Here is a 230,686-nt window from a genome sequence, read left to right as displayed (position 1 = left end):
AGTAGGAGATTAATTAATGAGTATGCATGATCCTATTTCTGATATGTTGACTCGTATTCGTAATGGGCAAGTGGCAGGTAAGGAGTTTGTCATAATGCCATCTTCAAAACTTAAATGTTCTATTGCTAAGGTTTTGAAGGAAGAGGGTTATATTGAAGATTATAAGTTAAATAATGAGAGTAAACCGACTTTGGAGATTGAGTTAAAATACTATGCAGGTAAACCAGTTATTGAATTGATTAAACGGGTTTCTCGTCCGGGTTTGCGTGTGTATAAAGGTGCTAATGATATTCCGAGTGTGATGAATGGCTTGGGAGTAGCTATTGTCAGTACATCAAAAGGTGTGATGACAGATCGTAAAGCTCGTGCTAATCAAATAGGTGGCGAGTTATTGTGTATCGTTGCTTAGAGGAGGGAATTAATCATGTCTAGAATTGCAAAAAATCCGATTAGTATTCCTGAAGGAACTGATGTAAAAATTAACAATAATGAAATTATTGTAAAAGGTAAGCAAGGTGAGCTCAGGCAGAAGTTTAAACCTGACTTAGTTGCTGTTGTGGTGGACAATAGTGAGATTAAATTTGAAGCTAAATCTTTATCTAAAGAATCAAGTGCGATGTCTGGTACTTTGAGGGCAATCGTTGCCAATATGGTGCATGGTGTCTCTGAAGGGTTTCAAAAAAAGTTACAGTTAATTGGTGTGGGTTATCGTGCTCAGGCTCAGGGTAAGGTTTTGAATCTTTCTTTGGGTTTCTCACACCCGGTAGCATATCAATTGCCAGATGGTATTATTGCAGAGACGCCATCTCAAACTGAAATTATTATTTCAGGGTTTGATAAACAAAAAGTAGGTCAAGTGGCAGCAGAAGTGAGAGGGTACAGACCTCCTGAGCCTTATAAAGGTAAAGGAATTAGGTATGCTGATGAACATGTTGTCATTAAAGAAACTACTAAGAAATAATTGAGGCAATAAAATGAATAAAAATCAATCGAGAATACGCAGAGCAAGCAAAACTCGTGCTAAGATAGCGAATTCGCGTTCCATCCGTTTGACAGTCTATAGAAGTAATAACAATATTTATGCTCAAATTTTGTCTGCGGATAACGAGAAAGTTTTGGCTTATGCTTCAAGTTTGGAATCTGCAGTGCGTTCTAAGTATAAGATTGGAAATACTACTGATGTGGCAGCAGAGGTCGGAAAATTAATTGCTGAGCGTGCAAAATCTGTAGGAATTGTTGATGTAGCCTTTGATAGGTCTGGATATAAATATCATGGTCGCGTAAAAGCTTTAGCCGATGCAGCTAAAGCCAATGGCTTGAACTGTTAATTAAGATAAACGGAGTAATAATGGCAAAACAAGTAGAAGATCGCGGTGATGGTTTATTGGAAAAAATGGTTTCCGTTAACCGTGTCACTAAAGTTGTAAAAGGTGGGCGCATCATGTCTTTTTCGGCTCTTGCTGTGGTAGGTGATGGTGATGGGCGAGTAGGTATGGGTAAAGGAAAAGCAAAGGAAGTGCCTTTGGCAATTCAAAAAGCAATGGATCAAGCTAGAAAAAACATGGTTCATATTCCTTTAAATGACAGAACCATTCATCATCAAGTAATTGGTAAGCATGGGGCAACCAAGGTTTTTATACAACCTTCTAAAGAGGGTAGTGGTGTGAAGGCAGGGGGGGCAATGCGTTTAGTATTTGATGTTATGGGGGTTCATAATGTATCTGCTAAAATTCATGGATCTACCAACCCTTATAATATCGTCCGTGCCACTTTAGATGGATTAATGAAAATTAAAACACCTGATGAAATTGCTCGAAAGAGAGGGTTGTCGGTGGAAAAAATTTTGGGAATAAGTTATGAGTGATAAAGAATTAGAGGTAGTAACACAAGATTCGAGTGAAGTAGTGGCTGGATCTGTAAAAAACACATCGGACAATAAAGTTGCTCAAACAAAAATAAGTAGTACTAAATCGTCGAGCTCGGATCAGGAGGAAACTTCTTTTAATAAGGAAAATGTTTCTGAAGTAGTTGAGCCAAAAATGGTATCAAGTAAGACTTCGTCTGCTAATAGGGTGACAGGTGATAAAAATAAAGGGGTAAACAAAACTAAACAATCTCCAGGAACAATAAAGGTTACTTTAGAGAAGAGTCTGATTGGTTGTCGTCAATCACACAGAGCTTGTGCAAGGGGATTGGGGTTGCGTCGTCGTGAACATACAGTAGAAGTTTTAGATACGCCTGAAAATAGAGGTATGATTAATAAGATTAGTTATCTACTTAAAGTGGAGTGATAAAATGTATTTAAATACTATCCAACCTAAAGAAGGTTCTAAAAAAGTGGCTAAGAGAGTTGGTCGAGGTATTGGTTGTGGCTTAGGTAAGACTTGTGGACGTGGACACAAAGGTCAAAAGAGTCGTGCGGGTGGCTATCATAAAGTTGGATTTGAAGGTGGGCAAATGCCTATTCAGCGTCGTTTACCTAAAAGAGGCTTTAGATCTCTTACTAATAGATATAATGCACAGGTAACTTTAACACAGTTGCAACAATTACCTGTTACAGACATTGATATTTTGACCTTGAAGCAAGCCAAACTTATTCCAAGCATTAGTCAGAATGTTAAGGTTATAGGTACAGGTTCGATTTCTAAAGCACTCGTGGTTAGAGGATTAAGAGTGACTGCAGGTGCTAAGAAAATGTTGGAAGAAGCTGGTGGAAAAATAGAATAATTTAAAGGGAAAATAAGTGGCAAGTTCTCAAAAATTAAGTAAAACAAATGTTTCATCCGATTTAATGAATCGGATTATGTTTGTTTTGGGTGCTTTATTTGTGTATCGTTTGGGTGCGCATATACCTGTCCCTGGTGTTGATCCTGTAGCGATGAGTAATATGGTGCAACAGTCTAGTAATGGTTTATTAGGTATGTTGAATTTGTTTTCAGGTGGTGCATTACAACGATTTTCCATTTTTGCAATTGGTATTATGCCTTATATTTCTTCATCTATTGTGATGCAGTTAGCCGGAGAAATTATCCCCTCTTTGAAAGCATTAAAGAAAGAGGGGGAAGCTGGAAGAAGAGTTATTACCAAATATACGCGTATTGGGACAATTGTATTAGCTGTTTTCCAGTCATTAGGAATGGCAAAGTTATTGTTATCTCAACCTGGTGTTGTTATCATCGGATCTTATGAATTTTATTTGTCTACAGTTGTTTGTTTGGTAACAGGTACTATGTTTTTAATGTGGCTTGGTGAACAGATAACAGAAAGAGGTATTGGCAACGGTATTTCAATTATAATTTGCGCTGGTATAGCAGCTTCGATTCCAACAGGTATTTATCAAATTCTGGATATGATTAGAAATGGTTCTATGAATATGTTTGTTGGGGTAATGATTTTTTCAGGAGCCTTGGCCTTAATATATTTTGTTGTTCTGGTAGAGAGTGGACAAAGGAAGATCCCCATTCACTATGCTAAGCGACAAGTCACTACACGTTTTATGGCTGGTGGGCAAAGTTCGCATGTGCCATTTAAACTGAATATGGCAGGTGTTATTCCGCCTATTTTTGCCTCCAGTATTTTAGCATTTTTAGGAATGGCTATGAACTGGATTACATCTTTTAATGAGATGAGTTTTTTACAAACTTTTTCCGTGATGATTACCAGGGGACAGCCAGTTTATTTAATTATTTTTGCGACAGCTATATTTTTCTTTAGTTATTTTTACACGGCTATTATGTATAGTCCAAGGGAAATTGCAGAGAATTTGAAAAAGGGAGGGGCTATTATTCCTGGTATTAGACCAGGAGAGCAGACTTCTAAGTACTTAGAGAGAGTTATTTTGAGGCTGACTTTTTACGGTGCTTTATATATTACTTTTGTGTGTATAATTCCAGAATTGTTGATTCAGTTCTTTAATATTCCTGTGTACTTAGGGGGTACTTCTTTATTAATTTTAGTGGTGGTGACCATGGATTTTACTGCTCAGTTGAGTTCATACCAAGTAAGTCAACAGTATGAAGATCTGATGAACCGTTCTGCTTTGCGAAGAAAGTAAGGTATGGCAAAAGAAGATACATTAGAAATGAAAGGCGAGGTTCTTGAGATGTTACCGAATGCAACATTTAAAGTTAGACTCGAAAATGGGCATGAGGTATTGGGTATCATTTCTGGGAAAATGAGGATGAATTACATTCGCATTTCTCCTGGGGATAAAGTTACAGTTGAAATGACACCCTATGATTTAACCAAAGGTCGAATTACTTTTCGATCAAAATAAATTAATTAAAATAGACTTTATAATAAAAGGAAATATTTATGGCTCGTATAGCTGGAGTGAATATCCCCAATAAAGCTCATGTTGTCATTGGGTTACAATCAATTTATGGTATTGGAGATACTCGTGCAAATTTAATTTGTTCAGCTGCTGGTGTTGAACCTTCTAAAAAAGTTCAAGATTTATCTGATGCAGAACTGGAAAGATTACGTGATGAAGTTGCCAAATATGAAGTAGAAGGTGACTTACGTCGTGAAGTATCTATGTCTGTTAAACGTTTAATGGATATGGGATGTTATCGCGGTTTTCGCCACCGTCGTGGTTTGCCGTGTCGTGGTCAGCGTACTCGTACTAACGCAAGAACTCGCAAGGGTCCTCGTAAGGCGATTGCTGGTAAGAAATAATTTTAATTTTTAAGGATATGTAATGGCTAAAGCAAACACAGCTCGTGTGCGCAAAAAAGTACGTAAATCTGTTAGTGATGGAGTTGCGCATATTCATGCGTCTTTTAATAACACCATTATCACAATTACTGATCGTCAAGGCAATGCGTTATCTTGGGCTACCTCTGGCGGTGCGGGATTTAAAGGTTCTCGTAAAAGCACACCTTTTGCTGCTCAGATTGCAGCGGAATCAGCTGGTAAAGTTGCCCAAGAGTATGGCGTAAAGAATTTAGAGGTTTTAATCAGGGGGCCTGGACCTGGTCGTGAATCTTCCGTTCGCTCGCTAAATGCTCTTGGATTTAAAATTACCAGTATTTCAGATGTGACTCCAATACCTCATAATGGATGTCGCCCTCCGAAACGTCGTCGTATTTAATTAGGAGAAGAATTCAATGGCACGTTATTTAGGACCTAAATGTAAATTATCCCGTAGAGAAGGGACGGATTTAGAATTAAAGAGTAAGCGTCGTTCTTTAGATTCTAAATGTAAAAATTTTAGTGTGGCACCTGGACAGCATGGTGCTAAACCAAAGCAAGTATCTGATTATGGTTTACAACTAAGAGAAAAACAAAAAATTCGTAGAATGTATGGAGTATTGGAAAGACAATTCCGTAGATATTTTGCTCAAGCAGATAGACGAAGAGGATCTACTGGTGAGATTTTGTTGCAACTATTGGAGTCAAGATTAGATAATGTTGTGTATAGAGCTGGATTTGGTTCAACACGTTCTGAGGCTAGACAACTAGTTTCTCATGGTGCAGTTTTAGTGAATGAGAAATCAGTTAATATCCCTTCTTATTTGATTAAACCAGGTGATATTGTTTCCATTAAAGAAAAAGCCAAAAAACAATCAAGAATACAAGAAGCATTGATTCTTGCTGAACAAGTTGGTTTTCCTTCTTGGATAACAGTAGATGCCAACAAGATGACAGCTGAGTATAAGAATCATCCAGATCGCTCAGAGTTAAGTCAAGAAATTAATGAACAATTAGTAGTTGAGTTTTACTCTAAATAATATAACTTGATACTATTTGAGGAAAGATAAATGCAAAATAGTACTTCCGAATTTTTAAAACCACGCAGTGTTGAGGTAGCAGTTGTTTCACCTAATCGTACTTTGGTTACTATGGAACCTTTTGAGAGAGGATTTGGTCATACACTGGGTAATGCTCTAAGGAGAATTTTACTATCTTCCATGACTGGTTTTGCACCGACTGAAGTTAATATAACTGGTGTATTGCACGAATATTCTACTATTGATCATGTCCAAGAGGATGTGGTAGACGTACTTTTGAATTTAAAAGGTATTGTATTTAAACTTCATGGCACAGATGAAGCGACTTTATTATTAAAGAAAGATCAAGCAGGTGTGGTTTTTGCTTCTGACATTCAATTGCCTCATAATGTTGAAATTATTAATCCTGAACATGTTATTTGTCATCTAGCAGAAGGTGGTGAATTGGAAATGTTCATCAAAGTCGAAAGTGGAAGAGGATATCAACCAGTTACTTCGAGAGAGAGAAATGAAGATTCTCGGCAAATTGGGGTTATCCAATTGGATGCTAGTTTTTCACCAATTAGTCGTGTGAGCTTTGAAGTAAGACCTGCTCGTGTGAAACAAAGAACTGATTTAGATTGTTTAGTATTAGATATTGAAACTAATGGATTGATCAATGCAGAAGATGCTGTAAGAACGGCTGCTCGTATTTTGATTGATCAAATGTCTATTTTTGCTGACCTTAAAGATAAATGTGAAGAGGTTGAAGAAGAGCAAGAGCCAGAAATTGACCCTGTATTATTACAGCCAGTAGATGATTTAGATTTAACAGTACGTTCTGCTAATTGTTTGAAAGCAGAAAATATTTATTATATTGGGGATTTAATTCAACGTACTGAAACAGAGTTGCTAAAAACACCTAATTTAGGGCGTAAATCTCTTAACGAAATTAAAGAAGTTTTAGCATCTAAAGGTTTAGTATTGGGGACAAAACTGGATTATTGGCCACCTGTTGGGCTGGATAAGTGATAATTATTGAATAAAGGAATAGTAACATGCGTCATCGTAATTCTAATCGTAAATTAAATAGAACTAGCAGTCATAGGATAGCTATGTTGCGTAACATGACTAATTCGTTACTGACTGAAGAAACTATTGTAACTACTTTGCCAAAGGCGAAAGAGTTACGTAGAGTGGCAGAGCCCTTAATTACATTGGGTAAAAAACCAAGTTTAGCTAACCGTCGTTTAGCTTTTAGTCGTACACGTGATCGTGATGTGGTGGTAAAGTTATTTGATGAGTTAGGTCCTCGTTTTAGTAACCGAAGTGGTGGTTATGTTAGGATATTAAAATATGGTTATCGAGATGGGGATAATGCACCTTTAGCATTGGTTCAGTTAGTGGAATTGGCTGTAGATAAGGTAGAAGAATCTAAATTAGAGCCAAAGAAAAAAGCCTTAAGTCAAATACAAGAGGCTCTTTCAGAAAAAGTCGAGTCTGCTGAATAATAGAATTTAATGAACTAGTTTTTAAAACAAGCCAACTGATATAAGTTGGCTTTTGTATTTTAAAATGAAAGTGCCTAGGAAATAAAATGAAAAAAGTATATATACGAACTTTTGGTTGCCAGATGAATGAATATGATTCCGATAAGATGGTTTCTGTTCTAGCGGATAATGAAGAGTGTCAAAAGACAGATAAGCCAGAAGAAGCAGATATCATTCTTTTTAATACATGTAGTGTTCGAGAGAAAGCTCAAGAGAAAGTTTTTTCTGATTTAGGCAGGGTCAAACATTTAAAAGATAATAATCAAAATTTGATCATAGGGGTAGGTGGTTGTGTTGCCTCTCAAGAGGGTGAAAAAATTGTTAAACGAGCACCTTATGTTGATATTGTTTTTGGACCTCAAACATTACATCGTTTACCGCAATTAATAGATCAAAAACGTAAAACTGGAATGTCACAAGTTGATATTACTTTCCCAGAGATTGAAAAATTTGATCATTTACCTCCAGCTGAAGTGAAAGGTGGAAGCGCTTTTATTTCTATTATGGAAGGATGTTCTAAATATTGTAGTTTCTGTGTAGTTCCCTATACTAGGGGGGAGGAATTTTCTAGGCCTCTAGATGATGTTTTAACTGAGATTATGGAATTAGTAGATCAGGGAGTCAAGGAAATTAATTTATTAGGACAAAATGTCAATGCCTATCGAGGTAAAGTGAGCGATGGCACCCTTTGTGATTTTGCATCTTTATTAAGAATAGTGCATGCAATTCCTGAGATTCAAAGAATAAGATTTACAACTAGTCATCCAAGAGAATTTTCTGATGCTATTATTGAATGCTATCGTGATTTACCCAAATTGGTTTCACATTTACATTTACCTATTCAAAGTGGTTCAGACAGAGTTTTGACTGCCATGAAAAGAGGTTATACAGCATTAGAATATAAGTCTATCATTAGGAAGTTAAGGAAAATTCGACCTGATTTATGTCTAAGTTCTGATTTTATTGTGGGGTTCCCTACTGAAACGGATGAAGAATTTGAGAAAACTTTAAAATTAGTAAAAGATATTGCTTTTGATCTAAGTTTTGTATTTATTTATAGCCCTCGACCAGGAACACCCGCAGCGGACTTACCAGATATTACACCGTATGAAGTCAAGGTTAGGCGATTAGAGCAATTAAATAGGCTTATTGAATCTGAAACATTAAGGATTAATCAACGTATGTTGGGTACTGTACAGTGCTGTCTAGTTGAAGGGATTTCTAAAAAAGATCCTAATCAACTGCAGGCGAGAACAGCGAATAACAGGGTTGTTAACTTTAATGGTAATATCGACTTGTTAAATCAGATGGTTAATATTAAAATAAGCGAGGTGTATACTTTCTCCTTAAAGGGAGAGTTAGTTGATGGTTGATTATAATCAGAATAAAATAATACTACGAAGTGAGGAAGATACTCATCATTTGGCTCAAGAGTTTTCTTTGGTAATAAGGCTACCTTTAATTGTTTATTTGATTGGAGGCTTGGGTGCAGGCAAGACTTTTTTCGTTCGTTCTTTACTTCAAGCTTTAGATTTTTCAGGTAATGTGAAAAGTCCTACTTATAGTTTTTTAGAAACATACCATACTGATATTGGTCTGATCAACCACTTTGATTTATATCGTTTTGGTTATGCACTGGAGTGGTATGATCTGGGATTTGATGATGTAGTTGATACTCATTCAGTTAATTTAATTGAGTGGCCAGAAAAAATCTCAGGGATAGATTTAAATCCAGATATCATATTAAACATAGACTGTAAAGGATTAACTCGTTATGTTGATATTGAAGGTTATTCAACAAGGGGAAGAGAACTGGTAGATCAATGGATAGTAAGATAAGTCGTAGAGATATATTAAAAGCAATTGGTGGAACCTTATTGTTTAGTATCATGTCCACTTCTGTCTCTATGGCTACGAGATCTGCTAATTTTGTTGCAGTTAGGGTTTGGCCCGCTTCTGCTTATACTAGGGTAACGATTGAATCACAGCAGCCTTTGGATTATAAATACTTCCATCTAGAAAGTCCGGATCGTTTGGTATTGGATATCTTAAATTCTCATTTAGATGAGGTAATTAAAAGTATTTCAGTTAAAGTGTTAGAAAGAGATCCCTACATTGCTAAGGCTAGGGTTGGACAATACGATAATAATACAGTTCGAATCGTATTTGATCTAAAAGAAAAAATTAATCCCCAATTATTTACTTTAAAACCTGTTTCAGAATTTAAAAATCGTTTGGTTATCGATTTATACCCTGCTTCTGTAGCAGGTGATGATGATCCATTATTAGTTTTATTACAAGAGTATAATAAAGGTCAAGTATCAAGTTATGGGACTACTACTCATACATCTACCTCTGTAGTTGTACAAAATAATGGTAGAGATATTCTAGGGGAGAAAATAAGTCAGATTACAAATAATAAGAGCTCTATTACGACTGTTTATCCTCCTATTGTATCGAATAAGGAAGCAGATAGTGATTCATCTAGTAAGAAAACAGCCAAGAACGCTGTGGCTTCTACATCTAAATCCATGGTCAATATATCTAAATCAAGAAGTATTAGAGATACAATCATTGTTTTAGATCCAGGACATGGTGGTGAAGATCCGGGGGCTATTGGCACTAAAGGAACGCGTGAAAAAGATGTAGTATTGAATATTGCCAGAAAGGTACGCACAGAGTTGCGTAATAAAGGTTTTAAAGTTTATATGACTCGAAATGAGGATGTATTTATTCCATTGAGAGTAAGAGTGGCAAAGGCAAGGCAACTAAAGGCACATATTTTTGTATCTATTCACGCAGATGCTTTTACTAAACCTTCAGCTCGAGGCACTGGGGTATATGCCCTGAGCCAAAAAGGTGCGACTAGTGAGGCTGCTAAATATCTAGCTAAAACTCAAAATCAGTCGGATGAGATTGGTGGTGTCAAAAAAGTTGGTGATAAAAATGTAGATAATACTTTGTTTGATTTGACACAGACAGCCACTATCAACAGGAGTTTAAAATTAGGTGCTTTAATCTTAAAAGAATTAGGAAAAGTAAATAAATTACATAAAGAATATGTAGATCAAGCGAATTTTGCTGTTTTAAAGGCTCCGGATATTACTTCTGTACTAGTAGAAACTGCTTTTATCTCCAATAAAACCGAAGAAGATTTGTTGAAGACTGAAAGTTTTCGTTTAAAAATAGCAAAATCTATTTCTAATGGTATAACTAGTTTTGCAAAATCAATTACTGCATAATTAATATGTGTTTGTTTGGTTGATTAGAACATTTTGATTAGTTCGTGAAGATAAAGTTAGTTGAGCTAGAGAATATGTCTAAAAGTATCTGGTGATACTAGAGAGTACTAGAGCGTTGGAAGGTACATATTTAGTTTTAAATATTGAGCAAGCAGATATTCCTAGAAATTTATAACAATTTCTCTCCTGATTTCTTTCCAAATAGAGCCAAAAAAGCAAGTTCTATTTGTGTAGCAAGTCATGTAGCTTTTATATGTTATTTTTTCTATAGAATAATTTAATACAATTGACTCGGCTTTTAGTGTATCATTTTTAGTTAATTTGGAAATAAGATTTTTACCATATTTTAAACCCATCAATGGCTTATTAAACTTTTTAACCCCTATTTGTGTGAATTATCTTTTATACTGTAGATGAAAGATTTGGTTCACATTTGCATTTAAGGACTAATTAGGAAGTACTTTTATATGGGTGAATATTAGGTATTTAAGTGTGTAGTATAAATTGAGAGTGATAAGTATGTTACAAGCGGTTTTGTTTGATTTAGATGGAACATTGGCTGATACGGCACTTGATTTAGGATGTGCTTTAAATCAATTACTCATACATAGAGGTTTATCACCTTTACCGATGGATTTAGTCAGACCAATTGCAAGTCATGGGACAAGGGGACTTTTAAAATTAGGCATGAATATTGATGAGTCTGATTCTGAATTTTTACAGTTGAGAGAGGCATTTTTAGCTCAATATGAAACAACTTTCACAAATAAAACGATCTTGTTTCCGGAAATTAATCCTTTGATTAAAGAGATTATTGCTATGGAGTTAAAGTGGGGTATTGTCACTAATAAACCAAAAGTGTTTACTAATCGATTAATTGATCAATTGGGGTTTGTATATCCTCCACAAGTGATTGTAAGTGGGGATACCACTTCAGAAGCAAAACCAAGTACTAAACCTATGCTCTTTGCGTGTGAACAATTGGGGGTTGATACTAAAAATTGTATTTATGTTGGTGATGCTAAGCGAGATATTGAGGCAGGAAAAAATGCTGGTATGATAACAGTATTAGCGAGTTGGGGTTATTTAAGTGAGAAAGATAAAGAAGAAGATTGGGGCGAAGATTTTAAAATCAACACCCCATTAGCACTGTTGCCTATTATCCTGCAATATCAATATTGAATGGGATGTTTTTTAGTATAAACATAGAGTAAAACACCAGCTAAAATCATAGGTACACACAACCATTGACCCATAGATAAACCAAGGCTTAATAAGCCTAATTGAACATCTGGTTCACGGCTAAATTCGATAGCAAATCTAAAAATACCATAACTAATTAAAAATATAGCAGAAATTTGACCTAATGCCCGTTTTTGACGAGCGAATAAATATAAAATTAAAAACAAGACTACGCCTTCTAGTAAAAATTCATATAGTTGTGATGGATGTCTGGGTAAACAACCATATTCAATGAATGCCTTATAATAATCTTTTGACAAGGTGGGTAGTAGCCGTATATCGCTGTTATGTGCTTGTGGGAATCCCATGGCCCAAAAGTGGTTGATACCAGTAATACGACCCCATAATTCACCATTAATAAAGTTTCCAATCCGACCTAAACCTAAACCAATAGGTGCTAAAGGGGCAACAAAATCTGAAATTTCTAAGAATTTATAGTGTTTTTGGTAAGAAAAAATAATCATGGCAATAATGACACCAATGAGCCCACCATGAAAAGACATACCTCCTTCCCAAATTTTTAAAATATTTACTGGATTGTCTAGGTAGTAGGATGAATTATAAAAAAGTACATAACCTAGCCTTCCTCCCAAGATAACGCCAAAAACACCATAAACAAAAAGAGAGTCTAAATGGTCTATCGAGTCAAGACAATATGCTTCTTGTTTATTAATTTTTCTTTTACCCAAATATAAAAATGCAATAAAACCTAAAACGTACGTTAGTGCATACCACCTAATAGTAAATAATGGGTGAATGGTAAATATAACAGGATCAAATTGAGGGTGAACCACCATAAAGATTTCCTTGAGTAAACTAAACTAACATTATAACAAACAGATGTTAAAGTGAAAATTTTGTTTTGATATTGATTCTATGAAAAATTGGTAAAATAAGGTAATCTTATACTTTGATTAGAAAATAATTAAATTAATAAAGGGAACTGAGTATGCCAGAATATCGTTCAAAAAAATCTACTCATGGCCGTAATGCGGCTGGAGCACGTGCTTTATGGAGAGCAACAGGTGTTAAAAATAATGATTTTGGTAAGCCGATTATTGCAGTTGCTAATTCATTTACACAATTTGTTCCTGGGCATGTGCATTTATACGATATCGGTCAGTTGGTTGTACAACAAATCGAAAAATTTGGTGGTATTGCAAAGGAGTTTAATACCATTGCAATTGATGACGGTATTGCCATGGGCAATGAAGGTATGTTGTACAGCTTACCTAGTAGAGATTTAATTGCAGACTCGGTTGAATATATGGTTAATGCTCATTATGCGGATGCTTTGGTTTGTATTTCTAATTGTGACAAAATTACCCCAGGTATGTTGTTAGCCACTATGAGACTTAATATTCCTACCATTTTTGTATCTGGTGGTCCTATGGAATCAGGAAAACTTCGAAACTCTTCAGGTGTTGTGATTAAAAAATTGGATTTAATCAATGCTATGGTAGATGCAGCTGATGACAATATTTCTGATAATGAAATTGCTATAGTAGAAGATTTAGCATGTCCCACTTGTGGTTCTTGTTCAGGGATGTTTACCGCTAATTCAATGAACTGCTTAACAGAAGCTTTAGGGTTATCCTTACCGGGTAATGGTTCTTTATTAGCCACTCATAGGAGACGTAAAGAGTTATTTTTGCGGGCGGGTGAGAGGATTGTTGAATTAACCAAGCAATATTATGAGCAAGGTGATGAATCTGTTTTACCTAGAAGTATTGCTACTAAACAGGCATTTGAAAATGCTATGAGTCTGGATATTGCTATGGGTGGTTCTACTAATACGATTTTGCATATATTAGCCACTGCAGCTGAAGCACAGGTTGATTTTAAAATGTCGGATATTGATCGTTTAAGTCGCCAAGTACCATGTTTATGCAAAGTAGCACCCAATTCATCTGAATATTATATGGAAGACGTACACCGAGCCGGTGGAGTGATGCGTATTTTAGGGGAATTAAATCGTCAAAATTTAATTCATACAGAATGCCTTACTGTACATAGCAAAAATTTAGGGGTTGCTTTAATGTGTTGGGATATTAAAGATGATCAAGCCAGTATTGAAGCCAAAGAGTTTTATAAAGCAGCACCAGGAGGAATCAGAAGTGTGAAAGCCTTCAGCCAAGATAATGAGTTTGATAGCTTGGATATGGATAGCGAAAAAGGGTGTATTCGGGATGTTGAGCATGCATACTCTAGGGATGGAGGATTAGCCGTCTTATTCGGTAATATTGCCCAAAGAGGATGCGTAGTAAAAACAGCAGGTGTAGATGAAAGTATCTTAAGATTTAAGGGTTCGGCAGTAGTGTTAGAAAGTCAGGAAGAGGCAGTAGATGCCATATTAGGGGGAAAGATTAAAGCAGGTGATGTAGTGGTGATTCGTTATGAAGGTCCGAAAGGAGGGCCAGGTATGCAAGAAATGTTGTATCCTACTTCTTATCTGAAATCTAAAGGATTGGATAAAAGCTGTGCTTTACTAACTGATGGTCGATTTTCAGGAGGTACGTCTGGATTATCCATTGGTCATGTCTCACCAGAGGCTGCAGAAAAAGGTAATATTGCCTTGGTAGAGAATGGCGATATAATCGAGATTGATATTCCCAACCGTCGTATTGAACTACTTATTTCGGATGAACAGTTACAACAACGACAAGAAAAAATGCAAGCTAAAAGAAAAAATGCTTGGAAACCTTGTTCTAGGCAACGTAAAGTTTCTAATGCTCTAAAGGCCTATGCGGCAATGGCGACCAGTGCTGATAGAGGTGCTATTCGTGATGTCTTGCAATTAGAGGAATAGATGTTGTGTATCAAAATGGGATGAAAATACTAAAAAGTTAAATTTTATTATCTTTTGATTTATAAACCGTATTCTTCCATTAAATCTTTTTTCATGAAAACACAGTCTATACCTGTTTTATTATTGAGCATTAGTTGGCAGCTTTGTAATTTTTTGTAGCCTGATAGCTCGTAAAAATATACAGAGTTGAGGGATGCATACAGTTTGATAAAGGTAAGGTTAGAGTCGTAAGCAATTTTTTCTGCTTTTTGAATTAAGGCAGTACCTAAACCATTATTATGCACAAAAGGGTGTACATATAGTGCATCTAATTCTGCATTTTTTAAATCTAATTGGAAAAAACCTTGGATTTGGTTTTTATATTCAATCAACCATAATTCTTTATTTTTAAGACTAGCTAAATAACTTTCAGGATAAAGCAACTGAGACCATGCCTCCAATATTTTATCATCATAACAGTTTTTACAGGCATATTGGACTGCGAACAAATGTACATTATATATCTCTTCGCAATCATAAGAAGTGGCTTTTCTAATAAATGTAATCAAACTCATAAGTTTATATTCTAGAGAGTTCCTTAGAAATAACATCTATATTTTGTTGGTGCTCATTTGCTTGTTGTTCAAGCTGATGGATAATAGACAGGTTATTTTCTGAATGAGCGTCTTTCATTTTACCACGTATATCCACCAGTGCTTGTATTTCATTTTTTAATTCATTATTAAGAATTTGTTTACGTGTAGCATCTCTTTTAGATTGTGTTTGTTTTGAAATGATAATATCAGAATCAGTAGGGTTGTTCTCGTGATTATTTACTTTCCTAAGCTGACCATTTGCTTTGGTTATTTTGGTATTTTTAGCTTTAATAGAAAGGTCTGCAGAGTACGTATTTAATACGCCTAATTCGGATACGGAACAAGTATTTAAGTTTGCTTTATCGGTGTAAGTTTTATTACCACTTTTATCGATACAAACAAACGTTTTAGTAAAGCTAACTGAGTTTACTAAAATTATCAGGGTGAAAGTTAAGTTTCTAAATAAATATAACACAGCAAACAGTATATATTGTTTTGTAATGTGGGTTATTATAAACAAACTATTTATAAAATCTAGTCTTGGTTTTTAAACTGTTGTATTATTTGAAGTTTTTTATTTTCTGTTTTTTGAATAGTTAAGCCAAGAGGTTGATTAACCACTACCATAATTTAATAGATCGATATAGAAGATAAGAGAAAGGGTCATAGGTGTTTAATTCTATTTTATTGCTTATTATGATATGGTTTAATTTTAACACGTTCTATTTTCTGTCCATTTTTTTCCAGAACTTTAAAGGTATAACCATAATATTCTATTGAATCTCCAATATTAGGAATTTGTTGTAATTCTTCCATAATTAAACCAGCAACTGAATGGAACTCACTATCTTCTGGCAGTGGTGGTATGTGTATTATTTGGGTTAGCTGATCGTAGTCTAATGATCCTTCTACTGTGATACTTTGGTCTGGGTTAGTTTGAATACTTGGGAGTTCTGTTTGTTCATATTCTTCTGGAAATTCCCCAGCAATAGATTCCATAATGTTCTTCATACTAACTAGCCCTAAAACAGTACCAAACTCATCGACAACTAGACCAATATCTGAAAGTGAATTTCTAAATAGTTCTAGTGCAGTTAACACCGTTGCTGTTTCGGGAATAAAGAGAGGTTGTTTGATTAATTTATTAATATCATACTTTTCAGACTCAAGTAATTCAGTAAGAATGTCTTTCTTACTAATATAACCTAAAGGCTCTTCAATACCTGCTTTGCCTACTACAATCAAGCGAGAATAGGGGCTGTCTTTTAAATCATTCCTTTGTTCTTCAACAGATTTAGAAATATTTAATTTTTCAATTTCCATTCGTGGTGTCATAATTGCTTCGATAGGTTTTTCTGCCAAGGTAAGAACCCTACGAATCATATGTTTTTCATTATCTTCAAAAATACTTTGATCTTCTATGACTTCCCCATTTTTAGTAGCACTGGCTAAAATACTTTCACGAACACCCATCATACCTAAAACAGAATCAATGGTTCTTCTTCTCCAACTCACACTGGTATAGGTATTTTCTTTTCGGTTTTTAGAAGATATTTGATTGAGTATTTCAATCATAATAGAGAAGAGAATAGCCGCATAGATATAGCCCTTAGGCACACTAATATGGAAACCTTCCAGGATCAGGGAAAGTCCAATTAATAACAAAAAACCTAAACATAGTATCACCACTGTGGGGTGTTTGTTGATAAATTCTGTTAAATGTTTACTGCCCATGATCATAAATATCATAGCAATTGTAACTGACAACATTGCCACAGTAATATGGTTAATCATTCCAACCGCCGTAATCACTGAGTCAATAGAAAAAACAGCATCTAATAATATAATCTGTAGTATAACAATGCCTGTAGGAGTATAATCTGCTCTGGTTTGGTAAGTATCTTTATATTGGACTTGCTCATCAATCTTTTCATGTAATTCAGTTGTAGTTTTATAAATTAAAAACAGTCCACCTGCAATCATGAGCATATCTTTAGCAGAAAATATCATATTGGCAAAGGTAAATAGAGGTTTTGTCATGGAAATTAAATATGATGCCAGTGCAAGCATGATGATACGAATAACAATGGCTAAACTCAAACCTGAAATACGGGCAAGATCTCTATGTTCAAGTTTTGCTTTATTGGAAATAATAGCAACAAATACCAGATTGTCTATACCAAGCACAAGTTCTAAGACTAATAATGTGATAAAACCAATGAGAATATTGAGATCTAAAACCCAACTAAAATCCATATATGATAATTAGTAATTAAAGATAGTTAATTCTATCAGTAATTTTAGATTTAGAATATATTTTAAATTATGGTTGATAATAGAATTCATCGTTTTTGTATCTAGTTAACTTGTGATATTAATAATCTTATTAAAGAGCAAAATATATGCAATATTCCAATTTTTTTCGTGAGACTAAGTTTTTTACTACAGTGAATTATTTAAAAGATTTACCGATAGTTGATAGAGAAATTGCTTTTGTAGGAAGAAGTAATGCAGGTAAATCAAGTGTTATCAATATATTAACAGGACGTAATCGTCTAGCATATGTCTCTAAAACACCAGGAAGAACACAACATATTAATTATTTTCAATTAAAGAATGGTGATTTCATGGTGGATCTACCAGGGTATGGGTATGCAGCAGTACCAGAGTCTGTGAGAAAACATTGGGTTGATTTATTGGGAAATTATTTAGTCAGTCGTGAAGCTATTTTAGGTTTAGTGATGATTATGGATAGTCGTCATCCACTAAAAGAGTTAGATAAAGTTATGTTAGATTTCTTCTTCCCAAGGCGATTACCTGTACATATTTTGCTCTCTAAAGCAGATAAATTATCTCGTCAAGAACAGATGAGGACTTTATTTATGGTTAAAAAAGCATTACAGTCTTGGTTGTCAGATGGAATGCAACTATCGGTACAGTTATTTTCAAGCCTCAAAAAAACAGGCATAGAAGAAGTAGAAGAAATAGTTGGTTCCTGGTTTGAAGCTGATTAGTCTTGTTTAGAGAACAGTTAATAAAATCGAATAATATATGCTCCATAGTGAATTATTTGTGTTGAGAGTATTCATTTAAACGTTAAATAGGAAATGAATTATATCACCATCTTGTACAATATAATCTTTTCCTTCTGTTCTCATTTTGCCGGCTTCTTTGGATTTAGTTTCCCCTCCTAAAGTAATAAAATCTTCATATGCAATTACCTGTGCACGAATAAATCCTCGTTCGAAATCAGTGTGAATAACACCAGCAGCTTGAGGTGCACTATCACCTTTGTGAATAGTCCAAGCCCTGACTTCTTTTACGCCTGCAGTAAAATAAGTTCGTAAACCTAATAAATCGTATGCTGCTCGGATAAGACGATTCAATCCCGGTTCCTCAAGACCCATTTCATTGAGAAAGTCTCTTTTTTCATCATCTTCTAAATCAGCTATTTCTGATTCCATTGCTGCACTAATAGCAATAACAGGAACATTTTCTTTCACTCCCAGTTCCTGTAACTGAGTGAGAAGAGGATTATTCTCAAAGCCATCTTCCAGTACGTTGGCAACATAAAGTACCGGTTTAATAGTTAACAAACAAAGTGGTTTTAATAGTTTTTGTTCATCATCAGAAAGGTTAAGTAAACGTAAATGTTTCCCTTCATTTAAAGGTTGTATTAATCTTTGCAGCAAGTTGATTAAAGCAGCTGTTTCTTTATTTCCTGATTTTGCTTTTTTACCTTCTCTTGCAATTATTTTTTCTACTGTGCTCAAGTCGGCTAAAGCCAGTTCCGTAGCAATAATTTCTACATCATCAATTGCATTAACACGCCCAGCAACATGAATAATATTGGGGTCATCAAAACAACGAACAACATTGATGATAGCATTGGTTTCTCTTATATTCCCCAGAAATTGGTTTCCTAGACCCTCTCCTTTGCTAGCACCAGCGACTAAACCCGCGATATCGATAAATTCAACGATAGCAGGTTGTATTTTTTGTGGATTAACAATATTAGATAGTGTGGTTAAACGAGGGTCAGGTACCTCTACAATACCAGTGTTCGGCTCTATAGTACAGAAAGGATAGTTTGCAGCTTCAATTCCTGCTTTAGTTAAAGCATTAAAAAGAGTTGATTTACCTACATTAGGCAGACCAACGATTCCGCATTTTAAACTCATATCGATTCCTAATTATTTCCATTTTAAAATTTTTGCATTGTAACATGATATGAATAAATTTGATATGATGTAAACTTGTTCATACATGAACAAAAATTATTCAAAACAAATAAGGGTTTGTACTATGGACAAAGTAAAAACAAATGAAGTATCAGAAGGGATATCAATAGATAAAATATTAGAAACTTCTATTTGTAGAATTACGGGAGGTTCTAAATCAACGAAAAATAATAAAATAACCTATTTAAAAGATGCAGTAGAAAATTTTCCAGTATGGTTAGAGGGTATCAATTCAGCAGAAAAATTCATTTGTATTGAGATGTACATATGGGAGCCCAAAAATTATGGTCAAAAAGTCCGAGATTTACTTATCAAAAAATTAAAACAGGGGGTTAATGTTTATTTAATTTATGACTGGTTTGGAAGCTTGAGTGCACATATCAAAGGTTTTTTTAATCCATTAAGAGAGAATGGAGCACGGGTTTTTACATTTAATAAATTAAATGTTTTTTCAGGAATGGGAGTCTTATCTCGTAATCATCGTAAATCTATTATTATAGATGGTAGAAAAGCATATGTATCTGGACTATGTATGTCTTCAGATTGGGAAGGAGATCCCAAAAAAGGAATTCCTGCTTGGCGAGATAGTGGACTTGAATTAGAGGGGCCAATTGTATTAGAAGTTTTAGAAGCTTTTAAAGGAACATTATCTGATCTTTCAGAAGTAGCTTTTGATGAAAAACCATTACCTATGAGAGATTTATCTCAAGAAGCATCCTTATCAAATGCTTGGGTGATAGCAACTAGCCGATTGACTGCAAATATGATACGCTTGGATTTGATGGCCATTACTTTTGCGCAATCAAGTGTTTGGATTACTGACGCTTATTTCATGCCAACCAAAATGTACCTACAATTGTTGATTAATGCAGCCAAAGATGGCGTCGATGTTAGAATATTAGTTCCACGTTCATCTGATATCCCTTGGATTGCTTCTGTTTCTAGAACCCAATATCGTGATTTACTAGAGGCTGGTGTAAGAATCTTTGAATGGAATGGTTCGATGATTCATTCAAAAACATTAGTTTTGGATGGAAAATGGGCAAGAGTTGGTTCAACTAATTTAAATATATCTAGTTGGTTTGCCAATAGTGAGTTAGATATTATGTTGGAGGGAGAAGAAGCAGTTTTACCATTGGCAATGGCATATTTAGATGATATTAAACATTCTACTGAGATAGTATTAAGTGAAGATAGGAAAGCACAATTAGCCAATGAGCGGGAAAAATTAACCCCTGTAGAGAGAAGTCGATTTACAAATATGCAATCAAAAGCTTTAGTAAGACAAATGGCTTATTTAGGTAAAAGTATAGATGAAATTTTTCGCGGTAGTACAGAAGATCAAGATGTTTTAGACAAAGCAGAGTTTTACTCATATTTAGGGATTAGTATTGTTCTTTTAGTATTGACTATTTTATTCTTTAAATTCACTGATTTAATTGCATATCCTATTATTTTTACATCATTTGTAACCACATTTTTAACTGGGTATCGTTCGTTTCAAGCTTTTAGATTAATTAAAAATGAAAAAAGTGATAGGCGTAAAGGCAAAATGGGATGAAGACCAACTTAGGAAAATAGTGAAGAAATACGAATCAATAAAACATATGTTTCAGAACAAGAAGTAGTGTCAAATTAGGTTGGTCATAATACAGAGTACGATGATTTTGTTTAGAATAATTAATGATATTTGAGTTGCATGAGATCTGACTGATGTTAATATCAGTTTAGCATTGGTATTACTTATGATATACCTTGGTTTCTGTCCGTATGGAATTTATGCATAAAATTTTCAAATTGCTGTTTTTCTATACTATTTCTTATTTCTTGCATTAATTCTGAATAATAGCTGAGATTATGAATGGTATTTAATTGAGCACCTAAAATTTCTTTACATTTATGTAAATGATGCAAGTAAGCACGAGAGAAATTTTGGCAAGTATAGCATGTACAAGTTTCATCAAGTGGCCGATGATCTTGTTTATATCTAGCATTTTTTATTTTAATATCACCGAAACGGGTAAACAACCATCCGTTTCTCGCATTCCTAGTTGGCATAACACAATCGAACATATCAACGCCACAAGCAACGCCTTTAACAATATCTTCAGGTGTCCCAACACCCATTAAGTAATGAGGTTTATCTTTAGGTAGAATAGGTGCAGTATGTTTTAGTATTCTATACATATCTTCTTTACTTTCCCCTACTGACAAGCCACCTATGGCTAAGCCATCAAAATCAAGATCTAGTAAGTATGCTAAAGATTGCTCTCGTAAATCTTCATACATCCCCCCTTGTACAATTCCAAATAGAGCATTGGGGTTATTTAATTGTCGAAATGCCTGTAGTGATTGTTCAGCCCAACGAGCACTAAGTTCCAAAGAAATAATAGTTGATTTTCTATCGGCTGTTCCATGTAGGCATTCATCTAGTTGCATAGCAATGTCAGAATTTAAAATACTCTGGATTTGCATTGAAATTCTAGGAGATAAAAATAATTTTTCTCCATTAATAGGGCTTCGAAAAGTACAACCTTCTTCTTTTAGATTCCTCATATTTGCTAATGAAAAAACTTGGAATCCACCAGAGTCAGTTAGAATAGGTTTTTTCCAGCCAATAAAATTGTGCAGGCCACCGAATGATTGGATGGTATCGAGACCTGGCCTTAACCACAAATGGAATGTGTTACCTAGAATAATTTCAGCATTAATATTTTCTAAATCTAAAGGGGTCATGCCCTTAACAGACCCATAAGTACCAACAGGCATAAAAATAGGTGTCTGTATTGTACCGTGGTTTAATTCTATTTGTGTTCTTCTCGCTAGTCCATCCTGTGCTAGTAGGGTAAATTTAAGCATAGTTATCTTTCTTATTAGATATAATTCTTGTTAACAAAGCATTATCTTTCCCTTGCATATTAGGAATTAATACTTTGATTCCATTGCCCTTAGCACAGTCGATAAAAGAATTTTTATACTTTATTTGTCGAATAGTAATGATTTCGTTACCTGTTGGGTGGATGATTTCAACCTGATCACCAACGGAAAATTTATTTTTGACATCTATGGTCGCCCAACCCTCTGAATCAATATCTTTAACCTGCCCTACATAGATAGAACTTTTCGAAGTAGAGTGGCCAGTTAAATAATTCTGATAATCTTGAGTATGATGTCTTTCCAGAAAGCCTGTGGTATAACCTCTATTGGCTAAACCTTCTAATTCTGCTAATAAAGAGTAATCAAATGGCTTGCCTGCAACTGCATCATCAATCGCTTGACGGTACACCTGAGCAGTACGTGCAACATAGTAGACAGATTTGGTTCGACCCTCGATTTTTAATGAATCTACACCTATTTGAGTTAGTTTAGCTACATTTTCTACAGCACGTAAATCTTTTGAGTTCATAATGTAGGTACCATGTTCGTCTTCCATGATAGGTAGTAAGGATCCAGGTCGATTGGCTTCTTCAATCAGATAAACCTTATCCGCCAGTGGGTGTCTTTCTTGGGAACCGCAATCTGTCATTGCTTGGTTTTGTTCTTGTAGTGATTGTTCAAAGTTGAAATCAAGAATAGGGGAGACATCTCCAGAGACAGTTTCTTGGGTTGATTGTATTGAATAATTCCAGCGGCAAGCATTTGTACATGTGCCTTGGTTAGGATCACGATGGTTAAAATAGCCTGATAATAAACACCGCCCAGAGTAAGCAATACAAAGTGCGCCATGTACGAAAACTTCCAGTTCTATATTAGGACACTCTTGTCTAATCTGAGTGATTTCATCCAAGGACAATTCTCTGGATAAAATAATACGAGAAATACCTACCTTTTTCCAAAATTCTACACTCCAATAATTAGTAGTATTGGCTTGCACCGATAAATGGATAGGTATATCTGGCCAGTGTTCTCTTACCTTCATAATTAAGCCAGGATCTGCCATAATTAAAGCATCAGGCCTTAAGTCAATAATAGGCTTGATATCTTTTAAAAAAGTTTTTAGCTTTGCATTGTGTGGTAGAATATTGCTAGCTACAAAAAATTTTTTTCCTCTTTGATGTGCTTCATTAATACCAATTTCTAATTCAGATAAATGCAGAAATTCATTGTTTCTAGCTCGTAAGGAGTAGCGTGGTAACCCAGCATAGACTGCGTCAGCTCCATAATCAAAAGCAGTGCGCATCCGTTCTAGCCCACCTGCAGGTAATAGTAGTTCGGGTACTTTCATAATTATTAATATTTCATAAGAATATTGGATTGTATATCATAAACTAAAAAATTTTAGTTAGCCCTTTTAATCCTAATTTAGACCGATTGGCTAACTAAAATAAAATCAGATAGCTACTTTAAATCAAACTAAATATTTTTAAAGTAGTTTAGATGCCTTACAGAAAAATTGATCCCCTTTTTCACATGACTTTCGGAAGCTGGATTTTAATTTTTTTACTTCGGTACATGCTTGAGGCAGGTTCAATTGACAAGCACGTTTGGTACTTCCTACCGCCAGGTCTAGCCACTGAATAGAGTCTTCTGTCATCCCTTGTCTGGCCGCCACTTCGCTATTAATAGCAGCAATTTCACCTAGTCTAAAGCAAGCGAATGAATTTTTCTTGCACATATCCGCTAATTTAGTAAGTAAGGTCTTGCAAGCATCCTTGTCAAACTGAGCACATTTTTGATCGTATTGGGTTAATTGCTGCACTGCTCTGACCTCGTCTTGCTTTTTATCAGCGTATGAAAAAGTGGGTATTAAAATGGCAGTTATTAATATTAGATAGTTTTTCATAATTTTTTAATCCTTTATTTTACATCTGTATTCATAACATACTTTTATAGCTTTCGTAAAGCCTTTATTATTTTGTAAGAAAATTTTTCATTCTTGCTCTCCCTTTTACAAATATTGGCTTCACTTTTTCTTAAAGCCAGTATCTGGTATAGGATTTTTAATCACCTCTAAAGTGATATTCAGCTACTGAAAAGCAGATTTTCAGTACTCCGATAATGGCTATTATGCTCCTAATACCATAATTTTGCTAGTTTTACACCAGTAACTGACTCTTTCATAATCCATTAAGATTTAGGAACTAAAAAGGGTCTGTATGTTTTGCTAACATTTCAAATGATATACTTTAATAAATTAAGTTTAATCTCTGTTTATTAGCGGCACATGATATACAATTCATAGCCAGACACATTTAGCTAAAGATGCATTGACTATAAATCTACTCATTAGGTTTACAATTTTTATCAATAGCTATATGAAGATTATCGGTAATATACAATCAATAGATTTCAACTTATGTATCAGTTAGATATAGTTTTCCCCCCATTTGTTATAAGTTAAATTTAAAAAATATTTACATTCGATGATAAAAATATAGATTTATTTCTATTTTTATTATTCACTAGGAGTGGTTCATGAATATATAGTTCATCTAGACTTGATTATTAATGGTATAAGAAAGTTGGATACAAATAAAATATGAATTTATAGATTTTTATCTTAATATGAGGGCTGAATCTGTGTAGAATGAGTGATTGTTTTTTTTTTTTATTTAATTGAATAAAGCAAGGAATCTAGGATGTATAACAAGCCAATTATTAATTCTCTTCTAGATACTGATTTATATAAATTCACCATGCTACAAGTGATTCTACATCAGTTTCCAGAAACACACAGTGTTTACCATTTTAAATGTAGAAACTGGCGAGAAATCGCTTTCCCATTAAGTGCTATTATCGATGAGTTGGAAGAGCAGTTGGACTATTTGTGTGCGTTAAAATTTAGGCAAGATGAGCTAGATTATTTACGTAAATTAAGATTCATTAAAAGTGATTTTGTTGATTATCTAGAATTATTTCAGCTAAAAAGAAGGTTTATTCATTTGTCTGTAGACGAGAAAAATAGACTAAATATAAAAATAGAAGGGCCAATGATTCAAGCAATGTTTTTTGAAATATTTATATTATCGTTAGTAAGTGAACTTTATTTCAGAAAATTAGGTGTTATCAATGATACTCAAGAAGGGCAGAGAAGATTAGATAAAAAAATTGCTTATTTGCGCCAACTAGAAAAAATACAAGATAGTAACTCTCCTTTTATATTCTCAGATTTTGGTACTAGAAGACGATTTAGTTTTAATTGGCAGTGGCATGTAATCAATAGTTTACATCAAGCGGTTCCTAATCTGTTTAAAGGAACCAGTAATGTTTTAATGGCAAAAACGTTTAATATCCATCCTATTGGCACAATGGCTCATGAATTTTTGCAAGCATTTCAATCATTAAATGTCCGGCTTAGAGATTTCCAAAAAGCAGGCCTTGAAAGTTGGATACAAGAATATAGAGGAGACTTAGGTATTGCGTTGACAGATGTGGTTGGCATGAATGCTTTTTTAAGGGATTTTGATTTATATTTTGCCAAGTTGTTTGATGGATTGCGTCATGATAGTGGTGATCCGTATGAGTGGGGAGAAAAAGCGTACAAACATTATCAAAAATTCCGTATTCTTACTCAAACTAAAATGCTGACTTTTAGTGATGGTTTAACGATTGAAAAAGCATGGGATTTATATCAATGGTTTAAGGATCGATTTAGAACTAGTTTTGGTATCGGTACTAATCTGACTAACGATTTAGGATATGATCCCTTAAATATTGTTTTAAAGTTGGTGAATTGCAATGGACAGCCTGTGGCTAAAATCTCGGATAGTCCAGGTAAAACAATGGCCGTAGATGATACCTTTTTAAGCTACTTACGTAGTGTTTTTGAAATTCCAAAAGAAGCATAAAAAAGGCAAAGCTCTCACTTCGCCTTTTGACTAAATATCATTTAAGTCAAAGTTATAAAGCTTCCAAATACTCGCAGTCTTTTTGTTTACCTGCATCACAAGAATTACGTAATATTTGTTTAGCTTCGTTGATTATTTTGCAAGCATCAGCAGTCTTATCATTTTCACATTGGTTTTTAACTGTTTTTAAGTTTTTAAAGATATTATCACTTAATTCCTTCAGACTATTGCATGCCCCCTCATTTTTCAAATCACATGCTTTAATTAGTGAGCTTACTGCAAGTTTATAGGACTGAAGTGCTAAGTCACTATTTTGGGCTTTAACAGCTGCATCATTTAGTTGAATAAAAATAACTGCAGAATCAACACATGATTGTGCATTGTTAGCTTCACACTCTTTAACTAGGTTTTCAGTTAATTTCTTACATGCCCCTTCATTTTTTTTGGCACAGTTTTCAGCTAGTTTTTTATTTTCTGGTGATAGAGCAGGGGACTTACTACTATCAGCAGCGGTGGTAGTAGCATTTTTTTGATTGTTTTTTGTATCAGATTTATTAGTGTCACACGCAACTAATGTAAGGCCTACCACTCCAACAAAAAACCACTTAACAAATTGCGATTTCATTATATTTCCTTTATATTAACAACAAGTTGATTCGATAAAGTTACTTTATTTTTGTTTCTTTGTAAACAACATGTTTACGAGCAATTGGGTCAAATTTTTTAATTTCAAACTTACCAGTCATCGTCTTTTTATTTTTGGTGGTTGTATAAAAATGCCCCGTACCAGCTGATGATTCCAATTTTATTTTATCACGCATATTGATTCCTTTTTCTTATAATTTGCCACGATTGCGTAAATCTTTTAGAACAGCATCAATGCCAACTTTGTCAATCATTCTTAAGCCAACATTAGAAACTCTTAGATGAACCCATCGATTTTCGCTATCAGACCAGAACCTACGATTCTGTAAGTTTGGTAAAAAACGTCGTTTAGTTTTGTTATGAGCATGAGAAACATGATTCCCAGTCATCGGACGTTTACCAGTTATTACACATACCTTAGCCATTTTGTTACTCCCAAAACTTGTCTCTATAAAAATACAAATAATACAATCAAATTTAATATATCAATTTTTAATTACCTAAAGTCAATCCGTCATTCTAACACGATTTGTAATAAAAATTCAATATTCATATCAATAATCAAGATATAAAATTATATGCTTTATTTTGATTGTTTTATTTTGATTCAGTACCTCCCTCATTGACTTCTTTAGCTTTAGTTTTATTGTGTTTAGGTTGGGAATTATAGTGGTTAATACCACCTCCTAAAGTAGTATATAAATCAACCTGATTAAATAATTTAGTTTGTTGTGTATTTAAAAAATTATTTTGACTATCAATGAATCGATTTTCAGCATCTAACATTTCATTTCTATCAGTAATACCTTGATTAAATCTTAAGCGAGTTAGATCTCTGGCTTTTTGATTGTTGAGCATAATTTTCTTACTTAACTCATATTGAGATTGTAGTTTTTCAGAAATATTGATTGCTGTGGTTACTTCAAAAAATGCTTGTTGAATAGCCTGATTATAGTTAAGTATCATTTCTTCCTTAGCTATTTTTGATAATTTAAGATTAGTAACATTGGGGAATATATTAAAGAGAGGGATAGTTATATTAGGCCCTGCAGTCCATTGCATTGCACTTATATTAAATAATTTATCGAGGTGAGTAGAGCTAGTACCAATACTGCCTGTTAAAGTAATTCTTGGAAAGAATGCTGCTCTTGCCATACCTATTTGTGCATTAGCTTGCTTTAAGCGTTCTTCAGCACTTCTAATATCCGGACGGTAAAGCATCACCTCAGAAGGGATGTCTTTAGGAAAACTAGTATAAGAAAATTGCTTATCTAAAGGACTTCTTGTCGGTAAATTACTAGGGATAGCTTGCCCAATTAAAATTGCTAATTCATTCACACTCATTGTATATTGTTCTTTTACATTTAAATAGTTCGATTGAGCAGAGTCAAGTGCATTTTGATGACGGAGTAATTCTAGTGTAGAAATAATACCCGCTTTATGTCTTAGTTCTTGTATTCTATATAACTCTTTTTGATATTCAAGCGATTGTTGTACATTACTCAAAACTGTTTCATTAATACGCATTGTGAAATATTTCTTAGCAATAGAAGAAATAATTGCAATATCAGAATTTAATTTATCATAGTATGTTGCTTTAAGTTGATGTTGAGAAGCTTGACCTTGGTCAAATTTACGGTATACATCCAATTCAAAGTTAGTCACCCCCAGCCCTGAATTGTATTGTTGTGCAATGATTTTCTTGGAACTATTATCAATAAAACCTGTTCTTCTTTTATCAATGCCTTGGAATTGCAAATTAGGAATCAGATTATAAATATCTAATCCATACTGGGCATTGGCTCTTTTTAAATTAAGTATGGCCTTTTGAACTTCATAATTATTTTTTAGACCAATTTCAATTAGAGCTTTTAATTGAGGATCAGCAAAGTAATTTGCCCAACCAATCTGGTAGGCTCTGAGTTGAATGTCAGAACCTAACATTGGTGGGGGGAGGGGGATATTACTCTGTATTTGTGGTTTTTGGTACTTTGGTGCCAGACTACATGCATTTAGAAGTAAACTTAGAGTAATTATGTGTAGAGAAACTTTTACAGGATTTTTGAAATAAGGCATATTTTTGATAGTCATAAAACTCTTTCTAATTTATAACATTTGTAATTTGTTTATTATTATTAAATTTATCATCTTGATTTTTTCGTACAAGAACATAAAATACTGGTACAAAATAAGTAGATAAAAAAGTCCCAATTAGCATACCAAAGAAAACCAATGATCCGATTTCCCTTTGTGCACCAGAACTGGCTCCATAAGACAGCATAAGAGGAATAACCCCAGCAATAAAAGCAAATGAAGTCATGATGATTGGACGAAATCTTAATTTTGTAGCCTCAATAGCAGCATCAATAGTTGTTCTTCCTTCTTTGTATAAATTCTTAGCAAATTCGATAATTAGAATTGCATTTTTAGCGGATAAACCCATAATGGTGATTATACCAATTTTAAAGTAAATATCATTAGGTAGTCCTTTTAGATAAGCCGCTGCAATTATGCCGAACACACCTAGAGGAATAACTAGGATAACAGCTAAAGGTAAGGACCAACTTTCGTATAAGGCAGCTAGACACAAAAACACAGCAATAATAGAAAGTAAATAAAGGAGAGTAGACTCATGACCTGCTTTCTTTTCATCTGAAGCGATACCTGTCCATTCATAACCAAATCCCTTCGGTAATGATAGTGATGCAATTTGTTCCATAGCTTTAATAGCTGTTCCACTGCCATTAACTGGACTAAATTTTAAAGATAATGACTTGAAACCATTATAACGATTTATATCAGCTGCCTCAGATACCCATTCATAAGTTGCAAAAGTAGATAGAGGAATTTGCTTACCATACTGATTCGGGATAGTTAGATTCATGGTATCTTCTGCATTTTTGCGTGCATTAGCATCAGCTTGTACGATAACACGTTGCATTTTACCTTTATGTGGAAAGTCATTAATATATAAAGAACCTAAATAGGTAGCTAATGCATGTTGTACTGATTGCAGTTGTACCTTATTGGCCATCATTAAATCTTTATCAATATTAATTCTCATCACTGTATGTTTCCCTTTGCCACCAGGTTGTGGTGATACAATTTTATTAGCAAAGTAAGGTGACATCATTACACCCATAATGGTTAGTCTGGCTTTCTCAAGTGCATCATAACCTAGATTAGCTCTATCCTGAATAATGATTTCCAATTGGTTACTCATACCCAATTCAGGAATAGGGGGTGGATTAACGATAAAGCTTAATGCTGACTTATCTTGAGCCAGTATCATTTGGTACTTTTGAGCTAAGCTAAAAGAACTTTGAGATTTTTTTGGTCTTTCACTCCAGTTTTTTAATGTCACAAAACCTAAACCATAATTCTCGCCCTGCCCCATAAAGCTAAAGCCTGATATTGCAGTAAATCGTTCTACCTCTTCTTGATTTAGCATGTAATCTGTATATTTTTTCATAACAGTTTCTGTGTCTTTAATACTAGATTTATTATCTAGTTGAGTCATCAAAATCAATACATTTTGATCTTCATTAGGTAGGAATCCAGAAGGTAGGAAGTAAAAGCCAATACCAACTATGACTATAATCAAGACATATAGCAGAGTTATGATGCCTCTCATTTTAGTTGTAATGGTAGTAACAGAACTCATATAACGATCAGATAACCAAGAAAACCCTTTTGCAAAAATGTTCAAACCTTTTTCAAAAATCAGAATTATGTGGTTAAGTATATTTTCTTTTTGATTAGGGGGTAGTAAGTTAGGATCTTTATTATCTTTAAGGGGTTTTAGAATTGTTGCACATAAGGCAGGTGTTAAAGTCAAAGCCATAAAGCCAGATACGGCGATAGAAACAGTCATTACAACCGAAAATTGTTTATAAATATTACCAGTCGCACCTTGGAATAAAGACATAGGTAAAAACACAGAAATAAGAATTAAAGTAATACCAACAATAGCACCTGAAATCTGTTGCATTGCTTTGATAGTAGCTTCTTTAGGAGGTAATCCTTCTTTTTTCATAATCCGTTCTACATTTTCAACTACTATGATAGCATCATCAACAACAATTCCAATAACGAGAACTATTGCAAACATAGTTAATATGTTGATTGACATTCCTAAAGCAAGCAGAGCTGTATTAGCAGCAAGAACTGAAATAGGTATAACAATCATAGGGATAATAGTATATCTAATACCATGTAAGAATAATATCATTACAACTGCTACTAGGATGAAGGCTTCAATTAATGTTTTTTGAACTTTGCTAATGGAAGCTTTCACAAAAGTAGAAGTATCGTAAGGAGTATTGTACTCAACTCCGTTAGGAAAAGAGGGTTTTAATTCTTGTAACTTTGCATCAATAGCATCTGAAGTTGTAATAGCATTGCCATCAGATGTCTTTTCAATCATTATTCCAACATTATGCTTGCCATTTGAGGTGGAACTAAATACATAGCTACTGATCCCTAATTCAACTCGAGCGATGTCTTTTAAACGAGTTGTCTCATTGTTTTGTCCTTGTTTGATTACTATATTTTCAAAATCTTCTTTTGATTCTAAAATGGTAGGGACGCTGACACTAGCTACCGTTTTTTGTTCTACTAACATAGGTGAAGCCCCTAGAGAACCTGCAGTGACATAAATATTTTGACTTTGAATTGCTTGCTGTACTTGTACAGTAGAGACATCAAGTGCTTGCATTTTAACTGGATCTAACCAGATTCTCATTGCTCTTGGTGCTGCAAATAATTGTATATTTCCTACTCCGTCAATTCTAGATAGTTGGGGTACGATGATCCTAGATAACCAGTCACCTAAATCCTCATTGGTGAAGTTTGGGTTATTGTTAACCGAAAAAGAGAGCATTTTTAAGAAATTATTAGTACTTTTGCGTATCATAATGCCATTGTCACGAACACTACTTGGGATCTTTCTTTCAATAGATGCAATTCTGTTTTGTATTTGTACTTGGGCTATGTCAATATCCGTACCTGGTTTAAATACAGCTTTGACAGTTCCTGATCCCGTATCATCAGAAGTTGTTGTGGTATAATCCAGTCCCTCAATACTAATTAGCTCATTTTCAATTACATTAATGACATTTTCATCAATAGACTTTGCTGTAGCGCCAGGATAAATAATATTGATGGAAACAGCTGGGGAAGCAATGCTAGGATACTGCTCTCTAGGGATGGAGTAGTAAGAAACTATCCCCACAATGATAACGAATATTGCAACTACCCATGCGAAAATAGGTCGATTGATAAAAAACTTAGACATATTAAACCCTCTTTAAATAAATCATTATAAAATGGCTAATTTCATAATAGTCATCTTTAGGATTATTAATTTCGGTAATTTTTATTTTTGTTATGTTTTATTTTCTAATTCATTATCATCATCTGTGGGGGTATTTTCATCAGTTGGAGGATTAGCCTGTGTTTGTACTGCACTTGCTAGTTTGTATGTGACTTTTTTAGGTTGTAACATTAGTTTCATTTTGCCATCAATTAAAACTAACTCTCCATCTTTTAAACCATCAGTTGAATAAATGTAGTCTTTATTTTGGTTAATAATGTTAATCTGCCTTAGAGCATAAGTACCATCTTGATTAACAACGATGACAGCCCCACCAGAATCATTCAGATCCACTGCATTAACTGGGATGGCAAATACATTAGGGATAGAACCAACTTTAATTTGTACTTTTACAAATAAACCGGGTAGCAGTAGATTTTCTTGATTCTGAATCTCACCCTTGATGGTTATTTGTCCTGTATCCTCATTGATAGAAGTATCAGTGAATAAAATTCTTCCCTGTTTTGGGTAGAATGTGCCATCACTTAATATGATACTGAAAGGTAATCCTTCAATATCACTTTTTGCCTCTTGGGCATAATGTTTTAACTTCATATAGTCGTTTACTGACAGGTTTAAATCTATTTTTAGTGGATTTTCTTGTTGTATCACAGCCAATAGAGTAGGTTGTCCTTGTCCAACTAGAGCGCCCTCTGTTTCATAGGTTTTACCAATTCTTCCTGAAATAGGTGCTTTGATATGGGCATAATCTAAATTAATCCTTGCTGATTGCAAAGTTGCTTTAGCTGCTTGCATGTTCGTTCGTGCATTATCATACTCCGTTCTACTGACCGCACCGGATTGTAGCAATGGACTTATTTTGTTTAATTGACTGGTTGCTTGGGTATATTGAGCCTGTGCTTGAGCAACTTGAGCTCTAGCAGGCTTGTCATCTATAAGAAACAGAGGATCACCTTGTTTAACATATGACCCCTCTTGGAAATATATCTTCTTAAGAACACCAGGGATTCTTGCTCTAACTTCTGCTTTTCTGACAGGCTCAAGGCGTCCCGTTAAGGTATTGTTAATATCCATCGAACTTCGATTGACTTTGATGACGGTCACTTCGGGTGGAGGCATTTGTGCACCTGACTGAGATCCTTGACAGGCAACCATTGATGTAGCTACTGATAATAAGGCTAAGACATTGAACAAATATTTATTTTTATGTAGATGAGATATCATTCTTTCTTCCATAGTGACGACTCATAATGGCCAATTTAGATCCTAGTTAATCCATTTATTATTTGATTTTGGAATAACATGAATTATCCTAGCGTATGTGTATGTTAAAAATAGGTTAAATTTATTATAATTCTAGATATAACCTCAATTAAAGTAATGAGATAAATTGTTTTAAGAATTACTTATAAAGTATACTTTAAAGATACAAACAACAATTTTAGCGTTAAAGAGGATTGTGATTGATTGTCTTTTGTTTCTAATTCATTATTTTTTTTATATCCAGGTGGTTACTACATAATTGTTACTAATATTTTTAATTGTATCTTTTTTTAAACACCATATACAGGAAATTTATTTATTCTTTTAAATTCATATTCAATTAAAAAGCTGTTTGATGGAGTGTTAATACCAACTCTTTAGTAATAGTTTCTATTAATTTATGATTATTTTACAAGCACCAAGACACAGGTTAAATTAGGTAATTTGTCATATCAGAAGAAGTTTTTTAAGAAAAGGTACAGGTTTTTGAAAAATATGACTATTTTTATATGATTAGTTATATTAATTTTATCTTTGTGTATTGGTAGCACAATAAAATATCACCTTCAGCTCTAGCGTATTATAAAGTTGAATAGGAAAAAACTTATGTTAAAAAAACGAGTTTTAAAAAACATCAATATGGAAATTCCTCTTTTTTTTATCAAATAATTTCTTATTAAAGATTATGGCTATAGATATAACGTACGTATTTTAAGTCCTAGTCAACCAAAAGGTACGAATAAGCATAGATAGGAAACTGAGTTATTTTGGTTGAACTAAAAGCAGATTAACACACATGCCTTAGTAAAATACTGAGCAAAGTGAAATCCCTGGCTCATTTAAATTATCTATTGATCATTTGTATGTTATTTAATGTTAGGAAGAAAAATAACCTATCTTATTGATTGATATTTATAAAAGAAAAATCATACCATAAATAGTTTCAATTAGTTGATTACTGAATTTAAATTAGTATAATGAGTAGCCAAAAATTATTCTTACTCATTTTGTTTTTAGGGCTAAAAATATGCATATGATTAAAACACCTTATTATTTAATTGATAGAGCTAAACTAAAAAATAATATGGAAAGGATTTATCAGTTTAAGAAGTTGTCAGGTACTAAGATATTACTAGCTCTGAAATGTTTTGCAACTTGGAGTGTTTTTGATTTGATGACTCAATACCAAGATGGTACAACATCTTCATCTTTATATGAGGTCAAGCTTGGTAAACAAATGTTTGGTGGAGAAACCCATGCTTATAGCGTAGCTTTTAGTGATGATGAGATTGAAGAGGTACTCATTTATGCAGATAAAATTATTTTTAATAGTATTTCTCAACTTAACAGATTTAAGCACATGGCACAGAAAATACCTGTAGGTTTGAGAGTCAACCCAGGCGTTAGCAGTTCTGAATTTATTATTGCGGATCCATCCAGACCGAATAGTAGGTTGGGTGTTGTCGATAAAAATCAGTTATTGTCCGTCGTTTCTGAAATATCAGGATTAATGTTTCATTTTAATTGTGAAAATAATGATTTTTCTTTATTTGATAGTATGTTATCTCACATTGAGCAAAATTTTTTTGAGATTATTCATCAAATGGAATGGATTAGTTTTGGAGGGGGGATTGATTTTATGGCCAATCATTATCCTGTTGAAAAATTGGCCAAACGGTTATCAGATTTCTCTTCACATTATGATGTTGAAGTATTTTTAGAGCCTGGAGAAGCATCTGTCACAAATTGTGCTAGTCTAGAAACCACAGTTTTAGATATTGTGCACAATGGTATTGATATAGCAATTGTAGATGCCTCGATAGAGGCACATATGCTAGATTTGTTAATTTATCGACAATCAGCCAAAATTCTACCTAATAAGGGTGTTTATGATTATCAAGTATGTGGGAAATCTTGTTTAGCAGGTGACATTTTTGGAAATTTTAAATTTGAAAATCCCTTAAAAGTAGGGGATAGGATCTCTATCCTTGATGCAGGAGGGTACACCATGGTGAAGAAAAATTGGTTTAATGGAGTTAATATGCCGTCGATTGTACTGAAAGAACTAGATGGCAGTCTACGTGTAGTAAAAACATTTGATTACCAAGATTATAGAAATAGTTTGTCATAATACTAATTAGTAAGTAGGTTTGGATGATGAAGAAAAAAGATAGAAAGAGATTAAAATTAGAAAAAAAGAAAAATGTATTAATTGTTGGTGCAGGTGGTGTTGGGCACGTTGTTGCCCATAAATGTGCACAAAATAATGATATCTTAGGGCAAATTAGTATTGCTTCACGTCATATTGAAAAATGTTATGCTATTGCAGATAGCGTATCTAAAAAAAATAATTTTAAAATCCCGTCCAGTATTCATTGTTATGAAGTAGATGCTATGGATATTGATGAGTTGGCTAATTTGATCGAAGAGACTAAATCTAAAATAGTTATTAATGTTGGATCAGCTTTTATTAATTTATATGTTTTACAAGCATGTATTAAGACAGGTGCCTCTTATATTGATACTGCCATTCATGAAAATCCTAATCATGTATGTGAAACCCCTCCATGGTATGATAACTATGAATGGCAATGGAAAGAAGTTTGTCAAGAACAAAATGTGACTGCTATTTTAGGTTGTGGATTTGATCCCGGTGTTGTTAATGCCTATTCTGCATTAGCTGTGAATGAATACTTAGATGAAACAAACAGTTTGGACATTATAGATATCAATGCTGGTAAACATGGGCACTATTTTGCCACAAATTTTGACCCAGAAATCAATTTTAGAGAGTTCACAGGAACAGTCTGGACTTGGCAAAATAGTGAGTGGGTGAATAACAAAATGTTTGAGATTAAAAGAACAGATGATTTACCTATTGTGGGGAATCAAGATTCTTATTTAACAGGTCATGATGAGATTCATTCCATGTCTCAAACATTAGGTGTACCAAATATTCGATTTTGGATGGGCTTTAGTGCTCATTATATGAATGTATTTATGGTCTTGAAAAGTTTAGGTTTATTATCAGAACGGAAAATAAAAACTGCTGAAGGATTAGAAGTTGTTCCTTTGAAAGTAGTAAAGGCAGTTTTACCAGATCCAGCTTCTTTGGCAGTAAGCTATACAGGAAATACCCTGATTGGTGTTTTAGCCAAAGGACAAAAATATAGGCAGGATAAAGAGGTTTTCATCTACAATGTATGTAATCATGAACAAACGTATCAAGAGGTGGGGAGTCAAGCTATTTCCTATACTGCAGGGGTACCAGCGGTAGCAGCTGCCATTTTAATTGCAACTAAGGTTTGGAAAGTAGGCAAAATGGTAAATGTAGAGGAGCTAAATCCAAAACCCTTCATTAATTTGTTGAATAAAATGGGGTTGCCAAGTCGTATTCGTGATGAAGATAAAGATGTTGTACTGGAATTTCAGTGAGTTGTTAAATAGAACAAAGATATATTGTATAGAATGACAGCAATTAATAATAACAGACCTTCGATGCGGTTAATCATTCCGGGTGTTTTACTTCTTATGAGTGGAAAACTGAATATTAAGAGAATCAAGCTCAGTATTAACATCACAGGCATGTCTCTGGATAGAACTTCGGCATCAGCTTTAAACGGTTGATGAATAACACCAGCTACCCCAACGACAGTTAGTGTGTTGAATATATTTGAACCGATAATGTTGCCAAGTGCTAAGCTATTTTCCCCTTTTCTTGCAGCGACAATGGATGAAGCTAATTCTGGTAGTGAGGTACCAATAGCAACAATGGTTAGACCAATAATTAACTCGCTAATGTTAAAGTATTGAGCTATTTCTACGGCATTTTGTAATAATAAATTCGAGCTAGAGATTAAGATAATGAGTCCTATGATAGAGAAGCTAATACTCTTTACTAGGCTCATTGAAGTTTTTTCAATTTCAGACTCTTCCTCATTTAAGATAGGTGCTTTTTTACTGTACAAATCTTGCCACATCATCCCAATTATTGCGAGTAAGAAGATAACAAGCAGGATGATAGAGTCAGTTCTGGATATACTTAAATCCCATAATAGATAGATACTTAGCAAGGTAATTAAGATAAGAATAGGAAATTCACGTTTCAGGGTGTTTGTTTGTACAATAATGGGGTTAATAATGGCAGTAATCCCTAAAATTAGTCCGATATTAAAAATATTTGAACCATAAGCATTTCCTAAAGCAATTTTAGGATTTGCTTTTAGTGCAGAAGTGGCAGAGACAATTAATTCTGGCAAAGAAGTGCCAAAACCAATGATAACAATACCAATTAACAGTCTTGGAGCTCCTAATTTATTCGCAATACTTATTGCTCCCTTAATAAATAAATCAGCACTCCATAGTAAGAGAAAAATGCCAACTATGATAAAAACACCAGGTAATATTAAAGTGCTCATAAAAATGATTCCCCTAAATTCAAAGTTGGGATTGAATAAATTCTTTGACCTTGCTACTGTCATTTGGAAGTATTTTAATTTTTTGAGATTTTTCCTCTAATGCGTTCCATACAGTAGGTCTGGAAACAATAAATTCATTACCAAGAGCTTCTTTAATGGTAGATTCAAACTTAATTGGTAGAGCTGTTTCTAAACAAATTAACTTATTAATATTTGAGAATTTTTTAGCAACATAAATGCCGTCAGCAGTATGAGGATCAATTAAATCTTGTTCAGATTCATAAATATCACGTATAGTTTCTAAGCGGTTTTTGTGAGTGCTTGAGCCAGTAAAAAAGCCAAATTTATTTCTAACATCATCAAGCAAAGTACTTAAATCAATTTGACCCGATGTTTCTAATTGTTGCCATAAAGAATTTAATTTGTCTGCATCTCTATTAACCAAATCAAAAATAAAACGTTCTAGATTAGAAGCTTTGGCAATATCCATAGAAGGGCTAGAGGTTATGTAAACCTGATTGGCTTTTCTTGGTTGATAAACGCCAGTTGAAAAGAATTCTTCCAATACATTATTTTCATTGGTAGCTACAATTAGTTTTTCAATAGGCAAGCCCATTGATTTTGCAATATGTCCCGCACAAACATCACCAAAATTTCCAGAAGGAACACAAAAAGAAACATACTCTTGATTGTTATTAGTCACTTCAAAATAAGCTTTAAAATAATACACAATTTGAGCAAGAATCCTTCCCCAGTTGATAGAATTGACTGTTCCAATGTGATATGTTTGCTTAAACTCCAAATCATTTTGTATTTCTTTAACGATGTCTTGGCAGTCATCGAATAGGCCTTCGATAGCTATGTTGTAGATATTTTTATCCATTAAAGAATACATTTGAGCTCTTTGAAAATCACTCATTTTCCCATGTGGAGAAAGCATAAACACATTCACATTAGATTTACCTTTCATAGCGTATTCGGCAGCACTACCTGTATCTCCGCTGGTTGCCCCTAAAATGTTTAGTATAGTATTTTGCTTATTGAGTATATATTCAAAAATATTCCCTAAAAATTGCATAGCAATATCTTTGAAGGCAAGAGTCGGGCCATTGGATAAACCTAGGATATATAAACCATTACTCAATTTTCTAACTGGAGTGATTTTTTCAGTTTGGAAATTTTGTTTATTATAAGTGTGATTGAGAATAGATTTTAAATCATCATCGGGTATGTCTGATACGTATTGTTGCATAATAGCAAACGCAAGGTCGGAATAAGATAAAGACCGAAAATGATTAAGTGTTTTTGAATCAATATATGGATATGACTCGGGTACCATTAAACCACCATCAGAAGCAAGTCCCATTAATAAAACTTCACTAAAACTTTTTTTTGCTTCTTTGCCTCTGGTGCTTATGTATTCCATTACTTAACCTTTAAATCAAAATTAAAAAATAAAAGTTCAGAGATTTTACAATAGATTGAATTTTTATTATAGAGATGATTATCTATCATTATGATGTATTTTTACTACAATATCACTTAATTTTAGTTTTATCCAATAATAAATATTTCAATTTCATTTTCCTCTAGCTTTTATTTTAATAGTTTCTATTTGTCAGGCAGTAAACTTATTTCATAGTCTGTTCTCATTGCCGCTAATAACTGTTGCATATCATTGGGTAGCTTTGTTTTAAAGGTGATATTTTTTTGAGTGCGAGGATGAATAAAACTTAATTGGTATGCATGTAATGCTTGGCGGTGTAGGTTTATAATTTGTTCTTTAATAGTTGGACTGGCAGGTAATAGAATATTACCGTAAGTAGGGTCACCAACTAATGGGTGTTTTGCTTCTTTCATATGTACTCTAATTTGATGAGTGCGGCCTGTTTCTAAAGAACATTCAATGTAAGAGTGATGTTCAAATCTCTCCAGAACTTTTACATGTGTAATTGCTTCTTTCCCACCAAATGGAACTACTGCCATCTTTGTTCGTTGGTGAGGATGTCGTCCTATGAGTGTTTCTATTTTCCCATCATAAGGTACAATGCCATTGACAATAGCACGATAGATTCGTTTCACTTGTCTGGTTTGTAATTGCTTAACTAAGTTTGTTTGGGTAATAATGTTTTTAGCCACTACCATAAGACCTGTGGTATCTTTGTCTAGTCGATGAACAATACCAGCTCTTGGGATGTGAGATAGTTTAGGGTCATGAAATAGAAGACCATTTAATAAAGTGCCAGACCAGTTGCCTGCGGCGGGATGAACAACCAAATTGGTAGGTTTATCAATCACAATAAGATCTTCATCTTCAAAAACTATATCAAAATCAACCTTTTCTGCTCTAAAGTAAGATGTTTCTTGATCTTCTTGACAAAAAATTTTAACTTTTTCTCCCCCTATTAGTTTATGTTTTGATATACTTGGGGAATTGTTGACTGTGATTATGCCCTTTTTTATCCAAGAAGATAGTTTGGATCTGGAGTATTGGGGTAGTAATTGGGCAAGAGCGATATCTATTCGTTCTCCGGCAAATTGGTTAGGGATGGTTAGGTTAAGAATATTTGTATAATGCAATGAATCAGCATCGATTTCGTTGTCATCCGATATATTTTGGGAAGGTAATTTATTCATGAAAAAAGTACTTTTAGGGGTTGTTTTAATGGCCTTATTGGCTTCTTGTGCCAGCACAGAAAAAGTAGATAAAGATGCTCAACTTACTAACGGCTGGTCTGTAGAACAATTATACACGGAAGCCAACGATGAGTTAACTAGTAAAAATTATGTTAGGGCAATTAAGTTATATGATATTTTAATTGGGCGTTACCCTTACGGACGTTTTGCAGAGCAGGCAATGTTGGATAAAGCCTATGCTTATTATAGATATGAAGAAAAAGAACTGGCTTTGGCAACTATTGCTGAGTTTCAGAAATTATACCCAAAGCATCCTCGTATGGATTATGTATTGTATCTCAAAGGGTTAGCTGAATTTGATCAGAAAAATGAGTCTTTTTTAGATCGTTTATCAGACCAGAATTGGGCAGAAAGAGATCCAAAATCTGCTAAAAAGTCTTACCAAGTGTTCCAGGAATTGGTTACTCAGTTTCCTGATAGTCAGTATGTATTTGATGCTAAACAAAGAATGCACGATTTAGTGGAGGCAATGGGTGGTCATGAGATAGCTGTTGCAAGGTACTATTATAAAATGGGGGCTTTTGTCGCAGCTGCCAATCGTGCTCAGACTGTTCTAAATGATTATAAAAACACGTCACATATTGAAGAGGCATTGGCCATTATGATGTCTTGTTATCAGAGATTAGATCAAGAAAACTTAGCTTCTGATTCACGTCGCTTGTTAGAACTAAATTATCCTGAAAGTGCCTTTTTGGTAAAAGGTCAATGGTTTGATAGAAATTTAAAAAACCCATGGCAAATAACCAAAGATGCTTTTAGTAGAGCAACTGAGATGTTTAAAATAGACAATCATGAGCAACAGGTTCAAGATCAAATATAAAAGATCTCGTGGATTTTTGTGGTTAAAGAGCGCAGATAATGTTTTGCGCTCTTTGGTTATTCTATTTTTATATATTGAACATTTTTGATAGTAATATATTCTTCTTTTTCTGGTGTAGTCAGCTTAACTTTATCTCCTGAAAAATTTCCAATTAAGGCCTTTGCTAGCGGAGAAATCCAAGATATTTTTCCTTTCTGTAAATCTATCTCATCTGTTCCTACGATAGATATCGTCTGAATGGAATCATCTTCTCTTCTGATGGTAACAGTGGCACTGAAAAATACTTGTTCAGTCTTTTCTCTCAATTCTGGATCGATCACTTCAGCTATTTCCAACCTTTTGGTTAGATATCTAATACGCTTATCAATTTCGCGTAGACGTCTTTTGCTGTATATATAGTCACCATTTTCACTCCTATCCCCATTACTTGCTGCCCAATTGATAATTTCTACTATTTTAGGACGTTCATGGTGAACAATATGATATAACTCATTTTTTAAATATTTCCAACCTGTTGGTGTCATGTAGTTCTTATTAGCTTTTAAAGTAGTCATATTTTATTCAACCATAAAAAATAAATTTTCTCTGATGGCATTCATTTGATCCCTGATTAAAGCAGCTTCTTCAAATTGTAGATTTTTTGCTTTGGCCAACATTTCTTTTTCAAGTCTTTCAATTTCCTTAATCATATCTACTGATTGAGAAATTGGTTTGGTTTTGTTTTTTTTCTCATCATGATAATAAACACCATCGATAATATCCTTAATTTCCTTTTTAATTTGTTGAGGAACAATACCATTGATTTCATTGTATTTAATTTGCTTTTCACGACGTCTATTGGTTTCATTGATAGTTAATTTTATTGATTCAGTTATCTTATCGGCATATAAAATTGCTACCCCATGTTCATTTCTTGCAGCTCGGCCAATAGTTTGGATTAAACTTTTGTGACTTCTCAAAAAACCTTCTTTGTCAGCATCCAATACTGCTACTAAGGACACCTCTGGTATATCTAGTCCTTCTCTTAGGAGGTTGATTCCAACCAGCACATCAATTTCTCCAAGTCTAAGACTACGAATGATTTCCACACGTTCTATTGTATCAATGTCACTGTGCAAATATCGGACTTTTATGCCTAGTTCATTGTAATAATCGGTAATTTGTTCGGCCATGCGTTTGGTTAAAGTAGTTACTAAAACTCTTTCATTTTTTTGTACCCGTTGATTGATTTCACTTAGTAGGTCATCAACTTGTGAGTTAACAGGGCGAACAATGATTTGAGGATCGATTAAACCTGTCGGTCTTACTACTTGTTCTACTATTTGACTAGCATGTTCTTCTTCATATTTGGCAGGAGTCGCCGAAACAAATATTGTTTGAGGCATTAATTGTTCAAATTCATCAAATTTTAAGGGTCGATTATCACAAGCGGAGGGTAATCTGAAGCCATAGTCAACTAAATTTTGTTTACGAGCCGCATCACCTTTGTACATACTACTAATTTGTGGAATAGTGACATGGCTTTCGTCAATAAACATTATAGTGTCTGGATGTAAATAATTCAGCAGTGTAGGAGGAGGTTCACCTGCTTGTTTTCCAGTTAGATGTCTAGAGTAATTTTCAATACCTTTGCAAAAGCCCATTTCATAAAGCATTTCCAAATCAAATTTAGTTCTTTGTTCTATTCTTTGTGCTTCAACAATTTTATGTTTTTTATGAAAGAATTCGACCCTTTCTTTCAATTCAGATTTTATACGGTTACATGCTCTTAAAATGGTATTTCTGGGAGTGACATAATGACTAGATGGGAAAATCGAGTAACGACCAATTCTTTGTTTGATTGCACCTGTCAAAGGATCAAAAGTTACTATTTTTTCTATTTCATCATCAAACATAAACACACGTACTGCAGTTTCAGAATTTTCAGCAGGGTATATATCGATAATATCACCTCTGACTCTAAAGTTACCCCGTTTAAAATCAATATCACCACGTTGATATTGCATCATAATTAGTTGTGAAATAATTTCTTTTTGAGATATTTTTAGGTTATCTTTCAGAAACAACATCATTTGTGAATATTCTTTTGGGTCACCAATCCCATAAATAGCAGAAACTGTAGCAACAATAATAACATCATTTCTTTGAATCAGATTTTTAGTAGCAGATAAACGCATCTGTTCGATGTGTTCATTAATACTTGAATCTTTTTCAATAAATAAATCTCGAGAAGGAACATAGGCTTCTGGTTGATAGTAGTCATAGTAAGAAACGAAATATTCCACTGCATTTTCTGGGAAGAACTCTCTCATTTCAGAGTATAGTTGTGCTGCTAGCGTTTTATTATGTGCAAGAATGATCGCGGGTCTTCCCGTTTTTGCAATGACATTGGCCATGGTGTAGGTTTTTCCTGAGCCTGTGACACCAAGTAACGTTTGAGATGTTAACCCATTTTTTAAGCCAGATATTAAATTTTGAATAGCACTTGGTTGATCACCAGAGGGTGAAAATTTTTGATGTAGTTTAAAAGGGCTATGGGGCACTTGAATAATTTCCATAAATGATTTGTCAAAAAAATGACTCCTATCTTTAAAATTGAAAGATCATTCTAAACAAATAATCTATGTAATTCTATAGATTTTGATCAATTTCATAATAGTCAATATAGAGGTGACTGAGTATTTTTTATTTAAAGTAATTTATTGTGATTAGTATTAATAACAATTATAATACCGCTAATATTAATGATGGAGAGTTGTAATGTCTGAATACGGCAATATGTCTGAAACTAGTGCGTTGGCAGAAATATTAAGAGAGCAAACTAGAATAGAACATGAAAAAGTAGATAATCTGGTTAATAGTTTAGAGCCTTTTTTGAATAAGGAAAACTATGGGAAATTTCTACAATTACAAGAGATTTTTCATAGAATTGTTGATGATATTTATTTTGATCCAGAGTTGAATGAAAAAATACCTAATTTGAAAGAGTTGGCTCGATATAAAAAAGTTCAGGAAGATATGCAAGATTTAGGTATTGATAAATTTGATATTGATTCTTTACCTGAACCTAAATCAGTTGAAGCCATTGGTTGGTTGTATTGTGCAGAGGGTTCTAATTTAGGTGCTGCTTTTTTACTAAAAGGTGCTAAAAATATAGGAATGAGCGAAACGTATGGTGCAAGGCATTTGTCACCACACCCAGAGGGTAGGGGAAAACATTGGAGGGAGTTTGTTCGATTATTTAATACAGTTACTGATGATAATGAGGTTTATCAGCAGGTAGTAAAAGGTGCCAAAAATGCTTTTGAGTACTATGCACAGTTAGCAAAAGAAGTGTTTTCAAAAAAATAGCTTTAGTGATAACTAGTCACAGTGAGTATTTTCTTTATTGAAATGATCCCAACTGAATTTTAATCTTAAGATGTAGGGATATTGAAGTAGAAAATGAAAAATTTTGTATTGATAATGGTGACATTTTTATTTGCCTGTTCTGAAAAAGTGTCTGTTGATGAATGGACTGAGTTACAGAATGTTCTAAATGAGGCAGACATAATGACAGTTGGAATACTTCCTCAAAAAAATAGAGATGAAGCAATTAAAATTATTTCTGATATCCTTGTTAAACTACATGCATTGACTATTGAAGATGAGGATTTTAAGTATTTACAAAATATGAAAATACAATATTATCAAACTGTTTTTCAATTATTAACGAGCCAACAAGGTACCGAGCAATATTGGCAATTAGAGCAAAAGTTATTACAGTTATCACAAGAGAATTATCAATTAGAACAGAGAATTAAACAAGGATATAAGCCTAAGTCATATTCAACATTGTGATAATTGTAATTGTTGCATAATGTTTTAGCAGCTTTCTTGGTTGTCAGTGCCTTGTTTCTTAGGGTCAGAGCTTATTTCAATGATAACCCATTTCCAATGAGGTTTGGAAGGTGGGTTAAGTTTAAATGAAGCTACAGAGTAGTGTGAGAAGTTCACAACATTACGAAATAGCTCATATAATTTCGGTTTTTTTTCTGAAAAATATTTGTTGATTAAAAAATTTAGATTAAAGTTCAGACATTGGTGCGAATAAATAGCTAGACAAAATAATGTAGGAGTGTTGTATACTCTGGCTTCCTTGTATCCATATTTCGAGAGAGACTGCGCTATATCTCGGTTAAGAAAGTACGTGATTGAGCTTGTCAGGTAGCATGTTTAAAATTAAATTCAATATATGGTATCCATTTTGAGAGTATCCAATTTAAAGTTTATCGTCTATAATCATTAAGTTATTATGACTAGGAGATATACATGTCGGATGAGCATAGTTCAAGTCAAGTAGTTTTAAGATCATTAGAACGAGTTGACTTACCATACGTGCATAAATTAGATAATAACCAAAGTGTTATGAGATATTGGTTTGAAGAGCCTTATGCGGCTTATGTTGAATTAGAAGAATTATACGATAAACATATTCATGATCAATCTGAAAGACGGTTTATACTGGAACACAATGATCAGAAAATTGGCTTAGTAGAATTAATGGAGATTGACTATATTCATCGTTCTGCGGAATTTGCGTTGATTATTGCTCCTGAACATCAAGGCAAAGGTTATGCCAAAGAGGCTGTCTATTTAATTTCAGACTTCGCCTTTTCAGTTTTAAACTTACACAAATTATACTTAGTGGTGGATGAAGAGAATAAAAAAGCTATGTATATTTATGAAAATGCAGGCTTTATTAAAGAAGGCCGACTGGTTGATGAGTATTTTAGTAATGGCAGTTACCATACTGTTATTCGTATGGCTATGTTCCAAGAAGATTTTTTTAGAAGGCAGAAAATGAAAACCACTCAGAAAAATATTTCTTAAGTGATTTTCAAGAAACAACCAAAGTATAGGAGAGATTGTGTCTTAGCTGTTTCTCTATATATTGGTTGTTTATTTTAAAAATCAATTATTTATCACTATTTTATTGATTTTTCCTGTCTTTACTGTGGTTAGAATCATTAAAAATCATGTCCAGATATTTAGGTTGGATGATATCTTTTAGTTTTTCTTTTGGAATGGCAATATCAATTACGCCATAAGAATAAGGTGCAGCTTCATAGGGAGAGTAGGTGAAGAGTAAATTATTGTTATCAAAACCCCAATTCTTATTTAATTTAATATCCCAACTGGACATTAATTCTTTAACGTCTTGTTCTGACGCATCTCCTATTGATAATAGCGTTTGCAATATAGCGTCTTGCTGCAATTGCCACAGCTTATCTTGCCCATTGGGTAAGAACATATTGTCTAAAAGAATATCATTATAAGACTTAGGATCAATAACTAGATTGTGCACAGAAGTATTAGGGTGGATACCTCCTGTGTATGCAGTATATTCGTGTTTAAAAAAAGCAAAGTTGGCATTATTGTTAACTAATTGAAAATCATCACTACTTTGTTCAGTATAAAGACCAGTTCCAGTATCTTTTTGCTGAAAAGTTAATTCCTTTAGTTGATTTTTGATATAGTCAGTTAGTGCAGTTTTTAAATCTTTATCTAGTTTGTTTTCGCTTCCTGTAATAGTTTGGTAAACATAATTATTTAACCCCACATTTTTAAAACTATCAGTTCGAATAATGATTTCATCACAATATTTTTCTTTATCAATAGATTGGCATCTTTGGCCATTTAATTTTAATGTTATTGGCTGAGCTTTTTGAATTTTATTTGGATAAGTAGTTTGCTCATTTATGGGTAGATTATCAGTATTATTCACATCTGAATCTTTAGGTTGACAAGCTAATAACATCAAATACATCAAACTAATAGTAAGCAAATGTTGTTTTTGCATAAGTTCAATTTCCTTTTTAAGCTAAATTAACTAAAATACATCCATTCTATATCTTTAAGGATTATTTAGCTAGTAGAAAAAAAATTTTATAAATTAATGAGATAGTTTTTTAGAAAACGGGTTGATTCAATTAGAGTTAACTTCATTTATCACTGATTAAAATCAATAATAGATTTGTAAAATTTTTTATAAGAAGGGTTATACAGTAATAAGAAACAGATAAATAAATTGATTTCATTACATAAGGAATTGTGAGGAAGTATATTACAATGTAGTTATGTAATTATTTAAGGAGAGAAAAAATTGTCGAACGATGTGTTGTTAAATTTAAATGAAGTTCCAAAATTTGATGAGCTACAGTCAAGTGAAATAGAAAGTAATTTAAAAAAGCTAATGATGGAAGCTCGCCAGGAAATAACCAGAATTAAAAGTATTAATTCGGTTGATTGGGGAGATGTTATGGATCCTCTAACAGAAGCTTTGGAAAAAGTTGGTAGGGCATGGGGGGTAGTTACTCATATGAATTCTGTAAAGGATACGCAGAGTTGGCGAAATGAATACAATAAGATGATTCCGTTCGTTTCAAAATTTTATACCGAGGTATCACAGGATTTAGAATTATTTGAAATTTTTAAGAAAATTAAAAAAAATAATTTTGATAATCTTACCAATGAACAGCAAGCAAAGTTAAAACATGATTTAAGAGATTTTGAGTTATCAGGGGCTTGCCTACAGGTAGAAGAGAGAAATATGTTTGCGGAACTGAATTCGCAGTTATCCATGTTGGCTAGTCAGTTTAGTCAAAACGTTTTAGACTCAACAGAGTCTTTTAGCCTATATTTTGAAGAGGAAGCAGACTTAAAGGGAATTCCTAAAAGTGATCTAGATTTGTTTCAACGTACAGCTCAAGAGCATGGAAATAAGGGCTATCACATAAAACTTCAATTACCCTATTACTTGTCAGTAATGAAATTTGCTGAAAATAGAGAACTACGAAAGAAAATACATTATGCTTATTCAACAAGAGCAAGTGAATTATTTGATAAAGGTCAATGGGATAATACTGGAAATATTAATCAAATATTAGTTAAAAGTGAGCAACAAGCAAAATTATTAGATTATCCTGATTATGCCAGTATGTCTTTAGCGACTAAGATGGCTGATGATTCAGATCAGGTTATTGAATTTATTAGAGATATTGTCACTAAGGCCAAACCTGTGGCGATGTTGGAGATACAGGAATTAGAACAGTTTGCTAAGGATGATTTAGGTTTGGATGAATTATTACCTTGGGATATTGCTTTTGTAAGTGAAAAATTGAGAGAAAGGAAGTATGCTTTTTCAGAAGAAGAAGTTAAAAAGTATTTTGAATCCAATCAAGTTATTGAAGGGTTATTCAAATTAATTAATGAGTTATATGGTGTTTATTTTGAAGAAGAGAAACGACCAGTCTGGAATCCAGATGTAAAGTATTTTCGATTGTTAAAAAATGAGCAAGAAATAGGTAGTGTGTATATGGATCTGTATGCTCGTAGTGGTAAAAAAAGCGGTGCTTGGATGAATGATTATTGTGGAAGATGGAAAAAATCTAATCGAATTCAGTTACCGATTGCCTATTTAGTTTGTAATTTTACGCCTGCTCCAAAACAAGAAAAAAATTATCTGAATCATGAAGAAATTATTACTTTATTTCATGAGATGGGACATTGTTTGCACCATTTGCTAACACAAGTTGATGAATTGGGGGTGTCAGGTATTTCTGGAGTGGAGTGGGATGCTGTTGAATTGCCAAGTCAATTTATGGAAAACTTTGCTTGGGAGTTTGATGTATTGGAAGCTATGTCTCAACATCAAGAAACAGGAGAAACTTTACCTAGAAATTTGTTTGATAAAATGCGACAAGCGAAGAATTTTCAGGTAGGAATGTTTTTGTTAAGGCAGATGGAATTTGCTTTATTTGATATGCAAATTTATTCACAGAATAAACAACCGTGTAATTGGGATAACATCATGCAAGAGGTACGCAAAGAAATTTCTGTTGTACCACAGGCCGACTATAATCGTTTTGCTCAATCTTTTGAGCATGTTTTTGCAGGAGGGTACAGTGCAGGTTATTACAGCTATATTTGGGCACAAGTATTATCTGCAGATGTTTATTCAGCATTCCTAGAATCGGGTAATAGAGCAGAAACGGGCAGAAAATTTTGGCAAGAAATATTATCTAAAGGGGGAGCTAGGCCTGCAATGCAGTCATTCATCGCTTTTAGAGGTAGGAGACCAAAAGTGGATCCGCTCTTAGAACAGCTAGGTTTATTAGATGGAGGTTATTGTGACCATTGTTACCATTGATATAGATGTACAAAAAGGCTTTTCTTCCTTGTGTCCTAATGAATTACCTGTGGAAGATGCCTTATCAATTGTCACAGAATTAAATTATCAGGCAACCCTTTCTGATTTTCGAGTATTAACGAAAGATGCACATAGTTCTAATGCTGTATGGATTGTTAGCTCACCTGAAGAGATGTTACGACCTTTATCCTATAAAAATGCTAATTTGACTTGGGTATCGCATTGTTTGGTCGGGAGTGAAGGATTTGAAACCTTACCAGGGCTACCAATGTCTGATGAGTATGATTTTATCGTTTATAAGGGCTTAGAAAATGATATGCATCCTTATGGTGCTTGTTATCACGATTTGGATAAAAAAATTAGTACAGGTTTACTAGAGTGGTTAAGTGTTAAGGATGCAAATATTTTGTTGATAGGTGGGTTAGCTACAGATTATTGTGTGAAAAGTACAGTACTCCAATTATTAGAATACTCTAAGCAATGGAAGGTAATAGTTAATTTGGCTGCATGTAGGGGTATTACTAACAAGACGATTGAACTAGCAGTTGAACAAATGAGGCAATCTGGAGCAATTTTAGTAGAAAAAACTGAATCAATACGAGAGTTTCTAAAATAACAATTTTACACTATAAAAGGATAACGGGGTGATGGTTGGTGGGTATTTTGTTATATGAGAATGATATGGAAATTTAACATACTCACAACCTAAGTCTTGTCTGAATTTCTCATTGGTCATGGATAATAAAAAGATTTAGCCATTTATCTGGATAATGATCCAATCAATAAGTAATTTAAAATAAAGATATTACAAAACTCTCTGTTTAATGGTAGCATCTGGAGTTAAATCACTTTAACAGTAAGTTTTCTATTTTACGATTCTGGGTTACTTCTGTATAAATGAATCATTGTATTAATCTTGGTGGGCCGGCAGGGGCTCGAACCCTGGACCAATGGATTAAGAGTCCACTGCTCTACCAACTGAGCTACCAGCCCATGATTTCTTGGTGGGAATTATACCCGACTTTTATTTGCATAGATAGTTTTTTATCGTAAAAATTGATATCAATTGAGTTGTGACCTTTTTAAAATTGATGAATAGTCTGTAAGATTATATGTTGATAAATAGCATTTAAATGTTTTGTGATAGTTTTTAAATAGTTTTAATGTTACATTAGGCGAATGTTAGCTAAAGTCATGTCAGTTGATAATTGTTTCAATACTTGAAACAGTGTAGGTCATTTCCCAGCCATTACAAAGAATTTAACAAGCATATTACATTGTCATTGTAAATCTCCATTTTTTAGAGTTAGGGGGAATGATAAGTGTATACATAAAAATATCACTAGAAGTCGTCAAGCAGTATGATTGTCAAAAGTATCTTTTTGCCAGATATTGAGTATCTTCGAAGTAAGAGTACCGACAGTCATAATACCACTAACATTAAGAGCTGTTCTTCCCATATCAATTAATGGTTCTATTGATATTAGGAGTGCAACTATAGTAATGGGTAAATTGATGGTAGTTAAGACAATTAAAGCAGCAAATGTAGCACCACCACCAACACCCGCAACACCAATTGAGCTTAACATTGTAATAATAACTAGAGTTAGTAGCCACCAACCATCTAATGGATTGATGCCAACAGTAGGTGCTATCATAATCGCCAACATTGCAGGATAAATACCAGCACAACCATTTTGTCCAATGGTAGCGCCAAATGTGGATACAAAACTTGCAATTGATTGTGGCACACCTAGTTTTCGAGTTTGGGTTTCTATTTCTAAGGGAATGCAAGCGGCACTAGAACGGCTACTAAAGGCAAAAGCTAACACTGGATTTACTTTTTGAAAAAATCGGATAGGGGATATTTTTACTACAGCCAATAATAAGCCATGTATTAAAAACATACTTATAATGGCTAGGTAAGAGGCAACAATAAAACTACCTAGTTGATAAATATCATTTTTATTGGCTGTGACAACCATGGACGTCATTAAGGCCATTACACCGTAAGGTGTTAATTGTAGAATAAGCCGAACTAATTTCATGACCCATATTTGAACCAGATCAATGCAGTCAAATAAGAACTTTCCTTGTGTGGTATTGGTTTCCATAACTTTTAGGGCAGAAATTCCTAATAGAACAGCAAAAATAACAATACTAATAATGGAAGTAGGTCTTGCAGCCTCCATATCTAAGAAAGGATTTTGGGGTAATAAAGATAAAATCCATTCAGGAATAGATAGATCAATAATTTGATTGATATGGTTATTTTGCAGTGTAGCTAAACGACTACTTTCACGAACACCCTGTACCAAATTTTCAGCATTTAGATTAAATACCAGAGCGTAAAAAATGCCTACTACCGCAGCGATAGCAGTGGTCAATAAAAGTAAGCCAATGGAAATGAAAGCCATTTTCCCTAATGAGCCAACATCATATAGTTTCGTAATAGCAGAGAGAACAGAAATAAACACCAATGGTGTAACTACCATTCGTAATAGAGTAACATAACCTTTACCAACAATATCGAACCATTCTTGTGTTTTTTTTAAGTTAATACTTTCAAATACCAATGGACTAATTGCCTGTAGAACCAAACCAAAAACCAGTCCTATCACTAGACCTAGAAGTATTTTTCTAGATAGACTCCATTTTTCAGGTAAGAACCAATACATTAAAAAGAGCACAAGGTAAAAGACAATAATTAAAATATAATTCATAATCAGCCCAGTATAAATTTAATACTGTATTATTCTATCAGGAATTGATCAAAATATTTAATGCTTAAAAGTTTTAAACTACTGCCTTTATTGAATAACAGTTATAAAATTCAATGAATATTTGTCCAGTTATTTAAAATCGATGTAGTAATGACAAGTAGGAGAATAAGTAATTAGAGAGAGCTATCTATTGGCTGAGTCTGCACAATTCATCTCCTTTTGTTGTTTAAATGCTCTCTCTAATTAAAGCTAGGGGAGAACTATGTTAGCTCTAGTTTTGGGTACATCAACCGAAAATAAAGAATCCTTATTTGGGAATAAAGGATTCTATTTTTATGCATATGACGAGGGATACCGGGCACCTTCCCCTGAAGATTTTTGGACCGCCGCCGAATGAAAATTCACCAAATGGAAATAGCCTAGGATCCTCGTCAAATTTTTTGACTATATCTGCATAGACCTCTTTTGAAAGAGGTTGTGGTGATGACGCATGCATTTGCGTACCTAGGAGCATTGCTATACAGCTTAATGGACTTAAAAATTTAGTTGATTTTTTCATATTTAAAATCCTTTCATTTCAAAATATTCCAATTTAAGTTAGGCTTATCTACAATCCAAACACGGTAGACAAACTGATAAGGAGCACCTAATGAGGAAATTTTTATTGTCATTGTATTGTCGATGATAGTAGTATGTTCTAAACAAAATCAATTTGATTGAAAGCCTTCCGGAGAAATTATATTAGTCAACTGATTAGGAAATGGTTAAAAGTACCGGTACCGTACAACAGCTTATTTAAAATAGAAAGCAATGGTAAGCTAATTATGATAGCTCAAATTAATTTAGATCCTAAAACTTAATAATGGACAGTTGAACAATGTAGGAGAAAATTATACTATTGAGCGTTCTTGTAAAATTCAGGTAGAGTATCCAAGGATTTTTAGATAAAGTTGTACAGGTAGCACACATATATCTTGGATGATCATTTTGAATTAAGACCTGATGTTAATATAGCCAAAGCTTATACACTCCAACAAATTAGGAGTGATAAGTGGGAGTAAAAATCTATTCTGTAATTATGCTGAGGAAGCTAATGAATTGAGGTATAGACCCCTATTCATTCATAGAATAAAACTAATTTGAGTGAGGGGGGGAATTAGCGTTACTAGAGTTAAATATGAAGTTAAAAACGTTTAACCCCTGGTCCTTTTAGTATGCTTTTACCACCAGAATTTGGCTTAACTTCGATTTGAGTCATGATTCTGTCTTTAAGTACGGGTACATGAGAGATAATACCTATCAATTTATTTTCCTGTTTTAGTTTGGCAAGAGTCTCTAGAGCAGCGTCTAATGTGTCTTCATCAAGAGTACCAAATCCTTCATCTAGGAATAAAGAATCTACTTTGAATTTTTGACTTGTCATGTTAGATAAGCCTAAGGCGAGTGCTAAACTGACCAGGAAACTTTCTCCACCAGACAAGTTTTTACTTGAACGCATTTCTCCAGCTTGATAGTTATCAATGACATCTAGTGTTAATGGAGTTTGTTTGCTCTGAATAAGTAAATAGCGGTCATTCATCTTTTGTAATTGTATATTGGCATTGGCAACCATTAATTCAAAAGTTAGGCTTTGGGCAAAATTACGATATTTTTTGCCGTCAGCCGAACCAATTAAATTACACAGTAAATCCCATTTTTCAAATTCTTGTTGTTGTAGTTGTAAACAGCCTTGTTCTTTTTGGTGGTACTGTTTAGCATCTTCATTAGTTTTTAATTGAGTTTTTATACTGCCAATAATTTGATTAGTATTGTTTATTTCTGTATTAATAATTTTAATGCGAGAATTTAAGGTATCAATAGAGTCATTGGTCATATTTTTTTCTAACTCCTGAGCAAGACGTTCGCTTCTGTCTTTGTATTGAGTGGTTAAGTTATTTTTTTGATCATAAATATTTTTTTCATTTTCAAGTAATCTATTTATTTCCTCATCAGTGAGTACACTATTTAAAAAATGTTTAAGATTTCTAAACCCCTGTTCTTGCAATGCCCAAGAAAAGGAGTTTTTTTCTTGGACAAACTCATCCTCATTACTGCCAATTTCTTTTTTGAGAGATTCAATATTGCCTTGTAATATATGTGCTTTTTCCTTTGATGATTGGATTTTATTAGTCATTGATCGATGATCTTCTTCCAATGTATGTAGATCTTGTTCAAGTTGTTGTTCTAATATGTTTGGGTCATCTTGTCCTAATAAGCCCTTGCGCTCCATATAGTTTTGTGTATAGATAGGGTATAGTTCATCGTACTGTTCTTTTAGATTCTGAATTCTTTGCTTTTTATGTTTTAGATCAATTTGAATGGTTTGTTGAGTTAAAAACTGTTCCTGCATAATTCTTTCTACATCATTTCTTTCTTTTTTTTTGCTCTCCCACAGAGTTACTCTGCTTTTCAATGAGGTTAATATAACTGAACTTTGTGTGGCGTCAAAAGGTGTGTTGTATATCTGTAAACCATTGGCTATTTTTTCTGTTAATTGTTTGATCTCAGATTCAGTTAAGTTGATGCTGTGTTGAATATTGGCTTGTTTATTCAGTAGATCGCGATATTCCTGATTTAATTCCTGGTTTTTCAACTCTATTTTTGTTTTGCTTTCAAAGATTTTTTGTAGAATTTGCGTATTGTCATCAATATTATCTTTTAGGCTTTCAGCTTGTTGGATCAATTGATTTAACGTTTCTATTGTATTGTTAATTTCTGGGCGTATACTACTCCCATTTATTTTATATGGATGATGAGTAGCACCACATAAAGGACAAGGCTCCCCATCTATTAGTTGATTGCGTTCTATATCTAGATCTTGAATTTTATTGGCTTGTAGCAATAAAGATTCTTTCTGTTTGCGGTAGAAAGCTAAAGATTGCCCAGCCAATAAATATTGTAATTCTTGATTTAGCTTTTTTATCTGGGTTTTAATAGATTCTTGTGATCTGACTTTGTCGTCATATTGAGCAATTACTGGATCAATTTCTTTGGCTTTGTCGGTTATTTGCTGCCAATATATTTTTTCTTGATCTCTATATTTTTTGTGATTTTCTTGTTTTTGGTGTAAAAGAGTGATGTTTTGTTCTATTGCATTTAATTCTTTAGTTAATGATTCATCTGATTGGTGGCGATCTAAAAAGTCATTTAGTGTGTTCAAAGACTGTTCGCTCTGCCATAATTTTTGGGATATGTCAGTCAATTTTTGATTTAAATTTTCTAAATCTTTTTGATTTGTATTTAAATCATTTTGAATTTGATGGATAATTCCTTGATCTTTTTGTAACTTATTGTCTATATGACGTACTTCTGTAAACAATTTAATTTTTTTGTGATAGTCAGATTGTGCTTGTTTTAGTTTTAATGTCTGCTTAGATAAGATTTGATTGTCATTTTCTAATAATGATTTAGTTTTATCTAATTCAGTACTTTTTTCTTGTAATTCTTTTTTATTACTTTTAATTTTTCGTTGTAAACCTCGCAAGTATTGATAACTTATACTTAATTTTTTTGCTTTTTGAGCCCAATCTAAGTGTTCTTTTTGTGGTGCAAAGTTCTGAATAGCTAAATCTAGCTTCTTTATTTGAGTGTTAATCTCTTGTATCTCTAGCCGGAGATTGGTGACACCCTTTAACCATCCTAGGGTAACTTCTACAGATTTTATTTTTTCTTGTAGTGATTCTATGTTATTGGTGTGTTGTTGTAGATCTTTTCGTAATGTTTCTTCTTTATGACTATCTAATACCTTGATCAGATTAATTTTATCTTTAATTTGTTGTAATTTTTCTTTTTCTTCTTTGTATCGTTTAAATACCTGTATGGATATTTCTGAATAAATATCTGTACCTGTTATTTGTTCTAGAATTTCTGATTTTTGCTCAGTATTGGCCTTTAAAAATTGGTCAAATTGTCCTTGAGCTAATAAAACAGCACGGGTAAAGCGATTGAAATCCATACCTGTTTTTTGTTCCACTATATTGGGAACTTGACTAATTTTAGAGTCAATAATTCGATTGGTACCGAAGTGTGCTATTTCATGTCTAGGAGTTTGTAAAGTACCATCAATTCGGTTATGTGAACGATGTTGTGCCCAATGTACACGATAGACACCCTCTTGTGTCTGAAGAACTACTTCAGAATAACATTCAGTGGTTTTTTTGGAAATAATTTCATTATTATTCTTAGTGATTTTACCTAGACGAGGTGTTTCAGCATAAAGGGCTAAACAAATAGCATCTAAAATAGTGCTTTTCCCTGCACCAGTGGGTCCGGTTAAGGCAAAAATACCATCAGAATCATAATTTGAATGAGTAAAATCAATTTGCCACTCTCCGTATAGAGAATTAAGATTTTTGAATCGAAGTTGTAGGATTTTCATAAGAGAGCTCTTTACTTGGCGTTGATGTCCTGATCATGTAAATTTTGCAGTATTTCTTGATAGGCAGATATTAGTAAGGGATGTTGATTTTCTGGTGTTTTATTCGCAGTAAGACTGCGCTTGAAAACATCAAGAGGTGTTAAATCCTGTAAATTTTCTTGTTGTTCTAAAGTATTCATCACCTGATTATAAGTTAAATTATTTTTTATTCTGAGAACTTTTAACTCAGATCCAAGGATGGCTTCTTCAATTTTTTCTCGTAATCTTGGTTCTCTTTCTTGACCAGTATATACAATTTCCAGCCATGCCTGACTGTGATTAATTTTTAATGATTCAATATTCTGCAGTATATCGTAGACATTCCCCTGGATGTAAACTAGTTCTTGAAAAACTGGGACTTTGATACTGCTAATATTAAAAGGACTTAGTGAAAAATCTAATAGAATAACTTGTTTGTTTTGAGTGCATTCACCAAAACCTATGGCAATGGGAGAACCGCTATAACGAATATGAGATTGTCTTGCTACAGTTTGAGGAATATGTAAATGGCCTAAGGCCACATAATCCAAATATTCTGGGAAAATATCTGACTTGATATGACTTAAAGAGCCCACATATAAGTCGCGTACACCATCTCCGTCAATCGTTTTAGCCCCATCTGTGAATAAATGACCCATGGCAATAATAGGAACTTTGATAGATAGATCTTGTTGGATAGTTTGTTGTAAGTTAAATGCGTATTCGCTAACTTCTTGATAATGTTTTTTTATACCATTTAATAAGTGTTGGTTTTTATCCTGAATACTTTCGCCAGATTCTAGAATGCGAATGTCTTTGTCACGTAAATAGGGGACGGCACATATAATTGCCTGTGGATTTTTTTTCTCATCTTGTAGCAAAAGTACTTCATCTTGACTGTTATCTGTTATTTGTCCTATGACAAAAATATTCAAATATTTTAGTAATTCTTTAGGAGCGTTCAAAAAAGTAGGAGAGTCATGATTGCCTGCAATAATAACAGTTTGACAATAGCGGGGGAGGTGATGTAGAAATTGGTAATATAATTTTTGTGCTTGATTACTAGGTGTATTAGTATCAAAAATATCTCCGCTAATCAATAATATTTCAATATGTTCTTTCCTAATTAGATTAACCAACCAATTTAGAAAAGATTCATATTCTGCATAGCGTTTTTGACCATATAGGGAGCGACCCAAGTGCCAATCAGAAGTATGTATTATTTTCATATTTTAGTAATACTGATATTGATAATATATTGTATGTTTTATTTTAATTTAATTCAAAAAGTACCGAAATAGATTCAACCAATATATTGTTTTAAAGGTATTAACTGATTCCCCTTTGATTGGTGGGTGAATTAGGTCAATAATAGTCAATTAGGATAAAACGGAACAATAATTGCCTGTATTCAATTTGATTGATACAAAAATTAGCAGATGAGTGTTGTCTGAAAACACTATTTTAGTTATTGAAATTTTTACATTTCATTAATATGAACTTGTTGTTTAAGAGACAGGTCAAGGTGCCACCGGGTTGTTTTTATATTTAAGATAGTCAACACGGAAGAGAATATATGTTGATTATTCAAATAAGACAGGTTTTAATTGGCTAATTAATTATAGTACTTTAATTTGGTGGAAGCGGGGGGAATCGAACCCCCGTCCGAAAATCCTCTACAAAGTGTTCTACATACTTAGTCTGGTCTATTTTATTTCGTTTTTGATTTAGCCGACAGACAGGCTGATCAAAACTAGTTACCTTAGATCTTATTTGTAGTTAAGTAACCCAACGACAAACCAGTCAATGTCTATGACATTGCGGTGGATTTTACCCCACACGGCCCATTGACCAACCGTTGCAACGGCTCAGCTTTACGCAGCTAGAGCAAAGTTTTCGTCGTTTGCGACTATTAGTTTTCAATGTTTTACGAGAGTTTGAGATCTCGGTATGCCCATCTTTGCTTTGCAATCCTCGTCGAAACCGTGTCGCCCCCTTATTAGTTTTAAGCAATAGGCTTATTCTAGCATAGAATATGGTTTATTGTCTTGGTGTATTGATTAGAGTTGTATTAATCTAATTTTAGTTCGATTGAAGTTTAAGATTGAACCCCCATTACCTACTTTGGGGCAAGACTGATGAGAGGTTGATAACATACCCAGTCATAAAAACATTACTAATGAGAGTGTCAATACTACTAAGTATTAGATATGTTTTAAAAGTATTCTAGTAATTTTAAACTAGTTGATCTGCTCTAAGGGGGAGGTTCCTTGCATAGAACTATTAGTATAGAACTATTAGTAGAGAATAGTAGAGAAACAGTCATAACTAGTAAAAATTAATTAAGTATTTCAATAGGATAGTCACAAATTACCACTTTATATCGAGTTATTAATCAAAACTTACCTAATAATACTCAAGAAATGGTATAGTATCTGTAATTGATTATGATTGAAATTATTGTTCAATGAGTCTTGCAATATTAGTCACATGGTAAGAATTTTTTAATATTATTTATATATTCTATAAACACCTTGTGTTAGTTAATAGTGATAGTAATGATATACATAATTAATAGCAGGAGTTTTTGGTACGATTGAAACAAATATTTAGAGTGGGAATTACTTTCAAGTGGTGATAAAAATATAGATATATTCTTTACATTAAAATCCACCTTTTGGTAAAGGATGGTTTGGCTGTGTTACTGTAGGTTATAAACATTTTCCTTGTAACATGGATCAAGATCATTTGATATGGTAGTAAACCATCAAGATGCAGAGTCGTACGTAATTGTTTTCCTAAATTTGATTTTGGTAGTTAATCTAGTTAGATGAAGCTTGATTTAGAAAGGCTAGTTATATGAAAAAAAATACTTATTGATAATAATATCTGTATTTTTGTTACAAACGAATACACATTCGGATACTGTTATAATATTTGGAAATGGCGGGGATGGTGGAACAGGAATAGGTAATAATGGTGCGCCTGGAGGGGGAATTGGTAACAATGGGGAATCTGGTGGTATAGGCATCGGTAATAGTGGAAAAAATGGAAACAATGATGGTGTGGTAATCACTTCTACTAAAGAGGATAAATGGGATAAAAAGGATAAAGACGGGAATAATAAACAAACCAGTAAAAAAGATAAAAAATGTAAGAAGTATGGTGATGGAGGAAATGGTGGTATAGGCATCGGTAATCATGGTGGGAAAGGAGGATTATGTGAAGATGGAGAAGATGGTGGTATTGGTATAGGAAAAATAGGAAAAGATGGTGAGTGAGATTTTCAACTAAGTTCCTGTAAAGAGATTATTATTGGTGCTGAATTAGAGTGGTGGTAGGCCGGCATATTGGGGTATATCCCAATATGCTATGGGATGGCTTTGAAAATCTACTCACCCTAGGTCGTAGAGTTTAGCTACAAAGCTTTTTTGTCCTTGGGATAGTACATCTTACTTTGTGGTTAGGTGAGTAGTCCACAAAAAGGGGGGTATTAGGTCATCTTGATTTAGTGTAATGATAATTAGGTTATTTTTTCTGGGTAAATTGATTAATCGAAGTGTAAGTTATTTCATTATCAAAACCTTTTGATTGTAGAAATCTAAAATATTTTTGTTTTGCTTCTGCTGTATTTTGAGCTGTTTTATATTTTTTATATAATAAATTAATGGCAACTTGTAATTGTGTAGAATTATCAGGTAATAAATATTCAAAATTTGAATCTTTGATTCCCTTATGATTTAAATCGTACTTTAGCTTCAGTGGTCCGTATTTATATTTTTTACTGTCGATTAGAGTCTTGATAAAACGTTCGTCAGATTGCCAACCATTGATTTGAAATTCATGTATTATTTCATCTACTAGATCTTGATCTGAGGTCATATGAGAAAGCTTATTTCTTAGTTCCCATTCACTGTATTCACGTCTAGTTAATAAGGTGAATAAATATTGCCTTAGTTGTTTTTTCTTCATACATGGCTATTTTTTTAAGGTTGTACTTTCTTAAACTCGTCGTATAATTTGCTAAATTCAGGGGTTAAAAACACGTAAGGTAGTTGTTGTGCTTGGGCAATCTTTTGTAGGTTGGGTTCATAACCGTAGGTAACACCTATAAATAGTGATTTCGCATTGTAAGCTGCTTTAATATCGTTAGTAGAGTCGCCGACCATAACTAGTTCACTAGGATGGATATTGAATATTTCAGTAACGTGATTTAATGGTAATGAGGAAGGTTTCTTCTCTGGGAGAGTATCACCACCTATGACGATACTAATATATTCTAGCAAACCTAAATTTTTTAAAATCTGGGTAGCAAACAATTCATTTTTATTAGTAATCACAGCTAAAGGGTAGCCCATTATTTTAAGCAATATGAGAACATCTTTGACGTCTTTATATGGGCGTGTATTATCAGTTAAGTGTTGTGCATAATGATTTAGATAATACTCAAAGCCTTTTTCCCATAAAGCTTCATTCACAGTTCCCTCTTTATTGCCAGCTAAGGCTCTATGTACTAGTTTTGCTAAACCGTCACCAACATAGGTTTCTAGAGTTTTAGTATCCATTGGAGGCATATCTAGATAGGTTCTCATTGCATTAGCAGAAAGAGTGAGATCGGTAATGGAGTCTACCAAAGTACCATCCAAATCAAAGGCAATGACTTTGGCCTGTTTTAATTCCGTTTTCATGTATTTTGTAATTCCTTTCTTAAGGACAAAATTGCTTGATGTCTATCTTTTTGATTAAAAATAGCAGAGCCAACCACAAAAATATTAGCACCAGCTTGAGCTATTTTCCTAATATTACTAGATTTAATACCACCATCTACTTGTATTTCTATGAGCCTAGAAGTGACGGCGTAGTATTGTTCACAGATTTTCTTAACGTGTTGAATTTTCTCAATTGTCTTAGGAATAAAAGATTGCCCCCCAAAACCTGGATTAACTGACATGATCAAAATATAGTCTAATTGGTCTAAGACAATATCGGATAATATATCCAGTGAGTTGGCCGGATTAAGTGCTAAACCAGCTTTTACGCCTTTATCCTTTATTAATTTTAAACTTCTGTGAACATGTTTACTTGCTTCAGGATGAAAGCTAATATAGTCGGCTCCTGCTTGTATGAAAGACTCTATTAGAGAATCAACTGGTTCAACCATTAGATGAACATCGATTGGCGTTGATTGGGTATAGGGTTTTATTGACTCACAAACCAACGGCCCAATGCTTAAATTAGGGACGTAATGATTGTCCATAACATCGAAGTGTATCCAATCAGCACCTGCCAATATTACTTCTTCAATCTCTTGTCCTAGTTTCGCAAAGTCAGCAGATAAAATACTTGGTGCTATTTTATACATGAAAAAGCATACCTTTTTAAAGATTTAAACTAACATTATAACTCATGTTTTCTAATTTCTGTTTTAAGTCTATAAAATTTACTAAAATACTAGTTTTTTATTGGTTTTTTAGAAAAAAATATTAACAATTTTCAATTAGTAGTGTATTTTATATTATGTATCTGTTGGATAATAAAGTGAGGTATTTCATATGGACAATATTTATACATTATTAGGCTTTTTAGAAAGCCAATTATGGGGTTCAGTCATGATAGTTCTATTACTAGGAACTGGATTTTTTTTAACTATTCGTTTAGGTTTTTTGCAATTTCGTAAGTTAGGTTATGCACTTAAACTAGTTTTTACACCCGCTAAAATTAATCAGAAAGATAAAGGAGATATTTCACATTTTGCCGCATTGATGACTGCATTATCAGCAACAATAGGTACTGGTAATATTGCAGGTGTGGCTACGGCAGTAGTATTTGGTGGTCCAGGGGCGGTTTTTTGGATGTGGGTAACAGCGTTAGTAGGTATGGTTACCAAGTATTCAGAAGCTTTGCTTGCAGTTAAGTACAGAGTTACTGATGATCAGGGTATGATTAGTGGAGGCCCTATGTATTACATTCAGAATGGACTCAATAAGAAATGGTTGGGTGTTTGTTTTGCAATATTTGCTACAATTGCTTCATTGGGAGCTGGTAGTTCGGTACAAGCTAACTCCATTGCTCAGTCTGTAAAGGAGTCATTTCATATTGATGTAGTAGTGACCGGTATTGTCATAACTACCCTTGCTGCGATTGTTATTTTGGGTGGTGTAAAGTTAATTGCTAGAGTGGCATCGTTTATTGTACCTTTTATGTCTGTTATTTATATATTAGGGGGACTGGCTGTTATTTTGGCTCACCTAGATATGATTATACCTGCCGTTAAATTGATTATTAATGATGCATTTACGGGCTCAGCTGTTGCAGGTGGCTTGGTTGGTAAAGTAGTACAAAGTGGTGTTTCTAGAGGTCTATTTTCTAATGAGGCTGGTTTGGGTTCAGCACCTATTGCAGCAGCTACTGCAAAAACCGATCATCCGGTAAGACAGGCTCTAGTTTCTATGACAGGTACTTTTTTTGATACTATCGTAATATGTAGTGTTACGGGTTTCGTTCTAGTCATTGGTTATTTACTTGCCGAAAGCTCTTTTCCTGTAGATCTTAGTGGAAATACATTAAATGGAGCAGCCTTGACAACAGTTATGTTCCAAACACTGTTACCAGGCCCAGGAGGCTGGATTGTGACTTTTGGATTAGTGTTTTTTGCTTTTTCAACCATATTAGGTTGGTCTTTTTATGGTGAAAAGTGTGTTCAATATTTATGGGGTAGAAAGGCTATTTTACCTTATCGTATTATGTATACTTTTTCTGTCATGTCAGGTTCTGTATTAACCTTAGATATGGTGTGGAGTTTTGCTAACATATCCAATGCACTGATGGCTATTCCTAATTTGCTTGCTTTACTATTCCTATCAGGAGTTGTAGTAGCAGAAACTAGGGATTTTTATAAGAAGAAGGATTTAAAGCAAATTCCTTAACCTTAAGTAGAGAAAAGCTATTTCCATAAGTAGTGTTGTATGCTCTTGATTGTGGTTCTTTTGGAGCTCTGTGGTTGGTGTTTTAAGGTTGTTGAGTATTGGGCTTTTGCTGTGTGTATGACCACTATCTATAGTTAATTGGCTAAATCACTGTGATTTGGTTATTCAAATCAATGATATGATGAGCTTTTGGAGTTGGATGAGTATTCAGAAAAACATTATTCTACTAAACCAGGATGTGGCTCAGAGTATCATTGGTCTATGACAACGCTAAAGGAGAAAGGCTTTAGACTGTGTAGCTTAAGATGATGGGAATAAATTCATTAGTGATTTAGAATATAAATGTAAAAAATTAGAAAAAAATATGATCTGATTAATAATCAGAGAAACCATATACTTACCTGTTTTTGGACATATTCATCATAAAGTTTTTGTGTATATAATGGAAACTATCCTTTCGGCTTGACTTCATCATAGTCTGACATCATTACTCAAAGCTTGTGCTATAGATTTTGGCCTATATTAAATAGGTAGCGTTGTAGCCCCATCGATTTTATAGTCACATTGTACAACATGTTCAATACCAAGGTTTGGTTATTGATATATTTACTAGCCTCTGTGAATTACCACTAGTATCAACACCACGACCATAAATAATCGTCACAACACAATTATTGGTATTTGTTTCAATAGAGGACTCATATCCTTACTTTCGTCATCTGAAATGACTAACTGAGCATAATGTTCAGTAGTAATCGTATTATTGACCTGTGTATAGGAATCCATACACTATCCATTTTATCAATTATCTGTAATCATTATCTTAACATTGGAAGCAGAAGAAAGAAAAGCTACTGCTAAGAGCCCAAAATAATTGTCATGAACATCCCTACTGTTTTCTTTAATAACCCCGCACCCAGAGGATTATTGGGGCAAATATTTACTGTAATATAAAGTATTTACTCAATATTTACTCAATAAATGACACAATCACCCAGGCACATCAGCCTGTCTTAACAATTTAGTTTTTTTTAAGGTTATTCCTGCTCCCATTTGGGAGCAGTTTATTAGCAGTTTATTAGTAGTTTTTAATTAATTTCTTTAATTTTTGAATAAGGATTGACGTATGAAAAAATTACAACAAGGCTTTACCTTAATTGAGACAATGGTCGTATTAGTCATTATCGGGATAGTAGCAGCGTTCACACTTCCTAGATTTTATGAATATATTGCTAAAACACAGGTAGCAGAAGGCATTCAAATGGCTACCAATGCCAAGATAACGATTACAGATAATTTGCAAAATGGACGTTGTACGGATCCCTATGCACAGGTCAATAATACGATTACTGGACGTTATGCACAGTTAGTCATTTCAGATGACCCAAGTAAGGATAAAGGCTCCTCTATTGAAACCAATACTAACGGTTGTGTGGTGACAATTACTTATGGTCGTGGTGTTGATGCTAGTGGTAACTCATCAGGGGTGAGTAAATATATCAATAACCAAACCTTGGTATTGAATATGTTGTACAACGGTAGCTATGAAATTGATGGGGCGACAACGCTACCTATTCAATATAGGCCAAAATCTATAGCACAAGCTTTAGGTAATAGTAATCAAGTATCATTAGAGTCCGATGAAGTTAAGGGAGAATCACTACTACCAGTTGTAAGTGATACTACGTCAGTAGCGGTATCAGAATCTGCTGAAGTGAAACCTGTAGAAGAGTCATCAACACCGGCTGTCAGTGGAATTACGCCAGTAGTGGCATCAGAATCTGATGAGGTGAACCCTGCAGAAGAGTCATCAACACCAGCTGTCAGTGAAACTACGCCAGTAGTAGTATCAGAATCTGCTGAAGTGAAACCTGTAGAAGAGGTATCAACAACATCTGTAGTTGATAGTACTCCGGTAGCGGTATCAGAGTCAGCTGAAGCGAAACCTGCAGAAGAGACATCAGCACCAGCTGTAGTTGATATTACTCCGGTAACGGTATCAGAGTCTGCTGAAGTGAAACCTGTAGAAGAGGTATCAACAACATCTGTAGTTGATAGTACTCCGGTAGCGGTATCAGAGTCAGCTGAAGCGAAACCTGCAGAAGAGACATCAGCACCAGCTGTAGTTGATATTACTCCGGTAACGGTATCAGAGTCTGCTGAAGTGAAACCTGTAGAAGAGGTATCAACAACATCTGTAGTTGATAGTACTCCGGTAGCGGTATCAGAGTCAGCTGAAGCGAAACCTGCAGAAGAGACATCAGCACCAGCTGTAGTTGATATTACTCCGGTAGCGGTATCAGAGTCAGCTGAAGCGAAACCTGCAGAAGAGACATCAGCACCAGCTGTCAGTGAAACTACGCCAGTAGTGGCATCAGAGTCAGCTGAAGCGAAACCTACAGAAGAGTCATCAACACCGGCGGTAAGTGAGACTACGCCAGTAGCCGTATCAGAATCATCTGAAGTAAAACCTAAAGAAAAGAGTGATGGTAAACGTAAATATGTGGAGTCAAGGCTTGATGATATAAGAAAATATGCAGAAAAAAAATTGGAGAACCAACCCCCTGAAATAGTCAATTATGGGATGGATGTCGTCAACAACTTACCAAAAAATCCTTACATAGCGCAACATCTTAATCCTAAACAATCAACTGTAAGTGATAATAATCAACCGGTGACATTGGAGCCTAAGGAGGTGAAACCTAAAGAAGGATCATTAAGTGACGATAATAAACAAGCGGCGTCAGAACCAGCTGTAGGTGGTAATACTTAAGCGGTGATGCGAGTTCGCTACATTCAAGCTTCCTGTGAAAAAACATAAATCTACTAATGGCCATCGGTCATTTTGTAGTGAAGCAGAATAACTTGACTTCTTCAAAGATCTAGCTGAATTAGCGTTTAATTTGGGTAATGAATCCAAAGTAATGCTGAGGAAACAATGTCAGAGTTCGATGCAGTCAAGAGTGAACACGAGCCCCCACAACCAACTCCCAAGGAATAAATAAGTGGGAAACATCGAGTCGTAACCTATTGTCTAACCCAATTCTCTTCTAGAGACACGAATGAAAACAAGGGGGAAAGAAAAGTTTCTCCACCAAAACGAACTCTAAGTATGATAAAAAAACAAATAATGTCGATGTAGTAGATGTGCCTACAGTCTCGCTACCCCAAAAGATGGGGTTAGTGAGGCTGATAATTACATTATTGGTCAATGAAATTTTCTTCTAATAAACTAGAATATATTTCCAAGTTCTATTTGTCACTATTTTCACCCAAGAAAAACTATTATTTTTTTTGGGAGATAATTTCGAAGGTTGAATCATACAATATTCTGTAGATGTGAAAAAATAATTTATACTTATTAAAATCACTATCGTCTATCCAAAAAGATCGTGATTGATACTGTAATATTTTTATTTAATCATAATAATGAATTAGATACTTATTTTTGACTTAAAAACGGAGAAATGTTGATTTTTTTTATTTTTAATATCCGGCTTACAGTTGTCAAAATTATTACACGAATTTGAGGCAACACAATATATTTAGCTATACTTTAATTAGATTCGATTATTAGAATGTCAAGAATAATCTTTATCTACATAATCAAAACAGTCATAACTTTTCTTTTTACCAGCATTGCTTGGTTTAATTCTATCTAAATTACCTTTTGTTTTTTTACATGCACTTTTTCAAGTTTTTTCTGAACCCCCCCCTCTAAAAATAGTGTTTGGAAAGAGGGGGGAATGGGTTAGTCAGTATTTTTTCATTATGACGACTTATGATAGTTTTGAGCTCATATTTTTTATTTAACCAGTTTAAGTGAAACATTCACTCAACAGTTTTATCCTAGAAGGAATAGTTCACTATTAATACCCAGAACCGAATACAATGTTGAATCGATGGTTTGTCAAATTAGTGGTGTCGCAAAATTATACTTCTTACTTAGAGTTTGATACTTCATCGATGATTTTATATTTAGGGTCATCTACCACATAGGTTCATATACTGTTAGTCATGGCTTAACTTGGATTTTTTACAGATTTTGGCCTGTATTGAATAGGTAGCGTTGTAGCCCCATCGATTTCATAGTCACATTGTAAAACATATTCAATACCAAGGTTTGGTTATTGATATATTTACTAACCCCTGATGAGTTACCACTAGCATCAACACTACGACCATAAATAATTATCACAACACAATTATTGGTATTTGTTTCAATAGAGGACTTTATCCTTACTTTCGTCATCTGAAATGACTAACTGAGCATAGCATCCAGTAATCGTATTATTGACCTGTATACAGGAATCCATACACCATCCATTTTATCAATTATCTGTAATCATTATCTTAACATTGGAAGCAGAAGAAAGAAAAGCTACTGCTAAGAGCCCAAAATAATTGTCATGAACATCCCTACTGTTTTCTTTAATAACCCCGCACCCAGAGGATTATTGGGGCAAATATTTACTGTAGAAATAAAATTTTAGGATTATCAGGAATTAGAAATAAATTGATGATTAATCAAAATTAAATTGACACTAAGAGTAGCGAGTACCTGATCATAAATTTAATATTGAGTATTTACTCAATATTTACTCAATAAATGACACAATCACACTAATACATCAGTTTGTTTTGACAATTTAGTTTTTTTAAGGTTACTGCCACTCCCATTTGGGCGTAGTTTATTAGCAGTTTTTAATTAATTTCTTTGTTTTTTGAATAAGGATTGACGTATGAAAGAATCACAGAAAGGCTTTACCTTAATTGAGACAATGGTCGTATTGGTCATTATCGGGATAGTGGCAGCGTTCACACTTCCTAAATTCTATGAATATATTGCTAAAACACAGGTAGCAGAGGGCATTCAAATGGCTACCAATGCTAAGATAACGATTACAGATAATTTGCAAAATGGACGTTGTACGGATCCCTATGCACAGGTTAATAATACGATTACCGGACGTTATGCTCAGTTAGTCATTTCAGATGACGAAAGTAAGGATAAAGGCTCCTCTATTGAAACCAATACCAATGGTTGTGTGGTGACAATTACTTATGGTCGTGGTGTTGATGCTGGTGGTAACTCATCAGGTGCTAGTAAGTATATCAATAACCAAGCCTTGGTATTGAATATGTTGTACAACGGTAGCTATGAAATTGATGGAGCGACAACGCTACCTATTCAATATAGGCCAAAATCTATAGCACAAATTTTGGGTAATAATAAGCAAGTATTATTAGAGTCCGATGAAGTGACACCTGCAGAAGAGTTATCAATACCAGCTGTCAGTGAAACTGCTCCAGTAGCGGTATCAGAATCAGCTGAAGCGAAACTTGCAGAAGAGGCATCAGCACCGGCTGTCAGTGAAACTACACCAGTAGCGGTATCAGAATCAGCTGAAGCGAAACTTGCAGAAGAGGCATCAGTACCGGCTGTCAGTGAAACTACACCAGTAGCGGTATCAGAATCAGATGAAGTGAACCCTATAGCGTTACCAACATCAGTTGTAAGTGATGCTACTCCAGTGGTGTCGTCAGAATCCGAGGAGGTTCAGCCTACGGAAGCGTTATCAACGCCAGTTGTAAGTGAAAATACGCCAGTAGCGGTATCAGAATCAGCTGAAGCGAAACTTGCAGAAGAGGCATCAGTACCGGCTGTCAGTGAAACTACACCAGTAGCGGTATCAGAATCAGATGAAGTGAACCCTATAGCGTTACCAACATCAGTTGTAAGTGATGCTACTCCAGTGGTGTCGTCAGAATCCGAGGAGGTTCAGCCTACGGAAGCGTTATCAACGCCAGTTGTAAGTGAAAATACGCCAGTAGCGGTATCAGAATCAGCTGAAGTGACACCTGCAGAAGAGGTATCAACACCAGCTGTCAGTGAGACTGCCCCAGTAGCGGTATTAGCATCTTCTGAAATGAAAAAACCTCCAGAAGAGGTAGCAATACCGGCTGTCATTGAGACTAATGAAGTGGCAGAACCAGAGTTCGAGGAAGTGAAACCTGCAGAAGAATCACTAGCATCAGCTGTCATTGATACTAATGAAGTGGCACAACCAGAGTTCAAGGAAGTGAAACCTGCAGAAGAATCACTAGCATCAGCTGTCATTGATACTAATGAAGTGGCAGAACCAGAGTTCGAGGAAGTGAAACCTGCAGAAGAATCACTAACATCAGCTGTCATTGATACTAATGAAGTGGCAGAACCAGAGTTCAAGGAAGTGAAACCTGTAGAAGAAGTATCAACATCAGCTGTAAGTGAGACTATTCAAGCAGCAGGGTCAGAGTCTGAGCAAATCAAGCCTTCTAAAAAAGATAAGCCTCCTAAAAAATATAAATATAATGGTACTTTTATTAACCCTATGTCATATAGTCAAATAGAACTGCTTGACTTCCCAGGTTTAGAGGAGTGGAAGAATAAACAATTCACCTTGGATCCTAGAGTTAAAGAGTCTGATAAAGCTAAGAGTAAGCAAACGAAAACTTCGAGTAATGATAGTAAAAGTGGATAACGTCATGTCTTAAACCTACCATCATGATACCGATGTAGTAGATGAGCCTATATGTATAAAGTTATCGATGAGAAATCTTATTTTGATATGGAAAACATGAATCTAGGGGGGGTTACTGTCGATCCAATTTTGGGATAAGTTTATTAGCAGCTTTTAATCAATTTCTTTGTTTTTTGAATAAGGATTGACGTATGAAAGAATCACAGAAAGGCTTTACCTTAATTGAGGTAATGGTCGTATTGGTCATTATCGGGATAGTGGCAGCGTTCACACTTCCTAGATTTTATGAATATATTGCTAAAACGCAGGTAGCAGAAGGCATTCAAATGGCTACCAATACTAAGATAACGATTACAGATAATTTGCAAAATGGACGTTGTACGGATCCCTATGCACAGGTCAATAATACGATTACTGGACGTTATGCTCAGTTAGTCATTTCAGATGACCCAAGTAAGGATAAAGGCTCCTCTATTGAAACCAATACCAATGGTTGTGTGGTGACAATTACTTATGGTCGTGGTGTTGATGCTAGTGGTAACTCATCAGGGGTGAGTAAATATATCAATAACCAAACCTTGGTATTGAATATGTTGTACAACGGTAGCTATGAAATTGATGGGGCGACAACGCTACCTATTCAATATAGGCCAAAATCTATAGCACAAATATTGGGTAATAATAAGCAAGTATTATTAGAGTCCGATGAAGTGACACCTACAGAAGCGGTATCAACACCAACTGTCAGTGAAACTACACCAGTAGCGGTATCAGAGTCTGCTGAAGTGACACCTACAGAAGCGGTATCAACACCGGCTGTCAGTGAAACTGCTCCAGCAGTGAGATCAGAATCAGCTGAAGTGAAACCTGTAGAAGAGTCATTAGCACCAGACGTAAGTGAAACTTCGCTAGCAGTGACACCAAGATCTGATGAAGTGAAACTTGCAGAAGAGTTATCGATACCAGTTATAAGTGATAGTACGCCAGTAGTGGTATCAGAGTCTGCTGAAGCGAACCCTACAGAAGAGGTATCAAAACCAGCTGTCAGTGAAACTACACCAGTAGTGGTATCAGAGTCTGCTGAAGCGAACCCTACAGAAGAGGTATCAACACCAGCTGTCAGTGAGACTATACCAGCAGTGGCATCAGAATCTGCTGAAGTGACGCCTACAGAAGAAGCATCAAAACCGGCGGTAAGTGAAAATACGCCAGTAGAGGTATCAGAATCAGCTGAAGTGACACCTGCAGAAGAGGCATCAACACCAGCTGTCAGTGAGACTACGCCAGTAGTGTCATCAGAATCTGTTGAAGTGAGGCCTGAAGAAGAATCATTAGCACCAGATGTAAGTGATAATAGTCAAGGAATGACATTAGATTTCGAAGAAGAGTCCGAAGAAGATTCGTTATCCAGAATGACTGAAGAAGATATTGAACTAATCGATTCATATGGATTTCTTACAGAAGAATATTTGAAAATTAAGCAACGATGCAAAAATTCACAGAATCTTCCAGACTGCGTTCAAAAAATTTTTTCTGAAGAACAGTCATCAATACTAACTCTACATGACATACAACTAATGAATTCACATAGACTATTTGAAGAAGAATATTTAAACTTGAAGAAACAATGTAAAAATTCACAGAATAATTCACAGAATCTTGAAGACTGCATAAAAAAACTTTTATCTAAAAAAGAGGGGATTGATTTTTTCAGGAGTAGCAAAGAAGAATTAGATTCATATTTTAGGCACCATGCTACTGAAGATAGCTATGATGAAGGACCTCCTGATATCATAGCACCACCATCAAATAATGATAATAAACAAGATGATGATGATCCTGTACCATTTTACATTAGAAGAAGCTGGCACTAATGTTGAGTATTATCACTCAATAGTTGGTGTTGATAACTATTCTTCCCAGATATTTATAGTACTTTGACAGTCTCGCTACCCTAAGGATGGGGTCATCGAGGCTGGTAATTACATCATTGGTCTGGTCAATAAAATTTTCTAAAAAATATAAATAAACTAGAGAAACCAAGTAACGCTGGTAAAAAGAAAAGTTATGACTGTTTTGATTATGTAGATAAAGATTATTCTTGACATTTTAATAATCTAATCTAATGCAGTATAGCTAACTATATTGTGTTTCCTCAAATTTGTGTAATAATTTTGACAACTGTAGCCGGATATATTAAAAATAAAAAAATCAACATTTCTCTGTTTTAAGTAAAAAATAAGTATCTAACTCATTATTATGATTAAATAAAAATATTACAGTATCAATCACGATTTTTTTGGATAGACGATAGTGATTTTAATACGTGCAAATTATTTTTTTACATCTACAGAATATTATATTATTCAAACTTCTAAATTATTTCAAAAAAAATAATAGATTCTCTCGGGTGGAAATAGTGCCAAATTGAACTTGGAAATATATTATCCAAATTACCTTTTGTTTTTTACATGCATTTTCTCAAGTTTTTTCTGAATATTCTCTAAAAATAGTGTTTGGAAAGAGGGGGGGATAATGGGTTAGTCAGTATTTTTTCACTATGGCAACTTATGATAGTTTTGAGCTGATATTTTTTTATATTAACCAGTTAAGTGAAACACTCAATCAACAGTTTTATCCTAGAAGGAATAGTTCACTATAAATACTTAATACCCAGAGCTAAATACAATGTTGAATCGATAGTTTGTCAAATTATTGGTGTCGCAAAATTATATTTCTTATGTTTCATCGATGATTTTATATCTAGAGCTATCTACCACATAGGTTCATATACTGTTAGTTATGTATTTTTTACAGATTTTGGCCTATTGAATAGGTGGCGTTGTAGTCCCATCATAGCTACCGTTGTACAACATATTCAATACCAAGGTTTGGTTATTGATATATTTACTAACCCCCTAATGAGTTACCACTAGCATCAACACTGTGACTATAAATAATTGTTACCACACAATCATTGGTATTCGTTTTAATAAGCAGCCTTTATCTTTACTTGAGTTCTCTGAAATGAATAATTGGGTGAACGGCTATTAATTGTATTATTCTGTCTATTTTGTAAATTATATGCTCTAAAAGATATTTTCTTTTCACAGAAATATTCCAATCATCTGTTCAGAACAAATCATAAGAAAGTGATACAGTGAACTTCACATAAGACTTACGAATGATTGACTGTTGTGTGATGTTGTCTCTTGATTTTTTGAATAGCTTATCGTGAGGTATCACAAATAAAATGAAAGGTAGGATTTTTTTTATGATAATTTTTTAATAATAGAAATGACAATACCTATAATTTTCATCTTATCATCTTGCTTAAGTTGGATGATAGGGTACTTTTCTAAAGTATTTTCACTCATTAATACAATATGACCATTATCAAAATGGAGTCTTTTAACAGTAAAGCTATCATTTAATTGGATAACAATAATATCTTTTTCTTTAGGATACACTTTGGTTTTGAGAATAAGTAAATCTCCTGCATTAATTCCGGCATCTACCATGGAATTATCTTCTGCATGAACTCCAATAATATCTCTATCATTACCAGATAAATATTCATTAAGGTCAATGACTCCAATATTAGGCTCAGTAGATCTGGATCTTACTGGGCTTGAGACAATAGGTATTTTATGAGAGAAGTTATTTAATAAGAATGAATTTTTAGGAAGACGTTCAGAGGGAACAAGATTTTTTAACTGATCAAGGAAATCATCAATAACTGGAATCGCTGAAAGAGGAACTCTCTTCACCACTGTTGGTTCTTTAAATATGCCAGTTCCTTTTTTCCGACCGGCACCAGTTCTTTTGCCACCACGACCTGTTTGAGACATAGAATTACTATATTTTGATTGTTGTAACAAAATTTATTATACTGTTTCTGGTATGAACGTCAACCTGTACAATATTAGATTATGAAAAATACTGTATTGATTCTATCCATTCGCCGTAATGACCTTGTACTATGTTGTAAACTACATAAAATTATTTACGAGTTGTTTAATAAATTTATTTATATTTTTTTATGTATAATGAAAAGAGTTTTTAACTATTTTGTATGAGTTTAGAAATTATTTTAAATAATGAAAGTTTCTATTCATTCAATAAAGGCGAATTATGTCTGTATCCAAAAAACAATCGATAAGATTAAGTGATCCTAATTTATCAAGAGAAAGAAAGAAGTATAGAAATCCTATCCCAAGTAGAGAATGGATTTTACAAGTATTAAATAATCAGCAAGCACCTGTCTGTTATGATGATTTAGTAGCATTACTAGATATTATGCCTACAGAAGATACTGCATTTCGCCATCGAATGAAAGCGATGGTTAGAGACGGGCAATTGTATATTAATCATCATAATATAATTTGTGTGACAGATAAGACTCAACTAGTTAAATGTCGTGTACAGGGACATAAAGATGGTTATGGATTTGCAATACCAATGGATGATATCGGTAAACCTGATTTTTTCCTAAGTGAGAAGCAAATGCGTTCCTTAATGCATGGTGATGTTGTTACTGTGCGAGCAACTTTCTATGATAAACGAGGCAGAATAGAAGCTACAGTAGTAGAAATTTTAGAAAGAAAAACTAAAGAACTAGTTGTTAGACTTTATGTTGAGGGAGGTATGTTTATTGCAGTGCCAGAAGACAAGCGTATTACACACAAAATTTTATTACCCAATGAAAATGTATCAGCAATTATGTCTGGTGAGGTAGCGGTTATTGAGATTGACAGCTATCCCAATGGTGTCATTTTAGCGACAGGTCATGTTAAAGAAATTTTGGGTGGTTATGATGAACCTGGAATGGAAATTGAAATTGCAGTGAGAAAGTATGATTTACCCCATACTTTTTCCGATAAGACATTAACCGAGGTGGCTAGTATACCTTCTTTTGTTATAAAAGAACAAGTTGAGAATAGAAGAGATATCCGCTCTTTTCCATTAGTTACCATTGATGGTGAATCAGCACGAGATTTTGATGATGCTGTTTATGCAGAAAAAAACCATCAAGGTTATCGTCTAGTAGTAGCAATTGCAGATGTGAGTCATTACGTAAGACCGAATACAGCAATGGATCAAGATGCTTACAAAAGAGGTACGAGTGTTTATTTCCCACGTAGAGTAATTCCAATGCTTCCCGAAGCACTTTCTAATGGCATATGTTCATTAGTGCCCAATCAAGATAGGCTATGTATGGTCTGTGATATGAAAATTAGTTCTTCTGGTGTGATTTGTGGTTATGAATTTTATCCAGCAATCATGAGGTCTCATGCGAGACTAACCTATACCGAAGTTTGGTATCATTTATCTTCAGGTGGTAATTATCCTTTTAAAGTAGAGTTGGAGACTTTGTATGAAGTCTATCATGTGTTAGAGAAGCAGAGAATTCAACGCGGAGCTATTGATTTTGATAGCTCACAGACTCAGATGATTTTTGATGAAAATAATAAAATTAAGCAAATTATACCTGAAGTCAGGAATGATGCTCATAAAATTATTGAAGAATGTATGTTAGCTGCTAATGTATCAGCAGCTGACTTTATTTTAAAAAATAAGAGTCAAAGTTTATTCCGAGTACATGAAGGTTCTACAAAGGAAAAATTACAAATATTGAAAGCACAATTAAGTTTGTTGGGATTGAGTTTGAATAATTACGATGATCCTAAACCCATTGATTATGCAATGTTGATGAGTCAACTAGATAATAGAGAAGATAAAGATTTGATTCAGACGATGTTATTAAGATCTATGCAACAGGCGGTTTACCAGCCAGATAATATAGGTCATTTTGGCTTAGCGTATGATGCTTATACACACTTTACTTCTCCTATTAGGCGTTACCCTGATTTATGTGTGCATCGTAGTATTAAAGGTATCTTAAAACAAGAGGTCTATCAACCTAAATCATGGGTTGAAATAGGGGTGCATTGTTCCTACACAGAGAGAAGAGCTGAAGATGCGTCTAGGGATGTAGAAAAATGGCTTAAAACGTATTACATGCGAGATAAGATAGGTGAAATTTATGAAGGAACAATTAATGGGCTGACTAATTTTGCTGTATTTGTTACATTAAAGGCGTTTCATGTTGAGGGTATGATACATATTTCAGATCTAGGTCAAGATTATTTTAACTATATTCCAGAACAATTATCTATTGTGGGGGAACGTACAAAAATTCGTTTTACCATGGGAGATAATGTCATCGTTAAAGTAGCACAGGCAGATTTAGATACTTGTAGGATTGACTTAGTATTAGTCTCCGGGGGTAGAAAAAAAGATGTAAACGAAGAACTATTGTCAATGAATAAGCAAAATCATAAAAATAAAAAAAAATCATCTCGTCATAAACACAAACGCAAAAAAAACAAATCTAAATAATAATATGATTACTATCTTGATGAAATATGCTAGACATTATAGAAATACTACTGTTATACGTAACATAAAGGGATTTGATTACGAAGTTTAAAAAGTTTATTATTTGATTGGTGTCAAACAAAGTATTAAAAGAGTAAAGTGAAATAATAAAAAAAACAGCACATTTGTGCTGTTTTTTTTATTATTTAATTTGAGCATTACTGTTATCAGAATTATCATTTTTATCAGGAACTGGTGCTATAGACTTTGGCCTATATTGCATAGGAAGTGTTGTAGTATCATCGATTTGATAGCTACCGTTGTGCAGCATATTTAAAACCAAGGTTTGGTTGTTGATATACCTACTAACACCTGATGGTTTACCACTAGAATCAACACCACGACCATAAGTAATTGTTACAACACAACCATTGGTATTAGTAGCAACATCCGGACTTTTATCTTTACTTTCGTCTTCTGAAATGACTAATTGGGCGTAACGGCCAGTAACTGTATTGTTGGCTTCTACATATGGATCTATACACCGTCTATTTTGTAAATTATCAGTAATGCTTATCTTAGCATTGGTAGCCATTTGAATTCCTTCTGCTACCTGTGCCTTAGCAATGTATTCCTGGAATTTAGGAAGTGCAAATGCTGCCATTATGCCGATAATGACTAATACGATCATCATTTCAATTAAGGTAAAGCCTTTTTGTAATTTTTTCATATGTAAGTTCTCCTAGATAGTTTTAGAAATAGAAATTGATTAAAATGTTATCAATTTTGACCGATAATGCTAATCTTTTTAAAAATAAATGGCAAGATCAAAATAAAAATTTTTTTATAAAAAGATCTACCATTACATTTAAAACATCACTGCTGTCGTACTTGTGGACTGTGATCATTCATTATCAAAAAAAAGTTCGATTAGATTATTTAAAAAATTAATCCCCAAGGAAGTGGGTTTAAGAGAGTTATTTTTTATGGTGATTAAATTTTTAGATTGAGCCGATAATAGGGGTTGCTGTATACTCGTCAGGTTCAGTCCAGTTCTTTGTGTGTAGAGTTTGAGTTCAAAGCCGTCAATTAATCTTAAGGCATTCATCATAAATTCAGAGGCTAAATCTTCTTGGGGTATAGTTATCTGAAAGTTAGAAATAAAATTTTGCTCTTTAATTGATCGTATATAACTTTTAGGATTCTTTTTATGTTGAGTACGAATAATTTTATCGTGAAAGGTCAGTTTGCCATGAGCCCCAGCTCCAATGCCCAAATAATCACCAAAATACCAGTAGTTTAAATTATGTTGACATTGAAAATTTGGTTGAGAAAAAGCTGAGATTTCATAACGCTTATATTGATATTTATCCAGTGTGGTATGAATGATTTGTTCAATATCAGTAAGCTTTTCTTCACTAGGTATTTTAGGAGGTTGATGATAGAACCAGGTATTGGGTTCAATCGTTAATTGGTAGGCAGAAATATGTGGGATACCCGATTGTATAATTTTTTCAATGTCATATTGTGCTTCTTTGATAGTTTGTTGTGGTAAACCATACATTAAATCAGCATTAATATTATTAAAAATAGTTCTGGCTACATCTAGAGTATGTAATGCTTCACTTTGATTATGAATTCTTCCTAGGGTATGTAAATGATGATTGTTTAAACTTTGTATCCCTATAGATACTCGGTTAATCCCAGCATCGTAGTAAGCCTCAAAACGATCCTTAGATAATATACCCGGATTGGCTTCCATTGTGATTTCAGCATGAGGTTGTAGTCGAAGCAAGGCTCTTAACTGATTCATTAAATAATGCATACCTTGAGGAGAAATTAAGTTAGGGGTACCACCTCCTATGAAAATCGTATTAACGGCTCTTCCCCAGATTAAGGGGAGTTGTTGTTGTAAATCTAAGATAATTGATTCTAAATATATTTTCTCATCATGTTCAATCGATTGAGTAATAGTATGTGAGTTAAAATCACAATAAGGACATTTTTTAATACACCAAGGGTAATGGATGTATAAACTTAATGGCGGAGGAGTAGGGATATTAAGTTTATTTGAGGATTTGACTCTTTCAACCTCAATTGGGAAATATTTCATAAATTGAACTAAGCTTTTTAATTAGGTCATGAAATGCTTTGGCACGATGACTGTGTTTATTTTTCTCTTCAATCTCTAATTGAGCCACAGTCATGTTTTTTTCAGGCAAATAAAAATGAGGATCATAGCCAAAGCCATTATTCCCCATGGGTTTAGGAGACCACTCTCCCAGCCATTTTCCCTCAGCTACAATAGGAGCAGGATCTCGTTCATGAGTGATGAATATCAAACAGCAATAATAGTATACTGTTTTATCGTGTTCTGAACTTAAAAGGTGGGATAGTTTCTGATTATTCTTTTGATCAGATTTGTGTTGTGCATCAGCAAAACGAGCAGAATAAATTCCTGGAAAATTATTCAATGCAACAGAACAGATGCCGGAGTCATCAGCAATAGTGGGTAATCCACTTAACCGACTAGCGTGCCTAGCTTTTTGTAACGCATTTTCTATAAAAGTATAATAATCTTCTGTTGCTTCTTTAATTTCCAAACAATTTTGGGGAATAATTTTAGTTGGATAAGGTGAAAAAAGCTTTTCAAATTCTTGAATTTTTCCTTGATTATGGGTGGCTAATACAATGGTTGAAGGTAAGAGAGGCATATTCTATCCTCTCTTATATAGATAAGTAAGCGAAATTAGCTGACCAAGAATTGACAAAAGAGTCATGAAAGAGCAGACACCGACTAACCACTTAATGGATTGTATCCAAGACAAAATAGCTAATAAAACAAACATTATTACCAAAAAAGTAAAAATCACCAGACAAATCAAATAGTTCTTTTTTTTAGTCATCTCATTTAGTTGATTGGGTTGAGTATGGTACTAAGTATATATTCATCGTTCTTATCGTAATTCTAAATATAAACGATTAAGAATTACATCCTGTTTTGCATGAGGCCTTTTTTGATTATCATACACCCTTACCAAATCTTGATTTCCTTGAGGAGTAATGGTAACGTAAATTTTTTCACTAGTTTTACCTACTTTGGCTTTCTGTTTATTTCTACCAAAAATTTTATTTAAAAACCCATTTTCCTGTTTATCCATACTTTGATCTGGAGCAGGGGATACGACAATTGTATTGGTATTATTGCTATAGTCTAAAATATTTAAACCAATACGATCCAACGCTAATTTTAATCTGTATTTATTTCTATTGTGATCCCCTTTTAGAGTTAGTGAGTCTTGGTTAAGAGAGGCAAGTAAATTTTCTTTTACTTTATCTAACTCTTTAGCAACTGTATTTTTATCATAGCCCAATGAAAGCATATATCTGGCAAGAAACTGAGCTTCCAAATTGGTATCACTTGGTTTTGACACCCATTTAGTAGTCGTTCTATCATGCCCAGTGAAAACCTCTTCACGTTTTTGGTTGGTAAAAGTAACAATACTGCCACCGATCCCATCAGTTTCTACTCTGATAATAAATTTATCTCTGACAGAGGAAGAATAAACTGAACCTAAGCCGATGTTGGTTAAAAAATCACGAATGGGATCGCTTGGAATATCAGCTCTATTCTCTGCCCATTGTGTCTCCATAAAACCAGTAGATTTTTCTTCTTTACTGATAACAAATCCCATGTTTTGCCAGAAAGAATACAACGTTGACCATAGCTCAGTTGGTGTTTTATTTTCAATGACTAGCCATCTTTGATTCCCCGATCGTTCAATATGTACCCCTTCTACTCTTGGTAGTACTTGTCCACTTTTTGATAATTGATTTTTTTTATTGTACTCGGATGCTCTGATGGCACCATTAGGTAGTTGGTATTTATCTTCAACACTAATACCTGTAATGTCGGGGGGGATCACCAATCTGTCTGAAGCACTTTTAACACCAGGTGTTTCAAAATCTAACTGATTCCGGTTTGTGCTTCCACAAGCTGATAATAAAGTCATACTGGTCAAAAAAACAATTGGTTTCACAGAGCAATTTTTCAAAGACATGAACAAAATCCTACATTTAATGATATTAATTTTTAAAAAGATCAAAATGTTTTAATGCTTCAGACACAATCTTCTGCCCATTTGCAGAGAGTGCAATAATGGGTAGACGTGCTTGGTAATGACATTTCCCCATTTGATACAAAGCCCATTTAATAGCAGAAGGCGAAGGTTCGCAAAACAGGCACGGATAGATGACCTGTAATTGTTCATTTAGTTCTCGAGCAAGGGCAAAATCTTTGTCAATCGCAACACGGCACATCTGTGCAAATAATTTAGGAACTAAATTGGCACAGACAGTAATGACACCATGTCCGCCACTAAGTAAAAAACACATAGCAGTCGGATCATCACCTGAGTAAAGCAGGAAGTCACTCGGAGCTTTCTTAATTAGATCACAAGCCCGTTCGATATTACCTGTAGCATCTTTAACACCCACAATATTATCTAATTCTGCTAACCTTAGTACAGTGGTATTATGTAAGTCAGCTACAGTTCTACCTGGGACGTTGTATAAGATTATCGGAATATCAACAGCGTTAGCAATGGTTTTAAAATGTTGATACATGCCTTCTTGAGAGGGTTTATTGTAATATGGGACGACAGAAAGTGCGTAATCAGCACCAGCCAACTTAGCTTTCTCAGTTAAATGAATGGCTTCTTTAGTATTATTGGCTCCAGTACCAGCTACAATAGGTATACGCTTTTGTGCAGTATCAACAGCAAACTTGATAACTTGTGCATGTTCTTCGAAACTAAGTGTTGGAGATTCTCCAGTGGTACCGGCTATTACCAATGCATCTGTACCTTCCTTAATATGCCATTCAATTAAATTTGCAAAAGATTCATAATCAATTTCTGTATTTTCAAGCATGGGGGTCACCAGTGCTACCAAACTACCAGTTAACATAATTTTTTTCCTAGAATTTGTACAATTTGGTCAAGTTCAACCTCGATCAATTTTAGTTTGACTGAGTGATTTTGTAAAGAAATCTCTTGATTAAAATATAGATGTATTATATTTTTAGACCTATTCTTAAAAAAATATTTTTGGTGCTGTTATATTGAAAAATCTGTACGAACAGGCATTATTATTTATTTAGCTTAAAGTCTGTAAGTATAGAAACTGTTTGCTACTTTAGATTAATTTAACTTGTTGGTATTATTTCTTGAATATATATCCAAATCATGACCAGATTATGTGCAAAATGTGAGCTATAATGAAGCTGTCATGGATAGGGTATTTTGTGGTGATGGGGATTGTTATGCTAGTAAGTACAAGACGTATAATTTTGTCATTAGTTGTTGCTATATTACTTGTTTGCACAGGTGAGTACATTTTTTACAACCCAGTGTTTGTGCCTGTGCTTGTGAGAGTAATTGGTGTTTTGATGTTAGTTGCTGGTCTGTTATTAGTTGTAGCAGCAACACGTTTACCGTTATTGATAGTGTCGCGTAATAGCTGGATTGTGGATGGTGTTTTAATGATTATTATTGGAACTGTATTTGCTTTTACATCTGGTTCTATTTCTTTAGCTGTTTTAGTCTACACTTTGACTTTTTGGTTTATTTATACTTCTATTTTACAAATTTGGGTAGCCATTAAAGTACCAAAAGATTCAGAAACTAATTTAACTTGGGTGAACTGGTTAGTGATTGTTTTATCTGTAACAGTTATGGTATTAAGTATTTATGGATTGTTTGGCCATCCATTAACTCAGGAACTGCTATATGCAGTAATGGCTTTTCAATTTATTTTCTTAGGATTTATTAGATTCTTACATGCTTTTGTTCCAGAATAAAATTAATATTTATGGTTAGGTTGTGTATGTTGGGAGAGTGGTTTGCCACTCTCTATATTTTTTATATACGTTTATAATTTTATATGTTCAGTGGAGTCTATTTTGATAAGTACAAATAAGGTAACAATACAGTTCGGGGAAAAACCATTATTTGAAAATGTGTCTGTCAAATTTGGTGATGGTAATCGTTATGGTTTAATAGGTGCAAATGGTTCAGGTAAGTCTACTTTTATGAAAATTCTTGGAGGTGATTTAGAGCCAACGTCTGGTGAAGTCATCATTGAAAATGATTTAAGATTAGGGAAGTTAAGGCAAGATCAATTTTCTTATGAAGATGAGATAGTGTTAGATGTTGTATTAAAAGGTCATGAGGAAATGTGGAATGTGATGTCAGAGCGGGATGCCATATATATGGATTCAGAGGCAACTGAAGATGACTATATGAAAGCAGCTGACTTGGAAGTTAAGTTTGCAGAGTATGATGGTTATACAGCAGAGCCGCGTGCACAAGAATTATTAATAGGTGTTGGTATCCCTAAAGAACTACATCGAGTGAAAATGTCACAAGTGCCACCTGGTTTGAAATTGAGGGTACTTTTGGCTCAAGCTTTATTCTCTAAACCTGATATTCTACTTTTAGATGAGCCAACAAATAATTTGGATATTAATACAATTCGTTGGTTAGAAAATATATTAAGTGAATACGATTCGACTATGATTATCATTTCTCATGATAGACACTTTTTAAATGAGGTATGTACCCATATTGCAGATGTGGATTATGGGGAAATAAGGGTTTATACAGGGAATTATGATGATTATATGCTGGCGTCTACCCAGGCTCGAGAACGAGTGTTGAGAGATAATACGAAAGCAAAAGAGAGATTGCAGGAATTACAAGAGTTTGTAGCTAGATTTTCTGCTAATAAATCAAAAGCTAGACAAGCTACCTCACGTCTAAAGCAAGCAGATAAAATTAAACAGAATATGGTAGAAGTTAAACCTTCCAGTCGTCAAAACCCTTATATTAAATTCACTTATGATGAAAAATTGAAATTACATCGTTTGGCCTTGGAAGTTGAAAATTTGACTAAAGCTTATGATAAAGTTTTATTTAAAGATTTATCTTTAAAACTAGAAGCCGGAGAACGCTTGGCTATTATTGGTCCTAATGGTGCGGGTAAATCAACATTATTAAAGATTTTGGTTAATGTTTATGATGAAGCTTTAGAAAAAGTTCAAGCAGACTCAGGGGTAGTTAAGTGGGCAGAAAAAGTTCTTTTGGGTTATTATCCGCAAGATCATGAGAGTGAATTTGATGTAGATATGAATTTGACAGAATGGATGCGTCAATGGGGGCAGGAGGGAGATGATGAGCAAGTTATTCGCGGTACTTTGGGTCGTCTTTTATTTAGTGGCAATGAGGTTAATAAAAAAGTACAGGTACTTTCTGGTGGAGAAAAGGGGCGTATGCTCTATGGAAAATTACTTCTACAGAGGCCTAATGTTTTGGTGATGGATGAAGCGACCAATCATATGGATATGGAAAGTATTGAAAGTTTGAATATGGCGTTAGAGAGGTACCCAGGGACATTAATTTTTGTATCACATGACAGGCAATTTGTCAGTTCATTGGCGACTCAAATAATAGAGTTAGATGGTCAAGGTGGGTTTGAATACTATATGGGAGATTATGAAAGTTACCTCGATAAAAAGGGGAGTTAAAAAAGAACCAACTTAACTGGTTGGTTCTTTTAAGGAGTGTTATAAAAATGAATGCTCATCGTCTGGATAAGTCAAATTTTTAACTGCATTTATGTATGCTTTGATAGCCTCTTTTATGCTATTTTGCCCTTGCATGAAATCCTTAACAAATTTTGCTTTTTTGCCTAAATAAATGCCTAACATATCTTGCAAAACTAAGACTTGTCCATCACAGTGCACGCCAGCGCCAATCCCAATAGTTGGGCAGGAGACTTTCTCGGTAATTTTTCTAGCTAAATCTTTAGGGACACACTCCATTACCATTAGTGACACACCCGCTTGATCAAGTGTTGTAGCATCCTTAAGTAACTGTTTTGCAGAATCTCCTTTTCCTTGAACTTTATAGCCACCTATAGTATTGACTGACTGTGGTGTTAATCCGATATGAGCACAGACTGGAATACCTCTTTGTTGTAAAAAATGAATAGTTTCAGCTTGATATTCCCCGCCTTCTAACTTAACCATATTAGCGCCATTCTTCATTAATTCAGAAGCGGAAACAAATGCTTTTTCTTTGCTATATTCATAACTACCGAATGATAAGTCCGACAAAATTAGGGCATTATTCCTCCCTCTAGCAACACAACGCGTATGGTAGCACATATCTTCTAAGGTAACCGACAAGGTTGATGATCCGCCTTGCATGACCATGCCTAGAGAATCACCAACCAATAAAATCTCTACACCACAAGCATCTAATAGGCTAGAAAAACTAGCGTCATAGCAAGTTAGCATGGTTATTTTATTTTGATCTAATTTAGCTTGTTTTAATATATTTATTGTAATCATAGCTATTCATTTAAGTTAATATAATTTTTTTTACCTTGCAGATTATTCATGGTTTTAATTAATAAGTTAAAGTGATCTTGGTTATTAATAAAATCTAATTCATCTGTATTGGCAATGAGAACTGGAACTTCATCATATACGTAGAAAAATCTTTGATATTCATCAAATATTTTTTTGATAAAATTAGTAGGGTATACTCTACTTGAGCTGACTTTTCTTGCATCTAGGTTGGCGTAAATTTTCTCTAAAGAAGGCTCTAACAGAATAATCAAATCAGGTTTTATAATATTAGGCATGAGTTGATTTCTAATCTTCCAGTATAGATCTAGTTCATTATTTTCTAGTGTAACAGGTGCAAAGATTTTATCTTTTTCAATTAAGAAATCAGAAATAATAAGAGCATCGTTTTTCAATTCTTCATTTTTTATCTGTTCTAAAATACGTGATCTGTCTAATAAAGACTGTAACTGAGCAGCAAGAGCATGGTGTTTAATATTTAAGAAAAAAGGCATGAGAAAAGGATTTTTTTCTGGATTTTCCCGTATAAGACGACAATTAAAAAAGAAGGATAGTTTATCAGCTAGTTCTGTTTTTTTAGAACCAATACATCCCTCTATTACAATATAACGATAATTCATAATGATCTCAATAAGTCAATTATCTGTGTATTTAATTTTGATGACATAATACTTAAATACTTATTAGTTGTACACCGTCTTGATTGAGTTGACACTTTAATTCAAAGGCGGTTAAATTTTTTTTTAAAATATAGTTTGGTAGAATCTCAGCCAAAGGAATAATGACGAAGGCTCTTTCATGAGCTCTTTGGTGTGGCAGAGTTAAATCTTTAGTATTAATAGTTTGATGTTCAAAATCAATGATATCCAAATCAAGTGTTCTTGGGCCATTTTTAATATTTCTAATCCTTTTATGTTTAAGTTCAATTAATTGTAATTCTTTGAGTAACATATGAGGGTTGAGAGTGGTTTTAATTTCACATACGGCATTAACAAAGTTAGGTTGTTGCGTATAACCAACGGGAGTTGTTTCATAAAAAGATGAAACCTGAATTATTTGTGTTCCAGTTATCTGGGATATATTTTGCAGTGCTTCATTCAATATTTTAATACTATGCCCTATATTACTACCTAGCGCAATGATAGCTCGACTCATAATTTCTTACATATCAAATTTGGTTTATGATTATTTAGATTTCTGGTTTAAGTTTTAAATTTATCCTACCAAAACTAAAGAACCAAAAAATTTTATGCTAGCATAATTATTGTTGATAGGATAGAGCTGTGTTATAAGACTTTATCTTTAAATTAGCAAGAAAATATCTTATACATTTGAAAATTTGACGATATTTATGATTAATATCTGTGTATTTTTTTAAATTTATGCCTAAGGTATAAATGATTTTTTATTTTATTTAAATAAAAATATGTTTTTGTTAATAGATAAAATAGTAAGGACACAATATGTTATCGGATGAAGTGGTGTTAATATTACACGAATATGGTTTAGTCATTACTGAAGATATTTTTAATTATCTATGGGATCATGCAGAAATAGCGAATAGTTTTAATAATTATGTTTTATCTCATCAAGAAGAATCTTTAGTTCGTATACGCTTTTATTCTCTCAAAAGATCTTCTGATGATTATTTCATAGAAAGAAGTAAAAGAAAAATACAAGAACAAGCCTATCAACAATCTTTATCAATGTTGGATTGTAAGCAAGGAGTTTCTCTTGAATGTAATGCGAATATTCCTAAATTAATACATCATCGTTCGTCTGATTCTGAAGTATCTATGTTAAATCTAAACTTTAAATCAGATGCTATAGTGTCAAAATTTACTACACCTTCTGTGAAAATAGACCGAGCAACTGTGTATAGTAGAGATGTTTGGTCGAAACGGAGTAGCTTTTTGTCCGTACTGTCTGGGGTCAAAAATAGTAATAAATTAAAAGAGAAAATTAAACTGGTGATTTGCAATAACCCAACGATACCATTTGAAGATTTATTTAATCCTTTTCTAATTGATAAGTATACAAAAAAGTATGGTGAGGAGAGATATCTTAATGCATTAGATATCTTAAAAGAGGTGGATTGTAGAAAGCTATTTAATCCCATAGGATATTTTATAACGATTTTAGAAGAATAGTGTTTTGTCTATTAGTAGTCAACGACAATATTGTTTATATTATTTTGTAGTTCAATTGGATAACTTAAGCTCTCTTTATTGGTCATAGTCAATTTGTTTAGCATTACCAAGTAGCCTGGTTAATTATTTTTTATTTCAGGAGTTAATATTCATTAAGAAGGGCAAAAATGTGTTGCACATATTTTTAGGGTGTAATATTAAGTATCTGATTTTTTTTTTTATTATGTTAAAAGGTTGTAGTTTGATAATAGTAGAGATTAGGTATAGATATTGGTTATCTATTTAAATTTTATTTGTTAAAGCAACCAGCCTTTCTATTGTTTGATTGGTTTTTATGGCATGAAGATCTGACGAATTACTTTATATTTAATAAGTTGAAATAATGTGTTAGATGTATTTAGTCTGTAAAGGATAAGATCGGCTCTTTAAGTGAGAGAACATATTGTTACTGAGAAAATACTTGTATCAGTAAAATTTTATTCAGATAATTGGTTGATCAATAATCCAATTTATAAGCTTGCAAATGATAAACGGGTATTTTAGAAAGTTAATAAAATTGATTTGTAAACGTAAAGATTGAAAATGGTGGCGAATCAGGGATTCGAACCCCGGACACAAGGATTATGATTCCTCTGCTCTAACCGACTGAGCTAATTCGCCAACGAAAAAATTAGCTTTTTATTATAATAGTGTTCAGATATTTTATCAATAATTTTTTTAAAATTTGAGTTAGTATCATTTTAATTATTTAAAAATGTATGTTTATATATTTGAAGTTAGGTATGGTAAATTTTGTTTATATTTTATTCTAGGTTTGCTACTTATGTTTTTGGTTTCTTTTAGTAGTGAGTTACTGTTTATTTTGGACAAAAATATGAGTAGAGTAGAGGGTATTTATCTGTCTCTTTAATCCATTATTAGCTTTTATCTATAATGATGGTGTGGTTTAAAAATTAGCTGTTCAATTGTCAGTTATCTTTTGATATAAGTAGTAGTCGTGACAATTGTTTATTTCCATTTGCTTTTTTTCTCATTAATCTAAATTTTTTTAATTTATTAAAAAAATAAAAGTTAGTAGAGAAAGGTTTAAAGTAAATATTTACTTCAGTGATAGACTCCTAATACATATGGTAGGTTTAGTAGGGAAGGATGACTGTACTAGATATTTGGTTGGAGTGGTGGTGTAGTAGTATTGAGCATGGGTGCTAATTGTTTAAGATCTAATGTGTTGTTGGTGGAATTTGTAGCAGTAGGCTAACTCAATCTTTGGAAACTGAACTGATACATTTTCGTAACTATTGGATAATGGGAGAATACTCATTTTTGATTCCGATGTATATTATTGTTCATCATCAGGGGGGATGCTAATGTTTAAGCATAAAGTTTATAGTTTATGAGTCCAATCGCCAGAAATGAACCCTTGCCATTCGATATCTACGTTTTTGGCAAAAGCCATGACCTTAAAAAACTCTCCCATTTCTTGAGGGTTAATTAACAGTTGGCAAGCTTGACTAGCCTTTAAGTAGTTAGGATTAGTTGTATCAGCACTTAACTCACTAAGATGATCAATAATACCTAAATTCATCAAAAAAATACTTTGAGAAGTGTAGCCGATCAAATCAGTCTTGGTATTGACAATACTATCTGCAATAGTTGAAAAATTAATATGACAGGTGAGATCAATTAGCCCAGGATAAAAGAATGGATCAGAAATAGAGTGATGTTGATAATGCCCCATCATAGTCCCCATACTTCTTTGTGGATGGTAATATTGAGTAGCTTCAAAACCATAATCAATGAAAATAGCTGCTGCAGTCCCAATTTTTTGACATATAGTTTTAATAAAAGCCTTTTGTTGTAGGTGTAACTCAGTTTGATAAGGTTCGGGGCAATGGATTAAATACTCTTGTGCTTCATTGAGTAGGAGTTTTTGAGTTAAAGGGCGAGAACTTAAAGTCAATTCATTATTTGCGTCCAGGGAAACGCCCATTTCAAAAAAATTATTATCTTTTTTTTCAATTAGATTAAAAGGGATAGCATCCAACACTTCATTACCGATAATGACACCATTAAATTGCTCTGGTAAAGTAGATAAATGTTTTACTTTACCGAAATGCTGTGGTGCTCTACTTTGAATATTATTTGATTGTTGAGTGGATAAATTTTTTGAAATATCAATAATATAATAGTTCTCTACTAAGTGTGTGGGGATAAAATTTAATAAGTCAGTCGCTAGATTGCCAGTACCTGCACCAAATTCATAAATATTTTTTTGGGTATTTTTTAAAACATCAGCAATTTGTTGGGCTAAAGTTTTAGCAAAAATAGGGTGTAAGTTAGGCGCGGTTATAAAATCACCATGAATACCGATTTTTTCTTTATTATTTGAATAGTACCCCAGTGTAGGGAAATACAACACTGAATTAATATACTCGTGAAATGGTAAAAAACCATTTTTCTGTTTAATGTCAGAAATAATAACTTTGATTAATGCATCACTAATTTTCTTTTCTTCTAGTGAGGGAAGAGGTAGTTGGTGCATGCTTGTTATTCCTATATTTTTAAAGAGGTCTATTCTAAATATTTTTCTTGACAAAAGCGACTTTTATTTTTGATTCTCAAGAGAAAAACTAAGACAATCAATATAAATTTTATATCATTTGATTCTTGTAACTTTATTCTAATTTAATATTTTTAGAAATCATTTTTTTATATTTTTTTATTTTAAGGTTGCTCATTAATGAATTTTTTATTATATTGTGGGTGAAAGTGGGGTTAAGTAGGAGATTATGGAGTTTTTTCTACGAAGTGGGGAAATATGTTTAATGGTGTACAAGAACTCTCGATAGATCACAAAGGTCGTTTGGCTATTCCAGCCAAGTTCAGAGAGAGTTTATTAAAATTTATGCCAGCTGCTGTATTGTGTACCACTTTGAAAGATAGAACTCATTTATTGCTGTACCCTGAGCCTAATTGGGTTGGTGTTCGTGACCAATTAATGAATTTGCCTACAACAGGTAACCGAATTTTACAGCAATTCCAACAACTGGTTTTGGGCAATATGGAAAAATTAGAACCAGATGCAGCAGGTAGGATTCTGATTCCCTCAAGGTTAAGATCTTTGGTTGAGTTCAGCCAAGAAAAAGAGGTGGTTATGGTCGGGCGTGCCGATCGTTTAGAAGTTTGGGGTAAGGCACGTTGGGATCAAGAAACCAAAGCTATTTTGGATATGGATCCAGAAACCTTGGAAGCAGAATTAAGTCGGACAGATCTACGGATTTAATTTATGGAGCATACCACTGTTTTACTTAATGAAGCAGTTAGTGCTTTGGACATAAAAACCGATGGTGTTTATGTGGATGCAACTTTTGGTAGGGGTGGTCATTCAAGAAAAATACTGGAGCATTTAGGTCAAGAAGGTATTCTGGTTGTTTTTGATAAAGATCCGGAAGCAATAAAAATAGCAGAACAATTAGCTTTGGATGATAAGAGAGTGTTAGTGGTTCATAGTGGATTTAAAAATCTTGTCTATGAGTTACAACGTTTGAATATAAAAAAAATTAATGGAATTTTGTTTGATTTTGGGCTATCGACACCACAACTTGATCAGGCTGAGAGAGGATTTAGTTTTAGATTTGAAGCGCCTCTTGATATGAGAATGGATAATTCTCAAGGCATTACGGCAAAAGAGTGGTTAAACCAAGTCAGTGAGCAAGAGTTAGCACAGGTGATCAAAGTTTATGGGGAGGAAAGATTTTATAGAAAAGTAGCTCGAGAGATTGTCTCTTATAGAGAGAATAAAGAGATAGAGACAACAAAAGAGCTGGCTGATTTGATTAGTAGGACGATCAAAGTCAGACACAAGGGACAACATCCTGCAACCAGAACATTTCAGGCAATACGCATAAAAATTAATCAAGAATTAGAAGAAATAAAAATAGTATTACCTGATCTTTTAAATGTATTAGATAGCGGAGGAAGACTGGTGTCGATTGCCTTCCATTCATTAGAGGACAGAATTATTAAACAATTTATAAAAAAAAATTCAAGTCCTGAATATCATCCTAAGTGGGTCATGATTAAAGACAATGGAAGGCAAGAAATGCCATTGAGAATTGTAGGCAAGCCTATAAAACCGTCGAATGAGGAAGTTAGCCATAATTATCGTTCTCGTTCGGCCATTATGAGAGTGGCGGTACATGCAGGGGGTGTTTCCGATGACTAAAACAAGTGTCTTTTTAAATTTTTTTTTGTTAGTGGTAGTCTTCGTTTCAGCGATGATATTGGTGTCTATGAGAAGTCAAACGAAGGGTTATTTTGATCGAGCAGAGAATGAAAGGCATTTAGCACATAATTTAGAAGAAGAATACCGCATTATGCAGTTGGAAAGAGCACAATTAACCAATATTACAAGAATTAAACAAAAAGCATCTAAAATCGGTATGGTACTACCAAATTATGATACAAAACGAGTGTTAAAAGCTGGATATTAATTATGTTAATTCAAGACAACTATAAACAAGTTCGATCTAATCAAGACAAGAAAAAACGTAGAATATCAGAAAATAACAGGATTAATCTTGTCTTGAACATCTTGTTTTTATCTTTTTTGGCTATTTTTGTACGAGTGGCTTATTTTCAAATGGTAGAGGTACCTAAATGGGAAGCTCATGGTAATAACATTTATTATCGTAGTGTGCCTGTGGTAGCAGAAAGAGGTAGAATTGTTGACCGTAATGGTGTGATTCTTGCCATGAATGAGCCTATGCGCAATGTTCTGGTGGATCCATATCAGTTGCCAAAATTTCATATAGAAAAAATGAAATTACAAAATAAACCTAAATTATTGCTGAATATGCAAAATAGTGAGAAAGAGTTCTACAAGAATTTGGATCAACTAGCGATGATATTAGATCAACCGAAGGCTAAAATTTATCAAGTGTTTGATTATAGAACATATGAAGGGAAATCTAAAGGAGATCGTTATTTAAAACGTAAGGTAGATAAAGAAGTAGCCAATAAAATTAAGGAATTAAATATTCCTGGTATCAAAATAACACCAGTAGCGGAAAGGCGTTATCCGGATGGTAATTTATTTGGACAAGTGATTGGTGTGACCAAAATGGATGTAGATTCTAATAAAAATGAGCGTATTATAGGCTTAGAAGGGTTAGAGTATCAATTTGACAAGTATTTACAGGGCGAAAATGGTTTACGTGTTATGATTCAAGATAACAATGGACGCTATATAGATACGGTACAATCTACTAAAACTAAACCTGTCCTTGATGGGAAAGATTTGGTATTGTCGATTGATAAGAATATACAATCAGCAACTATGGATACTTTAAGAGAAACTGTCATTTATCATAAAGCAGTTTCAGGAAGTGCGGTTGTGCTAGATGCCAAGAATGGTGAGGTTTTAGCAATGGTCAATTACCCTGATTTTGATCCTGCCAGATTTACTGAATATGATCCTACCATCAGAAGAAATTATGCTGTCAATGACTTGGTAGAACCAGGATCTCTATTTAAGCCTTTTATTGTCGCTAAGGTTTTAGATGATGGTAAAGTTAATCCTAATACTGTTATCGATACTTATCCTTATGTATTAAGTAATCATAAAATTACAGATACAGTTCTGTATCCTCAGTTAACCGTTACAGGGATTATTACAAAGTCTTCTAATGTTGGTTCTAGTAAATTGATGAGTATGCTTGATTCTGAAGAAGTCTATAACTATTTAAGTTCAATTGGTATTGGAAAAAAACCTAATTCAGAATTTCCAGGTGAGGCGGCAGGTGTTTTTAGAAATTGGAGAAAGTGGTATCCCTTGGACAAGGCAACAATTTCCTATGGTTATGGTGTTCAGATGAGTATCTTACAATTAGCACGTGCCTATACCATTTTTACCAATGATGGAAAGCTATTAACGCCTACTTTTCTGAAATTACAGGGGAAACGGCCGATTGAAGAAAGAATTATTGATTCTAAAACATCAGCTCAAATGAGAGACATAATGACTACGGTTACAGAGCCCGGTGGAACAGGAGTTCGGGCAGCTATTCCTGATTTTAAAGTGGCGGGAAAATCGGGAACAGCAAGAAAATTAGTTAATGGGCGTTATTCTCCTAATAGTCACGTGGCAATGTTTGCAGGTTATGCACCAGCGGATAATCCTCGTTTAATTGTTGTTGTTAGTATCAATAATCCTAGAGAAAATGGCTATTATGGCGGGGTGGTGGCGGCACCTGCTTTCAAAAAAATTATGTCTAGTTCATTAAGCATTCTTGGAGTCGTTCCGACTAAGCAGTTAGTAGCAAATAAAGCCGCAAACAATTAACTATTTAGGATATAGTTGGTATTATGTATAGTACTATGGAATCAGTTGATTGGAATCAAATTAAACCTTTGGAAAGTATTTATTTTGAAGGTTCTGTTGTCGCTGACTCTAGGAAAATTAAAAATGGTGATATATTTATTGCTTATTGTGGCGAATATGTAGATGGTAGGAAATTTATCCCACAAGCAGTTGCCAGAGGGGCGGTGGCTGTTATTTATCAAGCAACATCTGACTTTATTGCAATTGATTATGGGGTTCCAATGTATGCAGTTGAAAATTTACCTAGACTGGCGGGTATTATTACTTCTCATCTGCTGCATAATATAAGTAGTAATATAAAGGTATTGGGTGTTACGGGTACTAATGGAAAAACTTCTATAACTCAATGGCTAGCTCAAGCATTAGATAAGTTAGGAGAAAAATCTGCAGTCATAGGTACTAATGGTAATGGGTTTTGGCATACATTAGAAAAATCAACCCATACGACACCTGATGCAGTATCTGTACAAAATTTAATTAAGAGCTATGTACAACAAAAGGCTAATTACTTATCTATAGAAGTGTCTAGTCATGGTATTGATCAGGCCAGAGTAAATGGTATTGAATTCGATACAGTTGTTTTCACCAATTTGACCAGAGATCATTTAGATTATCATCACTCATTTACAAATTATTTTGAAGTGAAAAAAAGATTATTCTATTGGAATAAGTTAAGACATGCAGTAATTAATATTGATGATTCGTACGGACAGAAATTAGTTGCTGAATTAAAACAAAACAATCCCGGTTTAATGATAAGCAGTTATGGATTTTCTGATGAGGCGACTATTTATATTGAGAAAGCTAATTACTCATTGGAGGGAATGATACTCACTTTAAGTTCACCTTGGGGTAGGGTGATTATTAATAATTCTTTATTAGGTGCGTTTAATGCTCAAAATTTAGCAGCAACGTTTGGTATTTTATGTGGTTTGGGTTATATGCCTGACAAGGTAGCAGGGGTTTTAAATCAGATCAAACCTGCTAAAGGTCGTATGCAATCGATTCGATACCCTGATCGTCCGGTTGTGATTGTTGATTATGCGCATACACCAGATGCATTACAAAATGTTTTACAATCTTTGGCTGTATTTAGAAATAAAAGGAGTAAAAGTGGAAAAATATGGTGCGTATTTGGTTGTGGTGGTGATAGAGATTCAGGTAAAAGGCCGTTGATGGGACATATAGCACAAGAGTATGCAGACTATTGTGTTGTGACAAGTGATAATCCTAGAAATGAACATCCTGAGAAAATTATCCAAGATATTCTTCCTGTAAAAAATTCAGTCTTAATTGAGGTGGATAGAGAAAAAGCCATTGCCTATGCTATTCAAAATGCCAAATCAGAAGATATTGTCTTAATTGCAGGCAAGGGGCACGAAAATTATCAAGAAATTTCAGGTATTAGACATTATTTTGATGATTTGGAAATTGCCCAAAAATATTTAGAAGTAGAAAAAAAATGAAGCTATCTTTTATTTATAATACATTTAATCAGTTTAATAGATTTCCAGATGTAGAGGTCAGAAATATAGTAACAGATAGTAGGATCGCACAACAAGGAGATGTTTTTTTTGCCATAAAAGGAGTAAATTTTGATGGACATCAGTTTATAGATGATGTGTTGAGTAAAGGAGTATTGGCTGTTATTGCTTCTGATTCAACTGTGAAAAACGATAAAATAATTTTAGTAGATGATACAGTTAAATCTTTAGGATTATTAGCAAGCAAATGGCGTCAAGAAATTAACCCTTATGTATTGGGTATCACTGGTTCTAGTGGCAAGACGACTGTTAAAGAATTGACAGCTACTATTTTGAAATCAATTTATGGTCAAGATAATGTTTTATGGACACAGGGGAATTTAAATAATCATCTAGGTGTTCCTTTAACTTTATTGAAACTATCAGCAGCTCATCGATTTGCAGTAATTGAGATGGGAATGAATCATTTTGGAGAATTATCTTATTTAACCCAAATAGTAAAACCGAATATTGTTTTAATTAATAATATCTTACGGGCACATATCGGTTGTGGCTTCAAAAATTTAGAAGGTATTGCTTTGGCAAAATCTGAGGTATTACAAGAATTAGATGATGCAGGTACTGCTGTTTTACCTAAAGACAGTCCACAATTTGAATTTTTATTACAACAAGCAGCAGGACATTTGGTTAGAACATTTGGTTTAGAATCGGGAGATATTTATACTACAAATATTAAAACTGAAGCTTTTTTTTCTGAATGTACGGTACATACACCCATTGGGATAGAAAAAATTCATATTCCATTACCAGGTGTACATAATATTAGTAATGTATTAGCTGCACTTGCTTTAGTAACTGGCATACCAGATATTCAACTAATTGATATTATTAATAGTTTAAGTCTCTATCAGAGTAAACCCGGTCGACTATTTATTTCTCGTTTAAATAATGGTTCTGATTTAATAGATGATTCTTATAATGCCAATCCTGACTCAATGAAAGTGGCGCTGTCAGTATTGGCCAATATGCCAAATCAAAAGATTTTTGTCATGGGAGATATGGGAGAGTTAGGTGCTAACGCTCAAGTTATACACCAAGAAATAGGGCAGTATGCTAAGCAAATAGGGGTAGACTATTTATTAGCAATAGGAAATATGAGTCTATTTGCTGTTGATGGATTTGGACATTGTGCTGAACACTATCAAAATAAACATGATTTATTGGTAAGATTGGAAAAATTATTATGTGAGAATTCTTCTATTTTGGTAAAAGGGTCTCGTTTTATGAGAATGGAAGAAATCAGTCAAAGCATTAGAAATATGTAGGTATAAAATATGATTGTATGGTTAGCAGATTTATTAAGTGATTGGGTTAGTTGGTTCAGACTGTTTCATTATATTACTTTCAGAGCTGTAATGGCAGCTTTAACCGCTTTATTTATTTGTTTATTCTTTGGTCCATGGACTATTCGAAGATTAACGGAACTTAAAATAGGACAAGCGATTAGGAAAGATGGGCCACAAACCCATCTTGTTAAAGCTGGCACCCCAACAATGGGGGGGTCTCTAATCATTGCATCCATTGTCTTGACAATACTTCTTTGGGCAAACTTGACTAATATTTATATTTGGTTACTATTATTTGTTTTATTATCCATTGGTGGGTTGGGATTCTATGATGATTGGAAAAAAGTAGTTTATCAAGATCCTAATGGTGTTTCTGCAAGATTCAAAATAATTTACCAATCTATGATAGCTATATTTGTAGGTATCTATTTATTAAATTTTGCTGATTATGGGCAATATGCTGAATTGATCATACCTTTTATTAAAAATTGTCAATATCCTTTGGGTGCACTGGGTTTTTGTGTTTTAACTTATTTTGTGATTGTAGGCACCTCGAATGCAGTCAATTTAACGGATGGTTTGGACGGTTTGGTTGCTCTTCCCGTTGTATTATTATCTGCAGGTTTATCTGTGTTTACTTATGTCACAGGACATATAGAATTTTCAAATTATTTGCAAATAATATATATTCCTGAAGTGGGGGAAGTGACTATTTTTTGTGCGGCCATATGTGGTGCATGTCTTGGATTCTTATGGTGGAATGCCCATCCTGCACAAGTTTTTATGGGTGATGTTGGTTCATTGGCTTTAGGTGGTGTATTGGGTACTATTGCTGTGATTGTGAGGCAAGAAATTATTTTATTTATTATGGGTGGATTGTTTGTGGTTGAGACATTATCGGTAATGCTTCAGGTTGGCTCTTATAAAATGAGACGAAAGAGGGTATTTTTAATGGCTCCTATTCACCATCATTATGAACAAAAAGGTTGGGAGGAAACCCAAGTGGTTATTCGTTCTTGGATTATTACGATTGTGTTAATTCTAATAGGGTTGACTTCTTTAAAAATTAGATAGTTGGATGTTGGATAAGAAAATTGTGGAATTTAAAAATAATCAACGTATTCTTGTACTAGGACTGCAAAAAACGGGTAAGTCCGTATTAAGATTTTTACAAGCAAAAGAACTGGTGATTTTGTCGGGTTATGCTAGGTCTATTTCAGATCAAGATAGGGCTGATTTAGCACAAGATTTCCCTAAAGTATTTTTCTATTCAGGAGAGCTCAAGGAGGTTTTATTTTCCAATTCGTTTGATTGTTTAGTGTTGAGTCCTGGCTTTTCTATTTATCTTCCAGAAATTCAGGAATTTATTCGATCAGGAGGTGAAGTCACGGGGGATATTCAACTATGGTTGGAGTACATTAAAAAACCACAGGAAAAGTTAATAGCCATTACAGGTTCAAATGGAAAAAGTACAGTAACAGAGCTAGTAGGTTATTTGTGTCGTGAAGCTGGCATGAATACAGTAGTAGCTGGGAATATAGGGCTACCTATTTTGGATGCGGCTTACTCACAAAATAAATTGGTTGATGTGTGGGTTCTAGAACTGTCTAGTTTTCAGTTAGAAACTATTTCTTATTTATCAGCAAATGCGACAACTTGTTTAAATATTTCTGAGGATCACTTAGATAGATATAAAGATTTATTAGACTATGCTTACCATAAAGATAAAATTTTTGATGGCGCTAAAACACAGGTTTTAAATCTAGACGATGCATTGTGTCGTTCTATGCAACGAACTGAAATGAATACCATTTATTTTTCATTAAAAGGACGTAGTGATTATTGGTTGAATCCAAATACTAAGCATCAAGCTTTAATGAAGGGTAGTGATTATTTAATTTCTATGCAAAGTTTATCCTTACAGGGATTGCATAATGCAGGTAATATATTGGTTGCATTAGCTTTGTGTGAGTCAATAGGATTGAGTTTAGATGAAATGTTGGTTAGTCTACCTAACTTTAAAGGGTTACCACATCGATTTGAAAAAATTGGGGAAATTAATTCAATTAGTTTCATTGATGATTCTAAAGGAACTAACGTAGGTGCAACAATAGCAGCTTTGGAAGGGGTGCCTACAGATGTGATTTTGATTGCTGGAGGGTTAGGTAAAGGACAGGACTTTAGACCTTTAAGAACAATTGTAGAAGATAAAGTTATAGGTTTATTTTTGATAGGACAGGATGCAAAGCAAATTGCGCGGGTTTTCGAACATTCCAGTATTGAACCAATACTATGTGCTAGTTTAGAAGAAGCGGTTCAAAAAGCTTATCGAGTGGCACCAAAAAATAGTTGGATTCTGTTAAGTCCTGCTTGTGCTAGTATGGATATGTTTAGAGATTATGCTCATCGTTCGGAAGTATTTGTTAAAGTGTTCGAGGAGTTAAAGAGTGAATCGGCATAATAAATTGTTAGATAGGAAGATTTTGAATGAGCGCTATGACAAAATATTGATGTGGGTACTAATTTTACTCATTGTTTTTGGATTAGTGATGATTTATTCTGCTTCGGTAGATGGAAGAATTCGTAAAATAGATAGTGAATATTATTACATAATTCGTCAAGGTATTTTTTTCTTTATTTCTATAATTTTCGGCTTGGTAAACTTTGCAACTATTTCAATGAGAAAATTACAGAGATTGATACCACTAATAGTTTTTGTTAGCTTATTTCTATTGATTTTTGTATTGTTTGTAGGAACTGAAGTTAATGGAGCCAAACGTTGGATCAGGATATTGGGTATTTTTAATATTCAACCAGCAGAGCTATTCAAATTTGTAGTTATTTTGTACTTGGCCAGTTATCTTCATAGAAAATTTGAAGTCTTAACTGAATTCAAAAAAATTTGGTTTGTAGGTATTGTGCCAGCATTTGGTGCTGCTCTAATACTAGTGAGTGGGGATTTAGGTTCTGCAGTTATTGTTTTTGTCATCACTCTGTCTATGTTATTTATGGCGGGGTTACGTTTAAGCTGGTTTTTAATTATCATAGTCATCGGTTTGATAGGTGCGGTTTTTGCAATTTTAATTGCTCCTTATCGTATTGAAAGAATTATGACATTTTTACACCCTGAAGCTGACCCGTTGGGTGCAGGCTTTCAGACAATACAATCTTTTGTGGCAAATGCCAATGGTGGTATTTGGGGAGTTGGTTTGGGTAATGGAATGGCGCGATATGGTTTGCCTGAGTTACACACTGATTTTATTGCTTCATTTATTGTTGAAGAATTAGGTGTGGTGGCTTTGATTATTTTATGTTTTACATATATTTGGATTACGATACGGGCATTTTCTATTGGTAAAAAGGCAAGTGACCTAGATTTGTTCTACTCTTCTTTTGTAGCGAAGGGTATCGGGGTTTGGATAGGTATACAAGCCTTGTTACATATTGGTATTAATACAGGTACTTTACCTACAAAGGGTTTAACATTACCCTTTGTATCCTATGGGGGTTCTTCATTATTGGTAGGTGTTTTAGCAATTAGTGTGTTAATGAGGATAGACTATGAAAATAGAAGAAAAACATTAGGTTTTGATATATGAGTAATTATTTGATTATGGCAGGAGGAACAGGAGGTCATATATTTCCTGCATTAGCAGTAGCTCAAAAATTACAAAAAATGGGACATGAAATCGTATGGTTGGGTAGTGATGGCTCAATGGAAACAAATATTATTCCTAAATATAATATTAAGTTAGAAACTATTCCCATCAAAGGTATTAGAGCAAATGGATTAAAAAGAAAATTGTTATTGCCTTTTACCTTAACCAAGTCAATTGCTAATGTTAGAAAGATTATTCAAAGAAATCAAATAAAGGGGGCAGTTGGTTTTGGTGGTTTTGTGTCTTTTCCTGGTGGTATAGCAGCGAAATTGTCAGGTATTCCTCTGATAATTCATGAACAAAATGCAATTGCTGGATTGTCTAATAAGGTCTTGGCCAACATAGCAGATCAGGTGTTTTATGCTTTTCCAAAAACTTTTTCCAATACTGATGGATTGATTGGAAATCCGATACGAGAAACTATTGTTAGTATATCTAGTCCTGAAGAGAGGTTCTTATCGTTCAAGAATCATTTACATATGTTGGTTGTTGGAGGGTCACTAGGTGCAAGAGTCTTTAACGAACAAATTCCTTTGATGTTATCCTTAATTCCTAAGGATAAAAGACCTTCAGTAAAGCATCAATGTGGTAAAAACAATTTAGGAATGGTTAAAGCTTTGTACGAAGAATTAGCGGTTGATGCTGAAGTCATAGAATTTATCGATGATATGGCGTATGAATATAGTCATTCAGACTTTGTAGTATGCCGTTCAGGAGCACTAACAGTCTCAGAGTTAGCAGCTGCTGGATTGGGTGGATATTTAATTCCTTTCCCTTTCGCAGTTGATGATCATCAAACTTATAATGCTAAATATTTAGTTGAAGGAAAGGCAGTGAAGTGTATTGAGCAAGCTAACCTATCAATAGAGCAAATGGCAGAAAGTATACAGAGATTAACACGAGAACAATGTTTAGCCTGGGCTAAAAATGCACGGAAATTAGCAATTTTTAATGCTGATCAGAAGATTGCTGATAGAATTGTTTCTTTAAGTTAATAATCATAAAGTATGAAAAATAGAGTAAAACGTATTCATTTTATTGGTATTGGAGGTACAGGCATGTGTGGTATTGCTGAAGTACTCCATAATTTAGGGTATCAAATTTCTGGTTCAGATATGGTTAGCAGTGCGAGTACTCAGCATCTTCAAGCGATTGGTGTTAAAGTATTTCAAGGACATAAACTAGAACATGTGCAAGATGTTGAAGTAGTGGTTACTTCAACGGCTATTCAGCCAGATAATCCTGAATTAATTAGCGCCTTATCTTCCAATATCCCTGTTATACCTAGGGCTTTAATGTTATCCGAGTTGATGAGATTTAGAAGAGGTATTGCAGTTGCAGGAACCCATGGAAAAACAACAACAACTAGTATGTTAGCATCAATTTTAGATGTAGGTAATTTTGATCCAACCTATGTGATTGGAGGTAGATTAAACTCAGTTGCGACTAATGCTAAATTAGGTAAGGGTGAATTTATTATTGTAGAGGCAGATGAGTCTGATGCTTCTTTTTTATATCTAACGCCTTTATTTTCTATTGTAACGAATATTGATGAAGACCATATGGAGACTTATGAATTTAGTATGGAAAAATTACATCAAGCTTTCATTGAGTTTGTACATCGCCTACCGTTTTATGGTAAAGCTTTTCTCTGTATAGAGAATGAAAATATTAACTGTATTTTACCCGAGATTAAAAAACCTTATAGCACTTATGGTTTGACAAAAGAAGCAGATATCTTTGCAACGGATATCACAGCGAATGGTATTCAAATGCAATTTATTGTTAATGTTAAGAGGGTAGGAGAATTATTGCAATTTCCAGTGACCCTGAATTTTCCTGGACAACACAGTGTTTTGAATGCATTAGGGGCTATTGGTGTGGCGTTGGAATGTGGGACAGAAATTTCTGCCATTCAAGAGGGTTTAATGAAGTTTCAAGGCGTTGGAAGAAGATTCCAATCTTATGGAGAAATTAATCTAGTAGGTAATAAAGGATCTGCATTGGTTATAGACGATTATGGACACCACCCTATTGAGATTAGATCAACCATATTGGCAGCTAAACAAGCATATCCTGGGAAAAGATTAGTATTAGTTTTTCAACCTCATCGGTACACGCGTACAAGGGATTTATTTGAAGATTTTATTGAAGTGTTGCAAATGGCAGATTTAGTTATACTGACAGATGTGTATGCGGCAGGGGAAAAACCTATTGTTGCTGCGGATAGTAAAACTTTAACTAGAAGTTTACGTGTTCAATCTAATGTGGAGCCTATTTATCAAGGAGATATTAGCAAGGTAGCCGAGACTCTATTTAATATAGCACAAGATAATGATTTAATTTTAACTATGGGAGCTGGGAGTATTAATAAAATTGCATCTCAGTTAGTGGCACTGAGTCAAAAAAATAGGGGTTGAAATGGAATTTAATTTTAATAAGGTAGCTATCCTATATGGGGGGAAATCTTTGGAAAGAGAGATTTCTCTAATGAGTGGACAGGCAGTGTATCAAGCACTGATCAATAAAAATATCAATGCAGAGCTATTTGATCCTTCTGAGCAAGATATTTTTGAACTAAAAAAGCAAGGCTTTGATGTTGCTTTCGTCGTATTACATGGTGGCTCTGGAGAAAATGGGGAAATACAGTCTTGTCTAGAGATGATGGCTATTCCTTATACTGGTTCAGACTCTAGAGCGTGTGTATTGAGTGATGATAAGTATTTAACCAAGTTGTTATGGGAAAAGGAAAATTTACCTATTGCCGATTATGTTTTGGTAAATAATGAATCAAAACTAGAAGCCTGTGAGCAGCTGGGCTTCCCTTTATTTATGAAACCTACACGTGAAGGTAGTAGTATTGGTGTGCACAAGATTAAAGATAGAACAGAATTATTGGAAGTGTACACAAAATTATCAACACAATATACAGAAGTTATTGCTGAAACTTTTTTAAGTGGAGGAGAGTTTTCATGTCCCATCATTGGATCAGAGGCCTTACCTGTGGTGAAGATAGAGCCGAGTAATGAGTTTTATGACTATGAAGCAAAATATCTAAGAAATGATACTGTGTATAGTTGTCCTGCTGGTTTGTCGGAGGAGGACGAGCGGTATGCGAAACAAATTTGTCTACAAGCTTTCAATAGTTTAGGTTGTAGTAACTGGGGAAGAGTAGATTTTATGAGAGGTGTAGATGGAAAATTTTATTTGTTAGAAGTTAATGCTGCTCCAGGAATGACAACTCATAGTTTAGTTCCAAAATCGGCTTTTGAATATGGTTTGAATTTTGAACAACTTTGCTTAAGAATTTTAAGTTATGCAACCTAAAAATATACGGAAATACCAAAAACCTAACTTGCTTAAGACCACTATTAGGATTGTGTTAGTTTTGGTTCTGTTAGGAGGTAGTACTGCATTTTTGTGTTGGATTTACAATTATTCTAATTGGTTCCCTATTCGTAATTTTAATGTGATAACACAAAGTGGTAGTTTGCAACATGTGACAGCAGAGGAAATTAATACATTGTTGACGCCTTATCGTAGTGGTTTCAATTTCTTGAGTATTAATTTAAATGGTGTAAAAGAGAAATTTGAACAAAAAAGCTGGATTGATAAAGTAGAAGTAGGTAGGTCTTGGCCAGATACTATTAAAATAGTAATTTCAGAAAGGCAACCATTAGCTAAATGGAAAACACATGATAAGACAAAAAAGTCATATTTAGTAGATAATAAAGGCAATTTGTTTGAAGCAGATATAGCAGAAGCAGATATAAAAAATTCTTTAGTATGGTTTGAGGGATCGATTAATACTGAGAAAATTATTTTTGATTTATATTACCAAATTTATCCGATGTTAAAGAAATACAATATAAATGTTGAAAAATTAGAATATACTACTCGTTCTACTTGGATTCTGCATATTGATGATGGTATAAAGATCTATTTAGGACGAGAGAACGTAGTGTCGAAATTATCTCAATTACTAGTTGTTTGGAATAAATTGTTAGAAAGTGATGACCGCCCTATACAGGAAATTCATATGGAATATAGCAATGGTTTTTCAGTTAAATACTAAATTGATTTAAAATCATGTACTACTGGGGTTTTATCAAGTAAAATATAAAATAGCGAGAATCATTATCATAATAAATAGTAGTGAGTATTTGGATCAAATTCAGATGGTAAGAAAATTATGAGAGATAGAAGATACTTGTGTTCATTAGATATAGGTACCTCTAAGATAGTTGCTTTATTGGGTGAAGTGCAAGAGGGTGATGTGATTGATGTGATCGGTATAGGTCAAGCTCCTTCAAGAGGTCTGCGAGCTGGTATGGTGACTAATATTGATGCGACTGCTCAATCCATAAGGCAAGCAGTTGAAGAAGCTCAATTAATGGCAGACAGAGATATTGATCGGGTAATTATAGGAATTGCAGGCAATCATGTTAGGAGTGTTAATTCTGCAGGGGTGGTTAAAATCAAGGATGGAGAAGTTCATCAAGCAGATATTGATCGAGCAATAGAAGCGGCTAAAGCAGTAAATATACCACCTGATCATCAAGTATTGCACACTGTTATGAGAGAGTTTATCATTGATAATCAAGCAGGTGTTAAAGAACCTTTGGGTATGAGTGGGATGCGTCTTGAAACCGGTGTACATATTATTACTGGGGCAGTGACTGCGATTCAAAATTTGGAAAAGTGTGTTAATCGTTGTAATTTAATTACCGAAGATATTATTTTACAACCGTTGGCTAGTTCAATGGCTGTATTGACAGAAGATGAGAAAGAATTAGGCGTATGTTGTATTGATATAGGAGGTGGTACTACTGATATTGCTGTATATATTAATGGTGCTATCCGTCATACAGCAGTTATTCCAGTGGCAGGAGATTTGATTACTAAAGATTTGGCTCAAGCGTTAAGAACACCCCATGCAGCCGCAGAGTATATTAAAATTCACCACGGAATTGCTGTATCTGACTTGAATATGGAAGATGAAATGATTGAGGTACCTAGCGTAGGTAATCGTCAATCAAGGCAAATTTCTAGGAAGAACCTAGCCAGTATTATTGGTCCAAGAGTTGAAGATATTCTAGAAGTTGTGATTAATGAGTTAGAAAGTGCGAGTTGTCCTGCTGACTTATTAACTTCAGGTATAGTGATTACAGGTGGAACTGCTTTATTAGAGGGAATGCTTGAATTGGCAGAGGATATGTTTAATTTACCAGTAAGAATAGGGGTGCCTCGAGAGATTGGAGGAATGTCTGAGCGTTTGAAAAATCCCCGTTATGCCACTGCAGTTGGTTTGTTGCAGCATGCCTATGAGGCGGATTTAAAGGCCTATTCACAAGTTTATAGTTATGACGGGGCATTCATAAAAAAAATAGTTAGTTTATTTAAAAATTATTTTTAAATAATTTTTAAATGGTTATCAGTATCAGTTCTATGGGTTATAATTAGGGTTGTTTTGTAAAATAAATTTGCACTAAGAAAGAGGATAGATAGATATGGAATTAGTATATAACATAGCGGAGGACAAAGTAGATTCTGCAGTTGTGAAAGTCATTGGTGTTGGTGGTGGTGGTTGTAATGCTATCAATAATATGATTAATTCTGGATTAAGAGGTGTTGAGTTTATTAGTGCAAATACAGATGCACAGTCCTTAAAAAATAATTTAGCAGGTACACAGGTTAGACTCGGTGCTAATCTTACTAAAGGGCTAGGTGCTGGTGCAGATCCGGAGGTTGGAAGGCAAGCAGCTTTAGAAAATAGAGAGTTAATTGCAGAAGTCATCAAAGGTGCACATATGCTGTTTATCACAACTGGGATGGGGGGCGGTACAGGCACGGGGGCATCACCGGTTATTGCTGGAATTGCTAAGGAAATGGGAATTTTAACGGTGGCAGTAGTGACCAGACCTTTTGAGTATGAAGGTAAGCGTAATCAGATTGCACAAGAGGGTATCGAAGCTTTAAAAGAATTTGTAGATTCTCTCATTGTGATTCCAAATGATAATCTTTTGAATGTGTTAGGTGAAGATGTTTCTATGAGAGAAGCATTTAAGGCTGCAGATAGTATTTTAACTTCTGCAGTATTGGGGATACATGAAGTAGTAAGTAGTGCTGGGCTCATTAATCTTGATTTTAGTGATGTGAAAAATATTATGAGCATCCGTGGTATTGCGATGATGGGATCTGCTGAGGAATCTGGAGACGATAGGGCAAGATTGGCTACTGAAAAAGCGATTTCAAATCCTCTATTGGATAATATATCATTGAAGGGTGCAAAAGGTGTTTTGCTTAATATTACTACAGCACCTGGCTCTTTGAGAATGTCAGAATATCGAGAAATAATGTCTATTATTGATGATTATGTTGATCCTTCAGCTGAAAGGAAATATGGCACTGTTGAAGATGAAAACATGGATGAAGATACTATTCGTGTTACTATTATCGCTACTGATTTGAAAGATAACTCAGAGGTTAGACAAAGTAGTCATCTGAATATCATTAACAACAGTGAGGCCACTGGGACTGAAGGTATAATGGGTTTGGGATCTATTATTCGTTCAGGAAGAAATTCGGGGAGATCGAATAGATTAACAGCTGAAGATTTTAAGAAACAGTCTGTTATGGATAATTTTGAAGTTCCTGCAATGTTAAGAAGGCAGGTAGATTAGGATTGTATCAATGAAGAAAACGAACACTTTTACAAGAGTAAGTTTGGTTGGTTTGTTGATACTATTAGGAACAATTGGGTGTACTGTTCCAATTGATAGGGATTTATCTCAAGCCAAGGATAAAATGAATAAATTTTTGGCAGGTTATGGCCTGACTATAAAATCTTCTAAGTATAAGGACACTTTGGGATTATATGAATTTGTAGTTAATGGAAATAAAATCATTTACTTAGATGAGAAAATGAATAACGTTTTGATTGGTGATGTAATTAATATTAATACCAAGGAAAACTACACAGATCAGAGACTTAATCAGCTAGAAGTGATTGATTTTAATAAGTTACCCTTGGATCAGGCAGTGAAGGTTGTACAAGGGAATGGGCAAGTCGCAATAGCTGTTTTTACTGATCCTGATTGTCCTTTTTGTAAAAAATTAGAGCAAGATCTAAAAAAAGTGGATAATATTACTATCTATAATTTTTTGTATCCCATTGATAGTTTACATCCTAATGCCAAGAAAAAATCTACTCAAATTTGGTGTCAAGGAAATAAAAGATCCCAGGTATGGGTAGATTATATGAGGGATAATAAAGCAATCCCGAAAGTCTCGGAGTGTTCCAATCCTATTCAAAAAAATTTAAAGCTTGGAGATGATGTAGGAATTTATGGCACACCTGTGATTTTTCTTCCCGATGGAAAGAGGATAGGTGGTTACATTCCTTATGGTGAATTTACAAAAATAATTAATCAATATAGAAAGAAATGACAGATTTGATGTTAGTCGGTATTGATCATTATGAGGAATAAATATTATTTTGATATTAAGTGAGTGTATTTTATTCTATGTGTAGATTATAGAGAGACACAGCCTAGTGGTTGTGTTTTTTCTTTATTGTTGACTTCAAGATTGCAATCAATATGGAATATCAAGAAAAATATAAGTCCAAGTCGATTTGGTGTAAACTTAATGGCTTAATCATTCATGTAAGACATTGGGAAAGAAAGAATAGACCTAAATTGTTACTTTTACATGGGTGGATGGATACTTCTGCTAGTTTTCAATTCATAGTTGATAATTTAAGTACTCAGTGGGATATTTATGCTATGGATTGGCGGGGGATGGGATTGTCAGAACATATGTCATCAGGATATTATGATAGAGCAGTGATGATTTCTGATTTATCTCAGTTGGTTGATTTGATTAGTCCTCAAGAGTCTATTCATATTTTAGGGCATAGTTTAGGCGGTATGTTGTCATCTTTATATACAGGTATCATGCCTGGTAGGGTGAGATCTTTGATTTTAGCTGAGGGATTTGGTGTGTCTGATGAACCTGAAGAACAATCAGTGCAACGGATGAGAAAGTTTTTAAGAGGGCTTTCTAAAAATTTACGTACATCTGATGTAAAAAATAGAGAGCATTATATTCAAAAATTGATCAAAGCTAATCCTATGTTGTCTTATGAAAAAGCATTTTACTTAAGTTATTCCTTATTAAAAAATCAGGCGGGTGAATTGGTATTGAGTGCGGATATCAAGCATCAAATTAGTCAACCTTTTCCCTATAATTTAAATTGTTATGAAAAATTTTGGAAGAAAATCACATGCCCTATTCTTTGGCTACAAGGTGATTTTGTAGCACATAACTTGGTTTTAAACAGTATTAAAGATAGTTTGGAGTATAGATACCAGTTATTAGGTGCTCCCCAAAAAGTTGTATTAGAAGGTGTTGGACATATGATTCATTGGGAAGCCTCTGAGCAGATGGCTTATGCGATAGAGAAATTTTTACGTGAGATAATATAATGGAGTTAATGTTGTCGGACAATAAACCAATTAATATTTTGGTATTTGATATAGAAACAATTCCTGATGTGTCTGGTATAAGAATTTTAAATAATTTGGGTCGTGATCTATCAGATAATGATGTTGTTCAATGGGCACAACAGAAGCAAAGAAGTGAAACTGGGAATGATTGTATACCACTTTATTTACACCAAGTCGTGGCTATATCATGTTGCTTTTGTCGGGATAATAAAATTGATGTAAAATCAATTGGGAACTTACAGGATTCGGAAAAAGTAATTATCCAAACATTTTTTGATATTTTAAAAAAATATCAAGTTCAGTTGGTTAGCTGGAATGGCGTTGGTTTTGATTTACCTGTTTTACAACATAGAGCATTGGTTCATGGAGTAATAGCTGGAGATTATTGGAATAGGTATGAATTTAATTCTGAGTTAAAATGGAATAATTGTATTACTCATCATTGTATGAAATACTGTGATTTAATGAATATCTTGGCAGGTTATCAGGATAGGGCTTGTGCACCGTTGCATGATATGGCGAGGTTATGTGGATTTCCGGGCAAATTAGGGATGGATGGTGCACAGGTTTTACAAGTATACCAACAAGGTGGTATTGAGAAAATTAGAAACACTTGTGAAACTGATGCGATGGATATTTATTTATTATTTTTGAGGTTTCAATTAATGAAAGGATCGATAGAGGAAGTTGAATATCTAAATAAGATCCAAAATTTAAAAGATTATTTAAAATCTGAATCATCAGAACATTTTTTGGCATACTTAAGTCATTTTTCTGATTGAAAGTAAAATATGCAATTTAAAACTATAACGATCATAGGAATAGGTCTAATTGGAGGTTCTATAGCCCATGATTTAAAAGAGAAGAAACTTGTTAATAAAATTATAGGCATTGATACACAAAGTGAAAATTTGAGAATTGCTAAGCAAAAGAAAATTATAGATATTGCGTTATCGAGTATTAATCAGGTATCTTTAGATGTAGATATTGTTATAATTGCCACACCAGTTAGTATGATTTTTGAGGTATTACAGTTGATTGGTCAGTTTCAATTGAAACCTAACACTATTATTACAGATGTGGCAAGTACCAAAAGAAGTGTATTAGAAGCGTATCAGTACTATTTACCTGATCACTATTCATATTGTGTTGCAGCACACCCAGTAGCTGGGTGTGAGAAAAGTGGTGTTAATAATATAATTCCTTATTTGTTTAACCAACAAAAAATTATTATATGTCCTCATGAGCTTCAAAATGCACAGAGTATACAGACAATAAAACGGCTATGGGAGTTACTAGAATCTCAAATATATATTATGCCAGCGGAAGTACATGATCAAATATTTGCAATGACAAGTCATTTTCCCCATATATTGGCTTATGCTTTTATGAATCAATTAAACAACGATGTCTTTAAAGAAAAGTACCTAAATTTTGCGGGGACAGGTTTTAGGGATTTTACCAGAATCGCGGGTAGTGACTCAGAAATGTGGTCAGGGATTTGTGTTGAGAATCAAGATTTTTTATTACTATTATTAGAACACTATTTTAGTGAGTTAGAAGTGATAAAGAATTTGTTAGAAAGTAAGGATAAAGATCAACTAAAATCTTATTTTTCGACTTCCCAGCAGCTTAGGCAGGTATGGGAAAATAACAAAATTTAGCTATAATGCTAGAAAATTTCATCAATAAATTAGGATTATACATAGTGAATTTAGTGGATTCCAAGTTTACAGAAGCTTATCTTGATATAAAAACTTCTTTTATAAATTATTATCTGTGGGTAACATTGGGCTGGTATGATGTGTTAGCTCGTTATAGGCGATCCACCTTAGGCCCAATTTGGATAACTTTAAGTATGCTTGTGACTATTGGTACCATGGGTCCTTTATATGGGTCTTTATTTCAATTAAACTTAGGAGAATTTATTCCTCATTTGACGTTAGGAATGATCTTTTGGATGCTGATTTCTATTTCATTGAATGAGTTTTGCTCAGCGTTTATAGAGTCTCAGAATTATTTAAAACAAGTTAAAATGCCTCTTTCTGTTTTTGTTTTGAGGGTACTTTATCGACAATTTATTATTTTTTGCCACAACATTGCGATTTATCCAATTGTGATTTTTGTCGCTGGTATGCAGTTGAACTGGAATATTTTATGGTTTTTCCCAGCCTTTTTCATTTTATTAGTGAACCTTTATGCAATGGGTATGGTTATTTCTATTTTTTGTACAAGATATAGAGATATGACCCCTGTCATAGCTAGTTTGATGCAACTAATGTTTTTTGTAACTCCAATTATTTGGAGTCTAGAGCAACTGCCAGAAAATAGAAGATTTTTAGCCGCTTGGAATCCATTTGGTATTTTATTAGACTTAGTCAGACAGCCTTTGTTGGGTATTATGCCGACTAGCTATAATTGGATCGTAGGAATTACTTTGGCAGTGGTTGGTTTATTAATTGCCTTTTTTGTGTTGGCTAAAACGCGTCGTAGAGTTACTTATTGGTTATAGGGGGGGATATGAATATTAGACTGGATAATGTAAGTGTTCGCTTTCCTATTTATGATGCTAAACAACGTTCGTTTAAACAAAAAGTTTTAAATATTACTACCGGAGGTAGAATTGTTACTAATAGTAGTAGGATTACTGAAGTGGAATCATTAAAAAATATTAATTTGAATCTACAAGAGGGGGATAGGGTCGCTTTGGTAGGACATAATGGATCGGGTAAGACTACTTTATTAAGAGTGATGTCTGGGGTTTATTATCCTGTGGAAGGTAAAGTTTTAGTAGAAGGTAAAGTTACCAGCTTACTGGATTCTATGTTGGGTATGGATGGAGAAGCCACAGGTTTAGAAAATATTAAATTGAGAGGTCTTTTCTTAGATTTCAAGCCATTTGAGATGAAGAGGTATGTGGAAGATATTATTGAATTTAGTGAATTAGGTGATTTTATTTATATGCCTGTGCGTACTTATTCGAGTGGAATGGTGTTACGTTTGGCTTTTTCAATTTTGACTTGCGTACAGCCAGAAATCTTGTTAATGGATGAGTGGATGAGTGTGGGGGATGATCATTTTAGAAATAAAGCTGAGAAAAGATTAACGCAATTTATTGACAAAGCTGGAATCTTAGTATTGGCAACACATGATAAATTATTGGCGGATAGGCTTTGTAACAAACATGTTTTTTTAGAGCATGGAAAAATTGTGGATTATAAGGAAATATCTTATGACTAATGTAGTTCAAACCTCAACATTTCCCAAATTAACACTCTGTACCGAAAAGGGGTTATATTTTCGTCATAATTGTTTAGTAGATATTTCTTTATTAGAACAGAATATTACACTTTTCCAAGGTGGTATTTTGTTAACTAATACCTATTTTAATAGTGTTAGTATTGGAAAACTTAAAAAGTATACTGGTATACATCAATTATCGTTCCGTATTATTTTTTTTGGGCATATCAAATTAACTTGGAAAGTCAAAGCGATACAGCGTAGTGATTTTGTCTTACAGGAAAATATTCTGAATAATGAGCAACTATCAGAGGTGATTATAAATCTTCCTTTTTGGAATGAGTTAACTGAGGGGATGTTATTTTTTGAAGTCCAAGCTTTAGATATTAGCCAAATTAGCTCTTTTGAATATGTTACGGAGCAACCAGCATTGCATGACGTTCGTCTAGGGATTGTTATTACACATTTTAATCAACAGCAGATTTTATTACCTGCTATTGAAAGATTAAAGAATGGATTATTCAATAACGATGTACTAAAGTCTAAGATTAGTATCTGTGTAATTGATAATAGTCAAAACTTACCTGAAATTGAAGGTATTGAGGTAATAAAGAATCCTAATTTAGGAGGTTCCGGTGGTTTTTCACGTGGGTTAGTTTATTATCAACACCAAAGTCAATTTACACATTGTTTGTTTATGGATGATGATGCTTCGTGTGAAATTGAATCTATTCGTAGGACTTTATTTTATTTGTCTTATACAGAGAATACAAATTTAGCAATTTTAGGTGCCATGCTACGAGAGTGTGAGCAGAATATGCAACATGAAAGTGGGGGTGTGTTTAATGGCCTATGTCGTTCAGTAAAATCTCATTTCAACTTACTTATGACTGAGGATATTCTATTAAATGAAATAGAGGAACGTATTGATTATGGTGCCTGGTGGTTTTTTGCTTTTCCCATAAGTAAAGTTAAATATCTTTCTTTTCCTTATTTTGTCAGAGGGGATGATATTAGTTTTTCATTGGCTAATGACTTTGATTTACTAACTGTCAACGGTATTTGTTCCTGGCAAGTAGATTTCGCATATAAAGCTGGTCCTATTCAATTGTACTTGGATCAACGTAATCATATAATGCATTTTTTGCATGGATTGGTCTTGAATACAAGTAAGAAAATGTTTTTAAAAACTTCACTTATTTTGTTTATACTTAATGCCCTTTCTTATCAGTATGAATCAGCGAAAGCTTGTACTATAGCATTACAGGATATTTTAAAAGGACCCGATTTTTGGCGTGATAATATTGATATGTTGGAGAAAAGAAAAGAAATAGCATCGATTACAAAAAGAGAAAAAATACGGGCAATACCATTAGATTTACAGAAAAGAGCGGTTAGGGGAAAACCACATGAAAATAATTTAACCAAAATAATTAGAATGCTATCTTTAAATGGTCATTTGATCCCAAGTGTTTTTTTTAGTTCTAAGCCAATATGGCAATACAAACATTATGGTGTCCGGTTGAGGGAGGTTTTTTTACATAAAGAGGTTATTTACTTTACTGATATAGGTTCAGAAGACGGAATAGTGTTGAAGCATAGTAAAAAAATGTTTTTTAGTTGCCTTTGGAGTCATTTTATTGCAGTAGTACGGTTATGTAAAAATGCTAGAAAATTACGTCGGGAGTATATTGCGACGTACCCAGAGTTAACTAGTGAGAAGTTTTGGCAAAAACAATTTGATAGAATCGATATTTGAGGGGAGGATACCGAAGTATGGCTAGAACGATTCAAAAAGGTATTTACCCAAATATACATTTGTGTTCTGAACCTAAAATGTTTTTTAGGTTAGATTCTAGGACTACTGTTGATTTTAATCAAAAAATGTTGGTATTTTTTGCTGGTGGAATGGTGAATACTTCTACTTATTTCAATAGTTTAAGTGTAAGTAAATGGAAACAAAATACTAATATTGAAACTTTATTTCTACGAATTGAATATAAAGGGGCATTAAGAATAACATTTAAGTTAAGTCATATAGGTAGTAGTACTAAAGTTTTACATGAGCAGTTACTGCAGAATAGTGGTTGGGATGAAATTGATATTGAATTACCATTTTGGAAAAATATTCAGAGTGGAATGTTGTATTTTGAAATTTATGCCTTAAATAATAGTTACCTGCGTTCTTTTTCATATATTACTTATTCTGAAGCATTAAAGCCAATTAAATTAGGTATTGTTATTACTCACTATAATAGACAGCAGTATGTTATTTCCGCCATAAAACAGTTAAAGGAATTATTGTTAGCAGATCAAGAGTTTGGGCATAAGGCTGAATTAATTATCGTTGATAACAGTCAGAATTTACCAGAAATTGAAGGTGTAACAGTTATTAAAAATACCAATTTAGGTGGTGCTGGGGGATTTACTCGGGGATTAATTTATTTAAAAGAAACACCAAGATTCACACATTGTTTATTTATGGATGATGATGCCTCATGTGATGTTGAATCCATTAAAAGAACTATAGTATTACTTGAGTCAGCAGATAATGTTAAATTTGCAATATCTGGCGCAATGTTAATGGAAAAGGAAATGTACCGACAATACGAATCGGGAGCCTATTTTGATGGTACTTGCCATTCGGTGGATAAGGGGTTTAATTTGTTACACGAGTATGATTTATTGTGTAATGAAAGATCTAAACGGATTGATTATGGCGCTTGGTGGTTTTTTGCTTTTGATCTAAATGGTGTAGAATACAATTCTTTTCCTTATTTTGTAAGAGGAGATGATATTAGTTTTTCTTATGCTAATAAATTTCAAGTTAAAACAATGAATGGGATTTGTTCTTGGCAACCTGATTTTGGAAACAAAAGTACACCTCAATCTGTGTATTTGGATATGCGTAATCATTTAATGCATCCTTTGCATGGTTTTGTTAAAGGTAGTGTGGTATGGAGTATGTTAAAAAGTGCCGTGTTGATTTATGCATACTATGCGGTATCATATTATTATGATTCCGCGCAGGCAGTTAATATTGCAATCGAGGATGTATTAAAAGGACCTGATTTCTGGCGGCAAAATGTAAATATGGTTGATAAAAGAAAGCAGATCAACCAAATGATAACCACAGAACATCCTGTACCGATTCCTGATAATGTATATTCTGAAGGTGTTATGACCAAAGTTAAAATACAGACAACAGTGGATATATCGGATAATGGTAAACAGATAACCCTACCATCATTGATACGGTATCTTACCTTGAATGGACATTTGTTACCTAGTATTTTTTTTCACAAAGGATTTACTTGGGTAAAAAAATCATCTGGTTCAAGAATGACAAATTCATTCAGATATAAAAAAGTGGTGTCGATCATGGATGAAGAGGATAAATGTCTAATATTAGAACATGATAAGAGGAAATTTTTTAGTTGCTCTTTCCGATTTGTATATTTATTGTCAAAGTTGATATTGAATCATAAAAAATTAAGTAATATTTATATTGAAACTTATCCGGAGTTGACTAGTGATGAATTTTGGAAAGAACAATATCAGAAAGGGATTATTCAGGAGAAATAATGATAGGGAAATTCTTAATGGTGGGGGCAGGATTTTCATGTGCAGTTATAGCAAGAGAATTAGCTTTATTAGGTCATCAGATAACTGTCATTGATAAAAATAACCATATTGCTGGCAATTGTTATTCAGAAAGAGACAGGGAAACTGGTGTTATGGTTCATGTTTATGGGCCACATATCTTTCATACTGATAACCAAAGAGTTTGGGATTATATTAATCAATTTACGATAATGATGCCATTTATTAATCGTGTTAAAACGATTTGTCGAGGTGAAGTGTACTCTTTACCAATTAATTTACATACTATTAATCAATTTTTTCATACAACTTGCTCTCCTAAGCAAGCTAGGGAATTAATAGACAGTAAGGCAGATTTATCAATTGAAGAGCCACATACATTTGAAGAGCAAGCCTTAAAATTTGTAGGAAGAGAACTTTATGAAACTTTTTTTAGAGGCTATACTAAAAAGCAATGGGGTGTAGAGCCTTCAGAATTGCCTGCCAGTATTTTAAAACGATTACCTCTACGGTTTAACTATGATGACAATTATTTTAATCATACATATCAAGGAATACCCAAGGAGGGCTATACTGAGACTGTCGCAGGTATCTTAGATCATCCTAATATTGAAGTAAAACTTAATCAGCCTTTCGGGAAAAATATGAAAAAAGAGTATGATCATATTTTTTGGTCAGGGCCATTGGATGCTTGGTTTAATTTCAATCTAGGTCGTTTAGGTTATAGGACATTAGATTTTGAAGCATTTATTGATGAAGGTGATTTTCAAGGTAATGCAGTGATAAATTATGGTGATGAAAGTGTTCCTTACACAAGGATATCAGAGCATAAGCATTTTGCACCATGGGAAGAGCATGAAAAAACTATATGTTATAAAGAATTTAGTCGTTTCTGTGAGCCTAAAGATACACCTTATTATCCAATTAGATTAGTTAAAGATAAGGCATTGTTAGTAAAATATGTAGAGCAAGCCAACCAAGAAAGTGGTGTAACATTTGTGGGAAGATTGGGGACTTATCGTTATTTGGATATGGACGTTACTATTAAAGAAGCTTTAGAAACAGCTGATCAAGTGAAGCTGGCTTTGGAAAAACAAGAAAAATTAAAATCTTTTTATGTAGATATGGGAGTTTAATGATTAAAACGTCTCCTGTTTGTGCGGTTGTTGTCACTTACAATCGTAGGGAATTGTTGGTAGAATGTTTGGAGGCTCTTTGCAGACAGACAACGCCACTGGATCTTGTGTATATAGTGGATAATGCAAGTACAGATGGAACTGAGGATTTTCTGAGAGAAAATGGTTATTTAGATAATTCATTGTTCCGATTAGTCACACTTCCCAGTAACCTGGGTGGAGCAGGTGGTTTTTATCATGGTATTAAGATTGCTTTTGAAAACGGATTCGAGCAAATTTTATTGATGGATGATGATGGTTTTCCAGCAGATGACTGCTTAGAGCAATTACTTGTCTATTGTAAACATAATTTATGTATTGGCTCCTTGGTTTTAGATAAAAATAATCCCAATCAACTTTGTTTTCCGATTCGTCTTGCAAATAGTTCTAGAATCATTAATACAACTGAAGATTTACAACAATTTGGTTTAGATGGTGGCATGATTGAAGATGTTATCATTCCTTTTAATGGAGTACTGCTGTGTCGGAAGCTTATTGAATTATACGGTTATCCTAAACCTTCATATTTTATTTGGGGTGATGATATGGAGTATATTTGGCGTTTGAAAAGGCAAGGAGTGAAGTTAACTACTGTAACTCGTTCAATTTTTTATCATCCAAGGAACAGAGAAATAGGGGTTCCTATGTTTTTTGGCAGGATTAGGTTTAATGACACACCTTCTAAAGTGAAACTATATTGCATGAGTCGCAACAATACGGCTAATTTATTGCAATACAAAGGGAAACTAGCGGCGGTGGTATTTATATTGAAGCTTATTTGGTTTTATACTTTTACACAACCTAGTAGAGAGAAATTAGAGATTGGTTTAAAAGGGGTAAAACATGGCATACAAAAAGATTTTTCACATCATCAAGAGTTTTTGAGTTGATATAAATAAAATGATATCTGTTGGTATTGTAGTGGTGACTTATAATCGTGCTGACCTATTAAGTAGCACACTAGATGCATTATTAGAACAGGATTTTACTGGGCAGATGACTATTTATGTTATTGATAATGCAAGTGATGATCATACTTATGATGTTGTACACAGTAAGTCACCTGGACTCATTCGATATATTCGTTCTGAAGTTAATTTAGGCGGCGCAGGAGGATTTCACCTGGGTGTTAAGCAAGCATATGATGATGGACATAGCTGGATCTGGGTGATGGATGATGATGTTGTTCCTGTGAAAAACTGTCTTAGTTGCTTACTCAAATATTCTGATAAAAAGGTTTTAGTAGCTACCAGAGAAAATAGACAAGGTCAATTAACAGAGTACTCTGCACTTGAGTATAATCTTTCTAATCCTTTTTATATCCAACCTAAACGTTCTCAAGTTACTGATAGGTATAAAAATAGAGAAGATTTACCTGAATTATTATTAATTGATAACTTTTCTTTTGAGGGAGTTGTGTTTCATCAAAGCATTGTCGACCAAGTTGGGTTTCCGTATTCTGAATATTTTATTTCAGGAGATGATGTTGATTATGCGGAAAGAATCCGTTTATGTGGGTATAGTATTTATTTGGTAAGGGATGCAAAGATCATAAGGCAATTAGAGTTTAACCAAGAGGAAGCCTTGTGTTCTTGGAAGGGGTATTACATGTATCGTAATATTTTTGTTATTCATTTTCTATATGGACAGAATATTTTGGTTAGAATGAAGCCTTATTTCTTAATATTGGGTGCATTTTTGATGGGAGAATTTAAGCGCAATACTAATTTGTCTTTTAGTTTGATTTCAGAGTCAAAGCAGGTAGTCAAGAAAATAAAAAAGCACTGTGATGGATGATATATTTTTTAGAATCATTAGTCCTATTATATAATGTTCCCTATAAGCTTATGATATCTACATAATAAAGGTATATTCTATGATAGAATAATTCTTTCCCTCATTGTCATAGGGTATTATTAGTAGGAAATTTTGTGGTTGTATTCTAAAATATACTTTGGAGCAATAGTTTTATGAATGATTCAAATCAAATGCAGGATAGAAGTTCTAAAAAAGAATTAAATTCCAAACCAAAGCACCTGAAAACAGGTAGGGGGATTGCTTTTTTAGCTTTATTTGTGTCGATTGTCAGCTTGTTGGGGGTCATAGGTTTGGCAACAAATGAGTATTATACTGACATACAAAGAAAACTAGTGTTAGGATCTGCACCAGTAGCACAAAAGAATAATTTAGCCAGCAGCCAAGAAAAAATACCAGAAGTAATTAATGTTCAAAATAATGTTCAAAATGAACAACTTACCGCGTTACATAACGATTATACTGAGCTAACAAGGGTAATACAAGGCCAGCAACAAGCCATTTTAAATTTGGATAATTCATATAGTGAATTGTTAAAAAGTCGTTATCAGTGGTTATTGAATGAAACTGAGTATGGTCTGGGTATTGTAATACTACAATTAATTAATACAGGAAATGTAGAAGCAGCAGTTGACTCTTTGAGCTATATAGAGGAGAGGCTTAAATCTTTTGATTATCCTGAACTTATTCCTTTGAAGAAAAGTATAGCAGCAGACATAGATCATTTAAAATCTGCCCAAGTGGTAGATATGTCAGGTGCACTTATCAAATTAGATGTGTTAACCTCAAAGGTAGATAGTTTGTCATTAATTGTGGATTCCATGTTAAAAAATACTACAAGTACGGAAAAAATTGAGCGTTCTGTGAATGGTTCATATTATGCGAGACTATGGGGTGACTTTATTTCTACCATTAAGAGTGGAATACAGGTTAAGCATCTTAATAGTTCTGATCCACTGTTAATTTCTCCAGAGCAAGCATTTTTTATTAGAGAAAATATTAAATTACAGCTCTTGAATGTTAGGTTGGCATTACTGCAACGACAACAAGATGCCTATACTCAATATTTAGATACTATTAAGGGTTCGATTAAGGAATATTTTGATCTTGATTCGGTAGAAGTACAAAATTTTATCACATCAATTGATGAGTTATCTGACCTAAATATTGTTGTTCCTAACACTGATTTAATGAATAGATCCATTTCTATTCTTAAATCTTTACAAAGTAATCAGATAGTAATGCCATCTGAAAGAACTACTGTATTGTATCCTGACACTTTTGGGGGGGCTGATTCTAATTTAAGTGGAAAACAGGATAAGAATGAAACGAAAGCATCTGTTCCAGACGCAGAGCATTCTCTTGAAAGTAAGACAAATAACATAGAGAAACACATAAAAAAAGATGAAACTACAGAGAAAACTTTTAGTGATTTAGTTGATTCTGATAAAAAAATAAATGGAAGTGGTACTTCCCCACAACCTGTGAAATTAACAGAGTGAATAAAGGGGGTAATGAGCAATGTTAAAATACTTGTTTTGGATTATCGTTGTCTTTGCTTTGGCAGTAGGAGCAGTTTATCTTTTTTCTTATTTAGATGGTAGTGTATTCATACTGTTAGATTCTGATAATGGTTCTGTTGTTTACCATGTCAGCTTGAAGTGGGTTCTTTATGTTTTAATTGCTACTTTGGTGGTTGGAGTGATCTCATATTACTTTATTTCTTTGATTTGGAAGATCCCTCGTCAAATGAGTCTTTCTCATCAAAAGCGTAAAAGAAGCAATGTACTGGATGATATGAATAATACTACAATATCTTTTTTTGAAGGTCGTTATCATCGCAGCCTAAAATTAGTGGATGGGTTGTTAAAAAACAAACAAACAGACGTAATGAGAGTGTCAGCGCTTATTTTTGGTGCTCAGAGTGCTAATAAAATTTATGATTTTGAGAAAAGAGATTTTTACTTAAATCAATTAGGAGAGAAAGATTTATCGAATACTGTATTACTTGATTTATTACGTGCTGAAGGGGCTCTGAAGGAACAGAACTATAGTAAGTTCAATGAATATTGTGATGATGTTAAGTGGCACAATCCTAAATTAACTGCATTGGCACAGTTGCAATTGGAATATGGTAGGCAAATCAATGATGCTGATATTATCTTAAAATCACTTGAGCAATTGAAGAGAAATAATGCCATTGTAGATAACGAATATCAGAAGTATGAATTAAAAGCTTATGAAATTAAATTGGATCAGATTCACTCCTCTGAATTATTAAAAAAGTATTGGAGAAATTTACCTGGTTCGTTAAAGAATAATAATGCTATTATTGTGCGTATCGGACAAAAATACTGTCATTTACAGGATTATCAAGGTGCTGTGGACTGGAGCTTGGATGAATATCCAAATACTAAAGTGTCTCAGTTATTTAAGATTATTTCTAGCAGTTTTAGCTATTTGAGTGAAAAAAGTCAAAATAAAGTTTTAAGAGTTTTAGAAGGCTGGTTAGAGAACGATAGAGAAAATTCTGATTTATTATTGTTACTCGGTGATTTAGCTTACCAAAATGAGTTATGGGGTAAGGCTCAAGGATATCTGGAGGTGGGGGTGACAAATCGTCCTACAACCGCTGGGTGGATGACTTTGTCGAAGTTGTATGTACAACAAGGAGAGTATGAAAAGGCAAATGATGCTAATGCCAAGGCTTTAGAGTTGCTTGATACAGATTGAGTAGAAGGTATTTTATATGAACTAACAGGAAAAATACCTATTATCTAAGAGGTAGATTGTTAGCAATACGTTTATTTTGATTAAATAATATGAAGTGAAATATTTTGTTTGTCCTAAATAGTTAAGAAATATTTTATTAAATTTGAATATATTTATTCAAAATATTGATGCATAATTTGATTCTCCCATCATCGTATTTCAAAGTCAATTAATAAGCTTAATAGTAGAATTATGATGGCTAGGCAACAAGTAAAAAAAATGATTTAATGTTGTTAACAAGATTAATTTTTTAGTCTATAACCATGAATAATAAAGGTGGAGAATATGTCTAAGATTGAAACAGGTAAACATTCTACAAGGGTTGCTGCTATTGAAGAGGAATGGAATAAGCCTCGTTGGAGAGGTATCAAAAGAGGGTATACAGCGGAGGATGTTGAACGTCTTCGTGGGTCTTTGCAAGTTGAGTATACTTTAGCTCGTAATGGTGCAGAAAAGTTGTGGGAATTAGTCAATAATGAGCCATTTATCAACTGTTTAGGAGCTTTAACTGGAGGGCAGGCAATTCAACAAGTAAAAGCAGGTATTAAGGCAATATATTTATCTGGTTGGCAAGTAGCTGCAGATAATAATAGCTATCTTAGTATGTTTCCTGATCAATCACTCTACCCAGTTAATTCTGTTCCTACTGTTGTTGAGAGAATTAATAACTCATTTATACGTGCAGATGAAATTCAACATTCTAAGGGGATTCAAAAGGGGGATAGAGCCTATATTGATTATTTTGTACCGATTGTAGCTGACGCTGAGGCTGGTTTTGGTGGAGTATTAAATGCATTTGAATTAATGAAAAGTATGATTAGAGCTGGTGCAGCGGGGGTTCATTTTGAAGATCAGTTAGCTTCTGTGAAAAAGTGTGGGCATATGGGGGGTAAGGTATTAGTGCCAACTCAAGAAGCAGTTCAAAAATTGATTGCTGCGCGTTTTGCTGCTGACATTTTAGGTGTGCCTACAGTTATTTTAGGGCGTACAGATGCCAATGCTGCTGATTTACTAACTCATGATTATGATGAAAATGATAAATCTTTCTTAACTGGGGAGAGAACATCGGAAGGTTTCTTCCGAGTGAAAGCTGGTATTGATCAAGCAATTTCTCGTGGTTTAGCGTATGCGCCATATGCAGATTTAATTTGGTGTGAAACTGCAAAACCTGATTTAGAAGAAGCGAAAAAATTTGCAGATGCAATTCATGATAAGTTCCCTAATAAATTATTAGCGTATAACTGTTCTCCTTCATTTAACTGGAAGAAAAACTTGGATGATGCTATCATCGCTAGGTTTCAAAGAGAATTGGGTGCTATGGGTTATAAATATCAATTTATTACATTGGCAGGGGTTCACAGCATGTGGTATAACATGTTTGATCTGTCTCTTGATTATGTACAACGTGGTATGTCTGCCTATGTTGAAAAAGTTCAAGAGCCTGAATTCGCGGCACGTGATCGTGGTTATACATTTGTATCTCATCAACAAGAAGTGGGTGCAGGTTACTTTGATGATGTTACCACTGTCATACAAGGTGGGGAGTCAAATGTTAAGGCACTGGCAGGCTCTACTGAGGAAGAACAGTTTCATTAATTGACTAAATTACATTTTTATTATAAAAAGCCATCTGAGTGATGGCTTTTTTTGTGTGTTTTTAAGGAAAGTAAAAATGGATATTAAAATTAGGGAAGCTAATATTGAGGAACTTTCAAAAATTTATCAACTGCAACAAATATGTTTTCAATCTCAGGCGAAATTATATAATAATTGTGGGATTCTTCCCCCTTTAACAGAAACACTAGAATATCTTAAGCAGATACAAAAAATAGTAAAATTTTTAATCGTGGAGAAAGGTGAAGAAATTATTGGATCTGTAAGATATGTCACTAAAGGAAATCATTGTCATATTTTAAGATTAATGGTTAAACCAGAATTCCAAGGTCAAGGTATTGCAACTAAATTGCTTTTATATGTTGAAGAACAAGTGCCAAATAATGTTTATAATGTATTTACAGGATATGATAATGAATGCAATTTGAATCTGTATCATAAGGTTGGTTATGAAAATAAATGGCTCGAGAATTTTGGTTCTAGCTTCTCTTTTGTGCATTTGCAAAAGAAAGTTGATTAAAGCGTAGAACCTTGTATATTCATTTTCTAGTGATGATATGGCTAGCTTAAAAATAAACTGATATACTTTGAAAATATGGTTGATGCTAGAGGGCTGGGCTATTAAAGAGGTCAATATATTAATTAAAGAGGAATTTTGGAATAGGGAAAAATTGGCTATACAACTATTAATCAGGTATTATTCGGACGTGGTTATTAGGTAAAGACTGGTGGGTTGCCAATGGCATCGGTCTTTATTAGTGTGCTATTGTGCTGTTGCATTGTGATAGGATAAAATTTTATTCAACGGAGATCTGCTGCTGTGAGTGGATAAGTGCATTTTTACGGTTCGTTGGATTTATTTTCTATCGTGGTATGAATTGGATTATTGATAAATAAGAGAAAATTATGGGAAAAGAAATTATTCAAACAGAAAAGGCACCATCAGCAATTGGTCCTTATTCACAGGCAGTTAAAGTGGGTAAGACAGTATATCTTTCAGGTCAAATACCAATTGACCCTGTATCTGGGAATATTGTTGCCAATGATTTTAAAGAGCAGGCTATTCAAGTTTTTAAGAACTTAAAAGCGATCGTTGAAGCATCGGGAGGAACACTTGATGATTTAGTTAAAGTAAATGTCTACCTTGATGATCTTGTGTTTTTTTCTGAGTTTAACGAAGTTATGCAGCAATTTTTGCAAGAACCTTATCCAGCAAGAGTGACACTAGAAGTATCGAGATTGCCTAAAGATGCATTAGTGGAAGTTGAAGCTATCGCTGTTATTGAGTAAATAATTGATATTTACTGTGTTGTTTTTTTAATAACTATAGAAAAAATGGAATGGAATTCTTTATTTTTTTATCACACTCTTTTGGAAAAAGGTAATAAGTGACATACAATAAAACTAATAAATTGGGTTTTATGTAGTTTTTCACATAAGATATTGGTTTCATTCTATTAAAAAAATTAACTGTTTCTCCCAATTAAATTAATAAGTTAATATTGTTAACTATATAATGAATTGATTTTAAATGTTATTAGGATAGTAATTGATGTACTAATAGGGGTACACCTTTACTAGCATGTGCTTTTATGATGGTGACCCCATCTAGGGCTATAGGGTTGGGATCAATGAGGTAGATAGATGTATCTTTAGGTGTGAAATGTAGAAGATTAGCAGCAGGATAGACTTGTAAAGATGTTCCAATAATTATTAGTATGTCAGCCTCGGAGGTTATTTGTATGGCCTTTTCGATATTGGGTACTGCCTCCCCGAACCAGACAATGTGTGGTCTTAATGGGTGGTTTTGACTATCTCTATCATCAAGTGTCAAATCACCATACCATTCTAGTACCTCATTTTCATTGATAGTACTTCTAACTTTATTTAATTCTCCATGTAGATGTAAAATATTACTGCTTCCTGCTCTTTCGTGTAGATTGTCAACATTTTGGGTGATAATGAAAACAGTATATTTTTTTTCCAGTGATTTCAATGCATAATGTGCAGCATTAGGTTCTACTGTTTGTAATTGTCGGCGTCTGGCGTTGTAAAAATCTAGTACTAGTTGGGGGTTTTTCCTATAGGCTTGAGGTGTTGCGACTTCCTCTATGGGGTGGCCTTCCCATAACCCACCTTCATCTCTAAACGTTTTAATACCGCTATCTTGACTAATACCAGCACCTGTTAGTATTACTAATTTTTTTTTATGAGCCATTTCTTGACTGTCTCTTAATGATGACGTTTAAAAGTAGGGAGGATGACATCCCAAGCTTGTAGTATTTGTTTCTCCGAAAGGTTAATTTTATTCTCTTTTTTTGTTAGCTCAATTTGAATTTCTTGATTGTCACTTTCCCAAAGGAAATAATAATTATTTTTTCCCAAGGATAATAGTACTTCAGAGCCGGGTAACCCATTAATGTTGCGTAAACCTTTTCGAATGATTTTATAATGATCAAAAGTAATTGTATTAATAAATTCAGAGGCAGAATCAAAAATATCTTTTTTTAAGAGTGGGGAATTTTTACGGCTATATGGATAGCCCATATATATCACTAAGTTCATATCACCAAAATCTTTAAAGGTTATGGTATCGTTACCTACTAATTTGTTTTTTCCATTATCTTTGATAAATCCACCAGTGAGACAAATACCAGATTGACTAGGGATAGTATTGATATGTCTTGGTTCAATTGGATTAAGATAAGTTGATTGGAAATATTTCTCAGCTTTTTGTATTTTTTTTTGTTCTATTTTCTCTAGATTTTTAGGTTCTTGTGCATTGTGTGTTGTTATTGTTAATGAAGAGTAAATAATATATAACCATTGGCTATCCACTTGATTAAATAAAGTAGTAAAGTAGGGATTACCAAAGTCTCTTACAGTATCCATATTCCAATCAAAGTCATATTTAGTCACATAGAAATGTGCTTTATGAGGGATCAAAGTTTTATCAAGAACATAAAGTTCATTATAATCCACCCCTTCATTCTTAATGTTCTGAATGGAAGCGAGCGTAGATTCAAGGGTTTCATCTTTAGATATGTGTATCCTATCTTCATTGAAAAATAGGTCACTCATTGTTTCTTGGGCATTTTGGGGTGCCTGTATTTGATATCTACCCAAACAATAAGCTTGAGCAGTCCAATAATCTGGGTTTAATTTTGAAACATCAAAAGTACTGGCACAAGAGGTCTGTGCTAGAGTGTAAGATATCCAAGTGAGAAATAATCTTAGCATCATTATTAACTACAAAGAATTCATTAATTTGAGATTAACTTTAGCATTTTCATAAAGTTAAAACAATAGAAGAGGGCATATTCAGTTAATATAATTATTTTTTGCATGCATATTTGCAATAAAAGAATAACTTTAATTTTCATTAAAGGTTAAAAACCGTTATTGAATTTATTTTCTCAGAAATCAAAAACAGTTATTTTATTACTCCATGGATTATGCAAGTATTTTTTTGTAAATATTCAAAGTTAATGGTATATCAAAATATTTTTGCCGAGTTTATAAAAAATAATTGATGACTGAAAAAATTTATAATATTTGATATTTGGGCTTTTATTTTCTTAACCATTAGAGTATATTCTGAAGCACGTGTGTATGGTTAATTATGAGACAATTACCGCATTAGACAGGAATATCAATGTAAGAGGGCATTTTGCCTCAATATAAAGATAACTTAAAAATCGAAAAATATCTTAATAATTGATACTTTAATATTTTTGGGATTGGTATGAATACCTCTATGAAGAAACATATTCTTTTAGGTGTAACCGGAGGCATTGCGACGTATAAAAGCTGCTATTTAATTCGATTACTCAAGAAGGCAGGTCACGAAGTTACTGTGGTCTTAAGTGGAGAGGCAAGTGAGTTTATTTCTGCACAGACATTTCAGGCGTTATCAGGAAATCCGGTTTTAGTTGAAAAGGGTGATTATGCACTCAAAGGGGGGATGGCACATATCGACTTAACACGTAATGCAGATTTGTTTGTGATCGCACCAGCAACTGCTAATACTATTGCAAAAATAGCTAATGGCATCGCAGATAACCTTTTAACTGAAATGGTATTAGCACGTAGTATACCGCTATTAGTCGCACCAGCAATGAATGTTATGATGTGGAACAATCCTGCAAACTTAAGAAATATTAATATCTTAAAACAAGATGGTATTATTCTATTGGGGCCTGATTTTGGTTCTCAAGCGTGTGGAGAAGTGGGTGAAGGCAGAATGTTGGAACCTGAAGTGATAGTAGATATGATTAATGGCCAATTTATACAACCATTACTTAAAGGTAAAAAGGTTTTAATTACAGCTGGTGGAACACAAGAGATGATTGATCCTGTGCGTTGTTTAACCAATATATCCAGTGGGAAGATGGGTATTGAATTAGCTAGAGCATGTCGAAATGCAGGGGCAGAGGTTATTTTAGTTTATGCTGAGATATCTGTCCCTCTACCTTATGGGTTAAAAAAAACCATTTATACTCAAGGTGCAAGAGATATGTATAACAAAGTACACGAGAATGTGAATGATCAAGATGTTTTTATTTCTGTAGCTGCTGTTGCTGATTATTGTCCTAAAAATACATCTTCTCAAAAAATTAAAAAAAATAGCCAAACGGATCATAATTTAATGATAGAACTGGAGGAGAATCCGGACATTTTGGCTTCAGTTGCAGCTTTAAACGATGAACCTTTTTGTGTTGGTTTTGCGGCAGAAAGTGAGCATTTGCTTGAATACGCAGATGAAAAAAGGAAACGCAAGGGAATCCCTCTAATTATTGCCAACAGGGTAGACGAGAGTTTAAGTAAAGATGTCAGTACGGTCTATTTAATTGGTAATAAAGGCACTATTAACATAAGAGATAAACCAAAGGAAGTGATTGCTCAAGAGATTGTCAAAGTAGTAGCCGAATATCTAAATTAAAACTTCTTTCCAGATTCTTTGATGAGCATTTCATAGATTTCGTCTTTTAACTGTAATTTTTGCCTTTTTAGATCATCAATTTCATCCAACCCACTCGTGACAGGATCTTTTTCAAGGTTAGAAATCTTGTCGTCGAGTTCATTATGTTCTTTAAATAATCTTGCAAAATGGGCGTTTTGCACCTTTAATTTTGAAATCAAATCTCTGTATTCATGGAACATATTTCATCCTTTTAAAAGTTAATTTATAATTTAAAAATAAGCAAGTTACTCCGATTTTGATTATAATTTGAGTTTTTTAAACATTCAACTATTCATTATATATTTGGGGCTATTTTAAAATAATTTATTGATTTTATATGAAAATTTCATTTTTATTTTTTGATTTTTTTTTAAGAAAGTTAGTGTATGAATGACACAATTCGTTTATTAAAATCACATCGTACCTATCGAGATTTTGATAATAATTTTAAAATTTCGGATGGTGATGTACAAATAATTATTGAATGTGCTAAACAAGCACCCTCATGGATGAATGGGCAACATTATTCAATAATAGAAGTGACGGGTGATTTAAAACAAAGAATAGTCACAGTGTTACCAGAACAAAAGCAAATTGCAAGTTGTTCTAGGTTTTTTATATTTATTGTAGATTTTTATAGGATGTCTCTTGCCTCTGAGTTAAATGATGTAGAATTTGATCCTGACGATAATATTGAGAACTTACTGATATCAAGTATAGATTTAGGACTTAGTGCTCAAAATGCGGCTATAGCTGCTGAGAGTTTAGGGTATGGGACTTGTTTTTTGGGTTCAATTCGATTGATAGCTAAGGAGCTTATTGATTGGTTAGGATTGCCTGAATATACTTTTCCAATTATCGGTTTATGTATAGGTAAACCGAATATTGATATGAAGATTAAACCCAGATTACCGATGAGTGGATTATTTTTTAAGAATCAGTACGAAACTAAAACATTAAAAAAAGATTTATTAGATTACCAACAAACAATGGTTGAATTTGCAGAAGTAAGAGAAACGTTACTTTGGACTGAGAAGTTTACTCAGTTTTATCAAAAAATTTATGCACCTAATAACTTAAATTTGATGCAAAACCAAAAATTATTAAAGTAAAATTAGTTAGTTAAATTTTTTTGTGCTTAACTCGTTGTTATAATTAAGCACATTAAGTTATTTATCATTCATGATGAGAAAGTAAAGAGGATTTATCTATGGCAGGTCATAGTAAATGGGCAAATATTAAACATAAAAAAGAACGTCAAGATGCCAAGAAAGGTAAAATTTTTACCAAAGTGATTAAAGAGATTATGATTGCAGCTAAAGAAAGTGGCGCCGATATGGCTGCAAACCCGAGACTGCGCTTAGCAGTTGAGAAAGCAATTGAAGTCAATATGCCTAAAGATAATATTCAGCGAGCTATTGATAAGGGTAGTGGTAATTTAGAAGGTGTGGAATATATTGAATTGCGTTATGAGGGCTATGGTATCGGTGGTGCGGCAATCATGGTGGATTGCTTGACTGATAATAAAACAAGAACAATTGCTGATGTTCGCCATGCTTTTACTAAAAATGGAGGTAATTTAGGAACTGACGGATGTGTGGCTTTTCAATTTAATCACCAAGGTTATTTAATATTCTCCCCTGAAGTAGATGAAGAAGCATTGATAGAGGTTGCTTTGGAGTTAGGGGTAGAGGATCTTTTCAATAATGAGGATGGTTCAATAGAAGTTGTGACTAGTCCCAATCATTTTTCTGCTATTAAGAGTACACTTGAGAAAAAAGGATTTAAGGCTGAATATGGTGAAGTGACGATGAGAGCAGATAATGAAGTTGTACTAAGTGGAGAAGATGCACAAAAAATGCAAAAGTTAATAGACGCGTTAGAGGATCTGGATGACGTACAATGTGTCTATACTTCTGCAGTCTTGTCATTAGAATAAATACACTTAAAATTCAGGAAAAGATAGTCATGTTTTTTGTATTTAAGTATTTTTATCCACATAAGGATGATAATAAATGAAAATAAGAAATTTACTTTCTTTTGTTGCCTACATATTTTTGCTAGCTAGTAATTTTGTTTATGCAAGTGATGATGATGTGAAGGTTTGGGATCTGAATCTTTTACGTCATATGAATTTTGGTGGAGGTATAGATGCTATTTTAAATAGTACTGATCCGAGCTTTTATAATAAGTTATACATTTTTGGAGACAGTCTTTCAGATAGTGGTAACTTATTAGGCGTGCGTTTTATTCCTAATCAATGGCCCTTTCCTTTAGGAAAGGGTGTATTTATGTATGGAGAGGCATTATCTATTATTTTTACTCATCGTATTTCATTACCAATACTGCACAATAAATCATTTCCCACTGCAAAAATGGGGAAAGAACCATTTAATGTTAGACAAAGAGTTGATTGGTTTTTGAATTCTAATATTTTTGGCGGAAATGCTCACCCTTATAATCAGAACGAATTATTTATTTTTTGGGCGGGGTTTAATGATGCTAAAGAATTTGTTTTAAAGAATCAATTTAATATTTATAACTATCCTAGGCCTGATTTCAGTCATGACATAAAGCTTTATGTAGATGGTGTCAAGAAGATTAGTGATCTTGATGGTGATATTATCCTAATGAATGTTCCTGATACACTGGTTTTTCCAGGTGGGAGATTGTCTGCACGTTCGGGGTTGATTCCAACTTTTTTGCGTGTAATTTCTAAATTTGCCCATTTGGATTTTAATAACAATACTAGTTCAACTTATCTTGACATGATACATGATGGTACAGGTATAGAAGGATTGGAACAAGTTATTGCTAGAGATTTGAAAAATTTTAAGGAAATGTATTGGTTTATAAATCCTGAGTTAATAGATCACTATGCAGCAGCATATTATAAAATGCAGTTGGACACCGTGGATAACATTAATGAACAGCTGTATAAAGAACTACAAACCGTTCAAAAAGAAAATATTATTTATGCTGATATTAGGAAATTTATAAGAGAATTAATGGCTGATCCCGATTATGTTGGTATTGATAATATACAAAGTCCGGAATGTGGTCCCTATTCATCCTCTAATGCATGTAAAACCAACCCAGCTGATACAGCTTATAATTATTTGTTTGGCGATGATTTTAGTTTAAGTTTTAAGGGACAGAAAGAAATATTTTCCTACTTATCGATGATGATAGCTACCCCATTCGTTTTAGCAGGTATTTATAACAGTTTCTTAAGTGCCAATATTGAAATGAATACTGATATTATAAATGGTTTTGCTATTAAATTTGGGAATATGGACACTAAACCAAGTATGACCTTACTGTACAACCGTCAATGGGAGTATGGTAACAAATTTGAGTATGGTTATAATCTTGGATTTAGGGCGATGAATTATCGAGTACCTTTTACCAATATGTGGTCAGCGACAAGCTATTGGGCACCTTATATTATTTATAACTTTAATGAAAACATTGCGTTAGGCTTAGAAAATCAGACTTCAGTTAGTTATTATGAACTTCGTAGAGAAGTATCATTGGATGGTCGAGAGAGTATGAGTATTAAAGATCGTTATGAAAAAGCCAGTATGGGAGGTGCTAAGATTCTGTTTGCGGGTATTGCACGCTATCAATATGAAAATGACTATGTTTGGTTGGTTGCGAGAGGTTTATTGGGGCCGGGCTATATGCTCAATCAGCGCTATGAGGATCGAAACAATACCAGTACATCTGTTTCGTTTGATCCAAATAATTTACTTTATTTACATGGAGAAGTGAAACTGAATTTGGAGTTTAAAAAATTTCCCACAGAAAAATTAAATTTTGGTATAGAAGGATCTGGTCATTATAATCAAGCGTTGGCAGATTTGGAGTTGACCGGAAATACCAAAAGAGCGCCAGTTAAATTTAACAGGAAAATAAGTCTGATTACTAATTATGAAGGTGAATGGGCTGTTTATTTTAAATATAAAAAAAATAAAAGAAGCGCACTTAAGTATGGTTATCAGGGTAGAAATTATAACTATATAATTCGTAATGGTGTCTTTGTAAATTTCCAATATAAATTCGATTAGGTTGATTTTGATTTAGTTTAATTGATAAGGAAATTAATGAAAAATCTTATATTTTTCTTTATAAAATAATAAGTTAAAATATTTACACATATTCTGTGGATAACTTTGTGAAAAACTTGTTACTTTACAAAAAAATCCCTGATAAATCATAGGTTAGTGTTGGTTTGTTCATATTTCTACCATTTATTTTATTTTACGAATATTCAACAATTTATAAATAAAGATATCTACAAGTTAGTGTTTTTTCTCGATTGAAATAGCATTTTTTTATTTTATAATCATTAAGTGGATAATAATAGAATATTTTTTTAGTGACGTTTGGGTTGCAGGATTACAATTTGATGTATTTTTTGAGTAAAATAACTTGTAGTATTGTAAAATGAAGCGATTTTATAAAAGGATGGTTTATGAGGTCTTCTAATTATTATATTTCTACTTTAAAGGAAGTGCCAAGTGAGGCAGAACTACCGAGTCATCGTCTCATGCTAAAAGCAGGCTTGATAAGAAAAATATCTTCAGGATTATATAGTTGGATGCCTATTGGTTTAAAAGTACTACATAAGGTAGAGGCGATCGTTCGAGAAGAGATGAACAAGGCAGGAGCACTTGAATTGCTAATGCCTGGTATACAACCTTCTGAGTTATGGCAAGAGTCTGGTCGTTGGGAGCATTATGGCAAAGAGTTATTGCGGATTGAAGACCGGCATAATAAATCTTTTTGTTATGGGCCAACGCATGAAGAAGTAATGACAGAGATTATTAGAAATGAAATCAGTAGCTATAGACAGCTACCTGTTAATTTTTATCAGATACAGACTAAATTTAGAGATGAAATCAGGCCTAGATTTGGGGTGATGAGATCCCGAGAATTTATTATGAAGGATGCATATTCTTTTCATGAGAGTAAAGAATCCCTCAGAGAAACGTATCTTAAAATGTATGTAGCATATAATGATATATTTTCCCGATTGGGTTTAAAGTTTAGGGCAGTGGTAGCTGATAATGGGAGTATTGGAGGGTCAAGTTCACATGAATTCCAAGTGTTAGCAGAAAATGGTGAAGACGTTATTGTATATAGTACAGAGTCTGATTATGTGGCCAATATTGAATTGGCGCCTAGTATAAGAGTGGATGGAATACGACAACCACCCCAAATGTCATTGAATAAAGTGCATACACCTAATATTAAAACAATTAAGGAATTAGTTAATTTTTTATCAGTTGATATTCAAAGAACTATTCAAACAATTGTGGTAGAGGGAGAAAATGATGAATTAATTTTGTTACTCTTGAGAGGAGATAATGAACTAAACGAAGTTAAAGCAGGGAAGTTAGAAGGCGTAAAAAAACCTTTAACTTTTGTAAATGAAGAAGTGATTAAAAAAGTTTTTTTAACTACTAAAAATCCTTTAGATCCTATCGAGTTTAAAGGTAAGGTTTATGCTGATTTTGCACTTGAATTAGGTAATGATTGGATTATTCGATCTGATGAGAACAATTATCACTACGTAGGATTTAACTTTATGCGTGATATAGCAGAGCCAGAGTTCGTTGATATTCGTAATGTGGTTGAGGGGGATATCTCACCAGATGGTAAAGGTGTTTTAAAATTAGCTAAAGGAATAGAGGTTGGACATATTTTTGAATTAGGTAATAAGTATTCTAAATCAATGCAAGCCACTTTTATAGATAACAAGGGTAAAGTTCAATTTTTAGAGATGGGGTGCTATGGTATAGGTATTACCCGCATTGTTGCAGCTGCAATTGAGCAGAATTATGATGAAAAAGGGATTATTTGGACCGGAGCTATGGCGCCATTTACTGTTATTATTGTTCCACTTAATTATCATAAGAATGAATCAGTTAAAAATATTAGTGATAAATTATATGTGCAGTTACTGGATAATCAGGTTGAGGTTCTTTTAGATGATAGAAATGAAAGATCAGGTGTACTTTTAAATGATTCGGAGTTATTAGGTATTCCACATAGAATCACAGTTGGAGAACGTGGGTTAAAAGAAGGTATTGTGGAGTATTGGAGCAGAAGTCACCAAGAAATCATCAGAATTCGGTTGGATGAAATAGTTGATTATATTTTGAATCAATTAGATTAATTAGAATAGGTATGTATGTCAGAAAATCGTAGTTTTATTGTGCCTTCTTATGTCAATAAAAGCCCGTTGACTTGGTATCGAGAGGCAAGTAAACAAGATAGTTTTATTGTAGATCAGGTACAAGAGAATGCAATTATAGAATTGGATCGACTTTGGCATGCGATATTAGACTATAGAAAAAAAACCAGTTCTACTTTTAAGAAAATAATTTTTTCTACCCCTGCGCCAAATGGTATTTATATGTGGGGAGGAGTAGGAAGAGGGAAAAGCTTTTTAATGGATGCTTTTTATAATTGCTTACCTTTTACACAAAAGCGTAGGGTTCATTTTCATGCATTTATGTCTGAGGTCGAGCAAAAAATGTATGAATTAAAAGATCAAAATGATCCCTTAGTTGAATTTTCCAAACGGTTGGCGAAAGAGATTCAAGTACTTTGTTTTGATGAGTTTCATGTTAGTGATATTGCACATGCAATGATTTTAGGACGATTATTGCAAACTGTATTAGATAAAAATCTAGTTATCGTTGCAACATCGAATTACAAACCTGATAATTTATATTATCAAGGTCAAAACAGATATAGTTTTTTGCCTACCATAGATTTAATTAATACAAAATTTAAAGTAATCAATGTGGATGCAGGAGAAGATTATCGCTTAAGAACACTAACACAAGCAGGAGTATTCTTACAACCAGATAGTGAGGAAAATGAAATAAGACTTGCTGCTATTTTTGAACGTTTAAATACAGAGAAAGAAAAGCTAGATAATGAAATTCAAATATTAGGCAGAACTCTTATCGCAAAAAAAAGAACACTCACTAGTATATGGTTTGATTTTAAGGAACTTTGTTTTGGATTAAGATCACAACAAGATTATTTAAAAATTGCACAAGAGTATTATTATGTATTTATTTCAGGCGTCAAAAAGTTAGATGAGACGCATAAGGATGTAGCAAGGCGACTAACCTGGTTAATTGATATTCTCTATGATTACCGGGTGAAAGTTTGTATGACTTCACAGGTCGATATAAATAGTATTTATGAAGAGGGTGATTTTTCAGAAGAGTTTCAACGTACAGCAAGTCGTATGACTGAGATGCAATCCGAGGAATATTTAAGACTACCACATTTAATATTGAAGTGATAAGATCATCCGGATTTATTCAATGGTACTACTATTAATTTTTTTTAATTTATCTCAAGGGGGAGGTTTACATGGCAATTGAGCGAACATTATCTATTATTAAACCAGATGCAGTTGCTAAAAATGTGATTGGTCAGATCTATGCACGATTTGAAGAAAAGGGGTTAAGACTTGTAGCAATGAAGATGAAGCATCTGACAATAAGGGAAGCTGAGGGTTTTTATGCGGTTCATAAAGACAGGCCTTTTTTCAACAATTTGGTTCAATTTATGGCAAGTGGCCCTGTTGTAATACAAGTTTTAGAGGGTGAAAACGCGATAGCATCTAACCGTCAAATCATGGGAGCAACCAATCCAGAACAGGCAGATGCAGGAACAATTAGAAGAGATTTTGCTGATTCGATTGATGCCAATGCCGTGCATGGTTCAGATAGTCTTGAAAATGCAAAAATTGAAATTGCTTACTTTTTTGCAGAGACAGAAATTTATTCTCGTTAAGTGATTCTATATACTTGAGTGAATTATGCCCACTATTAATTTAATGAATTATAATCTGAATGAATTATCACATTATTTAGTCTGCTGGGGTCAAAAGCCCTTTAGAGCCAAGCAACTTATGCGTTGGATTCATAAAAATAATGTTTTTGATTTCGATGAAATGACAGATATTGCAAAGTCTTTTAGGGAAGATTTAAGAGAAAGAGCTGTTATTGAAGTTCCTAATATGTTGGTAGAAAAAAAATCATTGGATGGTACAATTAAGTGGTTATTGGGCGTAGATAACGCTAATGCAATAGAAAGTGTTTATATCCCAGAGCCAGATCGAAGTACACTTTGTGTTTCTTCACAAATTGGTTGTGCTTTAGATTGTGCTTTTTGTGCAACGGGCAAGCAGGGGTTTAATAGAAATTTGTCTACTGCTGAAATTATTGGGCAATTATGGTGGGCTAATTATCGAATCGGACAAGACAAAAAAGATAGTTCTCGGATTATTTCGAATGTTGTAATGATGGGGATGGGAGAACCACTAGCTAATTTTAAGAATGTTGTTTCTGCTTTGCAAATTATGTTAGATGATCATGCCTATGGTTTATCTAGAAGAAGGGTGACTGTGTCTACTTCTGGATTGTTACCACAAATGGAAAAATTAGCAAAAGAATGTCCAGTTTCTTTAGCAGTTTCTTTGCATGCATCTAATAATGAGATTAGAGATAAAATAGTTCCTATTAATAGAAAGTATCCATTACAGGATTTAATGAAAACCTGTGGTCGATATTTAGAACATGCGCCCAGAGATTTTATTACATTTGAGTATATTATGTTGGATGGTGTCAATGATCAAAAGAAACACGCTTATGAACTTATTAATTTAGTTAAAGGGATTTCATGTAAATTTAATTTAATTCCCTTTAATCCATTTCTCAATTCAGGATTTAATCGTTCTAAAAATGAAAATATTCATATTTTTAGAGAAATTTTACAAAATAAAGGTTTTGTTACGACAGTAAGAAAAGTTCGCGGAGATGATATTGATGCTGCGTGTGGACAGTTAGCAGGGAAGGTAAAAGATAAAACATCTCGGAGTAAACAGTGGGAAATTAGATCAATAGGGGAGGTGTTGTGAAGCGATTAAAATTATTTGTTCTGATTGGTTTATTTTGTATTATGGTTGGTTGTGTTACGAACACAGCAATAGATCCAGAAGAAAAAAAGCGAAATTTTGCGGCACTTAAAACCCAATTAGCAGTTGAATTTGTTAATGTAAAAGACTATCGTAATGCAGTTAGTGTTATCAATGAGGCGATCGATATATATCCTTCATATGATTATGCTTGGATGGTTAAGGGGATTGTTTATCAATATATGAAAGATTACTCTACTGCCAGAAGTGCCTATTTAAAAGCATTATCAATTAATTCGGCCAATGCTGAAATTAATAATAATTATGGCTGGTTTATATGTAATGAGTTAAATGATCCTAGTCAATCATTGACCTATTTTGATAAGGCCTTAATGGATCTGACTTATCCGACACCAGAGTTAGCTTACATGAATAAAGGAATTTGTTTGGCTAAAGTTGGGCAATATTCGCAAGCAGAAGATTATCTTAATAAATCTATTACATCTAACCCTGGTTTTCCATATTCTACATTTGAATTAAGTCGTTTAAAGTACAAGCAGGGTAATTATCTAAGAGCTAAGCAATATTTTGATGTTTATAAGAACTCTGTTTCTGTATTACGTCCACAGGATTTAGAACTTGGGTATAATATTGCAAGTCATTTAGGGAATATTCATGAGCAAAATAAATATCTTGATGAGTTACGTATCCGGTATCCTTACTCAGAAGAGACACTGAGATTATCACGTTAGGATAATTAAGGAGTATAAGATTATATGAGACGTCAGACTTTACAAGTAAATGTAGGTTTGGTGATGATTGGTTCAGACTACCCAATTGTTGTTCAGTCTATGACTAATACTGATACAGCAGATTTAAACTCAACAGTTAAACAAATTATGGAATTAGCAGATGCTGGTTCAGAATTGGTACGTATCACTGTCAATTCACCAGAAGCTGCTAGTCAAGTAGCTAATATTAGAGAAAAATTAGATGCTAAAGGGTATAAAGTTCCTTTAGTGGGTGATTTTCATTTTAACGGTGAGCGGTTACTTAAGAATTTTCCTGAATGTGCTATGGCTCTGGCTAAATACAGAATTAATCCGGGAAATGTTGGGAAGGGTGCTCATGGGATTGAGAAATTTGCTTTTATGATAGAAAAAGCAATTGAGCATAAAAAAGCGGTTAGAATTGGTGTTAATTGGGGAAGTTTAGATCAGCAACTAGCAAGTCGATTAATAGATGAGAATAATGCGTTGAATAAACCATTAAGCAATGCGTCAGTCATTCGGAAAGCTTTGGTTGCCTCAGCTTTGCAGTCAGCGCAAAAAGCGATTGATATAGGTTTGGCTGAAGATAAGATTATTCTTTCTTGTAAAGTGAGTAATGTTCAAGAATTAATAGAAGTTTATCAGGATTTAGCTAACTGCTGTAATTTTCCGTTACATCTGGGGTTAACCGAAGCTGGTATGGGAAGTAAAGGAATTGTTGCTTCTAGTGCTGCATTGGCCATTTTGTTACAGCAAGGCATAGGAGATACAATTCGAATTTCTTTAACACCCGAACCTAATGAATCAAGAACAAATGAAGTAATTGTGGCTCAAGAGTTATTGCAGTCAATGGGGTTAAGAAGTTTTATGCCTTTAGTAACAGCCTGTCCGGGTTGTGGTAGAACGACAAGTATTTTTTTTCAAAAGATGGCGATGGAGATTCAAGATTATTTAAGAAATCAAATGCCCAGCTGGAAGACTCGTTATCCGGGAGTAGAAGATATGAAAGTAGCTGTAATGGGTTGTGTGGTTAATGGACCTGGGGAAAGCAAAATGGCTAATATAGGTATTAGTTTGCCTGGTACTGGTGAGGTTCCTGTTGCGCCTGTCTATGTGGATGGAAAAAAGACGGTAACATTAAAAGGTAATGAAATGGTTGCTGACTTTATTGGTATTGTAGAAAATTATGTACAATCTCATTATGCGGTTACAGTCGCTGAAAATCAAAAAAATCAAAAAAAAATCTTTGATATAAAAGTAGAATCATGAGCAAATATAAACTATTAACTGGTATGCAAGACTTTTTACCAGAGGATACTAAAAATTGGCAGTATATAGAAAATATATTTTATGAGTGGGTTGATTCATATGCTTATGAATCGATTAGAACACCTATTTTAGAAGCAAAACAACTATTTGTACGTTCTGTTGGGGAAACGACGGATGTTATTGGTAAAGAAATGTATACTTTTCAAGATATTTCATCAGAGGAGATTGCATTACGCCCAGAAGGAACTGTATCTACACTTAGGGCAGTGATTGAGCATAATTATTTGTATTCGGGTCCCAAAAAATTATGGTATTACGGACCTATGTTTAGACGAGAAAGACCTCAAAAAGGTAGATATCGTCAATTTCATCAATTTGGTGTAGAAGCCCTAGGTTTTTCTGGGGTTGATATTGATGCTGAAATCATTTTAATGAGTTTTGATTTATGGAAACGTTTAGGTTTGGAGAGTAATGTTCAGCTGGAAATTAACACCTTAGGTAATGGTGAAGAACGTCGAAACTATAGGCAGTATTTAGTTAAATATTTAGAAAAGCATAAACATTTATTGGATGAAGATAGTTTACGTCGTTTAGACTCCAATCCGTTGAGAATCCTAGATACTAAAAATCCAGAATTACAAGAAATATGTAACCAGGCACCACGTTTAGTCGATTTTATTGGCGAAGAGTCAAAATTATTTTATGACAGTTTAAAAATGATATTAACTGAGTTAGAGATTCCATTTCATGAAAACCATCGGTTAGTAAGAGGATTAGATTATTATAATCATACTGTATTCGAATGGACAACTAAGCAATTAGGTAGTCAAGGTACTGTTTGTGCTGGTGGTCGTTATAATGGGCTAATTCAAGAGTTAGGTGGAAGTGATGTAAGTGGCATAGGCTTTGCTATAGGTATGGAGCGAATTATTTTATTAATGCGAACCTTGGGTTGTTTTGATTTTAAAAATGAAATAGATTTTTATGTGGTTTCTCAGAACGAAAAATGCCTTATAAAAGCAATGAAATATGCTACAATTCTGCGATCTCACCATTATTCGGTTTATACTTATTTAGGTGAACAGAAAATAGGAACCCAATTCAAGAAAGCAAATTCTTCAGGTGCTAGGTATGCGATGGTGATTGGTGAGTCAGAGCTGGAGCATAATACAATTACTTTTAAAGATTTAAGATCAGGTAAAGGGCAAAGAACAATCGAATCAGAAAACATGATATGTTTTTTACAAGAATGGGTGAAATAAATTATGGCATTAGATTTACAGCAACAAGAAGAACTGGAAGAAGTAAAAAGAATTTGGCACGGTTGGTTGAAATGGATTGTATTATTTTTGTTTGTAGTGGCTGGTTTGTATTTAGGTAAAACTGCTTGGGATAATTATCAGAAGAATAAGGATGAAGAAGCAACTGATTTATTAGTTCAATTCCAAAATCTTATAGCACAAAATCAACGAGCAGAGGCAATGAGTATTTTAAAAACCCTCCAAGAAGATTACTCGAATACAATACCTGCAACTATTGCAACCTCTGCTATAGGTACTATCTCTTTTTATAGTAACCAGTTTGAAGATGCTTCGCGTCACTTTCAGTGGATATATGATCACCAACAGGATAAGTTATTGAAATCAATGACTATTACTGATTTAGTTAAAATAAAAATGCAACAGAAGAAGTTTGATGAAGCCTTGGCTTTATTAGAAGAAAAAACAGAGGCAGGGTTACAATTTTTATTTGAAGATTTAAAAGGAGACATTTATATGGCTAAAGGTGAGGAAGAATCAGCTAAAAGAGCTTATGATAAGGCAATTTCTTTATTACCTGAGCCAAATGAAGTGATTATGAAAGAAGATATTGCTCAGGTGCGAGCTCAGATTGAAGCAAAAAAAATAATTCAGATACCTAAAATTTAAATGAAACCGACTCTTGTACTTGTAGGTCGTCCTAATGTTGGGAAATCTACCTTATTTAATCGTTTGACTAGAACTAAAGATGCTCTGGTAGGAGATGAGCCTGGTTTGACTAGAGATAGGCATTATGGTCGTGGCAGAGTTGGAGAGAAATCTTATATTGTAGTTGATACAGGGGGATTTGAACCTGTTGTAGATACGGGGATATTGTATGAGATGGCTAAGCAAACGATCCAAGCTATTGATGAGGCGGATGTCATTTTATTCTTGGTAGATGCACGTACTGGGCTAACAGCACAGGATAAAATCATTGCTCAATTTTTGCGACAAAAAAACAGACATATTTATTTATTGATTAATAAAGCAGAAGGATTTGATCGAACTGTTGTTAAAAGTGAGTTTTATGAATTAGGGTTGGGTGAACCTAGTGTTATTTCTGCTAGCCATGGGGATGGTGTTAAAGAATTAATTGATGATATATTGTCGCCATTTTCTCATGAGCAAGATGATGATTTTAGTCATAGCCCACGATTTGCAGTGATTGGTCGCCCCAATGTTGGTAAGTCTACTTTGGTGAATACCATTCTTGGTGAGGATAGAGTAATTGCTTTTGATAAGGCAGGAACTACTAGAGATTCCATATTTATCGATTTTGAAAAGAATGGACAAGCTTATACTGTGATTGATACAGCAGGTGTAAGAAAAAAGGGGAAGATTAATGAAACGATTGAAAAATTTTGTGTGATTAAGGCTTTTAAAGCTATAGAGTACAGTAATGTTGTTATTTTAGTTTTAGATGCTAGTCAAGATATAGCAGATCAAGATGCAACTTTAGCAGGTTTTGTAGCAGAGTCAGGGAGAGCTTGTGTCATTGTAGTTAATAAGTGGGATTTGCTAGATAGGCAAAGAAAAGAACAGATAAAAAAAGATTTAACTAGGAAACTATATTTTTTAGATTATGCCTCTGTACATTATATCTCAGCTTTACAGGGCACAGGAGTTGAGTTAATCTTGAAGTCTGTATTAACAGCGTATCACTCAGCATTTACTAAATTATCCACACCTAAAATTATACGGGTACTACAAGGAGCTATTGAAAAGCAAGCCCCTCCTCAATTGTCTGGGTTTCGACCTAAAATGCGTTATGCCCATCAAGGTGGGAGTAATCCACCAGTTGTGGTTATTCATGGAAATTCTCTGAATAAGGTACCCGATAGTTATACTCGTTACTTAGCAAAAAATTTTACAAAGGCTTTTGAATTAAAGGGCACACCATTAAAAATTAAATATGTATCAAATGAAAATCCTTTTAGTGATAAAGAGATATCTAGAGCATCTAGACCTTTGCGTCGGGTGATGATGAGTAATCGTATAGCTAAGCAGGAAGAAAAAAAATTATTGAAAAAGAAAAAGTGTAAGGTATCAATTAAAAGAAGATAAAATCGGGCGTTTAAACGTTGATATAATATCAAAATATGGTAGTATAGCTTCAAACATTAATAATAATAATAATATTAGTGAGGTGATTTTTATGGTGAGTAGAGGACAATTATTACAAGATCCTTTTCTAAATGCATTGAGAAGGGAGCATGTTCCTGTATCAATTTATTTGATTAATGGGATTAAGTTACAGGGACAAGTTGAGTCTTTTGACCAATATGTAGTTTTATTGAGGAATTCAACTGTGGTACAGATGGTTTATAAGCATGCTATTTCTACTATCGTTCCGGCACGATCAGTGAGCATAACCTTACAAGATTCTAATGGTTCAACTGTGACAACAACAGTTAGTAATTCTGAGGATATGGAGGGTTGATGATCTTCTATTTGATGTAATTTACCTTCATGAAACCTCTGTTAACATTAGCAAAAACTATGCTGTTGTGTGTGTAGAAGGTTTTCAGGTAAAAACATGTCTACTTCTGCAAAGAGTGATATTACTTGTCATTGTAAAAGAGTTAAGTAAAAATCAGGATTAAATCGTTCTGCTCTAGATAAATCGTGGTATGAATTTAGAAGGCAACAGACTACAGACTCGATTATTAAGGAGGCTATTTATATAGTTAGAGCGATAAAAACGTATTAAGGGGAGAGAGAAAATGTGCTTGGTAGCTTGTGAAGTGAATGATGCTATTATAGCACAGTCATCAGCAATAGGAATCTACCAAAGTGAGTTAGCATAATTACTTTACAACTTCTAGACACAGGGGGGGGAACCTCTGATCCTTTGGGATAGGAGGGGATATCTATAGAAAGATAGAGAAACTTATTCTTATAAGTTTGTAAAACATGTGAGAAAGAGGGGGAGAGATGAAACTAAATTTGTTTGTTTTATTAGTCAAAAAAATATTTGTTCAAAAGAAAAAAATTAATAGATTTAAGAAACAAAAAGAGCTTTATACGAATGATGAAGTTAGGCAAAAAGAAGTCAAAATAAGATCTTATATTAAGAAAGAAATGTTAAATATAGGTGAGTTGCTAACTTATCAAATCTTAATTAATTTTTTTGAAAAAAGAGATTTTAAACTTATAGTATGTCCACAAGTTTTGTTAAGAACTTTTATAGAAGAAGTCAATGATGATGATAATAAATTACATGCTGGGTTATATGTGGATTTTGTTATTGTTAATGACAATAGATTACCTGTGTTGGTAATAGAGGTTGATGGTAAAGGTCATAATACCAAAAATGATGAAGTAAAAAATACAATTCTTTCTAATGCCGGAGTTGACCTTATCCGGATTGATACATCAGATTGGGAGCGAGGAAAAATAAAATACAAGGAATTTATTCTTAATAAACTAGAGCCCAAATTACAGAATTTTGTAGATAATTATAACCGAACTTGACGTTTTCCCCGACCTAAGGGACGGGGATTATTGTTAATGTGTCTAGAATGGAATTATGCCAACTCACTTCGGTGTGGTTCTGTTGCTGGATCCTCCCCACTCTACATGATTCGCTTTTTTTAGTCAGAGTGGGAAGAATGATAAGTCTTTTTTAAACAAAAGGTTAGTTATAAGTCATTGGTTTTTAAATCTTTCAAAAAAATGATCATTTTTTGTCACCACCTCTCTTTTTTGCTCTGGGATGAGCGTGTTCGTATATATTAGTAAGATGATCAAAATCTAATTGAGTATATATTTGAGTAGTGGAGAGTTGACTGTGTCCTAGTAACTCCTGTACTGCTCTAATGTTTTGAGAGTTTTGTAATATTTGTGTGGCAAAACTGTGTCGTAACATGTGTGGACTGATATGTTGTTTTGCTTGGTGTCGAATAGCCCATTCATTGATATTTTGTTGGATTCTACGGTTGGTAATACGTTTTCCAAAACGAGACACAAAAAGAGCATCTTGATTTTCAATTTTAGGCCTTAGTTCTAGATAGCTTTTGAGTGCATCAATAGATTTATCTGTCAGAGGGATTTGTCTGGTTTTCGCACCTTTCCCTTTTACTGTTACCCACCCTGAATCAAGTTCTATGTCATCTAAATTTAAAGATTCTACTTCGGAGACCCTCAATCCAGAACCATACATTAGTTCAAACATAGCTTGCTCTCTTTTGGTGAGAAAAGGATCTCTATTATCATCTATATTGTCATCATCCAATAATTGGTTAAGATCTTGAGCATTCATAGCTTTAGGTAAACGTGATGGGATTTTAGGAATTTTAATACCTGCTAAAAAATCTTGATCGGTTAAGTGGTTTTCAATTAAATATCGATTATATTTTCGCCATACACTCACCTTTCTTGAAATAGTACTCGGATGTTTATTTTGAAAAGATAAGCGCTTTAGTGCCCAAGTAAAATTTGATTTATGAATTTCTTCATTTAAATTGGATTTTTTTGTTAGATCAATAAAACGAAATAATTCAATTAGATCTCTACGATACGCATTTTGTGTATGGATAGACATACCATTGAATTTTAATTCTTGTAGAAAATTTTCTAAAGGTTCTTTAAATTGATTGATTTTCATTATTTTTTTTAGCCTCAAAAAATTTTTTTAGAAATTCGTTCAGGATAGCCTGAGTTCTGAATTTACTGTGGGAATAATTAAAAAATACCATTTTATTTTTCACTAAAGCTACATTATCACCATTTGATGTTCAATTTTTGTAAATAATTACAACCTGACGAAGAAAAAGACTTATTCATTAAGAATTCGCATGAGGAATTATTCATGAAAAGTCTGAGATATATAGGGTTATTTCTACATCAGCAAGTATCAGTTCACGTGCTGAATTTGTTTCATTGATAACCGATGGGATTTAAAACAAATTTCAGCTTGATGTACTCTTAGGATAGCATCATTTGACGAGTGGTTGCCGTAGTTGGCGCCAATTATAACAGGATTTAAGTACGAAATATACAGTATGAACCAGAATTAGATTATAGACAAATGATATCTAAGTCATTATCATAAATTGGCGAATATAGCATCAACAAACAGTTTTGCGACGTCATAATCTTTTTGTTGCATGATTTCTTGGAATCCAGTAGGACTAGTGACATTTACTTCAGTTAGGTAGTTACCAATTATATCTAGACCTGCTAACAGAATTCCATTCTTTTTTAATCGAGGTGCAAGAGTACTAGCAATTTCTAATTCTCTTGATGTAAGAGGCATTACTATTCCTTTCCCACCCGCCGCTAAGTTGGCTCTTGTTTCGCCCGACTTAGGAATACGAGCTAAAGCATAATCAATAGGTTTTCCATCGATAATTAAAAGGCGTTTATCACCTTTAGTAATTTCCGGGATATAGCGTTGAGCCATAATTGTTCTGGTATTATATCTCATCAAAGATTCTAGAATACTTTGATTATTATAGCCATTTTTAGTAAGTCGGTAAATTTCCATTCCACCCATACCATCGAGTGGTTTAACAATGATATCTTGATATTCTTCTAAAAATTTTTCTACTTCACTAGATTCGGTAGTAACGATAGTATCAATAGTAAATTCTGAAAAATTTAAAATTGCTAGTTTTTCATTATAATCACGCATAGCTTGTCCACTATTGAAAACTTTAGCACCTTGCTTTTCGGCTAATGTTAATAGTTGTGTACTATAGAGATATTGTAAGTCAAAAGGGGGATCAGTTCTCATAATCACTGCATCAAAATCATACAAAGGGAATAATAATTGTTCTGATAACTGAAACCATGAATTGGTGTTCTCATTTATGAACCTAAATGGAGTAGAGCAAGCGACTACTTGATGATTTTGAATTGATAATTTAGAACTTAAGCAGTGAAATAAATTAATACCTCTTTTTGCTAATTCTCGAATTATTACGAAAGTGGTATCTTTATAAATTTTAAAAGAAGCAAGAGGATCAGCAATAATTAATACCTTCATAATTATACCTCTATATTAGGGTCCGAATTCCTACTGCATTTTTGATATCTTGCAAAAAAGGTACGGTGATTCGCCGTGCTTTATCAGCACCATATTGTAAAATATCTTCGATTTTATTAGGATGAGCAATCAAATACTCATATTTTTCTCTCATAGGAGCCAGTAAGTTGTTTAGCTTTTCAAACAAAATTTGCTTAGCATCCCCCCAAGCAATACCATTGGCAAAAGCGTCTTCAAATGATTTTTTCTCATATTCTGTTGCAAAAGCCGAATATATTTCATATAAGATGGAATCATTTACTGCCTTAGGTTCACCCGGCTTAAGACTGTTAGTAACAATTTTCATAATGATTTTACGTAACTTTTTTTCACTTTCAAATAAAGGGATTGTATTGCCATAACTTTTGGACATTTTTCTACCATCTAAACCTATTAATAATGATGTACCTTCATCAATTAAGACTTCTGGCAAATTAAATAATGGTTGATAGCGATGATTAAATCGAGCAGCAATATCTCTTGCCATTTCTAAATGTTGAACCTGATCTTTACCTACGGGAACCAAATTGGCGTTAAAGGCTAGGATATCTGCAGTCATCAAAACTGGATAACAATACAAGCCCATTTCAATACCACGATCAGCATCGTTGATGCCTTTATCCAAATTTTCTTGTACTAAAGCTTTATAAGCATGTGCTCTATTCATTAAACCTTTAGCACAACAAGTGGTTAAAATCCAGTTAAGCTCGGCAATTTCTATAATATCTGATTGACGGTAGAAAGTTACTTTTTCATAATCAAGGCCAGAGGCGAGCCAAGTAGCAGCAACAGAAATAATCGATTGATGGATCAATTGAGGATCTTTACATTTAATAAGGCCATGGTAATCGGCTAAAAAGAAAAAGGAATCAACTTTAGGATTTTGGCTAGCTAAAATGGCAGGACGAATGGCACCAACATAGTTCCCTAAATGAGGAGTGCCGGTAGTGGTAACACCTGTAAGAATTCTCTGTTTCATAATACGAAAGTCTATTCATTATTCAATAACTTGTTAATTTTAGCATGAGTGACTAGATAAGGGTTGTTATTTATTTGTTTAGTAATAAAACATCTATTATTTCAGTTATATTTTAAAGATACTTATTGATTCAATTTTTGTCATGTCAACTAAATATTTAAACTCAAATCTATCATCAAATATGATGTTAATGGGGTTCAATAATGGATTTTTAAAATTCAAGTAGCCCATTAGATACAGTTAAAAATATCACCTATTTGTGGCCAATATTTGTTGTAGTGCGTTAACATATACATTCTTTTTCTCAATGACACCTAATATAAACTAGTATTATTCTAGATCCTGACATAAAAATAACTCATATAGTAGTGGAAACAATTATTATTCAGTATTTTCGAATTACTGCAAAAAAATAGCCTTTTCTAATACGTATAAAAATTAGTTCCAGATAGAAATGGGTAACAGTGGTAGAAAAATCTTTAAAATAAAATTTATTCAATTTTATTCTGTTAATCTCTTTTGAAATGAAGGTATAGTAAATTATCTTAATTTTTGGCGTAGAATTAATTTGATGTCGCCTCCTAAATATTTAGAAGAGTCTATATGCCAATGTTGTACCTGTGATAAGTCTGTTACCTCTTCAAAAATAAAAGCATTTTTTGCGTGATGTCCTAGGATGATTGGTGCTTGATAGAGATGGATTTCGTCAATCAGGTTTTCTTTTACCAAGGCGCCGGCCAGAGTTGCACCACATTCAATGTATAACTCTCCAATTTCTGATTTAGCAAGCACCGTCATCAAAGCAGATAAATTAATACGGTGATTTTTCTCTGTGGCGTGAATAATTTTGATATGACTATATTGGATAAGAGTATCCAGTTTGGGAGAATCATGGTTAAGCGTGACAATCCATGTGGGGCTGTTTGAATCAGAAATGACATTCGAATTTAATGGAATGTTCAATTCTGAATCTAAAATGATTCTGATGGGTTGTCTTGGTGTATTAATAGATCTAACATTTAGGTGAGGATTATCTTTTATCACTGTCCCAATTCCAGTTAAAATAGCACAGGCTTGGGCTCTAGATTCCTGTACGTCAAGTCTTGATATTTCAGAAGTAATCCATTGGCTTTGCCCATTTCTAAGTGCTGTTTTACCATCAATACTAATGCCCATTTTTAAAATACAGTAGGGAATACCTCGCTCAATTCTAGATAAAAATCCTTTGTTGATTTCTCTAGCCTGTGCTTCAAAGAGTCCGTATTTTGTTTCAATTTGAGCATTTTTTAGTAGCTCAAATCCTTGACCTGCTACTAAGGGATTGGGATCTGCCATAGCAGCTATGACTGTTTTAACATGCTTATTGATTAATGCCAGAGCACAAGGAGGTGTACTACCAAAATGACTACATGGTTCTAAAGTAACATAAACTGTTGCCTTGGATAGATCTAAGCCAGAAACTTGAGAAAGTGCATTCACTTCAGCATGAGCCCCACCTTTAATTAAATGGTAACCCTCCGCAACAATTTGATCTTCAATCACAATAACACAACCAACCCTTGGGTTAGGTGAAGTACCATAGCGCCCTTGCCAAGCTAAGCTAAGGGCACGTTGCATACAGTTTTTATCAAACTCACTGAATTCGGGAGAATTCATCTTATTGTTTCAGTGCTCTTACAGAAACATTTTTGACAGCTTCTTTCAAAAATTCGATAGATTGACTTGGGCTGATGGCACAAATACTATATAAGGTCTTAGTCATTTCCATCAATATCACATCACAAGCATTATTTAAACCATTTTTTGGATCATGGTAAGAGTATCTGGCATAACTATGTTGATTGTCGTTGGTTACACCTTGAGTATATTTTGCTTGAGGAAATATTGTTTTAACATTTTTTTCTAAATCTGAAAAATAATCTTTTTTTGATTTATTTAAGGGTGCTACTTTAGCAACTGCAATAGAAGTATCTTTATCATCATTATAAAAATATTTGATTGTTTTAAATGATTTATACTGTTTATTGTACTTTTCCAGAGACTGATTATCTAAAGTTCGGTAAATACCTTCGGTTGTGAAAATTATTTGTTGGTTATTTTCTGTATCATTTACTGTTAATTGGGAACTATCATCTACTGTTTGTGCTAACTGAATATCCTGTTCAGAAATCGAACTGACAGTATTATTTTTCTTACATCCTGTTACTGATGTAAGAATAGTTAATCCTAACAATAATATATAGCCTTTTTTACAATTCATCGATATTTCCTTTTCGAGTTTGGTAAATCAATATTTATTCAGTGATGAAAAAATTATTTTAGCTTCAGTATAACTGAATTTACATCGGGGGTTAATTGTGTCCATTGACAAAATGATTCTGCCGCTTGATAGGCTAGCATACCGAGGCCATCACTGATTTCAGAGACACCACTTTTTTTTGCCCATATTAAGAATGGAATATCTTTTTTTCCGTACATCATATCATAGACAAGTTGACAAGAATCAAAAATTTTAGAGCTGATATTCAGAGGTTCTTTTTTTAAACTACTTGAAGTCGCATTAATAATAATATCGTAAGATTTTTCATGAGCATCCTCAAAGTTAACAAAATCAATATCAAATTCTTTGGCTAACAATTTTGCTTTATCAATTGTTCTGTTGGTGATGGTAATCGAATGAGGTTTTTCCATTAATAAAGGGAAAATGATACCTCGACTTGCACCACCTGCACCAATGATTAAGATTCGTTGATTTTTAAGATGAATATTTTTTGACAATATGTCATTGACTAAGCCAATGCCATCAGTATTATCTCCAAGCCATTCATTTTGTTCAAGCATGATGAGAGTATTAACAGCTTTGGCCTTTTGAGCCCTTTCACTTAACTTAGAAGAAAAATGAAAAGCATCTTCTTTGAAAGGGACTGTGATATTAGCTCCATTCCCACCTTGATTCCGAAATGCATTAACTGCTTTTGGTAAATTATTATCAACAACTAGCATTTTCTCATATTTAATTGGTAAATTAAATTGTTCAGCAAACATAGTATGTATTCTAGGTGAGAGACTATGTTCAATAGGATTACCGAAAACAGCTAATTGATATTTAATCATGATGTAATTACTTTTATCTACCGATCATTTTTAGAGGATCAACCCAATTATCAAACTCTTCTTCTGTTACAAAACCTGTTTGTAAAGCAGCTTCCTTGAGTGTTAACCCTTCTTGATGTGCTTTTTTAGCAATTTTGGCTGCTTTATCGTACCCAATATGAGTATTCAAAGCAGTGACCAACATTAGGGATCTACCCAAAAGCTCATTGATTCTTTCGTGGTTAGGCTCAATACCAATGGCACAATTATCATTAAAACTTATTATACCATCAGCTAATAAACGAATACTTTGTAGCATATTATAAGAGATCATTGGACGATAGACATTTAATTCAAAATTACCAGAAGCACCACCAAAATTGATGGCCACATCATTACCAAATACTTGAGCACAAAGCATAGTCATTGCTTCACATTGAGTTGGATTCACTTTACCTGGCATAATAGAAGACCCCGGTTCGTTTTCAGGGATTGTAATTTCTCCAAGACCTGAGCGAGGACCACTTGCTAACCATCTTATATCATTAGCAATCTTCATTAAGCTCGTGGCTAATGTTTTTAATGATCCATGTGCATGAACAAGTGCATCTGCTGAGGCAAGTGATTCAAATTTATTGGGTGAGCTAATGAAGGGGAGCCCAGTATAGTTGGCAATTTCTTTTGCCACTTGTTCAGCGTATCCTTTTGGTGTATTTAAACCCGTACCTACTGCAGTGCCACCTAGTGCTAATTCATATAAATGTGGTAATGTTTCTTGTACGTGTTTTTTACCGTGTTTTAATTGAGCGACATAGCCAGAGAATTCTTGACCTAATGTAAGTGGGGTGGCATCTTGTAAGTGTGTTCTGCCTATTTTTACAATATCCCGGAAATCATCTGATTTCTTTTGTAATGTATCACTTAATTTTTGTATGGCAGGCAACAAGTTATTATGGATTGATAAAACTGCTGAAATATGCATGGCAGTTGGAAAAACATCATTAGAAGATTGGCTTTTATTAATGTCATCATTAGGGTGAATCAAACTATTTTCTCCAATTTTACCACCCATGATTTGACTGGCACGGTTAGCCAATACCTCGTTCATATTCATGTTGGATTGAGTACCGGAACCTGTTTGCCAAACGACTAAAGGAAACTCGTCTGGGAATTTTCCCGCTAGAACTTCATCAGCCGCTTGCACAATTGCGTTCATTTTATTCTCGGGTAATGAACCAAGGTTATGGTTGACAATAGCTGAAGATCTTTTTACGATGGCTAAGGCTTGAATGATCTCTGAAGGCTGTTTTTCTCCAGAAATTTTAAAATTTTGTAAAGAACGTTGTGTTTGTGCGCCCCACATATGATTTGCTGGTACTTCTATCGTTCCAAAGGTATCTTTTTCAATACGATATGTCATTTTGAATTTCCTTAAAGATTAGATTGAACTTTCTATTATAATCAAGCCAATTTTTATTGGCTATAAATTATATTTGATCTAGTAACTAAATTCATTTCCAGCTATTATCGCACTAGATATGATTTATTTTCAAAAAAATAGTAAAATTTTGTATATTCTTTTAAACATAAAAATGGGCACAATTTAATGAGCACAATTTTATTAGTCATGTTACTTGCTATTTTGGTAGTCGTTGCTTTAGTCTTAATTCAACGAAGATTAAGAAGGAGATTTGAATTAGATGTTTTTTATATGTCTCTTTATCAAAATATAGATCTTTCAGACATGCCATATCCACCAAATAAATTTCGTACCTACAAGCCAACTATCGAAAGAGTACGTGATAGGCGAAATAAAATTGAAGCCCACAATAAATATCTTTCTTACCTGACTAATTTAAGGGATCAGTACCGAGCAAGACAACTAAAAAAAGCAAAGATCAAGAAAAAAGAAAATTTAAATTATTCCCTATTTGTTCAAGAGGGCGTAGAGAATAAAGAGACAGGGGATATTTGTGATGAAAATAAAGCTCAGAACATTTTTGATAATGTTGATTTACATAAAGAAAGATTTAAGGGCTTATCAGAAAATACAAGTGTATTAAAGGACTTTAACCAGGAGAATATACACCACAGAGAAATAGGCATGAGTGGTGTTATGGAAGAATCTATTTTAAAAGCACCCAAACAGGATTACGAGGTGATTACTATTAATGAAGTAGAAAATTTTAAAAGAAATAGTAGGATGCCATTGAAGGATAATCAATCAATTAATTATGGTGTTAAAGAGTTTATACCTAGAAAAGATAGTTGGGCAGAAATAGTCATACCCAATAATATCAATAGGAAATCGATTACCGATGCTATTGAAGATTATTATGTTAAAAATAATGAAAATACTAATTTTTCAATAGATTATGATCCAAAAAATAAACTAAGGAAACGGGATTCAGTGTCTATTGATGTTATTAGCACAGATGAAATCAAAAATAATCTACTTCGTTTACGAAGTGTTAGAAGGAGAGATAAATCTTCAAATAATCTTGTGACACCAACTATTCAAGTGGAAGAAGTTTTTCAAAACTTAAAAGGTAGTGACTCCCCATTGATGAGAAATAAAAAAGAAACAGATAAACTACCCAGAACGATGATCCTTGAAAGTATTATTCCTGAAGGCGCTAAGATAAAAGGTAAACATGGATTTGAAGTTAAATATAATCATCAAAAGCCAATTTCAACTAAATTTACCCCTTCGGATAATTCTAGTCCTGTTTCTAGTTTATTCTCCAATACTCCTCGTACAGCATCCTCTTATGGACGTAAAAGACAAATCTATGTACAGTCAGAGATAGCAAAAAACCACGAGCAATCATTTGAACCCCAGGTAGAGAGCTCTTTTGAGGACACTTCTGCAGACAATAAGAGTATAAGTGGGGATCAAGTTGATGATCCATATTCAAATATTATTGAAAGTAATAATGGTTTTTCTCATATTAAGACTGTCTCTAGGGATGTATATGCGGTACCAGATGATGCTAGAAGAAATATTAGTACTACATTGAATGAGAACAAAATTGATAGTCAAGTTTTCTTTAAACAGAGTGTGGACGATGATAATCGTTTAGGTGGTTGTTATCAAGCACCAAATCTTAGTCTCTTAGAGCCTAAAGATATGAGTGATTCTCACATCGAGAGTAAGGATAAAATTATTGCAAGAGGCCAGTTGATTGAAAATAAATTAGCAGAATTTAAAGTCAAAGTTAGTGTGACGGATGCCTATTCAGGACCAGTAGTAACACGCTATGATATTGAACCTGATACAGGGGTCAGAGGTAATCAGGTCATTAATTTGGAGAAAGATTTAGCGAGGGCTTTGGGGTGTGGCTCAATACGTATTGTAGATACAATTCCAGGTAAAACATGCATGGGGTTAGAGCTTCCCAATGCAAAAAGGAAGGTTATCAGATTATCTGAAATATTTGATACAGATGTTTTTCTACAGAGTAGATCCAAATTAACTTTAGCGCTTGGACAAGATATCACTGGAGCACCAGTTGTTACTGATCTAACCAAATCACCCCACTTGTTAGTTGCTGGAACTACGGGTTCTGGTAAATCAGTGGGGATTAACGCCATGATTTTATCTATATTATTCAAGGCAACTCCAGAAGAAGTTCGATTAATTATGATAGATCCTAAGATGCTAGAGTTAAGTATTTATGAAGGTATTCCTCATTTATTGGCGCCCGTAGTAACGGATATGAAATTAGCACCTAATGCGTTAATTTGGTGTGTTAATGAAATGGAAAAACGTTATAAGGTTATGAGCCATCTTGGGGTGAGGAATATTGTTGGTTATAATCAGAAAATTAAACTGGCACAGCAAAATGGACAATCAGTTGTTAATCCATTTAGTTTAACACCAGATAACCCAGAATTTTTAAAGTCTTTTCCTTACATCGTAGTTGTGGTTGATGAGTTTGCTGACTTGATGATGACTACTGGTAAGAAAATTGAGGAATTGATTGCTCGTTTGGCTCAAAAGGCAAGAGCTGCTGGCATTCATTTAATCCTTGCTACTCAGCGACCGTCAGTAGATGTTATTACTGGTTTGATTAAAGCCAATATTCCTTCAAGAATTGCCTTTCAGGTCTCAAGTAGAGTGGATAGTAGAACAATTATTGATCAAATGGGTGCAGAAAATCTATTAGGAATGGGTGATATGTTATTCACCCGTGGATCGGGTTATCCGATGCGAGTTCATGGTGCATTTGTAGCAGATGAAGAAGTACATAGACTAGTAGAATATTTAAAACAATTTGGAGAGCCTGAATATGTTGATGATATTTTAACATCTGGAGTAGGCGAAGATGATTTACTTAGTAATGGCAATACGCAAAAAAGTAATGATGTGGAAGATGATCCTATGTATGATGAAGCTGTTAATGTTGTATTAACCAATCAGAAGGCCAGCATTTCATTCGTTCAAAGAACTTTAAGAATTGGGTATAATCGCGCAGCTCGGCTTATAGAGCAAATGGAAGTGTCTGGGATTGTCTCTCCGCCAGAAAATAATGGCAGTAGAACAATTTTAGTTAACACTATACCTTCAGAGTAATTGTGAATTATTAAAGGAGAATGATGTTTACTGGAATTGTTCAAGGAATGGGTACTATTGTTGATATTCAAAAAGGAAACGATAATAAATCACAAACGAATTGGGTTAAATTACCCCAGATGAGTACTGAAGGTTTACAAGTTGGTGCTTCTATTGCTAACAATGGATGTTGTTTAACGATAGCTAAGGTGGAAAAAGATGTTGTTGCTTTTAATTTAATAGAAGAGACACTCAAAAGAACTAATTTATCTTCATTCGTGGTAGGTGATAGAATTAATATAGAACGATCTATAAAAATGGGTGATGAAATAGGTGGACATATCATGAGTGGCCATATTATGCGTACCTTGGTTATTTCTAAAATTGAAAAAAGTGCTGAAAATTGTTCCATATTTTTTAACCTACCGGAAGAAGTTAGACCTTATATTTTTGAAAAAGGCTTTATTGGTTTAGATGGATGTAGTTTAACTGTTGGCAAAATTAATGGTAGTGAATTTAGTGTACATTTAATCCCAGAAACATTAGATTTAACTATTTTTAAATATAGAAAAATTGGTGATGAAGTTAATCTTGAGATTGATTCACAAACACAAGCAATTGTTAACACAGTAGCTCGATTTATGCGTGATCAATTGATTCTTCCACTATAACTTTGGAAATTTTAGATATGAGTAAACCTAAAAATAAAGTAAAGCATTTTTTTCGGAAGGATCAAGCCAAAAAAATGGTTTTGAGAAAACCTAATAAAAACATACAGGATAAGTCAGCTCGTTTGAAAGAGATGAGGATTCCGGAAGACAAAATAGCGCCTCAAAGGTTACAAAAAATACTGGCATCTTCTGGTCTCGGTGCCAGAAGAGACATGGAAAATTTAATTGAATCGGGGAAAGTACAAATTAATGGAAAGAAAGCTAAGTTGGGCGATAAAGTCACTTCAGCAGATGAAGTAAAAATTAATAATCGAGCAGTGAAGCTTATCTTTCCTAATCGCTTACCAGAGATTATTTTATACCATAAACAAGAAGGTGAAATTGTTTCGAGAGAAGATCCTCAAGGTCGAATTACAGTTTTTGATAGAATCTCTCCGATTAAAAACCATAAATGGATTGCTATTGGTAGGTTGGATATAAATACCTCAGGACTATTAATTTTTACTACATCAGGAGATTTGGTGAATAGATTTTCTCATCCTCGATTTGCTATTGATCGGGAATATGCAGTTAGAGTTAATGGTCAATTAACTCAAGCACAAATGGATGAGTTGGTAATGGAGGGCATTATGTTAGAGGATGGTCTAGCTAAGGCAGCAAGAATATCAGAAAGACATAATGATAATGAGAACAGTAAGAATTTTTGGTACAACATCGTTGTGCAAGAAGGTAGGAATAGGGAGGTTAGACGTATATTCAAGTATTATAAGCTGAATGTAAGTCGTTTAATAAGAACTCGATTTGGTCCTATTGCTATTCCCCCCAGGTTAAAATTAGGTCAATATTACAAGCTTAATGCATTAGAAACAGAGTATGTATTGAAAGAGATGGGGATGTTGGAGTATACTCCTGGAAGGTTTAAGTAAAGGTTTCATTTTTTGAGAAGAGTAAATTTTTTTTCTAATCTGTATCTTATTAATTTTGTGTAAAAAATTTAGGAGGAACAACGTATGAAAAAGAAATTATTAGTTTTGGTATTGTTATCTATGGTGACATCATTTTATAGTAATGCAGGCTGGTTTGGTGATAAAAAGGATGAAATCAAAAATACAGGTAAGCAAGAAGTCAAGTATCAAGTGACACAGCAGTTGGATAAATATTGCTTAAAATTACCAATCATCAATTATTATATTTGTCCTCCAATCAATCCGGATTGGATAGATAATATCTAAAGATAACAAGGTAGCTGGCTTTTTTAGGCGTCTTTTAGAAATCTTTTAGAAAAGAAAATATAGTTTTCAAATTAGGTTATCCAAATATAGAGCTAAATAGGTTGTTGAAATGAGGGGGAATCTGTTGGTTATCTAGCCTATGTGGGATTTAATATCTTGTAGATGGCCTTCAGATTCCTAGTGTTGGCTTGTTCTGTTAAGTGGTTTTATATCTTACCGTAATTTCATTTGCCCAAGTCGTTAAATCAATGTTACTGATATTTGTTCTACTGGTAGAACACAACGGCGAAGGATTATTCTACTCATTTAATGACTTCTAATCATTTATTGCAAAAGATAATAACTTTATTTAGGTCAATTATCCCTCGTTCGGTATAGATTAGTTATTTAACAACATTCATCCTCTAAAAAGAGGCTAGTGTTTTTTATCAAATATCCCATTAGAAAATATGAAATTTTTCTTGCTTGCACAACGGCATCAAGTCATAATTTTACTGTTTTGTTTACTTTTTATATCATGACATTTCTAGGTATATGAAATCCTAGATTTTTTATAAATTAGTAATAGGAATTTTGACCATAAGGTAATCCTACTTTTTGAATAGATTATTCCAATAGTGTTGGATATACCCTTTCAACAATATATAATTGTGCTGTATTTTTGCTGGTTAAAAATTTATTTAAAATATACCTACCTTATAACTTAAAGTATTTGTTTTAAAAATACTCTTTGGTTCTTAGTGAGGATTCTGAATAATTAAATGATGCTCAATAATTATTAATTGTTTCAATGTTTTCTTGTATCTTATTTTGGTTAGTTCGTCGATTGAGGGATCTAAATTTTATTTTTTAGTAAAAAATTAGCATACTCAGTTAACATAAACTCATCTATCTAGTGATAGTTCTAAATTCTTATTTTAGCTTAGTTATTGAACTTCAAATAGAGGAACTGTTTGTTTTAGAAGCAAACCTGTTTAGGTTTATTTGTATTTTCATTTCAATTTTAATTGAACCAGTTTTCGATAGAAAAATAAATTAAAGTTCTTTATTTTCATTAGCAGAGATTTTGTCTGTGATGACTCTGCCTTGTGAATCATTTTCCTGAAAAGAAAATTACCATGTATTTTAGTTTTAGTATGTGAAAAATAGATTTCGAGTATACTATGGCGAATATAGCTATTTTAATTAACCTAGGAGTAGGTTGTTTTAACAAGTACATATATGTATCTAAAAGATATTTTCTTCATTTCTACCTATTTTTTTATCAATGCCCTTGCATAGTTTTTAATATCATGCTGTAATACTAGAAAATGAATGTTAAGCTCGTGGGAGGTAGCGTGAGTAAGAAATTTTTAACCTACCAGTTTTATAGCTCGCTAATTTTTCTCTATATCAGTGATATGGGAGCTATGATTAGCATCATATGGGCATCATTAGAAATAACAGGAAGTACTATTTTTCTTGGTTCCATGTTATGTATTTCCAGTTTATTTCCATATTTAATCAAAAAAACATACACGAAAAAATCATTATCTATTTCTAATCTTTATATATTAAGAGCTTTTTCTTATCTCGCTATATTGATTATTACACTTCTAGGAATAGCAACTGAATATTCTGGATTGGTCATGACCATTTTACTATTTGGTATAGTAAATGTTCTAACTCTAAGTGTATATGAAACATATAACTCTTATATAGTTAACAATTCATATATATCTTCTGAATTAGCATCAAGAATAATGCAAACTGTATTACAATCAGGTGCTTTTCTAGGTGCAATCATTGCAGGACTACTACTTAGTAAAGTAGGGTATGATGCAATAATAAAGTTTATATCGGTGTATGAAATAATATTAAATATATTATTTTATTTTCTTAATAAATCAATGAATTATTTTCAGACGGTATCCACTTCTTATAATTCAAATCCTATTGTTGATAATGTATCAATTAATCGTGAAATAAAATTTATCTATATTTTATGCCTGCCACTGGGGATTATAGGCATACATATATCATCCTTTAATATACTATCGACTGTTATTTTCCAGAATCTAAATAATTGGGATCCTACACTGTTTGGCTATGCAAGTGGGTTGGCCGGAATAGGTGCATTTTTAGCATCACTAGTGTCTTTTAGAAAAGTACATTTTATAGTTTATACATTTATCCTTATATTGTTTGACATTATTTATAGCAACACTAGTTATCCTTTAGTTGCAATATTATCATGTTTTCTCATAGGTTTTTCTATTAACACTATAAGAATTAGTATTAGGAAACATATGCTGGATATAGCAAGTTCTTCATCATTGTCTCAAAAAATGGGGGAGTTATCTGCCTCTTCGTATGTGTTTTTCCAATCTATAGGGTCAGTAATTATTGGTATGATAATATCAGATAATTTAGCAGGAAATGCATTTTCTAGAATGTTGTTACCTATCGTGGGAATGATGATCTTTTTATCGTCTTGTATCAGTATGTTAACAATTAAGGAAAAAAAATTATGAAAAATTTCATTATTGTAGATCCTTTTTCAACAGGCGCATTGTTAGCTCCAGAAATAAGCAAAAAAGGACACACTGTATATAGTGTGTTATCTAGTGGTGATGAGATACCAGATCTTTATAAATCTTCTTATACTGGAGAGGGGTTTTCAAATTCATCTCTAATGACCATAGATGAGGCAAAAAAAAGTTTCAAATCTATTGATAACGTTATTGTAGGTACAGAGTCTGGCGTATTTGCTGGAGATTTATTGGCTGAATATTTTAATGTTAAAGGTAACTCCAGTAATTCCAGTAAATTAAGAAGAGATAAATTACTAATGCAACAGACGTTAAAGGAGCATGGGTTAAATTATATAAGGTCTTACGAGATAAATACTGATAATTATCAATCTATTATTAATATGCTAGATATTAATAATGGGTACGTGTTAAAACCTAAAAGTTCTGCTGGAACAGATGGTGTTTCATATTTTAAGAATAAGGAAGATTTATTAAATTTTATTCATGAGGATATATGGGAAAAAACTGATCTTTTTGGGAATATTAATAACACTTATTTAGTCCAGGAGTATATTTCAGGACAAGAATTTGTTGTAGATATGGTTATTAATAATGATGATATATTTGTTGCTTCGTTATGTACATATGAAAAATGTCATGTCAATAATAGTAGATTTGTTTATAAATCTCTTGTAGTTTTAGATCCAAATGATAATCAATTTGAATCGTTAATTAATTATGCAATGCAATGCGTAAAGGTTCTGGGTATAAGACATGGCCCTGCACATATGGAATTATTCTATACTTCAGAAAATAAGCCAGTAATGATCGAGGTTGGTGCAAGATTACATGGTGGAATTGCTCCTTTATTATTTAAAGAATGTTATGACAATAGCTTACTTGATTCAACAGTTACTTATTTTATCGAAAATACACTCCCTGTAAATAAAAAAGCTAAATTAAATAAGCATGGGAAAATAGTTTTTTTAATGAATACTAATGAAAATTCATCATTAGAAAATATAGAGCTTTTTAAATCAGATTTGTCTAAGTTAAAAAGTTTTTCAGGAGTGAAACTCTTTTTTAGAAATAATGAAGTATTACCATTGACGACTGATCTTACAAATATACCAGGAATTATATGGTTATCTCATCATGATAAAAAGCAAATAGAGTGTGATGAAAGTGTAATTCATTCTTTATTCCATAAATATTTACTGGAACACAACAAGTCAGTGTGACATTATCATTTATAAAAAATATAAAATCCTTAATTAAATATTGAAATATGCAGTTAAGATGTTCACGAGTGTTTACCCCAGTAAGTAAATAGGGAAAGTGTTTTCTGTTCTGGCGTTAAAAGCAGTTTATGTGGTTGACACCGCCACGACGGTAAGTTTTCTCCATTCTTCAAACAATATTCGATCCTTTTTTAGATTCAGTGCTATATCATCTAAAAAGTATGAATAAAAAACGGTTGTTATAACAATGGAATTGAAGGTAACAATAAAAATAAAATAAAAGTTGATAGTGTGCAGTAATCGAAAGTGAAAGTTTTCTTTGTCTGATATAAATAATGGACATATACATAGGGATATTTTAAACTGTTTAAGTTTTGTATCAAAAGATGACATGATAGATGAACTTTTATCTTTTATTGCCCTATTTTTACCTACATGTATAATATGTAAGAAGTCTTTAATTCTCAAATTAATGAAGACAACACAAAATACATATCAACAGTAAATTAACTAGATAGAAGAGTTACTTGTTACTTTCGGTAGAGATAATTATGATAAAAGTTGTCAATGGCTGTTTAAACTCCATTAGGGTGGGTATAGATAGTATCTAGAGATAGTATTTCATTTTTATCACAGAAAATTTAAATACTTTTTAATATTATGAAAATTGTGGTAGATAAATAGAAAATTTCAGGTGGTATGTTTTAACTTACAGTTGAGAGAATTTTTTGTAATGACACTTTACGATATGTTCCTTATGTTAGAGTGATTAACTAAACTTAGACATAAGCTGTTTGGTGGGCAGACAGCGATGGAAAAATAATTTTGTTTTCCAATTTTTCTTTGGAAAGTGACTTATATGTTACTTTCTCAGGTCGTGGTTTTTGATAGTAAAGTATTTCTACTTAGTTATTTTAAAGATTTGGTAGTGGTTTGTGTTCCTTATTGGTACTTCTTTTTGGGAGGTACATTTTTTTATCTATTTTGACTGTTGGTATAAGTACATCATCAGATAATAGATGTAGATTTACGATACCTACCGATTACCTTTCCGTTGTGTAAAGTGGTGTGGGGGGATCATCCATTATTCGTGATCTGCTTAGATAATTCTCTGATACTGTCACCTGTTTTATCTACCTTAGCCCAAATTTTATCAAATATAGGACAATGTATTTGTTGGGAGCAACTAGTCCAAATATTAGTCATTGAAATATGTACTTTCCATCATGAAGTCTTTTTGATTGATTCAAAAATATCAAATAGAATTGATATAATGTAGCGACCAAATGTGTGAAGTTAGATTTATGTCTGTGTTTCACCTTATATGCTAAATGCTTCAATTACTGTAGTGACTATTGATTTGGAAACAATCATTTACTCGAACAGTGAGCGTAGTAGTGATAAATAATTCCTTGATGCGATGGGTTTTTGCCTTTGAGCTCTGAATTCGATACTTTGCTTTACAAGGCAATGAGAATAGTCCATTTTCTAGTGCTATTAAATCCTACTGAGATGTATCAACAATGTCTGACCACTTTGATCTTGTTATCAATATGCAATTTATTACGTCAACCCATTGATTTTCCATTGAATAACAGCAACATATTTGATGATAATTTTGTATCATCAACCCCTTGCCATGGTCGTTTCAAAAGATCCAATAATAGATATGCACCAGTAGCACATATAGTAGTATTGTTGACACAATAGCAATTTTAAATACAGTTCCAAGAACAAAGCCGACAAAAGTTGTCAGTCCAACTTTCCCTGTCTGAAGCAAATTTTGGTTAGAAAGTAGTTCTCCAAGCATAGCACCTGCTGTTGAACCAAAGAAAATTCCCGGTAAGCCAAAAAATATACCCACAACACTACCGATTAACGAACCATAGACTGCTTGTTTACTAGCATTCCCTGTTTTTGCTCCTATAACACCAGAAATATAATCAAACAATAAGCCTATTACGGTCAAAACAAACATAATAACGAGAGCCGTAACAGAGATATACTCATAACTGCCAGCGTAGGCAACAATCCACAGAGCAGCAAAGATTAGTGGTAAACCAGGAAGAGCAGGGTTTACCAAACCAACAAAACCAATTAAAACTAATGCAGTAGCGATGAAGAGTAATATGATCGTAAGCATAGAGCACCCATCGTCGGTAATTAATTTATGGCCTCATTAGCCTAGTAAACTCTAGCATAGATTTTAAAAAACAGATAGTTTTTAAAATAAAAAACTCAATATTCCATCTATCTATTCATTACGGTAAAATGATTACTCTTCAAGACCAAGCAACTTACCAAGGCCACCAAGACCAACAAGACCACCGAATGGATTGCCACCGGACAGTTTAGAAATATTACCAAGCCCAGACAAGTTGCCACTGCTCTGAAAAACCTTACCTGAAGCGTCTGTAATAGTCTTACTAATACTGTCAAAAATACTAGCAATACCTCTAAATATAGTTCCTGGAATGCCAGAGAAAACATTTATCAAGTTACTTGGTGATGATGTTGCAAGAGTTGTTTCTTGTTTTACAGCTGCTGCTGGAGCCGCAGCTTTAGTTGCCTGTGCATTACTTGCGGTAGCAAACGTAGCTAATAACATCACTAAATATAATTTTTTCATATAAACCTTTCTAAAAAAAATAAACACTAAATATACTGACCGTACCATAATCACGACCAATGCCATCGAGTTAACGACACCTTAAAGCAGGTGTTGAAAATAGCACTCTGTATAACTCATACTGAACTGATCTGTGCTTTCCACCATGCACAATTGCTACAGTTCCAGTGATGGGATACACTTTTCGCACAGTATATCCAATATATAAATTAAAGTAAATACTCTATATGCGACAATTTTAAAAAATTATTTTAAGAGCAATATTGGATTGACATAAACACTCAAATATATTAATTATTAATTTTAATCAATAAGTTAATTATTATCGGTAACTGTATGTGAAGTAGATTCTGTGTTAACTAACTTCTAATAATTGTTATTTAAGTCAGATTGTATTACCATTGTCGGTTTGCATGATAATTATTATTTGTGTGTATTGGATCTAATTCAAAAGCAAAAATTTAATAATATAACTTGTCAAAAAATTGCATCATTTGGGTAGGATATGCTATCGGCGGTTCATATATAGCACCAAATGATAGAGCTATGGTATGTTTGTTGCGGGAAAGACTGTTGTGCTCTACTAGATTCTTGAATGAGAAACTAGTGTCTGTTCCATTTGAGTTAATAGCAGTTAATTAGATAAAAACAGCCCAACTTCACCGCAGAAGCGGGAAGTGGGGGCTTATTAAGCAAATGAAACCAGCAAAAATCAATAACGGGGTGAATAAAATAGCATAGTCACAAACAAAGTATTTACCATCCGTCTCACGACACAACGTACCACCCATAGCGAGCTATGGTAGATTGGAAATAGACACTTTTGTACCTTAATTTCTTTCATTTAGGAGACTTGTCAGAGGCAGCCTTTTTTTTAACATCTTTCCCTGCGCGAGTTAAAGTATCACCAATACTTACGATGACATCGCCAACAGAGTCGGTAATCGTAGTGCGAACATTTTTTAATACCTTGGCAGGAATACTAGTAATAGTATCAGTAATAGTAGCAAAAAAAGATTTACTAGATTTACTGTTTGTATCGTTTGTATTGCCCGCATTGCTTGCAGCAGATAATGTAGCCAACAACATCACTAAATATAATTTTTTCATAATAACCCTCTCTAAAAAATATAACACTATAGTACATATACCATCATAATTACGACTAACACCACCAAGTGAACGCCCCCTCAAGTAAGTAGCCAAAAGAGCGTTTTGTGGAACTTATACTGAACTGACCTGTGTTTTTAATACACCATTGTCAAGTTATAATATCTAGGAGTACATGACCCCTATTATACCCAATATATAAATTAAAGTAAATACTCAAAATATTAAAAAGTAATTTCAATTAGCAATAAAATAATACTAATGATTATTTTTAATCAATAATTTAATCATTATTGGCGATTGTATGTTACTTAAGTAGATCTTGTATAAATCATTTTTAATAATTGTTATTTAAATTGCCGGATTGTGTTATCATCATCAGTTTAAATAATAACTATTTGTGTGTATGATTGACCCGATTCAAAAGCAACAATTTGAGAATAATAAACTTGTCAAGAAACTACGTCATTGGGTAGGCGATGCTATCAATGATTTTAATATGATAGAACCGAATGATAAAGTTATGGTATGTTTGTCAGGAGGAAAAGATAGTTATGCGTTACTAGATATCTTGATGGGGTTACAAAAATCAGCACCTGTTCCATTTGAGTTAATAGCAGTTAACTTAGACCAAAAACAGCCCAACTTTCCGCAGGAGGTATTACCTAATTATTTGCAAAGCATAGGAATTGACTATAGAATTATTGAACAAGATACTTATAGTATTGTCAAGGAAAAGATTCCTGAAAATAAAACTACTTGTTCTCTTTGCTCTCGTTTGAGGAGAGGAATTCTTTATCGTGTGGCGGAAGAGATTGGTGCTACTAAGATTGCTTTGGGGCACCATCGGGATGATATAATAGAAACATTATTCTTAAATATGTTTTATGGTGGAAAATTAAAAGCTATGCCCGCTAAACTACTAACAGATAACAGAAAACATGTTGTCATTAGACCTTTGGCTTATGTCCCTGAAAAAGAGTTAGTTCGTTTTGCTGCGTTAAGACAATTTCCCATTATTCCGTGCAATCTTTGTGCTTCTCAACCTAATTTACACAGACAAGTGATGAAAGAGATGTTACAGGAATGGCAGAGAAGGTATCCAGGACGAATCGAAAGTATATTTTCTGCTCTACAGAACATAGTTCCTTCTCATTTGCTTGATTCGAGTATCTATGATTTCATCGATTTCAATCAGAATAATTTAGTAGAGAAAGATTCTTGGCTTACAGAAGAAAATACACTTAGTATAAAAGCACCAGAAACTATTGTTAATATTCTTAGCTCAAAATAGTCAATTAATTTATTTTTTTGATAAAACAATCCCAGTTTCAATATGTGAGCTGTAAGGGAACTGATCAAATAAGGCACTAGCTGTTATTCGATGTGTTTTTGTTAAATATTCCAGATTTTTAGCCAGAGTTTCGGGATTACAAGAGATATAAATAATATTAGGAAATTGACTAATCAGGTGGCAAGTATTACTGTCTAGTCCAGCTCTTGGTGGATCAACAAAAATAGTTTTGAAGCTGTAAGATTTCAAATCAATATGGGCAAGTCGTCGAAAAGTTCTTATTTCATTTATTGCTTGAGTTAGTTCTAAAGCCGACAGTCTAGCTAGCTGAATATTATCGATATCATTTAATTGTAGGTTTCTCTCTAATGCTTTAATAGATAATTTGCTAATTTCAGTTGTAAAAACACGATTTACATAACGGCTAAAGGGGATAGTAAAATTACCATTACCACAATACATTTCTAATAAATCATATTCATAATCATTTAGATGTTCACATGCCCATGTGATCATTTTTTGGTTAACAATCGCATTAGGTTGACTAAAAGAATTTTCTGGTTGAATATAATAATAATTTCTTCCTAGAATAGTTAATTTTTCTTGTACAAAATTATTATGAGTCATTAATTTTTGTTTTCTAGAACGGCCGATAATTTTTGTTTTGAGTTGATTGGCGACTAGCTTGGCTAATGATAACCATTCTTCATCTAATTTTTTGTGGTAGCAAAGGGTAACCAAAGATTCATTAGATAAAGTAGTTAGGAATTCTACCTGAAATAGTTTGTCTTTAAGTAATGGATGAATTTGCCAAATTTTCTTTAGATTTTTCATTAGTTGGTTGATTGTTACACTGGCATAAGGGAAGTCCTCTAAAAAGATAGGTGTTTTATTATTTTTAGAGAACATAGCATAGTGGATATTTTCGTACTCATGCCAAATTCGAAATTCAGCACGCATACGAAAGTTTTGAATAGGGGATTCATATATGCCTAGGCTAGGAGCATTATAAGGGCTTAAAAGATTTTCGAGATAAGCTTTTTTATCCTTTAGTTGTTTTTCGTAAAGTAGTTCATCAATTCTTATCATTGTTTTTAATTAATCTATAGGTAAAGATTATTGTGCGTTACTTAAACGCATAATTTTATATCATAATTATTTATCTAATCATTATTTTGTAAAAATAATTATAATATTTCAAATAAAATATAGTACTATCTAAATTAGGTCTTTTTAGTATAATGGGCGCATTTATTTATTTCCATTTTTGGGAGATTAATTTTTGGGATATTAATAATGGCAGATTTGAAAAAAACACCACTGTATGATGAGCACATTAATAGCGGGGGAAAAATGGTAGATTTCTCAGGTTGGAGTCTGCCAATACACTATGGTTCACAAATTGTAGAGCATGAAGCAGTCAGACAAAATGCTGGTATGTTTGATGTCTCACATATGTTAGTCACTGATGTATCAGGTAAAGATGCAAAGGTGTGGCTAGAAAAACTGTTAGCTAATGATGTTAATAAATTAAATATAATTGGGAAAGCACTCTATTCACCTATTTTAAATGATAATGGGGGTGTTATTGATGATTTAATTGTTTACCGTCTTGATGAGAAAGAAACTTTATATCGTATTGTTTCCAATGCTGCTACGAGAGATAAAGATTTGGCTCACTTTCAAGAAAGTTCTAGGAATTTAGAAGTTGAACTAAGCCCACGTTATGATTTATCTATCTTAGCTGTGCAAGGGCCTAATGCTATTTCAAAAGTTCAAAGTGTTAAGCCTCAATGGGCAGATACAATTGATGCATTGAAGACTTTCCAAGGCAGGATGGTAGCATCTGACTGGTTTATTGCAAGAACAGGTTATACAGGGGAAGATGGTGTTGAAGTCATTCTTCCGTCTGATGAGATTTTAGATTTCTTTTTACACTTACGAGAAGTGGGTGTTCAGCCGTGTGGGTTAGGTGCTCGAGATACCTTGAGGTTGGAGGCAGGTATGAATCTGTATGGCCATGATATGGATGATAAAACTTCTCCCTTAGAGTCTGGGATGGCTTGGACTGTTGCCCTGTCAGATGAGCGAGATTTTATAGGTAAAGCTGCAGTGTTAAAGTTAAAACAAGAGGGAGTACGAAATAAATTAGTGGGGCTGATACTTGCAACAAGTAAAGGAATTTTAAGACGTGGTATGACTGTGAATGTGGAAGGGGTTGGTCAAGGCGTTATAACCAGTGGCTCTTTTTCACCCACCTTAAAACAATCTATTGCTTTGGCAAGAGTACCTGTTGGCACACAGAATATTGCTAGTGTGGAATTAAGAGGTAAATGGACTCAGCTAAGAGTCATTAAACCCTCTTTTGTACGCAATGGGAAAAAACAATTTAATTAATCATTGGGAGTAAAGAATGTCATTAGTATTGAACCATCTAAAGTATGTTGAGAGTCATGAGTGGGTTAGAAGGGAAGATGATGGTACAGTTACCATTGGTATTACCGATCATGCTCAAGATTTGTTAGGAGATGTTGTATTTGTGGAGTTACCAGAGATAGGGACTGAGTTAGTTAAAGATGATCAAGCAGGAGTAGTTGAATCAGTGAAGGCTGCTTCTGATATCTATGCACCCATTTCAGGAAAGGTAGTGGCAATTAATGAAAATTTAGAGGCTTCACCAGATTTAGTCAATACTTCTCCATACGAGGAAGGTTGGTTTTTTGTCTTAGAACCAACTAATCCTAGTCAAATAGATCAATTATTAGATGCAGAAGCTTATGAGCAGGAAATAGCTTAAGTTGAAAAATGTTTTAAATTTTAATAAAAATAAGAAAACGGAAATTAGGACATGCAGTATAATACGATCAAAGATTTTGAATTAAATGATAAAAGGGTTTTAATTAGAGTGGATATGAATGTCCCTCTCAAAGGTCAAGTTATTACAGATGATACTAGAATCAAAGCATCATTACTCAGTGTTGAGTATGCTTTAAACAATGGGGCATCGGTTATTTTAATGACTCATTTAGGTCGTCCTAAAGAAGGAGAGTACTCGGCGAAAGATGATGTTACACCTATTGCTAATAAGATAAGTGAATTATTAGGTAAAGAAGTACAGGTAGTTGATGATTGGCAAACCAAGGAGATTCACTTAAAGCCAGGTGAAGTAATTATGTTGCAAAATGTACGCTTTAACAAAGGAGAGAAAAAAGACTCTGATGAGTTGGGTAAGGCTTATGCTTCTTTATGTGATATTTTTGTGAATGATGCTTTTGGTACGGCACATCGAGCACAGGCATCTACACATTCGGTTGCAAAATTTGCACCAGAAGTTGCTTGTGGGTTATTACTTGATTATGAACTAAAAAATTTAGAAAAAGCTTTATCTAATCCCCAAAAGCCTATTGTCGCTGTTGTGGGTGGTAGTAAGGTATCAACAAAATTAAAAGTCTTAGGTAAGCTTGCAGATTTTGTTGATAACCTTATTGTAGGTGGAGGAATTGCTAATACTTTTTTACTTGCAAAGGGATATAAAGTAGGAGCCTCTTTAGTGGAATCTTCTTTGGTGGATGATGCTCTCAAGATTATAGATAAAATAGAAGCAAGAGGGGGGCGTATTCCTTTACCTACAGATGTGTATGTGGCTAAAGAATTTTCGGAATCAGTTCAAGCGATATTAAAAAATATCACTGATTTGGATGAAGATGATCAAATTTTAGATTTTGGCCCTCAAACAATGAGAGAAGTATCGGAGATTCTAAGAAATGCCAATACTATTATTTGGAATGGTCCATTGGGGGTATTTGAATTTGAAAACTTTTCCCAAGGAACAAAACAACTAGCAGAAAGTATTGCTAAAAGTAAAGCTTTTTCGATAGCAGGCGGAGGTGATACACTAGCTGCTGTTTCACGATTTGGTGTAGCAGATCATATTGATTACGTAAGCACAGGTGGTGGTGCATTTCTGGAATTTTTAGAGGGAGAGGTGTTACCCGCAGTAGGGATATTACTAAAATGATACGATGATGATTTTGGTTTATCAAGTTTTATGGCAAATTATTCCTTATTTTTTAAAAAAATACCTAATAAAAAGATCGCGATTATCTTCTGAGTATTTAAACCATTGGGATGAAAGGTTTGGGAAACCTTTTCTTTCTCCTGTTACTAATTGCATTTGGATTCATGCAGTTTCCGTCGGAGAAAATAGAGCCGCAGAGTCCGTTATTTCGTTATTAAGAAAACAATATCCTGATGTCTCTTTTTTGATTACACAGATGACACCAACTGGCAGGGATATAGCAAAAAAAATATATCCTTTTGCTCAGTGTCGTTATTTACCTTATGATAAGAAAAGTTATGTACAACAGTTTCTAAAAGATCACAAACCCATAATGGCTTTGTTTATGGAAACTGAGATCTGGCCTAATTTTTTATTTGAGTTAAGAAAACAAAATATCCATACTTTTCTAGTCAATGCACGAATGTCAGAAAAATCATATTCAGGTTATCGTAAAATTAAACGACTATCAGAGCAGGTCATGCAGTGTTTTGATAAGATATTTGTCCAGACACAAAAAGATTTACATTATTTTCAACAGTTAGGTGCCACTGCCATCGAAGTAATGGGTAGTATTAAATATGATATTGATATTAAAACAGAACATAAGCAACTAGCTGAACAGTTTCAAAATAAAATTGAAGATTCGAATAGACCCATTATTGTATGTGGTAGTACACGAGTTGAAGATGGTATTAATGAAGCTTATTTATTACTAGATGAATGGAAAAAGCACTATTCAACTGCATTATTAGTGATTGTTCCAAGGCACCCTGAAGTATTTGAGTCGGTTTATAATTATTCTGTAGAACTTGGATTTAATACAGTTAGACGTTCTGATTGTCCAAGTATAAAATCAGATGTACAAGTGGTTATTGGGGATAGTATGCAGGAATTGATGTCATACTATCTTTGTGCAAATATTGCTTTTGTGGGAGGTTCCTTAGTAAATAAAGGTTGCCATAATATTCTTGAGCCTATTGCATGTGAAATACCTACTATATTTGGTTATTCTACTTATAATTTTGAGCAAGTGTGTGAGGATGCAGTGAATGCAGGATGTGCTGTTAAAATTTCTGATGCAGTACAATGGTACCAAAAGATAGTAGAACTACTGGAGAATGACTTCTTTTATCAAAATATGCAAATCAATACTAAGCAGTTTATTAATCAGCATCAAGGAGCTTCTGTTAAAACGGTATCAAAAATAGTTTCTGTTTTTGACACAGAGGAAGAAGCATGATAACGGATCAAGAAAAAGCTGTCATCCAACAACATTACGAAAATATAAGTCAGAATTTTAAGCATTTTAAATACAGAAAATCACAACAAATTATGATTGCTGAGATTGCAAAAACATTTGGTAATGCAATTGAACATACTCAAAGTGATGGTATTAAGCAGGCTCAGAACGGTGATTCTATTTTGGTTGTTGAAGGGCCTACTGGAGTAGGTAAAAGTATAGCTTACTTATTATCTGGTAGTATTATGGCTCAGTTTCGTAAAAAGCATTTAGTTATTGCAAGTGCGACCATTGCATTGCAGCAACAGTTGATTAATAAAGATTTACCAGCCTTTGAAAAGGCCAGTCGATTAAAGATATCCTATACAATTGCTAAAGGTCGGTCTCATTATTTATGTCCTTATCGTTTATATCATATTGTCTCTACACCTTGGCAGAGTTCTCTTGCAGGATTTGAAAATTTGCCAAAAACTAAAGAAGAGATAAGTGAATATGACATTGATTTAATCAAATCCATTGCCGAATCTTTCCAAGAAAGAACATTTTTAGGTGATAGAGAAGATTGGCCAGAGGTAATTCCTAATACTGTTTGGAGTAAAATTAATAATGACCGGCATATTTGTTTAAAAAATCAGTGTCCTAACAAGAATGAATGCCCCTATTTTTTAATACGGGAAGAGTTTGAGAAGACTGATATTATTGTGACTAATCATGATTTACTGCTTTCTGACTTAGACCTTGGTGGAGGGGTATTGTTACCTATGCCTGAAGATTGTTTTTACTGTATTGATGAGGCTCATCACTTACCTAAAAAAGCTATTAGCCATTTTTCAGGCACTCATAAGATTTCTGAAAGTTGGGTTTTATTGGAAAGATTACAAGCACTCGTTGTTAGATTGAATAATATAATAGAAACAACTAAATTAGCAGAGAAGTTAGAACAAAATCTACTGATTATCAATTCAATATGGAGCCAATGGGAACATTTTTTAACAAAAGTACCAACAGAAAAATATCAATTCAAACATGAGAATACTATTGGTACATGGATTTTGGCTGAAGAGGATTTGACCGATGGTTTTAAAAAGATGGTCAGAAACACAGCCTTAGTTTTATCTCAGGTGTTAAAAGATTTATTAGAGATTCAAACCAAGTTGATGAAAATTGAAAAAGATCATTTGCAATCTTTTAATCGATTTTTGAATGAGTTTTCTTGGGTGTTAAGTGTCACTACCAATATGGAATATGTTTGGAATTTAATGGACAAAATTAATATGCCTGAAACAATCCCTTTAGCTAAGTGGATTGTTTACAATAAAGAAGATAAATTAGATTTTGAGTTTCATGTAGCCAATATTAGTGCTGCTAGTAAATTAAAAGAGATCATATGGTCCCGATGTGCAGGTGCTATTTTAACTTCTGCGACTTTGAGGTCAGTTAATTCTTTTGATTTGATTTTATCTCAAACAGGATTAGACTACTTTCCTACAGTTCAGACATTAACATTAGAAAGTCCTTTTGATTTTGAGCATCAGGCAGAATTATATTTACCTAATTTTGTGAATACCCCTAAACAAGCAAATCTACATACCCAAGAAATTATTGATTGGTTTCCTGAGCTTGTATCTTTAGAACATGCAATTGGTACTTTGGTAATATTCTCTTCTAGGAAACAAATGTTAGATGTATACCAAGGGTTGCCTGAAATATATCGTCAACACATATTGGTACAAGGATTGATGGCTAAAAATCAACTATTAGAACAACATACTCAACAGATAGACCACAATCATCCTAGTATTATTTTTGGTTTGGATAGTTTTGCCGAGGGCATGGATTTAAAAGGAGACCTATGCGTACATGTAATTATTGCAAAAATTCCTTTTTCAGTACCAGACAATCCAGTCGATAAAGTTTATTATGATTGGCTAGAAAAACAAGGTAAAAATCCATTCTTAGAAGTTTGTGTACCCGAGGCATCTATTAAACTAGCTCAAGCTATGGGGCGATTAATTCGTAGCGAAACTGACTATGGAAGGGTGACGATTTTAGATACGAGACTACTTAAAAGTAGTTACGGAAAAAAACTAATGGCCAATTTTCCTAACTTTAAAAGAGTATAAAAGTTAAATGTCTTAATTGAGAATAACCTTTAGTAAGTGTTATTGTAATGAGCATTTTTAGTTTATTAGCACTTAATGTCAATAGAGAGTAGTCATATGAATTGTAGGTAAACTAGTTCATTGGTATTACTCATTGGTAAAGACACTCTTTGGGTAGATACCTATAAACAATTAATTGGTTTTTATCTAACTTTGTAAAAATCATCACTCACTCTCATGATCCACTGCCATTATGTGTGAGTAAAGGAAAAATAAGTTTTTTCCCAAAACATCCCACTTCAAAATTTTTATGTTGCCATCCAACAGGGTTCAATGGATAGGCTAGTTAGTAGCAACGTTTTGTGAACTCATTAAAATACCCTCGAAATTATATTTTTCCTAGATATACTAACACTTATAACGGATAAGGAATCAAAAATGAAAAATTTTTTACCTCTTCGCTATTAATAAATAAAAACATTTACAGAATGTTATAATGGAACAATCCATTCCTGTTAATATGCCACCATTATCTGTGTAATGGTAAGAATTTTTAGTGCAACTGAAATAAGTATGGTTATGTTGGAATAAATTATAGTTAGACTTGTATCTACCCAGAGTCATAAGTATTTTTCTTGTAAAATGGATGAACATTATTGGTAATACTTAACCAATTATCAAGATCCGGTTACATGTGATTGTTTTGCTAAATGTGAATTGGATACTTGTGGTAAAAACACTAGTGCTAGTATATCTAGAATGATAATTTTGGGAGGTTAATATGGTTAACTTAGAAGAATTTAATCACGCTCATGATGGGGTTATCAAACAAATTGATTTTGACTTTGACTACGATTTTGAGTTTTACAATTATGATTATAATAAAAAACAAGAGATTCGAATCATATATGCGGTATCAGTTGATGTACAACAGCCTAATGGGGAATTTAAAAAAGTTGGTTATGACTATTTCCGAATGATTTTTAATAATCCATGTAGTCAACAAGAACCTATTTTTAATATTAAATGTACATTCATATATGAAATAGTACAAATTGAAAGTAATGTAGAGAACTATTCCTGTTGGCGTATAAGAATGTGTGAAAAAGAGCAATACATAGATATTTATGCAGAAGATTTAAGTATTGAGAAAATAACCAATCCTTTTGATTAACCAACACTGCGGAACTCTTCACCTAAGCTGATGCTATAGGTGGAAATGGATGGTAAGGTAGTTCAAAGAATTACCATGGTCTTTTTTGTTTTTGATTATTTGTGTATTTGTTATAATTAGCCTTAGCCGATATCGCAGGGATTGCGATGTGTGTCAAGAGTGATCCTACAACAATGCCATTAGGCAATGGTGTTGTAGCGAAAGGTATAGATGGAAATCTATATGAGTTGCACGAAGCTCACTCTATAGCGTTAGCTTAGAGGGAGTGGTTCATGGTACTAGACAAGAATCAAGTTTTGTTAGTTAGTGTTGGATACGACCAAAAGACACTTGGCAGACATTAGGTTAAATAATACTCATATACATCCAAATCATTATACTTTCCATATAGGTTTTCGGCATCTTTTAATGTCTTTATGTATTTAAAACCACACTTTCTGGCTACAGTTGAGCTGGCTATATTGGTGGGAGAACATCTTAATATAATTGATTGGGTTATTTTTTTGTTTTGTACATTCTTGATTAGTGTCTGAAGAGATTGGCTTGTGATATTTTTTCCTTGTTGATCTTCATCAATCCAATAGCCAATGATTGCTTTTTCTTGAGTGATGTCTCTTAGCCCTATAGTTCCTATTATATTCTTGTCTTGTATAATGAAATAGTTTAGTGAAGTTCCCTCTAAATCTGTGATTAATGATTTTCGCAAAAATTCAGCCGTATCTTTTTCACTTTTAATCAAATCGAGCCAAGGTAACCATTTTCTTAAGTAGTTTCTGTTTTTATCAGTTAACTTAAAAAACTCATAACTATGCCGGCTATCAAATGGTATAAGTTCTGTCATAATTAAAAAAACCTTTTCTTAACAAAATAATCAACTACTATATACATAATATACAAAATGGGAACCGTAATCCAGCCAAAATAACTCGTCAAGAGTGTCAATATAGGAAGCACTATTATTAATAATAATCTATACAAAGATGATATTATAGAGTCAAAAGTAGCTCTCAAATTTGCTGAAATTGTTTCATGAAACTGACTTGTTTTATCAAGTAAATTAAATTGGGTATAGAAAAATAATAATGTAATAGAAATGATTGAGATATACTCTTGTAGAAAAAGGTTTGCCATAAAAGACACTGTTATGGTGATCATAAATAAGACTGTACTGACTATTTTTTTACGACTTTGATTTTTCTTATAAAAGTCAGAAGCCAGTGACTGTACCAATAATAAAAAAGCAAAAAATAAGCCGTAAACCACCCCACGTTCTATGTGTGGGTGATTACTGAATGTATATGGTTGCCAATATTGTATTATTATTTGCATCAACAGTAGTATTAAAATATATTCTATAGCAATACCTTTAAATTGCTTATGTTCTTTATTTCTAATAAAATCAAATAAATAAGAAAAATCTTTTTTAAAAATATCGGTGACAGTTTTGCTATTATTATTTTCAATTTGTGTATGACTATCTTTAGGTAGGAATCGATATCCCAAAAACATACATAGTAACATTAACAAACCAGATATAGACCACATTAAAGAAGATTCTATCGTCACAAACATAGAACCCAAGAGGGAAAATACAGCCATGGTTATGTAATTGTATTTTGAATAGAGTGACAGAATATTACTGATTTTTTCTTTAGGATTATTGTCAATAAGGTAAGCAGTAAAAGCGCCATTAAATAAGATTAAAGACATGGCATTAAAAAATTCTGATACTAAAAATAATGAAAAACTATCAGCTACAGACATAGTGAGTAGCCAAACTGAAGAAAACAATGAGGCTAAAACAATAGAAAACTTTCTACTGAATTTATCAGAAAAATAAGATACAGGAATATCAAAAAAAAATATTAAACAAGCTTGAAATGTTTTTATGATCCCTAATTCATTTAATGTGATGCCTTTTGAAAGAATGTAAAAAACAGAAAAAGCAATGGTCAAAGATCTAACTGCACCAAAGGACAAACCATATATTAATATTTTATTGTCGAACATATTTTACAATCTCCATTACGATCGATATTCTGAGGATCCATTTCTTTTTTGTCACTAACGTTAGGCCATTTAAATAACATCTGTCTAGCTAAATTTGTTATTTCTATAACAGTATCATCAACCAATATTATTTACCAACTCTATAACTCATGAGCCGATTTTAGATAATATTTCCTATACCTCCACAACCTATCAAGATTACTTTAGCATTCCGTATCCTAGTCTGTATTTGATTGAGATCCTCCATAAATATACTTAAATCTTACGTTTCTTTGGTATCTCCCATTAATTGATTGCAAGCATATTGCTTATTAATTAAAAACACATAAAAGTTTTATATGTTTTTTAGTTTCTTTTTTTATTATTTGGTTTGAATTTTTGTAAAATCCCTTGTTTTGCTTCTTTAACTGATTTAGGTAGTGCACAACAAAAATATCTCGATTAAAAATCAATTTTTTTATCTACATAAAACCTTTTTAGATCCCCGCCAAAACATCTCTTGTCTCAAAACCTATCAACAGAAACATGTTTTGATAATTTAAATTTTTTCGCAATAAGTATTGTGACACTTGAGTTTTAAACTACTTATGAAATCAGACCATAGATCTCTCATGTTCTAATTTTGGTGATGTAAGACAATAATTACTCCATGTGTCAATTGAAGTACGTTTTTGTAAATACTTAAAATAGTAATATTGTTTGTGCTGGAATATTTCACATACCTTGGATAATTCCACTGGTTCTAACAGGTATCACTCCTAATTCTTATTAGTATTTTCAAATATGGGTAAATTCACACAAATCAAAACTATTGTTTCCAAGCAATAGCAACTTAAAATAATCAAATAGTTTCTTTGAATTCATCATAATCTACCATAGAGCGGTTTTCTAGTAAAAGAATTAGTGGAATAATTATCATTATTTACTGTTTTAAGTTACAATCTCTACCTGATTATAGCCACCATACTAAGCAAATGAAAAGAAATATTCAAACGATTACTGTGCAAGATTTAATTATTCTGGGAATATGTTTTATTTTTTATTTTTTTATTTTTCTAATTGTTGTGCACATGGCTGTTATGTTGACCCCTTTGACTTATCCTTTTATTTCTGTTTTTTTAGCTCTTTTTGAGGGGGTTGTTTATCTTTTGTTAGTTACTAAGGCACCTAAATTTGGTATTATTACAATATTCTCCGTTTTGTTATCTGTCACCATTATGTTGTTTGGGCATGGTTCTTATGTATTAATAGGACCTATATTTGGTTGTTCAGCAGATTTGGTACTCAAAAATCATCATCGACAGTGGAAGTATCAGATTCTTAGTTATGCTATTTTCTCCTTATGGGTGATGTCTATTACAATTCAATTATACCTTTTCGTTGATGCATTTAATCGAGATCCAACATTTGCTAAAATGGGTACAAAATTTACACAAAGTGTCATGCAAGTAATGTCTGTTTGGAATTTACCAATTGTATTGATAACAACTCTTTTAGGTGCTGTGTTAGGTATTTATTGGGGGCGTACTATATTGCATAAAGTATCTGTTTTAAAATAATAAAGGGATGGGGATAGGTAATTTGCAATATTATTTCTCTATTGATGTCTGTACCAAATTGTTACTAGTTATTACTTTAGGAACTGTTTTGGTAGCTCGTTATTTAGAACAGTTTTTTAGTGGATGGTACTGGTTTTTATTTTTAGTACCAATAGTCGTTTTGTTGGTTGACAAACGGTACAAAGGCACATTGATATACAGTTTACTTATAGGAAGTTTGATATTTTTAGTTAAGTATCAATTTATTAACTTTTCAAATTTAGCTTATTTGGAAGCTAATCCTGTTTTATCGACTATGTTTACCGTTCTAGTGTTCATGTCATTTTTTACCTTAAAAGTTTTACCTGCTTTTGCACTGGGGTATCATCTAGTAAAATCAACTGAGGTGAATGAAATAATTTTTGCTTTACAAAAAATTAAAGTTCCAATGTTGTTTGTTATTCCTATTGTGGTCATTTTTAGATTTTTTCCTACTTTTGGAGAGGAAAAAAAATCTATTATGATGGCCATGAAAATGCGTGGATTAAGTGGTTGTAATTTCATTTTCCATCCATTCGAATCAATTCATTTTTTATTAATCCCACTGATTATGAGTTCAGTTAGAATTGCGGAAGATTTATCGATTGCTGCTATGACTAAGGGTTTGACTCCCCGTCCAACTACAACTAGAACCATTATGTTAGAAGATACACAATTGAGTATTTTGGATTACCTAATTTTAATACTTTGTTTCGTCACTTGGGTATTATTTATTTATGCGTGGATAGTTTGAGCATGCATCATATTGAGATCCAGAAAGTTAATTTTGAATATCAAGGTGCGAATCATCTAGCCCTAGATAATGTTAATTTATCCATTTCTAGAGGTTCTGTAGTACTTTTATGTGGCAAGAGTGGATGTGGTAAAACCTCCATCACTCGTTTAATTAATGGGTTAATTCCAGAATTTTATGACGGGGCTTTATCGGGTAATATTTTTATATATCAGGAAAATATATTACAAAAATCGGTTGCTGATATTAGTGCCCAAGTTGGTAGTGTTTTTCAAAATCCTAAAGCTCAGTTTTTTAATTTAAATACGAGTGATGAGTTGACTTTTGCTTGTCAAAATAAAGGATTATCCAAAGAGTTCATTTTACAAAAACGAAATCAGGTTATTCAAGAATTTGGTATCCATGAGTTAATGGATCGTTCCATTTTTAGTTTATCAGGTGGAGAAGCTCAAAAAATAGCTTGTGCCAGTGTTTCGTGTTTGGAACCAGACATTATTGTATTAGATGAGCCCTCATCCAATTTAGATGCTAAAAGTATTCAAGAGTTAAGAATAGTATTAAAGCGTTGGAAAGATAAAGGAAAAACCCTTATCATTTCAGAGCATCGTTTATACTATTTGTTAGATATAGCAGATCATATTATTTATCTTAATCAGGGACGAATTGATATGATCTTTACTCCTCAGGAACTATTTGAATTGCCACTAGACGAATATAATCAATTAGGGTTAAGAGCGAGAAGTTTACAAGAGATTGATTTGTTAGCTAAAAATCAATATGCTCAACAGTTGATGGTGGATAGTAAAGCAACTGGTTTTTTATCGATTAAAGAATTGCAATATTTTAGTAAAAAGAATAAGCCTATTATTACCATTAAAAATATCACATTACATAATCAGCATATTTATGCATTAGTCGGAAATAATGGTGAAGGGAAGTCTACTTTTTTAAAATCATTAGCAGGGCTTAATCATTCTGTAGGACAGTTAGAATGGCATCGAAAATCAGTCAAGGCAAAATACATGTCTCGATTGGCTTATTTGGTTATGCAAGATGTAAATCATCAGTTATTTACTGAATCTTTATTGAGTGAAGTTTTGTTGAGTATGAGGAAATTAAAATTACCTCTTGAGCAAAAAAAAGATAGAGCTTTATCTATTTTACAAGCTTTGAATTTATCAGATTTTATTAAGGTACATCCCATGAATTTGTCAGGCGGGCAGAAACAACGTTTGGCTGTCGCTTCTGCTATTGCCAGTGAAAAGCCTATTATTTTATTTGATGAACCAACCAGTGGCCTCGATTATCAAAGTATGTTAGATGTTGCTCAGATCATTCAAAGTATTGCATATAACCGAATAATTGTTATTGCTACCCATGATCCAGAATTTATACGGCAATGTGCTACAGATATTATGTTTTTTGAGCAGGGCACAATTAAAAATATTCAATCATTAACACAGGTTTGAGTAAAGAGATCATTGATAAGTTTGTAACTAAAGATTATTTGTGTTCTATAATTCCTATACTACGATCTTTAACTTCAATGTTTTCGAAATACCTTTTTATTTTGATCCTAATTGATTTCATTCCTATTTATTTTTTAAATTGGATAATCAATATCGAGTGTACAAGTTTATTCATAGGGGGTACAAAACGTTCTTTATCTTGACACAGAGATGATCAAGTAAGGGATAATGATGAAGTATTAGTATGTTATGGAGCGAATGTTTTAAAGTGTGAGAATAGATAGGTAATGACATCTGAATAAGTTACAGATATCTATCAAGTAAAGAAACTAGATTATTTTAAGTAAAATTTAAAGATAAAAAAACCAGTTATACAACTGGTTTTTTTATCATAGCTCGAAATTAAAATTTATGTTGAATATTGATAGACAATTGTATATTTTTATTTTTCTTATTATTGAATTTGAAACCTAACCCAGTATTTAGGGTAGTTGCCTTATTCAAGGTAACATTAAGGTTTGAGTTTATCTCGACCCATCTGCTATAGTTTGCTAGCTCAACTTTCTTATTAAAGTAAAGTGGCGATGCCTTAATTCCTGAAGATATTTTAAAATCTTTATTTTTAAAATTTTGGCCATAAGTAATTTCTGCAGATAAATTAGTGGGCTTATCACTAATTTCAAATTTACGGGTATTGACGTACCAACCTAGGGTAGCATAAGCCTGATTGTATCGTGCATCCCCGAATCGCATAGAAGTCATATGGTTATATTTATCCTGGAATCCTTTGAATTTATAATGATTGTAGCTAAGACCTAATAATGGCCCCATTTGCAATGTCTCATCTTCATTGTTGATCCATAGATTCCAACCACCGCGAATGTTCAATCCATATATTTTACTATTAGTTGAGTTAGCAGGTTCAATACGAACAATTTCACCAAGCCTTAAAGATCTTTGAATATTTCTAGCATTTAAATAACCAAAATTGATATCAGTGTTCAACCAATATCTTCCCAAATGATCAAGCCATTGACTATAAAAAATAATATTTTGGCTACTTTGCTTATAGGTAAAATCTTTATAAGGCTTGTGCTTTCCGTGACTTAATGCAAATAATGCACCCATACTAAGATAAGGCGAATATTGATAGTTCAAGCCAATAGTCAATATATTGGTATAAGTATTTTTAGAACTACCGACATAAGAATTGGGTATATCGTATAATCCAGAATAACCGCCAAATACAGACCATCCACTTTCCTGTTGTGATAAATCAGAACGTAATCCAGTTAGGTAAGCTTGTAAATAAGATTGATTACTGTAATTTAGGTTAGCGAGTTGTTTTACAATTGAAGCCACTTGGTCTGGTGCCGTCAAAACAGAAATAATATACTGCCCAATTAAAACATGCGTTTCCCAACTCGGATGGAACCAATCACCAAACATATAACGTCGGTCATTGTAAAAAATACCATCTTCTTCGTTACAATGAGCAGAAGGAAAACTGACTAAACAAGGTGTTAAATTCATACTTTCTACATGCCAACCAACAGCATTATCAATCAATTCATCAAACATCCCAGCGGCATCTATATAGACTATTTGCCCATTTAATGGCATTAAGGCTTTTATAGTAGAGTAGTTGAATTGTCTAGTAATACTTGTTTGCATATTGATGACAATATGTAACAAAGCCTCTAAAATAGGTCTAGGAATAAGAGGAAACTGTATTTGTAATAAATCAATATTACGATTAACTAAGAAATCATGACCTTGACCTTGGGGCAGGCTTCTTAGCCTCTTATCCAAAAAATCACCATAGTCTTTACGAATTTGCAGGCCGAGTGTTCTATTTAATGGAGGAGGTAGGAGTCCATACAACAAAGTTACAACGATATCAACATGAGTCAAACTAGTGATTGGTGCATACCCTGCATTAGGAACATTAGGCATGATGACATAAGGCGCCCCATGATCCAAAAGTAATCTAGCACTATCACTAATTATTTGAGTTGGACTAGATTGACTGTGATCATAAAGGTTATATTCCAATTGATTAAAATCATAGAATGGTATTGTAAAAAGATTTAAAATAATACTTACGTTCACATCAGAACCGCCAGACCACAATACATGTAAATTATTTTTATTTGCATGTCCATTATTATCTGCTAAATATCGTTCCACTTGTTCGTATACCCGAGGTGCAATTGATGCAGATATTGCATAGTTAGTCCCATTATACTTAACAAACTGAGATGGTTTATTGGAGAAGTATTGAGAGATAACATCAAAATAACCTGGGTAACCAGGTCCTCCGGCCACATATCGAGATTTATCAATATAATTGGCATCAGATAAACTATCGCCAAAAATAACTACATTGTCAAATTCACTTTTTTTAGGTTTTTCTACGTATTCATAGATATTAATACCAGCAAGAGTGACATGAGCACTAATAACACTCATTCCTATGATTGTCGAAATGATTCTAGTAATTTTTGCTAATTGCATTCATATTCCTTAAAAAAAACATAATTATTAAAATGGTCACAGAAGTATGGAGTTAGAATTTATAATGGTAGCCAATCCCATAATTGAGTTTCCTATTTTTATCATCGTCTGAAATAAAGTTTAGATTGGTGTTGATCATTCCTGATTGATTGATTTTGAAGTTAGCATCCAATTTAATGTTAATCCAATGTTTAGGATTGTTCAATTTTCTAGTAAAAGATGTTAGTGTAGAGTTAATAGCACCTTTTATTTTTGTTTTTTCTGAACCTATGGTGTGATTATAGTTAATTTCAGCTCTGAAACTAGTTGGGATGTTGCCGATATAATAGTCTTTACTGTTGATATACCAACCACTTGCCACATAAAAATCATTTTTATAATGAGACTTAAAGTGCATTGCAGTACTGCTATCACCATTTTCCCTAAAATTTTTAATATTGATACGACTTAAATTTAAAGTAGCTTGTGGGCCAGATTGAAAGGTATCCTTATTGATCCAATCAAAACCACTTTTAATGTTTGTACCAAAAGCATAAGCATCAGTAGAATTGCTTTTTTCTGTACGTTGGTGTGCACCCAGTTGAATATGCCTTTGAATGTCTTTGACTCTCATGTAGCCAAAATCAAGCATGCTATCAAACCATAATCCTTTATTATTAGACCATTGTGAGAATAATGTTAGATTTTCAGCAAAATGACTAAATCTAAAATTACTAAAAGGTTTTTGTTTTCCAAAACTAGTCGTCAACATAAAACCCAGTACCATTTCTGGTGATGTCAATACGTAAGCACCAATATTGATATTATGAGTATAGGTTTTTTTAGATTCTAAACGGTGAGTTTCATAGTTTTTATAATTTATTAAACCAGAGTAACCTGTAATGACATGCCAGACGTTTAATTCTTTCTGGGCAAGTTTTTTGAGACTAAACAATTGACTCTCTAAGAAGTTATTTTTGGTTAAATTAATATTAGAAAAGTGTTCACTAATGGCAGTAACGTATAGTGGTGCATCAAATATGGATTGGATGTATTGAGCAATGATAGAATGAACCTCAGGGCTTGGATGAAACCAGTCACCAAATACATAGGACTTGTCTTTGTGATAATGATCAGAATCGTAATCGCAATATCTTGATGAAAAACCTAAGTCACATGTTGGGACAAGAATTTCGTCAAGACCATAGTTTCTATAATTATCGACTATTTCATCCATTAGCTTCTTAGCATCAAAGAAAATTATATCACCCCCAATTTTATTCAATTCTGCCTCGAGTGAACGATTAAATTGGTCAGTTGGCGTCCTTTGTATTTTTACAAGGAAATCATAAATGTTAATAATATCTAAATGAGGAATAAACCATAATATAGACTGTAGGGTATGAATGCCATTGGCACGAATAAATTCTTTTCCTGTACCTGGAATTTGATTAGCTGGATTTCTTAAATAGTTGTCACTTAGTTTCCCCACATGTGTAATAATACCAAAATCCGGTAGATAAAACTTATCTAGCATACTACTTATAAATTCAACAGGAATGAGAGGTGTGTAAGGCGCCAAGCTAGCGTCTGGTACATTGGAAACCATAATATATTGGGCGCCTTTGTCTCTGAGATAAAGTACATCATCAGCTACGATTTTGGGAGCATTATCCAATGTATAAAATTCTCCGTCTAATTGATAAGAACCATTAATGAAATTCATATAATTTTCAGCCAATGATCTACTAATATCCATACCACCAGCATTCAAGATGTAAATATTTTCTGGATTTGCTACTCCACCAAAGTCTCTGAGATATTGATCAATTTGGTATCTCAAATACAGATTATCGCCTCTATTTTCATAACCAGAGCCTGCTTGAGCATAGTCAACTCCTCCATAACTATTAGGAATTGAGCTTTTACCTGTGTAATGTTCACTAAGATAATCATTATAAAGTTTTGAATGATAACCCCCTGCTAGAAACATGGTAGAACGAGTATGAGTTCCTTTGTCACTTAGACTATCGCCAAATGTAACTAACTGCTTGAACTCATAATTGGATAATTGAGTAAGATAATTTTCTTGAGGGAAATTGGGAATATAGTCAGGGTGAAAGACACCTATCGACCATTCATTGATTCTCTTCTTGGCAAATTTGATTCCTTCTTTGGCAGAAAGAAGAACATTTGGAATATTTTTAATAGTATTGTCTTCGGCGAAATCTACATTTTGTAGACAAGCTAACACAACACAAACTGTTAATTGAGTAATATTTTTTCTACTGATCTTATTTGTCATATTGCGGTTCCAATGTATTTATAAATCATCAATTGTTAAGGGATAAAAGTCTTAAAGCGAGTCAATATTATCAATAATGCTGATTTGTTGTCAAAGGTATTTCTGTATAGATATCAAAATGAATTAATTGGTTATGAATCTTAGCTTAGGCTCATTATCTGGGTTAGAAATCAGTTAAGTACTACAGGAAAGATAAATGTATATTTTTCATCATCTACTTTTTAAAATATCATTTAATTAGAATATTTCTTGGTACTATTAAATTAACTTACTGGTTAATTTAGTAAATTTATAAATTTTTGATGGGCATAGGTATTGATCAAAATTATTTGATATCTAAATGATATATTTTATTTCAAGATTTCTCGTGTGAACTAATAGTTGAATATCAGTAGGTTATTTTTCTATAATGAACGAATTAGTTATATGTTAAATTCGATGAACTTCAAAAACATCTTCAATATTACCTAAAGAAGCCAACACTTTGGGCAAGTCTGACACTTGTTTTATTTCGACTGTAAATTTCATTTTAGCAGTGGTACCACCAGTATGGGTTTGAACACCAGTCACATTAATTTTGTTACGTGAAAAAGTATCAGAAATATCTCTTAACAAACCACTCCTATCTTGAGCTAATATCTCGATATCAACAGAGAATACGTCACTATTCTTATCTAAATTTCCCCATTGTGCACTCAATACTTTTTCTGGATATTTTTTAGCCAAATGCTGGAAACTTTCACAGTTTTTTCTATGGATAGAGATTCCTCTACCACGCGTTACAAAACCAATAATGTCGTCCGGTGGCGCAGGTTTACAGCATTTAGCAAATACTGATAGTAAGCCTGATTGGCCATTAATGAGTACGCCACCATCACCAACTTTTCTTGATTGACTGGCTTTAATTACAGGTTTGGATTGAACCTCAATGATTGTTTCATTTTTAGAATTGATAGTACGAATTGATTTTTGTAGCTGTTTATTTGTTAGTTCTCCGTTGCCAATGGCAACATATAAATCATCTAACGATTTGTATTCTAAATAGTCTACTAGGTCTTGTAAACTAGGTCTTCGATTAAGTTTATAGAGCTCTTTTTCTAGATAGGTTTTTCCTGCCTCTTTGACAGACTCAATATTCTGTTTTCGAATAAACGATCGTATTTTTGAAACTGCTTTAGGGCTCTTAACCCATCCTTCATATAACCAGTTTACAGAAGGATGACCATCTTTAGAGGTGATAATTTCTACACGTTGGCCATTTTCTAGTGGTGTAGATAAGGGGACGATATGTCCGTTTACCTTAGCGCCACGACAAAGGTTACCAATGTCTGAATGTAAAGCATAGGCAAAGTCAATGGGTGTAGAACCATTAGGTAGAGATAATACTTTTCCCATAGGCGTTAATACATAAATTGTATCTTTAAACAGCTCTGTTCTAAAGGCATTAGCCAAGTTTGGTTTATCTGTCTCAGACACATTTTCTCGCCACTCGAGTAATTGTCGTAACCAGGCTATTTTTTTCTCATAGGAGGAATCCTCCTTTCCACCTTCTTTATATCTCCAGTGAGCAGCTATTCCAAACTCAGCAAAATCATGCATTTCAAATGTTCTAATTTGAACTTCAACACCTTTATTTTGAGGCCCAATAATAACTGTATGCAAACTTCTGTAGTCATTAGGTTTTGGATTAGAGATGTAATCATCAAATTCACCAGAAATCGGCTTCCATAAACTATGAACAATACCCAACGTGTTATAGCATTGGGGAATAGTTTCAACCAATACACGAACAGCTCGAATATCGTATAATTCATCAAATTCGAGTTTCTTTTTTTTCATTTTTCGGTAGATGGAATAGATATGTTTAGGTCTACCAGCAACCTCACATTTGATATTTTCTTTTTCCAACTCTGATTTGAGAATATTAGTAAAGCTTTTAATATATTCCAAACGTTCATCTATTTTCTCGTTTAGTAGGGTAGCAATTTTTTTATATTCTTCAGGGTTTTGATTTTGGAAACCTAAATCTTCCAATTTCCATTTTAATTGCCAAATACCCAAACGGTTAGCTAAAGGAGCAAAAATATCTAATGTTTCTTTAGCAATAGCTCTTTTATCAACATTAGGAGGTGCATTGGCAAGATTTCCCATACTTTGGGTTGCCATACATAATTTGATTAATACGATACGAATGTCATTAACCATGGCCAATAACATCTTTCTCATCGATTCAGATTGTTTATTTTGCTCCTCAGGAGTGGTAAATTTAGCTACCTTAACAAAATTAGTTAATTCTTGGATTTGATTTAGACCTTCTATAAGTAGCTCTGTTTCTTCGTCAATATACGGTTTAAGTTTTTCTTTCCAGTTGCTAGGATAATAGTTAGGAAAATAAGAAAAAAGGGTAGCAAGGATGGATCTTTCATGTAAATCTAAGTTATTAACAATTTTTGCAGATTCAATTAAATGAGTAATAAGGGGTTCTCCAGTGTCAGTTTTTTCATCTTGTGGATAATATTTAAACATGAGATCTATAGATGTTTTAAACTTTTCAGAGGAGATATTACTCAAAGCTACCTGGCTTTGATCTAAATAATCCTGATTTATAACAATATCATAACCTTTTAATTTTGTTACCATTAGCTTATTCTCTAATTTTTATTGTATTTTTATTCTAGCATTTTTTATTCAATTAGGTTAATCCACTTTAACTGTATTTTAATGATTATGATGAGTTAATAATATACATTATTAAATATGAGTATAATTAAAGTCTGTATTAATTTATTAAAATGATGATGAACATATGAATAATGGAAAACAAGTTAAGGTTGTAGCAGCTATTATTTTTAATGATAAGAAACAAGTTCTAATCAGTACTAGACCCAAAGGAAAATCTTATGCAGGGTACTGGGAGTTTGCCGGTGGAAAACAGGAGATTTATGAAACTAGTTTTCAAACTTTACAAAGAGAGCTTAATGAAGAGCTTGGTTTAAAAATTGATTATGCAACACCTTGGTTGAAAAAAAATGTTGTTTATGACCGAGTCTATTTGAGTCTGTTTTTTTGGAGAGTCTATCCCAAGAATTGGAGTGGAGCAGTTACCCCTAGAGAGAATCAGGAATGGAAGTGGGTTGATATTCCAAGTTTAGCACAAAAAAAATTATTACCAGCCAACCATTCGGTTGTTAATGCATTGCAAATCCCAGAAGTACTTTTTTTGAGTAACTCGATATTATTAGCAAATAATAAAGAATTTCAGATCCTACCTTATAAAGAGGCAACACATAAAAGACAGTCTATTTATATTTCCCATAAAGATGTCGAAAATCTGGGCTGTTTACCTAATTTTGAATGGGTAGCTGTTGTAGTAGAGAATAAGGAAGAAATGAGAGTTTCTTTAGAGGCACACGCCGTAATATGGAATATTTCTTCAGAACACAGTTTTCAGGAATTAACAGAAGTCCTATCTGAGGGGCAATTTATTCCCATATTAGCAATTAATTTTTCAAATCAGGAGGCATCCAAACTTAGAGAACTAGGCCTTCATGGATTTATTTATACCGCCATTAATAACGATTTGAGTATTACTCATAACCATTAGGGTTGTTTTTTTGCCAGTTCCAAGTATCGTGTATCATTTGTTCCAAATCATTATGTGTATCCCAGTTTAAATTTTTTTTAGCCAAACTAGGATCTGAATAACAGGTAGCAATATCACCACTACGTCTTTCAACTATTTCATAGGGGATAGTGCACCCGCTTACTTGTTCGAATGCATGTATAATTTCTAAAACTGAATAACCTTGCCCAGTACCTAAATTATAAATATGTACACCAGGATCATTTTGGTGTTTTTGTAATGCTTTGATGTGTCCATTGGCTAGATCTACTACATGGATGTAATCTCTAATACCTGTGCCATCTTTGGTATTATAGTCATTTCCAAATACCGCTAATTTTTTTAATTTCCCAATAGCTACCTGACTAATATAGGGCAACAGATTATTGGGAATACCGTTGGGATCTTCACCAATTTCGCCACTTTTATGTGCACCTATTGGATTAAAATAACGAAGCAGTACTACACTCCATTGAGTGCTTAGTTGTAAATCAGTGAGTATTTGTTCTACCATGTACTTAGATGTTCCATAAGGATTTGTCGTTCTACCGGTAGGCATATTTTCTGTAATAGGTACCGTGTTTGGCGTTCCATAAACTGTGGCAGAAGATGAAAATACAATGTTTTTAATATTGGCTATCTGCATTTCTTGTGTCAGAATAATGCTACCGATAACATTATTATCATAATATTTTAAAGGGTGTTGAATACTTTCACCAACTGCTTTTAAACCTGCAAAATGAACAACCGCTTCGATGGGGTATTGTTTAAAAATTTGTTTTAATAAATCTCTGTCTCTTACATCACCTTGAATAAAAGCAATAGAACAACAGGCTAATTTTTCAAGTTTAGAAAGAACTATTTTATTAGAATTAGACAGATTATCTAATATAAGAACTTTGTAGCCATTTTTTATTAATTCTAACACAGTGTGTGAACCAATATAGCCAGTACCGCCAGTTACTAAAATCATATTATTTGTCCTCCTCCTGGGGAAGTATCATTGATCCTATACCCTCATCTGTAAATAGCTCTAAAAGTAAGGAATGAGGAACTCTGCCATCAATAATATGTACAGCATTATTACCTTCTTTCGCGGCTTCTAGCGCTGCATTTATTTTTGGTAACATGCCTCCATATAGGGTACCATTTTTAATTAATATATCAATTTTGTTAGGTGTTAGATTTGTTAATAAATTTCCATCTTTATCCAGTACACCTGGTGTATTAGTCATCATGATTAGTTTGGCTGCACGTAAAGCACTTGCACTCTTGCCTGCTACAATATCAGCATTAATATTAAAGGCTTCCCCATCAGAGCCAACACCAATAGGTGCAATAACAGGAATATTACCACTAGAGATTAGGTTTGATAAAAAATCCGCATTAATTTCAGTGATTTGTCCAACTTGTCCGATATCAACTTGGGTGTCTTGATCGATATTAAGTATCATTTTCTTTGCTTTAATAAAATGACCATCAATACCTGTAATCCCTATGGCTTTGCCTCCAAATAAATTAATTAAGGATACAATTTCTTTATTGACAGAACCCCCTAGTACCATTTTTACTACAGACATGGTTTCATTATCAGTGATTCTTAGTCCTTGAAAAAATTGTCCTTTTTTTCCCATTTGTTCGAGTATAGTATTAATTTGAGGGCCTCCCCCATGTACGACAACTGGGTTAAATCCTACAAGTTTGAGTAGAGCAATATCTTTAGCAAAGCTTTTTTTAAGCGTTTCATCAATCATCGCATTTCCACCATACTTGACGACAATTGTTGAATTAGAAAACTTTCTAATGTAGGGAAGGGCTTCAGATAATATTTCAGCTTTAGTTAAATTAGATATTTGTTTTGACATAAAAATTATCCCTGTAAAATATCCTTTACACCGAATACCAAGAGCAATATTAAGCCAACCACAACTCGATACCAACCCCAAGGTTTGAATCCATATTTTTGTATCAAGCCGATAAATAATTTAATCGCAAGAATGGCAATGGTCAATGAAACAAAACTGCCTACTAAGAAAATTTTAATATTATCAGGTGTACTAGTAATGATTTCATAACCTTTTTGAGTTCCTTCTTGGGTAGGCCACGATTTAATAAATAGAGAAAATCCCGTTGCTGCACACATAGTTGGGACAGCTAACAAAAATGAAAATTCAGCAGCCAGAGTGCGAGATAATTTTTGTTGTATTCCGCCAATAATAGAAGCAGCTGAGCGACTAACACCTGGCATCATTGCTAAACATTGCCAGAAGCCAATGATGAGAGCCTGTTTATAAGAAATATTTTCTTCTTTATATGTTGTTGGTTTATCAAGATATTGATCTATAAACATTAAAATAATCCCACCCACAATAAGAACAATAGCAATATAAACGGGTTTATCAAAAACTGCTTCAATCTTAGAGTGAAATAAGGTTCCAAAAACCAGAGCAGGGATGACAGCTGCAATAAGTTTAGAATAAAAAGAGATACGGGAGAAATCAAAGAATTTATTTCTATATAAAAAAACAACCGCTAAAATAGCACCTAATTGAATAGCAATAATAAGAATTTTAATAAAGCTATCTTCAGGTACACCAAGTAGATTCAAGGTAAAAATAATATGGGCAGTTGATGAAATTGGCATATATTCTGTCAACCCCTCAACTATTCCGATGATAATGGTGTCTATCAATGTCATGATGTATTTCTTTAAATGAATATATGTATTATTGACTATTTAGATTGATTGGCTAAGTGAACAAATTCTCCACCAGTATTAATGAGCACATTGATGGGTAGTTTATCTTTTTTTGACAAATTGATAAGGCCATCTAGGATTCTGACTAAATCAGTTTCTGATTTTAAAGCATTTAAACTAACTTTATACTTTCCCCCAATAACAATATTGGGTGTTGTTTCTAATTTATATTTTTTTGATAATATTGAAATATCTTTGGCTTTATTTTTATTATGTGGTGTTTGGTAGCTTTGTGCAATTTTTTTACCGTCAAAATTAGTTTGTTTATTAAGCCATTCGATAGTAGTTTTTTCATCAAAAAAATTAACTTTATCATTAAAAGTTGCTTGAAAAATATAATTATTCGCGACTTGGGTCATCTGATTTTCATCTACTGCAACACTAAGTCGAATTAGATTTAAAAACTCAGGTGCCCAAAAGACATGAATATTCCGAAAAGCCACATCAGGATCATCTAGATGACTCTCATATTTTTTTAGTATTGGATCAAAGTCTTTACAATGAGTACACACGTAAGAAAAGACTTCAACTAACTCAACTTTATCAGGGTGAATTGATTCAATAGGGTCTTCCAAAATGGTATAGTCCCTACCTTCTTTTATGTTATTCAAGCTAGCAAAGCTTAAGTTGATTGCCAAAGTAACACTTGTTAGCAATAAAAGGTGGCGATATTTCATTGTATTAATCCTCCATACTAAGTTATTGTGAAATAATTAAGCTATCTATATTTTTGTTTTTCAGTGTAGATTTAATTTGATAAGCCTGTTCTTTTGACACAGGTTGTATCGTCATGACTCTATAGTAGTCCTGGCCATTAATATTTACCTTGACTACAGTAGAATTAATATCCATCATAATTAGACGAGCTTTTTGTTTACTAGCCTCTTGCGGTGTCTTATAGGAACCAATTTGTACTTTATATTTTTTACCAGTACCAGTTTTTTGCTCTGTTCTTTGAGATATTTTTCTACTATTGATATTATTAATTAAGTTGCCAATAGTATCCTCATTGTTTGGCTCTTTTGCCGGGGGTATGATTTTTTTTGCAGGTTTGTTGACATTAATATTTTTATCTTGAATTTCGATATTGTTCTTATTTGAGGTCTTGCTATTAATATTATTGGAATCGTTATTTTGTACTTCAGAAAAATCAAAATCAGGGTAATGTTTAGTATCTGAATTATATTCAATATGACTGGTGGGATCGAAATTATTATTTTGGGAAAATATTTGACTATTTGTTAAGTCACTTGAGCTAATTCCATTGTTGAAATCAGCAGGATGCAGTGTCTCAGGTTGTTGTTTATCTTTTGAAATATTAATTGTAGCAATAGGTATATTGGGATCTTTCTTTTTAGCAGAAAAATCATGTTCTAAGACAGATCTATTAATGAACCACAATAATATAACGATCAAAAATGTAGCAATAACCATACCAATAATCATACTAAGTATTTTTTTTCCAAAATCTTTCATATTTCTTTCTCTTTAAAATAGAATAATTATAATAATCTTGTATATGTATTTGATACTTAACATATTTTATGATCAAGTTCTTCTAAAGCTAATTGCTTGTATAATATGCTTGGTTTCAACCGTGACAGATGTTTCTAAATCAGCAATAGTTCTAGCCACTTTTAAAATTTTATAAAAACTCCTTGTGGATAAATTTAACTTCTTCAAATTATTCATCAAAAATGATTTGGATTCTTCTTCTATCCTAGCATTTTTATCAAGTTCTTTTGGACTTAATTCATTATTTAATTTATCGGAACGATTGTACTGTATTTCTCTGCATTTGATAATTTTTTTTCTTATCGTTTCACTGGATTCCATTTGTGACTGTTCTTGTAGGATTTCTTCTATAGGGATAGCTGGCATATGTATCATTAAGTCAATCCTATCTAAAAAAGGACCTGATAATTTATTTTGATACTTTTTAACTTGTTCAGGGCTACAATGGCAAGTATAGGTAGGGTGTCCGTAAAAACCACAGGGACAAGGATTCATTGCTGCTATGAGTTGGAAATTGGCGGGATATGTGACTTGTCTGGTGGCTCGAGAAATATGAATTTGTTTTGTTTCCAGTGGTTCTCTTAAAACTTCTAACACTTTTCTATCAAATTCAGGTAACTCATCCAAGAATAATACACCATTATGGGCTAATGTAATTTCTCCAGGTTTGGGATTGGAACCACCTCCAATGATTGCAGTTGCAGATGCACTATGGTGAGGACTTCGAAAAGGACGTTGGCATGTGTTTTGATTTATTTGAAAATCTGAAAGCAGAGAAGAAATCATCATATTTTCTGTAAGTTCTCTGGATGTAAGAGGAGGTAAAATAGAAGGTAATCTATTTGCAATCATTGATTTACCTGTGCCAGGAGGTCCAATTAATAACAGATTATGACCACCTGCAGCAGTGATTTCTAAAGCTTTTTTAGCCGTTTGATGTCCTTTTACTTCATTTAAATCGGGTAATGAAGCATAGCTATTAGAATGTAATATAGTAGACTGGAGCGAGCACTTCACAAGAGAATCTATACCGTTTAAATGTGAAGCGACTTGTGTCAGATTTTCAGCAAATAAGGCGGAGAAGCCAGAAGCTAATTCATTGTAAATTGTATTAGATTGAGGTGCAATCAATACCCTGTTATCTTGTGTGGCAGCCTGCATGATTAAAATACCACCTCTGATAGCACGTAGTTGCCCAGATAAGGCTAACTCACCGGCAAATTCATATTGGGATAAATCTGCTTGAATTTGTCCAGATGCCGCTAATATACTGATGGCAATAGGTAAATCAAAACGCCCAGATTCCTTAGGAAGCTCGGCAGGTGCTAGATTAACAATAATTTTTTTTGTAGGGAAACTAAAACCACTTTGTAAAATAGCAGCTCTTACTCTATCTCTACTTTCTTTTACTTCTGTTTCTGGAAGACCTACAATGTGGAATTGTGCCAATCCATTAGATAAATGAGTTTCGACTTCGACTAGCGGTGTATGTAAACCGAGCAAAGCCCTACTATAAACGATTGCTAGGTTTTCCATGATTTATTTAACCATTATTTATCTGTTTGAGTATTAGAGACTGTTTTAGCTTTTAAAGTTTTAGGTTTCGTTATTTTGTTGGTATTACGACTGATTACTTTTGTATTTTGTTTAGATTCTAAGAAGTTAATACGTTGTTCTAATTCGGCTATTTTTATAGCCATCTTTTGTACCATTTTTTGTTGGATATCAAATTTATCATGCGTGACAATATCTATTTTGTTCAGAGCAGAGCTAAGAAGTGACTTAATATTTTTTTCAATATCCTTAGCGGGATTGCCTTGAATTATATCATTTATTTTAGAAGAAAACTCTTCGAAAAGAACATTAGGTAAAGACATATTAACTCCTTTTATTAAAATTTTATAATAATTGATGTCATTACATTATAAAAGGCGGTGCTTAAAAAGCAATAAAAATTCTCATTTTCAATAAATCATTAGAATCAGTCAAGTACATTTTTGGGTTATGCATTCAATACGATTCAATATTGCACTAGTTAAAAAGAAGATTGATATGAGTGGTTAATATTTGAAGATGTTCAATTAAAAGATATCAATTCACATAAAAATTGAGTACATAAAAATTGATTGATTTAGGAGGTAACCTTTGTATTTTTATGAGTAATTTGTTACAATCAACCTATGATTTTTGGTAGTAAGGCCGCCATTTTGGCGGCTTCGTTTTTTACTGTGTAATAGTTTTTAATTAGGGGTGAATAAATATGGATAAAGTTCCATTGACAGTGAAGGGTGCTGAATTGCTTAAAGCTGAGCTAAAAAGGTTAAAATCTGTTGAGCGTCCTGCAGTCATTGCAGCCATTGCTGAAGCTCGTTCACACGGAGATTTGTCTGAAAATGCAGAATACGATGCGGCAAAAGAAAAACAGGGATTTATTGAGAGTAAAATTCGTGAAATTGAATATAAATTGTCTGTCGCTCAGATAATTGATCCTAAGGAATTTAATGAGGAAGGAAAAGTAGTATTTGGTGCAACTGTAACAATTGAAAATTTGGATACTGAGGAAAAATCTACTTATCAAATTGTAGGAGAGGATGAAGCAGATATTAAGTTGAATAAAATTTCTGTCCTGTCTCCAATTGCTAGAAGCTTAATCGGTAAAGAAGTGGGTGATATTATTGAATTGGAAACCCCTGGTGGAAGAAAAGAATTAGAGATTTTAAAAGTTGAATACTAACAAAGAAATCCTGATTTAAATGGGATTTCTTTGTTAGTAAATCTAGTCATGATTTATTTTTTTTCAAGATTTTTTCGAATATTTTTTGCCAAGTCTGTGTCTATTTTTTTCCACAACTCGATGGCTCTTTCTAAAACCGCTTTATTTTTTACAGAACTCATATGAGTAGCGATATTTTTGGCTAATCTTTCTTTTTCTGCCTCATTGAATATATCGTACAAAGCTTTTGGCTGAGAGAAGTAGTCCTCATCATAATCTCTGAAGTCATAATGTAATGCCTCCATTTCTGTTTTCAAAGGAGGTTCCTGTGGTGTATTGACAGAATATTCATTTTGATAATTAGGGGCATAGTTAATTGTGCTTCCTGCATTACCATCTACACGCATTGTACCATCTCTATGTGTGTTATGATATGGACAAATAGGGGTGTTAACCGGAATTTGCTGATGATTAACACCTAAACGATAGCGTTGTGTATCTCCGTAAGAAAAAATTCTGCCTTGCAACACTTTATCTGGTGAAAACCCAATGCCAGGAACAATATTGGCTGGATTAAATGCGGCTAATTCTATCGATTGGAAGTAATTTTCTGGGATTTCATTTAATTCAAATTCACCAACCTCTATCAAAGGATAGTTTTTATGAGGCCAAACCTTTGTTAAATCAAAAGGGTGTACTTTACATTCGTAGGCTTCTTTTTCAGGCATAATTTGAATATAAAATTTCCACTTTGGAAAATCTTTTTGCTTAATTGCATTTAAGAGATCAGTTTGAGAAGATTCCCTGTCTTCTCCCACTACTTTTTTGGCTTCTTCATCAGTTAAATAGTCAATTCCTTGTTGACTTCTCCAGTGAAATTTTACCCAGAATCTCTCATTGTGCTTATTAATAAAACTGTAAGTATGACTACCAAAACCATGTTGTTGTCTAGCATTGGAGGGGATACCTCTATCACTCATCAAGATCAATACCTGATGGTAGCTTTCCGGATTAAGTGACCAATAATCCCAGGCAGCTTCATTATTTCTAAGATTAGTTTTAGGATCTCTTTTTTGAGTATGAATAAGATCAGGAAACTTTAGTGGATCCCTAATGAAGAAGACTGGGGTGTTATTGCCCACTAAATCCCAATTACCTTGATGTGTATAGAATTTTAAGGCAAAGCCTCTAATATCTCTTTCTGCATCAGCTGCACCTCTCTCACCTGCCACTGTTGAGATGCGAGCAAGTAGCTTAGTTTTTTTACCAACTTCACTGAAAATATCGGCTTTAGTATATTCAGTAATATCATTGGTAACAGTAAATTCTCCAAAGGCACCAACTCCTTTTGCGTGAACAACTCGCTCAGGAATACGCTCGCGATCAAAATGAGCTATTTTTTCTAATAACCAATGATCTTGTAGCAATAAGGGTGCTCTAGAACCTCCAGATAAAGAATTGTCATTATCAACTACAGGCGATCCGTTATTTAAAGTCATTTCTTTTTGTTTTGACATTTTTGAGTTCCTTTTGGTTGTTATAAAAAGATATGATTATTAATTCAACTAATCCGATGGCCTATATTTAGGTTTTAATCGAACATATAAAGTTCTAGTGGTTGTGGCAATTGTGTCTCCCGTTTCATCATAAAGATTACTTGTTATCTTAGGAAAGTATTTATCACCATTTCTAGTATGTTCATAAATTTCTTGTAGCATTTTATCTGTTATACTACACTCTAGGAATATTTTGCCTATACCAGGTTTTTTAAACTCAATTTCAGCCTCTTTATCCCATATATAATATTTGTCTCCTAACAGAAGAATCAGCATCATCGCATATATGGGATCAGTCATCGCGAAAAGACTACCGCCGTATTGAGCTCCGTTCACATTTCTAGTAGCAGCCCAATTTTTTAGTCTTACTTTACAATATCTAAAATCATCACTTAATTCAGTAACACCAATCCCTGAGAACAAAAAAGGTGGCCATATATTCATAATCCAACGCACAATATGTTTATTTTTAGGCAGATATTGAAACATTACCTATCCTCTCTGACTGGATTTGTAGTATGAACCAGATTGTCATCAGTATTATTATTGACTTTTTTTTGTTTTCGGTACTCAGGCTTTAGTCTAACATATAAAGTTCTTTGAATGGTAGCTACTTCATTGCCTTTTTTATCGTAAACTGTGCCAGTAACAGTAGGAAAATATTTATTACCATTTTGGGTGTTCGCAATAATCTCTGTAACTAGATGGTTAGATATTTGGCACTCTAGATATACTGTCCCAATACCAGGATTTTTAAAAATAATTTTAGATTTTTTATCCCATACATAATATTTGTCTACACCTAAGATTGCAAGCAACATCATGCCAAATACACAGTCTGACATGGAAAAGAGACTACCACCGAATTGAGTACCATTGGCATTTCTAGTACTAGGCCAATTTTTTAATTTAACACGGCAACGATGAAAATCAGGATCAATGGAAATAACTTTAATACCACTAAAAAATAGAGGAGGATAGACATTAATGAAAAACTTTAATGTATTAGGATGTTTAAAAAACCATGTTTTCATAATTATTCGACTGTCTCTTGATAATAAAACAATTGTTTTAATTCTAAAGGATTTAAATTATTTTTTTTATTACCATAGAACAAGGGTTCTGAATCGATTTTAATGACGGCTAAATATATGGACTGTTGACCTATTTGTGCTTTATTCAGTATTAGTCCAACCTCTTGCTCTTGTTGGTATAAAATATCACCAATGAGGTATTCATCTGATGATGAGAAAAGAAGAGCAGGCCTTCTTTTAACTTGCCCCCTATATTGAGATCGTGCAATAATTTCTTGTCCTGGATAACAACCTTTTTTAAAGTTTACTGCACCTAACCACTCTTGATTGAACATTTGGGCGACACATTTTTCACTGGTACTTTGGGTTATCCAAGAAAAACCTTGTGTTATCTCAAAACTATTCCAATCATTTTCATTCAAAATAATTTCTCCTACTTGAGTCTTAGGTTTCACATAAACAATAAATTGTGAACCATTCGGGCAGGGGATAGTAATGCTTTCATTACTTGACTCAATAGAAAACTTTAAAGGAAAAGGTACTGATTGAATTAATGTTTTATCAAAATGACCAGTAATTTGATAGGAATTATTATTTCTATGGAGAATGTTAACTTTACTCCTTAATTTGTACAAATTCAATTTTTGAATCAAAATAGGAATAAGATCCCTTTTGACAAGAATTAGAACATTACCGCCGGTATTGCATACAATAAAATTAGCTATGGCTCTTCCTCTGTGGTTATTATAAGTAGCATAGCACGCTTCATTGAATTCTAACGCAGAGATATCATTTGAAAACTGGCTTTTTAAAAAGATTTGTCGATCTTCACCAGTGACTTCAATAATTTCAAAACTTTGCAAATAATATTGATTAGTAGGCATAACACCATCCAATTGATTGAGAAAAATAGATATAAGCTCACCCACTAACTGTTTTCAGTGGCTTATTCTAGACAGTTCACTTTATATCAATACATATAAAATATCAATATTTATAAATTTATAAATCATTTAGGGGAGCGATAGATTTAAAGCAATAGGGATATTTCCCAACCAAATTATATAGTTGCTGTTTTACGGTATTGATGAATAATAGTGACAGGTATTTCTCATATAGAAGATTGCCTACAATATAGTGTTGAGATAATATAATAAGAGAGCTATTTTGGCTTATATTGTGTGTAACATTGAGTGATATTTTTTAATGATGGTCATTTAAGAGACTATCGGACAGGATTTGTATATTCAAGATATACCAATCAAAACACTAATGGTAAGCATAATTCGCCCAATCAAATATTTTTGTAGTTGTTCCTTTAGCATGAAAATGCCACTGTAAAACTGATGATAGTTTGAAATTTAAGCTATGGGAAAACGTTTAATTGAAATAACCTAAAAAGAAAATTGATAAATAATCGGTAACCATTTTGGCCATTTGTACAAGGGTTAATCTGACGATATTATGTGTATACTTGTAATATGTTTAATAGCCTAGTCTTTCACAGATGGTGGAAACTAACCCTGCCTGATTAAGAGTATAAAAATGTAAACCTGGTGCGCCTTGTTGTAATAAGCGGTCGCATAAATTAGTGATAAAATCCAAGCCTAGTGCTTTAATTGAGGCCGTATCATCAGCATAGGACTGTAACTTCAACTTTAACCATCGTGGGATTTCTGCACCACAACTATCGGAAAAACGAGCCAGTTTGGAAAAACTAGCAATTGGCATAATACCCGGCACTATGGGGATATCGATACCTTTAGCGTGAATTTCATCTAAGAAATAAAAATAAGCATCGATATTATAAAAATATTGAGTAATGGCAGAATCTGCACCAACTTTACACTTGTGAATAAAATTTTGAATATCATCGTCAGCACTTCTTGCCTGTGGGTGAATTTCTGGATAGGCTGCTACTATAAGCTTAAATGTGTCTTGATATTCGTTTTTTATAAAAGAAACAAGTTCACTTGCGTAGGTAAAGCCATCCACTATACCAATCCCTGAAGGAATATCTCCACGCAAACATAGAATTTGTTGAATTCCCATTTTTTTATACAGATCGACTAATTCTTTAACTTCCTGCGCACTAGAACCAATACAGGCTAGATGGGGGGTGGCGGGTGTATTTTGTTCTATTAATATATCTTGAATAATTTGCAAAGTACCTGCTCGTGTGCTCCCCCCCGCGCCATAAGTACACGAAAAGAAATCAGGTTTAAACTGCTTGAGTTGTTGTCTTGTGATACCTAATTTTTGTCTTCCTTCATTTGTTTTAGTAGGGAAAAATTCAAAACTCAGTTTTTTACTATTAGAATTCATGTTAATACTCAAATTCAATTGAAATTTTCTTGAATGTAAACTATTTATATAAATTAGGCAAATAATTATAATGGATTTCTACTAACGAATTAAATTTTATAATTTTTAATAATCTGATACAATCAGCCGGTTAAAATGGTGCTTTCCATATGTCTTGAATCCAATAGTGGCAAATAAATAATAAGCCGACCATATGTTATTTGGAGCATGGTTGTGTGTAATAATCAGGCTACTTTATTCGTAAGTTGTTTTTGTAAAATAGTTAGGGTGTTAATAAAATAAGAGATTTAATCTTGTATAGCGAAAAGTATAGCGAAAAATTGTAGTGCAAAAAACTAAAAAGTCCACAGGTATGTAGAGTGGTTGGTACGTCTATTCATTGTAAAATACGTTTGCATACAAGTTTCTAATGTAAAGATCAACAACGTAGATCATTAGCTGGTGTTTGAAAAAGATTATTTTAGCCATAGAGCTAGTTCATTGTTGAACAGTTTGAAAAAATATTTTATTTATTTTTCAATAATCTACAGTTAACGTGGCATAATATACGATGGGAAGGGACTGTAGGGATCCTTTTTAAATTTTAAAAAAAACTTTAGTGATATTTAAGATTTTTCAATAAATTGTTTGTGGGAAAATAAATTAGAAATTGGAAGAGTAGGAATGAAGAGAAAAATATTGGTGACCAGTGCTTTGCCTTATGCTAATGGAGATATCCATTTGGGACACATGATAGAACATATTCAGACAGATATATGGGTACGATTTCAAAAGATGCGGGGGCATGAGTGTTATTACGTGTGTGCTGACGATACACATGGTACTCCTGTGATGTTAGCGGCGGAAAAGCAAGGTAAGAAGCCAGAAGAATTGATTGCTGAAATGAACGCACAACATCAACAGGATTTTGCTGGTTTTTTAATCCACTATGATAACTATTACACCACGCATTCACCAGAAAATAAACAATTTTCTAATAAAATATTTAATTGTTTACAAGCAAACAACAAGATTACAAAAAAAACTATCAAGCAATTATTTGATCCAGAAAAAAAAATGTTTTTACCTGATCGCTTTGTTAAAGGCGAGTGTCCCAAATGTCATGCACAGGATCAGTACGGAGATAATTGTGAAGTATGTGGTGGAACATATAGTTCGGGAGAATTGATTAATCCATATTCTACTGTATCTGGGGTAGCGCCTATTTTAAAAGCGACAGAACATTTCTTCTTTAAGTTGAGTGAATGTGAGGGCTTTTTAAAGGATTGGATTCAAGGAGAGGATACCTTAGCTGATGGTACTATCAGAGCACATTTGCAAAAACAAGCTTTAAATAAAATAAAAGAATGGTCAGATGGGGACTTACAAGATTGGGATATTACACGTGATGCACCTTATTTTGGTTTTGAAATCCCCAATGCCCCAGGAAAATATTTTTATGTTTGGCTAGACGCTCCCATTGGTTATATGGCTTCATTCTTGAATCTATGCGAACGAATTAGTATAGATTTTGATGAGTACTTCAAGGTGGATAGTACAACAGAGTTGTACCATTTTATTGGTAAGGATATTTTATACTTTCATGCTTTATTTTGGCCTGCAGTATTAAAATACTCTACTTATCGACAACCGACTGCCGTTTATGCACATGGTTTTTTAACAGTGGATGGACAAAAAATGTCTAAATCTCGAGGTACTTTTATTACAGCGAGATCATATTTAGATGAAGGCTTAAATCCAGAATGGATGCGTTATTATATTGCAACTAAACTAAATAGTAGGATTGAAGATATTGATTTGAACTTACAAGATTTTATTGCGAGAGTGAATAGTGATTTGGTGGGAAAATATATTAATATTGCTGCACGTGCTTCTGGATTTATCCAAAGAATATTTAATGGTTGTATTTTAGAAGTTGGCTCATCTGAATTAGTTCAGGCATTACAACAAGAAAGTGAGATGATTGCACAACACTATGAAAATAGGGAATATGCGATAGTTGTAAAAAAAATTATGGCATTAGCGGATCAAGTGAATGCGTATGTAGATCAAAACAAACCGTGGGAGTTAGCGAAAATCAAAGAGCAAGCTGTACGATTACACCAAATATGTAGTGAGTTAATTTATGCATTTAAGATACTTACTATTTATTTGGCGCCTATTTTGCCCCAAATAGCACAAAAGGTAAGGCAGTTTTTGAATTTGGATTCTTTGGATTGGGGTGATATTTATCAACCATCAGAGCATTTAAGAATAAATGCTTATCAGCATATGGTTTATCGTGTTGAGCCTAAGCAAGTAGCTCATCTTATTGAACGCAATAAAAAGAGTATGCAAAATAATATCAATTTGGCAGAGATCACGAATCATAATAATCATTTTAAGCCAGAATGTAGTTTTAGTGATTTTGCTAAAGTTGATATGAGAGTTGCTAAAGTTTTAGCCTGTGAAAAAGTCGAAGGAAGTCATAAGTTATTAAAATTCCAGTTAGATTTAGGTGGTGGTGTAAAAAAAATAATCTTTTCAGGTATTGCGACTAGTTATCAAGATCCGGATGAGCTAGTAGGTCGAATGGTGATAGCAGTGGTGAACTTTAAGCCACGTAAAATAGCAGAATTTGGTATGTCGGAAGGCATGATATTATCTGCAGCAGGAGATAATCAGCTATTTTTATTAGATGTAGACAGTGGTGCTAAGCCAGGTATGTCTGTGGGTTAGGAATGAATCAGTTGTGCTACACAATTAGCGATAGCCTTGCTGTAAGGTTGTGTTGAGCGGTATGTCCCATCTCTTTGTACACCCATATTTTGACGGTTAGTGAGAATAATGATTTGTAGATGTTGTTTTAGATCATATATAACTTGTGCTCCAGTGAATCCCGTATGGCCAATGGTTTGTTGACTGCTTAGGTCTCCCATATAGCTGGGACGATTAACTTCCCAACCCAAGGCGCGATGTGGGAAATACGCTTGAGTGAATTGATGGGCAATATTTTCTTGATATAAAGTTGTATTTTGATAGCTTCCTTGATTAATAATTAATTCTCCTAACAAAAATAGATCTCGAGCAGTAGAAAAAACACCTGCATGGCCTGATACTCCTTGCATGGCATAAAAAGCATTCCCATCATTGACTTGACCTATCAAAGTTTTTTTACGCCAAGCTAAAAAATCATTGAATTTTTTTGTACACAAAAAATTCAATTGGTTGTCTCGAATTATTTTCATCTCATAAGGATTACCATGTGAAGTAGCAACTATTTGATTTGGAGAATAATATCTTAATGGAAGATATAAAGTAAACTGCATATCTAAAGCTTGGAAAATATATTTTTCGATAAATTCGTGCAGTGGAGTATAGGTAATGTTTTCAATAATATAACCTAGTAAAATAAAGGAGAAATCACTATATATTGATTTGGTATCTCGAGGATAGATTAAAGGTAACTCATTAATAAATTGCAAGATATCAGATTTTTTTTTAGCATGGTAATAGATAGGTTTCCAAGCAGGAAGACCAGAAGAGTGGGTGAGTAATTGACGAATATTAATATCTCGACCTATTTTGTTAAGTTCTGGTAGATAGCGATAAATTGAGTCTTGTAACCGGTATAATTTTTGATCGAGCAATAGCATCATGGCCTGAGTGGTTGCTATAACCTTAGTCATAGAAGCAATATCGAACAAATTATTTAGTTTGTCTAATGGTCGAGGGTTGGCTAATCTACCTTCTTCATTATAAAGTTGAGCCCAACCATGCGATTGATGATATAAAATTTTGCCTTGGTAAGCAATTAAAATATCACAACCAGCAAATGCCCGTTGGTTTAGATGATCTTGGGTGATGATATGAATATTTCGAGTGAGTTGTTCTGTTGGCATAATTATTTTCCGTTGTTTGTTTTGAGTATTTATCGATAGATAATCTTAAATTTATGGCTCTATTCATAATCATGTTGGAGAAATTTATCATCAAATTTGAAGTGATGATTATTAATTTTGATTGCAGCTTTTTTGTATTTTTCTTCAACCTCGTTACTGTTGACAGTTCTATATAATTTTTTATTGTGTTTACTGAAAATAAGAATTAAATACTACGTAAATTAATGTATAATCTTACCCCATAAATCAATCTTAGTACCTTATTTTTTAATGAGATCCATTTGATGGATTATCATAAATGTTTGATATATTCGATGAATAATTACATTATTCTCTATTTTGGGGTGATATTAAGATACAGATGGATGGTCAATAGTTGCAATACTATATAGGGTCTAAAATTGATTTTCAGACAATTTTTTGTTATAGTGTGTGTCACATATATAGAGCATTTGCTTTATGTTGTGTCGTAGGTGCTACAAGGTACGTAAAGAATTCATCCATCACCAGACTGATTGTTGAGCAATGGTAGAATAGCAAAGGACGTTGGTCATGTTCAGTATGAGTCGTACGAAGTGCTCTCCATAGGTCTCTATTCGGTTACTGTTTAGAGGGAGTAGTTTACGGGTAGTTCACTTAATTTTATATTGATTTTATGTATTAATTTTTTGGAAAACTTAATTGTGAAGGTCGGAAAATTACCTTTATTGAGGGGATTTAGGTAATTTGCCTTTGTAATGACAAATATAGATGTTGATTTTAGGCATCTAATCAAGTTAATAATCTGTCCAATAATAATGATACTACTTTAATTTTGTAAATTAAACTTTAGAGGGGGAATAATGGTGCGTTTTGATCCAACTACTGTTACTTTTGTTGTCTATATTGTTATGATGTTATCTATCGGCATTTTAGCATTTTTCTATACTAATAATATCTCAGACTATATACTTGGAGGCAGAAGATTAGGTAGCTTTGTGACTGCTTTATCAGCTGGAGCTTCTGATATGTCAGGTTGGTTGTTGATGGGGCTACCCGGTACTGTTTACTTGTCTGGATTAGTTGATGCATGGATTGCTATTGGTTTAGTTGTAGGAGCATATTTGAATTGGTTGTTTATTTCGGGTAGGTTGAGAGGATTTACTGAAGTATTTGGTAACTCGTTAACACTACCAGAATTCTTTCAACATCGATTTGGTTCTAGATTCTTAAAAGTTATTTCTGCTCTGATTATTTTATTTTTTTTCACCATCTATTGCTCTTCAGGTATGGTAGCTGGTGCAAGGTTATTCCAAAATGTTTTTGGACTTGATTACCATACTTCTCTGTGGATAGCTGCATTAGCAACAATTTCTTATACGTTTATTGGTGGGTTTTTAGCGGTCAGTTGGTCTGATACGATCCAGGGCAGTATGATGTTCTTTGCCTTAATTCTGGTACCGGTAATGGGTATTATTGAACTTAGCGGTTGGGGAAGAACACAAGAAATTATTTATGCAGCAGGAGTGGAAAGAAGTATTGATTACACTAGTTTATTTGGAGACCGTTCTTGGATTGCAATTTTGAGTTTGCTTGCGTGGGGACTGGGTTATTTTGGTCAACCACATATTCTAGCTAGATTTATGGCTGCTAAGTCCATTCATTCTCTGAAAAGTGCTCGTAGGATTGGGATCTTTTGGATGGTTACTTGCTTGGCTGGTTCTGTACTTATTGCGTACATAGGTATTGGTTATTTTTATCATTTTCCAGAATTGGCAGGAGTGGTACAAAAAGATACAGAACAGGTGTTTATTGAATTATCTAAAAAATTATTTAATCCATGGGTAGCAGGATTTCTATTATCAGCCATATTGGCAGCTATTATGAGTACATTAAGTTGTCAGCTGCTAATATGTTCTAGTGCTATTGCTGAGGATCTTTATAAAGGATACATTCGTAAGAGTGCAGTACAGCTTGAGCTAGTGTGGATTGGAAGGTTAATGGTTGTTGCAGTCGCATTGATAGCAATTTTTATAGCTCAAAATCCTAATAGTGGGGTGTTGGATTTGGTTTCATATGCATGGGCAGGATTTGGTTGTGCATTTGGTCCATTAATTATTTTTTCACTATATTGGAGAAAGACTAACCTATTTGGTGCTCTAGCTGGCATAGTGGTGGGTGCAGTAACTGTAATTGCTTGGAAAAACTGTTTGAATAGTGATATCTATGAGATTATTCCAGGCTTTATTTTTTCGTCAATGGCGATAGTTGTAGTTTCTTTGTTGACTCAAAGATATTCATGTCAAAATAACCAGAAGAATTTTGAAAAAGCGATAGCGCTGTTTCGCCAGCAATCTTTTAAATAATGAATAAAAATAAAAATAAAAATATATGAGGGATCTTGTAATGGTAAGTTTTACACACAAAAAACCAAAGTTACGTCAAATTATTACTGAAGCTTATCGAAGGGATGAAGATGAAGCAGTAAAATACTTACTTAGTCAAATTCAACTATCTTCATCTGAACGTCAGAGAATCGCGGATAATGCAAGACGATTGATCCAAAGAGTGCGATCTGAACGTGTAAAATCTAGTGGTGTGGATGCATTAATGCATGAGTTTTCTCTTTCAAATGAGGAGGGGGTTGCATTAATGTGTTTGGCGGAAGCTTTGTTGCGAATTCCGGATAAAAAGACTCAGGATCTATTGATTAAAGATAAATTGAGTCATCCGAATTGGATGAGCCATATTAACAATAGTGATTCTATCTTTGTGAATGCTGCGGCTTGGGGGTTGTTGTTCACAGGTAAACTAACTCAAGATTATAAGGAAAAAAATCTTAAATCAGCTTTATTCCGAGTTCTTAATAAAGGCGGTGAGCCTTTAATTCGTAAAGGAATTCATTTTGGTATGCGTTTATTAGGAAAACAATTTGTAACAGGGGAAAGTATTGATGAGGCTTTACAAAATGCTAAAAAACGTGAATCAAGAGGTTATCGTTACTCTTTCGATATGCTTGGTGAAGCAGCACTTACACAACAGGATGCACAAAGATATTTCCAAGATTATGTAAATGCTATTTATAAAATTGGAAAAGATGCTACAGGAAGGGGAGTGTATGATGCGAATGGTATTTCAGTCAAACTATCTGCAATTCATCCACGTTATCAACGTTCTCAGTATCGACGAGTTATGTCAGAATTGTTACCTAGACTAAAAGAATTATTTTTATTAGCAAAGCAGTATGACATTGGTTTAAATATTGATGCAGAAGAGGCTAATCGTCTGGATTTGTCATTAGATATTATTGAGGAACTAGCGTTTGATCCAGACTTGGAAGGGTTTCAAGGTATAGGTATAGTTGTTCAAGCATATCAGAAACGTTGCCCTTATGTGATTGATTATTTGGTTGATTTAGCTAAAAGAAGTCATAAAAGGTTCATGGTTCGTTTAGTGAAAGGAGCTTATTGGGATAGTGAGATTAAAGTTTCACAGGTCGAGGGGTTGGAGGGTTTCCCAGTTTATACAAGAAAAGCTTACACTGATCTTTCTTATCTAGTATGTGCTAAAAAATTGTTACAGTATCAGGATGAGATTTACCCTCAATTTGCAACACATAATGCTTATACAGCATCTGCTATTTTTGAGTTTGGTAAAGGTTTAGACTATGAGTTCCAATGTTTACATGGAATGGGTGAGACTTTATACGATCAGGTTGTTGGGGATGATCAATGGAAAAAGCAAGTTCGAGTATATGCCCCAGTGGGGACACATGAAACTCTCTTGGCTTATTTAGTTCGTCGTCTATTAGAAAATGGAGCTAACACTTCTTTTGTTAATCAGATCATGGATAAAAATATCTCTATTGATGATTTGCTTCAATGCCCTATTGATATATCAAAACAATATCAAGGAAAGAGTCATCCTGCATTGAAATTGCCGAGAGATTTGTACCCTAAACGTCTTAATTCATGTGGTTTAGATCTGTCAAATGAACAAGTTTTGAGTAGTTTAGAAAATAAAGTAAATGAGTACAGTTCTTTATATTTCAAAGTATGTTCCTTAACTGCTTTACCTGATGAGCAAGAAATTCATGAATCAGCTAAAGAGGTATTAAATCCTAGTTGGCATCAGGATAAATTGGGAGAAATAAGTTATTTAAAACAAGAATACGTCGGTGATGTTGTACGTATTGCACAGCTAGCTCAAAAAAAATGGTCACAAACCCCAATAAAAGATAGAGCTGAGTATTTACGTTCCTTTGCTTTGAAGCTAGAAGAAAAGATACATTTTTTTATTGTGCTAGCGGTACGTGAGGCTGGCAAGACTTATCCAAATGCTATAGCAGAAATTAGAGAGGCAATAGATTTTTGTCGTTATTATGCAGATGAAGTAGAAAATTTGACATTTAACACACCTTCGCCATTAGGTACACTGATAGCAATTAGTCCATGGAATTTCCCATTAGCAATTTTTATTGGTGAATTAGTCGCTGCATTGGTAGTAGGTAATACTGTGATTGCTAAACCAGCTGAACAAACTTCTATTATTGCCTATTATGCAGTAAGGTTATTGCATGAGATTGGTATACCTAAAGATGTTTTACAATTAGTATTAGGTGATGGTGAAATTGGTGCTAGTTTAACTCAAAATCCAAGTATTCGAGGTGTTATTTTTACGGGCTCAACTCAAGTGGCACATTTAATTAATAAGTCTTTGGCCAGAAATATAGACAATCCGATATTAATTGCAGAAACTGGTGGGCAAAATGCTATGATTGTGGATAGTAGTGCTTTGACAGAACAAGTGGTTTTAGATGTTCTCAATTCTGCTTTTGATTCTGCAGGACAGCGTTGTTCTGCTTTAAGAATATTATGTTTACAAAACGAAATAGCAGATAAAACCATTGAAATGTTAATTGGTGCAATGAAGGAGTTGAAAGTTGGTAATCCACTTGAGTTGGATACGGATATTGGAGCAGTTATTGATAAAGAAGCACAGAATAATTTATTATCTCATATTGAAAAGATTAAAATGTCAGCAGTCAATAGCTATAGTCTCCAATTAGATGAGAGGCTAAAGGGTACTTTTGTGCCCCCTACTTTGGTTGAGCTCAAGAATTTAAATGAGTTGAAGCAAGAAGTTTTTGGTCCGGTATTGCACGTTATTCGCTTCAAAAGAGAAGAGTTAAACACCTTGATTCAAAATATTAATGCTAAGGGTTATGCTTTGACTCATGGTATCCATAGCCGTATTGATAGTCAAATAGCTAATATTATTGAGAGAATACAGGCGGGTAATATTTATGTTAATCGAAATATTGTAGGTGCCGTGGTAGGTGTCCAACCTTTTGGTGGTCATGGTTTATCTGGGACAGGTCCTAAAGCAGGTGGGGCTTTTTATTTACAAAAAATCGCAGAATTATCACCTTGGGAATTTCCCCCAGTTAAGGGCGAATTTGATAATAATAACTCCCGATTTAAGTCTGTATTAGACACAGTTATGTCTTTACCCATAGAAGACGACATGAAATCTTTTATTGTCAATAACGTTGAAAAACTACTGAATCAGAATCAGTTGATAGGATGTAGAGTTGATCTGACCGGTCCAACAGGTGAAGATAATTATTTGACTTATCGAGTACCTGAGAGTGTATTGTTGTTGGGCGATCAGATAGATCGATTATTAGTTATTTTCTGTAATCTTGCGCTATTGGGGGTTAATGTTTTTATCTTAGAGAACAATATTCTTTCTCAATATTATGAGTTACTTCGTAGTCTAGGGTTAAACATCATACGAGATATTTATCAAGCTTCATATCAACATGTTGTTGTTAGTAGTCGGTTATCAAGGGAGATACAGGTGAGTTTAAGTCAATATGAAGGATCTATTCTTAAAATTATTGATATGAGCAAACATTTTGATTTCTTGCCATTGTATCATGAGATTTCAGTTAGTGTTAACACTACTGCAGCTGGAGGTAATGCAAGTTTAATGTCTTTGTCTGATCATCTGGATTAAATAATAAAATAAGGTTATGAACTAAGGTGTAGGGTTGATTATAATCAAAGCTTGTGACTGATTAGATATTTCGTTATAATATTCATGTGGTTACCTATGGTTTATCTATGGATGAGTTTGATTAAATAAAGTAATTGAATATAACGGAGTGAATTAATTTAGCACGAGCTTTTTGCAATCAACCGAGTTTTGTGTAGTGTGTTCGAAATTATTTATATCAATAGAAAAATACTATTTTTACGTATAAATTAATAGTTAAAATCTCTGCAGTGTATATGCTGGTAACTGATTTATCAGGTTCTGTTTCAATGTGAGTTTAGAGAAGTATGAAAGTTTTTTTGGTCTGGATGATGTTCTTTTCATTCTTAGGGTTGTTTGGTTGTGCTAATGATTATGATTATAAAAAGGTTGAGCAAGCGGCAGTCCAAGGGGATGCAAAGGCTCAGGTATTGTTAGGGTTATACTATGTGAATGGTAAGCATGGTTTTCCTCAAGATATTCAAAAAGCTTTTCAATGGTTTGAGAAAGCAGCTTTGCAGGGGAATTCTGATGGTGAATTAAATTTAGGAATTACATATACTAAATTTGGTACTGAAGATGGCTATAAAAAAGCAAAAGAATGGTTTGAAAAATCAGCAGCTCAAGGCAATACACAAGCGATATATAGTTTAGGTTTTTTACATCATGAGGGGTTAGGAGTAGAAAAAAACTTACAAAAAGCAATAAGGTATTATGAAATAGCAGCCAAACAGGATCAATTGGATGCTATGTATAATTTGGGGAATTTATATGCAACAGGGGAAGGTGTTCCTCAGGATTATAAAAAAGCAGTAGAGCTTTGGAGGAAGGTGTCGGCTAAAGGTGAGCCAGATGCGTTATATAACCTTGGCATAATGTATTTGACAGGAAAAGGTGTTGAGAAATCATATATCAATGCTAAAAAATTATTCAAACAAGCGTGTAAAAGAGGTGGTCAACCAGCTTGTAAGATTTTGAACCAACTATAAACTATTTAAAATTTTTATGGATATGTAAACAGTTTGAGAAATTCTATAAGAATACCTTGAGCGCTCATTTTATTTATATGTTTAGTTGCCGTTATTTTTATCATCTAGACAATTAGGTTAAATTTTATAAATATTCTTAAATATAGTGAAATTTCCACAAAAGGTAGTTGCAAAGTAGATAATAGTTGGATATAATGTTTTTCTTTCTCGTATTATTACGAATGATCTTTAACAATTGAGAAGCCGAAATCAAACACAATGAATAGAGTTGTAAAGTGATATTGAATATTGGTGAGATATGACGATACGACGAATAATTGGGTAATGATTGTATCTAAAAGAAGAGATTTATAAGGGGGACAAGAGGCCTTATAAATTGAGCATTAATCTTTATTAGAGTAGGGAGCTTAAGTATTATTGCTAGTCAACGGTGGTAATATGAAGTCAGAGGTTCTTGAAATGATAGAGTCAAGTGATTTAAGTGCATCAGGTGGATGCCTTGGCGATGATAGGCGAAGAAGGACGTGATAGTCTGCGAAAAGCTTCGGGGAGTTGGCAATAAGCATTGATCCGGAGATATCCGAATGGGGAAACCCGCCTAGTATTAACTAGGCATTTTTAACTGAATACATAGGTTAAAGAAGCGAACCTAGGGAACTGAACCATCTAAGTACCTAGAGGAAAAGAAATCAACCGAGATTCCGTAAGTAGTGGCGAGCGAAAGCGGAGGAGCCTGTATATGATAATTAGTGATTTAGGAGAACAACTTGGGAAAGTTGGCCATAGAGGGTGAAAGCCCCGTATTTGAAAGATTGCTAATGGTACTAAGTATACGAGAAGTAGGGCGGGACACGAGGAATCCTGCTTGAAGATGGGGGGACCATCCTCCAAGGCTAAATACTCATCATCGACCGATAGTGAACTAGTACCGTGAGGGAAAGGTGAAAAGAACCCCGGGAGGGAGTGAAAAGAACCTGAAACCTGATGCATACAAACAGTGGGAGCTACATTTAATGTAGTGACTGCGTACCTTTTGTATAATGGGTCAACGACTTACATTCAGTAGCGAGCTTAACCGGATAGGGGAGGCGTAGGGAAACCGAGTCTTAATAGGGCGATAGTTGCTGGGTGTAGACCCGAAACCGAGTGATCTATCCATGTCCAGGATGAAGGTTAGGTAACACTGACTGGAGGTCCGAACCTACTAATGTTGCAAAATTAGAGGATGAGGTGTGGATAGGGGTGAAAGGCCAAACAAACTCGGAGATAGCTGGTTCTCCCCGAAAACTATTTAGGTAGTGCCTTAAGAGCATACTCACGGGGGTAAAGCACTGTTATGGCTAGGGGGTCATTGCGACTTACCAACCCATGGCAAACTCAGAATACCGTGAAGTAAATTCTTAGGAGACAGACATCGGGTGCTAACGTCCGGTGTCGAGAGGGAAACAACCCAGACCGCCAGCTAAGGTCCCGAATGATCAGTTAAGTGGAAAACGAAGTGAGAAGGCATAGACAGCTAGGATGTTGGCTTAGAAGCAGCCATCATTTAAAGAAAGCGTAATAGCTCACTAGTCGAGTCGTCTTGCGCGGAAGATGTAACGGGGCTCAAACTGATAACCGAAGCTGCGGATATATACGTAAGTATGTATGGTAGGGGAGCGTTCTGTAGGCCGAAGAAGGTGCATTGAGAAATGTGCTGGAGGTATCAGAAGTGCGAATGTTGACATGAGTAGCGATAAAACGAGTGAAAAGCTCGTTCGCCGAAAGCCCAAGGTTTCCTACGCAACGTTAATCGGCGTAGGGTGAGTCGGCCCCTAAGGTGAGGCAGAAATGCGTAATCGATGGGAAACGGGTTAATATTCCCGTACTTATTTATAGTGCGATGTGGGGACGGAGAAGGTTAGGTTATCAACCTGTTGGAATAGGTTGTTTAAGCATGTAGGTAGGACACTTAGGCAAATCCGGGTGTTCAATACTGAGGTGTGATGACGAGGACTTACGGGTCCGAAGTAACTGATACCCTGCTTCCAGGAAAAGCCACTAAGCATAGCTATAAATGAACCGTACCGCAAACCGACACAGGTGGGCAGGAAGAAAATTCTAAGGCGCTTGAGAGAACTCAGGAGAAGGAACTCGGCAAAATGACACCGTAACTTCGGGAGAAGGTGTGCCCTTGGTATGTGAAGAGCCTGCGCTCGGAGCAGAAGGGGGCCGCAGAGAATCGGTGGCTGCGACTGTTTACTAAAAACACAGCACTCTGCAAACACGAAAGTGGACGTATAGGGTGTGACGCCTGCCCGGTGCTGGAAGATTAAATGATGGGGTGAGAGCTCTTGATTGAAGTCCCAGTAAACGGCGGCCGTAACTATAACGGTCCTAAGGTAGCGAAATTCCTTGTCGGGTAAGTTCCGACCTGCACGAATGGCGTAACGATGGCCACACTGTCTCCTCCTGAGACTCAGCGAAGTTGAAGTGGTTGTGAAGATGCAATCTACCCGCTGCTAGACGGAAAGACCCCGTGAACCTTTACTGTAGCTTTGCATTGGACTTTGAAGTTGTATGTGTAGGATAGGTGGGAGGCTAAGAAATAATGACGCTAGTTGTTATGGAGCCATTGGTGAAATACCACCCTTATAACTTTGAGGTTCTAACTTAGGTCTCTGAATCGAGATTAAGGACCGTGCATGGTAGGCAGTTTGACTGGGGCGGTCTCCTCCTAAAGCGTAACGGAGGAGTTCGAAGGTTACCTAGGTCCGGTCGGAAATCGGACTGATAGTATAATGGCATAAGGTAGCTTAACTGCGAGACTGACAAGTCGAGCAGGTGCGAAAGCAGGACATAGTGATCCGGTGGTTCTGAATGGAAGGGCCATCGCTCAACGGATAAAAGGTACTCCGGGGATAACAGGCTGATTCCGCCCAAGAGTTCATATCGACGGCGGAGTTTGGCACCTCGATGTCGGCTCATCACATCCTGGGGCTGTAGTTGGTCCCAAGGGTATGGCTGTTCGCCATTTAAAGTGGTACGTGAGCTGGGTTTAGAACGTCGTGAGACAGTTTGGTCCCTATCTGCAGTGGGCGTTGGAAGTTTGACGGGGGTTGCTCCTAGTACGAGAGGACCGGAGTGAACAAACCTCTGGTGTACCGGTTGTCACGCCAGTGGCATAGCCGGGTAGCTAAGTTTGGAAGAGATAAACGCTGAAAGCATCTAAGCGTGAAGCTCGCCTGAAGATGAGACTTCCCTGGAGATATAATCTCCCTAAAGAGACGTTAGAGACTATGACGTTGATAGGTCGGGTGTGTAAGTGCGGTAACGCATGAAGCTAACCGATACTAATTGCTCGTGAGGCTTGATTCTATCATTTGAAGGACTTCAGATGATGAAGGTTAATGTAACGGAGATATAGTGATTAAGATAGAGGCTTCTTGATTAAAGATAAGAAGATAAGTAGTAATAAAGAATAAAAAATAGAGAATATAAAACAAGATTGTTTGGTGGTCATAGCGAGTTGGCTCCACCCCTTCCCATCTCGAACAGGACCGTGAAACGACTCAGCGCCGATGATAGTATGGATTACCCATGTGAAAGTAGGTCACTGCCAAACTAATTACAATAAAGCCCTTGACTTATGCTTATGCGGTCAAGGGCTTTGCTTTTTTTACCGGATCTGGTTATCTCATAATTCGAACATGGTAAAACCAAGCTAGCTTTAGATAACCAAACAATTATTTTTGCTATTGAATACTTAAATGTAAAGAGAATGACTAAAAATCATTATTTGTTTAAAAGTATCAATGATTTCATCTATCTTTCGTCGCAACACTATCAGAAATGTTGTTGTGATGTCGCAACACTATCAGAAATGTTGTTGTGATGGAGATTTTTATACACATCATCGCAGATCCCTACGATATTGAAAAAGCTAATACTACACTAATATTTGTAGCTGCATTGATTGTTTATCAGGGGGCTCTGTGTTACATAAGGCAAGTCCAATTTCTATGTTCAAAGATATAGGTGTTCTTAGTTTATAGTGACAACAACAAGTTTTAGAACTAGCGGAAAATCTATCTATTGGGTGATCTATTACCTAACCCCTTATATTTGTTCTAAATAAATAACAAACCTAGACCAACTATAATCCTATATGAGTCAAACGAAACTTACTCTAATAGCGTTAGTGTAGAAAGAGTCGTTCAAAAATGATATCCAAAAATATTAGCTACCTACTTGGCAAGGGGACAGGTAGTATGTAGCTATATGGGTTGCTGTGACTTGTCTCTTTTTTCTTTAGTTTTTAATTTTTTCTTCTTCGAATATATTGTAGAGGTAATGTGATGCTTCACCGCAGAATTGTTTACCTCTGAAAATTCGTTCGAAAATAACATCTTGACCACTGTATCTTCTTACGATATGTACATGAGAGGAAGCAAATAAAAATCCAAGTGGCCCTTGAGTAAAACCGACTCTTTCTATATCTTGCCATCTGAAGAACATATACCCTTTTGTCCAAGGAAGCAAACCTACTTTTGCGTAGATACCTTTTTCATTGAAACATAAATTTTGCTGTCTGATGGAAAAAAACAGATAGGCGTATGTTAACAATAGGAGAATCCAAGCTAATCCATCTTTTGTGGACATAGTATCTTTTTCATTTTCTTTTTGTTGTTTTTTCTTGGCGATTTTATGATGTTGATTCTTTTGTTTTTGAGTTGTTTTTTTCTCAGTAAGCACTTTTTTATTATCATCGCTGTCAACAAAATATTCGGTAATAATATATTCGGTAATAATATGTGCAGCTACATATACTGGGATACAAATGAATGGCAATAGTATTAATGAAATACAATATGAAATTAAAGATTTTCCGTAGTATTTTGATTGCATAAATGTTCTTTCTGTAAGAATTAGTTTTAATTTTTAGGAAATTAAAAATTGTTTCAATTTTTTGTTTTTTTAATCTTTACTATTTTAAAGCACAAGAATCTTTAAAACATTCACACCAAAACTTAATTGATCTCGGTGAGTCTGTATTTCAGTGGGATGCGCGAAGCACCATCCATCCACAATAGCACGTGTTCTACTTAAAATATTACAAGCACGTCACAATGTAATATCTATCGCATTTTATTCCTACTAGATAAAAAAAGCAATTACTCTTAATAATTGTGTTAATGACCTTAGTACTTAGGAACAGGATGTGCAACATTTGTTAAAATTTATATACTTCCCATAGGAAATTTTGTAGCACTCTCGTGGAGATTACATCTCATTTTTTAGTTTAAGGGTAAATTTTAGGTATAGTTTTTAAGCCTTTACTTTAAAAATTTTAGTAGAGAAATTTTAAAAATAGATTTCTCTATAAAAATAATTGAGTTAAATTTAGTGTCCTGGGTTATTTTTAGGAACATTAAAAAAGGAAAAATAACAAAAATATTCATTAATAAAATAAATGTTTTATCATTAAATGAATTTTTAATACGTGTTTTTTAAATTAATAACTTATTTTGCAAAAATAGGTATAAATAAAAGATAGTATTTTAACTTCTTTTTTTTAGTTCAAATTTTATTAAATCAATTTGTTATGAGTGTTTACTTTTTTTGTATATGTTCACCAAGAACAATTAGAAAAAATTCTAATTTCGCACTTTTGGGTTGTTATAGAAAAAGTTAACAAACAAAAGTGTTGGTAAAAAAACATTAACTAAATACATGTATCACATACTTAAGTGTGTGTTGTTAACTTTTTTGGCCTTGGTAAATTTTTTTTGTAAGTTATTGATAGTTCATTTGCATAAATGATGATTATTTACTCAGTAGAGGTTTATTTATGTGAAAAACAATGCGTAATAATTAATATTATAAAGTTTTTGACAATACAATATTGTAAATAATTTTATAGAGAACAAATATTTATCTATATGGGAAAAAAGTCTACAGCTTCTGTTAACTTTTTTTGATACCTAACTATGGCATACTCTCTAATTATCCTGCTTATATTTGATGACATAAGTAAATAGGCTTAAATTAAAAAAAAGCTTAACTTAAACTATCTCCATCAATTTTGAGTTGAATTCGAGAAGTTGCTTGAACTGGGGGGGTGAATATAAGATTTATACAATATGATTGTTGCCAAATAATTAATTAGTTACTTGCCTAATTAGTTTAGTACCTTAGGTAACTAAATGACAATTTATGTTTAGATAATCCAGAATGATAACCCTTGGTTGAATAAACTTAGGGTAATTGCTGGGGGGATACTCATATTACTAAGTATTAGAATTCAAACATGACTGAGCTGAGTTGTTTTGATTAACACTTTGTTCAGAGATCTTTAATAAGAAATTTTATTTTAGTATAGCAACATTGATAACCTTAAACTATAATGATAAGAATTATCATTATAGTTTAAAACTTCTAATTATGGGTAAAAAAGACATCAAGTCAATCACCGAACCAGTACGATCAAAAATTAATATTTCAATTATATTAAGCTGTATTTCAGTAGTGGCTAATATTTCTTCTTTGATGAGTATGGCACTTTTAGCAAAAGTTTTAATTTCAGGGAATATTACATTCAACCTATTTATTTCATTATTGCTTGTTGTATTAATTTTAAACTTAGTCAGTATGTATACGAGATTAAAATCAGTAGACATTTCACATTTTGCTTCTTATGATTTAGAACTTTTATTGCGCTCACGTTTAACACAACATATTGCCAAGATGCCTCTGGGTGAAATTTATCGATTGGGGCAAGGAACACTTATTAAAGTTTTACAAGACGATGTGAAAGGCATTCATGCTTATGTAGCAGATGCCCCACCTTTAATGGCAAGAGCAGTGATAGCACCTATTTTAATTGTTACTACCTTATTATTTTTAAGTTGGAAATTAACACTATTCTTAATCATTTTAGTAATGATCATTGTCATTATTGCTAGAATTTCGTTACCTAATATCCAAGATAGAATGCAAGAGTATAATGATTCAAGAGAAAAAATTAGTGCATCAATTATCGAGTTTGTACAAGCTATGCCTATTGTTAAAATATTTGATAGTGGGACAAGTTCTTTCAAGCGTTATAAAGATTCATTATTAAAACATCAGTCTATGATGCTTGGTTGGTATCAACAAGCTGGATTAGGATATAAAATTTCTATGTGTTTATTGAATCCCATTCCAACGCTTATTGGAATTTTATGGTTTGGTTTTTATTGGTGGCAAAACCAACAATTAGATTTTATTTATTGGTTAGCTATCTTGTTGATAGGTAATTGTTTAATTGAAACTATTACGCCATTTATGTTCCTTCAAGATGCCTTACAAAAAGCAAAAATATCGATAAGGCGTATTTTAGAAATTGAGTCTACACCAACTTTGTCAATTAGTGAACATCCACAAAGTATTCAAAAGCATGATATAGAGTTTGATAATGTGAGTTTTAGGTATTATGACAATAAAAGTGATTGGATCTTAGAGGAAGTAAGTTTTTTTATAAAAGAAAATACATTTACTGCAATTGTTGGTGCTTCTGGCTCTGGTAAAAGTACGTTGGCTCGTTTAATACCAAGATTTTGGGATACTACGGTAGGGGCTATAAAAATTGGAGGTACAGATATCAAAAATATACCTACTGAAGAATTGATGAACACAATTGCCTTTGTCTTTCAGGATAATTTTTTATTTTATGATTCTATTATTAATAATATCAGTTACGGCTTACAAAATGTAGATAGAAAAGATGTTATTACAGCAGCTAAAAAAGCACAAGCTCATGAATTTATCTGTAAATTGCCTAATGGCTATGATACATTGGTAGGTGAAGGGGGTTCTTTTTTATCTGGGGGGCAGAGGCAGAGGATCACGATTGCAAGAGCTTTTTTACAGAATAGACCCATTTTAATTTTAGATGAGGCAACAGCTCATGCTGACCCTGAAAATGAAGCTTTATTGATCAAAGCAATTTCTCAATTAATTAAAAATAAAACTGTTATCATGATAGCCCATAGGTTATTTACCATTAGAGATGCACATCAGATATTAGTTTTAGATCAAGGTCGCATTGTGGAGCAGGGACAACATCAAGATTTATTAGATCTAGGACAGCATTATTATAAACTGTGGCAGGCATATGATAAAGCTCAATCTTGGCAACTACTAAGAGAATAAGGATTTTTATGAAAAAATTACTTCAAAATATAAATTTGAGTAAGGAAACCTTTAGTCAAGTTATTAAAGCAAGTGGGCAGTATCAAAGAAAATTGAAATTAACGTTCATATACAATTTTATTTCAGCGCTGTTATTAGCTATTTTATTGACTAGTTTGTATCCGGTATTTGATGCCATCCAATGGCTAGACTATAAAAATTTAGTCGAATATTTGGTTATGACATTAATTTTGGGTATTTTGAGTTTAGTTTTTAGATTCTTGTCCCTTAATTATGATATGGATGGATATAGTGTTAAAGCTGGTACGGATCTACGCTTAGAATTGGGTGATCATTTAAGAAAAATACCGTTAGAAAAATTACACCAAAGACGATCAGGAGAACTAAATGCCATTTTTTTAGGAAATGTTGAAGAGGCTATTAGTTACACCTCTACGATTACTTCATTAATTATTTTTTCAGTGACTGTTCCAGTGGTTGTAACTATAGTAATGTTTTTTATAGATTGGAGATTGGGTCTGATGTTATTAGCAATTTTTCCTTTTTCTTTTGGTTTGTATATATGGAGAAGACCCGCATTTAATCGAGGATTTACTTATTTAGCAAATGCAGTACAAAAAATGAATGCTGAATTGGTTGAATTGATACAGGGTATCTCAATCATTAAATCGACCAATACCATATCAAATAATCTTAATCAATATCAAAAATTATGTGAGCAAGTTAATAAAATTCAGTGTATGGGGCAAAAGAAAGGTGGGAAACCTAATCTGATTATTGCATTAACAATAGAGTTAGGGTTATACCTTGCAATTGTACTGGGATCTGTTTGGGTAGTAACTGGTTCTCTTGGGGCAACTGTTGTAGCTACAATGATGGTCATTTTTGTTCGATTTAATGAAATGTTTAGTAATTTAGTTTTATATGTAGCAGTAATGGAGGTTTTGGGTGTTGGTTATAAAAATATAACCGATTTATTGAATATAGAAAAGCAAAAAGTATCTAGTGGAATTATTAAAATACCAGAAAATTATACCATTACATATGAACATGTTAGTTTTTATTATGAAAATAACGACTCTATTATTTTGAATGATATTTCTCTTGAGTTCCAAGACAGAAGTATGACTGCGATAGTGGGTGGGAGTGGGTGCGGTAAATCAACTTTAATTCGTTTATTAATGCGCTTTTCTGATATCCAGAAAGGATCTATTAAGATTGGAAATGTAGATATTAGAGAAATGCCTATAGAATATTTAATGAGCTTAATAACGGTTGTATTTCAGGATGTCTATTTATTTAATGATACTATATATAACAATATTAGGATGGGTAGGTCTGATGCTACTGAGGAAGAAATTTATCAGGTGGCTAAGCTAGCACAATGCCATTCTTTTATCACTAGATTACCAGATGGCTATGATACTATAGTCAGTGATAATGGAAACAATTTTTCAGGTGGAGAAAAACAAAGAATTTCTATCGCTCGTGCTTTATTAAAAAATTCTCCCATAGTGGTATTAGATGAGCCTACAGCCTCTTTGGATGTTGAAAATGAACTTGCAGTGCAAAGCGCAGTCACAGAATTAGTAAAAAATAAAACCGTAATAGTGATTTCTCATCGTTTAACCACAATTAGTGGTGCTGATAATATTATTGTTCTAGACAATGGTACAGTCCTGGAAAGTGGGAAACATGATCATCTATTAAGCCATTCTAAGACGTATGCCAACTTTTGGAATTTACAACAATCAATAGACAAAATTCAATTAATAAATTAAGAGACAATTTTAATAAATACAAAAACAACAAAATTTTATTTTTGTAGTTTATTTAAAAGAGCTTCACAATTTTGTCGCATGTTACTTTGTTTAATAACTTCTTGGTTAAGTAACTTTATTTGATCAATGTAACCAGCTTCAGTATTCCCCACAGAAGATACTTCTTTATTCATAGGAATTTGATTTGTAATTGCTACACCCATGAATATTCCTATAATTAACATAGAGATCGATGAAACCATGGTTAGCATTAGTATTTTTTGGAACATTTCACACTTTCAAGGTAAATGGGTTAATATAAGCTATAAGCTCTGGTGATTCTAAATCAATGGAGTACTTAAGTACCTTTGTTTTTTTAGTTTATGTCTTTTGTCAAATAGCAATGGTAATAGTATAACGCTATTGGCAATGACTTACTGAATATCATGTCCGATTATGCTATATTTTTTCTCTCATTTGTATATTAAACAATAATAGACCACAAAGTAATTTAAATAAAATAGCAAATGGCAGCTTATGTCATAAATTTACAAATACCCGGGTTGTAACCTTGGTTATCTGAATGACAGAAGTAATGATTATCCACCTTTTCATGCACTAGAGGAATCAGATAGTTCATCAGGAGGATCTTTGTATCTTATCTGCTCGTTTATGTTGTTTATTAATTTAAAAAAGTTACATTTAATTTGTCGTGGTAGAGCCAAAAGGTGGCAGAAGGTATTTTTGTCCGTATACATGAAATTTTTTGGATTTTAGGCAATAATTGTAGTACTTCTCATTTTTCTGTAGATTTACAAGATTGTTGTGTATTCGCTACATTACAAGTTTTTTAAATCCAGTAATTAATTACAGTAGTATAGAGGGATATGAGCTTAGTTAAAATTAATGTCTAATATCCATAAAGAATTAAAAAACAAAGGGGGAAGGTTAATCTATAGAGTTAATTATGTAGTCAAGTTAAAATGAGGAGTAACAAGAAAATAATTAGATAATTTTGAAAAATTATCTTGTTACAATGCAATTTTTAATTTTTTTTTATTTTTAGGATTTGAATGAAAAAAATTTTAGTATTTGCGGTAGTAAGTAGGTTGTTAATTCATCATTCATTAGCTTCAAGTCTGGATAGCCAGGTTTTTATTAGTAATTTATTTGATCCTGTTGTGAATGATGATTCAACGAGACATAAAAATTTTGTTATTCAATCATCTAATTTTAAGCAGTTGGGGGCTAGGATCATTAAAAATAAACAGGTAGTAGACGATATTTTGATGAATAGTACAGCCTCTAAATTTCAGAAAGAACAGGTTGTTAAATTTGAACAAACAGGTTTAGCTTCTTGGTATGGGAAATCCTTTCATGGTAGACGTACTGCTTCAGGTGAAATATATGATATGTATAAGATGACAGCTGCACATAAAAAATTGCCTTTGAATACTAAAATTAGAGTGACTAATTTAAAAAATAATAAAAGGGTTACTTTAAAGGTCAATGATAGAGGCCCATATATGGGAAAGAGAATTTTAGATGTTTCTTACGTAGCCGCTCAAGAGTTGGGGTTCGTTTCCAAAGGTGTTGCTAAAGTTAAAGTTGAGATACTCGAATAGTAGACAAGTTTTTTCGAACAGCATGATACCATATGTTTGATGAATTAAATGTGTTTTTAAATGAGTTGACAAATTAAAAAAGATTGTTATGGTTAGAGTATAAATTTATTATTAATGTACTAAAGATTTGAGAAATTATATTTATCGTAAACAAAATGTGGGATAAATATTGTCATAGAAATGTTAAAAAAATTCTTATCAAAAAAAATATGCTTTAAAAGTGATTTAGTTCAGTTTTATCTTTATTTAAGATTACGGCAATCCTTTGAAAATATTTCATTATCCTGATCAAGATATTTTTTTTCTAATAATTTTAGTCATGATGTAATAAGCCGACTGTGTGATCAGCTAGTTCGAGAAAAAATTAGTCTTCATTGCAACATTATAGTCCTATTTTGATAATAGGAATTGGTTGCCAAAATATCCATTGGGTTCAATAGGGATTTGGGAAGGTGAGAAGTTAATTAGTTAGTAGAATAATCATTCTTTATTGAAAAATAGATACAAAAAAACAAACAAGATTAGTGGTAGATACTAATTTTTTATGGCAAGGTTGAAACTAATTGATATTGACCTAAAGATAAGTTTATATCGAATAAATTGATTCTGCCTATCTGAATCCGAATGAGGCGTAAGCAAGGATAGCCAACATGAGCTGTCATCTTTCTTACTTGTCGATTTTTTCCTTCTTGTAAAGTGATAGCAATCCAAAAGTCAGAGATACTCTTTCTCATCCTAATGGGAGGAACTCTTGGCCATATTTTAGCAATTTCATGAGTTTCTAATAGACGAAATTTGGCAGGTTGGGTGATGAAGTCCTTAAAATGAATTTCAGTTTCTAAAAGCTTTAATTTTCTTGTATCAGGAACTCCCTCTAATTGAGCAAAATAGGTTTTATTTTGTTTAAATTTAGGATGACTAACTTGATGTTGTAAACGTCCATCATTGGTTAACATAAGTAAGCCTTCACTGTCCATATCTAAACGACCCGCAGGATAGTAGTTGGGAATGTCAATATAATCTTTTAGAGTTGGATATTTTTCGTGAGGTGAAAATTGGCAGACCACCCCGTAAGGTTTATTAAAAAGAATAATAGGAATATTAGACATAATTTTTAATGTAACAGTTAATAGTAAGTCTTTTTTTGTATGAAATGATAAGTAACAGTCACTAGCCAAACATCATACTTACTATTTAAAAAAACAGCAAATATTAACATAAAAAAATAAATAAATCATTTATTAATCAATATATTGAAATCATAGAATTTAATTTTTCTAAAGTTTACATGGGTGGTATGCGTTCATATTATTTTGTTATTAAAATATAGTGAACTCATATTGATATACTGAGCCGATCAAGTTGGAAATTTTTGTTTTGAGTGAACCATAATTGTTTACCAGAAAGTTAAATTCTTTGATCGCAGAGAACTATTTTTTTACGATTGATATTTTATTTGTTATGGATACTTAATTCTTTAGGGTGGATATGGTTAAGCAATTAGGTGCTATGGACTGCTGGTAGTGCTATGGACTGCTGGTAGTAATAAATACTGATGAAACAATAAATACTTAAGAAGTAGGACGTTCTTGGTTGGATTTGGGAAGTGAATGGTGTAGTAAGGTTATCATGATGAATCTATTAAGTATGTAATCTACTAATTCAGTTGGCATAAGATAGTAAATCTCATTCTTTTAGAGTAAGTAATAAGTTACTTGGTGAGTATAGATTATTTTTTTGTTTATATATTTTCACTTATGATTTTCTAATACTGTTGTATGTGTGGTTTTTTTCTTAAATTTTTTTTTAGCTTGTATGTAAAATAAAATATAGCGTACATGGTGAATTCCATCTATGTAGAGAATAGATAATGGCATTATTCTAATTAAAAGATATAGCAGCAAGTCAAAAAAGCTTGTAAAACAACTGGATGTTATACGATAATCGTGAGCGAACATGAATTTTTTAATGACTTGTTCATTGCGTGTTGATGATGTTTGTTTCAGTCATTAACAGCTACGTGAATTGTAAATTAATGTTTCCTTTAAATAATTAATGGAAAAAGTTAGAAAGTTAAGTTGTTAATTTAAATTGATTTTGATAATTAAGGAGAATCACATTATGGCAGCTTTAGTCGACTATTTTTTAAAGATAGATGGTGTACAAGGGGAATCACTTGATAGTGTTTATAGGGGCTGGATTCAACTACAATCTTGGCAATGGGGAGAAGAAAATTCTGGTCATTGGGGATTTGGTGCTGGTGGTGGTGCTGGTAAAGTAGAGATGAAGGACTTTGAATTTCATATGGTTACCAATAAGGCGTCACCTAAATTATTTTTGCTTTGTGCAACGGGTGAACATATTAACAAGGCAGAATTAGTATGTAGGAAGGCTGGTAAAGGTCAGCACGATTTTCTACGAGTAACTTTTAGTAATTGTCTAGTATCATCATTTTATACGAGAGGTAATATTCTTATTGAGAATAGATCAAGAAAAGATTTTGAAGAGCATCCAGTATTGCCTGTGGATGTTATCAAGTTGAATTTTGCTCGTATTGAAGTTGAATACAAAGAACAAAATAATGATGGTACTATGGGTGCCGCTATTAAAGCAGGTTATGATTTGAGAACCAATACAAAGATCTAATTTAGTAATTGTAGAGGGATAGGAGAAGGGAATAGATGGTTCTCTTCTTCTGTGTTTTGTATTATTTTTGCTTTACATAAACAGTGTGGGTGGCTTTGAATGAAAACTTCTTCTCCTGTGTTATTTGATAAGTTGAGTTCACAAACCTTTCGAAAAAGGGGGGCTTCTTTTTTTCAAGAGACTTTGTCTAGGGATATTGAAAATTTATTGAATGATGCTTCCCACAGTGCTTACTTTGATCTAAGAAATTATGAGTATGTTGATAATTCTGTTTTAAATTTAGGATCTTCTGTTTTTAATGAGTCTATACCTATTAATACTAATCCTATAGTTCTTGCTGAGAAAATAACAGAGATACTATCTAAATTTGAGCCTAGATTGGATTCTAATTCGATAAGGGTTACACCGATCATAGACAAAACGGATAATCAAGTATTGTCTATACTATTTGATATACAAGGCATATCTAATATCAATGGAGATAGAATCGAAATAAATTTAAGAATAGCACTTGATTATTCTTGTGGGGTGGTTAGTATTTTTTAAGGAAACTACTTTTTTGGTTGTGTTATGAAAAATAACGAATTTTTGGATTTTTATAATGAAGAGCTTTATTACCTAAGGGAAATAGGAAAAGAATTTGCTCGTGAAAATCCACAAGTAGCTCAATATTTGGGGATGTACTCGGATGAGATTCAGGATCCTTTTGTTGAAAGGCTACTTGAAGGGACTGCTTTTTTATCTGCTAGAGTCCAACAAAAATTATCTAATGAGCAACCTGAGATTGCAGTTCAAATGCTATCTAGGTTGGCGCCTCTGTGGTATACACCAACACCTTCTATTTCAATGATTGCGATCGAGCCTGATTTGACTTATCCACAGTGGAATGAGGATGTTTCTCTGAAAAGGGGGAGTAAGGTGATTATGAAGGATTCATCCTTATCAGGTAGACCAGCAACTTTTGTTACATCTAGAGATGTTGTAGTACAACCCTTAGTAATAGACCAGGCTGTGTGTTCTGTCGTACCAGCATCTTATATACCAGAATCAGTAGTAAATTATTTCAATGACTCTTTATCACATATATGCGTTAAATGTAGTACGAAATATTGTTTACCTTTATCTGAGTTAAAATTAGATCCTTTTGTAGTTACTTTTGCAGGGGATTCAGTTAAGGCAAACCAAATTTTTCATAGTATTTTTTCGGAGTCTCTTAGGATTGTATTATGGTCTAAATCTCAGTCTAAGATTTACTCTAAAGTTTTAAATCCATCTTGTATGGAACTATTTGGTATTTTAGATGAAGATGCATGTTTACCAGAAGCTGTAGGTGAATTGCCGGGTAGTAGGATAATGAAAGAGTATCTTAATTTTCCTTCTAAGTTCTTGAGTTTAAAGCTTACTGGTGTTCAACAATTTTTAAGTGAAATAACAGATAGTTATGAATTTGAAATAATTTTTATTTTAAAAAATAGAGATTTGAGTTTGATTGATAATATTAGTTCTTCAAATTTTAAATTATTTGCTACACCAATTGTTAATTTGTACCGAAAAAGGTGTGATCCAGTCTTAATAAATAACTTGAAATTTGAGCACCCTGTCATTGTTGATAAAAATGATCCTACATTATACAAGATACACCATATAGCCGAGGTTGTCGGTATTTTACCTGATGGGCAAGATATTATTTTCTCTCCACTTCATATGGATGCTAAATATGATGAAAATGATGCCAGATGTGGTTATTCTATTAGAAGAAGGCAAAGTAAGATAGAGACTAAGCATTATAAAAATGATGATTTGGGTATGGATGATGTTTTTATAACCCTTTCTTCTGGCGATACTTCTATTGATTTGGATAAGCTAAGTTCGCTGTCTGTAGTTGCTTATGTTTTTGACAGGAATTTGAATCCTAAGTTATTACAGAGTCCCTCTTTGTCATTGGAGAAATCACTTCCTATTTTAGGTATTGAATTGTTATATGCACCAAGTAGGCCAGTTGATTTCCCTGATATAAATCTAGCTTGGAATGCTCTACAGATACTCTCGGACAGTCCTTTTAATTATACAAAAGGTAGAGTAAATAATTGTGCCAGATTTATCAAAAATTGGTTATATTTTTTTGCTAATAGTAAAGAATTATCACAAATTAGTCGTATAGAAAGTATCTCTGAGGTTATTTTCGAACATTGTTATACCAGATACTATGGCAAGGGACCCATTACCTGGGCTAGGGGTATAGAAGCTACCTTAAATATTCTTTCAAGAAATCATTCAGATAAGGGAGCTCTATTGTTTGGAACTGTCCTTTATCATGCTTTGTCTGAATATTGTAATTTAAACCAAAGCTTACTTATGAATTTAAATATTGATGGTAATCAAGTTGTGCTGTTAAAGGGATAATTTAAAATGTATATCGGATCAGTTAATTCAAAATTACCAGCTTTAGATGAGTATATTGAAATTATTCCAAACATTTCTGTTAATCAAGATTTTTTTGAGTTAATGAGGAGAGTTGATAAGGTATGGGAGCCTCATTCAAGGCTAGGGCAAAGTAGAGATAAATATTTTTTTAAGATTAGAATAGAACAACCAGCAGATATGTCCTTTGCGACAAAAGAGGTTTCTGGTTTAAGGCAAATTGTAAAGAAAAAAGGAAAGCCTCCTTTGGTCGTTATACAAAGTAGACATTTTGGTTTATTCGCACCATATGGCCCTATGCCTATGTTTGTAACTGAGCATGCAAGAAGCGAATATATTTTAAATAAAAATAAAGCATTTGAAAAATTCATGAATGTAATTAGCCAGAGATTTGCCTTGTATCAGTATCGTAGTTGGTCACAGTTGAATGTTGCAGTTGGCCATGACAAATCTGAATCTAATGCTTTTCAAAATAAGATGGATCAAGTTACAGGCATAGTTGATGGCGATTTTAATGATTTTAAATATGATGCACATATTAAAAAGGTGAGAAGATCATTTCCTGGTGCTTATGTGGGTGGAAAGACTTCATTAAATCAGCTTAAGAAGATTATAAATCATTATTTTAATGTGAGAGTCAATATAATCAGAAGATATCCTACTTGGATAACTCATAAAAATGATACTAAATTTATATTAGGGAAAAATTTATTGGGTAGTAAATTTTATAGTGTTGAATACAGTGCTTTATTGGAACTGGGGCCTTTTTATGATGAAAGTTATCTAGATTATGATAGGGGAGAAGATAAATTAAAAATATTAATAGCTATATGTAATGATTTTGTAAGATATTTATTAGATTTTCATGTTGTGTTATGCATCGAAACTAATCCTGAATCGAGAAAAGGGTTCAAAAATATGAAAATGGGTAAAAACTCTTGGCTTAAGTCCAAAAAACAAATGATAAAGAAAGTTGTTTATTCTCCGAGTGTTAATAATAAATTAAATTAGGTATAAATTATGTATAAAAGAGAGCTCTTATTTTCAAAATTGGGTAGTTTTGCTAATAAAACTTTGGTTGAGGCCACTAGGCTGTGTCGAGTTTATAGACATCAATATGTTGAGTTAGAACATTGGTTAAAAGTTTTATTGGATAGGGAAGAAAGTGATGTTTTCCAAATACTAGACAGATATGATGTGGATATTTCTGGTATGAATATTAGATTGGAACGAATTATCCATACGATGCCTAATGTATCTAGTGTTGTGAATGATATTTCTACTAGGTTGGAAACCTCGGTAGAAAGGGGGTTGATTATCTCACAGATACAAAATTCATCTTCATCTATAAGGACGGGACATATACTACTGGGGATTCTAAGCGACAATGATTTTCGGAGGTGGTTATACCGGCTAGATGCCGAGTTTGAAAAAATTGATACACAAGAAGCCATAGAGCAGTTTGATATTATTTTACAAGATTCAGTTGAGTATGAACAATTAGCCCATGAAATTGATAAAAGTAATAGCAATATAGATTTCGCAAAAAAACAAGATTCAGCTTTAGCACAAATAGAAGAATGGTGTATTGATGTTACGAAAGAGGCTGAGAGTGGTGAAATAGATCCAGTAGTAGGTAGAGAATCTGAGCTTAGGCAAGTTATCGATATTTTATCAAGGAGAAGACAAAATAATCCCATATTAGTTGGAGAGGCAGGTGTTGGTAAAACAGCTTTAGTAGAAGCTCTGTCCCTTAAGATAATTAAAGAAGAAGTCCCTGAGTTGTTAAAAAAGGCTAGAGTGATGTCTCTTGACCTTGGTAAGTTACAGGCAGGAGCAGGCGTTAGAGGAGAATTCGAAAGTAGGTTAAAGAAATTGATTGAGGCTATTCAATCAAGTGAATTTCCCATACTGTTATTTTGTGATGAAGTACATACACTTATTGGAGCAGGAGGGCAGGAAGGTACTGGTGATGCAGTTAACTTATTAAAGCCAATGTTAGCGAGAGGGGAATTACGTATGATAGGTGCCACAACATGGTCTGAGTATAAGCAGTTCATTGAACCAGATACAGCTTTGACTAGAAGATTTCAGAGTGTGTATATAGATGAACCTGATGAACAAAAGGCAATTGATATGATTAGAGTGGTTGCACCTTATTTTGCTGATTATCATAATGTAATTATTAGGGATTCTGCTATTGTATCAGCTGTTAAACTTTCTCGTAGGCATTTACCACTTAGACAATTACCAGATAAAGCTATTAGTCTGCTTGATACAGCTTGTGCGAGGGTATCAAGTAGTTATGACATTGTGCCATCTTCTGTTGAAACATGTCAGGCAAAGTTAGATTTATTGAAGATTGAGTTAAATTCTCTGGAAAAAGAGGCGTCGTTGGGTGAAGATATAACTGAAAGAAAGAAAGAGTTAGAGGAACTTATTGCTAGTATTGAGAAGGAAATTCAAACATTAAATCAAAAGTATAACAAGGAAAAAGAATTAGTTGCCAAAATGTCTAGTAATGACGATGCTTCTGATAAGAAAGATATTATTAGTGAATTAGAATTACTTCAACATAATAATCCATTAGTTTTTCCTTGGGTAGATGAATCTGTGATTTCAGATGTTTTGTCTGATTGGACAGGTATTCCATCAGATAGAATGATTCAGGACGATTTGGAAAACTCTTTAAATTTAGAACAAAATATGAATAATCGTATTTTTGGGCAACCAGAAGCCATCCATGAAATTGCGAGTAAAGTTAAAATTGCTATATCAGGAGCCCAACCTAATGATGGCCCTTTAGGCGTATTTTTATTAACTGGTCCTTCTGGAACTGGCAAAACAGAAACAGCACAGGTATTGGCTGACATGATGTACGGTGGAAGACATAATTTAATTACTTTTAATATGACTGAATTTCAAGAATCACATTCTGTATCGGTATTAAAGGGTGCTCCTCCTGGCTATGTGGGGTATGGTAAAGGGGGTAAACTGACTGAATCGGTAAGACAGAGGCCTTATTCTGTTATATTGCTTGATGAGTTTGATAAAGCTCATCCTGATGTGCACGAAATCTTTTATCAGGTTTTTGATAAAGGTTGGATGAAGGATGGAGAGGGAAGGATAATAAGTTTCAAACAATGTTATATTTTTTTAACAAGCAATA

The 230,686-nt window shown here is 33.5% G+C and carries 188 protein-coding genes, 2 tRNA genes, 2 rRNA genes and 1 other RNA gene (2 of these 193 only partly in view); 117 read left to right on the top strand and 76 right to left on the bottom strand.

The window, feature by feature from the left end; translation table 11 throughout:
• From rpsN to GKC53_02595, 18 genes are all read left to right on the top strand, one after another.
• Window position 1, top strand: partial view of a 30S ribosomal protein S14 gene (gene rpsN / locus GKC53_02680; GenBank protein QRN41053.1) — a 1-nt sliver only. The gene continues 305 nt to the left of window position 1, outside the view; a 1-nt sliver of its 306-nt coding sequence is all that appears in the window; its start codon lies beyond the left edge, outside the window; only part of the stop codon is in view: it crosses the left edge, with 1 base visible at window position 1.
• 15 nt (window positions 2-16) lie between these two features.
• The gene (rpsH, locus tag GKC53_02675) at window positions 17-409 is read left to right on the top strand and encodes a 30S ribosomal protein S8 (protein ID QRN41052.1); all 393 of its coding nucleotides are present in this window, start codon (window positions 17-19) and stop codon (window positions 407-409) included.
• A 15-nt stretch (window positions 410-424) separates the two neighbouring features.
• Window positions 425-961 carry a 50S ribosomal protein L6 gene (rplF, locus tag GKC53_02670; protein ID QRN41051.1) on the top strand — a complete coding sequence of 179 codons (537 nt, stop codon included), beginning with the start codon at window positions 425-427 and terminating at the stop codon, window positions 959-961.
• 13 nt (window positions 962-974) lie between these two features.
• Entirely contained in the window at window positions 975-1,328 is a 354-nt protein-coding gene (gene rplR / locus GKC53_02665; GenBank protein QRN41050.1) for a 50S ribosomal protein L18, read from the top strand.
• Between the two features lie 20 nt (window positions 1,329-1,348).
• Window positions 1,349-1,864: a 30S ribosomal protein S5 gene (rpsE, locus tag GKC53_02660; GenBank protein QRN41049.1), complete on the top strand. Its 516-nt coding sequence runs from the start codon at window positions 1,349-1,351 to the stop codon at window positions 1,862-1,864.
• 208 nt (window positions 1,865-2,072) lie between these two features.
• On the top strand, window positions 2,073-2,291 hold the full coding sequence (gene rpmD, locus GKC53_02655; protein ID QRN41822.1) for a 50S ribosomal protein L30: 219 nt from the start codon (window positions 2,073-2,075) through the stop codon (window positions 2,289-2,291).
• 4 nt (window positions 2,292-2,295) lie between these two features.
• The gene (gene rplO, locus GKC53_02650; protein ID QRN41048.1) at window positions 2,296-2,727 is read left to right on the top strand and encodes a 50S ribosomal protein L15; all 432 of its coding nucleotides are present in this window, start codon (window positions 2,296-2,298) and stop codon (window positions 2,725-2,727) included.
• A 16-nt stretch (window positions 2,728-2,743) separates the two neighbouring features.
• The gene (gene secY / locus GKC53_02645) at window positions 2,744-4,054 is read left to right on the top strand and encodes a preprotein translocase subunit SecY (GenBank protein ID QRN41047.1); all 1,311 of its coding nucleotides are present in this window, start codon (window positions 2,744-2,746) and stop codon (window positions 4,052-4,054) included.
• A 3-nt stretch (window positions 4,055-4,057) separates the two neighbouring features.
• The gene (gene infA / locus GKC53_02640; protein ID QRN41046.1) at window positions 4,058-4,276 is read left to right on the top strand and encodes a translation initiation factor IF-1; all 219 of its coding nucleotides are present in this window, start codon (window positions 4,058-4,060) and stop codon (window positions 4,274-4,276) included.
• A 38-nt stretch (window positions 4,277-4,314) separates the two neighbouring features.
• Window positions 4,315-4,677 carry a 30S ribosomal protein S13 gene (gene rpsM / locus GKC53_02635; protein ID QRN41045.1) on the top strand — a complete coding sequence of 121 codons (363 nt, stop codon included), beginning with the start codon at window positions 4,315-4,317 and terminating at the stop codon, window positions 4,675-4,677.
• 22 nt (window positions 4,678-4,699) lie between these two features.
• Window positions 4,700-5,092, top strand: a complete 393-nt coding sequence (rpsK, locus tag GKC53_02630; GenBank protein QRN41044.1) for a 30S ribosomal protein S11 — start codon at window positions 4,700-4,702, stop codon at window positions 5,090-5,092.
• A gap of 16 nt (window positions 5,093-5,108) precedes the next feature.
• Window positions 5,109-5,732, top strand: coding sequence for a 30S ribosomal protein S4 (gene rpsD / locus GKC53_02625; GenBank protein ID QRN41043.1), 624 nt, complete (start codon window positions 5,109-5,111; stop codon window positions 5,730-5,732).
• A gap of 30 nt (window positions 5,733-5,762) precedes the next feature.
• On the top strand, window positions 5,763-6,743 hold the full coding sequence (gene rpoA, locus GKC53_02620; protein QRN41042.1) for a DNA-directed RNA polymerase subunit alpha: 981 nt from the start codon (window positions 5,763-5,765) through the stop codon (window positions 6,741-6,743).
• Between the two features lie 26 nt (window positions 6,744-6,769).
• Window positions 6,770-7,222 carry a 50S ribosomal protein L17 gene (gene rplQ / locus GKC53_02615; protein QRN41041.1) on the top strand — a complete coding sequence of 151 codons (453 nt, stop codon included), beginning with the start codon at window positions 6,770-6,772 and terminating at the stop codon, window positions 7,220-7,222.
• An 86-nt stretch (window positions 7,223-7,308) separates the two neighbouring features.
• Complete coding sequence (gene miaB, locus GKC53_02610; GenBank protein QRN41040.1) at window positions 7,309-8,634, top strand: tRNA (N6-isopentenyl adenosine(37)-C2)-methylthiotransferase MiaB; 1,326 nt, start codon at window positions 7,309-7,311, stop codon at window positions 8,632-8,634.
• Complete coding sequence (gene tsaE / locus GKC53_02605) at window positions 8,627-9,100, top strand: tRNA (adenosine(37)-N6)-threonylcarbamoyltransferase complex ATPase subunit type 1 TsaE (GenBank protein QRN41039.1); 474 nt, start codon at window positions 8,627-8,629, stop codon at window positions 9,098-9,100. The genes miaB and tsaE overlap by 8 nt, the downstream gene beginning before the upstream one ends.
• Window positions 9,085-10,503, top strand: a complete 1,419-nt coding sequence (locus GKC53_02600) for an AMIN domain-containing protein (protein QRN41038.1) — start codon at window positions 9,085-9,087, stop codon at window positions 10,501-10,503. Before tsaE ends, GKC53_02600 begins: the two co-directional genes overlap by 16 nt.
• A 519-nt stretch (window positions 10,504-11,022) precedes the next feature.
• Complete coding sequence (locus GKC53_02595; GenBank protein ID QRN41037.1) at window positions 11,023-11,685, top strand: HAD-IA family hydrolase; 663 nt, start codon at window positions 11,023-11,025, stop codon at window positions 11,683-11,685.
• Here GKC53_02595 and GKC53_02590 read toward each other — a convergent pair.
• Window positions 11,676-12,542, bottom strand: a complete 867-nt coding sequence (locus GKC53_02590) for a prolipoprotein diacylglyceryl transferase (protein QRN41036.1) — start codon at window positions 12,540-12,542, stop codon at window positions 11,676-11,678. The two genes, GKC53_02595 and GKC53_02590, sit on opposite strands and share 10 nt — an antisense overlap.
• Window positions 12,543-12,694: 152 nt before the next feature.
• Here GKC53_02590 and ilvD point away from each other — a divergent pair, with 152 nt between their 5' ends.
• Entirely contained in the window at window positions 12,695-14,554 is a 1,860-nt protein-coding gene (gene ilvD, locus GKC53_02585; protein ID QRN41035.1) for a dihydroxy-acid dehydratase, read from the top strand.
• 59 nt (window positions 14,555-14,613) lie between these two features.
• On the opposite strand, the gene GKC53_02580 is transcribed toward ilvD, so the two are convergent.
• The 3 genes from GKC53_02580 to GKC53_02570 form a co-directional block, all read right to left on the bottom strand.
• The gene (locus GKC53_02580) at window positions 14,614-15,108 is read right to left on the bottom strand and encodes a GNAT family N-acetyltransferase (GenBank protein QRN41034.1); all 495 of its coding nucleotides are present in this window, start codon (window positions 15,106-15,108) and stop codon (window positions 14,614-14,616) included.
• Window positions 15,109-15,112: 4 nt separating this feature from the next.
• Entirely contained in the window at window positions 15,113-15,604 is a 492-nt protein-coding gene (locus tag GKC53_02575) for a hypothetical protein (protein ID QRN41033.1), read from the bottom strand.
• 209 nt (window positions 15,605-15,813) lie between these two features.
• Complete coding sequence (locus GKC53_02570; protein ID QRN41032.1) at window positions 15,814-17,385, bottom strand: CBS domain-containing protein; 1,572 nt, start codon at window positions 17,383-17,385, stop codon at window positions 15,814-15,816.
• Window positions 17,386-17,531: 146 nt separating this feature from the next.
• On the opposite strand from GKC53_02570, the gene GKC53_02565 reads away from it, so the two are divergent.
• Window positions 17,532-18,143 carry a YihA family ribosome biogenesis GTP-binding protein gene (locus tag GKC53_02565; GenBank protein QRN41031.1) on the top strand — a complete coding sequence of 204 codons (612 nt, stop codon included), beginning with the start codon at window positions 17,532-17,534 and terminating at the stop codon, window positions 18,141-18,143.
• 75 nt (window positions 18,144-18,218) lie between these two features.
• Here GKC53_02565 and ychF read toward each other — a convergent pair whose 3' ends face one another.
• Window positions 18,219-19,310 (bottom strand): redox-regulated ATPase YchF, encoded by a 1,092-nt coding sequence (gene ychF / locus GKC53_02560; protein ID QRN41030.1) that lies wholly within the window; start codon window positions 19,308-19,310, stop codon window positions 18,219-18,221.
• Window positions 19,311-19,395: 85 nt separating this feature from the next.
• On the opposite strand from ychF, the gene GKC53_02555 reads away from it, so the two are divergent.
• Window positions 19,396-20,931, top strand: a complete 1,536-nt coding sequence (locus GKC53_02555; GenBank protein QRN41029.1) for a cardiolipin synthase B — start codon at window positions 19,396-19,398, stop codon at window positions 20,929-20,931.
• A 182-nt stretch (window positions 20,932-21,113) separates the two neighbouring features.
• On the opposite strand, the gene tgt is transcribed toward GKC53_02555, so the two are convergent.
• From tgt to GKC53_02540, 3 genes are all read right to left on the bottom strand, one after another.
• Window positions 21,114-22,229 (bottom strand): tRNA guanosine(34) transglycosylase Tgt, encoded by a 1,116-nt coding sequence (gene tgt, locus GKC53_02550; protein ID QRN41028.1) that lies wholly within the window; start codon window positions 22,227-22,229, stop codon window positions 21,114-21,116.
• The gene (locus GKC53_02545) at window positions 22,222-23,595 is read right to left on the bottom strand and encodes a tRNA 5-hydroxyuridine modification protein YegQ (GenBank protein ID QRN41027.1); all 1,374 of its coding nucleotides are present in this window, start codon (window positions 23,593-23,595) and stop codon (window positions 22,222-22,224) included. The genes tgt and GKC53_02545 overlap by 8 nt, the downstream gene beginning before the upstream one ends.
• A 138-nt stretch (window positions 23,596-23,733) precedes the next feature.
• Window positions 23,734-24,153, bottom strand: coding sequence for a hypothetical protein (locus GKC53_02540; protein ID QRN41026.1), 420 nt, complete (start codon window positions 24,151-24,153; stop codon window positions 23,734-23,736).
• 796 nt (window positions 24,154-24,949) lie between these two features.
• Here GKC53_02540 and pncB point away from each other — a divergent pair.
• Window positions 24,950-26,158 carry a nicotinate phosphoribosyltransferase gene (gene pncB, locus GKC53_02535; protein ID QRN41025.1) on the top strand — a complete coding sequence of 403 codons (1,209 nt, stop codon included), beginning with the start codon at window positions 24,950-24,952 and terminating at the stop codon, window positions 26,156-26,158.
• A 52-nt stretch (window positions 26,159-26,210) separates the two neighbouring features.
• On the opposite strand, the gene GKC53_02530 is transcribed toward pncB, so the two are convergent.
• From GKC53_02530 to GKC53_02505, 6 genes are all read right to left on the bottom strand, one after another.
• Complete coding sequence (locus GKC53_02530) at window positions 26,211-26,783, bottom strand: hypothetical protein (GenBank protein QRN41024.1); 573 nt, start codon at window positions 26,781-26,783, stop codon at window positions 26,211-26,213.
• A 40-nt stretch (window positions 26,784-26,823) separates the two neighbouring features.
• Window positions 26,824-26,979, bottom strand: coding sequence for a 50S ribosomal protein L33 (gene rpmG / locus GKC53_02525; protein QRN41023.1), 156 nt, complete (start codon window positions 26,977-26,979; stop codon window positions 26,824-26,826).
• A 15-nt stretch (window positions 26,980-26,994) separates the two neighbouring features.
• Complete coding sequence (gene rpmB, locus GKC53_02520; protein ID QRN41022.1) at window positions 26,995-27,228, bottom strand: 50S ribosomal protein L28; 234 nt, start codon at window positions 27,226-27,228, stop codon at window positions 26,995-26,997.
• 172 nt (window positions 27,229-27,400) lie between these two features.
• Window positions 27,401-28,894, bottom strand: a complete 1,494-nt coding sequence (locus GKC53_02515; protein QRN41021.1) for an efflux transporter outer membrane subunit — start codon at window positions 28,892-28,894, stop codon at window positions 27,401-27,403.
• A 10-nt stretch (window positions 28,895-28,904) separates the two neighbouring features.
• Window positions 28,905-32,099, bottom strand: coding sequence for an efflux RND transporter permease subunit (locus tag GKC53_02510; GenBank protein QRN41020.1), 3,195 nt, complete (start codon window positions 32,097-32,099; stop codon window positions 28,905-28,907).
• A gap of 90 nt (window positions 32,100-32,189) precedes the next feature.
• Window positions 32,190-33,374: an efflux RND transporter periplasmic adaptor subunit gene (locus GKC53_02505; protein ID QRN41019.1), complete on the bottom strand. Its 1,185-nt coding sequence runs from the start codon at window positions 33,372-33,374 to the stop codon at window positions 32,190-32,192.
• Between the two features lie 1,060 nt (window positions 33,375-34,434).
• Here GKC53_02505 and GKC53_02500 point away from each other — a divergent pair.
• Both GKC53_02500 and GKC53_02495 read left to right on the top strand, forming a co-directional pair.
• Window positions 34,435-35,532 carry a carboxynorspermidine decarboxylase gene (locus tag GKC53_02500; protein QRN41821.1) on the top strand — a complete coding sequence of 366 codons (1,098 nt, stop codon included), beginning with the start codon at window positions 34,435-34,437 and terminating at the stop codon, window positions 35,530-35,532.
• A gap of 26 nt (window positions 35,533-35,558) precedes the next feature.
• Entirely contained in the window at window positions 35,559-36,836 is a 1,278-nt protein-coding gene (locus tag GKC53_02495; GenBank protein ID QRN41820.1) for a saccharopine dehydrogenase, read from the top strand.
• Here the strand turns inward: GKC53_02495 and GKC53_02490 are convergent.
• From GKC53_02490 to rluD, 3 genes are all read right to left on the bottom strand, one after another.
• Window positions 36,830-37,819 (bottom strand): calcium/sodium antiporter, encoded by a 990-nt coding sequence (locus tag GKC53_02490; protein ID QRN41018.1) that lies wholly within the window; start codon window positions 37,817-37,819, stop codon window positions 36,830-36,832. The two genes, GKC53_02495 and GKC53_02490, sit on opposite strands and share 7 nt — an antisense overlap.
• A 19-nt stretch (window positions 37,820-37,838) precedes the next feature.
• Window positions 37,839-39,245: a threonine synthase gene (locus GKC53_02485; GenBank protein ID QRN41017.1), complete on the bottom strand. Its 1,407-nt coding sequence runs from the start codon at window positions 39,243-39,245 to the stop codon at window positions 37,839-37,841.
• A 185-nt stretch (window positions 39,246-39,430) separates the two neighbouring features.
• Window positions 39,431-40,456, bottom strand: a complete 1,026-nt coding sequence (rluD, locus tag GKC53_02480) for a 23S rRNA pseudouridine(1911/1915/1917) synthase RluD (GenBank protein ID QRN41016.1) — start codon at window positions 40,454-40,456, stop codon at window positions 39,431-39,433.
• Here rluD and bamD point away from each other — a divergent pair.
• Window positions 40,455-41,336 carry an outer membrane protein assembly factor BamD gene (bamD, locus tag GKC53_02475; protein ID QRN41015.1) on the top strand — a complete coding sequence of 294 codons (882 nt, stop codon included), beginning with the start codon at window positions 40,455-40,457 and terminating at the stop codon, window positions 41,334-41,336. The genes rluD and bamD overlap by 2 nt on opposite strands.
• A gap of 56 nt (window positions 41,337-41,392) precedes the next feature.
• Here bamD and greB read toward each other — a convergent pair whose 3' ends face one another.
• Window positions 41,393-41,890 carry a transcription elongation factor GreB gene (greB, locus tag GKC53_02470; protein ID QRN41014.1) on the bottom strand — a complete coding sequence of 166 codons (498 nt, stop codon included), beginning with the start codon at window positions 41,888-41,890 and terminating at the stop codon, window positions 41,393-41,395.
• A gap of 3 nt (window positions 41,891-41,893) precedes the next feature.
• Window positions 41,894-43,894: an excinuclease ABC subunit UvrB gene (gene uvrB / locus GKC53_02465; GenBank protein QRN41013.1), complete on the bottom strand. Its 2,001-nt coding sequence runs from the start codon at window positions 43,892-43,894 to the stop codon at window positions 41,894-41,896.
• Window positions 43,895-44,114: 220 nt separating this feature from the next.
• On the opposite strand from uvrB, the gene GKC53_02460 reads away from it, so the two are divergent.
• The 3 genes from GKC53_02460 (at window position 44,115) to speG (ending at window position 46,208) form a co-directional block, all read left to right on the top strand.
• Window positions 44,115-44,687, top strand: a complete 573-nt coding sequence (locus GKC53_02460) for a biliverdin-producing heme oxygenase (protein QRN41819.1) — start codon at window positions 44,115-44,117, stop codon at window positions 44,685-44,687.
• A gap of 93 nt (window positions 44,688-44,780) precedes the next feature.
• Window positions 44,781-45,176 (top strand): hypothetical protein, encoded by a 396-nt coding sequence (locus tag GKC53_02455; GenBank protein ID QRN41012.1) that lies wholly within the window; start codon window positions 44,781-44,783, stop codon window positions 45,174-45,176.
• Between the two features lie 471 nt (window positions 45,177-45,647).
• Window positions 45,648-46,208, top strand: a complete 561-nt coding sequence (speG, locus tag GKC53_02450; GenBank protein ID QRN41011.1) for a spermidine N1-acetyltransferase — start codon at window positions 45,648-45,650, stop codon at window positions 46,206-46,208.
• Between the two features lie 100 nt (window positions 46,209-46,308).
• Here speG and GKC53_02445 read toward each other — a convergent pair whose 3' ends face one another.
• Window positions 46,309-47,178 (bottom strand): DUF3298 domain-containing protein, encoded by an 870-nt coding sequence (locus GKC53_02445; protein QRN41010.1) that lies wholly within the window; start codon window positions 47,176-47,178, stop codon window positions 46,309-46,311.
• A 393-nt stretch (window positions 47,179-47,571) separates the two neighbouring features.
• Here GKC53_02445 and GKC53_02440 point away from each other — a divergent pair, with 393 nt between their 5' ends.
• The gene (locus GKC53_02440; GenBank protein QRN41818.1) at window positions 47,572-49,527 is read left to right on the top strand and encodes a M3 family peptidase; all 1,956 of its coding nucleotides are present in this window, start codon (window positions 47,572-47,574) and stop codon (window positions 49,525-49,527) included.
• On the top strand, window positions 49,496-50,143 hold the full coding sequence (locus GKC53_02435; protein QRN41009.1) for an isochorismatase family protein: 648 nt from the start codon (window positions 49,496-49,498) through the stop codon (window positions 50,141-50,143). Before GKC53_02440 ends, GKC53_02435 begins: the two co-directional genes overlap by 32 nt.
• Before the next feature lie 301 nt (window positions 50,144-50,444).
• Here the strand turns inward: GKC53_02435 and GKC53_02430 are convergent.
• The 6 genes from GKC53_02430 to ssrA all read right to left on the bottom strand — a co-directional run bounded on the left by GKC53_02430 (window position 50,445) and on the right by ssrA (window position 58,681).
• Window positions 50,445-50,520 (bottom strand) — tRNA-Lys (locus GKC53_02430).
• Between the two features lie 359 nt (window positions 50,521-50,879).
• Complete coding sequence (locus tag GKC53_02425) at window positions 50,880-52,250, bottom strand: cation:dicarboxylase symporter family transporter (GenBank protein QRN41008.1); 1,371 nt, start codon at window positions 52,248-52,250, stop codon at window positions 50,880-50,882.
• A gap of 307 nt (window positions 52,251-52,557) precedes the next feature.
• Window positions 52,558-52,809, bottom strand: a complete 252-nt coding sequence (locus tag GKC53_02420; GenBank protein ID QRN41007.1) for a hypothetical protein — start codon at window positions 52,807-52,809, stop codon at window positions 52,558-52,560.
• Between the two features lie 624 nt (window positions 52,810-53,433).
• Window positions 53,434-56,667 (bottom strand): AAA family ATPase, encoded by a 3,234-nt coding sequence (locus GKC53_02415; GenBank protein QRN41006.1) that lies wholly within the window; start codon window positions 56,665-56,667, stop codon window positions 53,434-53,436.
• A gap of 11 nt (window positions 56,668-56,678) precedes the next feature.
• Window positions 56,679-57,914 (bottom strand): exonuclease subunit SbcD, encoded by a 1,236-nt coding sequence (gene sbcD, locus GKC53_02410; protein ID QRN41005.1) that lies wholly within the window; start codon window positions 57,912-57,914, stop codon window positions 56,679-56,681.
• A 406-nt stretch (window positions 57,915-58,320) separates the two neighbouring features.
• Window positions 58,321-58,681: a transfer-messenger RNA gene (gene ssrA / locus GKC53_02405) on the bottom strand.
• 901 nt (window positions 58,682-59,582) lie between these two features.
• Between ssrA and GKC53_02400 the strand changes: the two genes are divergently transcribed.
• On the top strand, window positions 59,583-59,966 hold the full coding sequence (locus GKC53_02400; protein ID QRN41004.1) for a hypothetical protein: 384 nt from the start codon (window positions 59,583-59,585) through the stop codon (window positions 59,964-59,966).
• Window positions 59,967-60,213: 247 nt separating this feature from the next.
• Here GKC53_02400 and GKC53_02395 read toward each other — a convergent pair whose 3' ends face one another.
• The 3 genes from GKC53_02395 to rpe are packed head-to-tail and all read right to left on the bottom strand — an operon-like array spanning window position 60,214 to window position 62,047.
• Window positions 60,214-60,657, bottom strand: coding sequence for a recombination regulator RecX (locus GKC53_02395; protein QRN41003.1), 444 nt, complete (start codon window positions 60,655-60,657; stop codon window positions 60,214-60,216).
• 14 nt (window positions 60,658-60,671) lie between these two features.
• Window positions 60,672-61,373: a phosphoglycolate phosphatase gene (locus GKC53_02390; protein ID QRN41002.1), complete on the bottom strand. Its 702-nt coding sequence runs from the start codon at window positions 61,371-61,373 to the stop codon at window positions 60,672-60,674.
• A complete protein-coding gene (gene rpe, locus GKC53_02385) occupies window positions 61,370-62,047 on the bottom strand; it encodes a ribulose-phosphate 3-epimerase (protein QRN41001.1) in 678 nt (225 codons plus the stop codon). Before rpe ends, GKC53_02390 begins: the two co-directional genes overlap by 4 nt.
• Before the next feature lie 247 nt (window positions 62,048-62,294).
• Here rpe and GKC53_02380 point away from each other — a divergent pair, with 247 nt between their 5' ends.
• Both GKC53_02380 and GKC53_02375 read left to right on the top strand, forming a co-directional pair.
• Window positions 62,295-63,611, top strand: coding sequence for an amino acid carrier protein (locus GKC53_02380; protein ID QRN41817.1), 1,317 nt, complete (start codon window positions 62,295-62,297; stop codon window positions 63,609-63,611).
• A gap of 1,126 nt (window positions 63,612-64,737) precedes the next feature.
• On the top strand, window positions 64,738-66,384 hold the full coding sequence (locus tag GKC53_02375) for a prepilin-type N-terminal cleavage/methylation domain-containing protein (GenBank protein ID QRN41000.1): 1,647 nt from the start codon (window positions 64,738-64,740) through the stop codon (window positions 66,382-66,384).
• Between the two features lie 1,263 nt (window positions 66,385-67,647).
• Here the strand turns inward: GKC53_02375 and GKC53_02370 are convergent.
• The gene (locus GKC53_02370) at window positions 67,648-67,863 is read right to left on the bottom strand and encodes a hypothetical protein (GenBank protein QRN40999.1); all 216 of its coding nucleotides are present in this window, start codon (window positions 67,861-67,863) and stop codon (window positions 67,648-67,650) included.
• 490 nt (window positions 67,864-68,353) lie between these two features.
• Between GKC53_02370 and GKC53_02365 the strand changes: the two genes are divergently transcribed.
• Window positions 68,354-70,135 (top strand): prepilin-type N-terminal cleavage/methylation domain-containing protein, encoded by a 1,782-nt coding sequence (locus GKC53_02365; protein QRN40998.1) that lies wholly within the window; start codon window positions 68,354-68,356, stop codon window positions 70,133-70,135.
• Window positions 70,136-70,326: 191 nt separating this feature from the next.
• On the top strand, window positions 70,327-72,009 hold the full coding sequence (locus GKC53_02360) for a prepilin-type N-terminal cleavage/methylation domain-containing protein (GenBank protein QRN40997.1): 1,683 nt from the start codon (window positions 70,327-70,329) through the stop codon (window positions 72,007-72,009).
• A 1,398-nt stretch (window positions 72,010-73,407) separates the two neighbouring features.
• On the opposite strand, the gene GKC53_02355 is transcribed toward GKC53_02360, so the two are convergent.
• A complete protein-coding gene (locus GKC53_02355) occupies window positions 73,408-73,986 on the bottom strand; it encodes a hypothetical protein (protein ID QRN40996.1) in 579 nt (192 codons plus the stop codon).
• A gap of 283 nt (window positions 73,987-74,269) precedes the next feature.
• Here GKC53_02355 and rnr point away from each other — a divergent pair, with 283 nt between their 5' ends.
• Window positions 74,270-76,537, top strand: a complete 2,268-nt coding sequence (gene rnr / locus GKC53_02350; protein ID QRN40995.1) for a ribonuclease R — start codon at window positions 74,270-74,272, stop codon at window positions 76,535-76,537.
• Window positions 76,538-76,718: 181 nt separating this feature from the next.
• Here rnr and GKC53_02345 read toward each other — a convergent pair whose 3' ends face one another.
• From GKC53_02345 to GKC53_02325, 5 genes are all read right to left on the bottom strand, one after another.
• Window positions 76,719-77,246, bottom strand: coding sequence for a prepilin-type N-terminal cleavage/methylation domain-containing protein (locus GKC53_02345; protein QRN41816.1), 528 nt, complete (start codon window positions 77,244-77,246; stop codon window positions 76,719-76,721).
• 174 nt (window positions 77,247-77,420) lie between these two features.
• Window positions 77,421-78,629 carry an oxygen-independent coproporphyrinogen III oxidase-like protein gene (locus tag GKC53_02340; GenBank protein ID QRN40994.1) on the bottom strand — a complete coding sequence of 403 codons (1,209 nt, stop codon included), beginning with the start codon at window positions 78,627-78,629 and terminating at the stop codon, window positions 77,421-77,423.
• Window positions 78,610-79,230, bottom strand: a complete 621-nt coding sequence (rdgB, locus tag GKC53_02335; protein QRN40993.1) for an RdgB/HAM1 family non-canonical purine NTP pyrophosphatase — start codon at window positions 79,228-79,230, stop codon at window positions 78,610-78,612. The genes GKC53_02340 and rdgB overlap by 20 nt, the downstream gene beginning before the upstream one ends.
• A 243-nt stretch (window positions 79,231-79,473) precedes the next feature.
• Window positions 79,474-80,577, bottom strand: a complete 1,104-nt coding sequence (gene bamC, locus GKC53_02330; protein ID QRN40992.1) for an outer membrane protein assembly factor BamC — start codon at window positions 80,575-80,577, stop codon at window positions 79,474-79,476.
• A 25-nt stretch (window positions 80,578-80,602) separates the two neighbouring features.
• Entirely contained in the window at window positions 80,603-81,484 is an 882-nt protein-coding gene (locus tag GKC53_02325) for a 4-hydroxy-tetrahydrodipicolinate synthase (protein QRN40991.1), read from the bottom strand.
• 310 nt (window positions 81,485-81,794) lie between these two features.
• Here GKC53_02325 and GKC53_02320 point away from each other — a divergent pair, with 310 nt between their 5' ends.
• On the top strand, window positions 81,795-82,376 hold the full coding sequence (locus tag GKC53_02320) for a hypothetical protein (protein ID QRN40990.1): 582 nt from the start codon (window positions 81,795-81,797) through the stop codon (window positions 82,374-82,376).
• A gap of 102 nt (window positions 82,377-82,478) precedes the next feature.
• Complete coding sequence (locus GKC53_02315) at window positions 82,479-84,101, top strand: ABC-F family ATPase (GenBank protein ID QRN40989.1); 1,623 nt, start codon at window positions 82,479-82,481, stop codon at window positions 84,099-84,101.
• Window positions 84,102-84,140: 39 nt separating this feature from the next.
• Here the strand turns inward: GKC53_02315 and panB are convergent, their stop codons facing one another.
• The 3 genes from panB to folK are packed head-to-tail and all read right to left on the bottom strand — an operon-like array spanning window position 84,141 to window position 86,105.
• Window positions 84,141-84,929 carry a 3-methyl-2-oxobutanoate hydroxymethyltransferase gene (gene panB, locus GKC53_02310; protein ID QRN40988.1) on the bottom strand — a complete coding sequence of 263 codons (789 nt, stop codon included), beginning with the start codon at window positions 84,927-84,929 and terminating at the stop codon, window positions 84,141-84,143.
• 2 nt (window positions 84,930-84,931) lie between these two features.
• Complete coding sequence (locus GKC53_02305; protein ID QRN40987.1) at window positions 84,932-85,567, bottom strand: deoxynucleoside kinase; 636 nt, start codon at window positions 85,565-85,567, stop codon at window positions 84,932-84,934.
• Between the two features lie 52 nt (window positions 85,568-85,619).
• Window positions 85,620-86,105, bottom strand: a complete 486-nt coding sequence (gene folK / locus GKC53_02300) for a 2-amino-4-hydroxy-6-hydroxymethyldihydropteridine diphosphokinase (GenBank protein QRN40986.1) — start codon at window positions 86,103-86,105, stop codon at window positions 85,620-85,622.
• 305 nt (window positions 86,106-86,410) lie between these two features.
• On the opposite strand from folK, the gene GKC53_02295 reads away from it, so the two are divergent.
• On the top strand, window positions 86,411-87,097 hold the full coding sequence (locus GKC53_02295; protein ID QRN40985.1) for a hypothetical protein: 687 nt from the start codon (window positions 86,411-86,413) through the stop codon (window positions 87,095-87,097).
• A 583-nt stretch (window positions 87,098-87,680) separates the two neighbouring features.
• On the opposite strand, the gene GKC53_02290 is transcribed toward GKC53_02295, so the two are convergent.
• Window positions 87,681-87,757 (bottom strand) — tRNA-Met (locus GKC53_02290).
• Window positions 87,758-88,481: 724 nt separating this feature from the next.
• Window positions 88,482-89,639: a class I SAM-dependent methyltransferase gene (locus GKC53_02285; protein ID QRN40984.1), complete on the bottom strand. Its 1,158-nt coding sequence runs from the start codon at window positions 89,637-89,639 to the stop codon at window positions 88,482-88,484.
• Window positions 89,640-89,915: 276 nt separating this feature from the next.
• On the opposite strand from GKC53_02285, the gene GKC53_02280 reads away from it, so the two are divergent.
• From GKC53_02280 to GKC53_02130, 31 genes are all read left to right on the top strand, one after another.
• Window positions 89,916-90,380: a cell division/cell wall cluster transcriptional repressor MraZ gene (locus tag GKC53_02280; protein QRN40983.1), complete on the top strand. Its 465-nt coding sequence runs from the start codon at window positions 89,916-89,918 to the stop codon at window positions 90,378-90,380.
• A gap of 3 nt (window positions 90,381-90,383) precedes the next feature.
• Window positions 90,384-91,322: a 16S rRNA (cytosine(1402)-N(4))-methyltransferase RsmH gene (rsmH, locus tag GKC53_02275; protein ID QRN40982.1), complete on the top strand. Its 939-nt coding sequence runs from the start codon at window positions 90,384-90,386 to the stop codon at window positions 91,320-91,322.
• A complete protein-coding gene (ftsL, locus tag GKC53_02270) occupies window positions 91,297-91,590 on the top strand; it encodes a cell division protein FtsL (protein QRN40981.1) in 294 nt (97 codons plus the stop codon). Before rsmH ends, ftsL begins: the two co-directional genes overlap by 26 nt.
• 2 nt (window positions 91,591-91,592) lie before the next feature.
• On the top strand, window positions 91,593-93,440 hold the full coding sequence (locus GKC53_02265; protein QRN40980.1) for a penicillin-binding protein 2: 1,848 nt from the start codon (window positions 91,593-91,595) through the stop codon (window positions 93,438-93,440).
• Window positions 93,441-93,463: 23 nt separating this feature from the next.
• Window positions 93,464-94,945, top strand: a complete 1,482-nt coding sequence (locus tag GKC53_02260) for a UDP-N-acetylmuramoyl-L-alanyl-D-glutamate--2,6-diaminopimelate ligase (GenBank protein ID QRN40979.1) — start codon at window positions 93,464-93,466, stop codon at window positions 94,943-94,945.
• On the top strand, window positions 94,942-96,288 hold the full coding sequence (gene murF, locus GKC53_02255; GenBank protein ID QRN40978.1) for a UDP-N-acetylmuramoyl-tripeptide--D-alanyl-D-alanine ligase: 1,347 nt from the start codon (window positions 94,942-94,944) through the stop codon (window positions 96,286-96,288). The genes GKC53_02260 and murF overlap by 4 nt, the downstream gene beginning before the upstream one ends.
• A 9-nt stretch (window positions 96,289-96,297) precedes the next feature.
• A complete protein-coding gene (locus GKC53_02250) occupies window positions 96,298-97,383 on the top strand; it encodes a phospho-N-acetylmuramoyl-pentapeptide-transferase (GenBank protein ID QRN40977.1) in 1,086 nt (361 codons plus the stop codon).
• 4 nt (window positions 97,384-97,387) lie between these two features.
• On the top strand, window positions 97,388-98,770 hold the full coding sequence (murD, locus tag GKC53_02245) for a UDP-N-acetylmuramoyl-L-alanine--D-glutamate ligase (protein QRN40976.1): 1,383 nt from the start codon (window positions 97,388-97,390) through the stop codon (window positions 98,768-98,770).
• On the top strand, window positions 98,757-99,908 hold the full coding sequence (gene ftsW, locus GKC53_02240; protein QRN40975.1) for a putative lipid II flippase FtsW: 1,152 nt from the start codon (window positions 98,757-98,759) through the stop codon (window positions 99,906-99,908). Before murD ends, ftsW begins: the two co-directional genes overlap by 14 nt.
• Window positions 99,905-100,963, top strand: a complete 1,059-nt coding sequence (gene murG, locus GKC53_02235; protein ID QRN40974.1) for an undecaprenyldiphospho-muramoylpentapeptide beta-N-acetylglucosaminyltransferase — start codon at window positions 99,905-99,907, stop codon at window positions 100,961-100,963. The genes ftsW and murG overlap by 4 nt, the downstream gene beginning before the upstream one ends.
• A gap of 12 nt (window positions 100,964-100,975) precedes the next feature.
• On the top strand, window positions 100,976-102,388 hold the full coding sequence (locus tag GKC53_02230) for a UDP-N-acetylmuramate--L-alanine ligase (protein QRN40973.1): 1,413 nt from the start codon (window positions 100,976-100,978) through the stop codon (window positions 102,386-102,388).
• Window position 102,389: 1 nt separating this feature from the next.
• The gene (locus GKC53_02225; protein ID QRN40972.1) at window positions 102,390-103,295 is read left to right on the top strand and encodes a D-alanine--D-alanine ligase; all 906 of its coding nucleotides are present in this window, start codon (window positions 102,390-102,392) and stop codon (window positions 103,293-103,295) included.
• Window positions 103,285-104,043, top strand: a complete 759-nt coding sequence (locus tag GKC53_02220; protein QRN40971.1) for an FtsQ-type POTRA domain-containing protein — start codon at window positions 103,285-103,287, stop codon at window positions 104,041-104,043. Before GKC53_02225 ends, GKC53_02220 begins: the two co-directional genes overlap by 11 nt.
• A gap of 117 nt (window positions 104,044-104,160) precedes the next feature.
• Window positions 104,161-105,384 (top strand): cell division protein FtsA, encoded by a 1,224-nt coding sequence (gene ftsA, locus GKC53_02215; GenBank protein QRN40970.1) that lies wholly within the window; start codon window positions 104,161-104,163, stop codon window positions 105,382-105,384.
• Window positions 105,385-105,478: 94 nt separating this feature from the next.
• Window positions 105,479-106,651, top strand: a complete 1,173-nt coding sequence (ftsZ, locus tag GKC53_02210) for a cell division protein FtsZ (GenBank protein QRN40969.1) — start codon at window positions 105,479-105,481, stop codon at window positions 106,649-106,651.
• A 10-nt stretch (window positions 106,652-106,661) separates the two neighbouring features.
• On the top strand, window positions 106,662-107,417 hold the full coding sequence (locus tag GKC53_02205) for a thioredoxin fold domain-containing protein (protein ID QRN40968.1): 756 nt from the start codon (window positions 106,662-106,664) through the stop codon (window positions 107,415-107,417).
• Window positions 107,418-107,569: 152 nt separating this feature from the next.
• The gene (locus GKC53_02200) at window positions 107,570-108,457 is read left to right on the top strand and encodes an alpha/beta fold hydrolase (protein QRN40967.1); all 888 of its coding nucleotides are present in this window, start codon (window positions 107,570-107,572) and stop codon (window positions 108,455-108,457) included.
• Between the two features lie 8 nt (window positions 108,458-108,465).
• Window positions 108,466-109,260, top strand: coding sequence for a 3'-5' exonuclease (locus tag GKC53_02195; protein ID QRN41815.1), 795 nt, complete (start codon window positions 108,466-108,468; stop codon window positions 109,258-109,260).
• 9 nt (window positions 109,261-109,269) lie between these two features.
• Window positions 109,270-110,142, top strand: coding sequence for a prephenate dehydrogenase/arogenate dehydrogenase family protein (locus tag GKC53_02190; GenBank protein QRN40966.1), 873 nt, complete (start codon window positions 109,270-109,272; stop codon window positions 110,140-110,142).
• A 5-nt stretch (window positions 110,143-110,147) separates the two neighbouring features.
• Complete coding sequence (locus GKC53_02185) at window positions 110,148-110,990, top strand: ABC transporter permease (protein QRN40965.1); 843 nt, start codon at window positions 110,148-110,150, stop codon at window positions 110,988-110,990.
• A gap of 8 nt (window positions 110,991-110,998) precedes the next feature.
• A complete protein-coding gene (locus GKC53_02180) occupies window positions 110,999-111,718 on the top strand; it encodes an ATP-binding cassette domain-containing protein (protein QRN40964.1) in 720 nt (239 codons plus the stop codon).
• Window positions 111,711-113,477 (top strand): glycosyl transferase, encoded by a 1,767-nt coding sequence (locus GKC53_02175; GenBank protein QRN40963.1) that lies wholly within the window; start codon window positions 111,711-111,713, stop codon window positions 113,475-113,477. Before GKC53_02180 ends, GKC53_02175 begins: the two co-directional genes overlap by 8 nt.
• A gap of 17 nt (window positions 113,478-113,494) precedes the next feature.
• Window positions 113,495-115,303, top strand: a complete 1,809-nt coding sequence (locus tag GKC53_02170) for a glycosyltransferase (protein QRN40962.1) — start codon at window positions 113,495-113,497, stop codon at window positions 115,301-115,303.
• 2 nt (window positions 115,304-115,305) lie between these two features.
• Window positions 115,306-116,457 carry a UDP-galactopyranose mutase gene (gene glf / locus GKC53_02165; protein QRN41814.1) on the top strand — a complete coding sequence of 384 codons (1,152 nt, stop codon included), beginning with the start codon at window positions 115,306-115,308 and terminating at the stop codon, window positions 116,455-116,457.
• On the top strand, window positions 116,457-117,386 hold the full coding sequence (locus GKC53_02160) for a glycosyltransferase (GenBank protein ID QRN40961.1): 930 nt from the start codon (window positions 116,457-116,459) through the stop codon (window positions 117,384-117,386). Before glf ends, GKC53_02160 begins: the two co-directional genes overlap by 1 nt.
• A 10-nt stretch (window positions 117,387-117,396) precedes the next feature.
• Window positions 117,397-118,293 (top strand): glycosyltransferase, encoded by an 897-nt coding sequence (locus tag GKC53_02155; GenBank protein QRN40960.1) that lies wholly within the window; start codon window positions 117,397-117,399, stop codon window positions 118,291-118,293.
• 173 nt (window positions 118,294-118,466) lie between these two features.
• Entirely contained in the window at window positions 118,467-119,813 is a 1,347-nt protein-coding gene (locus GKC53_02150; protein QRN40959.1) for a hypothetical protein, read from the top strand.
• A 19-nt stretch (window positions 119,814-119,832) separates the two neighbouring features.
• Window positions 119,833-121,044, top strand: coding sequence for a hypothetical protein (locus GKC53_02145; GenBank protein ID QRN40958.1), 1,212 nt, complete (start codon window positions 119,833-119,835; stop codon window positions 121,042-121,044).
• A 324-nt stretch (window positions 121,045-121,368) separates the two neighbouring features.
• The gene (gene aceA / locus GKC53_02140; protein ID QRN40957.1) at window positions 121,369-122,679 is read left to right on the top strand and encodes an isocitrate lyase; all 1,311 of its coding nucleotides are present in this window, start codon (window positions 121,369-121,371) and stop codon (window positions 122,677-122,679) included.
• Between the two features lie 76 nt (window positions 122,680-122,755).
• The gene (locus GKC53_02135) at window positions 122,756-123,217 is read left to right on the top strand and encodes a GNAT family N-acetyltransferase (GenBank protein QRN40956.1); all 462 of its coding nucleotides are present in this window, start codon (window positions 122,756-122,758) and stop codon (window positions 123,215-123,217) included.
• A 386-nt stretch (window positions 123,218-123,603) separates the two neighbouring features.
• The gene (locus GKC53_02130) at window positions 123,604-123,987 is read left to right on the top strand and encodes a RidA family protein (protein ID QRN40955.1); all 384 of its coding nucleotides are present in this window, start codon (window positions 123,604-123,606) and stop codon (window positions 123,985-123,987) included.
• Between the two features lie 247 nt (window positions 123,988-124,234).
• Here the strand turns inward: GKC53_02130 and GKC53_02125 are convergent, their stop codons facing one another.
• Window positions 124,235-124,915 (bottom strand): NAD-dependent deacylase, encoded by a 681-nt coding sequence (locus tag GKC53_02125; protein ID QRN40954.1) that lies wholly within the window; start codon window positions 124,913-124,915, stop codon window positions 124,235-124,237.
• Window positions 124,916-124,929: 14 nt separating this feature from the next.
• Window positions 124,930-125,940 (bottom strand): hypothetical protein, encoded by a 1,011-nt coding sequence (locus GKC53_02120; GenBank protein QRN40953.1) that lies wholly within the window; start codon window positions 125,938-125,940, stop codon window positions 124,930-124,932.
• 514 nt (window positions 125,941-126,454) lie between these two features.
• Between GKC53_02120 and coaBC the strand changes: the two genes are divergently transcribed.
• Window positions 126,455-127,639, top strand: a complete 1,185-nt coding sequence (gene coaBC, locus GKC53_02115; GenBank protein QRN40952.1) for a bifunctional phosphopantothenoylcysteine decarboxylase/phosphopantothenate--cysteine ligase CoaBC — start codon at window positions 126,455-126,457, stop codon at window positions 127,637-127,639.
• On the opposite strand, the gene GKC53_02110 is transcribed toward coaBC, so the two are convergent.
• Complete coding sequence (locus tag GKC53_02110; protein QRN40951.1) at window positions 127,636-127,860, bottom strand: DUF465 domain-containing protein; 225 nt, start codon at window positions 127,858-127,860, stop codon at window positions 127,636-127,638. The genes coaBC and GKC53_02110 overlap by 4 nt on opposite strands.
• A 186-nt stretch (window positions 127,861-128,046) precedes the next feature.
• Here GKC53_02110 and GKC53_02105 point away from each other — a divergent pair, with 186 nt between their 5' ends.
• From GKC53_02105 to GKC53_02040, 14 genes are all read left to right on the top strand, one after another.
• Window positions 128,047-128,772 carry an NADPH-dependent oxidoreductase gene (locus GKC53_02105; protein QRN40950.1) on the top strand — a complete coding sequence of 242 codons (726 nt, stop codon included), beginning with the start codon at window positions 128,047-128,049 and terminating at the stop codon, window positions 128,770-128,772.
• A 98-nt stretch (window positions 128,773-128,870) separates the two neighbouring features.
• Window positions 128,871-129,599, top strand: a complete 729-nt coding sequence (locus GKC53_02100; protein QRN40949.1) for a YebC/PmpR family DNA-binding transcriptional regulator — start codon at window positions 128,871-128,873, stop codon at window positions 129,597-129,599.
• A gap of 76 nt (window positions 129,600-129,675) precedes the next feature.
• Window positions 129,676-131,730: a hypothetical protein gene (locus GKC53_02095; GenBank protein ID QRN40948.1), complete on the top strand. Its 2,055-nt coding sequence runs from the start codon at window positions 129,676-129,678 to the stop codon at window positions 131,728-131,730.
• Window positions 131,731-132,137: 407 nt separating this feature from the next.
• On the top strand, window positions 132,138-133,844 hold the full coding sequence (locus GKC53_02090; GenBank protein QRN40947.1) for a proline--tRNA ligase: 1,707 nt from the start codon (window positions 132,138-132,140) through the stop codon (window positions 133,842-133,844).
• 15 nt (window positions 133,845-133,859) lie between these two features.
• A complete protein-coding gene (gene zapE, locus GKC53_02085; protein ID QRN40946.1) occupies window positions 133,860-134,990 on the top strand; it encodes a cell division protein ZapE in 1,131 nt (376 codons plus the stop codon).
• A gap of 71 nt (window positions 134,991-135,061) precedes the next feature.
• Window positions 135,062-135,487 carry a nucleoside-diphosphate kinase gene (locus tag GKC53_02080; GenBank protein ID QRN40945.1) on the top strand — a complete coding sequence of 142 codons (426 nt, stop codon included), beginning with the start codon at window positions 135,062-135,064 and terminating at the stop codon, window positions 135,485-135,487.
• A gap of 25 nt (window positions 135,488-135,512) precedes the next feature.
• Entirely contained in the window at window positions 135,513-136,613 is a 1,101-nt protein-coding gene (rlmN, locus tag GKC53_02075) for a 23S rRNA (adenine(2503)-C(2))-methyltransferase RlmN (GenBank protein QRN40944.1), read from the top strand.
• A complete protein-coding gene (gene pilW / locus GKC53_02070; protein ID QRN40943.1) occupies window positions 136,610-137,362 on the top strand; it encodes a type IV pilus biogenesis/stability protein PilW in 753 nt (250 codons plus the stop codon). The genes rlmN and pilW overlap by 4 nt, the downstream gene beginning before the upstream one ends.
• Window positions 137,363-137,386: 24 nt before the next feature.
• Complete coding sequence (ispG, locus tag GKC53_02065) at window positions 137,387-138,649, top strand: flavodoxin-dependent (E)-4-hydroxy-3-methylbut-2-enyl-diphosphate synthase (protein QRN40942.1); 1,263 nt, start codon at window positions 137,387-137,389, stop codon at window positions 138,647-138,649.
• Window positions 138,643-139,911 carry a histidine--tRNA ligase gene (gene hisS / locus GKC53_02060; GenBank protein ID QRN40941.1) on the top strand — a complete coding sequence of 423 codons (1,269 nt, stop codon included), beginning with the start codon at window positions 138,643-138,645 and terminating at the stop codon, window positions 139,909-139,911. Before ispG ends, hisS begins: the two co-directional genes overlap by 7 nt.
• Window positions 139,912-139,914: 3 nt before the next feature.
• Window positions 139,915-140,577: a tetratricopeptide repeat protein gene (locus tag GKC53_02055; GenBank protein ID QRN40940.1), complete on the top strand. Its 663-nt coding sequence runs from the start codon at window positions 139,915-139,917 to the stop codon at window positions 140,575-140,577.
• On the top strand, window positions 140,578-142,014 hold the full coding sequence (gene der, locus GKC53_02050; GenBank protein QRN40939.1) for a ribosome biogenesis GTPase Der: 1,437 nt from the start codon (window positions 140,578-140,580) through the stop codon (window positions 142,012-142,014).
• A gap of 91 nt (window positions 142,015-142,105) precedes the next feature.
• Window positions 142,106-142,390, top strand: a complete 285-nt coding sequence (hfq, locus tag GKC53_02045) for an RNA chaperone Hfq (protein ID QRN40938.1) — start codon at window positions 142,106-142,108, stop codon at window positions 142,388-142,390.
• A gap of 494 nt (window positions 142,391-142,884) precedes the next feature.
• Window positions 142,885-143,424 (top strand): DUF2726 domain-containing protein, encoded by a 540-nt coding sequence (locus GKC53_02040; protein QRN40937.1) that lies wholly within the window; start codon window positions 142,885-142,887, stop codon window positions 143,422-143,424.
• A 205-nt stretch (window positions 143,425-143,629) separates the two neighbouring features.
• On the opposite strand, the gene GKC53_02035 is transcribed toward GKC53_02040, so the two are convergent.
• The 7 genes from GKC53_02035 to fumC form a co-directional block, all read right to left on the bottom strand.
• Window positions 143,630-144,556: a tyrosine-type recombinase/integrase gene (locus tag GKC53_02035; protein QRN40936.1), complete on the bottom strand. Its 927-nt coding sequence runs from the start codon at window positions 144,554-144,556 to the stop codon at window positions 143,630-143,632.
• 441 nt (window positions 144,557-144,997) lie between these two features.
• Window positions 144,998-145,939, bottom strand: a complete 942-nt coding sequence (gene gshB / locus GKC53_02030) for a glutathione synthase (GenBank protein QRN40935.1) — start codon at window positions 145,937-145,939, stop codon at window positions 144,998-145,000.
• Between the two features lie 10 nt (window positions 145,940-145,949).
• Window positions 145,950-146,957 (bottom strand): tryptophan--tRNA ligase, encoded by a 1,008-nt coding sequence (trpS, locus tag GKC53_02025; protein ID QRN40934.1) that lies wholly within the window; start codon window positions 146,955-146,957, stop codon window positions 145,950-145,952.
• A 540-nt stretch (window positions 146,958-147,497) separates the two neighbouring features.
• Window positions 147,498-148,613: a bifunctional diaminohydroxyphosphoribosylaminopyrimidine deaminase/5-amino-6-(5-phosphoribosylamino)uracil reductase RibD gene (gene ribD, locus GKC53_02020; GenBank protein ID QRN40933.1), complete on the bottom strand. Its 1,116-nt coding sequence runs from the start codon at window positions 148,611-148,613 to the stop codon at window positions 147,498-147,500.
• 1 nt (window position 148,614) lies between these two features.
• Complete coding sequence (locus tag GKC53_02015) at window positions 148,615-149,217, bottom strand: hypothetical protein (GenBank protein ID QRN40932.1); 603 nt, start codon at window positions 149,215-149,217, stop codon at window positions 148,615-148,617.
• Between the two features lie 53 nt (window positions 149,218-149,270).
• Window positions 149,271-150,068 carry a shikimate dehydrogenase gene (gene aroE / locus GKC53_02010; protein QRN41813.1) on the bottom strand — a complete coding sequence of 266 codons (798 nt, stop codon included), beginning with the start codon at window positions 150,066-150,068 and terminating at the stop codon, window positions 149,271-149,273.
• Between the two features lie 16 nt (window positions 150,069-150,084).
• On the bottom strand, window positions 150,085-151,470 hold the full coding sequence (fumC, locus tag GKC53_02005) for a class II fumarate hydratase (protein ID QRN40931.1): 1,386 nt from the start codon (window positions 151,468-151,470) through the stop codon (window positions 150,085-150,087).
• A gap of 186 nt (window positions 151,471-151,656) precedes the next feature.
• Between fumC and GKC53_02000 the strand changes: the two genes are divergently transcribed.
• The 6 genes from GKC53_02000 to GKC53_01975 all read left to right on the top strand — a co-directional run bounded on the left by GKC53_02000 (window position 151,657) and on the right by GKC53_01975 (window position 160,262).
• Window positions 151,657-154,626: a cell division protein FtsK gene (locus GKC53_02000; protein ID QRN40930.1), complete on the top strand. Its 2,970-nt coding sequence runs from the start codon at window positions 151,657-151,659 to the stop codon at window positions 154,624-154,626.
• A 23-nt stretch (window positions 154,627-154,649) separates the two neighbouring features.
• The gene (locus GKC53_01995; protein QRN40929.1) at window positions 154,650-155,276 is read left to right on the top strand and encodes a riboflavin synthase subunit alpha; all 627 of its coding nucleotides are present in this window, start codon (window positions 154,650-154,652) and stop codon (window positions 155,274-155,276) included.
• Window positions 155,277-155,293: 17 nt separating this feature from the next.
• Window positions 155,294-156,202, top strand: coding sequence for a pseudouridine synthase (locus GKC53_01990; protein QRN40928.1), 909 nt, complete (start codon window positions 155,294-155,296; stop codon window positions 156,200-156,202).
• An 84-nt stretch (window positions 156,203-156,286) separates the two neighbouring features.
• A complete protein-coding gene (locus GKC53_01985; protein ID QRN40927.1) occupies window positions 156,287-156,508 on the top strand; it encodes a hypothetical protein in 222 nt (73 codons plus the stop codon).
• A 1,337-nt stretch (window positions 156,509-157,845) separates the two neighbouring features.
• Window positions 157,846-159,021 carry a hypothetical protein gene (locus GKC53_01980; protein QRN40926.1) on the top strand — a complete coding sequence of 392 codons (1,176 nt, stop codon included), beginning with the start codon at window positions 157,846-157,848 and terminating at the stop codon, window positions 159,019-159,021.
• Complete coding sequence (locus tag GKC53_01975) at window positions 159,018-160,262, top strand: ATP-grasp domain-containing protein (protein QRN40925.1); 1,245 nt, start codon at window positions 159,018-159,020, stop codon at window positions 160,260-160,262. Before GKC53_01980 ends, GKC53_01975 begins: the two co-directional genes overlap by 4 nt.
• Before the next feature lie 1,648 nt (window positions 160,263-161,910).
• On the opposite strand, the gene GKC53_01970 is transcribed toward GKC53_01975, so the two are convergent.
• From GKC53_01970 to GKC53_01960, 3 genes are all read right to left on the bottom strand, one after another.
• Complete coding sequence (locus GKC53_01970) at window positions 161,911-162,405, bottom strand: DUF456 family protein (protein QRN40924.1); 495 nt, start codon at window positions 162,403-162,405, stop codon at window positions 161,911-161,913.
• Window positions 162,406-162,537: 132 nt separating this feature from the next.
• Complete coding sequence (locus GKC53_01965; protein ID QRN40923.1) at window positions 162,538-162,939, bottom strand: hypothetical protein; 402 nt, start codon at window positions 162,937-162,939, stop codon at window positions 162,538-162,540.
• A gap of 792 nt (window positions 162,940-163,731) precedes the next feature.
• Window positions 163,732-164,001, bottom strand: coding sequence for a hypothetical protein (locus tag GKC53_01960; GenBank protein ID QRN40922.1), 270 nt, complete (start codon window positions 163,999-164,001; stop codon window positions 163,732-163,734).
• A gap of 406 nt (window positions 164,002-164,407) precedes the next feature.
• Here GKC53_01960 and ttcA point away from each other — a divergent pair, with 406 nt between their 5' ends.
• A complete protein-coding gene (gene ttcA, locus GKC53_01955) occupies window positions 164,408-165,295 on the top strand; it encodes a tRNA 2-thiocytidine(32) synthetase TtcA (GenBank protein QRN40921.1) in 888 nt (295 codons plus the stop codon).
• Between the two features lie 9 nt (window positions 165,296-165,304).
• On the opposite strand, the gene trmA is transcribed toward ttcA, so the two are convergent.
• Window positions 165,305-166,384 (bottom strand): tRNA (uridine(54)-C5)-methyltransferase TrmA, encoded by a 1,080-nt coding sequence (gene trmA / locus GKC53_01950; protein ID QRN40920.1) that lies wholly within the window; start codon window positions 166,382-166,384, stop codon window positions 165,305-165,307.
• 207 nt (window positions 166,385-166,591) lie between these two features.
• On the opposite strand from trmA, the gene gcvT reads away from it, so the two are divergent.
• The 6 genes from gcvT (at window position 166,592) to GKC53_01920 (ending at window position 173,871) form a co-directional block, all read left to right on the top strand.
• A complete protein-coding gene (gene gcvT, locus GKC53_01945; protein QRN40919.1) occupies window positions 166,592-167,692 on the top strand; it encodes a glycine cleavage system aminomethyltransferase GcvT in 1,101 nt (366 codons plus the stop codon).
• Between the two features lie 16 nt (window positions 167,693-167,708).
• Window positions 167,709-168,092, top strand: a complete 384-nt coding sequence (gene gcvH, locus GKC53_01940; GenBank protein QRN40918.1) for a glycine cleavage system protein GcvH — start codon at window positions 167,709-167,711, stop codon at window positions 168,090-168,092.
• Window positions 168,093-168,143: 51 nt separating this feature from the next.
• A complete protein-coding gene (gene pgk, locus GKC53_01935; GenBank protein ID QRN40917.1) occupies window positions 168,144-169,313 on the top strand; it encodes a phosphoglycerate kinase in 1,170 nt (389 codons plus the stop codon).
• 4 nt (window positions 169,314-169,317) lie between these two features.
• Window positions 169,318-170,595 (top strand): glycosyltransferase, encoded by a 1,278-nt coding sequence (locus GKC53_01930; protein QRN40916.1) that lies wholly within the window; start codon window positions 169,318-169,320, stop codon window positions 170,593-170,595.
• A complete protein-coding gene (gene dinG, locus GKC53_01925) occupies window positions 170,592-172,718 on the top strand; it encodes an ATP-dependent DNA helicase DinG (GenBank protein QRN40915.1) in 2,127 nt (708 codons plus the stop codon). The genes GKC53_01930 and dinG overlap by 4 nt, the downstream gene beginning before the upstream one ends.
• A 760-nt stretch (window positions 172,719-173,478) precedes the next feature.
• Complete coding sequence (locus GKC53_01920) at window positions 173,479-173,871, top strand: hypothetical protein (GenBank protein ID QRN40914.1); 393 nt, start codon at window positions 173,479-173,481, stop codon at window positions 173,869-173,871.
• A 340-nt stretch (window positions 173,872-174,211) separates the two neighbouring features.
• On the opposite strand, the gene GKC53_01915 is transcribed toward GKC53_01920, so the two are convergent.
• Together GKC53_01915 and GKC53_01910 are read right to left on the bottom strand one after the other, a co-directional pair.
• Window positions 174,212-174,712 carry a GNAT family N-acetyltransferase gene (locus GKC53_01915; protein QRN40913.1) on the bottom strand — a complete coding sequence of 167 codons (501 nt, stop codon included), beginning with the start codon at window positions 174,710-174,712 and terminating at the stop codon, window positions 174,212-174,214.
• A gap of 2 nt (window positions 174,713-174,714) precedes the next feature.
• The gene (locus tag GKC53_01910) at window positions 174,715-175,881 is read right to left on the bottom strand and encodes an MFS transporter (GenBank protein ID QRN40912.1); all 1,167 of its coding nucleotides are present in this window, start codon (window positions 175,879-175,881) and stop codon (window positions 174,715-174,717) included.
• A gap of 974 nt (window positions 175,882-176,855) precedes the next feature.
• Between GKC53_01910 and GKC53_01905 the strand changes: the two genes are divergently transcribed.
• The 3 genes from GKC53_01905 to GKC53_01895 are packed head-to-tail and all read left to right on the top strand — an operon-like array spanning window position 176,856 to window position 179,681.
• On the top strand, window positions 176,856-177,440 hold the full coding sequence (locus GKC53_01905) for an MptD family putative ECF transporter S component (GenBank protein ID QRN40911.1): 585 nt from the start codon (window positions 176,856-176,858) through the stop codon (window positions 177,438-177,440).
• A 7-nt stretch (window positions 177,441-177,447) separates the two neighbouring features.
• Window positions 177,448-178,212: a hypothetical protein gene (locus GKC53_01900; protein ID QRN40910.1), complete on the top strand. Its 765-nt coding sequence runs from the start codon at window positions 177,448-177,450 to the stop codon at window positions 178,210-178,212.
• A 2-nt stretch (window positions 178,213-178,214) separates the two neighbouring features.
• Window positions 178,215-179,681 (top strand): ATP-binding cassette domain-containing protein, encoded by a 1,467-nt coding sequence (locus GKC53_01895; protein ID QRN40909.1) that lies wholly within the window; start codon window positions 178,215-178,217, stop codon window positions 179,679-179,681.
• Between the two features lie 402 nt (window positions 179,682-180,083).
• On the opposite strand, the gene GKC53_01890 is transcribed toward GKC53_01895, so the two are convergent.
• The 3 genes from GKC53_01890 to GKC53_01880 form a co-directional block, all read right to left on the bottom strand.
• Entirely contained in the window at window positions 180,084-182,198 is a 2,115-nt protein-coding gene (locus GKC53_01890; GenBank protein QRN40908.1) for a hypothetical protein, read from the bottom strand.
• A gap of 52 nt (window positions 182,199-182,250) precedes the next feature.
• Window positions 182,251-184,482 carry an autotransporter domain-containing protein gene (locus tag GKC53_01885; GenBank protein ID QRN40907.1) on the bottom strand — a complete coding sequence of 744 codons (2,232 nt, stop codon included), beginning with the start codon at window positions 184,480-184,482 and terminating at the stop codon, window positions 182,251-182,253.
• A 429-nt stretch (window positions 184,483-184,911) separates the two neighbouring features.
• Window positions 184,912-187,122, bottom strand: a complete 2,211-nt coding sequence (locus tag GKC53_01880) for a RelA/SpoT family protein (protein ID QRN40906.1) — start codon at window positions 187,120-187,122, stop codon at window positions 184,912-184,914.
• Window positions 187,123-187,288: 166 nt separating this feature from the next.
• On the opposite strand from GKC53_01880, the gene GKC53_01875 reads away from it, so the two are divergent.
• Window positions 187,289-188,086 carry an NUDIX domain-containing protein gene (locus GKC53_01875; GenBank protein ID QRN40905.1) on the top strand — a complete coding sequence of 266 codons (798 nt, stop codon included), beginning with the start codon at window positions 187,289-187,291 and terminating at the stop codon, window positions 188,084-188,086.
• Here GKC53_01875 and galE read toward each other — a convergent pair.
• The 7 genes from galE to GKC53_01840 form a co-directional block, all read right to left on the bottom strand.
• On the bottom strand, window positions 188,070-189,077 hold the full coding sequence (gene galE, locus GKC53_01870; protein ID QRN40904.1) for a UDP-glucose 4-epimerase GalE: 1,008 nt from the start codon (window positions 189,075-189,077) through the stop codon (window positions 188,070-188,072). The genes GKC53_01875 and galE overlap by 17 nt on opposite strands.
• A 1-nt stretch (window position 189,078) precedes the next feature.
• The gene (gene argB / locus GKC53_01865) at window positions 189,079-189,969 is read right to left on the bottom strand and encodes an acetylglutamate kinase (GenBank protein QRN40903.1); all 891 of its coding nucleotides are present in this window, start codon (window positions 189,967-189,969) and stop codon (window positions 189,079-189,081) included.
• A 5-nt stretch (window positions 189,970-189,974) separates the two neighbouring features.
• Window positions 189,975-190,802 carry a UDP-diphosphatase gene (locus GKC53_01860; GenBank protein QRN40902.1) on the bottom strand — a complete coding sequence of 276 codons (828 nt, stop codon included), beginning with the start codon at window positions 190,800-190,802 and terminating at the stop codon, window positions 189,975-189,977.
• A 35-nt stretch (window positions 190,803-190,837) separates the two neighbouring features.
• Window positions 190,838-191,539, bottom strand: a complete 702-nt coding sequence (locus GKC53_01855; GenBank protein QRN40901.1) for a thioredoxin domain-containing protein — start codon at window positions 191,537-191,539, stop codon at window positions 190,838-190,840.
• A 22-nt stretch (window positions 191,540-191,561) separates the two neighbouring features.
• Window positions 191,562-192,338, bottom strand: coding sequence for a hypothetical protein (locus GKC53_01850; GenBank protein ID QRN40900.1), 777 nt, complete (start codon window positions 192,336-192,338; stop codon window positions 191,562-191,564).
• 72 nt (window positions 192,339-192,410) lie between these two features.
• The gene (locus GKC53_01845) at window positions 192,411-193,913 is read right to left on the bottom strand and encodes a YifB family Mg chelatase-like AAA ATPase (protein ID QRN40899.1); all 1,503 of its coding nucleotides are present in this window, start codon (window positions 193,911-193,913) and stop codon (window positions 192,411-192,413) included.
• A gap of 14 nt (window positions 193,914-193,927) precedes the next feature.
• Window positions 193,928-194,254, bottom strand: coding sequence for an accessory factor UbiK family protein (locus tag GKC53_01840; protein QRN40898.1), 327 nt, complete (start codon window positions 194,252-194,254; stop codon window positions 193,928-193,930).
• Between the two features lie 383 nt (window positions 194,255-194,637).
• Between GKC53_01840 and greA the strand changes: the two genes are divergently transcribed.
• Window positions 194,638-195,111 (top strand): transcription elongation factor GreA, encoded by a 474-nt coding sequence (greA, locus tag GKC53_01835; GenBank protein ID QRN40897.1) that lies wholly within the window; start codon window positions 194,638-194,640, stop codon window positions 195,109-195,111.
• Between the two features lie 53 nt (window positions 195,112-195,164).
• Here the strand turns inward: greA and GKC53_01830 are convergent, their stop codons facing one another.
• The 5 genes from GKC53_01830 to metF all read right to left on the bottom strand — a co-directional run bounded on the left by GKC53_01830 (window position 195,165) and on the right by metF (window position 200,005).
• Complete coding sequence (locus GKC53_01830; GenBank protein QRN40896.1) at window positions 195,165-196,607, bottom strand: catalase; 1,443 nt, start codon at window positions 196,605-196,607, stop codon at window positions 195,165-195,167.
• A 48-nt stretch (window positions 196,608-196,655) separates the two neighbouring features.
• Entirely contained in the window at window positions 196,656-197,135 is a 480-nt protein-coding gene (locus GKC53_01825) for a DUF4442 domain-containing protein (protein ID QRN40895.1), read from the bottom strand.
• On the bottom strand, window positions 197,135-197,680 hold the full coding sequence (locus tag GKC53_01820; GenBank protein ID QRN40894.1) for a DUF4442 domain-containing protein: 546 nt from the start codon (window positions 197,678-197,680) through the stop codon (window positions 197,135-197,137). Before GKC53_01820 ends, GKC53_01825 begins: the two co-directional genes overlap by 1 nt.
• Window positions 197,681-197,682: 2 nt before the next feature.
• Window positions 197,683-198,564 (bottom strand): folate-binding protein, encoded by an 882-nt coding sequence (locus GKC53_01815; protein QRN40893.1) that lies wholly within the window; start codon window positions 198,562-198,564, stop codon window positions 197,683-197,685.
• 601 nt (window positions 198,565-199,165) lie between these two features.
• Complete coding sequence (gene metF / locus GKC53_01810; GenBank protein QRN40892.1) at window positions 199,166-200,005, bottom strand: methylenetetrahydrofolate reductase [NAD(P)H]; 840 nt, start codon at window positions 200,003-200,005, stop codon at window positions 199,166-199,168.
• Window positions 200,006-200,668: 663 nt separating this feature from the next.
• Between metF and metG the strand changes: the two genes are divergently transcribed.
• Entirely contained in the window at window positions 200,669-202,723 is a 2,055-nt protein-coding gene (metG, locus tag GKC53_01805) for a methionine--tRNA ligase (protein ID QRN40891.1), read from the top strand.
• Here the strand turns inward: metG and GKC53_01800 are convergent.
• Entirely contained in the window at window positions 202,720-203,886 is a 1,167-nt protein-coding gene (locus tag GKC53_01800) for a serine hydrolase (protein QRN40890.1), read from the bottom strand. The two genes, metG and GKC53_01800, sit on opposite strands and share 4 nt — an antisense overlap.
• Before the next feature lie 842 nt (window positions 203,887-204,728).
• Here GKC53_01800 and putP point away from each other — a divergent pair.
• The 5 genes from putP (at window position 204,729) to rrf (ending at window position 214,497) form a co-directional block, all read left to right on the top strand.
• Window positions 204,729-206,231, top strand: coding sequence for a sodium/proline symporter PutP (putP, locus tag GKC53_01795; GenBank protein ID QRN40889.1), 1,503 nt, complete (start codon window positions 204,729-204,731; stop codon window positions 206,229-206,231).
• Window positions 206,232-206,271: 40 nt separating this feature from the next.
• Window positions 206,272-209,886, top strand: coding sequence for a bifunctional proline dehydrogenase/L-glutamate gamma-semialdehyde dehydrogenase PutA (gene putA, locus GKC53_01790; GenBank protein ID QRN40888.1), 3,615 nt, complete (start codon window positions 206,272-206,274; stop codon window positions 209,884-209,886).
• Window positions 209,887-210,212: 326 nt separating this feature from the next.
• Entirely contained in the window at window positions 210,213-210,893 is a 681-nt protein-coding gene (locus GKC53_01785) for a tetratricopeptide repeat protein (protein ID QRN40887.1), read from the top strand.
• A 462-nt stretch (window positions 210,894-211,355) separates the two neighbouring features.
• A 23S ribosomal RNA gene (locus GKC53_01780) occupies window positions 211,356-214,252 on the top strand.
• A 131-nt stretch (window positions 214,253-214,383) separates the two neighbouring features.
• A 5S ribosomal RNA gene (rrf, locus tag GKC53_01775) occupies window positions 214,384-214,497 on the top strand.
• A 686-nt stretch (window positions 214,498-215,183) separates the two neighbouring features.
• Here the strand turns inward: rrf and GKC53_01770 are convergent.
• Complete coding sequence (locus GKC53_01770) at window positions 215,184-215,780, bottom strand: hypothetical protein (GenBank protein QRN40886.1); 597 nt, start codon at window positions 215,778-215,780, stop codon at window positions 215,184-215,186.
• Window positions 215,781-217,316: 1,536 nt separating this feature from the next.
• On the opposite strand from GKC53_01770, the gene GKC53_01765 reads away from it, so the two are divergent.
• Together GKC53_01765 and GKC53_01760 are read left to right on the top strand one after the other, a co-directional pair.
• Window positions 217,317-219,065, top strand: a complete 1,749-nt coding sequence (locus GKC53_01765) for an ATP-binding cassette domain-containing protein (GenBank protein ID QRN40885.1) — start codon at window positions 217,317-217,319, stop codon at window positions 219,063-219,065.
• Between the two features lie 8 nt (window positions 219,066-219,073).
• The gene (locus tag GKC53_01760) at window positions 219,074-220,846 is read left to right on the top strand and encodes an ATP-binding cassette domain-containing protein (protein ID QRN40884.1); all 1,773 of its coding nucleotides are present in this window, start codon (window positions 219,074-219,076) and stop codon (window positions 220,844-220,846) included.
• 35 nt (window positions 220,847-220,881) lie between these two features.
• Here the strand turns inward: GKC53_01760 and GKC53_01755 are convergent, their stop codons facing one another.
• Window positions 220,882-221,049, bottom strand: coding sequence for a hypothetical protein (locus tag GKC53_01755; protein QRN40883.1), 168 nt, complete (start codon window positions 221,047-221,049; stop codon window positions 220,882-220,884).
• 849 nt (window positions 221,050-221,898) lie between these two features.
• On the opposite strand from GKC53_01755, the gene GKC53_01750 reads away from it, so the two are divergent.
• Window positions 221,899-222,450, top strand: coding sequence for a septal ring lytic transglycosylase RlpA family protein (locus GKC53_01750; GenBank protein QRN40882.1), 552 nt, complete (start codon window positions 221,899-221,901; stop codon window positions 222,448-222,450).
• 542 nt (window positions 222,451-222,992) lie between these two features.
• Here GKC53_01750 and GKC53_01745 read toward each other — a convergent pair.
• Complete coding sequence (locus GKC53_01745; GenBank protein ID QRN40881.1) at window positions 222,993-223,559, bottom strand: pseudouridine synthase; 567 nt, start codon at window positions 223,557-223,559, stop codon at window positions 222,993-222,995.
• A 1,012-nt stretch (window positions 223,560-224,571) separates the two neighbouring features.
• Here GKC53_01745 and GKC53_01740 point away from each other — a divergent pair.
• The 5 genes from GKC53_01740 to tssH all read left to right on the top strand — a co-directional run.
• The gene (locus GKC53_01740; protein ID QRN40880.1) at window positions 224,572-225,096 is read left to right on the top strand and encodes a type VI secretion system tube protein Hcp; all 525 of its coding nucleotides are present in this window, start codon (window positions 224,572-224,574) and stop codon (window positions 225,094-225,096) included.
• Between the two features lie 99 nt (window positions 225,097-225,195).
• Entirely contained in the window at window positions 225,196-225,642 is a 447-nt protein-coding gene (locus GKC53_01735) for a lysozyme (protein QRN40879.1), read from the top strand.
• Between the two features lie 24 nt (window positions 225,643-225,666).
• Complete coding sequence (tssF, locus tag GKC53_01730) at window positions 225,667-227,499, top strand: type VI secretion system baseplate subunit TssF (protein QRN40878.1); 1,833 nt, start codon at window positions 225,667-225,669, stop codon at window positions 227,497-227,499.
• A 6-nt stretch (window positions 227,500-227,505) separates the two neighbouring features.
• Entirely contained in the window at window positions 227,506-228,528 is a 1,023-nt protein-coding gene (locus GKC53_01725; protein QRN40877.1) for a hypothetical protein, read from the top strand.
• A 9-nt stretch (window positions 228,529-228,537) separates the two neighbouring features.
• A protein-coding gene (gene tssH, locus GKC53_01720; GenBank protein QRN40876.1) for a type VI secretion system ATPase TssH crosses the window boundary here: on the top strand, window positions 228,538-230,686 show its 5' portion. The gene runs 437 nt beyond the window's last position; 2,149 of the gene's 2,586 nt are visible here — the first part of the coding sequence; the start codon lies at window positions 228,538-228,540; its stop codon lies off the right edge, out of view.

The organism is Neisseriaceae bacterium (assembly GCA_016864895.1).
Lineage (GTDB): Bacteria > Pseudomonadota > Gammaproteobacteria > Burkholderiales > Neisseriaceae > QFNR01.
The sequence above is the reverse complement of the archived record's forward strand: the minus strand, read 5'-3'. Positions and strand labels throughout refer to the sequence as shown.

Coding starts and splice junctions, on each gene's coding strand:
- rpsH (QRN41052.1), top strand. CDS start 17: ATGAGTATGCATGATCCTATTTCTGATATGTTGACTCGTATTCGTAAT.
- rplF (QRN41051.1), top strand. CDS start 425: ATGTCTAGAATTGCAAAAAATCCGATTAGTATTCCTGAAGGAACTGAT.
- rplR (QRN41050.1), top strand. CDS start 975: ATGAATAAAAATCAATCGAGAATACGCAGAGCAAGCAAAACTCGTGCT.
- rpsE (QRN41049.1), top strand. CDS start 1,349: ATGGCAAAACAAGTAGAAGATCGCGGTGATGGTTTATTGGAAAAAATG.
- rplO (QRN41048.1), top strand. CDS start 2,296: ATGTATTTAAATACTATCCAACCTAAAGAAGGTTCTAAAAAAGTGGCT.
- infA (QRN41046.1), top strand. CDS start 4,058: ATGGCAAAAGAAGATACATTAGAAATGAAAGGCGAGGTTCTTGAGATG.
- rpsM (QRN41045.1), top strand. CDS start 4,315: ATGGCTCGTATAGCTGGAGTGAATATCCCCAATAAAGCTCATGTTGTC.
- rpsK (QRN41044.1), top strand. CDS start 4,700: ATGGCTAAAGCAAACACAGCTCGTGTGCGCAAAAAAGTACGTAAATCT.
- rpsD (QRN41043.1), top strand. CDS start 5,109: ATGGCACGTTATTTAGGACCTAAATGTAAATTATCCCGTAGAGAAGGG.
- rpoA (QRN41042.1), top strand. CDS start 5,763: ATGCAAAATAGTACTTCCGAATTTTTAAAACCACGCAGTGTTGAGGTA.
- rplQ (QRN41041.1), top strand. CDS start 6,770: ATGCGTCATCGTAATTCTAATCGTAAATTAAATAGAACTAGCAGTCAT.
- miaB (QRN41040.1), top strand. CDS start 7,309: ATGAAAAAAGTATATATACGAACTTTTGGTTGCCAGATGAATGAATAT.
- tsaE (QRN41039.1), top strand. CDS start 8,627: ATGGTTGATTATAATCAGAATAAAATAATACTACGAAGTGAGGAAGAT.
- GKC53_02600 (QRN41038.1), top strand. CDS start 9,085: ATGGATAGTAAGATAAGTCGTAGAGATATATTAAAAGCAATTGGTGGA.
- GKC53_02595 (QRN41037.1), top strand. CDS start 11,023: ATGTTACAAGCGGTTTTGTTTGATTTAGATGGAACATTGGCTGATACG.
- GKC53_02590 (QRN41036.1), bottom strand. CDS start 12,542: ATGGTGGTTCACCCTCAATTTGATCCTGTTATATTTACCATTCACCCA.
- ilvD (QRN41035.1), top strand. CDS start 12,695: ATGCCAGAATATCGTTCAAAAAAATCTACTCATGGCCGTAATGCGGCT.
- GKC53_02580 (QRN41034.1), bottom strand. CDS start 15,108: ATGAGTTTGATTACATTTATTAGAAAAGCCACTTCTTATGATTGCGAA.
- GKC53_02570 (QRN41032.1), bottom strand. CDS start 17,385: ATGGATTTTAGTTGGGTTTTAGATCTCAATATTCTCATTGGTTTTATC.
- GKC53_02565 (QRN41031.1), top strand. CDS start 17,532: ATGCAATATTCCAATTTTTTTCGTGAGACTAAGTTTTTTACTACAGTG.
- ychF (QRN41030.1), bottom strand. CDS start 19,310: ATGAGTTTAAAATGCGGAATCGTTGGTCTGCCTAATGTAGGTAAATCA.
- GKC53_02555 (QRN41029.1), top strand. CDS start 19,396: ATGAACAAAAATTATTCAAAACAAATAAGGGTTTGTACTATGGACAAA.
- tgt (QRN41028.1), bottom strand. CDS start 22,229: ATGCTTAAATTTACCCTACTAGCACAGGATGGACTAGCGAGAAGAACA.
- GKC53_02545 (QRN41027.1), bottom strand. CDS start 23,595: ATGAAAGTACCCGAACTACTATTACCTGCAGGTGGGCTAGAACGGATG.
- GKC53_02540 (QRN41026.1), bottom strand. CDS start 24,153: ATGAAAAACTATCTAATATTAATAACTGCCATTTTAATACCCACTTTT.
- pncB (QRN41025.1), top strand. CDS start 24,950: ATGTATAACAAGCCAATTATTAATTCTCTTCTAGATACTGATTTATAT.
- GKC53_02530 (QRN41024.1), bottom strand. CDS start 26,783: ATGAAATCGCAATTTGTTAAGTGGTTTTTTGTTGGAGTGGTAGGCCTT.
- rpmG (QRN41023.1), bottom strand. CDS start 26,979: ATGCGTGATAAAATAAAATTGGAATCATCAGCTGGTACGGGGCATTTT.
- rpmB (QRN41022.1), bottom strand. CDS start 27,228: ATGGCTAAGGTATGTGTAATAACTGGTAAACGTCCGATGACTGGGAAT.
- GKC53_02515 (QRN41021.1), bottom strand. CDS start 28,894: ATGACTATCAAAAATATGCCTTATTTCAAAAATCCTGTAAAAGTTTCT.
- GKC53_02510 (QRN41020.1), bottom strand. CDS start 32,099: ATGTCTAAGTTTTTTATCAATCGACCTATTTTCGCATGGGTAGTTGCA.
- GKC53_02505 (QRN41019.1), bottom strand. CDS start 33,374: ATGGAAGAAAGAATGATATCTCATCTACATAAAAATAAATATTTGTTC.
- GKC53_02500 (QRN41821.1), top strand. CDS start 34,435: ATGATTAAAACACCTTATTATTTAATTGATAGAGCTAAACTAAAAAAT.
- GKC53_02495 (QRN41820.1), top strand. CDS start 35,559: ATGAAGAAAAAAGATAGAAAGAGATTAAAATTAGAAAAAAAGAAAAAT.
- GKC53_02490 (QRN41018.1), bottom strand. CDS start 37,819: ATGAGCACTTTAATATTACCTGGTGTTTTTATCATAGTTGGCATTTTT.
- GKC53_02485 (QRN41017.1), bottom strand. CDS start 39,245: ATGGAATACATAAGCACCAGAGGCAAAGAAGCAAAAAAAAGTTTTAGT.
- bamD (QRN41015.1), top strand. CDS start 40,455: ATGAAAAAAGTACTTTTAGGGGTTGTTTTAATGGCCTTATTGGCTTCT.
- rluD (QRN41016.1), bottom strand. CDS start 40,456: ATGAATAAATTACCTTCCCAAAATATATCGGATGACAACGAAATCGAT.
- greB (QRN41014.1), bottom strand. CDS start 41,890: ATGACTACTTTAAAAGCTAATAAGAACTACATGACACCAACAGGTTGG.
- uvrB (QRN41013.1), bottom strand. CDS start 43,894: ATGGAAATTATTCAAGTGCCCCATAGCCCTTTTAAACTACATCAAAAA.
- GKC53_02460 (QRN41819.1), top strand. CDS start 44,115: ATGTCTGAAACTAGTGCGTTGGCAGAAATATTAAGAGAGCAAACTAGA.
- GKC53_02455 (QRN41012.1), top strand. CDS start 44,781: ATGAAAAATTTTGTATTGATAATGGTGACATTTTTATTTGCCTGTTCT.
- speG (QRN41011.1), top strand. CDS start 45,648: ATGTCGGATGAGCATAGTTCAAGTCAAGTAGTTTTAAGATCATTAGAA.
- GKC53_02445 (QRN41010.1), bottom strand. CDS start 47,178: ATGCAAAAACAACATTTGCTTACTATTAGTTTGATGTATTTGATGTTA.
- GKC53_02440 (QRN41818.1), top strand. CDS start 47,572: ATGATGGAAGCTCGCCAGGAAATAACCAGAATTAAAAGTATTAATTCG.
- GKC53_02435 (QRN41009.1), top strand. CDS start 49,496: ATGGAGGTTATTGTGACCATTGTTACCATTGATATAGATGTACAAAAA.
- GKC53_02425 (QRN41008.1), bottom strand. CDS start 52,250: ATGAATTATATTTTAATTATTGTCTTTTACCTTGTGCTCTTTTTAATG.
- GKC53_02420 (QRN41007.1), bottom strand. CDS start 52,809: ATGAAAAAATCAACTAAATTTTTAAGTCCATTAAGCTGTATAGCAATG.
- GKC53_02415 (QRN41006.1), bottom strand. CDS start 56,667: ATGAAAATCCTACAACTTCGATTCAAAAATCTTAATTCTCTATACGGA.
- sbcD (QRN41005.1), bottom strand. CDS start 57,914: ATGAAAATAATACATACTTCTGATTGGCACTTGGGTCGCTCCCTATAT.
- GKC53_02395 (QRN41003.1), bottom strand. CDS start 60,657: ATGAAGAAAAAACAACTAAGGCAATATTTATTCACCTTATTAACTAGA.
- GKC53_02390 (QRN41002.1), bottom strand. CDS start 61,373: ATGAAAACGGAATTAAAACAGGCCAAAGTCATTGCCTTTGATTTGGAT.
- rpe (QRN41001.1), bottom strand. CDS start 62,047: ATGTATAAAATAGCACCAAGTATTTTATCTGCTGACTTTGCGAAACTA.
- GKC53_02380 (QRN41817.1), top strand. CDS start 62,295: ATGATAGTTCTATTACTAGGAACTGGATTTTTTTTAACTATTCGTTTA.
- GKC53_02375 (QRN41000.1), top strand. CDS start 64,738: ATGAAAAAATTACAACAAGGCTTTACCTTAATTGAGACAATGGTCGTA.
- GKC53_02370 (QRN40999.1), bottom strand. CDS start 67,863: ATGACGAAAGTAAGGATAAAGTCCTCTATTGAAACAAATACCAATAAT.
- GKC53_02365 (QRN40998.1), top strand. CDS start 68,354: ATGAAAGAATCACAGAAAGGCTTTACCTTAATTGAGACAATGGTCGTA.
- GKC53_02360 (QRN40997.1), top strand. CDS start 70,327: ATGAAAGAATCACAGAAAGGCTTTACCTTAATTGAGGTAATGGTCGTA.
- GKC53_02355 (QRN40996.1), bottom strand. CDS start 73,986: ATGTCTCAAACAGGTCGTGGTGGCAAAAGAACTGGTGCCGGTCGGAAA.
- rnr (QRN40995.1), top strand. CDS start 74,270: ATGTCTGTATCCAAAAAACAATCGATAAGATTAAGTGATCCTAATTTA.
- GKC53_02345 (QRN41816.1), bottom strand. CDS start 77,246: ATGAAAAAATTACAAAAAGGCTTTACCTTAATTGAAATGATGATCGTA.
- GKC53_02340 (QRN40994.1), bottom strand. CDS start 78,629: ATGAAATATTTCCCAATTGAGGTTGAAAGAGTCAAATCCTCAAATAAA.
- rdgB (QRN40993.1), bottom strand. CDS start 79,230: ATGCCTCTCTTACCTTCAACCATTGTATTAGCCACCCATAATCAAGGA.
- bamC (QRN40992.1), bottom strand. CDS start 80,577: ATGTCTTTGAAAAATTGCTCTGTGAAACCAATTGTTTTTTTGACCAGT.
- GKC53_02325 (QRN40991.1), bottom strand. CDS start 81,484: ATGTTAACTGGTAGTTTGGTAGCACTGGTGACCCCCATGCTTGAAAAT.
- GKC53_02320 (QRN40990.1), top strand. CDS start 81,795: ATGAAGCTGTCATGGATAGGGTATTTTGTGGTGATGGGGATTGTTATG.
- panB (QRN40988.1), bottom strand. CDS start 84,929: ATGATTACAATAAATATATTAAAACAAGCTAAATTAGATCAAAATAAA.
- GKC53_02305 (QRN40987.1), bottom strand. CDS start 85,567: ATGAATTATCGTTATATTGTAATAGAGGGATGTATTGGTTCTAAAAAA.
- GKC53_02295 (QRN40985.1), top strand. CDS start 86,411: ATGTTATCGGATGAAGTGGTGTTAATATTACACGAATATGGTTTAGTC.
- GKC53_02285 (QRN40984.1), bottom strand. CDS start 89,639: ATGCACCAACTACCTCTTCCCTCACTAGAAGAAAAGAAAATTAGTGAT.
- GKC53_02280 (QRN40983.1), top strand. CDS start 89,916: ATGTTTAATGGTGTACAAGAACTCTCGATAGATCACAAAGGTCGTTTG.
- rsmH (QRN40982.1), top strand. CDS start 90,384: ATGGAGCATACCACTGTTTTACTTAATGAAGCAGTTAGTGCTTTGGAC.
- ftsL (QRN40981.1), top strand. CDS start 91,297: ATGCAGGGGGTGTTTCCGATGACTAAAACAAGTGTCTTTTTAAATTTT.
- GKC53_02265 (QRN40980.1), top strand. CDS start 91,593: ATGTTAATTCAAGACAACTATAAACAAGTTCGATCTAATCAAGACAAG.
- GKC53_02260 (QRN40979.1), top strand. CDS start 93,464: ATGTATAGTACTATGGAATCAGTTGATTGGAATCAAATTAAACCTTTG.
- murF (QRN40978.1), top strand. CDS start 94,942: ATGAAGCTATCTTTTATTTATAATACATTTAATCAGTTTAATAGATTT.
- GKC53_02250 (QRN40977.1), top strand. CDS start 96,298: ATGATTGTATGGTTAGCAGATTTATTAAGTGATTGGGTTAGTTGGTTC.
- murD (QRN40976.1), top strand. CDS start 97,388: ATGTTGGATAAGAAAATTGTGGAATTTAAAAATAATCAACGTATTCTT.
- murG (QRN40974.1), top strand. CDS start 99,905: ATGAGTAATTATTTGATTATGGCAGGAGGAACAGGAGGTCATATATTT.
- GKC53_02230 (QRN40973.1), top strand. CDS start 100,976: ATGAAAAATAGAGTAAAACGTATTCATTTTATTGGTATTGGAGGTACA.
- GKC53_02225 (QRN40972.1), top strand. CDS start 102,390: ATGGAATTTAATTTTAATAAGGTAGCTATCCTATATGGGGGGAAATCT.
- GKC53_02220 (QRN40971.1), top strand. CDS start 103,285: ATGCAACCTAAAAATATACGGAAATACCAAAAACCTAACTTGCTTAAG.
- ftsA (QRN40970.1), top strand. CDS start 104,161: ATGAGAGATAGAAGATACTTGTGTTCATTAGATATAGGTACCTCTAAG.
- ftsZ (QRN40969.1), top strand. CDS start 105,479: ATGGAATTAGTATATAACATAGCGGAGGACAAAGTAGATTCTGCAGTT.
- GKC53_02205 (QRN40968.1), top strand. CDS start 106,662: ATGAAGAAAACGAACACTTTTACAAGAGTAAGTTTGGTTGGTTTGTTG.
- GKC53_02200 (QRN40967.1), top strand. CDS start 107,570: ATGGAATATCAAGAAAAATATAAGTCCAAGTCGATTTGGTGTAAACTT.
- GKC53_02195 (QRN41815.1), top strand. CDS start 108,466: ATGTTGTCGGACAATAAACCAATTAATATTTTGGTATTTGATATAGAA.
- GKC53_02190 (QRN40966.1), top strand. CDS start 109,270: ATGCAATTTAAAACTATAACGATCATAGGAATAGGTCTAATTGGAGGT.
- GKC53_02185 (QRN40965.1), top strand. CDS start 110,148: ATGCTAGAAAATTTCATCAATAAATTAGGATTATACATAGTGAATTTA.
- GKC53_02180 (QRN40964.1), top strand. CDS start 110,999: ATGAATATTAGACTGGATAATGTAAGTGTTCGCTTTCCTATTTATGAT.
- GKC53_02175 (QRN40963.1), top strand. CDS start 111,711: ATGACTAATGTAGTTCAAACCTCAACATTTCCCAAATTAACACTCTGT.
- GKC53_02170 (QRN40962.1), top strand. CDS start 113,495: ATGGCTAGAACGATTCAAAAAGGTATTTACCCAAATATACATTTGTGT.
- GKC53_02160 (QRN40961.1), top strand. CDS start 116,457: ATGATTAAAACGTCTCCTGTTTGTGCGGTTGTTGTCACTTACAATCGT.
- GKC53_02155 (QRN40960.1), top strand. CDS start 117,397: ATGATATCTGTTGGTATTGTAGTGGTGACTTATAATCGTGCTGACCTA.
- GKC53_02150 (QRN40959.1), top strand. CDS start 118,467: ATGAATGATTCAAATCAAATGCAGGATAGAAGTTCTAAAAAAGAATTA.
- GKC53_02145 (QRN40958.1), top strand. CDS start 119,833: ATGTTAAAATACTTGTTTTGGATTATCGTTGTCTTTGCTTTGGCAGTA.
- aceA (QRN40957.1), top strand. CDS start 121,369: ATGTCTAAGATTGAAACAGGTAAACATTCTACAAGGGTTGCTGCTATT.
- GKC53_02135 (QRN40956.1), top strand. CDS start 122,756: ATGGATATTAAAATTAGGGAAGCTAATATTGAGGAACTTTCAAAAATT.
- GKC53_02130 (QRN40955.1), top strand. CDS start 123,604: ATGGGAAAAGAAATTATTCAAACAGAAAAGGCACCATCAGCAATTGGT.
- GKC53_02125 (QRN40954.1), bottom strand. CDS start 124,915: ATGGCTCATAAAAAAAAATTAGTAATACTAACAGGTGCTGGTATTAGT.
- GKC53_02120 (QRN40953.1), bottom strand. CDS start 125,940: ATGATGCTAAGATTATTTCTCACTTGGATATCTTACACTCTAGCACAG.
- coaBC (QRN40952.1), top strand. CDS start 126,455: ATGAAGAAACATATTCTTTTAGGTGTAACCGGAGGCATTGCGACGTAT.
- GKC53_02110 (QRN40951.1), bottom strand. CDS start 127,860: ATGTTCCATGAATACAGAGATTTGATTTCAAAATTAAAGGTGCAAAAC.
- GKC53_02105 (QRN40950.1), top strand. CDS start 128,047: ATGAATGACACAATTCGTTTATTAAAATCACATCGTACCTATCGAGAT.
- GKC53_02100 (QRN40949.1), top strand. CDS start 128,871: ATGGCAGGTCATAGTAAATGGGCAAATATTAAACATAAAAAAGAACGT.
- GKC53_02095 (QRN40948.1), top strand. CDS start 129,676: ATGAAAATAAGAAATTTACTTTCTTTTGTTGCCTACATATTTTTGCTA.
- GKC53_02090 (QRN40947.1), top strand. CDS start 132,138: ATGAGGTCTTCTAATTATTATATTTCTACTTTAAAGGAAGTGCCAAGT.
- zapE (QRN40946.1), top strand. CDS start 133,860: ATGTCAGAAAATCGTAGTTTTATTGTGCCTTCTTATGTCAATAAAAGC.
- GKC53_02080 (QRN40945.1), top strand. CDS start 135,062: ATGGCAATTGAGCGAACATTATCTATTATTAAACCAGATGCAGTTGCT.
- rlmN (QRN40944.1), top strand. CDS start 135,513: ATGCCCACTATTAATTTAATGAATTATAATCTGAATGAATTATCACAT.
- ispG (QRN40942.1), top strand. CDS start 137,387: ATGAGACGTCAGACTTTACAAGTAAATGTAGGTTTGGTGATGATTGGT.
- GKC53_02055 (QRN40940.1), top strand. CDS start 139,915: ATGGCATTAGATTTACAGCAACAAGAAGAACTGGAAGAAGTAAAAAGA.
- der (QRN40939.1), top strand. CDS start 140,578: ATGAAACCGACTCTTGTACTTGTAGGTCGTCCTAATGTTGGGAAATCT.
- hfq (QRN40938.1), top strand. CDS start 142,106: ATGGTGAGTAGAGGACAATTATTACAAGATCCTTTTCTAAATGCATTG.
- GKC53_02040 (QRN40937.1), top strand. CDS start 142,885: ATGAAACTAAATTTGTTTGTTTTATTAGTCAAAAAAATATTTGTTCAA.
- GKC53_02035 (QRN40936.1), bottom strand. CDS start 144,556: ATGAAAATCAATCAATTTAAAGAACCTTTAGAAAATTTTCTACAAGAA.
- gshB (QRN40935.1), bottom strand. CDS start 145,939: ATGAAGGTATTAATTATTGCTGATCCTCTTGCTTCTTTTAAAATTTAT.
- trpS (QRN40934.1), bottom strand. CDS start 146,957: ATGAAACAGAGAATTCTTACAGGTGTTACCACTACCGGCACTCCTCAT.
- ribD (QRN40933.1), bottom strand. CDS start 148,613: ATGAATTCTCCCGAATTCAGTGAGTTTGATAAAAACTGTATGCAACGT.
- GKC53_02015 (QRN40932.1), bottom strand. CDS start 149,217: ATGAATTGTAAAAAAGGCTATATATTATTGTTAGGATTAACTATTCTT.
- fumC (QRN40931.1), bottom strand. CDS start 151,470: ATGACATATCGTATTGAAAAAGATACCTTTGGAACGATAGAAGTACCA.
- GKC53_02000 (QRN40930.1), top strand. CDS start 151,657: ATGAGCACAATTTTATTAGTCATGTTACTTGCTATTTTGGTAGTCGTT.
- GKC53_01995 (QRN40929.1), top strand. CDS start 154,650: ATGTTTACTGGAATTGTTCAAGGAATGGGTACTATTGTTGATATTCAA.
- GKC53_01990 (QRN40928.1), top strand. CDS start 155,294: ATGAGTAAACCTAAAAATAAAGTAAAGCATTTTTTTCGGAAGGATCAA.
- GKC53_01985 (QRN40927.1), top strand. CDS start 156,287: ATGAAAAAGAAATTATTAGTTTTGGTATTGTTATCTATGGTGACATCA.
- GKC53_01975 (QRN40925.1), top strand. CDS start 159,018: ATGAAAAATTTCATTATTGTAGATCCTTTTTCAACAGGCGCATTGTTA.
- GKC53_01970 (QRN40924.1), bottom strand. CDS start 162,405: ATGCTTACGATCATATTACTCTTCATCGCTACTGCATTAGTTTTAATT.
- GKC53_01965 (QRN40923.1), bottom strand. CDS start 162,939: ATGGTACGGTCAGTATATTTAGTGTTTATTTTTTTTAGAAAGGTTTAT.
- GKC53_01960 (QRN40922.1), bottom strand. CDS start 164,001: ATGAAAAAATTATATTTAGTGATGTTGTTGGCTACATTATCTGCTGCA.
- ttcA (QRN40921.1), top strand. CDS start 164,408: ATGATTGACCCGATTCAAAAGCAACAATTTGAGAATAATAAACTTGTC.
- trmA (QRN40920.1), bottom strand. CDS start 166,384: ATGATAAGAATTGATGAACTACTTTACGAAAAACAACTAAAGGATAAA.
- gcvT (QRN40919.1), top strand. CDS start 166,592: ATGGCAGATTTGAAAAAAACACCACTGTATGATGAGCACATTAATAGC.
- gcvH (QRN40918.1), top strand. CDS start 167,709: ATGTCATTAGTATTGAACCATCTAAAGTATGTTGAGAGTCATGAGTGG.
- pgk (QRN40917.1), top strand. CDS start 168,144: ATGCAGTATAATACGATCAAAGATTTTGAATTAAATGATAAAAGGGTT.
- GKC53_01930 (QRN40916.1), top strand. CDS start 169,318: ATGATGATTTTGGTTTATCAAGTTTTATGGCAAATTATTCCTTATTTT.
- dinG (QRN40915.1), top strand. CDS start 170,592: ATGATAACGGATCAAGAAAAAGCTGTCATCCAACAACATTACGAAAAT.
- GKC53_01920 (QRN40914.1), top strand. CDS start 173,479: ATGGTTAACTTAGAAGAATTTAATCACGCTCATGATGGGGTTATCAAA.
- GKC53_01915 (QRN40913.1), bottom strand. CDS start 174,712: ATGACAGAACTTATACCATTTGATAGCCGGCATAGTTATGAGTTTTTT.
- GKC53_01910 (QRN40912.1), bottom strand. CDS start 175,881: ATGTTCGACAATAAAATATTAATATATGGTTTGTCCTTTGGTGCAGTT.
- GKC53_01905 (QRN40911.1), top strand. CDS start 176,856: ATGAAAAGAAATATTCAAACGATTACTGTGCAAGATTTAATTATTCTG.
- GKC53_01900 (QRN40910.1), top strand. CDS start 177,448: ATGGGGATAGGTAATTTGCAATATTATTTCTCTATTGATGTCTGTACC.
- GKC53_01895 (QRN40909.1), top strand. CDS start 178,215: ATGCATCATATTGAGATCCAGAAAGTTAATTTTGAATATCAAGGTGCG.
- GKC53_01890 (QRN40908.1), bottom strand. CDS start 182,198: ATGCAATTAGCAAAAATTACTAGAATCATTTCGACAATCATAGGAATG.
- GKC53_01885 (QRN40907.1), bottom strand. CDS start 184,482: ATGACAAATAAGATCAGTAGAAAAAATATTACTCAATTAACAGTTTGT.
- GKC53_01880 (QRN40906.1), bottom strand. CDS start 187,122: ATGGTAACAAAATTAAAAGGTTATGATATTGTTATAAATCAGGATTAT.
- GKC53_01875 (QRN40905.1), top strand. CDS start 187,289: ATGAATAATGGAAAACAAGTTAAGGTTGTAGCAGCTATTATTTTTAAT.
- galE (QRN40904.1), bottom strand. CDS start 189,077: ATGATTTTAGTAACTGGCGGTACTGGCTATATTGGTTCACACACTGTG.
- argB (QRN40903.1), bottom strand. CDS start 189,969: ATGTCAAAACAAATATCTAATTTAACTAAAGCTGAAATATTATCTGAA.
- GKC53_01860 (QRN40902.1), bottom strand. CDS start 190,802: ATGACATTGATAGACACCATTATCATCGGAATAGTTGAGGGGTTGACA.
- GKC53_01855 (QRN40901.1), bottom strand. CDS start 191,539: ATGAAATATCGCCACCTTTTATTGCTAACAAGTGTTACTTTGGCAATC.
- GKC53_01850 (QRN40900.1), bottom strand. CDS start 192,338: ATGAAAGATTTTGGAAAAAAAATACTTAGTATGATTATTGGTATGGTT.
- GKC53_01845 (QRN40899.1), bottom strand. CDS start 193,913: ATGGAAAACCTAGCAATCGTTTATAGTAGGGCTTTGCTCGGTTTACAT.
- GKC53_01840 (QRN40898.1), bottom strand. CDS start 194,254: ATGTCTTTACCTAATGTTCTTTTCGAAGAGTTTTCTTCTAAAATAAAT.
- greA (QRN40897.1), top strand. CDS start 194,638: ATGGATAAAGTTCCATTGACAGTGAAGGGTGCTGAATTGCTTAAAGCT.
- GKC53_01830 (QRN40896.1), bottom strand. CDS start 196,607: ATGTCAAAACAAAAAGAAATGACTTTAAATAACGGATCGCCTGTAGTT.
- GKC53_01825 (QRN40895.1), bottom strand. CDS start 197,135: ATGTTTCAATATCTGCCTAAAAATAAACATATTGTGCGTTGGATTATG.
- GKC53_01820 (QRN40894.1), bottom strand. CDS start 197,680: ATGAAAACATGGTTTTTTAAACATCCTAATACATTAAAGTTTTTCATT.
- GKC53_01815 (QRN40893.1), bottom strand. CDS start 198,564: ATGCCTACTAATCAATATTATTTGCAAAGTTTTGAAATTATTGAAGTC.
- metF (QRN40892.1), bottom strand. CDS start 200,005: ATGAATTCTAATAGTAAAAAACTGAGTTTTGAATTTTTCCCTACTAAA.
- metG (QRN40891.1), top strand. CDS start 200,669: ATGAAGAGAAAAATATTGGTGACCAGTGCTTTGCCTTATGCTAATGGA.
- GKC53_01800 (QRN40890.1), bottom strand. CDS start 203,886: ATGCCAACAGAACAACTCACTCGAAATATTCATATCATCACCCAAGAT.
- putP (QRN40889.1), top strand. CDS start 204,729: ATGGTGCGTTTTGATCCAACTACTGTTACTTTTGTTGTCTATATTGTT.
- putA (QRN40888.1), top strand. CDS start 206,272: ATGGTAAGTTTTACACACAAAAAACCAAAGTTACGTCAAATTATTACT.
- GKC53_01785 (QRN40887.1), top strand. CDS start 210,213: ATGAAAGTTTTTTTGGTCTGGATGATGTTCTTTTCATTCTTAGGGTTG.
- GKC53_01770 (QRN40886.1), bottom strand. CDS start 215,780: ATGCAATCAAAATACTACGGAAAATCTTTAATTTCATATTGTATTTCA.
- GKC53_01765 (QRN40885.1), top strand. CDS start 217,317: ATGGGTAAAAAAGACATCAAGTCAATCACCGAACCAGTACGATCAAAA.
- GKC53_01760 (QRN40884.1), top strand. CDS start 219,074: ATGAAAAAATTACTTCAAAATATAAATTTGAGTAAGGAAACCTTTAGT.
- GKC53_01755 (QRN40883.1), bottom strand. CDS start 221,049: ATGGGTGTAGCAATTACAAATCAAATTCCTATGAATAAAGAAGTATCT.
- GKC53_01750 (QRN40882.1), top strand. CDS start 221,899: ATGAAAAAAATTTTAGTATTTGCGGTAGTAAGTAGGTTGTTAATTCAT.
- GKC53_01745 (QRN40881.1), bottom strand. CDS start 223,559: ATGTCTAATATTCCTATTATTCTTTTTAATAAACCTTACGGGGTGGTC.
- GKC53_01740 (QRN40880.1), top strand. CDS start 224,572: ATGGCAGCTTTAGTCGACTATTTTTTAAAGATAGATGGTGTACAAGGG.
- GKC53_01735 (QRN40879.1), top strand. CDS start 225,196: ATGAAAACTTCTTCTCCTGTGTTATTTGATAAGTTGAGTTCACAAACC.
- tssF (QRN40878.1), top strand. CDS start 225,667: ATGAAAAATAACGAATTTTTGGATTTTTATAATGAAGAGCTTTATTAC.
- GKC53_01725 (QRN40877.1), top strand. CDS start 227,506: ATGTATATCGGATCAGTTAATTCAAAATTACCAGCTTTAGATGAGTAT.